Source organism: Variovorax sp. 10L421, assembly GCF_056395365.1.
In genome coordinates this window covers 1-223,397 of sequence record NZ_JBFTJJ010000003.1, presented here as the reverse complement: position 1 = coordinate 223,397, position 223,397 = coordinate 1, and the positions used below count along the sequence as shown (strand labels likewise).

The following is a 223,397-nucleotide window of genomic DNA, read 5'->3' as shown; positions in this document are numbered from 1 at the left end:
CGAGCCGGTGAGCGGACCGAGGTCGCGCGGCGGGGTGGCGGAGGGGCGGGCGGGGGCCTCGGGCGTGCGCGGGCCGGTGGAACAGGCGGCGAGCGTTGCTACGATCACAAGCCCGACCAGCCACTGGAGTCCATTTCTCATGGGTTTGATTCTGCTTGAAGCCCTCGCCGCGGGACTCGTGTTCATCTTGATCATCTGGTGGACCATGTTTTCCGGCCGCAACAAGGGCGAATTGCACGACGACGACCCACCCGAAGCCGGCCGCGACGCCACCAACGGGAACCCGCCGCCGGAAACGTGAATTGCTTGCGCAGTCCCGCGCCGCGCAGCCATGTCGGACAATCGCCCCATTGCTATTACTTTAGTAGCAATCATCGCAGCATTGACGCGCGATGGCGAAACTTTTCTTATTTTCCCCAGGGCTTTGAGCCCGTACCATCGCGTACGCCCGGAAGCTAAGCTGTGGCCCGCCTGAATCATCCTTGAAAGGGATTGCCATGAAAAAGTTCGTACTCGCAACCACCGCCACGGCGCTCATCCTGTCCGGCTGCGCCGGCGGCATGACTGACACGCAGCGCAACACCGGCATCGGCGCCGGCATCGGCGCGCTGGGCGGCGCCGCCATCGGTTCGGCCACCGGCGGCAACCGCGGTGCCATCGGCACGGGCGCGGTGGTCGGCGCGGCCGCCGGCGCGCTCGGCGGCTACCTGTGGTCGCAGCGCATGGAAAACCAGAAGCGCCAGATGGAAGCCGCCACGCAGGGCACCGGCGTCGCCGTGACCCAGACACCCAACAACGAGCTGAAGCTGCAGATTCCGAGCGACGTGTCCTTCGACGTGGGCCGCGCCAACATCAAGCCGAACTTCGCGCCGGTGCTCGACCAGTTCGCCAACGGCCTGCGCAACAACCCGAACGCCGAGGTGCGCATCATCGGCCACACCGACAGCACCGGCTCGGACGCCATCAACAACCCGCTGTCGGTCGAACGCGCGGCCAGCACGCGCGACTACCTCGTGGCGCACGGCGTGAACGCAGCGATCTTCCGCATCGAGGGCCGCGGTTCGCACGAACCCATTGCCGACAACAACAACGACGCAGGCCGGGCGCAGAATCGCCGCGTCGAAATCTACATGGGTGAGCGCGGGCCGCGAGGCTGAGCGTTCACCGCATGGGGAAACCGGCCGCGCTGAAAGGCCGGTTCCCGCCACTACCGTTCCATTGGTCCATTAAGAGGGAATCTCATGAGGAAGTTCGTTGTTTCGAGTGCGGCCGCGGCCGCGTTGCTTTTCATCGCGGGCTGCGCTTCGCAGTCGCAGCCGCCGGCCACCGCCGCGCCGGCCGCCGCAACGGCCGCGCCAGCCAACAGCTGGACGGCCCGCCTGGCCGCGTTGAAGACTGATCTCGAAACCTCCACCAAGGGCACGGGCGCGGTGATCGAGCAGACCGCCGACAACCAGCTGCACGTGGTGATCCCGAACGAGCTGTCGTTCGACTCCGGCCGCGCCAACGTCAAGCGCAACCTCGCGCAGGTGCTCGACAAGGTCGCCGAAGGCCTGAAGAGCGCCACCGCCGCCAGCGTGCGCGTGGTGGGCCATACCGACAACACCGGCAGCGAGGAAGGCAACGAGCGCCTCTCGGTGAGCCGCGCGGACAGCGTGCGCAACCACCTGGTGAGCCGCGGCGTGTCGACCACGGCCATCACGACCGACGGCCGCGGCTCGCGCGAGCCGCTGGCCGACAACGGCACGGTCGCAGGCCGCGCACAGAACCGCCGCGTCGAGATCTTCGTCGCCGAGAAAGCCTGACCCCCAGGCTTCGCGCACTTCGTGTCGCTTCGCCAACCCCCTTTCAGGGGGCAACACCTGCGGCCCGGCAAAGCCGGTTCCGCGGTGTTCGCTTGGAAGAGGCCGGGCGCCGCCGTTAAAGATCTCTGAGGCGGTTGGCTAGTTCTACGGCTGACTTCACTTCCATTTTTTCGAACACGCGCGCGCGGTGGACTTCCACCGTGCGCACGCTGATCGCGAGCTGGTCGGCGATCAGCTTGTTCGGCAGGCCCTCGACCACGAGCCGCATCACGTCGCGCTCGCGGTCGGTCAGCTCGGCGATGCGCTCGCTCAGTCCGCGGCGCAGGCGCTGCACTTCCAGCGCCTGCAGCGACGCACTCAACGCATGCTCGATGCGGTCGACGAGCGCGTTGTCCGAGAACGGCTTCTCGCAGAAATCGAAGGCACCGCGCTTCACCGCATCGACGGCCGTCGGCACGTCGGCGTGGCCGGTCAGGAAGATCACCGGCATCGCTGGCAGCAGGCCGCGCTCGGCCAGCCGGTCGAACAGCACCAGCCCGCTGGTGCCGGGCATGCGCACATCGAGCAGCAGGCACAGCGGCTGTGCGGGCAGCGGGCCCTGGTCGAGGAACTGCTCGAACGCCTCGGCACTGCCGAAGTGCTCGCTGGCCAGGCGGCGCGAGCGCAGCAGCCAGGCCAGCGCCTCGCGCACGCTGGCGTCGTCGTCCACGATGAAGATCAAACCGTCGATCAGTGGTTGCATGTCATGGGATCCAGCAGAAGATTGATTGTCTGAAGGGCGCCGTCAAGCGGCCGGCAGCGTGAAACGGAATACGGTGCCGCGCGGCTTGTTCGGCTCGAACACCAGCGCCCCGCCGTGCTGCTCCACCACCGTGCGGCACAGGCTCAGGCCGAGCCCCATGCCGTCGGCGCGCGTGGTGAAGAAGGGGGTGAAGAGCCGCTCGGCCACGTCCTCGCCGATGCCGCTACCCAGGTCGGCCACCGAGAATTCGAGCCAGCGCCGCCCGTCTTCCTGTCCCGTGCCCCCCACCGCGACGGCACGCGCCACGCGCAGCCGCAGCACGCGGCTGCCGGCGTTGTCGGGGCCGTCCATGGCCTGCATCGCATTGCGCGCGAGGTTCAGCAGCACCTGCTCGACCAGCGTGCGGTCGCACATGGCCGCCGGCAGGCGGTCCTCGAGCACCACCTCGATGGTCACGCCGAGCTTGCGCGCCTGCAGCCGCACCAGCGGCAGCACCGCGTCGATCAGCGCCTGCGGCGCGACGGCCTCGCGCGTGCGGTCGCGCCGGCGCACGAAGTCGTGCACGCTGCGAATGACCTGGCCCGCGCGATCGGCCTGCTCGGCGATGCGCCTCACCGCCATCGCCACTTCGCCCTGGTCGCCCTTCGCATGCGGGCCGAGCAGGTTGAGCGAGCCGCTCGCATAGCTGGCGATGGCGGCCAGCGGCTGCGTGAGCTCGTGGCTCAGCAACGATGCCATCTCGCCGACGGTCGCCAGCCGTGCGCTGGCCTGCAGCCGCTCCTGGCTGGCGCGCGAGAGCTCCTCGATGCGGCGCTGCTCGCTCACGTCGATGAACGCGCTCATCCAGCCGGTCTGCACCTTGTGGGCGTTGATCAGCGGCGCTTCGAAGATCAGCACCGGAAAGCGCGTGCCGTCCTTGCGCATGAAGACCGACTCGAAGCCTTCGCGCGGCGGCATGCCGCCGGCAAGGCGCCGGGCCTGCCGCTGCTGATACTCGTGCGCCAGTTCGGTCGGCCAATAGGGTGCGTCGGCGCTGTCCGCCATGAGCTCCTCGGGGCTGAAGCCGACCATCTCGCAGAAGGCCGGGTTCACGTAGGTGATGCGGCCCTGCAGGTCGCGCGCGCGCAGGCCGGTGATGACCGAGTCTTCCATCGCCTTGCGGAAGGCCAGCGCGTCGGCCAGGTCGCGCTCGGCGCGCAGGCGCCTGCGCGTGTCGCGCGCGAGCAGCACCAGCACCGACACCAGCGCGATCGAGATTGCCGTGACCAGCGCGGTGAGCATGTTCGGGAACAGGTCGGGCGCGGCGCGCCAGCCGTCGACGCGCAGCATCAGCGCGGCGCCCGGCAGGTCGATCAGCTGCTGCGAGGTGAACACCCGCGTACCGACTCGCCGCGAACTGCCGAGCGCCACCAGCCGCGTGCCGTCGGCCTCGGTGAATGCCACTTCCTGGCCGCGCGTGAGCGTGGGGCCGACCAGCTCGATCAGCGCATCGCGCAGCGAGTAGCTCGCCACGAGGTAGCCGCCGCCATCGATCGGCAGGCACAGCTCCATCACCTCGATGCCGCCGCCACCGGCGATCGGCACGTAGTGGCTCGGCGAATAGGCCGGCGCGCCGAGCTTGCGCGCGGCGGCGCAGGCCAGCGTCACGTCGGACTGCTCGGGGCCGCGGCTCTCCTCGTCGAGGAGGCGCATGCGGTAGGGCGTGTTGACGGCCTGCTGCGTGCGCATGGCGGCATCGCGCCATTCGAGCCGCAGCCATTCGCGGTGCTCGCGCAGCAGCGCGGCCGCGGCCGTGGACCATTGTGTGCGGTCGGCGCCCGGGGCCTGCGTGGCGCGCAGGCTCTGCGCATTGCGCTGGAAGCCGCTGCGCAGGTCGGAGACGGCGTCGGCGGTGTCGCGGTCGAGCGCGGCCTGCACCTGCTCGACCTCGTGCCGGCCGGCGAGCCACACCACCGTCACCAGCAATACCGACACCAGCACCGCCATCAGCAGCCACAGGAACCAGCGCTGCCACAGCGAGCGCAGCCGCGCGAACGCCAGCAGCGCCCACCGCTGCGGTGCGACGGTCAGCAGCGCATCGGACATCGCTAGAGAACGCGGTGCGAAAGCACGGGCAACTGCGCGCGCGTGCTTTCGACCCTCGCGGCATCGATGTCGAACAGCACCACGCCTTCTTCGCTGGCCTGCTGCGCGACCACCGCGCCCCAGGGGTCGACGACCAGCGACTGGCCCCAGGTCCGGCGGCCGTTCTCGTGCGTGCCGCCCTGCGCGGGTGCGACCACCCAGGCCAGGTTCTCGATGGCGCGGGCGCGCAGCAGCACCTCCCAGTGGGCGGCGCCGGTAGTGCGCGTGAAGGCGCTGGGCACCAGCAGCAGGTCGGCGCCCTGCTTCGCGAGCGCGCGGTAGAGCTCGGGAAAGCGCAGGTCGTAGCACACGCTCATGCCCACGCGCCAGCTGTGGCCGTCGCGCGAGGGCAAGTCGAACACCACGGGCTGCGTGCCGGGCGCGATGACGCGGCGCTCGTCGTAGCGCTCGGTGCCGTTGTCGAAGAAGAAGAGATGGATCTTGTCGTAGCGCGCCACGCACCGCCCCTCGGGCGAGAAGGCCAGCGAGCTGTTGAACACGTGCTCGGCGTCGGCGCTCTCGATGGGCAGCGTGCCGCCGACGATCCACAGGCCGAACTCGCGCGCCGCGTCGGCCAGGAAGCCCTGCACCGCGCCGGCGCCGGCGGTCTCGCGCAGGCCCAGCTTGTCGGTGTCGCGCGCGCCCATCATGCAGAAATACTCGGGCAGCACCGCCAGCTCGGCGCCGGCCGCGGCCGCCTGCGCGAGCAGGCCGTGGGCGCGAGCGAGGTTGGCTTCGCGGGCGATGGCCGACACCATCTGGATGGCTGCGACTTTCATTGCGTGGTCTCCGTTTTCTTGCCTTCGTTCGCGGCCGGCGAACCCGGCAGGCCGGGGATGGCCGGAATGCTCTGGGGCAGCAGTTGCAGCGTGCGCGGCACCTTCGCTATTTTGGGGTCGGCCCAGGTGCCTTCGATATGGAACTCCTGCGTGGCGGCCGCCGCCAGCGGCTTGCTCAATACCCATTGGGCGAGGAAGGTGCCCAGGCCGATGGCCGGGTTGATGGCGGTGGCCACGAGCGCGGCCGTGCCCGCATTGATCTCGGGCACCACCACCACGCGCAGGTTCTGCGTCTCGCGCACGATGTCGGCCGAGCCGTCCATCAGCGCGGCGGCGTTGACGCCCTTCATCTGCAGGTTGTTGGTGCTGGCGATGCCCTTGTTGATCTTCGCGTCGCCGCGAATGAAGTCGAAGGCGAAGCCCTGGCTGAAGACGTCGCGGAAGTCGAGCGTGAGCCGGCGCGGCAGCGCCTGCAGGCTCAGCACGCCGAGCAGCTTGGCCAGGCCCGGGTCGGCCTTGAGGAACTGGCCCTGCTCCACGTCGACCTGCAGCTGCCCGCCCAGGCTCGGGTAGTCGAGCGAGAACGGCGAACCGCGCCAGTTGACATCGCCCTCGATCCGCCCGCGGCCGCGCAGCAGCACGCCCGGCATGCCGAAGCGCGTGAGCAGGTCGCCGGCATCGCTGATGTCGAGCTTGAACGTCATGGCGGTGCGGCGCTGGCCGGCCGCGGCACCAGGCACCGCCGCCCAGCTGCCCTTGGCCGCGAAGCTGGCCTCGGGCATGGTGAAGGTCAGCTTGTTGAGCGCCCATTCGCGGCTCGCGCCCCCGCGGTTGACCGCGTCGATCTCGGCGCGGCCCAGGCGCTTGCCGAGCAACTCGAAATCGTCGATCACGATGTCGAGCGCCGGCAGGGTGCCGGGCTGCTCGTCGAGCAGGGTCTCGACCTGCGTGGCCTCGGCCGGTGCGATCTTCAGCCGCGCGAGCCGCGCATGGAGGCGCCCGGCCTGCGCGTGGCGGTATTCCGCATAGCCGCTGAGTTCGGTGGCGTCGATGTTGGCGCGCCAGACAGCGCCGTCGCGCGTACCGCCGAGCACCACGTTGTGCAGCGTGCGGCCCGCGATGCCGAGCTGCTGCGCGCGCACCGCGATGCGCGTGGGCAGGTAGGCCTGCGAGGGGTCGTCGGCGCGCTCCGCCGTCTCGGTGCCGGTGCCGGTCGCCTCGCCGAGCAGCGCCTGCCATGCCGCCATGTCGAGCTTGGCGACGTTGACGTTCGCGAACACGCCTTTGTCGGGCAGGCTGGCCGTCTCGCCGGCCGCGAGGCCGACGCCGATGCTGCCGCGCAGCACGCGCGCCTCGTTGCCAGCGAGATCGCGCACGTACTGGACGGCGCCGACGCGGCCGAGGTCGAGCAAGAGCTGGTCCTGCGTGGCGACGATGGCACCCTGTTTCGTGGTTTCGCGCGCGAGCACCTTCTTCTCGACGCGCAGCGGCATCTGCTCTTCGGCCGTCTTCACGAGCGGCGGCGGCAGCTGCAGCGCCAGGCCCTGCAGGCTGCTGGTGAGCGAGAACTCGGGCGTGCCGTCGCGCATCGAGAAAGTGGCCGCATAGGGTGTACTGCCGGTCGCCTTCTTCGCGAGGCGGGCGAGCCAGTCGACCTCGCGCGCGCCGCGCAGGCCCTCGGCCGTGGCCGTGCCCTGCGCCTTCAGGGCCACCTCGCGATTCGGGCCGGTGAAGCGGCCGCGGCCTTCGACGCGGATGTCGCCGCCGAGCAGCCTGGCCTGCACGCCGGCCAGGGAAAAGCCGGTTTCGGTGAAGCTGAGCGTGCCCTTGGCCTGCGTGAGCGAAGGCGCCTCGGGCACGACTTGCAGCTCGTTGTCGGCCAGCGCCACAGTGGCCTGCACCTTGGCGTTTTCCATGGCCGCGAGGGGCAGTTCGAGGTGCAGCTTGTAGTCGGCCGAACCGGTGGCGCGCGCGGTCCGCATGATCTCGCCGGTTTCGCCGGCCAGCGGCGCGCCCGCGCGCAGCACCTCGCCGAGCGGCCCCTTGGCCTGCGCATCGACGCGCAGCATCGAGGCATGGTGCGACATGTCGGCGATCTGCGCCTCGGCCTTGGTGATCTCGACACCGGGTGCACCGACGATCCGGCCGCGCGCGTTGCGCACCAGCATGCCGGCGCGCTCGAACACGAGCTCGCCCGACAGGCCGGTGAGCGGCGGCCACACCGGGGCGGGCGTGCCGTTGCGCAGCGGCGCGGAGGACGGCGGCACGTAGGCGTAGTTGACGTCGGCCACCTTGGCGGCGATGCGGAAGTCGCCCTGCTTCGGGTCCATGAAGGGCATGTCGTGCAGGTCGCCGCGCACGCGGAAGTCGACGCTGCTGGCGACGCCCTTGGTGACGGCGTTGCGCACGTAGTCGCGCGTGTGCTGCGGAATGTCGAGCGGCAGGTAGCGGAACACGCGCGTGCCGTCGGCGCGGGTCAGCTTGCCCTGCAGGTCGAGCACGCCGGGAAAGCGTCCGTGGCCGCTGGAGACGGCCGGGTCGCTGGTGCGCCAGGTGGCTTCGGCATCGCCCTCGGCGTCGGTGTTGGCGAAGCGCAGCTTCGACAGCTGCAGCTGCGCGTTGCCGTTGTCGAGCTTCCATTGCAGCTGCGCCGAGAGCCGGTCGATGGGAATGACCGGCTCTTCGAACACGCCCGGGAATTCGAGCGTGCCCTGTGCGATGGCGAGCGTGGCGGTGCCGCCGGTGTGGGAGGCGTCGAAGTCGACCGCGGCGCCGCTCAGGCCGGGGGTGCCGGGACGGGTCTTGGGCGGTGTGGCCGCCGCATCCAGCCTGCCGGGCTGCGAGGCGATGCGCAGGCCGCTGACGCGGCCCTTGGCCTGGTAGCGGCTGGGCGCCCCCAGCGGGCCCTGCCAGTTCAGGTCGACACGCTCGACGAGGCCGCGCGGCGCGTAGGCGTCGAGCATGCGGTGCGTGGCATCGCCCAATGGCAGCCGGTCGGCGATGAGGGCCAGCGCAGCCAGGTCGAGGCGGTCGGCGCGCAGCGCGCCGTGCTCGGGCGTGCGGCCCCGGTTCGGCGTGTGCTGCAGCCACAGGTTGCCACCGGGCCAGCGCAGGCCGTCGCTGGTGTCGAACTGCAGCGCGGTGGTCGAGAACTCCAGCGTCTCCTCGGTGAGCTGCCCCGCGAGGCGGCCGGTGACGGTGCGCAGCACCAGCGGCTGCAGGCCCTTGTCGAGCGACACGTCGACCTTGTCGAGCCCCAGGTCGGCCGCGCCGCCGACGACCTGGCCGTCGTCCACGTCGGCCCACACGCGCAGCGCGCCGTTGCCTTCGCGGATGCGGGCGTCGAGCGACACGTACTGGCCCAGCCGGGTCACGTCGATGTAGGGCAGGTCGGCATAGAGCTGGCCGTCCCAGGTCTGCCAGTGGCCGCTGCGGATGGACAGCAGCGGCTGGCGGAACTGGCCGCGCAGGGTGAAGCGCTGGCCCCAGCCGGCCGGCGGCGTGGCGTCGAGCCGCAGCCCGTGGCGCCGGGCGCTGTTGCGCGCGACGAAGCGCACGTCCGTCAGCAGCAGCGGTTCGGCCTGGCGCTGCTCGTCGGTCCAGCGCACGGTGCCGCCTTCGATGACCAGTTCGCGCTGGGCAAAAAACCAGTCGGCACCGCGAGTTTCTCCGCTCGTGTCGGTCGCCATGTGCAAACCGGCCACATGGAGTTTTCCCTGAGTGTCGCGGCGCACGTCGAGTTGCGGTCCCTCGATGTAGAGCTGCTCGAAGTTGAGCCTCCAGAGCGAGCGCGGCGACACGCTGGCCACCACGCGCACGAGGCGCAGGGCCTCGCGCTTGCCGGCGTCGAGCAGCACCACGTCGCGCAATTCGAAGGCCGGGAAAAGCCCTTCGGAGCGGGCGGTGATCGATCCGATGCGGACCGGCACGCCGATCGCCTTGCTAGCCTGTGCCTCCAGTGCACCGCGGAAATCGCCGATTCGCGGCACAATCCACGCGTGTAGGACAACGACTGACAGCGCCAGCAGAAGCCATGCAGCGATCAACAGACTCAGCAGCCAGCGCGCTGTCACAGCGGTTAATTTGAGCAGACGTGAAGGGGAAGACGCCGTGTCGTTCATTGAGGATCGCGCTGTGTCGGGAATTATGACCGCCAGCATTCAGAGGGGTTCCACGGAAACCAGCATCAGTGTGAACCACTTGCCAGACACTTCGACGCAGGCCGCGTCATCTTCTTACTCACGCTTCGTGCAGCGCCTGCGTCGCAGGTATGCGGCCGAGCTTTCATTGCTTCCCCCTGGTGCGCCGCGGCGCGAGTCGATGATGGTGGCTTACGAGGCATTGCGCCGGCGTGGGGACAACGTCGGCGATGCACTGCGGATTGTGCGGCAGCTCGTGATGGAGCGGCTCGTGACCCTCGACTGCGACGAACAGGCGCCGCTGGCCGTGGTGACCACCGCCGTCACCGAACTGGCCGAGCTGGCACTCGATATTGCGTGCCAGGACGCCTGCCACGAACTCGACACCGCGCACGGCGCCCCGCTTGGCCCCGAAGGCCAGCGCTCGCAGCTGTGGATCGTCGGCATGGGCAAGCTCGGCGCGCGCGAGCTCAACGTGTCGAGCGACATCGACCTGATCTACCTCTACGACGTCGACGGCGAAACCGCCGGCGATGCCGACGGCCGCGGCCGGTTGTCGAACCAGGAATACTTCGGGCGCGCCGTGAAGCGCATCTACGCGCTGGTGGGCGACACCACCGAGCACGGCTTCGTGTTCCGTGTCGACCTGGCGCTGCGGCCCAACGGCAATTCGGGCCCGAGCGTGGTCTCGCTCGATGCGCTCGAAGAATATTTCCAGGTGCAGGGCCGCGAGTGGGAGCGCTTCGCCTGGATGAAGAGCCGGGTGGTGGCGCCGCGCGACATCGTGCTCGCGGGCCAGGCCCAGGGGCTGCGCGGCGCGGTGCTGCCTTTCGTGTTCCGGCGCTACCTCGACTACAGCGTGTTCGATTCGCTGCGCGTGCTGCACCGGCAGATCCGCGAGCAGTCGGCGCGCCGCAGCGCCGGGCGGCCTGAGCGCGCCAACGACGTGAAGCTGTCGCGCGGCGGCATCCGCGAAATCGAGTTCACCGTGCAGCTGCTGCAGGTGGTGCGCGGCGGCCAGTTCCCCGAACTGCGCACGCGGCCCACGCTCGATGCGCTGCAGCGCCTCGCGCGCGCCAACCTCATGCCGCAGGAAACCGCCGATGCGCTGGCGGCGGCCTATGAGTTCCTGCGCCGCGTGGAGCACCGCATCCAGTACCTCGACGACCAGCAGACCCACGCGCTGCCGGTGTCCGACGACGACCTGCGCTGGATTGCCCAGACCATGGGCTACGACTGCTGCGCCTTCCTCGAGCAGCTCGACACGCACCGCGAGTTCGTCGCGCAGGAGTTCGACAAGCTGCTCGGCGGCGAGAAGCCCTGCAACGGCAAGTGCAATGGCAAGAAGGCCTCCGCCGCGCCGGCCGATCTCGCCGATCTGCTCGACGATCTGCCAGCCGCCTTCGCCGACCGCATCCGCGACTGGTGCGAAACGCCGCGCGTGCTCGCCCTGCGCGAGGAGACGCGCGGGCGACTGCGCCAGCTGGTGCAGCGCACCGGCCAATGGCTCAAGGAGCCCGATGGCGACGGCCCGGGACAAACGCCGCGCCATGTCGACGCGGCCTTGCGCTGGGCCGACTGGATCGAACCGCTGCTGCGCCGCGAGAGCTACCTCGCGCTGCTGGTCGAACGCCCGGCCGTGCAGCAACGCCTGCTGCGCCTGCTCGGCGCCGCGAAGTGGCCCGCGCGCTACTTGATGCAGCACCCGGGCGTGATCGACGAGCTGGCGAGCGACGAAATGCTGTCGGGCCGCTTCGTGGCCGCCGAGTTCGAGCGCGAGCTCGAGGCGCGCCACGCCTCGCTCACCCGCACCGGCGAAGCCGACGAAGAGCGCCTGCTGAACCTGCTGCGCCACGCCCACCACGCCGAGGTGTTCCGCACGCTGGCACGCGACGTCGATGGCCGCATCACGGTCGAGCAGGTGGCCGACGACCTGAGCGCGCTGGCCGACACCACCTTGCGCGTGACCGCCCACTGGTGCTGGCCGCACGTGCGCAACCGGCACCGCGAGGTGCCGCAGTTCGCGATCATCGGCTACGGCAAGCTGGGCGGGAAGGAACTGGGCTACGGCAGCGACCTCGACATCGTGTTCGTCTATGACGACGACGACGAGCGCGCCGGCGAGGTCTACGCCGCCTATGTGCGCAAGCTCATCAACTGGCTCACGGTGAAGACGCGCGAAGGCGACCTGTTCGAGATCGATACCGCCTTGCGTCCCAACGGCAACTCGGGCCTGCTGACCACCAGCTTCGAAGCCTACGAAAAGTACCAGCTCGGCCGCGGCAGCAACACCGCGTGGACCTGGGAACACCAGGCCATGACGCGCGCGCGCTTCGTGCTCGGCAGCGAGGACCACGGCGCCGAACTCGGCGCGCGTTTCGACCAGGTGCGCGAGGCCGTGCTGGTATCGCCGCGCGACCGCGAGGCGCTGAAGGCCGAGATCATCGCGATGCGCGACAAGCTGCGTGGCGCGCGGCCCGTGAAGGCCGACCGGTTCGACGTGAAGCACAGCCCCGGCGGCATGGTCGACGCCGAATTCGCGGTGCAGTTCCTGGTGCTGTCGTCGTCGGGCGAGCACCCCGAGCTGATTCCGAACGTGGGGAACATCGCCCTGCTGCTGCGCGCCGAACTCGCGGGACTGCTGCCTGAAGGCGTGGGCCGCAATGCGGCACGGGCCTATCGCGAGCTGCGCCGCGTGCAGCATCGCGCGCGCCTGAACGAAGAGCCGACCCAGGTCACACCGCCCGCACTGGCCGCCGAGCGCGACGCGATGCTGGCACTATGGAAGGCCGTATTTGGCTGACGGCGTCCGTTCTCCCGCCACCACCGCGCTGGCCGCGTGCGCGGTCGCCGTCGCCATCCTTCTTGCGGGCTGCGCCAGCGGTCCGCGCAGCGGCGGCGGCGTTGCCAGCGCCCGCGACGGGGCAGGCACGAACATTCCGCCGGACCTCGCCAGCGTACCCGACGCCGAGCCCCGCATCGAATCCATCCGTGCCAGCGGCGGCACCAGCAAGCCGTACACCGTGCTGGGCCGCGGCTACCAGCCGATCACCGACGACCGGCCCTTCCGCGAATCGGGGCTGGCCTCCTGGTATGGCCGCAAGTTCCATGCGGCATCCACTTCGAGCGGCGAGCCCTACGACATGTACGCAATGACCGCCGCGCACAAGACGCTGCCGCTGCCGAGCTACGTGCGCGTGCGCAACCCCGCCAACGGGCGCGAGGTGATCGTGCGCGTGAACGACCGCGGGCCCTTCGTGGACGGCCGCGTCATCGACCTGAGCTACACGGCCGCGCTGAAGCTCGACCTGCTGCGCGGCGTGGCGCCTGTGGAGATCGAGCGGATCACGAACGAGGACATCCGCACCGGCGCATGGCGGCGCGACGCCGGCACGGCCTACGCCGCTGCGCCCGCCCTCGTGCCCGTCTCCGCGCGGGTGCCGGCGGCACGTGTGGCGAGCGCGCAGCAAGTGCGGGTGCCGGCCGAATGGGTGGCGCCGATAGCCGCGGCGGACAACGACATGCCGCCGCCCGCGTCGACGATGCCGGTCGCGCCGCAGACACCGATGGCGACGGGCAATCCGCCCGGCACCGAAACCGAATCGGCACAGTGGCCGCCTTCCACGCCGCCACGCCAGGCCATCGTGGTGAACGACCTCGCGCCGCTGCAAGCCGCACCTTCACCATCCGCGCTGCCGGCGGCCGGAGCGCCCGCACCGTCCACCGCCCTGCCGGGCTTCTGGGTTCAGCTCGGCGCGTTCCGTGAGCGCGAAGGTGCCGAGAGCCTGCAGAACCAGGCGTCCCGCGGCGTGCCTTCGCTGGCATCGCAGCTGCGGGTTTTCAGCGAGGCTGGCACGCACCGGCTGCAGGCCGGTCCCTTCACCTCGCGCAATGCGGCCGGCGAGGCGGTCACGCAGCTGCGCGAGAGCCTGCGCATCTCGCCGATGGTGGTGGAGCGCCGCTGAGCGCTGCCCTGAGGCCGCCTCGGCGACGGCTCAGGGCATGGCCTTGACGGCCACCGGCATGCGCATGCCGACGCCCATGCGGTTCCAGGCATTGATCTGCGCGATGGCGACGGAAAGCTCGGCGATCTCGACTTCGCTGAAATGCGCCCGCAGCGCCTCGAACTCGGCGTCGCGGCCGCCATGGTGCTCGGACAGGCGCGTCAGCGTTTCGGCCCAGGCGAAGGCGGCACGCTCGCGCTCGCTGAAGAAGCTCACTTCGCGCCAGGTCGCGAGGCTGTTGATGCGCTGCCAGTCTTCGCCCTGCTGGCGCAGGTCGCGCACGTGCATGTCGAGGCAATAGGCGCAGCCGTTGATCTGCGAGACACGGGCGTAGACCAGGTCGAGCAGCGTCTTGCCGAGCGTGGTGGCCTCGTAGGCGCCGTTCACGCCGAGCATGGCCTGGAAGGCCTTGGGGACGGTCTTGTACCAGTTGAGACGGGGGGTGCTGTTCATGGTGCTCTGACTCCAATGAGTGGGTTGAAACGAATCTGCCTACCCCCTGAAGACGTGCCGGCCGAGCGCCTTGTGACACACCGCGCGAAATTATTCTTTCGACGAAGAAAAATACAGGCGTGCGATGTGCGCCAGCTTGTCCGGGTTGCGCTGCGCGCGGATGCGCACGATCCGCTCGTCCTCGATCTCGAAGGTCTGGGCCGATTCGAGTGCGCCGTCGACGAAGCGCAGCAGCCCGGGCTCGCCGTTGATCTCGACCAGCTCCATGCGCACCGCCGGCCCCAGGCGGCGCCAGAGCGCGAAGTAGAGCTGCGCCAGGCGCTGGCTGCCGCGCAGGATCTTGCTGAAGCTCTGCACCTTGCCGCCGCCGTCGCCAATGAGTTCGACGTCCTCGGCCATCAGCGCTTTCAGGTCCTGCAGGCTGCCGCGCGCGGCGGCGTCGGCGAAGGCGCGCAGCAGGCGCTGGTGCGTTTCGCGCGGCACGCTGAAGCGCGGGCGCCCCTCCTGCACCTGCGCCTTGGCGCGGTGCACGAGCTGGCGGCAGGCGGCCTCGCTCTTGCCGAGCGTGCGGGCGATTTCGTCGTAGTCGGCGTCGAACACTTCGCGCAGCAGGAAGGCGGCGCGGGCCTCGGGCGCGAGGCGCTCCAGCACCGCGAGGAAGGCGACGGAGATGTTGTCGGCGCGCTCGAGCAGCTGTTCGGGGCTTTCCGGCGCATCGGTCAGCACGGGCTCGGGCATCCAGGCGCCGATGTAGTGCTCGCGCTGGACCTTGGCGGCGCGCAGCCGGTCGATCGACAGGCGGGTGACGACGGTCACGAGCCAGGCTTCGGCGCTGTCGAAGCTGGCCTTGTCGGCTTCGTGCCAGCGCAGCCAGGCGTCCTGCACGACCTCTTCGGCCTCGGCCATGGAGCCGAGCATGCGGTAGGCGATGCCCTGCAGGCGGCCGCGTTGGCTGTCGAAGGTGAGGGTCGGGTCGTCCATGGCCATAAGACGGATGACAGCCGAGGTTTGTGACAACCCCTAAAGAGGGGGCGGCATTTCCGGCAGGGCCGCCGCGCACGGCCGCCCCCCGCAGGGGGCTGGCGAAGCGACACGAAGCGCGCGCAGCCTGGGGGCGAACAACAGCTATGCGCCTTGGTATTCAGGCTTGGGGCCGAGGGTCGCCGCGATTTCCTTGCGGTACCGGTTCAGCTCCTGCACGGTCTTGAAGCTGCGGTTCATCAGCAGGCTCAGGTTGTGCAGGATGCGCTCGCCGACCTTGGTTTCCCAGACGGCGTCGAACTTGATCTGCTTGTCGAGCCAGTGCTCCAGCCAGTCCGGGTCGGGCATGCGGCTCTGGATGGTGTCGTTGGGGAACAGCGCCTTGTTGACGTGCAGGTTCGTCGGATGCAGCGCCTGCGCGGTACGGCGCGCGCTGGCCATCAGCACGCCGACCTTGGTGAAGGCGGCACGGGCCTCGTCGCCGAACTTCTCCATCGCGCGCTTCATGTATCGCAGGTAGGCGCCGCCGTGGCGGGCTTCGTCCTGGCTCAGCGTGGTGTAGATGTGCTTGATGACCGGCTCGGTGTGCCACTGGGCGGCGCGGCGGTACCAGTGGTTGAGGCGGATTTCGCCGCAGAAATGCAGCATGAGGGTTTCGAGCGGCGGGGCCGGGTCGAAGTCGAAGCGCACTTCGTGCAGTTCCTGCTCGGTGGGCGCGTGCTTGGGGCTGAAGCGCTTCAGGTATTCCATGAGCACCAGCGAATGCTTCTGCTCCTCGAAGAACCAGATCGACATGAAAGCGGAAAAGTCGCTATCGTGGCGGTTGTCGCGCAGGAACATCTCGGTGGCCGGCAACGCCGCCCACTCGGTGATGGCATTCATCTTGATGGTCTGGGCCTGCTCTTCCGACAGCAAGGAAGCGTCGAACGACTGCCAGGGAATGTCCTTGTCCATGTCCCAACGGACGGATTCGAGTTGTCTGAAGAGTTCCGGATAGAGCATCAATGTCTTTCTATGGCCGCCGATTTTAGTCGGCCCGTTTGGCGCGACCATGACAGACGCGCGATGATGCGGATATACGCGCCGCTGCGGCACGGATGCACACCTCCTTTTTGAACCAGGATCCCGCGATGCGAACCCTTTTCTTATTGTCGACGCTCTGGCGATGCGCCCCCGCGGTTTCCCTCGTGGCGGGCCTCGTTTCGATGCTGCCGGCCCACGCCCAGACAGCCTCCGCGGCACCCGCTCCGGCAGAGGCCGCGGGATGTCCTGCAATCCTGCAACACACCTTCCCAAGGCTGCAGGACGAAAAACCCCAGTCTTTGTGCCAGTATTCCGGCAAAGTGGTTCTGGTGGTCAATACGGCCAGCTTCTGCGGTTTCACCCCGCAATACAAGGGGCTGGAGTCGCTGGACATGAAATATCGCGCGCGCGGGCTCGTGGTGCTGGGCTTTCCGTCGAATGACTTCGCCCAGGAATCGGGCTCCAACAAGGAAATTGCCGACTTCTGCGAAAGCACTTTCGGGGTGAAATTCCCGATGTTCGCCAAGTCGTCGGTGCGCGGCACCGACGCCAATCCGCTGTTCAAGCAGCTCGCGCAGGCCTCGGGCACCACGCCGAAGTGGAATTTCTACAAATACCTGATCGGCCGCGACGGCAAGGTCGTACAGGCGTGGTCGAGCATGACGGCGCCCGATGAGAACGGCTTCGTGAACGTCATCGAGAAGCAGCTCGGACCCAATTGACACCGACACGTCCGGTCGTGGTGAATTTGGCGACACAAACGTTTACCAAACGAGCGGGAACCGTGCAGCGGATGCCGCGCTCCTAAATCGCGTGGGCAGCGATTGCCCACCCGTTTTCATGTTGCGAGGTCTTCCGGGTGCTTGTCGTCCGGTCGAAATCCCGAGGCGATTCTTCTCCTCCTCCCTCCCTCCCTCCTTCGCGTCGGGGCGCCTCGCAGCATTTTTGTCTTCCAGCCGCAGACGTTGAAAAGGCGCCTCGCGGCGCCTTTTTTCAGGGTTTGGTGTCGATGAAGCTGGGCCGCAGCATCAGCTTGTCGTACAGCTTGGCCAGGTTGCCGTGCTCCCCCCGCCAGTCGATATCGGGAAAGCGCAGGTCCAGCCAGCCCAGCGTGCAGCCCACCGCGATGTCCGACAGGCTCAGATGGATGCCGCTGCAGAAAGGCTTGTCGCCCAGGCCCTTGGCCATCGCGGCAATGCCGCCCTCAACCTTGTTGCGCTGGCGCTCGATCCAGGCTGCGCTGCGTTCGCCGTCGCTGCGCCCGGCCCAGGTGGCTTCCAGGCGCCAGAGCACGCCGGCGTCCATGACGCCATCGGCCAGCGCCTCCCAGGTCTTGACCTCGGCGCGCTCCCGGCCTTGCTGGGGAATCAGCTTGCCGACCGGCGAGAGGGTGTCCAGGTATTCGACGATCACGCGGGAGTCGAACATCGCCTCGCCGCCTTCCATGATCAGGCAGGGAACCTTGCCGAGCGGGTTGGAATGGGAGATCGTGGTGTCGGAGGCCCAAACGTCCTCGAGCACGAACTGGTAATCGAGCCGCTTCTCCGCCAGCACCACGCGCACCTTGCGCACATAAGGGCTGGCGGCGGATCCGATCAGTTTCATGAAGACTCTCTCCCTGCTTAAATGACGTTTGTTGAGAGTCATTTTAGGTGAACGGGGAAACCGGAGCCCGAATCGGCCCCAATCTGTCGGGACCACCCCACGGACCGGCGGCCGCCTAAAATTCGGGCATGAGCTTTTCCACCGTCTCCGCCCTCTCCCCCCTTGACGGCCGCTATGCGGCCAAACTCGCGGCACTGCGCCCGCTGATGAGCGAACAGGGCTATATGCACCGCCGCGTGCAAGTCGAAGTGGCGTGGTTCATTGCGCTGTCCGACTGCGGCTTCGCCGAATTCAAGCCCCTCACGGGCGGCGCCCGCAAGTACCTGCTGGGCCTCGTGTCCCATTTTTCCGAAGCCGACGCACTGGCCATCAAGGAAATCGAGAAAACCACCAACCACGACGTGAAGGCGGTCGAATACTGGATCAAGTCCAAGTTCGAAGCCCGGCCCGAGCTGCTCGCGGCCGCCGAGTTCGTGCACTTCGCCTGCACCAGCGAGGACATCAACAACACCAGCCACGCCCTGCAGATCCAGGCCGCGCGCGACAAGGTGGTGCTGCCGGCCATCGACGGCCTGATCACCAAGCTGCGCGAAATGGCGCACCAGTTCGCCGGCGTGTCGATGCTCTCGCGCACGCACGGCCAGACCGCCAGCCCGACCACGGTCGGCAAGGAAATCGCCAACGTGACGGTGCGCCTGTCGAAGGCCCGCGCGCAGATCGCCGCGGTGCAGCTGCTGGGCAAGATGAACGGCGCGGTCGGCAACTACAACGCCCACCTGGCCGCCTGGCCTGACTTCGACTGGGAAGCCTTCAGCCGCAAGGTGATCGAAACGCCCGCGCCGCTGGGCCTGGGCCTGAACTTCCAGCCGTACAGCATCCAGATCGAGCCGCACGACTACATGGCCGAGCTGTTCGACGCCGTCGCGCGCATCAACACGATCCTGATCGACTTCTCGCGCGACATCTGGGGCTACGTGAGCCTGGGCTATTTCAAGCAGCGGCTCAAGAAGGGCGAGATCGGCTCCTCGACGATGCCGCACAAGGTCAACCCGATCGACTTCGAGAACGCCGAGGGCAACCTGGGCCTGGCCAACGCGGTGCTGCGCCACCTGAGCGAGAAGCTGCCGATCAGCCGCTGGCAGCGCGACCTGACCGACAGCACGGTGCTGCGCAACATCGGCGTGGCCTTCGGCTACGCCACGCTGGCCTACGCGAGCCTGGCCACCGGCCTGGGCAAGCTCGAACTGAACGAGGAAGCGCTGGCCGAAGACCTCGACGCCTCGTGGGAAGTGCTGGCCGAGCCGATCCAGACGGTGATGCGCCGCTTCGGCGTGCAGGGCGCCTACGAGCAGCTCAAGGAAGTGACGCGCGGCAAGACCGTGACGGCCGAGGCGCTGCACGGACTGATCCGCTCGCTCGCCATTCCGGAGGAGGAAAAGGCCCGCCTGCTGGCCATGACCCCCGCCAGCTACGTGGGCAAGGCGGCGGAACTCGCCAGTAGAATTTAGGCTTCCTGTATCGATGCACCAGCCGCCTGAAGGCGGCTGTTTTGCGTCGGTGGTTATCTTTTCCAGCCAACGCCCCCGCGGGGCGCCAGCCAACAACATTCTCCGAGGGGCCCGCCGCTCCTCTGTTGGTCATGCGCACCCCTCTGAGACGCCTCTGGCTCAAGGTTCATCGCTGGATCGGCCTCACGCTCGGTCCGATCCTCGCACTCACCGCCCTGCTCGGCGCCGTGCTGGTGATGGCGCTGCCGCTCGACCGCCAGGCGCATCCCGACTTCTTCATCGCCCGCTCGGCCGGTGATGCCACCACGGCCGCGCTGCCGCTGGAGCCCCTGCGCCAGCGCCTCGCGGCCGAGTTCGGCCCCGACGCCAACTTCACGCTGCGCCCACCGCGCAAGCCCACCGACACGCTGTGGGTGCTGGTGCGCGGCAAGTGGGAAGGCACGCTCTACCTCGACCCCTCCACCGGCGCCGAACAGGGGCGGCGCGGCACGCACGAGGGCGCCTACAACATCCTGTTCGAACTGCACAGCAGCCTGCTGCTGGACGACACCGGCAAGGGCGTGCTCGCCTTCGCCGCGCTGGCCTACCTGTTCCTGCTGGTCACGGGCATCGTGCTGTGGTGGCCGGTGCGCTGGCCGCCCTCGCTGCGCATCGTGCTGAACCGCGGGCTGCTGCGCGGCTTGTTCGACCTGCACCGCACCGGCGGCGCGGTGCTCGGGCTGCTGATCGCGGTGTCGGTGGCCACGGGCGCGTACATGGCGTGGCGGCCGCTGGGCGATGCCATCTCCCGCGCGATGGGGCAGCAGCCGCTGAAGCCGCCGATGATCGCCAAGGGTGCGGCGGCCGGCCCGCGCCTGCCGCTGGACGAGCTCGTGGCCCGCGCCCGGCAGGTGTACCCGGGCCAGCCCATCGGCTTCATCCAGGTGCCCGCCAAGACCAGCCGGCCGATGCGGGTGCGCTTCCGCCTCTCGGACGACCCGCATCCGAACGGCATCGGCTCGGTGTGGCTGAACCCGGTGACGGGCGAGGTGCTGGCCGCGCGCAAGTGGCAGGACCTCGACGCGGGCAACGGCGCGGTGGCGGTGATCTACCCACTGCACACCGGCGAGCTCGGCGGCCCGCTGCACGAGACGCTCACGGCGCTGCTGGGCCTGGCGCTCGGCGGCCTGGGCCTGAGCGGCGTCTGGCTGTGGTGGCGCCGGCGCGCCGTGGCGAGCGCCGCCCGCGACAACGACACGCTTGCCCGAGGCAGGACGGCGCCCTGAACGGCTCCACGCCGCGCGCGACCCACTTCTTCACCATCAAAAAAAACCGCAGGAGGAATCTCCCTTGTTGTTCACACGCAAACGCACAGCCATCGCGATGGCGCTGCTTCCCCTGAGCCTGCAGGGCTTCGCCGCCGAGGCCGAGCCCGCTGCCGCCGACGCCGCCAAGTCGCTGGAAACCGTCACCGTCACCGGCGACTGGCTCGGCAGCCCCAGCGAAACCAAGGTGCTCGAGCATCCCGGTGCCCGAAGCATCATCGAGCGCAAGCAGATCCAGGAAAGCGGCTCGTCCAACGTGCGCGACGTGCTGCGCCAGATGCCCGGCGTGCAGGTTCAGGAGAGCAACGGCACCGGCGGCAGCGACATCTCGCTCAACGTGGGTGTGCGCGGCCTGACCTCGCGGCTGTCGCCGCGCTCCACCGTGTTGCTCGACGGCGTGCCGCTGGCCTACGCGCCCTACGGCCAGCCGCAGCTGTCGCTGGCACCGCTGTCGCTGGGCAACCTGGAAGCGGTCGACGTGGTGCGCGGCGCGGGCTCGGTGCGCTACGGCCCCCAGAACGTGGGCGGCATCATCAATTTCGTGTCGCGCGCGATCCCGAAGCAGTTCTCGGGCGAGGTGAACGTGGGCGTGGAAAGCGCCGGGCACGGCGGCGGCACCAAGACCACGCCCAACCTCTTCATCGGCGGCACCAACGAGAACGGCCTGGGCCTGGCGCTGCTGTATTCGGGCACGCACGGCGACGGCTTCCGCCAGAGCAACGACCACACCAGCATCGACGACCTGATGCTCAAGGGCGCCTACCGCATCTCGAAGACCGACGACGTCGCCGTCACGCTGCACCACTTCGAGGGCAAGGGCCGCATGCCCGGCGGCCTGACGACGGCGCAGTTCGCGGCCAACCCCTTCCAGTCGGACCGCCCCTTCGACGAGTTCACCGGCCGCCGCACCGACGGCTCGGTGAAGTACACGCACAACGACGGCATCAACAAGTTCGAGATGCTGACCTACTACACGGACTCCTACCGCAGCAGCTTTCTCGAGCAGGAAGGCACCGGTGCGAGCAGCGGCCGGCGCCGCCTCACCTCGGCGCCGCGCAACTACAAGACCTTCGCGGTCGAACCCCGCTACTCGCGCCTGATCGATTCGGGCAGCGTGGTGCAGGAAGTCAGCGTCGGCTACCGCTACCTGAAGGAAGAGGCATCCGAAGTCGCGACGCGCAGCGCCTACTACCAGCCGCGCCCGGGCTTCGACGCCTTCGGCCTGGCTAACCCGGCCTACCAGACCAGCAAGGGGGGCACGACCGCGCACGCGTTCTACATCGACGACCGCATCGACTTCGGCAACTGGACGATCACGCCCGGCGTGCGCCACGAATCGATCCGCTCGTTCAACGATGTCTACAGCCTCACCAACGGCCGCGTCACCAACGCGATCCATCCGAAGATCGACTCGGACGAATGGCTGCCCACGCTGTCGGTGCTCCATCGCATGAGCGATCGCTGGTCGGTGTTCGCGAACGCGGGTGTCTCGTTCGGGCCGCAGCAGTACGCGCAGCTCGCGCAGTCGACCACCGGGCTGCACCCCGAGAAGGCCAAGACGTACGAGATCGGCACGCACTACAAGGGCGAGGCCTGGAGCGGCGAGCTCACGCTGTTCAACATCAACTTCGACAAGGAGCTGCTGCTGGCGCGCTCCATCACCGGCGACGTCGGCCAGTGGACCGACCTGGGCGCGACGCGCCACCGCGGGCTGGAGTCGGCGCTGCGCTACGACCTCGGCACGCTGAGCGACTCGCTCAAGGGGCTGTCGGTGTCGGGCACCTACACGTACACGCAGGCCATCTCGAAGGCCGGCGCCTTCGCCGGGCGCGATCTGCCCTTCTATTCGCGCCAGGTGGCGACGCTGGGCGCGCGCTACGAGCGCGGGCCGTGGACCTTCAACGCCGACATCTACGCGCAGTCGAAGCAGCGCTCGCCGGGTTCGCCGGACGACGGCGCAAGGTACGTCACGCTGGAAGACGCGACCGGCCGGCTGGGCGACATCCCCGGCTACGCCACGATGAACCTGCGCGCGGCCTACGACTTCGGCCCATCGATGAGCAACCTGAAGCTCGCGGTGGGCGTGAAGAACCTCTTCGACCGCCGCTACTTCAACCGCTCGGTGGACAACAACGGCGGCAAGTACGTGGGACAGCCGCGCACGGTCTACCTGCAGGCTTCGGTGGCGTTCTGACGCACGGCGGGTGCGCGATCGGGCCCAACTAATACACTCGCGCACCCATGGCCCTCAAATCCACCATCTTCAAGGCCACCCTCGCGGTGGCCGACATCGACCACGGCTACTACGCCGACCATGCGCTGACCCTGGCGCGCCACCCCAGCGAGACCGACGAACGCATGATGATCCGGCTCGTCGCGCTCGCGCTCAACGCGCACCAGCTGCAGGACGTGTGCAACGGCGACGGCACGCTGGCCTTCGGCGCCGGTTTGTCGAACGTCGACGAGCCCGACGTCTGGCTGCGCGACTTCACGGGCGAAGTGAAGATCTGGATCGAGGTCGGCCAGCCGGAGGACAAGCCCATCATCAAGGCCTGCGGCAAGGCGGACGAGGTGATCGTCTACTGCTTCAACCACGCGGCCGAGATCTGGTGGCGCGGCATCGAGAACAAGCTCACGCGGCCGCAGAACCTGAAGGTCTATCGCGTGCCAACGAATGCCTCGCAGGCGCTGGCCGCGCTGGCGCAGCGCAGCATGCAGCTGCAGGCGACGATCCAGGAAAACACGCTGACGCTGGGCGACGGGGTGAACAGCATCGACGTCGAGTTGCTCAAGTGGAAGTAGGCCCGCGCGGCTAAGCCGCCGGCATCATCGCGCCGCACTGCCAGCACTGCTCGAAGCCGCCTTCGACCTGCTCGCCGCACACGCACCGCCAGCTGCGCTGCGGGCGGTGCTGCAGTTCATGCAGCAGGCGCCTGGCCAGGTCGAACTGGGTTTCGTCGTCGATCCAGATCTCGGGCAGGCACTGGTCGGGCGGCAGCTGGCCCATCACCGCCCCGAGGAATTCGCGCTGCACGGTGGCGGCCACGCCCTCTTCGCGCAAGGCGTGCACCCACACGGCCGCGATCGCGAGGTTGGGGGCTTGCGCGAGGCGGCGCATGGTCAGGGCGCCCAGTTCTTCTCGTCGTCGGGGTCGAATTCGGGCTCGGCCGCGGATGGCGGCGGGGGCTCGGCCTCGCGTGCGCGTTCGGCATAGCGGTTGAAGCGCCAGGCGGAATCTTCCATCGTGATGCGGCGCCACGTGGCGCGCTTCTCGACGGGCGTCATGGCGGGCCAGTGCTGCACCTCGTCGAAGCTGCGGCCGCAGCCCTTGCATTCGTCGTCGCCCTGGCTGGTCGAGCAGATCGCGATGCAGGGCGTGTCGGGCGTGCTCTCGTACCAGGCCATCCACGCGGCCCAGGCCTTGGGCGGGAAACCGAGCTCGTCGACCTCGTCCTCGTGATGGAAGACCATGAGCGCGTAGACCTCGGCCAGCGCGCGCAATTCAGGGCCGAGCGTGACGCCATCGGGCGACGGCGTCTTCTCTCGCCAGTGGTTGATGGCGGCCTCGATGTCGGTGATGTGTATGGCGGCCATGGGGCATGAAAAAGCAGCGGACGGCGATCATAGTCCGGCAATGTCCCGAAGCGGCGAAGGGACAAGATTGCTACCAAAACAAGAGCGTCGCCACCAATGTTCATGCGCCTCTTGAAGCAGTTCTCTTTAAATCCCTGAAAACTTTCGATTGCGCCGCCGCGAACTTCGATGCTCTAATTCCCCCACGAAGGGGAGTAGCTCCCGACCGCTGTCCACCGCAGCGCGAATCGTCAGGTCGTCAATACGAAGCAAAACACTTCCGGCCTGTCGGACAACGTACGTGCACTCGCACGCAGCGCTGTCGAGCGAGACCTTCGATTTGAACCTGTGCAGGTTTGGTCGAAGCGTCGCCAGTCTCTGGAGCCCCCGGTGTCACCCGGCCTTCATTCCTCGCTTTCGACCTTCCCTGCATGGGATGAATCGAAACGCATCTGCATGCGCCTCCGTCGTCGCCTCTGAAGGGAGAGACAGGGGCGCGAAGACAAAAGAGGAATCTATGGAAATGTTCATGACCCCGGAGTTCTGGGTCGCGGTCGGTCAGATCATCATGATCGACATCCTGCTGGGCGGCGACAACGCCGTCGTCATCGCGCTGGCCTGCCGCAAGCTGCCGCCGGCCCAACGCACCAAGGGCATCCTGTGGGGTACCGCCGGCGCCATCGTGCTGCGCGTGGTCCTGATCTTCTTCGCGCTGACCCTGCTGGCCATTCCGTTCCTGAAGCTGGTGGGCGCGATCCTGCTGCTGTGGATCGGCGTGAAGCTGCTGGCCCCCGATCATGACGACGCACACGGCAACATCACCGGCAGCGACAAGCTCTGGGGCGCGGTCAAGACCGTGATCGTGGCCGACCTCGTGATGAGCGTCGACAACGTCATCGCCATTGCAGGCGCCGCGCAAGGTGCAGGCGACAGCCACCAGATGCCGCTCGTGATCTTCGGCCTGCTCGTGAGCATCCCGATCATCGTCTGGGGCAGCCAGCTGGTCATCAAGCTGATGGACCGCTTCCCGATGATCATCACGCTGGGCGGCATGCTGCTGGGCTGGATCGCCGGCACGATGGCCGTGTCCGACCCCGCGCTGGCGAACAGCGCCGCCTGGACCTGGGTGCCGAAGGTGCCGCAGACCGACGTGGTCAAGTACGCCGCCGGCGTGGCCGGTGCGCTGCTGGTGCTGGCGATCGGCAAGTGGGTGGCCGCGCGGCATGCCCGCAACAAGTCCGAAGAACAGGCTGTGACGGCCGGCTGAACGCCGGTGGTCGCTCCCCTGCCCCGAACTTCGTGTCCGAACCAGTCTCTGTCACTCTAACTACCTGAAGGAGCACCCATGGAAAAGGTCATTCTTTATGTCGACGACGTCACCTACGCCTGTGAGCAGTTCGCCGAACTTGCGCCGGACGCGAACAGCGTCGTGGCACGCCATTGGGTGCTGGTGGCCTGTGCGCCGCGCATGACGCATCGCATCAGCAAGTGGGTGAGCCACAGCGCGCGCGAGAACTGGCGCGCCAAGTGGTTCAGCAAGGTGCAGGCGCAGATGCTGCCGCTGCTGGAGCGCAATGGCGGCCAGGTGACGCCGGTGCTGGCCAAGGGCCCGCTGGCCGAACTGACGGCACAGCTCAAGCGCGAGCATTCGGCCGTCCACGTGGTCGATGCGCGCCGCCCGAAGATCGGCGTCGACCTGGAACCGGTGACGCCGGAGCAGACACCGGCCCACCAATCGGGTTGGGCCTTTCCCGGCGCCGTGATGGGCATGGGTGCATTGCTGGTGCTGGCGAACGAGCTGGCCGAGTAAGGCAGGACGAGACTCCCTCGACGAGCCCCGGTACGGCAACGCACCGGGGCTCGTTGTTTTGCAGGCCCTGGGGTATCCTGCCTGCCATATGCGCATCATCCTCAAATGGCTGCTCAGCGCCGTCGCGCTGCTGGCGGTGGCTTATCTCTACAGCGGCGTCCAGGTCGCCAGCTTCGGCTCCGCGCTGATCGCGGCCGCGGTGATCGGCCTGCTCAACATGGTCGTGCGGCCGGTGCTGGTGGTGCTGACGCTGCCAGTCACCGTCATCACGCTCGGGCTGTTCCTGTTCGTGATCAACGCGCTGCTTTTCTGGGCCGCGTCGGGGCTGCTCGGCGGCTTCCACGTCAACGGCTTCCTGGCCGCGCTGATCGGCTCGCTGCTGTATTCGCTGCTGGGGCTGCTGATCGAGGCCGCGCTGGGCGGGCTGGTACCCGGCAGGCGCTGAGCGGAGCCGCTACTTCAGCGGCGGCTCGGCCGCCTGCTCCTTCACCAGCACTTCCACGGCCCGTGCGCGGGTGTCGACGATCGACGCCTCGTAGTGATCGACCACCTTGGACTGGCGGATGATTTCCTGGGCCGCCTTGAAGCGGTCGCGCGCGGCCGGGTAGTCGAGGATCGCCACGTTCGCCTCGGCATCGGCGCGCACCGCGCGCAGCGTGTCGTTCTGCGCGCCGTAGAGGGTGGCGAGCGCATGCCACGCCCCCGCATCGCGCGGGTTCGCGGCGACCCAATCGCGCAGCACGGGAACCATCGGTGCGGGCTGTCGCATTGCCGCCGCGGCTTCGGCCGCGAGCAGCATCTCGGGCCGCTCCTTCGACCTGGCATCGAGCAGCGCGGCCGCCTTCGGCGCTGCGCCCGCGGCCAGCTCGATCTCCGCACCGAGCCAGCGCGCCTGCTTCGCCGCGGCGGGATCGTCCGCCGTGCGCGCGGCCAAACGCTCGGCCATCGCGCGGGCCGTCTTGTAGTCGCGCATTTCCCTGGCCGACAACGCCGCCGCGTACAGCGTGCCGGCCTGCTGGGCCGGTGAACTCTTCGCGAACTCGCCGCTGGAGGCGGATTCGACCCAGAGCCGGAGCACGTCGACGCCCGGACGCGTCAGCACGCGGGCGCGCGAGGCGATCATGGCGTGGTCCATCGCCAGCGGCACCGGCGGCGCCGCGTCCATGCGGAACTGGAAGCGGCCCTGCATGTCGGAGATGCGCTCGGTGGTCAGCGGATGGCTGCGCAGGTAGGGGTACGAGCCGTTGTCGTTGAGGCGCGAGGCGTACTGCAGCTTCTCGAACATCGCGGCCGCGCCCTGCGGCGCGAAGCCGGCCTGTGTCATCACGCCGAAGCCGATGCGGTCGGCCTCGCGCTCCATGTCGCGCGAGAAGCTCAGCTGGTTTTGCGCAAAGAGCGCCTGGCTGCCCATCATCACGGCCTGGCCGGCATCGCCGTTGCGGCTCTTGCCGGCCGCGATCATCCCGAGGATCAGGCCGGCGAGCATCAACGGCATCTGCTTGCCCTGCCGGGTCATGATGCGCGAGATATGGCGCTGCGTGACGTGCGAAAGCTCGTGCCCGAGCACCGTGGCCAGCTCGTCGCGGCTGCCGACCGCGGCGACGAGGCCGAGGTTGAGCCCCAGGTAGCCGCCGGGCAGCGCGAAGGCATTGATGTTGCGGTCGCGGCCCAGCAGGATCGTCCAGGCGAAGCGCTCGTCGAGCTCGGGCGTGAGCTCGCCGCGCGCGCGGGCCGCCGCCAGCAGGCGCTGCCAGATGTCCTGCACGTAGGCGGCGATCACCGGGTCGTCGATGTAGTCGGTGTCGCGGTACAGCTCGCGGGCGATCTGGTCGCCGAGGTGGCGTTCGGCGCTGGCGGTCATCTCGCCGCCGTCGCCAAGGCCGGGCAGCACCTGCATCTGCGCCAGGGCCGATGTTGGCAACAGCACCTGTGAAGCTATCAGGAACGTAGCGCAGAGCGACCGCAGGGCGGGCTTGAGCTGGCTTTTTCTGGGGTGTCGTGGAGTCAAGCGCGGCATTCCTCGTCTGTGGCTCGGGCTCGTATGATGCACCTCCAACCCGATCGTTCACACATGAGCTCTCTCACCCATTTTGACGCCCAGGGACAGGCCCACATGGTCGACGTGGCCGCCAAGCCCGCCACCCACCGCGTGGCCGTGGCCACCGGCCGCATCGAGATGCAACCGGCGACGCTGGCGCTGATCGAGTCCGGAACGGCCAAGAAAGGCGACGTGCTCGGCATCGCGCGCATCGCGGGCATCCAGGCGGCGAAGAAGACGAGCGACCTGATCCCGCTGTGCCATCCGCTGGCATTGACGCGCGTGGCGGTGGCGTTTGCGATCGCCGATGCGGGGGCGGCGCCTCAGGTGGCCTGCACGGCGACCGTCGAGACCGTCGGGCCGACGGGGGTGGAGATGGAAGCGCTGACGGCGGTGCAGGTGGCGCTATTGACAATCTACGACATGTGCAAGGCGGTGGATCGGGGGATGCGGATTACCGATGTGCATGTGCTGGAGAAACATGGGGGAAAGTCGGGAAGCTGGGTGGCGGGGTAAGTCACCGGGCAAGTCCCCGATGTTCAGGGCGCCGGCGCATCGCCCGCAGGCTCCTCGAGCCAGCGATTGAACGCCGCGGGAAAGGCGATCCTGAAACGCTCGGCCTGGGCCCGCGCTTCGTCTTCGCGCCCAAGCAACTCGGCGCTTTCGATCAGCTTGGTGATGACGCGCGGCTCCGGTGAAAAGTGCAGCGTGCGTTCGGCGAGTGCGTGCATCCCTGCCGCGTTGGCAGGAGTCACCGTCGTGAGCGTCAGTTCGGCAAAACCCACCTGGCGCCCGAAGAGCCACGAACCTCGCAGCTTGGTGAGCGTGTCGTCTTCGTACGCCGGCAGGCGTTCGCTGCGCGGCATATAGATCTGGCTGATGCGGACGTAGTCCCAGCCTGCGTACACGACGATCGCCATGAGCGCTGCCGCAGCGAAGGCAGACACCCCCCGCACCTTCGGGAATCGGGCAGGCGTCCGGCCCGGCCAGAGCATGCCGAGACACAGGCCGAACACCAACTGGAACGGCCCGTACCAAAGCGGGTACTCGAGCAGGCTGTGCAGCACGATCATGGCCAGCACGCCCCAGGCCATCAGGCGCGCCGGATCGCGCTCGCGCCACGGCCTGGCGGCAAGCACCATCCAGACGAAGCCGCCGCAGATCAGCACGGCCGCGGGAATGCCGAGCTCGACGGCCAGGTGCAGGGGCAGGTTGTGGGCGTTGTCCAGGATTTCGGAGAATCGCGGGCCCGGGTACAGCGTGCTGTAGTGGGCAAAACTCAGTTCGCCCCAGCCCCAGCCCGTCCAGGGACGCTCCGCAATCAGCGCAAGCACGTTGTGCCAGAGGATCAGGCGGCTGTGGTCATCGGGCGCGCCCTTCTCGAGGCGCTGCAGCATTCCTTCCACCCCGCCGCCAGCCACCAGGTGCGGCAGCACCCAGCAGATGGCGAAATAGAGCGGAATCGCGGCCAGCAGCGCGGCCGGTGGCGGCAAGCTGAAAACACGGGGGCCGGCCGATGCAGGAACACTCCGGCGCTCCCTCCAGGCGATAACACTCGCGACGCCGATGATCGACAGCAGTTGCAGCAAACCCGTCCGGGAGGTTGATGCCGCCTGGGCTGCCAGCAACAGCAAGGCAGCAATTACAAGCCCGCGCCGTTTGCGCGGCGAAGCCTGCACGGCGTAGAGCCACAGCGCCGCGACGAGCGCCATGCTGATCAGCGTGGCGAACTGGTTGCGCTGCCTCAGGTTGCCGTAGGCCTGGCCGAGCGGGGGCGAGGTGGTCCAGGGGCCCAAGGGCTCGGCGAGGCCGTAGTACTGGAGCAGGCCGAGGACGGCGCTGACGACACCCGCGGCCAGGACTCCCCATGCCAGGGCGCCGGAAGCGGCGGCGGCACTCGACATGCGCGCACCCACCAGCGCCGCCATCGCGATGACCGCCATCGCGGCGCAGGCCGGGACCCAATAGCCCGGCACGTCGCCACGGAAAAGCGCGATGCAAACAGCGCAGAGCACCAGCCAGCACAGCACGCCGCCGCCCGGCATCTTTTCCCTCGCGTCCCCCAGGAGCAGCAAGAAGGCAACGCAGGCCCACGCGCAAAGCAGCTGCCAGACATTGACGGACGGACCGGCCACCCACGGAAACAAAAAAGGAAAGGCGATCAGCGCCGCGCTGAGGGAGGGCATCGGCGGAATTGTGCAATGTCAAGGTGTACGCACCTTTAACGGTCTCGCAACAAATATTTCCGAGCGGTTGCCGGGGGCCGACGAGCGGCATGCCCACTTCCAAAGGCCCGCGGCATCATCAGAGTTCACATTTAGCCACACTCCGGCACGTTTACTCACATATCGCCGCCCCGCGCCCTGCCCGATGAACTCCTTATCTCGCCACGTCCGAAACGTTCGCCGCGTTGCCGGCTTCACGCTGGTCGAAGTGCTGGTGGCCATCGTCGTTCTCTCGTTCGGCCTGCTCGGCATGGTCGGCCTTCAGGCTGGGTCGCTGCAGGCCAACCGCGACGCGCGGCTGCAATCGACGGCCGTGGTGCTCGCTCGCGAGCTCGCGGAAATGATGCGCGGCAACAAGGATCAGGCGCTCCTCGCCGCCAGCCCCTACCTGATCGGCGAGATCTCGTCCAACCCGCTGGTGCCTCCCACCGCGTCCTACTGCCTGTCGATCGGCCAGAACTGCGGAACCGACAAAGCTGCCGTCGCACAGGCCGAACTCACCGATTGGCTGGCGCGCGTGAGCGATGCGCTGCCAGGCGCGCGGATCAGCATCTGCCGCGACACGGCGCCTTTTGCTTCGGACGGCACAGCGCAATGGGCCTGCACGTCGACCAACGACACCGACCCGATCCTCGTCAAGATCGGCTGGAGCCGCCCGTCATTGAAGACGGGGGATTCGACAGTCCAGCAGGCGTCGGATCGACCTTCCGTCGTTCTTCCGGTCACGCCCGGGAGCACCCTGTGAGCGCCACTCCACTCCGCCGCGCCATTCGCGGCCTGACACTGATCGAACTGCTTGTCGCGATGGCGGTGGGCCTGGTGGTAGTGCTGGCGGCCGTGTCCGCCCTGACCGTAGCCCGACGCGGCTTCACCACGGTCGATGCCGCCTCGCAACTGCGCGACAACGGCCGGTTCGCCGCAGACATGATCCAGCGCATCGGCGTGCAGACCGGCTACCGGGATGTGTTCTTTGCGGCAACCCCCCGCCAACCCACGACGACCGACCCGGCGCCGAGCATCATGGGCTTCAACAACGCCAAGGTGAACCTGACCAGCCCGCTGACCTCGTCCACCGCGCGGCCCGCGACGGAGGCGGGGACGGGTAGCGACGTGCTCATCATGCGCTACCAGCCGGCCCAGATCCACACCATGACAGTCAGCTCGACAGACGCTGACAAGACCATGATCGATTGCGCCGGCAACGCGCCGGCGACGGTGGCGGACATCAACACCACCGCTGCGCGCGACACGCTGATGGCCAGCGTCTTCTCCGTCGGCGTCAACCAGGGCGAGCCCACGCTCATGTGCACGTACTACGACTCGGCCACGAGCGCATGGCTGTCTAGTCCGATCGTGCAGGGTGTCGAGAATTTCCAGGTGCTGTACGGGGTCGATGGCGTGACGGCAAAGACAGTGACGGCGGCGGGCGCGGCATCACCGAACGTGCCGAATGCCTATTTGCGCGCCGATCAGATCGTCGTAGACGGCAACAGCACCGCAACCAACGCGAACTGGCGCCGGGTGCGCAGCGTGCGCATTGGCATGGTGCTGCGCAGCGCTAAGGGCGCCGCTCAGGATTCGCAAACGCAGACCTTCTATCCATTCGGCCCGACCAAGGGCAGCGCGACCGGTACGGCCGGCAGCGCCTTCGCAGATGCCACGAACGATCCGGGCACGGTCTTCCAGCCCACGCCGGACGGGCGGCTGCGCCAGACATTGACCTTCACGATCCACCTGCGCAACGACCAGGGGCTCTGACATGAGACACGCACTTTCCTCCCGTTCCGTCGACCAGCGCGGCGTATCGCTGATCATCGTGCTGCTGCTGCTGGTGATCGTGTCGATCCTTGGCGTGGGCGCCGCGCAGATCGCGACCATGGGCGAGCGCAGCTCCCGGAATGACCGGGACATGCAGGTGGCCTGGCAGTCGGCCGAAGCAGCCCTGATGGATGCCGAGTTCGACATCCACGGCCCGAATACCTCCTCCTCCAACCGCCGGGCTGTGTTCACCAACATGGCCAATACCAACGCATTCGTCAGCAACTGCGGCAGTTCCGGCACCAGCAAGGGCCTGTGCACGCTCGAAACGACAGCCCAGCCCGCCTGGCTGTCCGTCGACTTCACCGCGACGACCAGTGCCAAGACAGCCGCGTACGGCGATTTCACGGGACGCAGCTTTCCAGCCGGCACCACCGGCATCCAGCCCGTCAAGGCGCCGCGCTACGTGATCGAGCCGATCGAAGACCCGGCCAACCGCGACATCTCGGGCGCCACAACCAGCTACATCTATCGAGTGACGGCCATGGGCTTCGGCCCCCGGGCCGACATCCAGGGTGTCGTCCAGATCATCTATCGCGACTGAAGCGAACCGCCTTCCATGAAATCCAACTCAAAATCCCGGCCCTGGTTCGCGCGTCCGCGCACGCTGGCATGGCTTGCCTTTCCGGCGGTGGCCGCGACGCTCGCGCTTTCCTTTGCGGCCATCTCCAGCACGGCACCCAACATCAAGGCCATCGCGCTGGCCAGCGACCCGCTCTATGCCACAACGTCCGGCGACAAGCCGGTACTCGCGCTCGCGCTGTCGGTGGAGTACCCGACCGTGGGCGCGCAGTACACGCCCGGCGGCGACACCGACAACACGTACAGCAATCTGAACGAGTACATCGGGTACTACGATGCAAAAGCCTGCTACTCGTACAACAACGCGCCCACCGAGACGCCGGCCACCGGCCTTTCGGCCGCCGACTACAAGCGCTTCGACCGCATCCTGACCAACACGCGCACCGACCGCAAATGCGATGACGGCTTCAGCGGCAACTTCCTGAACTGGGCCAGCAGCTCGGCCATCGACATGCTGCGGCTGGCGCTGTCGGGTGGCGATCGCTATATCGACAACACCGACCTGACCATCCTGCAGCGCGCCGTGCTCCCCAACGGCGATCCGATCTGCATGTGGAACTCCACCAATTTTCCCGCCAAGCAATTGACGCGCAATGGTGGCGGCGCCGGCACCTACTGGGGAGCGGTGCCACAAAGCATGGTGAATGCCGCGGGCACCAACGACATCTGGGTGGCAAATACCCTGAACCGGATCTACTTCGGGACGTCCAAGGCCGGCAGTTGCACCGACACGAGCAGTTACAACCTGAGCACCAACTCGTCAGGAACGGCGCCGTTCCCCTTCAGCGGCAACAGGCCGACTGCGGCGGTCAAGTGTGCCGACGAGGGAGGTAAGTGCGACTTCAAAAAGAGTTCAATGGAAATCTGGTATGGCGCCGGCACGAGCTGGATGGTCGGCCAGTTCACGAACAGTGCGGCCTGCACCAACGCCGTATTCACCGATCCGGTGCCGGGCACGGTCAAGGCCTGCTACTCGGTCGCCTCCAATACCACTCCCCGGCCAGCCACCGGCCTCAACAGCGACGGGTTCTTCTATTCGCGCGTCAAGGTCTGCGAGAAGAACGCTGCGGGCAACCTGATCGACAGTCGCGACTACACCTTCTGCACCAAGTACCCCAGCGGCAACTTCAAGCCGACCGGCACGGTTCAGAAGTACAGCGACCAATTGCGCCTGTCCGCCTTCGGCTACCTGCTCGACCAGACCAACAGCGCCGACACCCCTCCCGGGCGCTATGGCGGTGTGCTGCGCGCGCCCATGAAATACGTCGGCGCCAAGACCTACGACATCAACGGCATCGAGAACACGCCAACCGGCGGCAACGCCGCGGCCGAGTGGAACGCGACGACCGGCGTTTTTGCCGCCAACCCCGATAGCAGCACGCTGACGGGCACAAACGCCGGCTTCGGAGTGAGCGGCGTCATCAACTACCTGAACAAGTTCGGACGCACCGGCGTGGCCGGCCAGTACAAGAAGTACGACCCGGTCAGCGAGCTCTACTACGAGTCGCTGCGCTATCTGCAGGGCCTGCAGCCAAGCGATATCGCCGTTAGCAACATGACGACGGCCATGTACGACGGGTACCCGGTGTTCACTACCTGGAACGACCCGTATGGCGATGGCCGCTCCAGCTCAAGCAACTACTCGTGCCTGAAGAGCAACATCGTGGTCATTGGCGACATCAACACCCACGATGGCAACCGCTACCCAGCTGCCAACGTGGCGGCCAACATTCCAAACCTGGCCACCTGGACGACTGCAGCCCAGAACTTCGAGAAAGGCGTGGACACCACCTATTTCGACGGGCAGAACGTCCAGCAGCACACCACCGGAAACCCCAGCGTCAACACCAACCCACGCGGCGAAGCAATCATCGGCTACTCGTACTGGGCACATACGCACGACATCCGCGGGACCGACTGGACTGCCCAGACCAGCATGCAGCGCCCCGGCCTGCGCGTGAAGAGCTTCTTCTTCGACGTGAACGAGTACGGCGCCCAAAACGACGATGCCACCCGCCGCAACCGCAACCAGTTCTTCACGTCGGCGAAGTACGGCGGCTTCGAATCGGATCCGGCGAACAGCGGCAGCAAGCCCTTCAACACCTTCGGCAATCCCTTCAAGCGGCAGGACGGCACGGTCGATGCCAACGTCTGGCAAGACAGCGCTCGTACGGGCGAGGCCAGCACCTACTACCTGCAGAGCAGTGCGCGCAGCGTGCTGAGCGCGTTCGACAGCATCTTCAGCCGGGCCTCCACTTCCGCGCGCAGCATTGCCGGCAGTGCGGTGCAGTCGAAATCGCTGCAGACGAGCAACTCGGTCTACCAGGGCGCCTTCGACACCAGCGACTGGAGCGGCGACCTGTTGGCCCAGTCGATCACGATCACCAACGGCAGCGTCAGCATTTCACCTACGCCCACCTGGTCTGCCTCGTCGCGCCTGGCCCTGCTTTCCGCGCCGGCAACCTCGCGCAACATCGTCGTCGGGCGGCCAGGCAATGCGGTGCCCAAAGCCAGCACGTTCCTGTGGGGCTCGCTGACCACCGGCCAGCAAACCGACCTGAACAAGATCACGCCCTCGGCCACTGCCGACGCGCTGGGCTCCGACCGTGTGAACTACCTTCGCGGCAGCAACGCCCTGGAAGGATCGCCGTTCCGGCGCCGCAACAACAAGCTGCTGGGCGACATCATCAATTCGGGCGTCGTGTACTCGGGGGCCCCCGTCAACAACATCAACTCCAGCAGCTATGCGGCCTTCAGGACGGCCAACCTCAATCGCACAGCAGCCGTGTTCGTGGGCGCCAACGACGGCATGTTGCATGCCTTCAACGCCGGTACGGGCGACGAACTGTTTGGCTACATCCCGAGCTGGATGACGCCCAAGCTGGCTGCACTCACCGACGCGAACTATGTGTCCAACCACCAGAGCTATGTCGACGGCCCGCCAGTGGTTGCAGAAGCGCAAGTGGGCTCGGCCGGCACCTCCGACGACTGGAAGACGGTGCTGGTGTCCGGCACCGGTGCGGGCGGGCGCGGTGTGTTTGCGCTCGACGTGACCGACCCGACGTCTTTCAGCGCAAGCAAGGTGATGTGGGAGTTCACGCAGGACGACGACGTAGACATGGGCTTCGTGGTTGGTCAGCCGCAGATTCTCAAGATGCGCACCAGCGCACCGACGGCCACGACGGCGGCCTACAAGTGGTTTGCGGTGGTGGCGAGCGGTGTCAACAACTACACGAAGGTCAACTCCGCCAACAACTACAGCACCGGCAATCCCGCGTTGTTCCTGCTCGACCTGTCGAAGGCGCCCGAGACTGCATGGACCCTTGGCAGCAACTACTACAAGGTGGCGCTGCCCTTCAACGCCACGCTGGCTGTGACCAAGCCCACCGGCGTACTGAACTTCAAGGCGGCCATCGCGACCGGCGGCAACCGTGAAGTGGCGCAGATCTATGCGGGCGACCTGCACGGCAATATGTGGAAGCTCGACTTCCGCAGCCACGGCACCTCCGAGTGGAACATGGCGAACCTGTCGGCGTTCAAGAATGCCAGCAGCAGCAACGCGCCCTATCCGCTCTTCGTTGCCAAGGACAGCGCGGGCAACGTGCAGCCGATCAGCATGGCCCCCACGCTGGTGGCTGCCACGAACAACGTCAACGCGGTCCAGGTGGCTTTCGGCACCGGCAAGTATCTGGAAACAGATGACCGATCATCGACGGCGCAGAACTCGTTCTATGTGCTGTACGACGACGGCACAACCGTTGCCGACGCCACGCCCGTCGGTAGCGGGGCCATCAGCGGACGCGCACGTCTCAAGGCGGCCAGCATCGACACATCAGGCGCAATCACCGTGCCCAGTTTCACGTGGGGCCGTGCCACGAGCGACCTCACGACATCGTCGACTGTGAGTTCGGGTTGGTATATGGACTACGCCACCAGCACCGAACGCCAGGTCAGCGGGGCATTGCTGACTGGCAGCACGCTGGTCTTCGGCAGCCTGATTCCCGGAACCTCGGGCGGCGCTGCCGCTTGTGGCGTGAGCGGCGGGAGCGGCAACTCATACATCATCGACGTAGACACCGGCATCGGGACCCGGAGCGTATCGACCGTGGGCATCATGGGACAGCCGCTGGTGATCGAAGTGGCGTCCACGGTCGAGAGCAAAAGCGACAGCACGGGCCGGCGCAAGAAGAAGATCACCAGCCAGACGATTGCGCAGGGCTCCGGCGGTGTTGGCAATGCCGCAGGCGGACCAGGAAACAACGGGCAGACGAGCGTCATCATTACTGCCGGGCGACTGAGCTGGCGGCAGATCAATAACTACCTGGACCTGAAGCGCGGGTCATGAATATGAGCAACATAAGGAAACGCGCCTCCATGCGCGGCTTCACGCTGATCGAGTTGATGATTGTTGTGGCCGTGATCGGAATCTTGGCGGCCATCGCTTATCCCGCTTACACCGATTCAGTGTTGAAGGGGAAGCGTGCGCAGGCACGTACTGCACTGTTGGAGCTTATGCAACAGCAGGAGCGGTACATGACGCAGCGCAATACTTATCTCGCATTCACCAACTCGGCCGGGACCACCGTTCCGGCTAGCGCCGCTGGTACTTTCAAGGTTTATTCCGGGGACAGTCCGACAGGCACGTCCTATTGGCTCTCTGCAAGTACCTGCTCGAGCACTCAATTGATCACCGAGTGCGTCATGCTCACAGCCACACCAACAAGCACCGACGCTGCCGTCGGCGCATTGAGTCTGACCAGTACAGGCGTCAAGGCTTGCAACATTGCTTCGACAGATACCAAATTCAAGCTTTGCTGGCCATGAAAACGATTTGCCAACGCCGGACTTCCGGCTTCACGCTCATTGAATTGATGGTGACGATTGCCATAGCTGCAGTATTGCTGGTGATCGGAGTGCCAAGCTTTGTTGCCTTTCAGCGAAATTCGGAACTCACGTCGGCAATCAACTCTTTCGTCGCCGCGCTGAGCACGGCCCGGGGAGAGGCGATGAAGCGAGGCAGGCAAGCCGTTGTCGTGCCTCGCGCGGACAACAACTGGGCAACCGGCTGGACCGTCTTCGTGGATACCGACAACAACCGGCAATTCAATGGATCGGACATCCTCATCGTGCAGGGAGGGGCTTTGCCCAGCTACTTCACCGCGACCGGGCAAGGAACCGCGCAGAACAGCCCTGCCTACATCATGTTCAACCCTTCTGGCTACACACAGACCAGCGACTCGACGTTTCAGTCCGCCACGCTGAAGATCGAGCGCAATGACATCTCAGGTACGGAAAAGACGAATCAGACACGGATCGTGGTGATTGCGAAGACCGGGCGTGCGCGCGCCTGCCAGCCTGCTACGGATGCAACCTGTACGACTTCCGCAACGGAGTAGCAGCGTCAGCGCCACCGAATCGTGCTAACGAATGAGGCTGCTGAAACCGCCCGCGCCGAATCTCTTGCGCTGCGAGCATGCGATGACATCGACAACCAGCACGCAGTGCGGCGAACCTACGCGTGCCTCGAAAAACTCATCGCTCCACAGTGTGTGAACGACACGGAAGAGGTCTGCCCGACGCGCACCGAATTCAGCGCGTTGGTGCGACTGGTCAACGAGGAGCTTCAACGAAGCATCGAAGCGGCCGACACCACGATTCAATCGTTGCGAGTTGCGCTCAGCGAAGGCGAAGCGCAACGAATGCCTTCAACAATAAAGCCGTCGATAAACTGCGCCTTCACCTCGACGCGGTAAGTTAAGAAGCTACGTTTCCACGCATGGAAATGGCAACGCAATATCCGCATGATTCCGGAGTCGAAGCCCGGCTGGCGATCTGTCGCAAGGGGGTGGCCGACGCGCATACGACGCGAAGGTCAAACCAGAGTTGACTTTACCTTGCATCGGTAGATCGCGACGCCGCTGATCGGGGGGCAAGCCGCGCACAGGCCCAAGTGCGGAGGGGGATGCCGAATTCCCAGCTTAATTTGAACCTGACCCTTATTTTCCACGGCGCTTGGAACGAATCCACTGGGATGGCTTTTCCTGGAAAATCAATTGGAAATATTCCATCAAACGATCTCCGCACGTTCGGCGCAAGTCCAAATCCAAATCGAGCGAAAGCTCGCAAAATGAGCAACACTGTGCAGGCGGTGATGCTGATCAACCGGAGAAACCGACTGGTGCAATCTTCATGAGAGGCACCATCTCTCGGTCCGAGTGATTATTCCTATTTTTTACGTTGGCTTGTTGCAAGCAGAGCACGAGATCAATTCAAAAATCCGTCGACCGGAGCATAACCCGAAATGTCCAAAGAATCCCTCGAATATGCAAATACAATCACCCAATCCTTTGTTCGCCTGCTTGTCAGTGGCAAGTAAAATAATTCCTCTTCATTTTTTCCTGATTTTCTTATCACTTCTTGCAAAATAACTCGATCCCCTGCGGAGCGATTTACCATCAATTGTGAAAGATTTTTTGCGCGACTCCGAATATCCGGAATGCTTTTAGAAAAATCTTGCCACCAGCCCGGGCGTGCACTTGGCTCCAATCCTTGCAACGAATGATCCAATGCATCCATCATTTCCTCATTGCTTATTGGTTTTCGCGTTCCTATGAATTTTGGCTGCCCCCATGACAATTTTCGCAACGCAGGTGGCGCCTTCGTCAAATCATTTGAATCTATCTCGGCAGCCGCAACAACCACCATTCGATCGACCTCAAAGGCAATCACAACAGGCCGCGCTTGAAAAACAAAGTAGAGCCCATAAGATAACGCCATCATCTGAATGACAATCACAAGCGAAAAATCCAAAAGCAACTCTTTTTTCTTTTTTTTTGGATTTGCCAAGATGGCGGTCAGAATTGGCCCGCACACGACATCCACTGCGATTAGCAAATAAAAAAGATGTGCGCCGCCCGAAATCTCGTTATATGGAGGTCGATACCACAACAAAAAAACCAAGCCGGATGCCCCCCCCGCCACAATCAAACTCCCTCCTAGATGAAGAAGAAAAGCTTGGAGGGAAAACTTAGCACGACGACTCGTCATAACGCATTAGGAAAAAATTGCGAAGTCATCGATTTGGCCATTTAAAATATTCGCCAAGTAAATCAGGTTACGTTTTGCCCATAAAAAAAAGGCGCTTACGCGCCTTTTTTTTATGCTAAGAATTTTAGCGGCATTGTGCAGGGACAAACTTTTCTTGCATCGTGCCGGAAGCAGCAACGGTGATATTGTTTGCGGTCGCTGTCGCCTTCTTTGCAGAAGCACAACCCCAGTCAACGGCGCCCGTTACGCCAGCTTGTTGAGCGGCACCCAGTGCTTGACCAGCAGCCGTATCACGGACCCACGGGGTAAGGGTAATCGTGTTTTCCGCGGCACCAACGCCAACTGCAGCAGCGTTATAGGTAATCGTAATCATGCCACTGACATCGGTCATTTGGATCTTTTCCACATACTTAGATGTGACACCAAGACCACCAGCCTGAGCATTCCACGTGGTCACAACGCGAGTGAGATCAGCAGCGGAGGCCGCCCCATCGGTTGTGATCATCGTTTTAGCGGGTTCAGCCAAACCCAAACCTTCTGTCACGCGCGCACGCACCACATAGTCCTGATAAGCAGGCAGAGCCACAGCAGCCAAAATACCAATGATCGCCACAACGATCATCAATTCGATAAGGGTGAAACCCTTTTGCACGTTACGTGCGATGGAACGACGGTTCATTCACTAACTCCAGGTTGGTTGGTTGTTACGCCCGGGAACCTGCCCGGAGCGAGGTACCTTCCGCAGCATCTGTGCCACCCGTTCGCGGGGCCCTCAACTGACCGAACCCGTCACCTTCGATCACTTCAGCGTTACACCATGTGACACAACTTGCTTCGAGATGCTACCGGAGTGACAAATTTGTCATGCCCCGCACCCCTCGCGGTCAGAAAGTCAGCACCCCATCCGCCTTCAACCAGCGAATATCCCGCTGCGCCAACCCCGCCACCTGCTCGACCGCCAGCGCCTCGATCTGGCTCATGATCTCGTCCGTCTCCGCCGGCTTGGTGTGCGTGATGTAGATCGGGTATTGCTTCCCCGGCTCGATGTGCGTCAGCTCATCGGCCAGCACCGCAGGCGACAGATGCAGGCTGCGCTCGGCCAGCGCCTGTTCTCGGCTGCTGAAGGCCGTTTCAATCACCAGCATCGCCACGTCGATCGCATTCACGCGCTCCCAGAACGGCGCGTTGCGCTCCGTGTCGCCGCTGAAGACCCAGTGGGCGCCGCCTTCGGCCCGCCGCACGGCAAAGCCGCAGGCCGGCACCGTATGAACCGCCGGCAGCACCTCGACGAGCTTGGGCTCGCGGCTCCCCAGGTGCAGCATCTGCCCCACCGCGATGTCGTGAAAGCTCACGAAGGGCGCCTCGGCGCTGGGAATGCTCTCGAAATTCGGCCAGATGACGTTGTTGAACACGTGCGTGCGCAGCGCCTCGATGGTGGCGCGCAGCGCATGCACGCGCAGGGGCCGGATGCGGCGGCTGCCGACGGCGTCGAGCATCAGCGGCAGGGCGGCGATGTGGTCGAGGTGGCTGTGCGTGAGCACGACGTCGTCGATGCGGGCCATCTCTTCGAGCGTAAGGTCGCCGACACCGGTGCCCGCATCGACGAGCAGGTCCGTGTCGACCAGGAACGAGGTGGTGCGGCAGTCTTTGGCGATGGCGCCCGAGCAACCCAGCACACGAACCTGCATTGTGAGAGACCCCTCGTATGTGTCTGCCGTCATTTGGTTTCGAACCGGGTTGCACCGTCCCAATCAGGGTCCTGCGGGCGCAACGCCATTGAGGCTAAACGCTGGGCGTAGAGCTGGTAAAGGACTTTTTTTGCGTCCGCGGCGAGCAGGGGAGCCAGCAAGTTTCGGCCCACCGCCCAGTCCTGCCGGCGGTAAGCCGCGAGCACTTCGCTCCAGCGGTCGAGCAACTGCTGAGTCTCTTTCGCCGCTTCGGGCGTGTGCGCGGCCAGGGGCGTAAAAACGGCAACGGCTTGTGCCTTGCCTTTGACGAGCACGCTGTCGAGCTCTTGCCAGATGTAGCCGGGCGCCAGCTCGCGGGTGGCGCCGCTGGCGACGATTTCCATTCCGTAGTGCCCACTCAGGCCCTCGAGGCGGGATGCGAGGTTGACCGCATCGCCGACCACGGTATAGCTGCGGCGCGCGGTGGAGCCCATGTCGCCCACGCTCATCACGCCGCTGTTGATGCCGATGCCCACGCTGATCTCGGGGCGGCCGCTGGCGCGGTGGATGCGGTTGATGTCGTGCACGGCATCGGCCATGTCGAGCGCGGCGCGCACGGCGAGGGTGGCGTGGTCGGGCGTGTCGATGGGCGCGCCCCAGAAGGCCATGACGCAGTCGCCCATGTACTTGTCGACGGTGCCGCGGTGGGCGCTGATGACGTTGGTGAGCCGGCTGAAGACGGTGTTGAGAAAGGCCTGCAGCTCGGCCGGGGCCATCTGCTCCGACAGGCGGGTGAAGTCGCGCATGTCGCAGAACATGACGGTCATGGGCTTGCTCTCGGCGCGCATGCTGTAGCGGTCGGGGTGCGCCATCATTTCGTTGACGAGCTGGGGCGGCACGTAGGTGCCGAAAAGCCGTACCAGGCCGCGCCGCGCGCGCGATTCGACGAGGTAGCCCCAGCTCATGTTGAGCGCGAAGGCAAGCGCCGTCATGGCCAGGGCCGACGCCAGCGGCAGCACGAGGCCGTGGCTCGCGTACAGCCAGGTGTTGAGGCCGATCAGCACGGCGATCGCCCCCGCGGCCAGCAACACGGCGCGCGGCGCCGGCAGCAGCGACAGCCCGAAGGCCAGCACGAGCCCCGTCACGGCGACCATTAGCGTCTCGTAGCCCGAGGCGTAGTCGGGCACGCTGAGCAGCCGTTGGTCGAGCAGGCCGGAGACGATGTTGGCATGCACTTCCACGCCCGGAAATGCGGCCTCGACCGGCGTGGCGCGCAGGTCTTGCAGGCCTGGGGCGGTGGCGCCCACGAGCACGATCTTGCCCTTCAGTTCGCCCGGCCCGAGCCGGCCCTCGAGCACGTCGGCGGCGGACACATAGCGGAACGACCCGCCGCCGGCACCGCCGGGGCCGCGGAACGGCACCTGCATGCTGCCCGTTGCGTCGACCGGTATGCGCAGGGGGCCCACTCGCAGCGATTCGAGCTGCGGCTTGGCGCCGCCGGGCGCAAAGGCGGGCTGCACGGGCGGCAATCCGTTTGCGAGGCGGTAGACCGCGAGCGCGAGCGATTCGTAGTAGCCCGGCTGCGCCTTGTCGCCCTCGTAGCGGGCGATGAGCGGCACGCTGCGAATGACGCCGTCGCCGGTGGCGCCAACCAGCGTGTTCAGGAATCCCGCAATGGGCGCGGCCTGCGCCAGCGCCGGCAGGCTGGCTCCGAAGCCATTCCAGTTGGTGGCGTAAATGCCGCGCGGGGGGAACGCCCCCTCCGGCAACGAGGGGGCAGGAGGCAGCTGTCCCTTGGCGCTCGGCGTCTCGGTCCGCGTGAAGTAGTAGCCCAGCGCCACGCGCTGGCCTTCGAGCGCCGCGGCGAGCGTGGCATCGTGATCGAGCGAGGGTGCAAGCCGCTCGACCTCGGCGGCCAGGCCCGGCATGCCGCCCAGCGGCCCGCTGGCGATTTCCCGCAGCCTGTCGAGGCCGGAGCTGCGGTCCGGTTCGAGGAACATGACGTCGAAACCGAGCACGGCCGCCTGCTGCCGGGCCATCAGTTCCGTGGTGAGACGGGCGATCTTGTCGCGCGCCCAGGGCCACTGCCCCTGGCGTGCCAGGCTGGCGTCGTCGACGTCGACGATCACGACGCGCGCATCGAACGTGCCCGGCATGGTGGCACGCAGGCGGATGTCGTAGATCAGCCGATCAAGGCGTTCGAGTGCGCTCAGCTGCCACGCGCCGGTGGCATGCGCCAGCGCCAACAGCACCGGCAGCAACGTGATGGCGATGCGCGGCCAGTGCCGTCGAAGCCCTCTCACGGCGCTGCACTCGTATGGGCTTTGCCGCAACAGGCCGGAAGAAAAAGCGGCTCAGATGCGCACGAACTGCATGCGTGTGGCACCGCCGAGCTCGAGCACGTCATGCTCCTGCAGCGCGACCGCCTCGGCCCCCAGTTGCTGGCCGTTGAGCATGACGCGTCCTTCGACACCCGCGGCCACGTAGCCCGTGCGCCGGCGCGTGACCACCGCCACCGCGACACCGGGCTTGCCGATGGTGGTGACGACCTTCTGCAGCGCGACGTCCTGCCCCTCGTTGGCGCCGGAGAGCACGCGCAGCACCGGAACGCCGAGTTCGACCAGCGCGCCCGATTCCGTGGGTGCCGACGACAGGGGCATGTTCCCCGACAGGAACTCGGCCGATGCGGTGCGGACCGAGCTGGCGCTGACGGCCAGGTTGCTGCGCGCGCGGAAATGGATGCGGCAGCCGCCGACCTCGACGACATCGTTGTCCTTGAGCGCCTGCTTCTGGATGGCGAGCGCATTGACGTAGGTGCCGTTGGTGCTGTTGAGATCTTCAATTTCGACTTCGCCACCGCTCATGTGCAGCACGGCGTGTTCGCCGCTGACCGCCAGATTGTCGATCACGATGTCGTTGTAGGCACGGCGTCCCAGTGTCGTGCGCTCCTTGGCAAGCGCCACTTGCCCGATGACAACGCCATCGACCGAAATGATCATCCTCGGCATTGCCGCCCCCCGGTATCCAAAGCTTGAAAGACGACAAGCGCATCGGCGTGATGCCGCCGGAGCCTGCCACCTGGCCGTGCGAGGCGCCTATGCAACGCTCGCGCTGGCCAGGACAACAGAGATGTTGTCCCGTCCGCCATTCTCGTTGGCAATTTCAACCAAAAGTGATGCTTTTTTCTGAAGCCCGACATCGTGTCCTAGAAGCGTGAAAAGCTGCTCGTCCGAAACCATCTCGCTGAGCCCGTCGGAGCAGAGCATATAGAGATCGCCCGGTCTTGCGCTGTGTTCGTGCATTTCCAGCAAGACCTGGGCCTCCACGCCCACGGCGCGGGTCACCAGGTTGCGCGTGGGCGAATTCAGGGCTTCCTCGGCGGTGATGGCGCCGGCGTCGAGCTGCTGCTGGCGCAGCGAGTGATCACGCGTGAGCAGTTCCAGCTTGTTGTTGCGCACGCGGTAGCACCGCGAGTCGCCGATGTGGCCGACCACCACGCGCTGCGGCCGGAATGCCGCCAGCACCAGGGTCGTTCCCATGCCCTGCAGTTCGGGGTTGGTCGTGCCGGCATGCAGGATTGAGCCGTTGGCCTCGTCCGTGGCTGCCTGCAGCGCCCGCCGGACCACGCGGGCAGGCGCCTGCATCCCGGCCTGGGCGAACCAGCGGCCGAAGCTGGCGTGCATCAGGGAGACGGCCATCGCGCTGGCCACTTCGCCGCCCTTGTAGCCGCCCATGCCGTCGGCCAGCAAGGCCAGCCCGAGGGCGGGGTCCACGTGCACGGCGTCCTCGTTATGGGCGCGCGTTCGCCCGACGTCGGTCAGGGAGGCGAATTCCCAGGTCAGCGCGGGGCGAGTGGAGAACATGGAAACGCCGACACTCGCCATGGTTTGTCAGTACTGACTTCTTGAAAACTCAATGAGCAGCGGCACGTGCGCGCCGTTGCAGCAAGCGGCCGCCAGCCACGACGAACACCGCACCGGCAGCAGCAGCCGCGTAGTGCAACCAGGGATTGGCCGCCAGCGTGTCGCGCAGGATCGCGTCTTGCACGATGGTTTCGCCGCCGACCCAGCCGATCAGCGCAGCACCCAGCATGACGATGATCGGGAAGCGTTCCATGAGCTTGATCATGAGCGTGCTGCCGAAAATCACCAAGGGAATGCTGATCGCCAGGCCGAGGACCAGCAGCACCATGCTGCCCTGCGCGGCGGCAGCGACGGCAATCACGTTGTCCAGGCTCATCACCAGGTCGGCCAGCAGGATGGTGCGCACCGCGGCCATCATGCTGCCGTATTCCTTGGACTCGCCCTCGCCCTCGTCTTCCTCGCTCAGCAGCTGCAGGCCGATCCACAGCAGCAGCAGGCCGCCGATGATCTGCAGGTAAGGCAGGGCGAGCAGCTTGGCTGCCACCACCGTGAGCACGATACGCAGCACCACGGCCGCGCCCGAGCCGAAGAGCACGGCCTTTTTCTGCTGCGCCGGCGGCAACGACCGCGCCGCCATGGCGATCACCACCGCGTTGTCCCCCGACAGGATGATGTTGATCCAGACGATCTTGAGCAGACCCAGCCAGAAATCGGTGCTTTGAAGAATTTCCATGTCTCTGATCCCACTGTGTTTTATTGAAAAAAGCGCCCGCAATCGAGTGCGGGCGCTTTTCTGTTTCTGCGTGGTCCTCTCATGACCCGGCTCTGCGGCCGGTGTCGCGGGGCCGTCTCTTAGAGCTGCGCCTTGAGCAGCTTGGCCAGTTCCGAGAAGTTGCGCGTCACGGTGAAGCCGCATTCTTCCATGATGGCCAGCTTGGCATCAGCCGTGTCGGCGCCGCCCGAGATCAGCGCGCCGGCGTGGCCCATGCGCTTGCCGGGAGGGGCGGTGACACCGGCGATGAAGCCGACGACCGGCTTCTTCATGTGTTCCTTGCACCAGCGGGCTGCGTCAGCTTCGTCGGGGCCGCCGATTTCGCCGATCATGATGACCGCGTCGGTGTCCGGATCGTCGTTGAAGGCCTTCATCACGTCGATGTGCTTCAGGCCGTTGATCGGGTCGCCGCCGATGCCGACTGCCGACGATTGGCCCAGGCCGATTTCCGTCAGTTGCGCCACGGCTTCGTACGTCAGCGTGCCCGAACGGGAGACCACGCCGATGCGGCCCTTGCGGTGGATGTGGCCGGGCATGATGCCGATCTTGATTTCGTCGGGCGTGATCAGGCCGGGGCAGTTCGGGCCCAGCAGCAGCGTCTTCTTGCCGCCGGCCGCTTCCTTGGCCTTCATCTTGTTGCGCACTTCGAGCATGTCGCGAACGGGAATGCCTTCGGTGATGCAGATCGCCAGGTCCAGGTCGGCCTCGACGGCTTCCCAGATGGCGGCCGCGGCGCCTGCCGGCGGCACGTAGATCACCGAAACGGTGGCGCCGGTCTGCGAAGCAGCTTCCTTCACCGAACCGAAGATCGGGATGTTGAAGATCGACTCGCCGGCCTTCTTCGGGTTCACGCCCGCCACGAAGGCGTTCTTGCCGTTCGCGTATTCCTGGCACTTTTCGGTGTGGAACTGGCCGGTCTTGCCGGTGATGCCTTGCGTGATGACTTTGGTGTCTTTGTTGATGTAGATCGACATGACTTGTTCCTTAGGCCTTCTTGACTGCTGCCACGACCTTCTGGGCCGCTTCCGCCATGGTGTCGGCGCTGATGATCGGCAGGCCCGAATCGGCCAGCAGCTTCTTGCCTTCGACTTCGTTGGTGCCCTTCATGCGAACGACCAGCGGCACTTGCAGGTTCACGGCCTTGCAGGCTGCGATCACGCCGGTGGCGATGGTGTCGCACTTCATGATGCCGCCGAAGATGTTCACGAGGATGGCTTCCACGTTCTTGTTCTTCAGCATGATCTTGAAGGCTTCGGTGACCTTCTCGGGGGTGGCGCCGCCGCCCACGTCCAGGAAGTTGGCCGGCTCGCCGCCGAACAGCTTGATGGTGTCCATGGTGGCCATGGCCAGGCCGGCACCGTTCACCAGGCAGCCGATGTTGCCGTCGAGGCTGATGTAGGCGAGGTCGAACTTCGAGGCTTCCACTTCGGCCGCGTCTTCTTCGTCGAGGTCGCGCAGGGCCACGATTTCGGGGTGGCGGAACAGCGCATTGCTGTCGAAGTTGAACTTGGCGTCCAGCGCCATGACCTTGCCCTTGCTGTCACGGTTGAGCGGGTTGATCTCGACCAGCGAGGCGTCCGTCTCCATGTAGCAGGTGTAGAGCTTCTTGAGGATGTCGACCGTCTGGGCGGTCGAATCGGCGGGCATGCCGATGCCGTCGGCGATCTGCTTGGCCTGTTCGTCGGTCAGGCCCTTTTCGGGGTCTGCGAACACGGTGATGATCTTCTCGGGCGAGGAGTGGGCCACTTCCTCGATGTCCATGCCGCCTTCGCTCGAAGCGATGAAGGCCACCTTCTGGGTGGCGCGGTCGGTCACGGCCGAGACGTAGTATTCCTTGTTGATGTCGGCGCCGTCTTCGATGTAGAGGCGGCGGACCTTCTGGCCTTCGGGGCCGGTCTGGTGCGTCTTGAGCTGCATGCCGAGGATTTCGCCGGCGAGCTTCTTGACGTCTTCGATGGACTTGGCGACTTTGACGCCGCCGCCCTTGCCGCGGCCACCCGCGTGGATCTGGGCCTTGACGACCCAGACCGGGCCTCCAAGTTTCTGGGCGGCTTCGACAGCCTCCTGAACCGTATAGGCCGGGATGCCGCGCGGCACCGGCACGCCGAACTTGGCAAGGATTTCCTTGCCTTGGTACTCGTGAATCTTCATGAGGGATGTCTCTCGGAAGGAGGAGGTTGAGAACAGGAGATCTGGGGTCTGAGGCTTCGTTGGCTCTGTTGCTCGCGGGCGACGGCAGCCTGACGGCTGGGGGCGGCGAACAACCGCGGACTGTATCATGGTGCGCCGCACCAATACCGTACGCGGGTTTGCGGTCAATACGTACTTTCTTCTAGCCACCCGAGCACACTCCATCATGGCCAAGGTTTTCATCGACGGCGAAGCCGGTACCACCGGCCTGCAGATTCGCGAACGGCTCCAGGCGATGCCGCAGATCGAACTCGTGAGCATCGCGCCCGAGCTGCGAAAAGACGCCAATGCCAAGCGCGACCTGATGGCCGGCGTCGACCTGGTGGTGCTGTGCCTGCACGACGACGCGGCGCGCGAATCGGTCGCACTGATCGATCAGCTGCCCGGCAGGAAGCCCAAGATCATCGACGCCTCCACGGCGCACCGCATCGCCCCGGGTTGGGTGTTCGGCTTCCCCGAACTGGTGGAAGGCCACTGGCAGGCCGTGGCCAAGGCCGAGCGCGTCGGCAACCCGGGCTGCTACGCCACCGGCGCCATCGCCATGGTGCGTCCGCTGGTCGACGCGGGCCTGCTGCCCGCCGATTTCCCGATCTCGCTGCCATCGGTGAGCGGCTACTCGGGCGGCGGCCGGACCATGATCGAGGCTCATGAAAAGGGCGAAGCCCCGCTGTTCGAGACCTACGCGCTGGGCCTGAAGCACAAGCACATCCCCGAAATCATGACCTACACCGGCCTCACCCGCCGGCCGGTCTTCATCCCGTCGGTGGGCAACTTCAAGCAGGGCATGCTGGTGCAACTGCCGCTGCACCTCGACCTGCTCCCGGGCAAGCCGAAGGCCGGCGACCTGCAGGACGCGCTGGCCGCGCATTACGCGCGCAGCAACACGCCCGAAAAATTCGTGAAGGTGCTGCCGCCCACCGAGGACGGCAAGCTCGATGCGTTGGCGCTCAACGACACCAACGAGCTCGAGATCCGCGTGTTCCCGAACGAAGACCACCGCCATGCCGTGGTGATCGCCCGCCTCGACAACCTCGGCAAGGGCGCCAGCGGCGCCGCGGTGYAGAACCTGAAGCTGATGCTGGCGCTCTGAGCGCCGCGCTTCCTCGTCAGTTCACCAGCCAGAGTCCGACGCCCAGCAGCGCCGCGTGCGCGCCCAGCGCGATGTAGAGCGGCTTGCGCGAGGGTGTCGCCATGTCCTGCAGCGTCTCGCGGATGCGGCGCGTGAGCAAGGCACGCAGGGCCGGGTCCTGCGCAGCGCCCTCGCCCACCGGCGGCTCGCCATGCTCGGCGCGGCTTTGCTGCCACTCGGCGAGCATCTCGCTCAGCGGCAGCCGGTCGAGCACGAAGCTCACCACCGAACGCACCGCCCTGCCCTCGCCCAGCACCGGCGCGAGCTGCTTGCTCAAGGCATCGATCGACAGCCATTCGGCTGCGCGCTGCAGGGCGCCGTGGGCACGCGGCATCGCCTCGATGCGCCCGGCAATCGCGCCGCCGAGCCGCTGCGACACCGCCTCGCCACGCGCCGCGACCAGGTGCTGCATTGCACGCGCGCGGCCCTGCTGCACGCCGAGCATCGCGTAGACGGCCACGAACAGCAGCAGCAAAACGGCCACCAGCAGCGGCGGCGAGGTGACGAGCGCAAGGATGGCGCCAGCCCCACCGGCACGCGCCGCCGTGTTGCCCGGCCCGTGCAGTTGGCCCAGATAGAAGAAGAAAACGCCGCCGCCCAGAATCAGGCCGAGGAGACTGCCCTTGATCACGGAGCCGGCGAAGGAAAGGCCGGCCTTGGCGCCGGTGCGAACGAGAGACGGCTGGCCGATGGGCTCAGGTGACACGGAAAAGCTCCTCCAAAAGTGACGGCCGGTCCTTCTTGTGGGCTGCAGTGCGAGCTGCCGGCGCGCGGTGGATCATGCCATTGGCGCTCCACACCATAATCGCGCACCCATCTACACGAGGAGGATTCCATGGCCATCAAATTCCAGAAGCCGACCGCGGCATTCGTCGCCGCTTCCTGGGCCGCGCTGCTCATCGGCGCCATCGTCTACCTGATCGGGCTGTGGAACGCCTCCATGCAGCTCAACGAGAAGGGCTACTACTTCACCATCCTGATGTACGGCCTGTTCTCCGCCGTGTCGCTGCAGAAGACCGTGCGCGACCGCCTCGAAGGCACGACAGTGACCGGCATCTACTACGGCCTGTGCTGGATCTCGCTGCTGCTGTCGGTCGCCCTGCTCGCCGTCGGCCTGTTCAATGCCATGCTGGCTGCCAGCGAGAAGGGCTTCTATGCCATGGCATTCCTGCTGAGCCTGTTCGGTGCGGTCGCGGTGCAGAAGAATGTGCGCGACATCGCCGCGCACAAGAGCGAGACGCCCTCGCTCGACGAAGTGCCCGAAGCGAACTGATCCAGCCTGCCTCGGGACGATCGCGCAGCGTCATTCGCCGGCCTCATCGAAATCGCTCCTGAGCACCTTCGACACGACGGCACCTGAAAAGCCCCGCGCCATCAGGAACCGCATCTGCTTCGCCCGCTCCTTCGCATCGGCGGGCGGGGCGTCGAAGCGGCGCCGCCACAGGGCGGTGGCGCGCTCGACTTCGGTGTCTTGCAACCCGGCCACCGCCTCGGCAATGGCCTCGGGCGCGATGCCTTTGGCCTGCAGTTCCTGCTTGACGCGCAGCGCACCCGAGCGGGCGGCGCGCTGGTTGAGCACCGAGGCCACCACGCGCGGCTCGCTGATGAAGTCCTTTGCGGCCAGTTCGTCGAGCGCCTTCGCCAGCGTGCCGGGCTCTTCTTCATGCCTGGCCAGCTTGCGCTCCAGTTCCGCGCGCGAATGTTCGCGCTGGCTCAGCAGGCGCAGTGCGCGGCCTTTGAGGGACGGGGCGTTGAATGCCATGCGGGGGTCGCTCGCGCGGCCCCCGGGGAGCCGCGCCTGTACTTACTCGCCCTTGTCGGCCTTGTCCGCCTTCGCGGCCTTCTGCGGCTTCTCGGGCGTGGCGCCGGCATCGGCGGCCAGCAGCGGGATGCCCAGCGATTCGCGCACCTTGTTCTCGATCTCGCGCGACAGCTCGGGGTTCTCGCGCAGGAACTCGCGGGCGTTGTCTCGGCCCTGGCCGATCTTCTCGCCGTTGTAGGCGTACCAGGCGCCCGACTTGTCGACGATCTTGGCCGTGACGCCCATGTCGATGATCTCGCCCTCGCGGCTGATGCCCTCACCGAACAGGATGTCGAACTCGGCCGTCTTGAACGGCGGCGACACCTTGTTCTTCACCACCTTCACCTTGGTTTCGTTGCCGATGGCCTCGTCGCCCTTCTTGATGGTGCCGATGCGGCGGATGTCCAGGCGCACCGAGGCGTAGAACTTCAGCGCATTGCCGCCGGTGGTGGTTTCGGGCGAACCGAACATCACGCCGATCTTCATGCGGATCTGGTTGATGAAGATGACCATGCAGTTGGTCTTCTTGATGGTGGCGGTGAGCTTGCGCAGCGCCTGGCTCATCAGGCGGGCCTGCAGGCCGGGCAGCGAGTCGCCCATCTCGCCTTCGATTTCGGCCTTGGGCGTGAGCGCGGCGACGGAGTCGACCACGATCAGGTCAACAGCGCCCGAGCGCACCAGGGAGTCGACGATTTCGAGCGCCTGCTCGCCGGTGTCGGGCTGGCTGATGAGCAGGTCGGACAGGTTCACGCCGAGCTTCTGGGCGTATTGCACGTCGAGCGCGTGCTCGGCATCGACGAAGGCGCAGGTGCCGGCCTGCTTCTGCATGGCGGCGATGACCTGCAGCGTGAGCGTGGTCTTGCCCGACGATTCAGGGCCGTAGATCTCGATGACGCGGCCGCGCGGCAGGCCGCCGACGCCCAGCGCGATGTCCAGGCCCAGCGAACCGGTGGAGACCACCTGGATGTCTTCGAGCGCCTCGCCTTCGCCGAGCCGCATGATCGTGCCCTTGCCGAACTGCTTTTCGATCTGGGCCAGTGCGGCCTGGAGGGCCTTGGCCTTTTCACTGTTGGCGACCGAGATGCTTGCGCCCTTGACGACTGCGTCCATGTGGAAACTCCTTGAATATCAACGGTTTGTGTTGGGTTTCAATCCATCTGCTTTTAATTACAGGCTGGATGCTTGAACAGTAGTGTAGGGGTTCATTGACTCGAGTAAACCCATTTTTTGGTCAGTTTGCTTTACCATTTGGCGCCATGTCCGAAGCCGCGTTCCCGACCGATCCCGACGCCTGGCGCCAGACCCACCTGGGCCGCCTGCTGGGCCACGCGATGCGCCGCTTCGACGAGCGCGTGCTGGAGCTGATGGCACATGACGTCGGCGTGCCGCTGGCACTGTCGAACCTCGCGGCGCGCGCGCAGGTGAGTGCGGCACACATCCACATCACGCGCCATCTGGCACGCGAAGGCTCGCGCCTGACCGAACTGGCAGAGCGCGCCGGCATGACCAAGCAGGCCATGGGCGCGCTGGTCGACCAGTGCGAAGCCTGGGGGCTGGTGACGCGCGGGCCCGACCCGCTGGACGCGCGGGCGCGGCGCGTGCTGTTCACGGCCGACGGCCTGGCCTGGCTCGACGCCTTCCGCAGTGCGGTGACGCAGGCCGAAGGCGAGTTCCGCGCCAGCGTGGGAAACGACATTGCCACCGTGGTAACCATCGGACTCGAAGCCTATACGGCGGGCTAGACTCCTAGGCGGAGACCAACGCGCGCCAAGGGGCGCCGACACAGCCGGAGGTGGCGCATATGCGGATTCTGATTGCCGAAGACGACCAGGTGCTGGCCGATGCCCTGCTGCGCAGCCTGCGCACCTCGGGCGCGGCGGTCGACCACGTGGCGAACGGCTCGCAGGCCGACACCGCCCTCATGACGCACGACGAATTCGACCTGCTGATCCTTGATCTCGGGCTGCCCAACCTGCACGGCATCGAGATCCTCAAGCGCCTGCGCGCGCGCGGCTCGCAGCTGCCGGTGCTGGTGCTCACGGCGGCCGACAGCGTGGAGGAACGCGTCAAGGGCCTGGACCACGGCGCCGACGACTACATGGCCAAGCCCTTCAGCCTGCAGGAACTCGAGGCGCGCGTACGCGCCCTCACCCGGCGCGGCATGGGCACCACCAGCAACACGATCCGCCACGGCCCGCTGGTCTACGACCAGGCCGGCCGCGTGGCGACCATCGACGGCAAGATGATCGAGCTGTCGGCACGCGAACTCGGCCTGCTCGAAGTGCTGCTGCAGCGCGCCGGCCGGCTGGTGAGCAAGGACCAGCTGGTCGACCGCCTGTGCGAATGGGGCGAGGAGGTGAGCCTCAACGCCATCGAGGTCTACATCCACCGCCTGCGCAAGAAGATCGAGAAGGGTCCCGTGCGCATCGCGACGGTGCGCGGGCTGGGCTACTGCCTCGAGAAGATCCAGCCCTGATGCTCCTTGCCAAGCGCGAAGCCTTGGGGCAAGCCCGGTGAAGCTTTTCCAGCGCGCGCAGCGCTCCCTGTTCGGCGAGATCCTCGACTGGATGCTCACGCCGCTTCTGCTGCTGGTGCCCGTGAGCATCGGCGTCACGTGGCTGGTGGCGCAGGGCATTGCCAACGCGCCCTTCGACCGCGCGCTCGAGCACAACGTGAAGGCCCTGGCCGAGCTGGTGACGGTGAAGGACGGGCACACGCAGTTCGCGCTGTCGCAGTCGGCGCGCGAGATCCTGCGGGCCGACGACACAGGCCACGTGTACTACCAGCTGTTCGACGGGCACGACACGCTGCTGAGCGGCGAGCGCGACATTCCGCTGCCCGGGCTCGACGAGCCGCTGCCGCCCGGCCAGGTGTTCCTGCACAACAGCGACGTGCACGGCAAGCCGGTGCGCGTGGCCTCCCTGTGGATCGCCAGCGGCGCCGAGGACGTGCCGCCCTCGCTGCTGCAGCTGGCCGAGACGCGCGAGAAGCAGTCGGTGCTCGCGGCCGAGATCATCAAGGGCGTGCTGCTGCCGCAGTTCGCGATCCTGCCGCTGGCGGTGTTGCTGATCTGGCTGGCGCTGGTGCGCGGCATCAAGCCGCTGTCGGTGGTGGAGGCGCGCATCCGCGAGCGGCGCCCGGGCGACCTGAGCCCGCTCGACGAATCGTCGGTGCCGCAGGAAGTGGTGCCGCTGGTGTCCTCGGTCAACGAGCTGCTGGACAAGCTCAACGATTCGATCGGCACGCAGAAGCGATTCCTGGCCGACGCGGCGCATCAGTTGAAAACGCCGCTGGCAGGCCTGCGCATGCAGGCCGACCTGGCGCAGCGCGAAGGCGCCAATGCCGACGAACTGAAGCAGTCGCTCAAGCAGATCGGCCGTGCGAGCAAGCGCGCCACGCACACCGTGAACCAGCTGCTGTCGCTGGCTCGCGCCGAGGGCAACAGCGCCAACGCGCACCACCAGCCCTGCGACCTGGCGCGGCTCACCATCGAGGTGGTGCGCGAGGCCGTGCCGCGCGCGATCGAGAAGCGCATCGACCTGGGCTACGACGGCGCCGAGGCCGGGGCGCCGGGCGTGGTGTTCGACGGCAACGCGACGCTGCTGAAGGAGCTGGTGCGCAACCTCGTCGACAACGCGATCAACTACACGCCCTCGACGCCGCAGCGCCCGGGACTGATCACCGTGCGCGTGCTGGCCGACCCCTTCGGCCACGTGCTGCTGCTGCAGGTGGAAGACAACGGCCCAGGCATCGCCGAGAGCGACCGCGAGCTGGTGTTCGAGCCCTTCTACCGCGTGCTCGGCAACGAGGCCGACGGCTCGGGGCTGGGGCTGCCGATCGTGCTGGAGATCGCGAACCAGCATCGCGCGCAGGTGAAGCTGGAGGATGCGCATCCCGGCAAGCAGCCGCCGGGCGCGCTGTTCACGGTGCGCTTCGAGAGCGAGACGCCCTCCTGACCCGCTGGATCAGGGCGTCGGCGCGCCGGTTCTGGCTTCCTTGCGGATCTGCAGCCATTCAGGATGGATCTGCCGCGCCACGCGCTGCGGCTCGCGTTCGCTGAGCGCGGCGGGCGCCAGGCCGAAGCCGGCGAGATCGCCGCGCGCCCACAGGAAATAGCCGGCGTTGGCAATCAGCAGAACGACGAGCAAAAGGCGCAGCTTCATGCGGATCAGAACCCCATGCCGCGAGGGCGCACGCTGACTTCGTCGCTGGAGACCAGTTGCAGGCCGGCGTCGGTGCGCACCTGCAGCTCGCCGCCCCAGGCCACGCCTTCGCACAGCCCGGCGGTGCCGTCGCTGAGCGCCACTTCGCGGCCGCGCAGCACGTCGCGTGCGGCAAAGCGCTCAGCGAACGGCGCGAAGCCCCTGGCCTCGAAGTCGAGCACGCTGCGCACCAGCGGCTCGGCCAGTTCGTGCAGCACCTCGGGCGCGGTGGCCTCGGGACGCCACTGGCGCAGCCAGGCCGGCGGCGTGCGCATGCCATCGGCTTCGCGCGCGCCGATGTTGATGCCGATGCCGATCACGAGGTAGCGCGACGCATCCGGCCGGCCGGTGGACGGCAGCGCGGTCTCGATGAGGATGCCGGCCAGCTTGCAGTCGCCGACCCACACGTCGTTGGGCCACTTGAGGCCGGTCTTGTGAACGCCCGAGGGGTCGAGGCTTTCGGCCACGGCAACGCCGACGGCCAGCGACAGGCCCGACCAGTCGGCCGGCGCGAGCGGCAGGCCGAGAGAGAAGGTCAGCGACGCGGGCTCTTCGTTCTGCTGCGCGCTCTGCCAGGGCCGCCCAAGGCGGCCGCGCCCCGCAGTCTGGCGCTCGGCCACGAGCAGCACGGGCTCGACACGGCCGCCGCGCGCGCGGCGCATCAGCTCGGTGTTGGTGGAATCGATTTCGGCCACGGCCTCGACGGCGAAGCCGGGCAGCAGCGGCGCAACCGCCGCGGCGATCCGGTCTTCGAACCAGTCGGCCGTTGTGCTGCTGCTCATGGTCAATCCTTGTCGGATTTGTCCTTCTTCGCGGATTTTTTCTCCGATTTCTTGCCGGCTTTTTTCTCGGCCTTCTTTTCAGCCTTCTTCGCTTCTTTTTTCTCGGCCTTTTTCTTTTCGGCCTTCCTGGCTTTCTTCTTCTTTTTCTTCTCGTCGTCCTTGGGCGTCAACAGCGTGCCGCGGCACTGCTCCGAGCCGCACCAGCAGGGAAATTCGGACAGGAGTTTCGGCGTGTACGGCTCGTCGATGATCAGGCCGTAGTCGTAATTGAGTTCTTCGCCCGCAGAGATGTTTCGCAGCGCCTTGATATAAACGCGCCCATCGACTTCGTCTGCTTCGCAATTCGGTTCGCACGAGTGATTGATCCAGCGCGCATCGTTGCCCTTGACGTTGCCGTCGATCACACGCCCGTCGTCGATGTGGAAGTAGAAGGTGTGGTTCGGCTGGGCCGGGTCGTGCGGATGGCGGCGCAGCGCCTCCTTCCAGCTGATGACCTCGCCCTTGTATTCGATCAGCGTCTCGCCTTCGGCCAGGTCCTGCACGGCGAAGACACCGTTGCCGTGGACATCCGAGCGCCGCATCTGGATGCGGCGGCCGCTGGGCCGCCCCGAGGCAAGCCGCGCCTCCCCCTCGGGGGGATGGGGGGCTTCCGTTTCGCGGCCGGCGGAAAGTGGGGATTTGGAAGGCATCGCCGAAGTCTGTTAGTTTGAATATGCACACATGCGCGTGTGCGCGTGTGCACACGCGGGAAGCCGCAGAGTATAGAGAGCCCTTAGATGACAAAGACTTTGGTAATCGCAGAAAAACCGTCGGTGGCACAGGACATCGTCCGCGCCCTCACGCCGGTGGCAGGGAAATTCGACAAGCACGACGAGCATTTCGAGAACGAAAGCTACGTCGTGACCAGCGCCGTGGGCCACCTGGTCGAGATCCAGGCGCCCGAGGAGTTCGACGTCAAGCGGGGCAAGTGGAGCTTTGCCAATCTCCCCGTGATCCCGCCGCACTTCGACCTGAAGCCGGTCGACAAGACCAAGACGCGCCTGAACGCCGTGGTCAAGCAGGCCAAGCGCAAGGACGTGACGCAGCTCATCAACGCCTGCGACGCGGGCCGCGAGGGCGAGCTGATCTTCCGCCTGATCGAGCAGTACGCCGGCGGCAAGTCGGGCCTGCACAAGCCGGTGAAACGGCTGTGGCTGCAGTCGATGACGCCGCAGGCGATCCGCGACGGCTTCGACGCGCTGCGCACCGAGAAGCAGATGCAGGGCCTGGCCGACGCCGCGCGTTCGCGCTCCGAGGCCGACTGGCTCGTGGGCATCAACGGCACGCGCGCCATGACGGCGTTCAATTCGCGCGACGGCGGCTTCTTCCTCACGACCGTGGGCCGCGTGCAGACGCCGACGCTTTCCGTCGTGGTGGAGCGCGAGGAGCAGATCCGCAAGTTCGTCTCGCGCGAGTACTGGGAAATCCACGGCAGCTTCGCGGCCGAGGCCGGCGACTACCCGGGCAAGTGGTTCAACCCCGACTGGAAGAAGGCCAACGCGCCGCTGCTGGCCAACGGCGAACCCGATCCCGAGCAGCGCGCCGACCGCGTGTGGAACGAGCAGGACGCCCGCGCCATCGCCGACGCCTCGCGCGGCAAGCCCGCCACGGTGACGGAAGAGAGCAAGCCCACCACGCAAGCCTCGCCGATGCTGTTCGACCTGACCTCGCTGCAGCGCGAGGCCAACGGCCGCTTCGGTTTCTCGGCCAAGACCACGCTGGCGCTGGCGCAGAGCCTGTACGAGCGCCACAAGGCGCTGACCTACCCGCGTACCGATTCGCGCGCGCTGCCGGAAGACTATCTGCCCGTCGTCAAGCAGACCATGGGCATGCTCGCCAACAGCGGCATGAAGCACCTGGCGCCGTTCGCCCAGCAGGCGGTCGACGGCAACTACGTGAAGCCCAACAAGCGCATCTTCGACAACGCCAAGGTGTCGGATCACTTTGCGATCATCCCGACGCTGCAGGCGCCCAGCGGCCTGAGCGATGCCGAGCAGAAGCTCTACGACTTCGTGGTGCGCCGTTTCATGTCGGTGTTCTTCCCGAGCGCCGAGTACCAGGTGACCACGCGCATCAGCACGGTGGAGCAGGGCGGCAGGAAGTACCCCTTCCGCACCGACGGCAAGGTGCTGGTGAAGCCGGGCTGGCTGGCCATCTACGGCAAGGAAGCCCAGGACGACGAGAAGGAAGACGACAAGGACGGCAAGCGCCTCGTGCCGGTGAAGCCGGGCGAGATCGTGAAGGCCGAGTCGGTCGACACCAAGGGCCTGAAGACGCGCCCGCCGGCGCGCTACTCCGAAGCCACGCTGCTCGGCGCGATGGAAGGCGCGGGCAAGACCATCGACGACGACGAACTGCGCGAGGCCATGCAGGAGAAGGGCCTGGGCACGCCAGCCACGCGCGCGGCCACCATCGAAGGCCTGATCACCGAGAAGTACATGCTGCGCGAAGGCCGCGAGCTGATCCCCACGGCCAAGGCCTTCCAGCTCATGACGCTGCTGCGCGGCCTGGGTGTGGAAGAACTCTCCAAGGCCGAGCTGACCGGCGAGTGGGAGTACAAGCTCGCGCAGATGGAAAAGGGCGCGCTGAGCCGCGATGCCTTCATGCGCGAGATCGCCGAGATGACGGAGCACATCGTCAAGAAGGCGAAAGAGTACGACCGCGACACCGTGCCGGGCGACTATGCGACCCTGCAGACGCCGTGCCCCAACTGCGGCGGCGTGGTGAAGGAAAACTACCGCCGCTACGGCTGCGTCGGCAAGAGCGGCACGGGCGAGGATGCCTGCGGCTTCTCCTTCGGCAAGTCGCCGGCCGGGCGCACCTTCGAGGTGGCCGAGGCCGAGGCGCTGCTGCACGACAAGCACATCGGCCCGCTGGAAGGCTTCCGCTCCAAGGCCGGCTGGCCCTTCACCTCCGAGATCATTCTCAAGTTCGACGAGGAGGCGAAGAACTGGAAGCTGGAGTTCGACTTCGGCGACGACAAGAACGGCGACACCGGCGAGATCGTCGACTTCAGCGAGCAGGACACCGTGGGCCCGTGCCCGGTGTGCGGCGCGCCGGTGTTCGAGCACGGCAGCAACTACGTCTGCGAGAAGTCGGTGCCGACGAATGCGCAGCCGACGCCCAGCTGCACCTTCAAGACCGGCAAGATCATCCTGCAGCAGCCGGTGGAGCGCGCGCAGATGGAAAAGCTGCTCGCCACCGGCAAGACCGACCTGCTCGACAAGTTCGTGAGCATGCGCACGCGCCGCGCCTTCAAGGCCTTCCTGACCTGGAACGCCGAAGAGGGCAAGGTGACCTTCGAGTTCGCGCCGCGCGAGGGCGGCAGCAAGTTCCCGCCGCGCAAGACCTTCGGCAAGGCCGCGCCCGCGGCCAAGAAGGCGGCGGCGAAGAAGACGCCCGCCGCGAAGAAGGCCCCGGCAGCGAAGAAGGCAGCCGCGCCGCGCAAGCCCGGCGCGGGCTTGAAGCCCAGCGACTCGCTGGCCGCGGTGATCGGCGCCGAACCGGTGGCGCGCACCGAGGTCATCAAGAAGCTGTGGGACTACATCAAGGCCAACGGACTGCAGGATGCGGCCAACAAGCGCGCGATCAACGCCGACGCCAAGCTCAAGCCGGTGTTCGGCAAGGACCAGGTGACGATGTTCGAGCTCGCGGGCATCGTCGGCAAGCATCTTTCGGCGCCCTGAGCCATGCGGCGCCGACATCTCGCCGCCGGCCTGGCTGCAGCGATGCTGCTGGGCACAGCCTGCCTCGCACAAGCCGCGGCCTGGCCTGACAAGCCCGTCAGGCTGATCGTGCCCTTCCCGCCGGGACAGGCCACCGATATCTTCGCCCGCGCGCTCGCCGAACAGCTCGGCAAACGGCTGGGCCAGCCGGTGATCGTCGACAACAAGGCCGGTGCCGGCAGCAACATCGGCACCGAGTTCGTGGTGCGCTCACAGCCCGACGGCTACACGCTGGTGGTGGCCGGCAGCGCGATGGCGGTGAACCAGACGCTCTATGCCAAGCCGGGCTTCGACCCGCGCAAGGACCTGGTCGGCATCTCGCTGATCGCCAAGGTGCCGCTGGTGTTCCTCGCCACGCCCGAGAGCGGCATCCGCACGCTGGCCGACCTCACGACGCGCGCCAAGGCCGAGCCGGGGCGGCTGAGCTACGCGAGCGCCGGCATCGGCGGCACGCAGCATCTCTCGGGCGAGATGTACAAGTCGGCGGCGCACGTGTTCATCACGCACATTCCGTACCGCGGCAGCGGACCCGCGCAGTCGGACTTCCTGGGCAACCAGATTCCGCTGATGGTCGACTCGGTGACGGCCGCGCTGCCGCACATCAAGTCGGGCAGGGCGGTGGCGCTGGCCGTGACCTCGGCCACACGCTCCTCGCAATTGCCCGACGTGCCCACCGTGCGCGAAAGCGGCGTGGCGGGCACGAAGAACTTCGAGGCCGTGGGCTGGCTCGGCCTGATGGCGCCGCGCGGCACGCCACCCGACATCGTCGAGCGGCTCAACCGCGAAGTCACGGACATCCTGAAGAGCGAGCAGATGGCGCGTTTCATCCGCGAGCGCGGTTCCGAGCCCGCGCCCACGACGCCGGCCGAGTTCGACCGCTTCGTGGCGAGCGAGATCGGCGTCTGGGGCGCGGCGGTGAAGGTCTCTGGCGCGAAGCCGGAGTAGCAACGCAACAAGGGCCGGGGCTGTTACAAGGCCAGCCGGGGCTGCGGCCTATAGTGGTCTGCAGTCCCACCCTTTCCTGGAGTTTTCCGTGAAGTCATTCATTGCAGCTGTGTTCGCCCTTGCGATGGGGGCCGTCCTGGCGGGCTGCGCCGGAACGGGCTCGGCCGGATCGTCGGGCTCCGCCGGTGCGTCGCCGGGCAGTGGTGTCACGGTGTTCGGCACCATCGATGCCGGCGTCAGCGGCAGCACGAACCGCTCCGACCGGCGCTAGGCCCGGCCGGCGGCCATCCTCCCGATCGCGTCAGCGCCGCAGCAGCGCCTGTCGCAACACTCGCGCCGCACGGTCGCGGATCTTGGCGGGGCCGGACCCCGGCGACGTCTTGGGCGCAACCCTGGCAGTCGCGCAGGCCCACAAGAAGTCATGCAGGATCGGCGTGTCGTCGACCGTCTCGGTGCTGCCGTACTTGTGGAACTCGGGATGCCACTGGGTCGCGGCGATGTAGCTGCGGCCCTTGTCGGACCGGCGGCGGATGGCCTCGGGCACGCGGTCGGGCAGGCTCCAGGCCTCGATCTCGAAGCCCGGTGCGAGCCCCTTGATGCCCTGGTGGTGGATGCTGTTGACGCGCGCCTTCTGCACCTGCGGAAAGAGCTTGGAAAGCCGCGTGCCCTGCACCAGCTCGATCTCGTGGAAGTTCTGGTCGTAGGTGACCGGGTCGCGGTGGCGCAGGCCGCCAGCGTGCTGGGCCTCGATGTCCTGGTAGAGCGTGCCGCCGAAGGCCACGTTGATGAGCTGCAGCCCGCGGCACACGCCGAAGATCGGCTTGCCGGCCTGCTCGAAGGCCTCGACCAGCGCGAGGTCGTAGAGGTCGCGGATCTGGTCGCCGATCCACGCATCCTTGAGCGGCACTTCGCCGTAGCTGCCGGGCCAGACGTCGGCACCGCCGTGCATCACGACACCGTCGAGCCACTCTGCGTAGTGTGAAAGCTTGGTGTCGCCGCGCGCGGTTTCGCCGGTGGGGCAGGGCACCATCACCACCATCGCGCCGGCGGACATGAGCCAATGCGCGATCGATTGCTCGACGTACTGCAGCGTCTTGTTGGTGAAGAGCGAGCGGGCCGGGTCGGCATGCGAGAAGCAGGCGGACAGGCCGATCTTGAGTCGGGCGGAAACAGGTTGTGTCATCGCGGGACTGTCGTCAGTGGGAACCGGACGATGGATGCGAAAAGGAAAGTCCATTTTGGCTCGTTGGCCTCTCGCACGGGGTCGGACGACACGCCAAGTATGCTTTCAACGCCGCCCCAACGAAGAAGGAAGACAAGCCGATGAAAACCATCAAGGGCCCCGCCATTTTTCTGGCCCAGTTCGCGGGGGACACCGCCCCGTTCGATACGCTCGACGGCATCGCCGGCTGGGCCGCCGGGCTGGGCTACAGGGGCGTGCAGATCCCGAGCTGGGACGCGCGCCTGTTCGACCTCCGGCGCGCCGCCGAGAGCAAGACCTACTGCGACGAGGTGAAGGGCACGCTGGCGAAGCATGGCCTGGAGATCACCGAACTCTCGACGCACCTCCAGGGCCAGCTGGTGGCGGTGCATCCGGCCTACGACGCGGGCTTCGACGGCTTCGCGGCGCCCGAGGTGCGCGGCGACCCGGTGCGGCGGCAGCAGTGGGCGGTCGAGCAGCTGCACTTCGCGGCCAAGGCCTCGGCCAACCTGGGCCTCACGGCGCACGCGACCTTCTCGGGCGCGCTGGCCTGGCCGTACCTGTATTCGTGGCCGCCACGCCCGCCGGGCCTCGTCGAGCAAGCCTTCGACGAACTCGCGCGCCGCTGGCGGCCGATCCTCGACGCCTTCGACGCCGTGGGCGTGGACGTGGGCTACGAGATCCACCCCGGCGAAGACCTGCACGACGGCGTGAGCTACGAGATGTTTTTGGAGCGCGTGAACAACCACCCGCGCGCCTGCCTGCTGTACGACCCGAGCCACTTCATGCTGCAGCAGCTCGATTACCTGGCCTACATCGACCACTACCACGAGCGCATCAAGATCTTCCACGTGAAGGACGCCGAGTTCAACCCGACCGGCAAACAGGGCGTGTACGGCGGCTTCCAGAGCTGGATCAACCGGGCCGGGCGCTTCCGCTCGCTGGGTGATGGGCAGGTGAACTTCAAGGCCATCTTCTCGAAGCTGGCGCAGTACGACTTTCCGGGCTGGGCGGTGCTGGAGTGGGAGTGCTGCATCAAGCACCCGGAAGACGGCGCGCGCGAGGGCGCGACGTTCATCGCCGACCACATCATCCAGGTGGCGGACCGGGCCTTCGACGACTTCGCGGCGGGCGGGGTGGACGTGGCGGCCAACAGGCGGACGCTCGGAATCGCCTGACCTGACCGTCAGAGCAACGCGACCAGCCGACGGATCGCGCCATCGATCTGCTGCTCGGCGATCAGCCCGTAGCCGAAGGCGAGGCCGTTGGACACGCCGGGCGCGTGCGGATCGAGCGCGAAACGCGAGAGCGGCGGCAGCGTGATGCCGGCCGCGGCGGCGCGCTCCACCACCGCATCGGCGCGCGTACCGCCGTGCAGCCGGGCCGACAGGTGCAGGCCGGCGTCCGAAGGAATCACTTCGAGCCGGCCCGCACCGTGGCGTGCCAGGGCCTCGAGCAATGCGGTGCGCCGCGCGCCGTAGAGCCTGCGCATCTTGCGGATGTGGCGCGCCAGGTGCCCTTCGGCGATGAAGGCGGCCAGCGCCTCCTGGCCCAGCACCGGGCCGTGCCAGTCGGCCAGTTCGCGCGCGCGCACCAGCGCCGCGCGGGCCCAGGGCGGCGCCACCACGAAGCCCAGCCGCAGCGCGGGGAACAGGCTCTTGGAAAAGGTGCCGATGTAGAAGACCGACTCGGCGCGGTCGAGCGTCTGCAGCGCATCGAGCGGGCGGCCGGCGAAGCGAAATTCGCCGTCGTAGTCGTCCTCGATGACGACCGCGTTGCGCGCCCGCGCGAAGGCCAACAGGGCGGCACGGCGCGGTGGCGACATCGCCACGCCGGTGGGGAATTGGTGCGAGGGGGTCACGCAGACCACGCGGGCCTCGGGCGGAATGCGGTCCACGCACATGCCTTCGTCATCGGTCGGCACGGTCACCACTTTCGCGCCAGCGGCCAGCATGGCTTCGCGCAGCGAGGGGTAGAACAGCTGCTCGACCGCGACCACCGTGCGCCCCGGCACGACGAGGATGCGCGCGAGCAGCCCGAAGGCCTGCTGCGCGCCGGCCGTGACCACGATGTCACCGGCGGTGCAGCCGACGGCGCGGGTGAACGACACGTGCTTCGCGATGGCCTCGCGCAGCGCGCCCTGGCCCTGCGGGTCGGCGTAGTCGGCGGTCTGGCGTGCGACGCGGCGCAGCGCGCGGTCGCTCAGGCGGCGCCAGATGTCGAAGGGAAAGACGCTCACGTCGGGCAGGCCGACGCGGAAGTCGTCGCGCGCTGGCGATGGCTGCAGCGTGGGTACGAGGTCGGCGCCCGGAAGAGTGAGTGGCACCAGGCGAGGGTCGCGCCGGGCTGGCGAGGCCTTGGTGGCGCGGCCGCGCCGGGAGGCCGGCAGCGTGTCGGCCACGTAGGTGCCGGCGCCGGGGCGCGCCAGCAGGTAGCCCTCGCTCAGCAGCAGGTCGTAGGCCGCGAGCATGGTGTTGCGCGACACGCCCAGGCGCTGCGCCAGCGCGCGCGTGGCGGGCAGGCGCGCGCCGGGCTGCAGCCGGCCGTCGAGGATGGCGCCGCGCAGCTGGCGGTGCACCTCACGCAGCAGTTCGCGCGAGCCGGCGCCCGGCAGGTGGATGGCGAGTTCGAAAAGTGGCTCCATAAACTTCGTTAATTGTGGTTCTTTTGAAGGGCCAATTGCAAACGTACTCTGGAAGCCTCGAACACAGCTTCAACGGAGTCCCTCATGAACGGCACCGATCTCCCGACCTCGCAACCGCCTGAACGCCTGCCCCTGAGCCTGGGTTGGCTCGCACTGGGGGCCTTCGCCATCGGCACCGAAAGCTTCATGGTCGCGGGACTGCTGCCGGTGCTGGCGGCCGACCTGCAGGTCAGTGCCGCACGGGCCGGGCAGTTGGTGCTGCTGTTCGCGCTGAGCTATGCGATCGGCTCGCCGGTGATGGCGGCGCTGCTGGCGCGCTTCGGTCGCCGGCCGCTGCTGATTGCCAGCCTCGCGGCCTTCTCGGCGCTGACGCTGGCGGCATCGATGGCGCACGGCTTTGCGCAGCTGGCATTCGCGAGGGTCGCGCTGGGGCTGGTGGCCGGCGTGTTCCTGCCGACCGCGAGCGCGGTGGCGGCCGCCATGGTGTCGCCCGCGCTGCGCGGCCGAGCGCTGGCCATCGTGACCGGCGGCGGCACAGTGGCAGTGGCGCTGGGCGTGCCGCTGGGTGCGTGGATCTCCGGCTGGGGCGGCTGGCGCACGGCCTACCTGCTGATCGCGGCTGCGGCGGCGCTTGCCACCTTGGGCCTCGCCCTCGGGCTGCCGCGCACGCTGGCGCAGGCCCCGGCGGCTGCAAAGCGCGCGCCGGCCTTTGCCGTGGCCCGCGAGCCGGGCGTGCTGCCGGCGTTGCTGATCAGCATGCTGTGGGCCACGGGCGGCTTCAGCTTCTACACCTACATTGCACTGTTCCTCTCGGAGACGCTGGGCTTCGGCGCCGAAGGCGCTAGCGCGGTGTTCTTCGCCATCGGCGTGGCGGCAGCCATCGGCACCGCGGCCGGCGGCTGGGCCACCGACCGCTTCGGCGCCGATCGCATGGCGCAGGGCTTCGCGCTGATGCTGGTGCTGATCCTTGGTGGGCTCTCGTTCTCGGCGCAGATGCTGCCGCGCGGTTTGGCACTGCCGCTGATCGTGGGGCTGTCGGCGCTGTGGGGCTTCGCGGGCTGGGGGTTCGGCCCGGCGCAGGCGGTGCGGCTGATCCGGCTGGCGCCGGAGCGCGCGCCGATGACGCTGTCGCTCAACGCATCGGCGATCTACCTCGGCATTGCGACCGGTTCGGCACTGGGCGGCATGGCGATCGAACTGGCCGGCGTCGGCGCGGTGGGCTGGGTGGGGGCGGCCTGCCAGTTCACAGGGCTGATGCTGCTGTTGCGCGCGCCGCGCGCGGCCCGCAGCGCCTCGTCAAACTATGTTTTTGATAGCAAATAGTGCTTGAACAACGGCCCTTCGGGGCCTTTTTCATGAGATCGTTGTTTTAAAGACAAGCAACTGTCATGCCCTGCAAGCTATAATGTCGGGTTCGTTTCGATACCACGACGAAGAATTTCGTCAATACCGCCGGCTGACCTGCACTGTCCCTTGGATTCTTCAGGCCTCTCACTCCCAAGCCGGCTTTTACAGTGTGTTGGAGCGCCAGACCGGGCGCCCATGATTGCCACCACTGCCTTCGTTCCTGTTGAAGCGAATAGCGCGTCCGCCGCGCCATTCCGGCCGGCCCACGCCCGTTTTCAATTATTTTTCAGGCACTTCGCGCTTTGCATCTGCGCGCTGTGCCAAGGCTTCATGGACATCATTCAACACAGTATCGCGGTGGGCAAGTACCTTGTTTCCCCGCTCATCCGACATCAGGACGACGGCAAGTACGCCGCTTCGGTCTCGATCCGCTCCGGCCGCGGCAGCGGCATGCACGACCGCGTGATGCGCTTCACGCCGCGCTTTGCCAGCCACGCCGCCGCCGTCGGCTACGCCATCGACCAGGGCCTCGGCTGGGTGCGCGAACGCGCCCCCCAGGTTTCGAAGACGGCCCCTCTCGCGCTTCCGTGCGCGGGCTGAAACAATTACGCCCAATTCCATCTCCAACAAACATCGAACGAGTCAGAGGTAACCACATATGCCCAAGGAAGAACTGATCGAAATGAACGGCGCAGTGACCGAAGTCCTGCCCGACTCGCGCTACCGCGTCACGCTGGACAACGGCCATCAGCTGATCGCCTACAGCGGCGGCAAGATGCGCAAGCACCACATCCGCATCCTGGCGGGTGACAAGGTGTCGCTCGAACTCTCGCCCTACGACCTGACCAAGGGCCGTATCACCTTCCGTCACCTGGAACGCCGCGGCCCGCCGCCGACCACCGGCGGCAACAACTCCCCCCGCCGCTGATCCGCAACCGACGAAAGGCCTTGCGGTGCCCGCGAAGGGCGCCGGCAAGGCTTTTGTTTTTTGCACTTCCCGGCTGCTGAACGATGACCACACCCAACCCCACAGCCGGCGGCACCCCAGCCGACAACGGCTTTGCCTCACTGGCGCTCTCGCCCCAGATGCTGGCCAACCTCACCCAGCTCGGTTACACGCAGATGACGGCCATCCAGGCCGCCGCGCTGCCGCCGGCGCTGCTCGGCAAGGACCTGATCGCGCAGGCCAAGACCGGCAGCGGCAAGACCGCCGCCTTTGCGCTGGCGCTGCTTTCCAACCTGAACCCGCGCCGCTTCGCCATCCAGGCGATGGTGCTGTGCCCGACGCGCGAGCTGGCCGACCAGGTCACGACCGAAATCCGTCGCCTGGCGCGTGCCGAAGAAAACATCAAGGTCGTCACGCTCTGCGGCGGCGTTGCGCTGCGTGGGCAGATCGCCAGCCTGGAGCACGGCGCGCACATCGTCGTCGGCACGCCCGGCCGCATCATGGACCACCTCGAGCGCGAGAACCTCAACCTCGAGGCGCTCAACACGCTGGTGCTCGACGAGGCCGACCGCATGCTGGACATGGGCTTCTTCGACGACATCGTGACGGTGGCGCGCCAGTGCCCTTCGGCCCGCCAGACGCTGCTGTTCTCGGCCACGTACCCCGAAGGCATCGCCAAGCTCGCGCAGCAGTTCATGAAGAGCCCCGAGCAGATCACGGTGCAGGCGCAGCATGAAGGCAGCAAGATCCGCCAGCGCTGGTACCAGGTGAAGGACAGCGAGCGGCTGCACACCGTGAGCCTGCTGCTCGACCATTTCCGCCCCGTCAGCACGCTGGCCTTCTGCAACACCAAGCAGCAGTGCCGCGACCTCGTCGAGGTGCTGCAGGCCCAGGGCTTCAGCGCGTTGGCGCTGTTCGGCGAGCTGGAGCAGCGCGAGCGCGACCAGGTGCTGGTGCAGTTCGCCAACCGCAGCTGCTCGGTGCTGGTTGCCACCGACGTGGCGGCGCGCGGACTCGACATCTCGCACCTCGAAGCCGTGATCAACGTCGACGTGACGCCCGATTCCGAAATCCACATTCACCGCGTCGGCCGCACCGGCCGCGTGGGCCAGCAGGGCGGCTCGGAAGGCCTGGCGCTGAACCTGGCCAGCATGAACGAGATGGGCTTCGTCGGAAAGATCGAGCAGCTGCAGGGCCGCGAATCCGAATGGCACGAACTGGCCGAGCTCACGCCGGGCAAGGGCGAGCCGCTGAAGCCGCCGATGGCCACGCTGCAGATCGTGGGCGGGCGCAAGGAAAAGATCCGCGCCGGCGACGTCCTGGGCGCGCTGACCGGCGACTGCGGCTATGCCAAGGACCAGGTCGGCAAGATCAACGTCAACGAGTTCTCGACCTATGTGGCGGTCGACCGCGCCATCGCCGAAGAAGCCGCGCGCAAGCTGTCGGCCGGCCGCGTGAAGGGCAAGTCGGTCAAGGTACGGCTGCTGGAGCAGTAGCCGCCGCACCGGCCTGCGGCGAGGTCGGTGCCAGCGGCGCATCGAGCGCCGGGGCCGCGCCTGCAGGCGCCTCCTGCCGCGCCAGCTTCGCGGCCAGCCGGAACGCCACGATCACCGCCAGCAGGCCGAAGATCGACGAGCCCACGGCCTGCCCGATCAGCACGCCTGCCGCACCGTAGCGCGAGCCCCACCACGCGAACGGAATCGTGCCCAGCGTGGCGCGCCCCCAGTTGAATGCGGTCGACAGCAGCGGATGCCCGAGGTTGTTGAAGGAGGCGTTCGCCACGAACAGCCCGCCCGCGAAGAAGAAGCTCGCGGCCGTCCAGCTGCAGAAGAGCGAGATCAGCTCGGCCGCCTGCCCGTCGGCCGAGAACGCGCGGATCAGCACGCCCTGCCCAAGCGCCAGCACCAGCCACGCCACGGCCACCGACGCCATCATGAACAACAGGCTGTCGCGCAGCCCTTCCTGCACGCGACGGAACTGCCCCGCGCCCAGGTTCTGCGCGAGGATCGGCCCGACCGCGCCGCTGAGCGCATAGACCAATCCGAAGGCCACCGGCGTCAGCCGGTCGATGGTGGCCGCGCCCGCCACCGCCGAGGGCCCGAACTGCGCGACCGAATGCGTGACGAAGGCCGCGCCCACCGGCGTGGCGAGGTTGGTCAGCACCGCCGGCGCGGCCACCTTGCCGAGCGCGCGCGCATCGCCGCCCAGTCGCGACGGCTCGAAGCGCCCGAGCATGCGGTGCCTCACCGTCACGCCGTGCAGCCCGATGGCCGCGAGCACGATGCGCGAGACTACCGCGCTGATGGCGGCACCGTCGAGTTCCAGGCCGAAGCCGAAGATCAGGATCGGGTCGAGCACCGCCGTCACGAAGGCGCCGCCGAGCGTCACCGTCATCGAGCGGCGCGCATCGCCGATGGAACGCAGCAGCGCCGAAGTCGCCATGCCGATGCCCAGCAGCGGCAGCGTGTGCACCGTCACCGAGAGGTAGCGATGCGCGAGCCGCGCCGTCTCGCCCTGGGCGCCCAGGGCCTGCAGCGCGGGATGCAGGAAGAACGCCGTGCCGGTGCCCGCTACCGCCGACACCGCCGTCATCAGCACCAGGCTCGATGTGGCGATGCGGCGCGCGTCCTCGCCACGGCCGGCCCCCACGGTGCGCGACACCACTGCCGCGATGCCGATGGTCAGCCCGATGCACAGCGACGCATGGAAGAAGCCCATCACGCCCGCGAAACCGACCGCCGCGGCAATCTCCTTCTCCCCAAGCAGCGAGATATAGAACAGGTTGATGAGGTCGACCGCGAACACCGCGATCAGCCCGATGGCCCCCGTGCCCGCCATCACGCAGACATGGCGCATCAACGACCCCGAAACGAAGCGCGCGCGCTCGACACCACCCGCCGTTGCGGTTATTGGCATATGAAATTCCCGATGTGGCCTAATTGCAGGTTCGAACATCACTTTTACCCGAGCTTTTCATGCCCAAGACATTCCGTACCGAAGCCGAACGCGTTGCCACCCCCAAGCCGACGCCGATGCCCGGCTACACCGTGCCTCGCTCCGGTGGCGGCCAGAAGGTCAGCCTCGAACGCGGCACCGCAACGCGCAGCAAGAAGAACCCTGGCAAGCGCGCCAAGAAGGGCGGCTGATCCGGCCCCCGCTGGCTCCCCGGAGCCACGACGAACGCGCCCACGGGCGCGTTTTGTCGTTGGGGCAGCTATAAGGCAGCGATGTCCGACGACAACCAGATCCTCATCCCGCCCTCGTTCTTCGCGGTCTACACCGACGCGCGCCAGCGCCTGAGCGAACCGATCGGCCTGGTGCGCGAGCGCTACGAGATGTGCGAAGACCTCGCCAGCCACCTTGTGGGCCACGCGCAGATCCAGCACCACACCGAGGTGCCGGTCGAAAGCGAGATCCTGCGGCGCATCCACGCCGGGCTCGCCGCGCCCGAATCGGGCGTGTCGGCGGCCGAGGCCACGTGGATCGTGCAGCGCCTGGCCGAGCTGCTGGGCTGGGAAAGCCCCGAGCGGGCCGACGACTGACGCCACGCGCGCCGTCGCACGGTGGCTCCGGGCACTCAATGCCCTGAAAAGCGTTCCTCAAGGAAATCCACGAAGACACGCGTCTTCGCCGGCAGGTGGCGCGAGGGGTAGACGGCATAGACCGGCGTCCTGTCCGCCTCCCAGTCTTCGAGCACGGCCTGCAGGCGGCCGCAGGCCAGCTCGGCCTCGACGTAGATGCGCGGGATCAGGCTCAGGCCGAAGCCCGCGAGCAGCGCGTCACGCACGGCGATGCTGGAGCTGACCTTGTAGCGCCCGTCGATGGCCACGGCCACGCTGCGGCCGGCGCGGTTGAAGGTCCACTTGTTCGCGTGGCCCGAGAGCGTGAACTGCACGCACTCGTGGGCCTTCAGGTCTTCGGGCTGTGCGGGGCGGCCGAAGGCGGCGAAGTAGCCGGGCGCGCCGCACAGCACATGGTCCATGGTCATGAGCCGGCGCGCGACGAGGCTCGAATCCTCCAGCCGGTCGCTGCCGCGGATGGCCAGGTCGTAGCCCTCGCCGATGATGTCCGAGCGGCTGTCCTGCAGGTTCAGCTCGAGCCGCAGGTTCGGGTAGCGCTTCATGAATTCGGGAATGGCCGGCGACAGCGAGGTGAGCGCAAAAGTCAGCGGCGCGCTCACGCGCAGCACACCGCCGGGGCTGCTGCCCATGGGCGCAAGGGCGGCATCGGCCTCGGTGAGTTCGTCGAGGATGCGTGATAAGCGCTCGAAGTACGCAGCGCCCGCTTCTGTCAGGCTCATCTGCCGCGTGGTGCGGTTGATGAGCCGCACCTTCAAATGCGCCTCCAGCTCCGCGATGTTCTTGCTGATGGCCGCCGCCGACAGCCCCATTTGCCGCGCGGCGCCGGCGAAGCTGCCCGTGGCGGCGGTGGTGCGAAAGACCTTGAGGGCCGTGAGATGGTCCATGCTGAATTGACGACTGATGGTAAAGAATCAATTCATTATTCTGGCATTCACAACCCATGGTCAATTCACTAGATTCGACCCATGACAAGCCGCACCACCGACCTCCTGCTCACCGCGACCGCGCCCGCGATCTGGGGCAGCACCTACGTCGTCACGACCGAGCTGCTGCCGCCGAACTACCCGCTGACGGTCGCCCTGCTGCGCGCGCTGCCCGCCGGCCTGCTGTTGCTGCTGATCGTGCGCAAGCTGCCCGAGCGCGCGTGGTGGGGGCGCATCTTCATCCTCGGCGCACTGAATTTCTCGATCCTCTGGGCGATGCTGTTCCTGGCGGCATACCGGCTGCCGGGCGGCGTCGCGGCCACCATCACTTCGGTGCAGCCGCTGCTCGTGGTGTTCCTGGCCAGCGTCTTCCTGGGCTCACCGATGCGCGCGCTGTCGGTCGCGGCGGCGGTGGTCGGCATCGGTGGGGTCGCACTGCTGGTGCTCACGCCGAATGCGGCGCTCGATGCCATCGGCATTGCCGCGGCCGTTGCCGCCGCGGTGTCGATGGCCTTCGGCACGGTGCTGAGCCGGCGCTGGCAGCCACCGGTGTCGGCACTCACCTTCACCGCGTGGCAGCTCACCGCGGGCGGCCTGCTGCTGTTGCCGGTGGCGCTGCTGCTGGAGCCGCCTCTGCCCGCGCTGACGGCGCAGAACTGGATCGGCTTCGGCTGGCTCGGCCTCGTGGGCGCCGCGCTGACCTACATCGTGTGGTTCCGCGGCGTGGCGCGGCTGGAGCCCTCGGCGATCGCGCCGCTGGCTTTCCTGAGCCCCGTGACGGCGGTGATCCTGGGCTGGGCGCTGCTGGAGCAGGCGTTGTCGGCGTGGCAGGTGACGGGGATCGGCATCGTCATTGCGAGCATCTGGCTCAGCCAGCGCGGGGCTCAGCCTGTGGTGCGGGCCGTGCCGGCCGCGCGTCAGGCCGGCTGAGCCGAGGGCGAAGTCGCGCGCTTCAGCAGGCTCAGGTAGCCGGGCTGCACTTCCATGCGCGCGATGGCGCCCTGCCGCTGCAGCAGGCGATGCGCCTTCGGCAAGGCCCAGCAAGGCAGGTTGGTGAACATGTGGTGCTCGCAGTGGTAGTTGACCCAGTAGGGCGCCACCAGGATGCGTTCGAGCCAGCCGGCGTGCGTGGTGCGGGCCTGACGCAGCGGATCGGCCTCGTTCTGCGCGACCAGCGCGTGCTCGGCGATGTTGCGCACGCGGCTCACGAGCGGCAGCCACGTCGCCATGGGCAGCAGCCACATCAGCAGCCATGCCCACCAGCAGCCGGCGAGCGCGAAGGCCAGAAATCCGAGGCTGTTGGCAATGAGAAAACGCCTGTCTTTCGCAAGCTCCCGGCCAAGCACCTCGAGCACTGACTCGCCCGGCCCGCGCTTGCGGATGCCTTCGGCAACATGCCCGAAGCGCTGCTTGTAGAAGGTCTGCCCGCTCAGGTCGCGCACCACCTTGCGCCACATCGACGCGCGCGTGATCGGGAAGGGCGCCGACAGCACGAGGTCCGGATCTTCGGTCTGCTGCACGAAGCGGTGGTGCTGCAGGTGGTACGGACGGTAGTCGCGCAGCGTCGACGAGCACAGCCAATGGCCCACCCAGTCGTTGACCTTGCGATTGCGGTGCAGCCCCGCGTGCGCCGCGTCATGCATGAGGATGAACAGCCCCAGCTGCCGCGCGCCCACTACCGGCACCACGAGCAGAAGGGTCCATGGCCACACGATGCCCGCGAGCATGGCTGCGCCGATCACGGCCCAGCAATGCAGCACCAGCCACAGGCCCTTCCACGACGAACGCGCAGTGAGCGACTGCCATTCTTCGGCGGTGAAGAACTCTTCGGGTTGGGCGCGGGGGGCGGCGGCCATGCGGGCCAGTATGCGCCGCCGGCCCGGGCAAGGCACGCGGAATTCCCCGCAGTGCGGCGGTGAGTGGAGCCGAGGCCCTTTGGCCTACTTGTCGATGATCTTGCGCGCGAAGACTTCGAGGTAGTCCATCAGCCGCTCGGCGCCCGCGATGGCGGCAGCTTCGTCGCCGGTCGCGATGCCCTGCGCCAGCTCGAGGTGCGCGTTGGCGCCCTCGACGATCTCCCCTTCGTGCTGGTAGGCATACCAGAAGCGCCGGCACTGCACGATCGGCGGGATCACCGCCCTCACTGCCGAGTCGTTGTGGCTCGCCTGGTGATTGACGAGGTCGAGTGCATGGTCGGCGCGCATGTAGCCGGTGAGGTCGCCTCGTGCCGCGGCCTCGACCATGGTCCGGGCGCAGCGGACGATGTCGGTGCGCTGCTGCGCGGTGGCCCGGCGCGCCGAGCAGGCGGCGATCAGCCGTTCGAGCACGCGCCGGGTCTGGATCACGTCGAGGTGGTCGGCCAGGTCGATGGCCGACACGAGCAGCCCGCGGCGCGGTTGCTGCACGATGAGTCCGATGGACACCATGCGCATCAGCGCCTCGCGCACCGGCGTGCGGCCGAGCCCCGTGCGCTCGGCGAGTTCGGCCTCGACGACCTGGCTGCCGGGCTGCAGCTGCATGGTCGACAGCAGCGTCTCGATGGCGTCGTAGGCCAGGTCGGCGGCGCGGCGCTTGGGCGGTGGACGGGAGGCGGTCTTCGAGGCGGGCATGGTCTTGTTCTGCGGATGCGGCGGCGTCATTGTCGGGGGTCGCCGTCGTTCGCCAAGCCTGCGAGTGTCGAGATGCGGGCCGGCGACAGCGGCGGGCGCGGCACGGGCGGCGTCCATCCGAAGAGGAAATGCGCCGCGTCGCCGCAGACGCGGCCCTGGCAGGCACCCATGCCGCAGCGGCGATGCAGCTTGGCGTCGGTCCAGCCGGTGCAACCTGCCAGCGCGGAGAAGGGAACGTCTTCGCAGCGGCACACGAGCGTGTCGGGCTGCGGCATCGTCTTGATATCCGGCGCCAGCGCGAAGCTGCGGTGCAGCTGCGCGGCGAAGGCGTTCCAGCGGGCGCGTTCGCCTTCGTGCGCCTTGGCTGCGTGTTCGTTGCCGACGGCCGCATGGCCTGCGATCGTGCCCTGCGCCAGTGCACGTTCGCTGCCGCCGAAGCCGGTGCACTCGCCGGCTGCATGGACGCCGGGGACGCTGGTGGCTTGCAGGGCATCGACCCACAGGGCCTGTGCCTTCAGCGCGCAGCCGAGCAGCTGCCCGAGCTGCGTGTTGGGTGTGAGGCCGAAGCCGCAGGCGATGCGGTCGCAGGCAATCTCGATTTCGCTGCTGCCTTGGCGAAGTCGCGCCGATTCGACCTGCGTCGCGCCGTGCGCCGAGACGATGCGCGACGAAGTGCGGTACTGCGGATCGGCGAGCGTCACCGCCTGCGCGGCCTTGCCGGGCCAGCGCGCGAGGCTGGCGCCGAAGCGCGCGACCGAGGCGAACGACGCCTGCTCCGCGACGCGCAGCACCTTCGCGCCGGCTGCGCGCGCAGTGGCTGCAGCGGCAAGCAGCAGCGGCCCGCTGCCCGCGATGACGATGCGTTCGCCCTCGACCGGCATGCCGGCCTTGACAAGCGCCTGCAGCCCGCCCGCGCCGGTCACGCCGGGCAGCGTCCATCCGGGGAAGGGCAGCAGCAGTTCGCGTGCACCGGTGCAGAGAATGRGCTTCTTCCACCGCATGCGCGTGGCGCCTTCGGCGTCTTCGAGCAGCAGTTCATGCGGCGAGGGCGCGGCGACGACGCGCGTGCCGCTGCGCACGCGGATGTTGGCATGGCGCTCGAGCGCATCGCGCCATTTGCGCGCCGCAGGCGGCAATGCCGCGCCGGGGCCATCGCGCCAGATCTGCCCACCGGGCACGGGGTTGTCGTCGATCACGACGATCGATGCACCGCTGGGCGCTGCCGCCACCGCCGCGGCCATGCCGGCCGGGCCTGCACCGACGACGAGCACCTCGCATTCTTCCTGTGCCATGCGGGTCGTCATTCCGTCGTCTCCACGCGCATGCCTTCGATGCAGACGGTTTGGCAGGCGAGCCTGCGCCGGCCATCGACCAGCACGCGGCATTCCTGGCACACGCCCATGCCGCAGAACGGCGCGCGCGGCTGGCCCGTGACCGAAATGCGCGCCACGCCCATGCCGCTGGCCACGCGCAGCGCGGCGGCGACCGAGCTGCCCGCCTTCACGCGCACCAGACGGCCGTCGATGTTCAACAGGGTGTGGCTGCTCATGCGAACTCCCGGAGGCTGCGCGGCGCATAGGGCGCCGCATCGAAGTCGGGGGTCGCGCCGGTCATCAAGGCAGCCAGCAGATGCGCGCTGCCCGGCGCAGTGGTCACACCGAGCCCTTCATGTCCGACAGCGAGCCAGAGCTTCTCGCGCCACGGGTGCTTGCCCAGCAGCGGAAGCCCGTCGGGCGAGGCCGCGCGCATGCCGGTCCACGAGCGCACCGCGTTGAGGTTCGCAAGCCCCGGCAGGTAGTCCAGCGTGCGCTGGAGCATGCGCGCGAGCATCAGCGCCTCGACCGCCGGGTCCGTTGTGTCGAACTGGCGCGACGAGCCGACCAGCAGCTGCCCCGTGGGCCGTGGCTGCACGTTGAAGGCGACCGAGTCGCCCTCGCTGTGGTGCGCGCTGGTCACGTAGCCGAGCTCGACCAGTTGGTGATGCACCGTGCCCGGATAGCGGTCAGTGACCAGCAGATGGCCCTTCTTCGGGCGGATCGGCAGTTCGGGGCACAGCGTCGTCGCCTGGATGCCGTTGGCCAGCACGACCTGCGGCGCTGTGCGGCGGCTGCCGTCGGCGAGGCGCAACGTGCCGTCGTCTTCGATGGCCTCGACCTTCGCATGCTCGACGCGGATCGATTCCTTGTTCTGGGTGAGCAGCCAGCGTGCGGCGTTCGGCGCATAGAGGATGCCGTCGCCCGGCACTTCGAGAGCGCCCGACAGGCCCTTGCGCAGCGCGGGCTCCGCGCTTGCCAGTTCGCGCGCATCGAGCAGCCGGCTGCCGATGCCATGCGCGCGCAGCCGCTGCTGTTTGCGCTCGGCCTCCGCCATCTCTTCGTCGTTCGCGGCGATCCAAAGCGTGCCGCAGGCGCTGTACGCGCAGTCGTCGCTCATGCGCGGCGCCAGCTCGCGCCACTGCGCGACCGAATGGCGGCTCAGTTCGAGCTCGGCCGCGTTGTCGTCCATCACCACGAGATGGCCCATGCCCGCGCCGGTGGCACCGCCGATGCGCGCATCGAGCACCAGCACCCTGCGCCCCGCCTGTGCGAGCGCCTGTGCGCACGCCGCGCCGACGATGCCGGCGCCGATGACGATGACATCCGCGTCCATGCCGACCGATGTCAGAGCCGGATGCCCCAGCCGAAGGGATCGTCTTCTTCGATCAGCAGCGTGGCTTCCGCGCTGATGTGCGCGCGGCCTCGCAGCGTGGGAATGACCTTGCCATCCGCCATCTCGTAGCTGGCCTCGAAGCGGCTGCCGATCACGCTGGCCTGCGTCCACACTTCGCCCGGCGCGAGCTTGCCGTCCGCCGCGAGGCAGGCGATCTTGGCGCTGGTGCCGGTGCCGCAAGGCGAGCGGTCATAGGCGTTGCCCGGGCACAGCACGAAGTTGCGGCTGTCCGCGCCTTCATCGTCGTGGGCAAAGAGTTCGACGTGATCGATCTCCGCGCCGTCCGCGCCCGTGATCCCCTGCGCCGCCAGCGCGCGGCGCAAGGCAGAGGTGTAGCCGGTCAGCGCCGCGAGGTTGTCGCTCGCCACGCGCTGGCCGTGCTCACTCACCAGGAAGAACCAGTTGCCACCCCAGGCCACGTCGCCGCGCACGGTGCCATGGCCCGACAGCTCGACCGCCACCTGGTGCAGATGCCGGTAGGCCGGCACGTTGCGCACGCTCACCGAGCCGTCTTCGTGCAGCGTGGTCGTGACCGTGCCTACAGGCGTCTCGATCCGGTGCTCGCCCACGCCGATGCGCCCCATGTGCGCAAGGCTCGCGACCAGCCCGATGGTGCCGTGGCCGCACATGCCGATGTAGCCGGCGTTGTTGAAGAAGACCACGCCGGCAGCCGCATCCGGCGACACCGGCTCGCACAGCAGCGCCCCCACCACCACGTCGCTGCCGCGCGGCTCCAGCACGGCCGCCGCGCGCCACTTGTCGTGCCGCTCGGCCAGCAGCGCACGACGCTCGGCCATGCTGCCGCCGCCCAGATCGGGAAACCCGCCAATCACAAGGCGTGTGGGCTCGCCGCCTGTGTGCGAATCGATGACCTGGATGCGTTGCATGTGGCTGGGTCCGATCAATAGCTGGCGAGGGGAACGGGCGCCGCGTTCTTGAAAGTGAAGACGGTGATGGGCGCCTGCTTCATGTTGCCCTTGTCGTCGTATGAATAGGTTGCGGCCACGCCCTTGTAGGTGGTCTTGTAAAGCTCGGCGCCCACCTTGTCGGGGTCGATGGAGTTGGCCTTCTTCATCGACTCGCCGATGAACAGCACCTGGTCGTAGTACGAAGCAGCGTACGCGTCGGGATCGACGTTGAAGCGCTTCTTGAACTTCTCCTTGAAGGCCGGGCCGCTCTGCGCCTTCTCGAGGATGGAGCCGCCTTGCGCGCAGAACACCAGGTCGTTGACCGCATCGCCGCCGAGCTTGCCGGTAGCGGGGCTGCACACGGTGTCGCCGCCCAGCAGCTTGCCGGGCACGGCCAGCTGCTTCATCTGGCGCGCCATGGGCGCGGCCTGCGGTGCATAGCCGCCGAAGAAGATGGCCTCGGGCGCCTTGGCCTTCATGTTGGTCAGGATGGCAGTGAAGTCCACGGCCTTGTCGGTGGTGAACTCCTGGCCGACCACGGTCAGGCCCTGCTTCTTCGCTTCCTTGGTGAACTCCTCGGCCAGGCCCTGGCCGAAGGCGGTGCGGTCGTCGATCACGCCGACCTTCGTCACCTTCAGCACCTTGGCCGCATACACGGCCATGCTGGAGCCGATCTGGTTGTCGCTCGCGATGATGCGGTAGAGGTTCTTGTAACCGCCCTGCGTCACCTTCGGGTTGGTGCCCACGGTGGAGACCATGGTGCCGCCTTCGCTGTAGATGCGCGAAGCCGGAATGGCCACGCCGGAGCAGTACGGGCCCATGACGTACTTGACGCCGTCGTCCACGAACTTCTGCGCGACGCTCACACCGGTCTTGGCGTCGCACTGGTCGTCTTCCGACACCATTTCGAACTTCAGCGTCTTGCCGCCGACGACAAGCTTCTTCGCGTTGAGCTCCTCGACGGCGAGGCGCACGCCGTTTTCATTGTCCTTGCCTGCGAAGGCATTGGGGCCCGAGAGCGGACCGCTGTGGCCGATCTTGACCACCTGCTCCTGTGCTTGTGCCTGACCTGCGATGGCGATGGCCACGAGGCCGAGAAACGAAACCATGTTTGCTTTTGACTTCATGCTTCTTCCTAGGTTGGGACAATGAAAAGAGGGGCGTATTACATAATCGATTGGTACTGCGCAGGCCGCGTGGCGAGCGCCTTCTTCACGATGGCTTCGATGAATGCGCGCTCCTCGCCGATGAGCGGCAAGCGCGGACGGCGCATGTGCTCGCTGCCCACGCCCACCAGCACGTCGATGAGCTTGAGGTTCTGCACCAGCTTGGTCGACACGTCGAGATGCAGCATCGGCGTCATCCACTGGTAGAGCTTGAGCGCTTCGGCAAACTTGCCGGCCTTCATCAGGTCGTACAGCGCCACGGTCTCGCGCGGGAAGGCGCAGCCTACGCCGGCCAACAGGCCGTCGCAGCCGAGCGCCAGGCCTTCGTAGGCGAGGTCGTCCACGCCCAGGAACAGCTGGTAGCGGTCGCCCACGGTGTTGCGCAGGTCGGTGATGCGGCGGATGTCGTCGGTGCTTTCCTTGATGGCCGCGATCCATTCGCAGTCAGCCAGCTCGACCATGTGCTCGGGCTTGAGGTCGACGCGGTAGGCCACCGGGTTGTTGTAGACCATGATGGGTTTTTGCGCCGCGTTGGCGATGGTGCGCACATTGAGCATCGCCTCGCGCGCGTCGGCCACGTAGATCACCGAGGGCATCACCATGAAGCCGGCCACGCCGAGCTTGTTGGCGCCGTCCACGTAGCGCAGCGCTTCGCGCGTGCTGGTTTCCGACACATTGGCCAGCACCGGGATGCGGCCGTCGGCAGCTTCGAGCGCGATCTTCGCGACCTGCAGCTTTTCTTCCAGCGTCAGCGTGCTGGCTTCGCCGAGCGAGCCGCAAGTGACGAGGCCGTGGATGCCGTTGCGGATCTGGAAGTCGATGTGACGGGCCGTGCCCTCGGCATCGATGCTCTCGTCGGCGTGGAACTTGGTGGTGATGGCGGGGAAGATGCCTTGCCAGCGGGGATTGGTCACTTGATCGCTCCTTGTGGATGTGCGGTGGTGTGGAAGCGTCGCACTTTAAATATATTAAGGATATATGGTCAAGATATCTTTGGGGCATGCGCTCTTCCGCGCCCGGTTTTTCTGTGATATCCGGGAGCGGGTAGGTCGCGCTACTTGCGGCCGTCCGCGGGGCGCAGCAGGCCCCGCTTGAGCGTCACCGGCTTGCCGATGGGTGGCGCGGTCTTCGTCTCGACGGTGCGCAGCGTGCCGTTGTCCATGCGCACGCCCACCTCGTAGACCGTGACCGTGCGCACGTGCTTCTCGATCTCGTTGCCCGCGAAGCCGCCGCCCACCGCGCCGAGCACCGTGGTCGCGACGCGCCCATTGCCATGGCCGAACTGGTTGCCGACGAGGCCACCCACCACGCCGCCGGCCACGGCCCCCACGCCCGAGGTGTTCTGGATGCGCTTCTGAACCGGGCGAACCGATTCGACATGGCCGCAGACCGCGCAAGGTGGCGGGGCGGGAGGAGCGGCAGCGACGGGTGGCGCGTTCATCACGCCTGGCGCCGGTCCGGGCTGGATCGCCTGAGCTGGCATGGGAGCGGGCATCGGCGCAGCCGCCATTGCTTGCGGCGCGGGGCCCGTCGCCGTGGGCGGCACGGCGAGCGCCGGTGGCATGGCTTCAGGCTTGAAATCGTCCGGTGCAATGGGCGACGCAGCGGCAACGACTGGCGGCGGTGCACTCGCACTCGCGACCGGCTCCTGGCGGTGAAGCAACACGCCGCCAAGCGCCACCACGGCCACGCTCAATGCGCCGATCACGGCCCACAGCGGCTTGGGCGACTTGCCCACCGGCTGGCCCGGAGGCGGGTTGAATGGCGACGTCGGATCCATGAAAAGCCCCTTATACGGTCCGAAGCGGAATGCCCCGGAACCCATCAGGAAGCATGAGCGCGGGCGGCGCGTTGTCAATTGACCGGCGTCCTACACTGCGATGTCGGTCACGCCTGAGAGGAACCGCGCGGCCTCGCTTCGCATGCCCCGTGAGATGGACTCCCAGGTCCATGCAGGGAAATCCGACGGCAACAGGGCCTCGATCTCGCTCAGTGCGTCATCCACCGACGCCACCATGTCCAGCATGGCGTTCCAGACATCGATGCCACCGTTCTTCATGGCCAGCCCATGCCAATGGCGAGCCTGGATGGTGTGAAAGACATGGTGCGCATTCTTGGAGCGGATCGCCATGGCCAGACCCGCCTTGCGCGGCTGGAACTGATTGGGCCCGTTGCCGAAGTACGGCCACGTCGAAATGATGTCGTAGAGCGGCGTCATCTCGTAGGCGTCACCGCGCAAGAGGTGGATCGAGAAGTTCTTGGCGTGGCCGTCGGTGGCGGCGAGCAGAAAGAAGGCCAATTGCGCGAGCAGGAACCGGGCGCCATCCTCCGCACTCCCGCTGCCTTGCAGAAGCTGCAGGCACTTGCTCATGCCGGGGCCGCCGTGCTGCTCGTACTTCCTGTCGGACGGCAGGCCCATGGCCTGGCAACAGTCCTCCTGCGGCAGGCGCGCGATCCAGGCGCCACCATCCATCCACTCGCGGTCGAACCGCTCCACGACCAGGACCGTCTGCCCGCCGAAGGTGGCCATGGATGTCGGCGCCACTTGCAGGCCGAGTGCCTCGACGATCTGTGCGCACAGCCATTCGTTCTGCACCGAGTCCGAGGCGTCCACGCGCTTGGAGCCGCCGATCAATCCCAGCGGCAGCTTGATGATGTGCGTGGTGGGCGTGGCGCCATGCGGCCGGCACCATTCGCCGTTCCAGAAAGTCAGGGCGGTCTTCTCCTGCGCACCGGCAAGGGAAATGCGAAACAGGTCTTCGTCGCGCATGCCTTCCGGGGTGTCTTCGGACGGAACGGCTTGCAGCAGCGCGGCGATCTGCTCTTCGTCCAGGGGCTCGCAGTTCACGGCATTCCAGCCCTGCGGCGCGGCGCCTTCGGGCAGCAATTGCACGGCCCCGACACAGTCGCGGCCGATGGCTTCGAGCAGGTCGAAAGTCCTGGCGTCCTTGAGCTTGAAGCGATTGCGCAGACGCGCGCGAACCCTGTCGTTGTCGGGCAGCAGATTGTCGAAGTAGTTGCGGACCACCTCGCCGCGGACTTCGAGCGTGCCGGTGAGCGGAATCGACAACGACAGCGAGCGCCGCCGGGGCGATTCGAGCCATCGGGGGTCGTACCGGAAGGTGTGGACGCCGTGGTCGACGGACCAGGTGCCAACGGGCTCCCCGTTCATCCACGCGCCAAGCGCCTGCGTCACCAGGACTCCTTCTTCGGCCGGACGACGAAGCTCCGGCGAGACGTCGGCTTGATGTCCTTGCCGGGATTCAGCGCCTGAAGCGCGCGAAGCGATGCGCCTGGAGCACTCGATTGCCCGGAAGGCAGGTGCACCAGCACCGATTGATCGCTCATCCTCGTGGCGGTCCATCCTTCCGGGAGGTTCACGGCATCGTCCGGCAGCGAGTCGCGCCTCCCGGGATGCTCCTGCGCGGCGTCAGCGATGGGACTTGAGGACGTTCCGTCCTGCAGGGAAAAGGATGCCCCCAACGCCGCCATCAACTTCATCAGTTGCTCGAAGCTGACCGCCCCGGGATTCGCTTCGATCTCCGCGATCCGGGCCTGGCTGACACCGACCAACGCGCCTGCCTGCGCCTGTGTCAGGCCGCGCTTCTTCCGCAATGCCTTGAGGTGCGGCCGCAGCTGGTCGACGAAACGAAGGGGATAGTCCATCGCCGACCAGAATATCGGCTATAGCTTATTTTGTCAAAATATCAGCTTCAGGATATTTTTATAAATTACAAGCCTTGCCTTATTTTTTTCTGCACCAAGGCCTGGCCGTTATTCGATCACCGCCTCAATCGATCTTCGCCCCCGAAGCCTTCACCACCGCCCCCATCGCATCCCAGTCCGAGCGCAACAGCTTCTGGAACTCCTCCGCGCTCTGACTGCGCGGCTCCACGCCCAGGCGCTTGAAGCGTTCCTGGATCGCCGGGTCGGCCAGCACCTTGTTGGCCGCGACGTTGATGCGCTCGACTTCCGCCTTGGGCGTGCCGGCCGGCGCGAGCAAGCCGATCCACGAATCGAAGGCGTAGCCCGGCAGGCCGCTCTCGGCCACCGTCGGCAGCTTCGGCAGGAAGGGGCTGCGCGACTGGCCGGTGGACGCGAGCAGCTTGATGCGCGCATCGTCCTGGAAGCCGATCACGCCGATGCTCGACGAGATCACCGCCTGCACGCGACCCGCGAGCACCTCATTGACGGCCTCGCCGGTCGACTTGGTCGGGATGTGCGTCATCTGCAGCCCCGCCTTCGCGAGAAACGACGCCATCGCGAGGTGCGTCGCGCTGCCGTTGCCGGCCGAGGCGTAGTTGTACTTGCCGGGGTTGGCCCTGACCTCCTTGATGAAGTCGGCCGTGCTCGACACATTCATGCCGCTGGCCACCGCCAGCACATAGCCCGCGTTGCCGACGTTGGCCACGCCGACGAAATCCTTCAGCGGGTCGTAGCTCAGCTTGTTGTAGAGAAAGCCCGCGATGTTGTGGCTCGCCGCCGCGAGGACCAGCGTGTTGCCGTCGGCCGGCGCGCGCGCCACCAGGGCCGCGCCCACGGTGCCACCCGCGCCCGCGCGGTTCTCGACGATGGCGCTGGCATTCAGCGCCGCGCCCAACTCATTGTTGAAGGCGCGCGCCACCGTGTCCTGCACCGCGCCGGTGGCGAAGGGCACGACGATGTGGATCACGCGCTGCTGTGCATGGGCCGGTGCGATGGCACCAAGCACCGCCGCAGCAGCAAGCGCGGTCAACGAACGTCGGGTGAGCGGGGTGGAGGTCATCTGTGTGGCCACTTTCTTGGTCATCGTCAACAGGAAGGGAACAACTTCAACCGCCCGGCGACAGCCAGCGCTGCACCAGCTTCACGAAGTAGCTGGCACCGATCGGGATGATCTCGTCGTTGAAGTCGAACGAGGTGTTGTGAATGATGCAGGGGCCGGGCCCGTGGCCGTCGAGCCGGTGGTCGCCGTCGCCGTTGCCCAGGAAGGCGTAGCAGCCGGGCCGCGCGAGCAGCATGTGGGCGAAGTCCTCGGCGCCCATCACGGCGGGGAAGTTGTCGGTGACCATGTCGTCGCCAACCACCTCGCGCATCACGCCGGCGGCAAAGCGCGCCTCGGCCGGATGGTTCACGGTCGGCGGCGAGGAGCGGTTGAAGTACACCTCGGCCGTGCAGCCATGCGCCGCCGCCACGCCGGCCGCCACTTCGCGCAGCCGCGCCTCGAGCTTGTCGATGGCTTCGATGGAAAAGGTGCGGATCGTGCCGCCCACCGTCGCCACATCGGGAATCACGTTCGGCGCATCCGAGCCCTGCAGCTGCGTGACTGCAAGCAGTGCGCGCTCGGTGCTGGGAATGGTGCGCGCCACGATGGTCTGCAGTTGCTGCGCCAGCGTGACCACCGCGGCCACCGGGTCGATGCCGGTGTGCGGCATCGAGGCATGCGTGCCGCGTCCACGCAGCGTGATCTTGTACGTGTTGCTCGACGCCATCAGCGCGCCTTCGTTGAGCGCAAAGCGGCCCACGTCGCCGACGGGGAAGTTGTGCAGCCCGAAGACCGCGTCGCACGGAAAGCGCTCGAACAGGCCTTCGTCGATCATCTTCTTCGCGCCGGCCTTGCCCATCTCCTCGGCGGGCTGGAAGATGAAATGCACCGTGCCGTCGAAGTCGCCGGGGCCCTGCTGCGACAGGTGCCACGCGGCGGCCAGCAGCATGGTGGTGTGGCCGTCGTGGCCGCAGGCGTGCATGCGGCCGGGGTTGGTCGACTTGTGGGCGAACTCGTTGGCTTCGTGCAATGGCAGCGCGTCCATGTCGGCGCGCAGGCCGATGGTGCGCGAGCCCGTGCCCTTGCGCAGCACGCCGACGAGTCCCGTGCCGGCGATGCCTCGGTGCACCTCGATGCCCCATCCGGTCAGCAGGCTCGCGACCTTCTCGGAAGTGCGGTGCTCCTCGAAACCGAGTTCGGGATGGGCGTGGATGTCGCGCCGGATCTCGACGAAACGGGCGGCGTTGGCAAGGAAGGAATCGGCGATGTTCATGGCGGCGAGGGCACTGTCGTGGGAGGCGGACGATTCTGGCGCAAGGCGGCGTTTGCCGCCATGACAGCGGGTCAAAGCCTGGCCAGCACTTCGTCCAGCGTGCCGATCAGCAGATCGGCATTGGCTTCGGAGAACACCAGCGGCGGACGGATCTTCAGCGTGTTGGCGTGTTCGCCGGTGGCGCTCAGCAGCACCTGCCGCTCGCGCAGGCCGTTGACGACGCGCACGGTCTCGGCCGTGGCAGGCGTGCGCGCGCGACGGTCTGTCACGAGCTCCAGGCCCACGAACAGGCCCGCGCCGCGCACGTCGCCGATCAACTCGTGGCGCTCGGCAAGCTTCGAGAGTCCGGCGCGCAGATGGCGGCCCACGCGCTGCGCATTGGCCATCAATCCTTCGCGCTCGATCACGTCGAGCACCGCCATGCCGGCCGCCATCGACACCGGGTTGCCGCCGAAGGTGTTGAAGTAGCGGCACTCGCGGCCGAACGCGGCCAGCACCTCCGGCTGCACCGCCAGCCCAGCCAATGGATGGCCGTTGCCCAGCGGCTTGCCCATGGTCACGATGTCGGGCACCAGACTCTCGTGGCGCATGAAGCCCCAGAAGGCATCGCCGGTGCGGCCCAGGCCGGGCTGCACTTCGTCGGCGATGAAGATCCCGCCGGCCTCGCGGATCGCGGCAACCGCTTCGTTCAGGAAGCCCGCCGGGTCGGTGAAGATGCCGTCGCTCGAGAACACGGTGTCGACCATCAGCGCGGCCGGCCGCATGCCATGCGCCTGCAGGTCGGCGATGGCGGCGCGCACGCCGGCGGCGAAAGCCCTTCCCTGGTCTTCGGGCGGCACGCGGTAGCTGTCGGGCGGCGGCACGGTGCGCACCGTCTTGCCGAGCTGCACGAAGCGCCCGAGCGAAGGCGAGGCCTGCGCGATCGACTCCGTCACGCCGTGGTACGCGAAGCGCGTGACGATCAGCCCTTCGGCCTTCGTGTGGGCCTTGGCGATGCGCATCGCAAGGTCGTTGGCCTCGCTGCCGGTGCAGGTGAACATCGCATGGCCGAGCGCGGGCGGCATGGTGGCCAGCAGGCGCTCGGCGTAGTCGAGCACGCCTTCGTGCAGGTAGCGCGTGTGGGTGTTGAGCACGCTGGCCTGCCGCGCGATGGCCTCCACCACGTGTGGATGGCAATGCCCCACCGACGCGACGTTGTTGTACGCATCGAGATAGCGCTTGCCGTCGGCGTCGTCGAGCCACACGCCTTCGCCGCGCACCGGGTGCAGCGGTGCTTCGTAGAACAGGCGGTAGGCCGGGCCGAGCAGCCGCGCGCGGCGTTCCAGGAGCGATTCTTCAGGCATTTGCGTGACTCTGGTTCATGCCGCAGGCGCGCCGGAAGGCGGTGCTTGCGGCTTCGTTGCCGATGCGGTCGCAGGCCTGCAGGCGGGCCCACGACAGCGCGTTGTTGCGCAGCAGGTAGGCCGCGTTGTCGGGGTGGCGCGCAGCGCGCCAGCCGCTGATGGCCACCACCATCACGAGCCGCGCGGTGATCAGCGTGAACAGCACGTCGACCTCCTCGCGCGTCAGCGGAAGCACGGCGTGGTACGCGGCAATGAAGGGCACGATGCCGGCCAGCGCATCGCCCGCCGGATCGAGCTGGTAGGCCGCGGCCACTGCGAGGTCGTCGATCAGCGGCGCGCGCACCATGTCGCCGAAATCGAGGATGCCGGCAATGCGGTCGGTGTCGGCGGGATCGACCAGCACGTTGTAGATGTTGAAGTCGTTGTGAATGGGCTGCGTGCGCAGGCCCGCCAGCACCGGCTTCGCATCGCGCTCGAAGCGGTCGAGCGAGCGCCCGGCCAGCGCGCGCCGCTGCGGATCGCCGATGTGCGCGAGCAGGCCGCGCACGCTGTCGGCGCGCTGGATGTCCCAGGGCAGCGCGAGCGCGCCGGCCGGATGGTCGAAGTCGCGCAGCGCGAGGTCGAGCCGGGCCAGCGTGCGCGCCAGGTTCAGTTGCTGCGCGGCTGTGCGCGGCGCTTCGGGCAAGGGCAGGCCCGGCAGGTAGCTGAAGAGCCGAGCCACGCGCGGCAGGCCGTCGCCCGGATCGCACAGCAGCGAAGGCTGGCCCTCGCGCGTGGGCACGATGCGCTGCACCGGCAGCCCCGCGTCGGCAGCCGCGATGTGCAGCAGCGCCTGGGTCTGGAAGTCCGCCACCAGCGGTGTTTCGCTCGGGTGGGAGATCTTCAGCATGAAGTGCTCGCCGGTCAGCGCCGATTCGAGGCGGTAGTTGCGGTCGCGCTCGCCGGTCAGCGGCCGCATCTCGCCTTCGATGCCGTAGTGGCGCAGCGCGAACGCGCGCACCCAGTCGGGGTCGAGTTCGGGCGAGCCTTCGCTCAAGACTTCCGCATCGTCGAACCCGTCCGCTGCCGTCATGCGGCGCCCGCGAAGCCGCGCAGCGCGCTGGCGAGGTTGGGGCCCAGGTCGTCGGAGAGATAGCCGCCCTCCTGCACCAGCACGGTCGGCAAGCCGAGGCGCGCGATCTCGGCGAGCAGCTGCGCGAAGCCGGGCGTCGTGATCTTCATGCCCTTGTAGGGATCGCGCTCATGCGTGTCGAGGCCCAGCGCCACCACCAGCGCGCCGGGCGCGAAGGCGCGGATGCTCTCGCAGGCATCGCGCAACGCAGGCAGGTAGCCGTCGATGTCGGTGCCCAGCGCGAGCGGCTTGTTGATGTTGTAGCCCAGGCCCGCGCCCTCGCCGCGCTCGTGCGCATAGCCGGTGAAGAAGGGCGTGAAGTTGCGCGGATCGCCGTGCAGCGAGATCGTCAGCACGTCGGCGCGGCGGTAGAAGATGCCCTGCGTGCCGTTGCCGTGGTGCACGTCGATGTCGAGGATCGCCACGCGGTCGTGCGCCGCGCGCAAGTGCTGCGCCGCGATGGCCGTGTTGTTCAGGTAGCAGAAGCCGTTGGCCCGGTCGGCATAGGCGTGGTGGCCCGGCGGACGGCACAGCGCATAGGCCGCGCGCTCGCCCTGCAGCACGAGCTGCGCCGCGTGGGTGGCCACGTGGGCCGAGCCCACGGCCGCGGCCCAGGTGTGCGGGCCGATGGAACACGCGTTGTCGCCCATGTGGAAGCCGGCCTGCCCGACCACGCTCTCCGGATACGTGCAGGGCTCGCCCGGAAAGGGATGGATGTTGGGCATGACCTCGTCGGACGGGTCGTCCAGCAGCCGCCAGCGCGCGTAGGCCGTCTCCAGGAAGCGCAGGTACTCCGGCGTGTGGATCGCGGCGCGCGGGCCGGCGCCGAAGTCTTCGCCCGCGACAACCTCGTGGCCATCGTGCTCGACCGCCGACAGCAGGCGGAAGGCCCGCTCGGGCTGCTCGTTGCTGCGCTTCAGGCGGCCGCGCACCATGAAGAGCTGCGGGTCGTGGTCCTTGTGGGCGTCGCTGTAGACGATCTTCATCTCGCGGGTCCTTGCGTGGAAGTGGTGAGGGCGACGTCGCCGTGCTGCTTCACGAACAGTGCGCGCACCTGCTGCCAGGCGTCGTCGAGATGTTCGCGCATGGCCAGGCGTGACGCCTCGACGTCGCGGCTCATCAGCGCATCGACGATGGGGTAGTGCGTGTTGGCCATGGTCTCGGGGTCGTGGTAGACCGCGTCGATCAGCGCGATGATCATCTGCATCTCGGTCTGGGTGTTCGAGAAGATGCGGTGCAGGTGCGCGTTGCCCGAGAGCTCGCTGATCAGCGTGTGGAAGGCCAGGTCGGTCGCGATGCGCACGTGCTGCGGCTGCGTGGGCGCCTCGCGCACCATGTCGTCCACCAGCGTGCGCAGGCGCTGCAGCCCCGCGTCGTCGGCCTTGCGGCAGGCCAGCTCGACCGAGGTCATCTCCAGGCTCAGGCGCACTTCGAACAGGTCGTCGATTTCCTGGACGCTGATGGTGCGCACCGCGAAGCCGTGGCGCGGGCGCGCCACCAGCACGCCCTGGCGCTCGAGCCGGCGCGCGGCCTCGCGCACGGGGGCGCGGCTCACGCCCATGCGGCGCGCGATCTCGGCCTCGACGATACGGCTGCCGGGCGCGAGGCGCCCTTCGACGATGGCGCGCGTCAGCTGCGCTTCGACCAGCCCGACCAGGTCGGGCGCCTCGACGGACTCGAAGCCGGTGCTGTCGGCGATGGAAGAAGAAAAAGCCATGGTGTTTGTCTCGTCATGTGAGGGGTAGCGGGGCCTTATTCTTGATTGGCCGCCGTGCCAGGTAGACCCCCGCGGCCATGATCAGCGCAATGCCCGCCATCGCCAGCCCATCGGGCGGCCTGTGGAACCAGAAAGTGCTGAAGACCACCGCGAGCAGCAGCTGGAAGTAGTTGAGCGGTGCCAGCGTCGCGGCCTCGACGCGCTCGAAGGCGGCCAGCAGCAGCCACTGCGCCAGCCCGCTGCAGGCACCGCCCGCGAGCAGCAACAGCACCGCACCGGCAGCGGGCCGCTCGGCCGGCAGGAAGAAGGGCGCGGGCAGGGCGGTGACGACCAGGCACACCAGCGCCGTGTACGCATACTGCACCGGGCTCGCGACCAACCCCGCAAGGCGGCGCGTGAGCAGCTGGAAAATCGCATAGCAGACGGCCGACACCGCCATCAGCATCGTGCCCACCCATGGCAGGTTGCCGCCGGGCCGCACGATCAGCAGCATGCCCGCGAAGCCCACGCTCACCGCCACCCAGCGGCTGCGCTGCACCGCCTCGCCCACCAGCCAGGGCGACAGCGCCACCATGAGCAGCGGTGCGGTGAAGTAGATGGCGGTGGCTTCGGCCAGCGGCATCCAGATCAGCGCCGTCATGAAGCAGGTAGCCACGGTCGCGAGCATCACGCCGCGCAACAGCAGCAGCCTCTTCTGCGGCGCGCGCCAGATGCGCAAGTCGCCGTGGCGCAGCAGCATCGCGAAGGCAATGCAGATCACCGACAGGTAGCGCATCAGGTTGACGAAAGGCGCGGGGTAGAACTGCAGCATGTGCTTGCAGAAGGCGTCGTAGCTCGCGAAGGCCACCAGCGCGCAGAAGAACAGCGCAACGCCGGTGCTCCTGGAGCCCGGCGGGCGCAGCAGCACTGCGGCGCTCGCGGTGGTGTTCACGCCAGCGAAGCCTCGAAGCGCACCATCGCGCGATCGAAGCGTTCGAACATCTCGTCGATCTGCGCGGGCGTGATGATGAGCGGCGGACAGAAGGCCACGGCATCGCCCATGGCGCGCACGATCAGGCCCTCCTGCAGCGCGAGTTCGGCCAGCCGTGCGCCGGCCTTCATCGCCGCATCGAAGGGCATGCGCTTCGCCGGGTCGGCCGCAAGTTCGAGCGCGCCGATCAACCCCACGCCGCGCACCTCGCCCACATGCGAATGGCCGGCGTAGCGGCGCAGGCCGGCCTGGAACTGCGGCGCCACCGCCTGCACATGCGCGAGCACCTGCTCGTCCTCGTAGATGCGCAGCGTTTCGAGCGCGACCGCGGCAGTCACCGGATGGCCCGAGTAGGTGAAGCCGTGGCCGAAGGTGCCGATCTTTCCGCTGTTGGCGGCCACGGCCGCATGCACCTGCTCGGACACCATGACGGCCGAAATCGGCACATAGCCCGACGACAGGGCCTTGGCCGCGGTAAGGATGTCGGGCCGCAGGCCGAAGGTGGTGGAGCCGAACATCTCGCCGGTACGGCAGAAGCCGCAGATCACCTCGTCGGCGATCAACAGCACCTCGTACTTGCGCAGCACCGCCTGCACCTTTTCGAAATAGGTGGCCGGCGGCACCAGCACGCCGCCCGCGCCCATCACCGGTTCCGCGATGAAGGCACCCACGGTGTCGGGCCCTTCGGCAAGGATGCGCTGCTCGAGCGCATCGGCCAGCCGCGTGGCGAAGGCCTCTTCGGTTTCGCCGGGCTCGGCGTAGCGGTAGTGATGCGGGCAATCGACGTGCAGCACGCGGTCGATCGGCAGGTCGAAATCGCGGTGGTTGGGCACCAGCCCGCTCAAGCTGGCCGCCGCCACGGTGACGCCGTGGTACGCGTTGCGGCGCGCGATGATCTTCTTCTTGCCGGGCTTGCCGATGGCGTTGTGGTAGTACCAGACCAGCTTGACGGCGGTGTCGTTGGCCTCCGAACCCGAGTTGGCGAAGAACACCTTGGACATCGGCACCGGCGCCATCGACAACAGCTTCTCGGCCAGCGCAATGGCCGCCGCATTCGAGCGGTGGTTGAAGGTGTGATAGCAGGGCAGCGTGTGCAGCGCGTCGCTGCCGGCCTTGGCAAGGCGCGCATTGCTGAAGCCCAGCGAAACACACCACAGACCCGACATGGCCTCCAGATAGCGCCGGCCCTGGTCGTCCTCCACGTAGATGCCGTCGCCGCGCTCGATCACGAGCGGGTCGACCTGCGGATGCGCCGCGAGGTTGGTGAAGGGGTGCAGGTGGGCCGCGATGTCGTTTGCGGCGCGCTCTGCATGTGCTGCTTGCAACGCCGCGGTAGGGATGGATGCGTTCATGTGGCCTGCTCCGTTGTCTTGAAATGCGAGGGCGGCTCAGTAGCCCCGGTCGAGGTCGACAGCCGTGCCCGGCCGCTCGCCGCGCCGTACGAGCGCGAGGTTGTGCAGTGTCTGCTGCGCGATCACCGACGTGTCGGTCCGGGTGGCGATGTGCGGCGTGACCAGGATGCGCGGGTCGCCCCAGAAAGGGTGGTCGGCCGGCAGCGGCTCCTGCGTGAAGGCATCGAGCGTGGCGGCGGACAACTGGCCGTTGTCGAGCGCGCGCAGCAGGTCGGCCTCGACAAGGTGTGCACCGCGTCCGACATTGACCAGGTGCGCGCCGCGCGGCAGCCGCGCGAACAGGTCTGCGCTCAGAAAGCCCTGCGTCTGCGGCGTGAGCGGCAGCAGGCACACCAGCGTGTCGCAGCCCGCGAGGAATTCATCGAGCTGCGCATCGCCATGGAAGCCCGCGACACCGGCCGGCAGGCCGGCCTTCGCACTGCGGCTCCAGCCGCGCACCGCATAGCCGATTGCGGCCAATGCCTTGGCACAGGCCAGCCCCAGGGTGCCGAGCCCCGCGATGCCGACGCGGTGGCGCCCCGGCGGGCTCATCGGCTGCTCCTGCCATGCCCCCATGGCCGCGCTCGCAAGGTACGCAGGCATCTGCCGCTGATGCTGGATCACGGCCCAGCACACGTAGGCCTTCATGCCCGTGGCCATCTCCGGATCGACGATGCGGCAAAGCGGCAGCGCGCGCGGCAGTTGCCGGTCGGCCGTGATGTGGTCGACGCCCGCGGCCAGCGACTGCACCAGCTGCAGCCGCGGCAAGCTCGCCAGCAGGCCGTGCGGCGGATACCAGCAGACGGCCGCATCGATCTGTTCGAGCGGGCCGAGGTCGGCGCCCAGCCGCAGGTCGATATCGGGGCAGTGCTGGCGAAAGGCGGGCGCAAGGTAGTGCATGTCGAGCACATCGCTCAAGAGCGCAATGCAAGGCATCAGGCCACCTTCGCAGACACATCGGCCTGCCCCGCGAGGCGTGGCACCGCGTCGATCAGCTTGCGCGTGTAGGCGTGCTGCGGATCGTTGAGCACCTTGTGCGTCTCGCCGTATTCCACCACTTCGCCGCGCTGCATCACCGCGATGCGGTCGCACATCTGCCCGGCCACGCGCAGGTCGTGCGTGATGAACACCATCGCGAGCTGGAACTGCGCGCGCACCTGCGCGAAGAGCTCCAGCACCTGCGCCTGCACCGACACGTCGAGCGCCGACACCGGCTCGTCGGCCACCAGCAGCTCGGGCTGCATCGCGAGTGCGCGGGCGATGCCGATGCGCTGGCGCTGCCCGCCCGAGAACTCGTGCGGATAGCGCCGCGCCGCATCGGCGCCCAGGCCCACGAGCTGCAGCAGTTCCATGGCACGCGCCATCGCCTCGGCCTTGCCCACGCCTTGTGCGATCGGCCCGCCCGCGATGGCCGCGCCGACGCGGTGGCGCGGGTTGAGCGAGGCATACGGGTCCTGGAACACCATCTGGATCTTGCCGGCCGCCGCGCGCCGGAAGCTCTTGCCCTGCGCGAGGTTGCGGCCCTTGAAGAGAATGCGTCCGCTGTCGAAGGGCGCGAGCCCCACCAGGCAGCGCCCCACGCTCGACTTGCCCGAACCCGATTCACCCACCAGCCCCAGCGTCTCGCCGCGGTGCAGCTCGAAGCTGATGTCCTTCGCCGCCTGCACCGCGCGGCCGCGCTTGAACAGGCCTCCGCTCGAACGGTAGGTCTTGCACAGGTCCTGCACCTGCAGCACGCGCGTCAGGTCGTCGTGCGGCACGGTCTGCGCCTGGCCGTCAGGAATGGCGGCGATGAGCTTGCGCGTGTAGGGATGCTGCGGCGCACTGAGCACCTGCGCGGCCGGCCCGGACTCGACCACATGGCCGGTCTGCATGACCACCACGTGGTCGGCGATTTCGGAAACGACGCCGAAGTCGTGCGTGATGAAGAGCACGGCCGTGCCCCTGCGCTGCTGCAGCTCGCGGATGAGCTTGAGGATCTGCGCCTGCGTGGTGACGTCGAGCGCGGTGGTGGGCTCGTCGGCGATCAGCAGCACGGGCTCCAGCACCAGCGCGCAGGCGATCATCACGCGCTGGCGCTGGCCGCCCGAGAGGCGGAAGGGGTAGGCGTCGATCAGCAGCTCGGGGTCGGGCAGGCCCACGTCGGCAAGCGCCGCGAGGATGCGGCGTCGCTTCTCGGCCGCGGGCACGCTGCCGTGCGCGTCGAACACCTCGCCGATCTGCTCGCCGATGCGCATCACCGGGTTCAGCGCGGTCATCGGCTCCTGGAACACCATGCCGATGCGCCGCCCGCGCAGCTCGCGCATCTGCGGCTCGGTGAGCTGCAGCAGGTCGTGGCCGTCGAACAGGATGCGGCCCGCCACCGGCGCCACGTGCGGGCGCGGCAGGAGGCCCATGACCGCGTTGGCGATCATCGACTTGCCCGAGCCCGATTCGCCGACCACGCACAGCGTCTGGCCCGGCATCACTGAGAGCGTGGCGCCTTCGACGGCCAGCGCGCGGTCGGCGCCCGAGGGCAGCGAGATGCTCAGGCCAACGATGTCGAGCACGGGATGCAGGGGTTTCATTGGCGTGACGGTGGCGTTCATTCACTTGCCCTTTCCGTGCAGCCGCGTGTTGAGCCCGTCGCTCAGGCCCTCGCCCACGAGGTTGAGCGCAAGCACGGTCAGTACGATGGCCAGCCCCGGGAACAGCGCCATCCACCAGGCCTGGCGCAGCACGGTGCGCGCGGCGCCGACCATGTAGCCCCAGCTCATCTGGTTCGGATCGCCCAGGCCCAGAAAGCTGAGGCTGCTTTCGAGCAGGATGGCGGTGGCCACCATCAGCGAGGCCATCACGATGATGGGCGACATGGCGTTGGGCAGGATCTGCGTGAGGATGATGCGCGGCGTCGACTGCCCCGCGAGCAGCGCGGCCTGCACGAAGTCGCGCTGGCGCAGCGTGAGGAACTCGCTGCGCACCAGCCGCGCGACCGGCGGCCACGAGACGATCGCAATGGCCACGACGATCGACTTGATCGAGGGCTCGAAGATCGCGACCAGCACGATGGCCAGCGCAAAGCTCGGCACCGCCTGGAACAGCTCGGTGAAGCGCATCAGCGCCGCATCGATCCAGCCGCCGAAGTAGCCCGCGATTGCGCCGAAGGTAACGCCGATCAGCAGCGCCACGATGGTGGACACCACGCCGATCAAGAGCGAAATGCGCGCGCCGTAGACCAGGCCCGCGAGGATGTCGCGCCCGAGCGTGTCGGTGCCCAGCAGGAAGCCGGGCTCGGTCCAGGGGCGCACGAAGGGCTGCTCGACCATGGCCCACGGGTCGTTGGTGGCGAGCCACGGCCCGAGCAGTGCAACGGCTGCCACGATCAGCAGCACCACCATGCCGGCCACGGCGCCCTTGTTGCGGCGAAAGCGCCGCCAGAAATCGCTTTGCATCGTCGTCGTCATGTCAGCTCGATCCGCGGATCGACCAGGGTGTAGACCAGGTCGGTGATGAGGTTGAAGAGCACGGCCATCGCGGCCGTCACCAGGAAGGCGCCGAGCAGCAGGCTGTAGTCGCGCTGTAGCAGCGCGTCGAACATCAGGCGGCCGATGCCGGGCCAGGCGAAGACGGTCTCGGTCAGCACCGCGCCGCCGATCATGCCGCCGGCCTGGATGCCCGCGAGCGTGACCACCGGCAGCAGCGCGTTGCGCAGCACATGCGCGCGCAGGATGCGGCCGGGTTTCACGCCTTTGGCGCGCGCGGTCTTCACGAAGTCCATCTGCGCCACTTCGAGCATCGCGGCGCGCGTCATGCGTGCGTAGACGGCCATGTAGAACAGCGCGAGCGTGAGCGCGGGCAGCACCAGGTGCTTCGCCACGTCGAGCACCAGCGCGAAGCCGGCGTGGCCCGAGCCCACGGTCATGAGGCCGAAGCCCGGCAGCCATTCGAGCTGCACCGTGAACACCAGCACCGCCATCAGCGCGAGCCAGTACAGCGGCGTGGCGTAGAAGAGCAGCGCCACCACCGTGATGGCGCTGTCAACCCATGTGCCCGCACGCCGCGCCGACAGCGCACCGAGCGTGATGCCGAACAGCAGCGAGAGCGCGAAGGCACTGCCGGTGAGCAGCAGCGTTGCGGGCAGCCGGTCCATGATGAGCTTCAGCACCGGCTGCTGCTGGCGGTACGAGTAGCCGAGGTCGAGCCGCACCACCTTGCCGACATAAGTGGCGAGCTGCGTCGACAGCGGCTGGTCGAGCCCGAACTGCGCGCGCAGCTGCGCGACGAACTGCGGATCGGACGCGCCGGCCTCGCCCGCCAGCACCGACACCGGATCGCCCGGCGCGGCGCGCACCAGCATGAAGTTGACCGTGGCGATCAGCAGGATCGCCACCAGGCCCTGCAGCACGCGGGTCAACATGAACTGCGTACGTTTCATTCGGTCGTCACTCCGCGCGTCAGCCGACGCTTGCGTTGCCGAGGCTGTCGTTGAGGCCGATGCCCGAGCTCACGATGTTGCTGAGCTTGGTGCGGTAGAGCGTGGGGAAGTTGAGCTCCAGCAGCCAGGCCACGGGCACCTCGTCGAGCAGGATCTTCTGCGCCTGCAGGTAGATGGCCTTGCGCTTTTCCGGGTCGGTCTCGCGCGCGCCGGCATCGAACAGCTCGTCGATCTTCGGGTTGGAGTAGCCCTCGACGTTGTTGAAAGGCGAGCCCTTGGCGATGTTGGCGGTGGTGTAGTTGCGCGCCACGCCCAGCGCCGGGTCGCCGTACTGGTAGACGTAGGTGAAGGCGAGGTCGTAGTCCCAGTCGTTCAGGCGCTGGTTCCAGCCGGCCACGTCGGTGGCGGTCATCTCGACCTTGATGCCGGCCTGGGCCAGGTTCTGCTTCAGGATCTCGGCCTGCCGCGACCAGGTCTCGCCGTAGGGCAGCGGCAGCAGCCGCAGCGTCTCGCCCTTGTAGCCCGATTCGGCCAGCAGCTTCCTGGCCGTTTCCACGTTGCGCGGGTACTTGGCGACGTCGGTGCTGTAGAACTTGATGTTGCTGTTGAACGGCCCGGTCGCCGGCTTGGCAAAGCCCTGCCACGCGATCTTGGCCATGGCCTCGCGGTCGATGGCGAACATCACGGCCTGGCGGAACTTGACGTTGTCCATCGGCGCCTTGCGGTTGTTCAGCCACAGCCACGAATGCGGCGCGAAGAACTCCCAGCCCTTGGTGGTGACGGCAACGCCCGGCAGCTTGGACAGCCGCTGCACGTCGAAGTACTCGACCGCGCCGCCGGGCACCAGGTCGACCTTGCCCGACTCGAAGGCCGCCGCGCGCGAGGCCGCGTCGGGAATGACGTGGAAGTAGACGCTGTCGACCAGCGGCACGTCTTTCACGTGGTACTTGTCGTTGGCCACGAGCTGGATGTACGAGCCCTTGACCCACTCCTTGAACTTGAACGGCCCGGTGCCGATGGGCGTGGCGTTGGCGGGGTTGGTCGCGAAGTCGGTGCCTTCGTAGATGTGCTTCGGGATCATCGGCATGCTGCCGACCTCGAAGATGCCGATGAAGGGGCCGAAGGGGTACTTGAGCTTGAACTCGACGGTGAGCGGATCGACTGCGCGGATGCTTTCCACCGCAGCCAGGTTGGCCCGCAGGCGCGCATGCGTCTTGCGCAGGAACACATCGGCCGAGAACACCACGTCGGCCGAGGTGAAGGGCTTGCCGTCATGCCAGGTGACGCCGGGCTTGAGCTTGAAGGTGTAGAGCGTGCCTTCCTTGTTGACGGTCCACGCGGTGGCCAGCGAAGGCAGCGGCGTGATCTTTTCGTCGTAGCGCAGCAGGCCTTCGTAGATGTTGCCGGAGATCATCTGCGTCGGGCCGTTCTGCGTGATGCCCAGCATCAGCCCCGGCGGCTCCGGCTGGACGACGGCGTTGATCACGCCGCCTTTCCTGCCCGCGGCCAGGAGGTGCAGGGGAACGCCGGCCAGCGTCAGGCCGGCGGTGGCGGCGGCACCCATCTGGATGAGATTGCGACGTTTCATGGGGCGAACTCCTTCTGGCTCTTTCGAGGTGGTGGACAGGGTCAGGGAACGGGAGGGGAAAGCGGGGCGATCAGTCGCGGAACGAGGTGGCCGGCGCGGGCTCGATGCGCTGCAGCAGCGCGCGCCATTCGCGCGCGTTCGGGTCGGCCTGGCCGGGCAGATGGCTGCCGCCGCCAGCTTCGTATTGCTGCGCGGTCTTTTCGCAGACCTCGGCCGGCACCGGGTAGACCGGCAGGCCGCTCGACTGGATGGCCACCTGCACGCGGCAGGCGCGCTCCAGGTTCAGCATCAGGATGAAGGCTTCCGACACCGTGCGGCCCAGCGTCACCAGGCCGTGGTTGCGCAGGATGAGCGCGCGCGCCGTCGGGCCGAGGTCGGCCACGAGGCGCTCGCGCTCCTCGGGGTCGAGCGCGATGCCCTCGAAGTCGTGATAGACCACGCGCTGGTAGAACTGCAGCGCCCACTGGTTGCAGGGCTGCAGCCCGCCGGCCAGCGACGACACCGCCACGCCGGCCACCGTGTGCGTGTGCAGCACGCAGGCCGCGTCGTGGCGCGCCCCGTGCACCGCGCTGTGGATGGTGAAGCCGGCCGGGTTCACGTCGTAGGGCGAGTCGTCGAGGATGCGGCCCGCAAGGTCGATCTTGACCAGCGACGAGGCCGTGATGTCGCGAAACAGCATCCCGAAGGGGTTGATCAGGAACTGGTCTTCGGTGCCCGGCACACGCGCGGAGATGTGCGTGTAGATGCTGTCGTCCATGCCGTAGTGCGCCACCAGCCGGTAGGCCGCGGCCAGGTCCTGTCGGACCTGGCGCTCGGCGTCGGAGACCGGCGGGGCCTTGCGGTCCACTGCGTGCAGTTGCATATCGCGTTCCTTTTCACCGGCCTGGCTGGCAGGCCAAGCCCTTGTTTGGGGTCTATCGGGGTGACTGCAAACTGTCGACAGTCAACCGACGACAGTCTTAAGCAATATGCGGGCCCGAGTTATGGGGTAAGCCCTCGGTCGTCGTCCTTGGAGGCGGGAAAAGCGGCGCCACGAGGGAAGCGGAGCGCCAAAACGCCGGCCGCGCGCACCCGAAGATGCGCGCGGCCGGCGTGGCTGGATATGTCAGTGGTGCGCCCAGGCGCACCGATGAAGTGCTAGGGCAGGCGGCCTTCTGCGCGCAGCCGCGCGCCGATGCGCCGGATCTCGGCCTCGCCCTGGTCGAGCGCCGCCTTGCTGGTATGCACCGAGTAGTGGCCCATCACCAGCTCGTGCGGATGCTTCACGGCCGAGCCCAGCACGAAGGCCGTATCGCCACGGGCCACGAAGTCGATGGCCTCGCCGGACTCTTCGAGGACCGCGAGTTCGCCAGCGCCGATCGGGCCGCCCGTGTCGTCGCCCGCTTCGAGCCCGCCGGCGTTGACCGCGACCCAGCCCACCGTATGGCCCGCGGGCGGCGTGTAGCGCCAACGCTCGCCGTCCTTCAGCTCCACGGCCAGGTAGTTCATCGACGCCGGCGCGGCAATCGCGCTCTGCGCCGCGCCGTAGCGCCCGAGCAGCACGCGCGCCGGGCCTTCCTTCGGCACCTGCGAGGGCGCGAGGTACATGCTCTGCGCCGGTGCGTTCTCTTCCGAGGCCGGCAGCGCCACCCACAGCTGGAAGCCGCGCACGCGCTCCACGCCCGGCGCGGGTGCGCCGGTGTGCCATACGCCGTTGCCGGCGCGCATCCACTCGACGCCGCCGCCGAGCAGCGTGCCTCGCTCGCCGGTCGTGTCTTCATACAGCGTGTCGCCCTCCATCAGCCAGGTCAGCGTGGCGATGCCCGAGTGCGGGTGCAGGCCGAAGCCCTTGTGGCCGCCCGTGACGTCGAAGCCGAAGAGATCGAGGAACACGAAGGGCTTGAGGAATTCGCCCAGGTCGCCGGGGCTCATCAGCCGCGTGATGCCGCCATGGCGCGAGCCGCGCGTGCGGTAGACGATGGCGCGGGCCGGGGTGTCGATGGCGGCGCTCATTGGAAATGCCTCTGTGTGCATGGGGTGCTCCAAAACCATATGGAAGAAAGGGGGTCAGGCGACCGCGGCAGCCGGCCGGGACACGGGCCACGTGCGCCAGGCGACGAAGCCCGACAGCAGCCCCAACACCACCGCCGGCGCGGGGTTGCCGCCGATCAGCCCCAGGTGCGTGGCCACGGCGCAGACCATGGTCGCGGCCAACAGCAGGCCGCCGAGAAAGCCGGTCGCGGGTACGAGCAGCAGCAATGCCCCGCCGACGTCGACCAGTCCGGTCAGGTAGCGGAACCACTGGCCGAAGCCGATCGCCTCGAACACCTGGACCATCTGCGGCACTCCGGCCAGCTTGGCGGCGCCCGCGGCGCCGAAAGCCAGCGCCAGAAGGATGCGGACGCCCCAGATGATGCGGCGCTGCACCGGGGTGGAGGAGGGAGAAGGAAGTGATGTGGAAGTCATGGGCACAAGGTTAGGTACGCCCCCATTGATCGACTAGACGGTACAGTCGGATTGCACTCGTCCACAGATCGAAGGAATCAGCCCCTCATGCTCGACCTCAACGACATCGCCTTGTTCGTGCAGGTGGTGCGCCACGGCAGCTTCGCCGAAGCGGCCCGGCGGCAGGGCCTGCCGCCGAACACCGTGAGCCGGCGCATCCAGCAGCTCGAATCGCAGCTCGGCACGCGGCTGATGCAGCGCTCGACCCGCAAGCTGACGCTGACCAGCGCCGGGCGGGAGTTTCATGACCAGTGCGCGGGGTCGATCGACGGGCTGGTGGCGGCCGGGCAGGCGCTGGTTGCCGGAGGGCAGGAGCCCAGCGGCCTCGTGCGCGTGGCCGCGCCGGCGGATTTCTTCGATTTCTTCCCGATGGAATGGGTCTCGGACTTTCTGGCGGCGCATCCGCTGGTCAAGCTCGACTTCGTGCTCAGCGATGCGAGCGCAGACCTCATCGCAGAGCAGATCGACGTGGCCTTCCGGGGCGGCGTGCTGCGCGATTCGGGCTACATCGGCCGGCGGCTGGCAACGCGCAGCGGCGGCCTGCTGGCAAGTCCCGACTACATCGCGCGGCGCGGCGAGCCCCGGAACCTGCAGGACCTCGCGAACCACGACTGCGTGACACCGCCGCACGCTGCCGGCACCACCACCTGGCGCCTGGCAGGACCCGATGGGGTCGAGGAAGAAGTGCAGGTCACCGGGCGATTCACCGGCAATACGGCGCAGGCGCTGCGCAAGGCGGCGCTGGCCGGTCTGGGCATCGCGCAGCTGCCGCCGGCGATGGCGACGCGCGACGAACAGGAGGGACGGCTGGTGCGCGTGCTGCCGCAGTACCGGTACACCGGGCGAGGGCTCAGTGTGGTGTATCCGAGCCGCAAGCACCTGCCGCTGGCGGTGTCGGCGTTCATCGACCTGGTGATCGGCAAGCTCGACCAGATCGACGTGCTGCAGGAGCCACCGCCTCCACGGAAGGCCTGAGCGCTGGCGCCTTTTTCGTTTCCACTGAAAATGCCACCCCATGAAAATCGAAAAAGACACCGTCGTCACCATCAAGTACAAGGTCTCCGACGCCCAGGGCAAGCTCATCGAAGCCAGCCCCGAGCCCATGGCCTACCTGCATGGCGGGTACGAGAACACGCTGCCGAAGATCGAGGAAGCGCTCGATGGCAAGGAAAAGGGTTACCAGACCGTGCTGAACCTCGCGCCCGAAGACGCCTTCGGCCAGCGCGACGAAACGCTGGTGCGCAGCATTCCCAAGACCGACTTTCCGCCGGGCGTGAAGGTGGGCGGGCAGCTGCAGGGCCGGCTCGACGATGGGCGCGAGCATGTCTTCACGGTCACCAAGATCAAGGGCCCGGTCGTGCTGCTCGACGGCAACCATCCGTGGGCCGGCAAGGCGCTGAAGTTCAGCCTGCAGGTGACGGACGTGCGCACCGCGCTGCCGGTGGAAATCGAGCACCGGCATGTGCATGGGGCGCACGGGCACCATCACTGAGGCAGACTCTGGCGATGGACTTCGCCACACTCCCCAGCCTTTCCAGCTTTCTGAGCATTGCGGCTCCTTCGCTGATCTGCTTAGCCTTCGTCTGGGTCATCTGGCAGACGGAGTCGCTCCATGTGCTGGTGCACCGGCTCTGGCAGCTTGTCCATGGCAAGCAGGAGATCACCGATCCGGAGGTTCGCGCATTCATCGATGAGCAAACCAGCCTGATCTCATTTCGCCTGTTCGCCGGCGTGAAGGTCAACAGCCTGGAGCAGGCCCGGCAGCTCATTCAATGGGCAAAGCACAACGGTGTGCAGATGAGGGCGTTGAGCATGTGCGGCGAGCTCTTTGATGTGGAGCTTCGCCAGATCAGACAGCACAAGCTGCCATCGCGGCTGCTTCAAGGACTGCGGCTTGCCGGCGTCGCCATCGGAATGCTGCTCTTCATCGTCAGCACGACGGCGCTTTCTCACGATCAGGCCTTCCTGACGCTGAAAGCAACGCAGCGAACATTCGCCGCCACGGCGACCCAGGCCAAGGCACTTCGATCCATCTTTCCGCTCGGGCCCGAGCCGTTGCGCATCGACGACTGCTCGCAACCGGCGAGCCTCAACGCGGCACGGACATCTTTCACCGAGAACGAGGTGGGAATTCTTTGCGGCGTCCTCAAGGACAAGGACACTGCCGCGTTCATCAAGGATTCGCTAAAAGAACAGCGCTGGACCTGCGTGCTTCTGATCGGCTTCGCGATCTGGCTCTGCTGGATTTCCGTCCTTGCCTGGGTTACGGGATACGTAGCGAAGCACTTGGCGGCTCGCCGGCTTGATCCTTCGCTGCCAGATTCCCAGCTGGCGCTGGACTTCGGCAACTAGCCGCGCTTCTTCCAGAACCGCGGCGCATCCCCGATCTTCTCCAGCGCCTTGCGGCAAGCGCTCGCGCCGGCCGCGCGCCTTGAACTGAACCAGCCCACCGCAAACCACGCACGCGCATCGCGCGCGGCGGCTTCGCGGTACAGCGCGAGCGCCACGGCCTCGTCGTTGAACTCGCCCAGCGCGTCCTGCGCGGGGCGCAGTGCTTTCAGGTAGCGCCCGGCGGCGTTACCGTCTCCCTTCTCGAACAGCGGCGCCACGAACTCGGCGAGGTAGCGCAGGCGCTTGAGCCGCTTGCGCACGCGGTGCTGGCTTTCGGCGTCGAGCGACTCGAAGCGCTTGCCGTCGCGCCGCACCTGTTTGTGCAGATGCTGCAGGTGTTCACGCAGCAGGCGGTGGGCTGCATCGGCGTCGATCGGCACGGATTCCGATGAGGCTTCCGCGGGCTTCGCGGCGGTAAAGCCGATCAGCGAAACGAGCACGTTCTGGAATGCCGGGGCCCGCACGACGTCGCCGGGCGAGGGGGTATGGGCTGCCGTGTCGTCGCCGGCCAGTGGGTCGAAATCCGGCGCGCCCGCCTTGCTCAACCGGGGCTGCGCGAGCTTCACGACCTGTTCGCGGTCGCGCAATGCCCCGAGCGCGCGGAAGGCGTCGACCAGCGGCGGCTCCCAATTGGCCGCGTCGAACAGGCCCGAAGCCGTGTCGAGCTCCGCCAGTTCGCGCAGCGCCGTGCGCAGCCGGCGGATGCCGATGCGCAACTGGTGGATCTGCTCTTCGTCCGTGCTGCCCGCCGCGATCTCGCTGGCATTGGGCAGCATCTGCGCCAGGCACGACGCCACCACGGCCTGCTGAACGCCCCGCCCGTCGGGGTGCTGCGCGCCGAAGCGCGGCGCTTCGGCCTTCACCGCCTCCACGGTCTCCTGCGCCGCCAGCAAGCGCCCCCCGCGCTGCGCCTTGGACACGGTGCTGAACCACAGCCCATGCTGCTGCGACCAACGCCGTGCGAGCGACACGAGGCCCTGCACGTCGCCGCGCTTCAGCTCGAGCTCCAATTCGCACACCGGCGATTCGCGTTGCCCGGCCGTGCCCGCATGCGCGGCGACCTTGCCGACGTCGAGTGCCATTTCCACCACCGCGCCATCGGGCCCCGCAACGCGCACGTCGCGCGTGAGCCGCACGATGTCGGTCGATTGCCGTTCGACCAGCGGCGCGCCGCCGCCGTCGGCCAGCAACTTCGCGAGCCGGTCGCCCACGGGCGTGCCCTGGTGGCGCTGCGGATCGATCTGCGGCGCCGCGCCCGCCGTGCCCAGGTCGACGTTGTGCTCCAGGCGGTGCAGGGCGTTGTCGCCGGTGGCCTTCACCGTCTGCACCCAGCGCGGTCCCTCCTTGCGCAGCCGCAGCACCATGCCGTGGGCGGCCAGCCGCTGGTCGGCGGTGTCGAAATAGCGGGCCTGCAGGCGGGTGCGTACGACGGCGCCGCGCTTCAGGGCGGCTTCGACGGCTTTCAGGCGGCCGGCGGGAATGCAGAACTTGAACTCGATTTCCATGCGGCCATGATGCTCCGTCTTTTTCGCTCCCCGCAACGGCTCCGTTGTGCGCCCGATCCGCTCGATCGAAAGAAGATGTGGACGCCGTCCATTTTCTTTGATATCTTTTGTGGACGGCGTACACAAACATGCCGGCAAGCAGTTGATCCACCCCTTCATAGACACAGGAAACACCATGGCCAACAAGCAGATCTTCGTGAACCTCCCCGTCAAGAACCTGGAGAAGTCCAAGGCTTTCTTCGCCGCGCTGGGCTACACCTTCAACGAACAGTTCACCGATGCGAATGCGGCGTGCATGGTGATTCAGAAAGACAGCATCCACGCCATGCTGCTGGTCGAGGACTTCTTCAAGACCTTCACGACCAAGAGCCTCACCGACACCAGCAAGAGCACCGAAGTGCTGCTGTGCCTGTCGTGCGAGAGCCGCGCCGAAGTCGATGCCATGGTCGCCAAGGCGGTGGCCGCCGGCGGCACGGTGCCGCGCGAGCCGCAGGACTATGGCTTCATGTACGGCCACGGCTTCCAGGACATCGACGGCCACCTCTGGGAGTTGATGTACATGGACCCCAACGCCGCGGTGACGCATCAGAACCCCTGATGCCGATCGTTCCATACGCGCTCTTCACTGTTGCAGGGAAGGCGTCTACCGGAAGGCGGCGGCGGCCCGATATTCCAGGCACCGGCAAGGCATCATCGGCCGAGCCTCACCTGGAAAGGAACAACCGCATGTCCGACAACAACAACAACGAGCGCAACAGCCCCATCGTGAAGATCGCACCCCTCGGTTTCCCGTGGCAGACGATCGACCCGTTCCTGTTCTGCGTGTACCACGACGACGCCTACCCGAAGGCCAACGGCCGCATGGGCCCCGAGGCGTCGCTGGCCGGCCGCCAGATCGGCCAGGACTTCAGCCGCAAGGATGGCTGGAGCATGTACCACGGCGATACGGTGCCGGGCTTTCCCTCGCATCCGCACCGCGGCTTCGAGACCGTGACCATCGTGCGCAAGGGGCTGGTCGACCATTCCGATTCGCTGGGCGCCACCGCGCGCTTCGGCGGCGGCGACGTGCAATGGCTCACGGCCGGCAAGGGCATCGTGCATTCGGAGATGTTCCCGCTGCTCGACAACGGCGCGGCCAATCCGCTCGAGCTGTTCCAGATCTGGCTCAACCTGCCCGCGAAGAACAAGATGGCCGAGCCGCACTTCACGATGTTCTGGTCGGAGGCCATTCCGCGCTTCGCATCCGATGACGCGAAGGGCGGGCGCACCGAGGTCGCGGTGATCGCAGGCCGCCTCGGCGATGCAGCGGCCGGCCAGGAGCCGATCCACCCGCTCTCGCCGCCACCCGATTCATGGGCCGCGCAGGCCGGTGCCGACGTGGCGATCTGGACGCTGAAGATGACGCCCGGCGCGCAATGGACGCTGCCGGCCGCCACGGGCGAGGGCACGCGACGGATGCTCTATTTCTTCAAGGGCGCGATGGCGTACGTCGCCGGCCAGCGCATCGAAGGCCCGGCCGCCGTCGAGCTGCGCGCGGATGCCGCGGTCGAGCTGGTCAACGGCGACGACGAAGCCAGCGAATTCCTCGTGCTGCAGGGCCACCCGATCGCCGAGCCGGTGGCGCAGTACGGCCCCTTCGTGATGAACACGCAGGCCGAGATCAGCCAGACCATGGCCGACTACCGCCGCACGCAGTTCGGCGGCTGGCCGTGGAACGACCCGGCGCCGGTGCACGGCCGCGAGGCTGCGCGCTTCGCGCTCCATCCGGACGGCCGCAAGGAAACCCCCGCAGGCTGACCGGGGGCGGGCAATCAGAATTTTTTCAGGGCTTCCATGCCGGGAGCGGTCATGCTCGGCACGAACTCGGTCACGTCCACCCGCGCGACACCACCCTGCACGAACGGGTCGCGCGCCAACACCGATTCGAGCCCTTCACGGTCGCCCGAGCGCGCGAGGATCACGCCGCCCGTGCGCGGCACCTGCCGCCCCGACGCCACGAACAACCCGCTTTCGTAGTGCTTCTTGAGCCAGGTCATGTGCGCGTCCATCAGCGCATCGACCTCTTCGAGGGGGCGGGTGTAGGTGAGGGTGACGATGAACATGGGCAGGACGGCAACGATGAATTCGAAGGCCCCGATCCTATGGCCTCCGCACGGTGCCGGCGCCCCCGAGGTGTGTCTTCCGCGTAACGAACTGCTCCGTACGGCGCCGGCCCATCGGCCTACTCGATCGCCACGCCGCCTTCCTTCACGAGCTTCCCGAATTTGGCGGTTTCTTCGCGGATCTGCCGCGCCATCTCTTCCTGCGTGCCGCCCAGCGGCTCGGCGCCGATGGCCTGCATGCGCTGCGCGAAGTCGGGCGATCTGATGATCTTCACCATCTCGGTGTTGAGCCGCGCAACGATCTCCTTCGGCGTGGCCGCCGGCGCGAGCACGCCGAACCAGGTGCCGATGTCGAAACCCTTGAGACCCGCCTCTTCCAGCGTCGGCACGTCGGGCAGCACCGACGAGCGGCGCGCGGTGGTCACGGCCAGCGCGCGCAGCTTGCCGCCCTTGATGTGCTGCAGCACCGGCGTGATGGTGTCGAAGGACATGGCCACCTGCCCGCCGAGCAGGTCGGTGGTGAGCGGGCCGCTGCCCTTGTACGGCACGTGCAGCAGCGTGGTGCCGGTGCTGGCCTGGAACTGCGTGCCGATCAGGTGCTGCGCCGTGCCGTTGCCGTTGGAGCCATAGGCCAGCTTGCCGGGTGCGGCCTTGGCGAGCGCAACCAGCTCGGCCACGTTCTTCGCGGGCGTGCTGGCCGCGTTGATGACCAGCACGTTGGGCACCATGGCCACGACGGTGATCGGCGCCAGGTCTTTCTGGAAATCGTAGGGCAGCTTCTTGTAGACGCTGGTGGCGATGGTGTGGTGCACCGCGCCCATCAGCAGCGTGTAGCCATCGGGCTTGGCCTTGGCGACGTAATCGGCGCCGAGCGTGGCGCCCGCGCCGGGCCTGCTCTCGACCACGACAGGCTGGCCGAGGGACTGCGACAGCTTTTCGGCCAGCGCACGGGCCAACACGTCGGTGGTGCCGCCGGCCGGGAAGGGCACGACGAGGCTGAGGGGCCGCGTGGGCCAGGCAGCCGGCTGCGCGAAGGCCAGTGCGGCAGTGCCCAGGCCCAGCGCCAGGGCGCCGGCCCGCAGCACGGTGCGCCTGCCCTGGATGAAAGGGAAAGAAGAAGCGGTCATGGTCTTGTCTCTGGCTCGTTGTTGTCGTGCCCGGCTGCATCGAGGCGCGCCGCGGCCGGGGCCTGGGTTCAGGCCGGGAGGCCTTGCCGCGCACTGGCAATGTGCTCGCACACGGCACGCGTCACCTGCGCAGTGGTGGCGTTGCCGCCGAGGTCGCGCGTGTGCAGCGACCGGTTCGCGGTGACGTGCTCCACGGCCTCCATCACGCGGCGCGCGGCCTGGACTTCGCCCAGGTGCTCGAGCAGCATCACGACCGACCAGAAGGTGCCGACTGGATTGGCCAGCCCCTTGCCCATGATGTCGAAGGCCGAGCCGTGGATCGGCTCGAACATCGAGGGATAGCGCCGCTCGGGATCAATGTTGCCGGTGGGCGCAATGCCCAGGCTGCCCGCCAGCGCGGCAGCGAGGTCGCTGAGGATGTCGGCATGCAGGTTGGTCGCGACGATGGTGTCCAGCGATGCCGGCCGGTTGATCATGCGCGCGGTCGAGGCGTCGACCAGCTCCTTGTCCCAGGTGACGTCCGGGAACTCCCTGGAGATCTGCAGCGCGATCTCGTCCCACATCACCATCGCATGGCGCTGGGCGTTGCTCTTGGTGATGACGGTCAGCAGTTTGCGGGGGCGTGACCGGGCCAGCTTGAAGGCGAAGCGCATGATCCGCTCGACGCCGGCGCGGGTCATCATGCTCACGTCGGTGGCGGCTTCGATCGGGTGGCCCTGGTGCACGCGGCCGCCGACGCCGGCGTACTCGCCTTCGGAGTTCTCGCGCACGATGACCCAGTTCAGGTCGTCCGGGCCGCAGCGCTTGAGCGGGCCGTCGATGCCCGGCAGGATGCGCGTCGGGCGCACGTTGGCGTACTGGTCGAAGCCCTGGCAGATCTTCAGGCGCAGGCCCCAGAGGGTGATGTGGTCGGGAATGTGCGGGTCGCCGGCGGAGCCGAAGAGGATGGCGTCCTTCTTGCGCAGCGCGTCGAGGCCATCGGCCGGCATCATCACGCCGTGCTCGCGGAAGTAATCGCCGCCCCAGCCGAAATCCTCGAAGGTGAAGTTCAGCGCGCCGTTGGAGGCTGCGGCCAGCGCCTCCATCACTTCGCGTCCGGCCGGGATCACTTCCTTGCCGATGCCGTCGCCGGGAATGGTGGCAATGCTGTAGCTGCTCATCGATGTCCTTCATGGAATGCTGCTGGGGAGCTGCCACTTTAGGAGCGGGTGCACCCAACGATTCGCGCTCGAAGTCAATCCATCGTTAACCTGCATTCAACAATCGGACAGACACATGGCGAGACCGCGCGGCCAGCGGGAAGAACATGCAGGCGATGCCAGGAACGAGGCCGTGGTGTTGTCGCGGACCGGACCTGCACGGCGGCACCGTTTCTCTTAGATTCGACCGTCGCATCTTTTACCCACTGGAGACTCTTTCAATGATTCACGTCGTCGCCGTCATCACCGCCAAGCCCGGCCAGCGCGCCAGACTGCTCGAAGCCTTCGCCGGGAACCGCGCGGCCGTGCTGGCCGAAGCGGGCTGCATCGAATACGCCGCCACGGTCGATGCGCAAGGCATTCCGACGTCCAAGGCCAGCTTCGGCTCCGACACCTTTGTCGTCGTCGAGAAGTGGGAAACGCTGGCGCACCTGCAGGCCCATGCCGTGGCCCCGCACATGAAAGCCCACGGCGAGAAGACCAAGGAATTCGTCGACAGCAAGCTGATCCACGTGCTCGAACCTGCCTGAGGCCGCAGGCGCAAGCCAGCGCCTGCGCAAGACCTACCGTGCGGAGACCGCCTTCGATTCGAGCCACGCGAACATCGTCGCCGTGCCGGCGGGGCAGGCCGCGTATCCGCGCCTCGGGCAACGGCACGGCGGAGTTCGGCGAGTTCAAGGGCGACTTCGGGCTGGCGGCGCGAAGGGCTGCGACGCGGCTGACGTCGCAATTGAGCAGCGAGGTTCGCAGGAACGAGAAACTGCGTTGAACGCACCATGAAAAAACGCGCCCCCAGGCGCGTTCTTCATTGAAGCCTCGAAGCCTTACTTCGAAACAACCTTCACCATCTCCAGGCACTTGTTCGAGTAGCCCCACTCGTTGTCGTACCAGCTCACGAGCTTCACGAAGGTGCCGTCGAGCGCAATGCCGGCTTCGGCGTCGAAGATCGAGGTGCGCGGGTCACCGCGGAAGTCGGTGGCCACCACCTTGTCTTCCGTGTAGCCCAGCACGCCCTTGAGCGCGCCTTCGCTCTGTGCCTTCATTTCGGCGCAGATTTCCTTGTACGTGGCTTCCTTCACCAGCTCCACGGTCAGGTCGACCACCGACACGTCGGAGGTCGGCACGCGGAAGCTCATGCCCGTGAGCTTCTTGTTGAGCTCGGGGATCACCACGCCCACGGCCTTGGCGGCGCCGGTGCTCGAGGGAATGATGTTTTCCAGGATGCCGCGGCCGCCGCGCCAGTCCTTGTTGCTCGGGCCGTCCACGGTCTTCTGCGTGGCGGTGGCGGCGTGCACGGTGGTCATCAGGCCGCGCTTGATGCCCCACTTGTCGTTCAGCACCTTGGCCAGCGGAGCCAGGCAGTTGGTGGTGCAGCTGGCGTTGCTGATGATGGCTTCGCCGGCGTACTTCTTGTCGTTCACGCCGTAGACGAACATGGGGGTGTCATCCTTCGACGGTGCCGACAGAATGACCTTCTTCGCGCCCGCGTCGATGTGCTTCTGCGCCGTTTCCTTCGTGAGGAACAGGCCGGTCGATTCGAGCACGATGTCGGCGCCGACCTCGTTCCACTTGAGCTGCGACGGGTCGCGCTCCTGCGTGAGGCGGATCTTCTTGCCGTTGACGATCAGCGTGTTGCCTTCGACCGTGACTTCGCCCTTGAAGCGGCCATGCACCGAGTCGTACTGGAGCATGTAGGCGAGGTAGTCCGGCTCGAGCAGGTCGTTGATGGCAACGATCTCGATGTCGTTCTTGAAGTTCTGCACCGCTGCGCGCAGCACGTTGCGACCGATGCGGCCGAAGCCGTTGATACCGAGTTTGATAGCCATCTGACTTGCTCCTAAAGGTTGAAAAATCGTGATCGGACGGGAAAGCGGGCTGTGCGACGTCAGTCGCGCAGCGCCGCTTCCACGGTGGCGGCAACGTTCTCCGCCGTGAAACCGAAGTGCTTGAACAGCGCGGGCGCCGGTGCCGACTCGCCGTACGTGTCGATGCCGACGACGGCCGCGCAGCCGTACTTCCACCAGCCGCCGGTGCAGCCCATCTCGACGGCGATGCGCGGAATCTTCTTCGGCAGCACGCTCTTCTTGTAGGCCACGTCCTGGCGGTCGAAGGTGGTGGTCGAGGGCATCGACACCACGCGCACGGCGATCTTCTTCTCGGCCAGCAGCTTCTGCGCTGCCAGTGCGAGCGGCACCTCGGAGCCGGTGGCGATGATGACGGCGGCCGTCTTCTTGCTCTTGAGGCCGACGACTTCGGGCTCGGACAGCACGTAGGCACCGCGGCTGATGTCGCCGAGCTCGCTCTTCGGTGCGTAGGCGATGTTCTGGCGGCTCAGCAGCAGCGCGGTCGGGCGCGACTGGTTCTGCAGCGCCACGGCCCAGGCCACGGCCGTTTCGGCCGTGTCGCCCGGACGCCAGACGTCGAGGTTCGGAATCAGGCGCAGCGACGCGGCGTGCTCGATCGACTGGTGCGTCGGGCCGTCTTCGCCGAGGCCGATGGAGTCGTGCGTGAACACGTGGATCACGCGGCGCTTCATCAGCGCGGCCATGCGGATGGCGTTGCGGCTGTAGTCGCTGAAGGTGAGGAAGGTGCCGCCGTAGGGGATGTAGCCGCCGTGCAGCGCCACACCGTTCATGATGGCGGCCATGCCGAACTCGCGCACGCCGTAGTTGATGTGGCGGCCGATCTCGCCGTGCGGCGGCTCGACGGCGGCGCCTTGTGCGGCTTCGTCTTCGGCGCCCTGGAGCACCAGCGGCGCAGGGGGCGCGTTCAGCACGACGGCGCCGGTCTTGGCGTCGAAGCGCAGCGCGGCGGTGCTCTTGGTGTTGGTGAGATTCGATCCGGTCAGGTCGGCACTGCCGCCGAGCATTTCGGGCAGCGCGGCGGTGAAGGCTTCCAGCGCGAGCTGGCTGGCCTTGCGGCTGGCGACAGTCTCGCCCCTGGTGTGGGCGGCGACCACGGTGTCGAACGCGACCTGGTGGAAGTCCCTGGGCAGCTCGCCCTTCATGCGGCGGGTGAACTCGGCGGCCAGTTCGGGGTACGCGGCGGCATAGGCGGTGAACTTGTCGTTCCAGGCGGCTTCGGTCTTCGCGCCTTCGGCCTTGTGGTCCCAGTCGGCGTACACCTCGGCCGGGACCTCGAAGGGCGGGTAGTGCCAGTCGATCGCGTCGCGGGTGAGCTTGATTTCTTCGGCGCCCAGCGCCTCGCCGTGCGCCTTGGCGGTACCGGCGCGGTTCGGGCTGCCCTTGCCGATGGTCGTCTTGCAGATGATCAGCGTGGGCTTCGATTCTTCCTTCTTGGCCTTGGCGATGGCCTTGGACACGTCCTTGGCGTCGTTGCCGTCGATCGGACCGATGACGTTCCAGCCATAAGCCTTGAAGCGCTCTTCGGTGTTGTCGATGAACCAGGGCTTGACCTGGCCGTCGATGCTGATGCCGTTGTCGTCGTACAGCGCGATCAGCTTGTTCAGGTGCCAGGCGCCAGCGAGGGCGCAGGCTTCGTGGCTGATGCCTTCCATCATGCAACCGTCGCCCAGGAAGGCGTAGGTGTGGTGGTCGACGACGTTGTGGCTATTGCGGTTGAACTCGGCGGCGAGCAGCTTCTCGGCCAGCGCGAAGCCGACGGCGTTGGTGATGCCCTGGCCCAGCGGGCCGGTGGTGGTTTCAACGCCCGGCGTCACGTCGACTTCGGGGTGGCCGGCGGTCTTACTGTGCAGCTGGCGGAAGTGCTTGATTTCCTCCATCGGCAGGTCGTAGCCCGTGAGGTGCAGCACCGAGTACAGCAGCATCGAGGCATGGCCGTTCGACAGCACGAAGCGGTCGCGGTCGAACCAGTGCGGGTTGGCGGGGTTGTAGCGCAGGTGTTCGCCCCAGAGTGCGACGGCCATGTCGGCCATGCCCATCGGTGCGCCCGGATGTCCGGAATTTGCTTGTTGGACGGCATCCATGGCCAGAGCGCGGATTGCGTTGGCCATCAGGGCGTGGTTTGCCATTTGCGGTGGACTTTCGGGGGAAAAGGGTGGGAGGGGATAGGGGGGAACCCGCGATTTTACCGGGCGAGCCCGGACACCCGCCGATACAGGGCAAACACCCCGCCGATGCTCCTTTGTGCAGCGGCCGGACTGCTAGAGTTGCGCCCCATGCACGGGCTGCACCTCACCGCCGACCTTCACGACTGCCAATGCGGCCTTCAATGGCTGACCGACCGGGAGGCCCTGGGCGCCGTTTGCCTCAAGGCGGTGGACGCCGCCGGGCTGCAGGCGGTGGGCAGGCTGGTCCATGGTTTTCCGGCCACGCCGCAGGGCCCGGGCGGGGTCACGGCCACCGTGCTGCTGGCCGAATCGCACCTGTGCATCCACACCTGGCCCGAGCAGCGCGGCGTGACGCTCGACGTGTACGTCTGCAATTTCAGCGGCGACCACTCGGCCAAGGCGCATGCGCTGATGGAATGCCTGGTGGCGCTGTTCCAGCCCCTCCACAGCGAACGCAACGAGCTGCAGCGCGGGCGGAAATGACACTCGCCCCCAGGCTTCGCGCACTTCGTGTCGCTTCTCCCATCCCCTACCGGGGGCAACACCAGAGGCCCGGCCAAGCCGGCTCCTCGGTGTTTCCCGAAAGAATCAGCCGATGACGAACGCAGCTTCGATTTCCGTGCGGGCCATGATCCTGGCCGCGGGGCGCGGCGAACGCATGCGGCCGCTGACCGACATCACTCCCAAGCCCCTGCTCGAAGTGCGCGGCAAGCCGCTGATGCAGTGGCCGATGGAGGCGCTGGCCGCGGGCGGGTTCACCGAGCTGGTGATCAACACGGACTGGCTGGGCACGCAGATCTCCGAGCGGTTCGGCGCCAAGCCCTTGTTGCAGGGGCCATCGGCACTGTCGATTTCATATTCCGACGAGGGCCGCGACTTCGGCGGCGCGCTGGAGACGGCCGGCGGCATCGTGCGTGCGCTGCCTTTGCTCGGCGAGGTGTTCTGGGTCGCGGCCGGAGACGTGTTCGCGCCTGGCTTCGCCTTCACGCAAGACTCGGTCGATCGCTTCGTCGCCAGCGGCAAGCTCGCGCACCTGTGGCTGGTGCCGAACCCCGCGCACAACCTCAAGGGCGATTTCGGCTTGTCCGCCGGGGGCCTCGCGCTCAACACGGCCGACCGGAAGTTCACCTTCTCGACCATCGGCCTGTACCGCGCCGAGCTCTTCGCGCCACCGTACTGCGACATCCCGAGCGGCAACCCGGCCGGCCGCAAAGCCCCGCTGGCACCGATCCTGCGCGCCGCGATGGACAATGAACTCGTGAGCGCCGAGCTCTACACCGGCCCCTGGACCGATGTGGGCACCCCCGAACGACTCGCCCAACTGAACACGCCAAGCAGATGACTTCAGCAGCCACCACCACGATCTACGCCGAGCGCCGCGCGCGCCTCGCCTCGCAGCTGGGCAAGGACGGCATCGCGATCATCCCGACCGCGCCGGAACGCCCGCGCAACCGCGACACCGATTTCCTCTACCGCCACGACAGCTACTTCTATTACCTGACCGGCTTCACCGAGCCCAATGCCTGGCTGGTGCTGGCGGGCGATGGCCGCGCCACGCTGTTCTGCGCGCCGAAGGACCTGGAGCGCGAGATCTGGGACGGCTACCGCCTCGGCCCCGACGCGGCACCCGCGGCACTCGGTGTCGACGAAGCCTTCTCGGTCGCCGACCTCGATGCCAGGCTGCCGAAGCTGCTCGAGAACCGCTCGACCGTGTGGTTCCCGTTCGCCATCCACAAGGGCCTCGAGACCCGCATCGACGGCTGGCTGCAGTCGGTTCGCGCCCGCGTGCGCTACGGCGCGCTGTGCCCCGAGGAACAGCGCGACCTGTGCGGCCCGCTCGACGAGATGCGCCTGATCAAGGACGCGCACGAGCAGGACATCATGCGCCGCGCCGCGCAGATCAGTGCCCGCGGCCACGTGCGCGCGATGCAGCTCTCGGCCCGCATGCTGCGCGAGGGCAAGGACGCGCGCGAGTACCACCTCGACGCCGAGCTGCTGCACGAATTCCGCCTTGGCGGCTCGCAGTACCCGGCCTACTACTCCATCGTGGCGGCCGGCGCCAACGCTTGCGTGCTGCACTACCGCGCCGATGCGGCACCGCTGCGCAAGGGCGAGCTGGTGCTGATCGACGCCGGCTGCGAACTCGACGGCTATGCGAGCGACATCACCCGCACCTTCCCGGCCGACGGCAAGTTCACCGGCCCGCAGCGCGCGCTGTACGACCTCGTGCTGGCCAGCCAGGACGCCGCGGCCGCCGTCACCAAGGCCGGCAACCGCTTCACCGATCCGCACGACGCCGCGGTGAAGGTGCTGGCGCAGGGCATGCTCGACTTCGGCCTGCTCGACGCCAACAAGGTGGGCGGCGTGGACGACGTGATCGACTCGCGCGCCTACTTCCAGTTCTACATGCACCGCACAGGCCACTGGCTCGGCATGGACGTGCACGATTGCGGCAGCTACGTCGAGCCCACGCAGGTTGGCGAGGTGAGCGAGCGCAAGGATCCGCTGTCGAACGAGGTCATCAAGAACCGCCCGAGCCGCATCCTGCATCCGGGCATGGTGCTGACGCTGGAGCCCGGCATCTACGTGCGGCCCGCCGACGGCGTACCGGAGCAGTTCCACGGCATCGGCATCCGCATCGAGGACGACGCGATCGTCACGGCCACCGGCTGCGAGCTCATCTCGCGCGGCGTGCCCGTGAAGGCGGACGAGATCGAGGCGCTGATGCGGGCCTGACGGCCCGCGCGCCGAGCGGCCCGGGCTGTGGCATCGCCATGGCCTGGGCCTGAAGCCAGTCGCAAAACAGTCGCGCCGCCTCGTCCCGGGTGCCGTTGCGCCTGGCGACATAGCGGTAGCCGCTGGCATGAAAGCCCAAGGGCGCGGTCAATCGTCCCGCCCGCACGTCGTCCATCACGAGATGCCAGGGCGCGATGCAGATGCCCAGGCCGCCGATCGCAGCCTCCAGCGTGAAGTAGTAGTGCTCGAACTCCGTGCCGGGCAAAACCCGCACCGCGCTGCCGACCGATGCGCTCCACATCGACCAGGCATTGCGCCGCGTGCGCGTCTGCAGGATCTCCCGATTCTCGAGATCGGCCGGCTCGCCGAGCCGCAACCGGTCGGCCAGGCCGGGAGCCAGCACGGGGCCGAGCAGTTCGTCGAACAGGAACACATCGGCAGGCGCCGCCTCCTCGTCTTCGTCCTGCACCACCGAGATCGCGACGTCGCTGCGCGACACCGGCGTTGCCGCACTCTGGTCCGTGGCCTTGAGCCGCACGCCGATGTCCGGCTGGCTCGCATGAAAATCGTAGAGCCGCGGAATGAGCCAGCGCATCGTGAAGGTGCTGAGGCAGGAGACGTCCAATGTCGTGTGCTGCCGCTCAAGCATGGCATCCACCGCCTGTTCGATCTGCATGAAGGCCGCCGACAGGGTCGGCTGCAAGTACTTGCCGGCAACGGTCAGCACGGGCCGGTTCTTCGGCCCTTCGAACAACACGACGCCGAGCGCATCCTCGAGTTGCCGCACCTGCCGGCTGATCGCACCAGGCGTGACATGCAACTCGTCGGCGGCCAGGGTCATGCGGCCCAGACGGCCGGCCGCTTCGAAGGCGCGCAGCGCGTTCATGTGGCGAAGATGCTGTTTCATGGTGAAGTGACTTTATTGCACATAGCACCGGCAAATTCATCGGTTCGTTTTTTGCTTTGCGGCGCCTACAAACGGCGCATGACCTGTCCGGAATCGTCCGGCGGCATGCATCGCTTTTGCTGGAGTCCGTCACCATGCCTTTCATTCGCACCGCCGTCCCTGAAGACACGCCTCCCGCCCAATGCCAGGCCATCGTGCGAGGCATCCACGACGCACTGGTCGGCAGTATCGGGATGCCGGAGGACGAGCTGTTCAACCTGGTGAACCCGTACAGGGCCGACCATTTCTTTTTCGATCGCAGGTTCAATGGCGTGGCACGTTCCGATCGCGTGATCGTGGTCGAGATCACCATGCGCCGGGGGCGCAGCGATGCGATGAAACGGACACTTTATGGCCAGATCGCGCACAACCTGGAACACCAGGCTGGCATCGCACCAGCCGACGTTTTCATCTTCACCCACGAAAATGATTACTCGGACTGGTCGGTCGGCAACGGCCAGTTCGCGATGACCTTGGTGCAGCAGCGCGGCACGGACACCTGAAAGACAGCAAGGCGGTGCCGATGCCCTCGCGGCAGGCCGCTTACTTCGCCTGCAGCAACGCGCCCGCTTCCAGCAGCACCAGCTCGTTGTCGTCCGCCTTGTTCGGCTCGCGGCTGCTCGAGAACGGCAGGTTGTTGTCGTTGCCGACCACGATGTGCGTGGCGTCCACCACGTCGACGTTCTCGATGGTGAAGAAGGGAAACTTCAGCACGCCGTCGTTCAGCGGCTTGCGTGCGAGCTTGTCGGGGTCGGCGATGTTCAGCAGGTCGATGTAGCCGATCTTGCGCACCGGGCCACCCGCGTTCGCGTCGTTCAGCTCGACCTTGTAGACGCGCTTGAACTTCGCGATGTCGTGGAAGCAGTCGGTGCGCTTCTGGCCTTCGGGGCAAGCCTTGTCGCTCGTGCCTTCGCCGTTGTCTCGTTCGATGATCAAGCCGGTGGTTGCGTCGATCATGTTGAAGTCGCCGATGGCGTTGCCATTGGCTTCGAGCACGTATTTCCAGTGGCGGCCCGTCCACTTCTCGGCGGCCACATCGAACTCCAGCACGCGCAGCGCTTCCTTGCCGTCGACGCGTTCGTAGTCCTTGGCCTCGGCGTTCCACACCGGGCCTTCGAGCAGCGCGTAGAGCTTGCTTGCGTCCTTCGACGAGGCCATGCCCTCGAAGCCCTTGGAGCGCTTGATCTGGAAATCGACCGCGCCGCCGGGCATGCCTGGCGTGGTCACTGCGGGGTGATCGGGCGAGCGCACGGCCTTGCCGTCGACCAGCGTGTCGTGCACGGCGAGCACCTTGCCCTTGAGGTCGGCCTTGATCAGGAAGGGTCCGAACTCCTCGCCGATCCACAGCGCGCCGCCGGCGAACTGGAAGCTCTCGGGGTCGAAGTCGGCGCCCGTCAGGTAGCGCTGCTTGGTGCCTTCGTGGACGATGCGGAAGGGCACCTTCTTGTCCGGGTCATGCAGGAAGATGGTGTTCAGGCGGTTGAACTTGCCGCTCTTGAAGTCCACCTTGTAGTGGTTCAGGTAGAGCATGAAGTCGGGCGAGTTGGCCTTGGTACCGGCACCGTTGTCGGTGAGGATCCAGAAGCTGCCGTCGTCCATCTTCTTGATGCCCGAGTGGCCCTGCAGCGGCTGGCCCTTGAAGGGCAGCGACACGCCGGTGCCGCGGCCGGCCGACAGGCCTTCGACCGAGCCGATCGCCTCGACGCGCTTGCCGGTCGTGAACTTGCCGCTGGCCTGCAGGTCGGCCGGCGCGTCCTTGGGCGCAGCGACGAAGCTCTGCGCGGGCAGGACGGCGTGGCCGGCGAGCGTGGAGGGGAAGGCGGTCTGGGCCGTCGCGCCGCCGCACGCGAGTGCAGCGGCAAGAGCGATGAAAGACAGGGAGGCGATGCGCGTCATGGAAAGGAAGGCGTTCGAGTTCAAAACGCGTGACCATGCCGAGGCGGCATGACGCGGCCATGACATCCTTTCAAGGAGCGACGTCCACCGTCACTTCGCGCGACTCCGCGCGGCCCTGGTCGTCGACCGCGCGCAGCACATAGCGCCGCCCCGATACGGAGAGATCGGGCATCCAGGTGATGCCTTCGCCGGGCGCGGCGCGGCCGATGAGCGCGTCGTCGGCAAACCAGTAGATGGCCTGCGTGCCCGCGGCAGCCTCGGCGCGCAGCACCAGCGGCTCGGGCTTTTTCACGCGCAGCGTGTGGCGCACGCCGCGCAAGGGCGACGTGATGAGCGGCGCGCTTTCCGGCGCATCGCCATCCTTCTCGCAGCCGTCCGCCGGCGCGCTCGCGCGTGGCAGTCCGGCCTGGCGGAACAGGCGGCGCATGTCGCTTCCCCATTGCTCCACCACCTGCTGGCGCGCATTGGGCTGCGGGCCGCAGACCACCTTGCCGGTCGTTTCATCGACCCACACTGCGCGGTGCAGGTTGCTGACCTGGATCGGCGACTTGCCGGCGATGAACCATGTCATGGTGCGCACCGGGCACATCGCATCGGGCAGGCCGCCCGTCGCGGCGCAGACCTCGATCTGGCGCAGGTCGGCCGGCTGGCGCGATGCGATCTCGCCCGGGTCGAGCCGCTCGGCGCGCAGCGCATCGACCATGCGCAGGAACAGCGGCGCGGCGGCGTCGACGCCCACCAGCGCGGGATTGCTGGTGCCGTCGAAATTGCCGACCCACACCACCAGCACGTGACGGCCGAACACGCCGGCCGTCCACGCGTCGCGAAAGCCCCAGGACGTGCCCGTCTTCCACGCGATGGCCGGGCGTGCGGGCAACGTGGTGTCGGGGCGCGGCGTGTGGCGCAGCATGTCGAGCGTGATGAACGACGCTTCCTCGCTCAGCAAGCGCAGCGGCTGCACGGGCCGCTCGCCGGGCGCGGGCTGCGTGTAGCGGATCGGCTGCGAGATGCCGCCGTTGGCCAGCGTCGCATACATGCCAGCCAGCTCCTCGGGCGTGACCTCGCCGCCGCCGAGCACCAGCGCGAGGCCGTAGTGCGATTCGCCCTGCAGCTTCTGCACGCCGGCCAGGCGCATGAAGTCGTAGAGCCCCGGCTTCGAGAGCTTCGCTGCCACGGCCACCGCGGGCACGTTGCGGCTGCGGATCAGTGCCTCCTGCGCGGGCAGCGGCCCGGCGAAGCGGTGGTCGAAGTTCTCCGGCGTGTACGGGCCGAAGGAAGTCGGCGCGTCCTTCAGCATGGTCTTCGGATGCAGCAGCCCCTGGTCGAGCGCCAGCGCGTAGATGAAGGGTTTGAGGGTGGAACCCGGCGAGCGCTTGGCCAGAACGCCGTTGACTTGCCCCGAGATGGCGTCGTTGCGGAAGTCGGCCGAGCCGATCATCGCGCGCACCTGCATCGTCGACGCATCGAGCAGCAGCGCGCTCGCGTTGTTCATGCCCACGTCGGCGTGCGCGCGCAGGTACTGGCCCATCACGCGTTCGAGCGTGGCCTGCATGCGCAGGTCGATGGTGGTGCGCACTTCCTGCACGCCATGCTCCTGCGCGAGCAGCATGTCGGTGGCGTGCGGTGCCAGAAAAGGCAGGCTGCCGCGCGACTGTGCCGAGAGCGCGAGCTGCGCGTCGGGCGCGTGCTGCTTCGCCGCCGGATCGCGCTCGGCCCACAGCGCCCACAGGCGTTCGCGCGCCGATTGCAGCTCGGCGTTGCGGCCGCGCTCGGCGATGCGCTTGACGGGGTTCTGCGGAATCACCGCGAGCGTCAGCGCCTCGGGCAGGCTGAGCTTGGCGGCGTCCTTGCGGAAGTAGATGAGGCTCGCCGCCTGCACGCCTTCGATGTTGCCGCCATAGGGGGCGGTGTTGAGGTAGGCCTCGAGGATGTCGTGCTTGCTGAAGCGCGCCTCCAGCCACAGCGCGGCGAAGATCTGCGCGACCTTGCCGGTGGGCGTGCGGCTGTCGATACCGTACACGCGCCGCGCGAGCTGCATGGTGAGCGTGGAGCCGCCCTGGCGGCGCTCGCCGCTGGCAATGCGCCAGGCGCTGCGCGCCAGCGCGGCGGGATTGACGCCGGGGTGCGTGTAGAAGCGCCGGTCTTCGTACAGCAGCACCGCATCGACCAGCGTGGGCGAGATGCGTTCGAGCGGCACCCAGAGACGGTATTGCTCATCGCCTGCGAGCGTGAGGCGCAGGAGCTGGCCACCTTGTGCGTAGACGGCGCGGGAGCTGCCGACGGTTTCGCTGAGCGCTGCGTGCGGCCACAGGCGAAGCAGTGCGAGCACGAAGACGACGAACGCGAAAGCGATGCCCATCTTTCTCCCTCTCCCTCCGGGAGAGGGTTGGGGTGAGGGCATCGGCGACGGATCGAGCACGGTGTTCATGTTGGTGCCGCACCCTCACCCTAACCCTCTCCCGCAAGCGGGAGAGGGAACCAGGCGCGAGCGCGTCATGATCAATTCGCCACCACCTGGAAGCGCGCGCCGGCCGAGCGCGAGAACACGCGCCGGTCGTACATCGCCTCGCCGTAAGCGGCCGGCACCACGTAGTCGCCCACGTTGGTGGCGCGCGCCTTGTAGGTCACTTCGAGCAGGTCCTTGTTGACGCTGCCGTAGAACACGACGCGGTCTTCGCGGATGTCGGCGTACTGCACCTTCCACGAGCCGCCGCCACCGAGGCGCTTCTTCCAGATCGGCGCGTCGGCATTCGCATCGTCGTCGTCGCCCACGGCCTGCAGCACCGGCTCCAGCCCGCCGGGCAGCACGTCGACCAGCGCCACGTCGTTGATGTTCGCCCGCTCCAGGCTGCGCACGCGCACCCGCACCGTGACCTCCTCGCCGAGCTTCGCCTTGGCGATCGGGTTGCCCTTGGCATCGAGCACTTCATGGAAGATCTCGAGGCCCTTGTTCACCGGCGTGGCAGGCACGTTGCGCTCGAAGCCCTGTTCGGCCCAGCTGTAGTACAGGTTGAAGTCGCTGTCGTTCGACAGCTTCAGCTTGGCGGTGCCAGCCGGCACCGCGGCGCGCGTGATCGGGTTGACCGCGCCCAGCGCGAGCGCGGCGGCCTGGCCCTGTGCATTGACGGTGCTCGCCGTGAGCTTGCCTTCCACGTTCTGCCCCACGGCCTCGAAGTACGAGTCGACCGCAAGCAGCATCGAGGCCGACGACAGGCTGTTGTACCAGCCGTCGCGCACCATCGCGCTCATGCCCTCCCACACCGCGGGCTTCAGCGTCTTCAGGCGCGACGGGAAGTGGCGGCCCACGAGGTGCAGCGTCATGCTGTCGTGCACCAGCGGGTCGTAGTAGGCGCCCCAGACGTTGCGGCGCTGCTTCTTCTCGGTGCGCGCGAGCAGGTCGGCCCACACCGGGTTGAGCAGCTCGTTGGCCACCTGCTCCTGCTTCACGAGCTGGTAGCTCGCGGCAAGGTAGACGGCGCCGAGGTCGTCGCTCCAGCCCTGCGTCTGCTTGCCGCGCCATGCTTCGCGCAGGTTGGCCAGTGCGGCCGGCGCGATGATGCCCTGGCGCGTCAGCAGGTAGGCCGCCTGCGTGCGCTGGCGCCAGCCGTCGAGCGATGCGTCGCCGCTGCCGAGCCAGCCCTGCAAGTAGGCGTTGGCCTTCTGCAGCAGGTCTTGCGGCACGGGCAGCTTGTGGTCCTTGGCCTCGACCAGCAGGTGCACGGCGTACAGCGTGGCGAAGGCGTCGGTGCCCGCACCGGGCCACAGCGAGAAGCCGCCGTCGGCCGTCTGCCGTGCGCGCAGCTGCACGAGGTAGCGCTCGAAGGTCTTGCGCGCCTCGGGCAGCGGGCCCTGCTCGGCCGTGCGCCCGCGCGCCATTTCCTTCACCAGCTCGGGACGGCCCGAGAGCAGCACTGCCGGGAAGGTCTGGCTCGTGATCTGCTCGGTGCAGCCGTGCGGGTAGGCCTCCAGGTACTGCATGAGGCCGGTGGCAAAGGACCACGGCGCGGCCGACACGGCCACGTCGCTCTGGCGGAAGTTCGGGTACAGGTCGGCCTGGCTCGAGATTTCTCCCGCGCGCTGGAAGCTGCCGGCCTGCACCAGCGTGACGAAGGGCGAGGCAGGCCGCACGCTCACTTCGGTCGACAGGCGCGCGTTGAAGTTCTTGTGCGTCGACGTGAACACCAGCGCCGAAGAACCCAGCACGGCTTGCTCGCCCGGCTTGGCGCGCACGCTGAACTTCGTGCTCGCCTCGCCGCGCTCGTTGACCTTGAGCGTCTGTGTGGCATCGCCCACCACTTCGAGCCCGCCGGAGGCGGTGAGCGTGAGCGCGATGGGCACTTCCTTGCCCGAGCCCACGATGTTGTTCGCGAGGCCCACGCCCACTTCGACCGTGTCACCGGGCGCCATTGCGAGCGGCGCGTTGGGCAGGATCACCATGTCGCCGCGCACCACGGTGCGGGTGCTCTTGGCGGCGGTGGTCTCGTCGTTCACCGCGACGGCCATCACGCGCAGGCTGCCATTGAAGCTCTCGGGCACGGTGTAGCTGAACTCGCGGCTGCCGTTCACATCCACCAGCCCCGACCAGAAGGCCACAGGCTTGTCGCGCTTGCGCTTGAACGGGTTCAGATGCTTGCCGAGTTCGCCTTCGCCGTCACCGCCGGGCGCGGCGCCCTGCATGAGCTTCTTGAACTCCGGCAGGATCAGGTCGAGCGTCTGCAGCGTACCGACTTCGAGCGCGCGCTTCTGGAAGAAGTGCTTGAGCGGATCGGGCGTCTTGTAGCGCGCCACCTGCAGGATGCCCTCGTCCACCGCGAAGACCACGGCGCGCGTGGGCTTGTCGCTGGTGAGCTTCATCTTCACGGTCTGGCCCGGCTTCACCAGTTCGCTGCTGGTGAGCTGCAGGTTGGCGGTGCGCTTGGTCAGCGCGGTGGCGAAGGGCACGACGCCGTACGACAGCGGGCTCATGTAGACCTCGTCCGAGGCCGGGTCGCGCACGAAGTGCACGTTGATGTAGCCGGTGCCCTCGAAGTCCTTGGGCAGCACGATCTTCTGCACCGAGGCGGTCTTGTCGGTCTTGAACCATGCATGGGCGTAAACCTTGTCGCGCTCGATGGTGATGAGGCCGGCGCCCACGTAGGGCGCGCGGATGCTCACCGCGATCTCCTGCCCGGGCTCGTAGTCCTTGCGGTCGAGCGTGAGCTGCAGTTCGGCATTGCGGTCGAGCGAGCGCGAGACGTTGGCGTTGCCGGCCACGCTGTATTCCACGCGGTTGAGCTCCAGCCCGTCGGCGTTGCGCACCACGTAGGCGAAGTTGCCGGGGGCGCCGGTGTCCAGCGCCACGGTGTTGCCGGCGGCAACGATGGCGAAGGGCTTCTCGTCGAGCACGATCTCCTTGCGGCGCGACTCGTAGCGGTACAGGCCGCTGTCCTGCTTGATGAGCACCGACAGCACCTTGCGTTCGACGCGTTCGATCTTCAGGCCGGGCACGGCTGTCTTCCTGGCCTGCGGGTCGATCGCGATCACGGTGGCACTGCGAGCGGCGCCCTTGCTCACGTAGCCGACGTCGCCGTCGACCTTCACGCCGACAAGGTAGGGCATGTCGCTCACCAGCGTCTGCGCCTCGGCCGACACGCTGCGCCCACCCTCGGGCTCGAAGGCCTTGGCCAGCACGTGCACCTGGTAGGTGGCGGCGTCGAAGCGCGACAGGCGCAGGTCGAACTCGGCCTTGCCGTCGGCGCTGGTCTGCACGCTGCCCAGATCGTCGGCCTGCCTGTCGGCAGCGCGCTGCGGATCGAAGAAGGCGTAGTCGGTGAACGCGCGGAACACCGGGAAGCCGGGGCTCAGCGTGAGCGTGCCTTCCACCTTGCGGTCGGGCGCGGGCGTGCCGAAGAGGTTCTGCACGTCGATCAGCGCCTTCAGGTCCTTGGGCTTGACCCAGCCTTCGGCCACTTCGCTGCTGAGCTTGGCCGTGACCTTGGTGCGGTCGGGCAGGAACTCCTGCACCTTCACGGTGGTGCTGCCGATCAGCAGGCCTTCGACCTCGGGCGTGCCGGGCGACGATTCGCGCGGCAGGTAGAGGTTGACGGTGTAGTTGCCGGTCGGCGAGCTGTCCTGCGTGGTGTGGGCGATTTCCGCGGCGCCGCCGGGGCCGAGCTTGAGCTTCTCGCGGCGCACGCTGAGGCCGCGCGCGTCGATGATCTCGGCTTCGAGCGGCAGGTCGCGCAGCGAGGTGGCCCAGTTGCCGGCCTTCACCATCATCGCGATGTGCATCGTGTCGCCCGGGCGGTAGATGCCGCGATCGCTGAAGACGTAGGCCGTCATCTGGTTCGGCACGCCGGCCGCGCGCAGGCCGCCGACGTCGAAGCGCGAGATGTCCAGCGTGCGGTCGCTGCGGTTGAAGGGCAGGAAGCTCAGGTCGCCGTCCTTGCGCACGACCAGCACCACCGGTGCCTTCTCGCGCTGGTAGCCGGCGAGGTTGGGCAGCTTGGCCGCGCCCGTCGCGTCGGTGGCCTGCGACGCCACGATCATGCCGTTGCGGCCCCACACTTCGACCAGTGCACCGGCCACGGGCTGTCCGTTGGCAATGCTCTGCACGAACACGTCGCGCGTACCGTCGAGCGACTTCTTGGCGACGATGCCCAGGTCGGTGACGAGCACGAGGCGCTGGTCGAGCTGCTGCTCGGGGTTGCCGCCCTCGCCGTTGCCTTCTTCCTCGTCCGGGGACTGCTGCTGTTCGTCCTCGGGTTGGGCTTGCGCATCGCCTTCGGGCTTCTTCTTGGCCTTGGGGTCGTAGCCCTGTACCTTGAGCAGGAACACGCCGCGCCGGTCGGACGCGTCGCTGCGCAGGTACTCGGCGAAGTCGACGGTCTCGTAGTGCGCCTTGCCGGCGGGGATGCTGAGCGGGATCTCCTTCTGGAAGCGGTCGACGAGGTTGTCCGACTGCAGGCCGCCGTAGAACTGCGGATGCGCGAAATCACCATTGGTCTGCGTCACCAGGTGCTGCAGCTGCTGCGGCAGCAGGCGGCCGATTTCGAGGCGGATGCCGGGCAGGTCGCGCACCAGGATCGGCAGCTTGCGCTCGCCCGACAGCGCGAGCAGCGAGCCCTGGCTCATGATGGTGAGCTCGGGCGCGAAGGTCTTGAGCAGCAGCACGTCCTGGCGCGCCGCGCCGAGCTGGTAGCCGCCGGGCGTCTTCAGGCCCTTGGCCACGCGCACCAGCAGGTAGCGCCCGCCCTCGGCCTGCGGCATGCGGAAGCTGACCATCTCGGTCACTTCGCGCTCGCTGGCGATGGGCTGCAGGCTGATCTTCTTCGCGCGGCGCAGCACGGCGTCGGTGATCTTCGTGGGCTCGACCGACCAGTCGAACTTGTCGTCGGGATCGCCCTTGGCTTCTTCCGTGGCCGGCAGCAGCCAAGCCTGCAGCACGCGCGCCATTTCGCGTTCGTGCACCGGCATCGAGGCGGTGACGTGCATCACGTGCTCGGGTTCGCCGTTCTCGCCGGTGACGATGGTGGGCTCGATGCCGGCGATGGCCAGGCTGAAGAGGCCGGGGATGTCGACCGCGCGGGACTGGTCGTTGCGCAGCGCGGGACCGCCCTTCTGCGCGACCGTGCCAGCCGTGAGGCTGAGAATCGCTGGACGCGTCTTCTCGGGAATCGGCAGCGGCTCCGACTGCAGGATGGCATTGAGGCGCAGCCTGTCGTAGCTGACCGTGAACTTCTCGCTCGCGCACTTGCCGACGCTGAAGATCGAGCTGCTGCAGGGCTGGTCGTAGGTCAGCACCAGGCGCTTTTCGAACTCGGCCGTGTTGACGGGGTGCGAGAAGCGCACCTGGAAAAGCGCGCGGCGTACGTTGGCCTGCACCGGGTCCTGGTAGAACTCGGCGCTGGCGATCTGGGCGGTGAATTCGGGCGAGGTGAACTCGTACTTGCGCTGCGCCATCTCGATGTGCGGCGCGAGCGCGTTGCCGGCGATCTGCACCTTGTAGGGCTGGCCGATGGGCCAGTCCTGCGCGGGCAGGAATTCGAGGCGGTTCTGTTTGGTCCAGGTCCAGCGGCCGGCAATGGCGGGCTCGATGATGACGCCGGTGGCCTCCTGGCCGATGCGCGCAATGGGCGCGACCGAGGCGGAGAAGTTCATGACGAAGGGGTTCGGCCCCTTGTCGAGCTCGATCTGCGTACGTTGCGGCGGCTCGGTCTTCGCGGTGGCGACGACGGGCTCGACGCGGTCGGGCGTGAGGCCGTGCCACCACTTCAACACATGGGGGCTCGCCATCCAACCGGCCAGCACCAATAAGAGGAGCAGCACCAGCCACGCCAACCGCTGCTGCAGCCACTGCAATCCGAGCAGCACGAAGGCGCCGGCAATGCGCAGCCAGCCCGGCGGCCGCCAGGAACCGATGAGCCCGCGGGCCAGCGGACGCAGGAAGCCGAGCACGCGGCCCAGCCCGGTGAAGAGCACGTCGCTGAGCGACGCGAGTTTTCTGTTGGCGACTTGAAGCATGGAAGCTCCCCCGATGTTTTTGTTGGCGTTCGCGAGTTTGCCGACCGTCTGTGAAGCAATGGCGCCGTGTGTGAAGTCCGCGTGAAAACTGCACGGGGCTGCGCCGGGGCCATTTCAAGGATTCATGGTGCGTTTGCTTTGCTGGGTGTTTTTTCAGGGCGAGTGCGAAGGACACCGGGTGCCCTTCGCACAGGGCACGCTGCGTTTCTTCCGCTCGATCAACCAGTGCTCCGAACGATCACGTCGATGGGGTGCTCTGCGCAGCGAAATAAAGGAGGAGGCCGCAGGCCGGGGGACATTCGCGGAGCAGAGCACCCCGTCGGCGTGATTGCGCCTCGGACGTGTGTCCTCATGCCGCCGCCGCGCCCGTTCCCGCGAGGTGCCCACGCGTGAACGCCTCCTCGAAGATCGAGTAGCCCGACCAGTCGGCATGCGCGAACGACAGGCGTCCCGCGACGACGCTGCCGCGGTGCGCCGCGTCCTGTGCCGTGCGCTGCGAGCGGATCTGCGCCAGCAGCCCCGGTTTGGGGATGGACATGGCGTGCCCATAGCGCGTGACGTCGATGCGCGCGGCGAGCGAAGGCAGGTCGGGGTGCGGCACCGACAGCTCTGCGAGCAGGTCGTCGCGCCAGCCGCTCCACGGCCGATCGAGCAGCAGCTTGCGACCGTCCGCCGCGTCGTAGCCGCTCGGCCCCAGCGGGCGGTACCAGCTGAGGACGGTGCCACGCGGCGTGGGGTCGAGCGACTGGTGCCGCGCGTCGACGTAGCCGAGGCCGCGCGTACCGTGGATCACGTTGTCCCAGCTCGGCGCTGCGCCATGGCGGTCGGCCAGCGGGCCGCGCAGGTGAATGTTGGCCACGAGCCAGGGCGCGTAGCGCACGTGGGCCGCGGCGTTCTTCAGCACGGCCGGCGGGTTCTCGACCACGCGCGCGGCGATGAACACGGGCAGCGCGACGATGCAGCGCTGGGCCTGCCAGCGCACGAGCGATTTCGTGGCCGCATCCCACGCGTCGACCTCGACGCCATCGCGCACCTCGGCGATGCGCGTGACGACCTGACCGGTGCGCAGCCGGTCGCCGAGCGGCCTGGCCAGCTGCTTCGTGAGCCAGCCGTTGCCTTCGGGCCAGGTGAGGATGCCGTCGCGCTCGGGGCTCGAATCGTTGACGCTGCCGGTGGGATCGCCGGGCGCATGGAAGCCGTGGCGGCTCGCAAAGTAATGGATGCCGGCCCAGGCCGAGACGTGTTCGATGCCTGCGCCGTAGTCGTCGCGGCAGCAGTAGTCGAGATACCAGCGCAGCTGCGCGTCGCTGAATCCTTCGCTGTCGAGCCAGCCCGCGAAGGTGATGGCGTCGAGCGCCAGCAGCTCGGGCGTGACGGCGACCTTGAGCGTGGGAATCGCAAAATGCGCCGCGTGCTGCAGCGCATCGATGCGCTGCGCGAACTTGCGGTACTGCGCGAGCGTGCCTTCGCCCACGCCGTGCATGGGCAACAGGCCGTCCTGCCACTCGCCGCGGAAGAACAGGCGCTCCTGCGGGCTGTGGCAGAGCGTGGCCTCGTCGTATTCCCAGCGGCCCGCCACGCGGCGGCGCAGGCCGAGTTCCTCGAGCAGGTCCTGCACTTCGCGCGCGTCGTCGCCCGGCACGGGCAGGTAGTGCGCACCGAGCGGACAGGCGATGCCGTTGACCACGCCGCCGCGTGCGTTGCCGCCGGCGGTGTCCTCGAGCTCGAGCAGCGTGAAGTCGTCGATGCCCGAGAGCCGCAGGGCGCGTGCAGCCGCGAGGCCCGCGACACCGCCGCCTGCGATCACCACGCGCGTGCGCTTCACGACGGCGGGCGCCTGGCTCTTGAGCGCGTCATCGCGCATCGCGTGGCCGCGCGCCATGTCGATGCCGGTGAAGCCGCCTTCGATGGGCGTTGGCGGCGCCTCGCAGCCGGCAAGCGCCAGCGCGCCTGCCGCCATTCCGAGAAATTCGCGCCGTTGCATGACTCAGCTAGTGCGCCATCACCTTGCCCCACTCCTGCTCGTAGGTGGTGACAAGGGTCTGGTTCGACAGCCGGTTCACTTCGGCCGGCACGCGCGCCATGTCGAGCGGAAAGTCGAACATCAGCGGCAAGGTGGAAGGCGAGAGGAAGCGCAGGCCCGAAGGCAGCGCATCGGGCATGCGGTAGGGCCGCCGGCTCGCGATGATGTAGCCCCATTCGCCGAAGCTCGGCACATGCGCGTGGTACGGCGTGGCACGCAGGCCCACCGATTCGATGGTGGTGGCCACGGTCCAGTAGCTCTTGCGCGCCACCAGCGGCGAGGTGGTCTGGATCACCGCATAGCCGCTGGCCGAAAGGCGCCTCTCGAGCAGCGCGTAGAAGCTGTTGGTGTAGAGCTTGCCGATGGCGAAGTTGGTCGGATCGGGAAAGTCCACCACGATGACGTCGAAGGTGTCCCCGGGCTGCTGCAGCCACTGGAAGGCGTCGGTGTTGACGATCTTCACCTTGGGCGACGAGAGCGAGTGGCCGTTGAGCGCGGCCAGGGTCTCGTGCTCGGTGAAGAGTTGGGTCATGTTCGGGTCGAGCTCCACGAGCGTGACCGACTCGACCGAGGGGTACTTGAGAATCTCGCGCACCGCCATGCCATCGCCGCCGCCCAGCACCGCAACCTTCTTCGGCGCGCCCTGCGCGGCCATCACCGGATGCACGAGCGCCTCGTGATAGCGGTACTCGTCGCGCTCGGCGAACTGCAGGTTGCCGTTGAGGAACAGCCGGTGCCCGAGCAGCCCCCGCGTGACGACGATGCGCTGGTAGGGCGAGGTGGCACTGAAGACGATGCGGTCCTGGTAGAACTTGTCCTCGGCCAGCGTGGTGATGTGATCGGCCCAGGCGAAGGCCGCGACCAGCGCGGCCAGCGCGAGAAAGCACGCGACCGCATGCGCGCCGACGCGGCGCAGTTCATGCCGGAACAACCACAGCGCCCACACCGCCACGGCCGCGTTCATGAAGCCGAACAGCAGGCCGGTGCGGATCATGCCGAGCTGCGGCACGAGGACGAGCGGGAACGCCACCGACACCGCGAGCGCGCCGAGGTAGTCGAAGGTGAGCACCTGCGACACGAGGTTCTTGAGCACGATGTTGCGCTTCAGGATGCGCATCACCAGCGGAATCTCGAGCCCCACCAGCGTGCCCACGACCGTCACGAGGCCGTACAGCAGCAGCCGGAAGGCGCTCGGCATGTACGCATTCGCGAGGAACAGGATCGCCGGCAGCGCACCGCCGATCAGCGCCACCATCAGTTCGATGCGAAGGAAGTGCGCCGGCAGCTGCCGCTCGAAATAGCGTGAGAGCCATGAGCCCACACCCATCGCGAACAGGTAGGTGCCGATGATGGTGCTGAACTGCAGCACCGAGTCGCCGAGCAGGTAGCTGCTCAGCGCGGCCGCGCTCAATTCGTAGACAAGCCCGCAGGCGGCGACCACGAACACGCTGGCGAGCAGCGCGATCTCCACGGGTTGCGGCCCCCGCGCATCCGGGGTGCGCGCGGGCAGGGCCGCGTCGCTCAATGGATTGCTGCGGCGACGATGATGCTGATGCCGAGGCTCATCGCGGCAACCACCAGCCCCAGCGCCACGTTCTGCTTCTCGACGATCTCGCCCCACAGGTCATACGGCGTGATCTTGTCGATGATCAGGAAGCAGAGCCAGAAGACCAGGACGCCGATCAGCGCATACACGAGCGATCCAAGGACCACGCCCGGTTTCAGCCATTCAAATCCCATGATGAGGACCTCCAGTCAAAGTTGATTCAGTTTGCACCCAGTCACCGCACAACGCGCGCCAGAACTGGCGCCCCCCAAGTCGGGGAACACCGCAGAACCGGCTTCGCCGGGCTGCAGGTGTTGCCCCCGGTGAGGGGGAAGGCGAAGCGACACGAAGTGCGCGAAGCCTGGGGGGCGGTCATTTGTGCCCGCCGCCACTCGAATAGCCGCCGTATGACCCGCCCGAGCTGCGGTAACCGCCCGTGGAGCCGCTGGTACTGCTGCAGGTGCTCATGATGATCAGCACGATGATGATCACGACGACGATGAGGACGATGGTGCCGCAGCCCATGCCGGATGCGGCACTCACGGGCAGCGCGTCGGCGCGCTTGAACATGTCCTTGCGCGCATCGAGCTTGAAGGCGGTGGCCACCAGGCCGCTGTCGAGCTTGCTGCCCGACGACCACGTGAGTTCGTTGGCCGAGCGCTCCATCGACAGCAGTGCGCCGCCGCTGGCGAAGTCGCGGTTGAAGGTTTTCTGCCCGCGCTCGACCTGCCAGTAGAACTCGCCCGCCACGTAGGTGGTCTCGGCGTTGTAGGCGTACTGCTGCTGGTAGCGCTTGTTGAGGTAGGTGGCGGTGTTGCCGCTCTCGGCCATCACGGGCGCGCCGGTGGTCGGCTTGACCATGCTCCAGCCGTCCTCGGCGTCCACCAGGAAGCTGAAGCCGCGCTTCTTGTTGTAGAGCAGGTACTCGTCCCAGCCGAACAACTCGTCGTCGCCGGGCGCGCTGCCCATGCGGTGCTGGAAGCCGACCACCTGCCACTGCGCGCCCTGCAGCTGGCCCATGCTGCCCAGCGCGATGAGCGGGCGCACGGGCTCGTCCTGCGTGGCGTGCTTGAGCTCGCCGCCGATGCCTTGCGACAGGTCGATGATGCTGTTGCACGAGCGGCAGGTGATGCTCTTGCTGTCGGCGAGGTTGACGGTGACGGGCGAGCCGCAGTTGGGGCAGTTGAAGCTGCGGCCCTTTTCGTCCTTTGCGGATTCCTCGCGCAGGCCGGTGAGCTGCAGGTCTTCGAGCTGCACCGAGCGGCCGAGGTAGCTCGCGGGCGGCTGCGTGCCGTAGTCGATGCTGAGGACCAGGCCCTTGTCGTTGCGCAGCTCGACCATCGCGAAGGAACGGCCGAGCTCGGGCAGGTGCGGCAGTTCGCCCTGCGCGGAGGTCAGCGCCACCTGCTCGTTCGAGGTGACGGCGTAGCTCTGGCCCGCGAAGGCGGTGGTGGCGCCCACGCGCAGTTCGTTCCAGGGCGGTGCGGTGCGCTGCAGGTCGAAGGGCAGCGCGAAGACGTAGGCACCGTTGTCCTCGCTGAGCACGCCGGTGCGGTCGCCGTCGAGCGCGGCGATCCACTCGGTCCAGCGGCCGCCGGGGTAGGTGTACTGCAACCGGCCGATCAGCGTGAAGGGCTTGTCCTGGATGCGGCCGGCGGCGAACAGCTGCAGCGGGCTGAAGTCGTCGAACAGCTCGGCCATCTTGCCGGTGCGCGCGAGCGTGTCGCCCTGTCGCACGACGGTGCTCTGGCAGTAGGGGCAGACCGCGTGCGTCGACTGCGCCGAGCGGAATTCGACGGGCGCGCCGCAGCCAGGGCAGGGCGCGCGGTAGTAGCGTTGGTTGCCGGTTTCCTCAGCCATGGCGGCTCAGGAGATCGACGGCTGTAACCACGGATGCAGTTGCGGGAAACACCACGGGACCGGCTTTGCCGGGCCGTCGGTGTTGCCCCCTGCAAGGGGGGAGGAGAAGCGACACGAAGTGCGCGAAGCCTGGAGGTTAGACCAATACTGGGGTCAGACGAGCTTTTTGAGGAGTTCCACCTTCTTGGCGTCGAACTCTTCCTGCGTGAGGATGCCCTTGGCCTTGAGTTCGCCGAGCTTCTCGAGCGTGGTCATCACGTCGGTGGGGCTCACCACGGCCACGGCCGGCTGCTGCTGCGTCGCCGCAGCTTGGGCGGCCGCATTCGGGCTCAGGCCCTGCGCGAGGTTCTGCGCCAGCACCTGGCCGAGCGCCACGCCGGCACCCAGGCCCATCGCGTCGCCCGCGATGCCGCTGCCGCCAGCGGCGCCTTCTGCGAATTTGGGAATGGCCTGCGCGGTCTGGTACTGCATGAACTTGCCCATGTCGTTGCCGACCATGCCCATGCCGATCTTCTGGTCGAGGATCTTCTGCAGCTCTTCGGGCAGCGAGACGTTCTGCACCGTGATGTTCTCGAGCTTGATGCCGATCTTCCCGAACTCGGGCACCAGCTGCGCGGCGAGCGCCTGCGCAAACTGGATCTGGTTGGCCGCGAGGTCGAGGAAGGGCACGCCGCTCGAAGCGATGGCGTTGCTGATGTTCTGCAGTACCAGCCCACGCAACTGGCCGTCGAGGTCGGCCACCGAATAGATGTCGCGCGTGCCGGAGATCTCGGTGTGGAAGGCCTTGGCGTCGCCGATGCGGAAGCTGTAGTTGCCAAAGGCGCGCAGGCGCACGGCGCCGAAGTCCTTGTCGCGGATTGTGATCGGCTGGGGCGTGCCCCACTTCTGGTCGACCTGCTGGCGGGTGCTGAAGAAATAGACGTCGCTCTTGAAGGGGGACTCGAAGAGCTTGTCCCAGTTCTTCAGGTACGTGAGCACGGGCAGCGTCTGCGTCGTGAGCTTGTACATGCCGGGGCCGAACACGTCGGCCACCTTGCCTTCGTTGACGAAGACGGCAACCTGCGATTCGCGAACGGTGAGCGAGGCGCCGTTCTGGATTTCCATCTCGGCCATCGGGAAGCGCCAGGCCAGCGTGCCGTCGCCGGTCTCGGTCCACTGGATGATGTCGATGAACTGCTTCTTGATGAAATCCATCAGTGCCATGGTCGCTCCTCGTTTTTTCAGGTTTTGTCCGAACCGTGCATATTGCCACACCGGTTTGACGGCGCACCCGGCTTTTCGCCATGGCTACCACCGGCCATGCGACGTATGGCCGGTGCGCAGCGAGGTCTACAATCGGCGCCCCCAGAAGAAGCGCCACCAGGAGCTACGGCACATGTCAGATTCGACCCCCTCGACCTCATCGACTCCCACGCCCGAAGACAAACGCGCCGAGTTGCGACGTGCAGCCCTCGAGTACCACGAGTTTCCCGTGCCCGGCAAGATCGCCATCGCGGCGACCAAGCAGATGATCAACCAGCGCGACCTGTCGCTGGCCTATTCACCGGGCGTTGCCGCGCCCTGCGAGGAAATCGTCAAGGACCCGGCCAACGCCTTCAAGTACACCTCGCGCGGCAACCTCGTGGCCGTCATCAGCAACGGCACCGCCGTGCTGGGCCTGGGCGACATCGGCCCGCTGGCGTCCAAGCCGGTGATGGAAGGCAAGGGCGTTCTCTTCAAGAAATTTGCCGGCGTGGACGTGTTCGACATCGAGATCGACGAGAAGGACCCGGCCAAGCTGGTCGACATCATCGCGTCGCTGGAGCCGACCTTCGGCGCCATCAACCTCGAAGACATCAAGGCCCCGGACTGCTTCTACGTCGAGCGCGAGCTGCGCAAGCGCATGAAGATCCCGGTGTTCCACGACGACCAGCACGGCACGGCCATCACGGTGGCTGCCGCCATGGTCAACGGACTGAAGGTGGCGGGCAAGAAGATCGAGGAAGTCAAGCTGGTCGCTTCGGGCGCGGGCGCCGCGGCGCTGGCCTGCCTGAACCTGCTGCTGAAGGTCGGCCTGAAGCGCGAGAACGTGTTTGTCACCGACCTCGCCGGCGTGGTCTACGAAGGCCGCACCGAGCTGATGGACGACGACAAGCGCCAGTACATGCAGAAGACCGACGCGCGCACGCTCGCCGAGGTGATCGAGGGCGCCGACGTGTTCCTGGGCCTGTCGGCCGGCGGCGTACTGAAGCCCGCGATGGTCGCCAGGATGGCCAAGCGCCCGGTGATCTTCGCGCTGGCGAACCCGAATCCCGAGATCGCGCCCGAAGACGCCCATGCGGTGCGCGACGACGTCATCATGGCCACCGGCCGTACCGACTACCCGAACCAGGTCAACAACGTCCTGTGCTTCCCGTACATCTTCCGCGGTGCGCTGGACTGCGGCGCAACGACGATCACCGACGAGATGGAAATCGCCGCGGTGCACGCCATTGCCGACCTGGCACAGGCTGAGCAGAGCGAGCGCGTGGCTGCGGCCTACGTCGGTGAAAAGCTGTCCTTCGGCCCCGAATACCTGATTCCGAAGCCCTTCGATCCGCGTCTCATGATGAAGATCGCGCCCGCCGTGGCCAAGGCGGCCGAGGATAGCGGCGTGGCGTCGCGTCCGATCAAGGACATGGACGCCTACCGCGACAGGCTGCAGAGCTTCGTCTATGCCTCGGGCACCACGATGAAGCCGATTTTCGACAGCGCCCGGCGCGCGTCGAAGAAGCGCGTGGCGTACTGCGAAGGCGAGGAAGAGCGCGTTCTGCGCGCCGCGCAGATCGTGGTCGACGAGGGCATTGCGCGTCCGACGCTGATCGGCCGCCCGGCCATCATCGCCCAGCGCATCGAGAAGTTCGGCCTGCGCCTGAAGGAAGAGCTCGACTACGACATCGTCAACGTCGAGCAGGACCACCGCTACCGCGATTTCTGGCAGACCTACCATCGCATGACCGAGCGCAAGGGCCAGACGGTGCAGACCGCCAAGATCGAGATGCGCCGCCGCCTCACGCTGATCGGCGCGATGCTGCTGCACAAGGACGAGGTGGACGGCATGATCTGCGGCACCTGGGGCACCACACTGATCCACCTGCACTACATCGACCAGGTGATCGGCAAGCGCCCCGGCGGCTGCGAAAGCACCCCGCAGGACGTGCCGGTGTACGCCTGCATGAACGGCCTGCTCCTGCCGGACCGCCAGGTGTTCCTGGTCGACACGCACGTCAACTACGACCCCTCGCCCGAGGAACTGGCCGAGATCACGACGATGGCGGCCGAGGAAATGATGCGCTTCGGCCTGAAGCCGAAGGCGGCGCTGCTGTCGCATTCGAACTTCGGCACCAGCAACGAGCCCAGCGCCATCAAGATGCGCAAGACGCTCGAACTGCTGCGCGTGCAGGCCCCCTGGCTCGAGGTGGATGGCGAAATGCACGGCGACGTGGCGCTCGACAGCAAGCAGCGCGCGATCGTCATGCCGCACAGCGCACTGGCCGGCGACGCCAACCTGTTGGTATTTCCGAACATCGATGCCGCCAATATTTCGTACAACCTGCTCAAGACGGCGGCTGGCGGCAATATCGCGATCGGCCCGGTTCTGCTTGGCGCGGCCAAACCTGTGCACATTCTCACGGCCAGCGCGACTGTTCGACGCATCGTGAACATGACAGCCTTGACAGTGGCTGACGCAAACGCCGAAAGATAGGCCCTTTGGCGAGAGTGGTCGCCAACTTAAAGTACCACTCACTCCCCTTGCGACTGCTCAAACTTTGAGCAGTCGCTTGCTATTTTCGCCAGCGTGGTGCACACTCGCGGGCTTGAATTTGCGGGTTAACCCCGACGTTGATCGCCGATTCGAACCCCCCGCTCTTTTCTTGTGGTGCCCCATGGCGGCTTACGCCTCGATCACGTCCTCGTTCACAAAGTTTGCGCTCACCAGCCTGATGCTGGCGGCGTTGACGACGGGGGCCGAGGCCCGCGGATGGTTCGGCGCCGGAAAAACGTCCGCCGAGGAAACAATTGCACTGTCCGACTTGCCGGTGCAAGGCCAGCGAACCTACCAGGCCATCCTCAGTGGCGGCCCCTTCCGGCATGACAAGGACGGCACCGTGTTCGGCAATCGCGAGCGTCTTTTGCCGCCGGCGCGCCGTGGCCACTACCGCGAGTACACGGTGCAGACGCCCGGTTCACGCAATCGTGGTGCACAACGGATCGTCTGCGGCGGCGAGCAGCGCACGGCGCCCGAGGCCTGCTGGTACACGGCAGATCACTATGCGAGTTTCAGACGGATTGCGCCATGAGCGATGAAAACGACCTGGGCGGCGCCCCGAAGCGCCCCGAAGAAATGATGATGACTATGGAAAGACCAGCGGAGATGACCTTATCCCTTCGTGCCGTACGCCCGAACATCGTGCAATCGATCCGCGCGTTCCGCGTGAGCGACCTGCAGGACGCTGCCAACGCAGCCGGCCAGCACTTCCTGTACGCCAACCTGGGCAACGCCCAGACCAAGCAGGACGTGCTCGACCTGATCGCGCAGCAGTTCACGTTCCCGGCCCACTTCGGGAAGAACTTCGACGCGCTGTACGACTGCATGACGGACCCGTTGCATAAATCGGGCCCACAGCCTGGTTTCGTCATCGTCCTGGAGCAGATTCCGGCCAACGCCAAGTTCGACAAGGAAGCGCGCGAGCAGCTGCTCGACATCTTCCGCGACGCCTCGGACTACTGGGGCGACCGCAAGGTCCCGTTCCGGTGCTTCTATTCTTTTCTGTAGCCCGTTCTGCATCTACCAGCCAAGCAGAACGGGCGAACGAGGCTCAGCCGAACGCTGAAACCCTCGATGGCATCGAAGTGAACCCCAACGCCGCCGCAACGGCCGCCGCCGGCACCGAGCCGGCCGGTGAAAAAATGCCGACCGACAAACTGGTCGACGTGTCGCCCCTGGCGCTGCGCATGAGCAGCCCTTTCAACGCTGGCTACTGGCTCGCCGCCGCGTAATCGGTTCACCCCCCAGGCTGCGCGCACTTCGTGTCGCTTCGCCTACCCCCTTCCGGGGGCGGTGCTGGCCGACCGGCAAAGCCGGATCGGCGGCACCATGGGATTGAAAAAGCCCCGCTTCTGCGGGGCTTTTTCATGGGGGAACAGCTTGGGCCAGGGTGACGTATTCGGCTACCGGCACCTCCTCGGCGCGGCGCTGCGCATCGAATTCGCCTGTGTAGCCGTGCGTTTCCAGCCATTTGCCCAGCGTGTGCCGCAGGATCTTGCGGCGCTGACTGAAAGCCACCTGCACGATCTCGCCGAGCCGCGCCGCATCCACGGCCGGCGGTTCGGCCAGCGGCACCATGCGCACCACGGCGCTGTCCACGCGCGGCGGCGGGTCGAAGCTCTCGGGCGGCACGAACAGCACGTTTTCCATCTCGTAGCGCCACTGCAGCATCACGCTCAGGCGGCTGTAGTCCGAGGTGGCGGGTTTCGCCACCATGCGGTCGATCACTTCCTTTTGCAGCATGAAGTGCTGGTCGGCGACCAGGTGGGCATAGCCCAGCAGGTGGAACAGGATCGGCGTGGAGATGTTGTAGGGCAGGTTGCCCACCACGCGCAGGGGCTTCGACGCCCTGGCCGCGAGTTCGGCGAAGTCCACCTTCAGCACGTCGGATTCGATGACATCGAGCTGCGGGTGCTCGCGCAGGCGCTTGGCCAGGTCACGGTCGAGCTCGATGACCGTCAGTCGGCCGAGCCGCTCGACCAGCGGCTGCGTCAGCGCCGCGAGCCCCGGGCCGATCTCGACCATCGGATCGCCGGGCTGCGGTGCGATCTCGCTCACGATCGCATCGATGATCCCCCCGTCGGACAGGAAGTGCTGCCCGAACCGCTTCCTGGCGATGTGCTGAGCCATACCGTCAAGCCACCGTCAACGAGGAAAAAGGGAAGTTACGCCAGGAACACCGCGGAACCGGCTTTGCCGGGCCGCAGGTGTTGCCCCCTGCAAGGGGGTGGGCGAAGCGACACGAAGTGCGCGCAGCCTGGGGGTGTGCCATCAAGACTGGGGCGGATCGCGGTATTCGACGTAGGCGCGCGCACGCACTTCCTGTACCCAGGTGGTGAAGGCTTCGTCCACGCGCTGTTCGCGCAGCGCGGCGCGCGCGGCTTCGCGCTGCTCCGACTGGCTGAGCTTGGCATCGCGGCGGCCGACCACCTGGATCAGGTGCACGCCGAAGCGCGACACCACGGGGTCGCTGATCTGGCCCGGCGCGAGCCGGTCCATGGCTTCCTCGAATTCGGGCACGAACTGGCCCGGGCGCGACCAGCCGAGGTCGCCGCCTGCCTTGGCGCTGGCGTCCTGCGAGTTGTCGCGGGCCAGGCCGGCGAAGTCGGCGGTGCCGGCCTGCACGCGGCGCTTGAATTCGGCCAGTTGCGCCACCGCCTGCGCCGTGGTGCGCTTGGGATCGTTGAGCAGCAGGATGTGGCGCACCTGCGTCTGCGTGACCGTCGCGTCGCCCGAACCGATCTGCGCCTTGGCCAGCACCTTGAGCACGTGGAAGCCGGCGCTGGAGCGCACCGGCCCGGCGATGCCGTTTACCGCCGTCGATTGCGTGGCTTCGACGAACAGCGACGGATAGCGGTCGGCACTGCGCATGCCGATGGCGCCGCCATTGGCGCGGTCGGGCGAATCGGAGTTCTCGCGCACCAGCTTGGCGAAGTCTTCGCCGGAGCGGGCGCGCTGTGCGAGGTCCTGTGCCTTCTTCTGCGCCGCGGCCACCTGCGCGTCGGTGGCGTTCTCGGGAACGGCCACCAGTACCTGCGCGAGGTTGAGGTTTTCCAGCGCCGCATTCTTGACGGCGAGGTTGCGCTGGTCGCGCAGGTATTCGTCGGCCTCGGCGTCGCTGATCTTGATCTTCGATTCGACCTCGCGGTCGCGCAGGCGCGTGAGCAGCAGCTGATCGCGCAGGTCGTTGCGGAAATCCTGCAGTGCGATGCCCTCGTCAGCCACGCGGCGGCGCAGCTCGACGAGACTGATCTCGTTCTGGCGCGCCACGGTCTGCTCGGCCTGGTCGATGGCCACTTCGTCGACCTTGAGTCCGGCTTCCTTCGCGAGCTGAAGCTGCGCACGTTCCGTGATCAGCCGCTCGAGCACGAGCCGCGTGAGCTCGCCGCGGGGGACGCGTTCGGCGTCGGGGTTCTCCTTGATCAGCCGCGACACGCGCGTCTGCACGTCGGTGTTGGTGATCGGCTCCGAGTTGACCAGCGCAACGATGTATTCGGCCGAGCGCTGCACGGGCGCCGCAGCGGGCGCAGCCGCCGGCGCACGCGCTGCGGGCGGGCCCAGGCGCGGCCCGGCGCGCATGATGTCCGTGATGCCGCTGCCGGCGCGGTAGCCCTGCGCGCCCGAGCTTGCAGCGATTGCCGCGAGGCAGCCCAGGGTGATGATGGAACGGATGTATTTCATGGCGTCGCTCAGTCAGTCGTCTCAGTCGTAATTGGTGAAGCGGCTCGGCGCCTCGCCCGGTTGGCGCAAGGGTTCGTAGCGCTGGATGTTCTGCCGCAGGGCCTGCATGGGGCTGGAGCCGATGCTCGAGAAGCCGACGAATTCGAGCTGGAACATGATGCGGGTGTTCGCCGTCACCTGGCCCGTGGTGATGCGTTGCAGCACCACGCGCCCGATCCAGCAGCAGCCGTCGTACTCGAAACCGAGCACGCCGTCCGTGAGTTTCTTGTCCTGCAGGCTGTAGTTGAGCCGGCCGACCGCATACCAGCGGCCGCCGCCCTGGCCCTTGCCGGGGCCGAGGTTCTTGCCCTTGTCACCCCAGAGGTCGTTGATCGGCCATTGCCAGCCCACGTCGATCGATTTGTTGCCGTCGGTCGCGGTCGGGGTGCTGGGCGCCTGGTAGCGGAAGGCCGCGCTCAGGTTGTGGTACGGCTCGGGGTTGTAGCGCGCGCTGATGGCCGATCGCTCCGACTTGCGCGTGTCGGGGTTGTACTGCACGACGGTATCCAGGCTCCACTTGGGCGTCCAGTTGATCTGGGCGCCCACGAGCAGGTCGCTCTTGCGGTCGGTCACCGGCGTGCCGCCGGGCAGCGTGACCTTCTGGTCGCTGAAGCGCAGCCGCTGCGCGATGCCGAAGCGTGCGGCCTCGACGCCGGTTGCCGGATCGATCAGGCGCGAGGTCACGCCCAGCGTGAGGGCGTTGGTGTCCGAGATGCGGTCGCCGCCCGAGAACGCGTTCTCGGTGTAGATGGTCGCGAAGCTGAAGTCGTTGGCCGCCGAGTCGTAGTTCGGCAGCATGCTCTGGTTGCGGTACGGCGTGTAGACGTAGTACGCGCGCGGCTCCAGCGTCTGGCGGAAGGCGCGGCCGAAGTAGCTGGCGTCGCGCTCGAAGATCAGGCCGCTGTCGAGGCTGAAGGTCGGAACCGTCCGGTTGCTGGAGGTCGGGAAGAAATACAGCGAGTTGGCGTTGTAGGGCACGCCATTGACGTACTGGACCCCGTTGAGCGTCAGCTTCGGAATGTCCGACTGCGGCAGGTAGTAGTTGTACGAGGCCGCGTTCAGCATCAGCTTGGGAATGACGAACGAACTCGGCGTGATGAACGGCCGGCTGATCGAGGCGACGGCCGAGGCGCGGTCGCCGTCGGGCTGCGACTGCTGGGTGGCGTCGTAGCCGGGCTGCCCCGCCAGGATCGTGTTCACGCGAAAGCGCGTGTAGTCCAGGTTGAGCGCCACGTCGAAGCCGTGCCAGTCGTACTTGTTGTAGTTGGCCGTGACCTGCGGCAGCCGGTCGTACGCGGGCACGATCGGCGACAGGTTGTACTGCAGGTTCTGGTACTTCAGAGTGCGGACCATGCCGCTCCAGTCGCCCTTGCTCCAGTTGAGCGATGCGTCGTTGGGCAATTGGCGCTGCGTGAGCGACGGCGTGCGCGTGAAGTCGCGCCAGTAGTCGTTGTCGCTCACCCTGTTGATGGCGATATTGGCGGACAACGAATCCAGGCCCAGCGCCTTGGCATCGAAGTCCTGGTGATGCGTGGCCCACAAGCCCCAGCGCTTGGTGCTGCCGGGCGCCGGGGTCAGGTCCTTGGCCTGGATCTCCCCTTTGGCCAGCTGCTGAAGCTGGCTGGCGCGCAGCTCGTTGTAGCGCTGGCCCACGAGCCGGTCGCTGCCCATCAGGTCGAGGCGCATCGTTCCGCTGTAGCCTTTCTCGAGGTAGCGGAACTCGTTGCTGAAATCGACACCGCGCTTGCTCATGAGCGTCGGCGTGAACGTGGCGTCGCGGTTGGGCGCGATGTTCCAGTAGTACGGCTGCGCGATCTCGATGCCGTTGATGTTGTCGACGCCGATGGTAGGCGGCAGCAGGCCGCTCTTGCGCTCGTTCGACAGCGGGAAGCTCACGCTCGGAATCGGCGGCGTGGTGATGCCCATGAAGCTCAGCCGCGCATTCTTGGCCACGCCCTCGTTTTCCTCGGTGTCCGTGGTCATCGTGGTCGCGGTGAGCAGCCAGGCCGGCATCCAGCCCGGGAAGTCCTCGCGGCGGCAGGTGGTGTAGGTGGCTTCGCGGGCCACCGACACGTTGGCGTCGACGAAGTCGATGCGCTTGGCCTCGCCGTGCGCTTCGTTCGCGAGGAACTGGTAGCGCACGTTGTTGAAGAAACCCTCGAAGGTCTCGAGCTTGAGCTGCAGCTCGGGGCCTTCGTACACGTTGCCGGCCTGGTTGACCCGCACGTTGCCGGTGGCCTTGGCGCGGTCGTCCGGCTGGTAGTACTCGAGCCGGTCGGCAGTGATGGACACCGCGCCGCGCCGCAGCGTGGCGTTGCCTTCGACCACGGTCTCGAGGTCGGGCCGGCCGGAGATGCGGTCGCCGGTGATGATGCTGGGCATCTGGCTGCGGTCCGCGGGCGTCAGGGTTTCGGTCAGCAGCGGCGTGCGCTTCAGCGTGAGCGGCCCGTCGAGGTTGCCGGCCTGCTGCGCGGACGCGCCATGCGCGTGCATCAGGGCCAGCGACAGAACGGCCAGCGGCAGCGGCGGGGTGGAGCGCCGCAGGGCGACACGCCGGCGCATCAAGCCACCCGCCCCGCTGTTCCGAGGGAAGCCACCGACTCCCCGAGGGAGAGCGGCAGCGAGCGCACAAGGTGCCAAGCGTGGGGGCTTTGGGTCGTAGGCATCGGTTCGGAACGAAGGATCGTCGGGAGACGGCGCGGCAGGCCGGCGGGTTGCAGGGGCCAGCAGCAACCCGCATCGGCCGGAAGCCGGCCAAGGGGGATTGCCGCGCCAGGCGGATTTGTAGAATCGATTATCCATGACAGCACCCCCGCCCCCGGCCTCATTGGCCCCAAGCCCCGCCGAGACCATCCCCTGGACCGATCCGCAACGGGCCGAAGCGTTCCGGGCCTGGGTGGCCGCCGTCGCGCCTGCCCACCGGTTGCTGCCCGACACGGTGCGGCTCGCCTCGGCCGACGCGAGCTTCCGCCGCTATTTCCGCCTCGACACCGCCGACCCCGCCGCGCCGACGCGCATCGTGATGGACGCCCCGCCGGACAAGGAAAACAGCGCCCCCTTCGTCCAGGTGGCGCAGCTGATGGCCGGCGCCGGGGTACTCGCCCCCATGGTGCTCGAATGGGACCAGCCCCGCGGCTTCCTGCTGCTCGACGACCTGGGCCGCCAGACCATGCTGGACGTGATCGATCCGGCCCGGCCCGACGCGAGCCGCCCGCTCTACGACCAGGCCATCGACGCATTGATCCGCTGGCAGCTGGCCTCCAAACCCGGCGTGCTGCCGCCCTACGACCGGGCGCTGCTGGAGCGCGAGCTGGCGCTGTTCCCCGAGTGGTACATCGGCCGCCACCGCGGCATCGCGGTCGAGGGCAAGCTGAAGGAGCGGCTGGAGCGCAGCTTCAAGCTGATCGTCGAGAGCAACCTCGCATCGCCCAGCGTCTACGTGCACCGCGACTTCATGCCGCGCAACCTCATGGCCGGCAACGGTCCCGCGCTCGGCGTGCTCGACTTCCAGGACGCGGTCTACGGCCCCATCACCTACGACGTCGCCAGCCTGATGCGCGACGCCTTCCTGAGCTGGGACGAGGAATTCGTGCTCGACGTCACCATCCGCTACTGGACGGCGGCGCGCAAGGCCGGCCTGCCGGTCGACGAGGACTTCGGCGCCTTCTACCGCGCAGTCGAGTGGATGGGGCTGCAGCGCCACCTGAAGGTGGCCGGCATCTTCGCGCGCCTCACGCTGCGCGACGGCAAGCCCAAGTACCTGGCCGACACGCCGCGCTTCATCGCCTACATCCGCGCCACCGCCAGCCGCTACATGGAGCTGACGCCGCTGCTGCGCGTGATCGACGAAGTCGAGGGCACCTCGGCCCTCACCGGCTTCGCCTACGGCCGCGTCTGAAGGAAAACGGCTGCCCACGCCATCGATTTCACAGCATGCCGCGTTTTCACTGTTCCGTGCCGCTGACCGCCGGCGCCAGCCTGGCGCTGCCGGCCGGCGCCGCACGCCATGTTCAGGTGCTGCGGATGCAGCCCGGCGATGCGCTCACGCTGTTCGACGGCGCAGGCGGCGAATACGCGGCGACGGTCGAGCGCATGGGCCGCAGCGAGGTCGCGGTGACGGTCGGCGCGCACCAGCCGGTGGAGCGTGAAGCCCCGCGCGCCGTGCATCTCGCGGTCGGGATGCCGGCGAACGAGCGCATGGACTGGCTGGTGGAGAAAGCCTCCGAGCTCGGCGTGGCGAGCATCCAGCCGCTGGCCACGGCCCACGGCGTGCTGCGCCTGTCGGGCGAGCGCGCCGAGAAGAAGCGGGCGCACTGGGAGGCGATCGCGGTCGCGGCCTGCGAGCAGTGCGGGCGCAACCGGGTGCCGGTGGTCCTTCCGGTGCAGTCCTTGTCGGGCTGGCTCGATGCGCAGCACGACACGGGGTCGACCGCCGTGCGCCTCGTGCTGAGCCTCGCGGAGGGCACGCGCGCCCTTCCTGCGGTGCAGATCCCCGATGGCCACGGCGCGGTCGTCCTGAGCGGCCCCGAAGGCGGCCTGAGCAGCTCGGAAGAACAGCAGGCCATCGCCCGCGGCTTCGCCCCCGTCACCCTCGGCACGCGCGTGCTGCGCGCCGAAACCGCGGCGCTGGCCGCGCTGGTGTGCCTCGCCGGCCTCTAGGCAGGCCGCGCAAGGTGGTGTTTTCCGCAACGCGCGCGCGGAAAGCCTGAGAAACAATCGTTACTCTACTGAGACAAAAGAAGGACTTTCGATGTCCCGCTCGCCAGGTCCACTGCGCCTCGCCCCTCTCGTCCTTGCCGCGCTGGTGTGCGCCGCACAGGGCGCGCTCGCCCAGAGCCCGGCTGTCGCCCCCACGCCCGCGCAGGTCAGCCCCGATGTCGACAAGGCCTATGCCCAACTGATGGCAGCACCGGCCATCCAGAAGCTGCTCGACGCAGTCAGGGCCGACCACGAGCGCTCGGTCGAAGACCTGAAGATGCTCACCGAGATCGAGGCGCCACCGTTCAAGGAACAGAAGCGCGCCGAAGCCTTTCTCGCGCGCATGAAGGCGTTCGGCCTGACGCACGCGAAGATCGACGCCGAAGGCAACGTGGTCGGCCTGCGCAAGGGCACGGGCAACGGGCCGAAGCTGCTGATCTCCGCGCACCTCGACACCGTGTTTCCCGCCGGCACCGACGTGAAGGTCAAGGAGCGCGACGGCCGGCTCCACGCACCGGGCATTGCGGACGACACCCGCGGGCTCGCCGTGCTGCTGTCGTGGCTCAAGGTGCTGAACGACAACAAGGTGCAGACGGTGGGCGACCTGCTGTTCGTCGGCAACGTCGGCGAGGAAGAGCTCGGCAACCTGCGTGGCATGAAGGCCGTCTTCAACGACCACCTCGACATCGACGGCATGGTGGGGCTGGAGCCGTCGCCGCCGGGCGCGGTGCTGGTGCTCGGCACCGCGAGCCACCGCTACGAGGTCACGTTCCAGGGCCCGGGCGGCCACAGCTTCGGCGCCTTCGGCCAGGTGCCCAGCGCCATCCACGGCATGGGCCGCGCCATCGCGAAGATCGCCGACGTGCACACGCCGAGTTTTCCCAAGACGACGTTCACCGTCGGCACCGTGGGCGGCGGGACCTCGGTCAACACCATCGCGCCGGACGCGCGCATGGCCATCGACATCCGGTCGGACGACATGGCCTCGCTGCTGGAGACCGAAAAGAAGATCCTCGCGGCCATCGACGAAGCCGTGGTCGAGGAAAACAAGCGCTGGAACGTCAACACGCTGAGCGTGAGCACCAAGCTCATCGGCAACCGCCCCGGCGGCCGCACGCCGCCCGACTCGGTGATCGTGGAGGCCGCCGTCCGCTCGAACAGCGCCTTCGGCCACAAGACCCTGCTGCGCGGCGGCAGCACCGACGCCAACGTGCCGATCTCGCTGGGCATTCCGGCCATCATCGTCGGCGGCGGCGGCAAGGGCTCGGGATTCCATTCGCTGAGCGAGTCCATCGACGTGACAGACGCGTGGAAAGGCGCGCAGAATTCGCTGCTCACCGTGCTGGGCCTGGTGGGGGTGCAAGGGGTCAGTCCCGCATTGCTCCCCAAACGGACGGCCCGTACCAAGTAATTTGTCACGTTGCCAGTTTGAAAGTGATGTTCCACTTTCAGCTTATGGCCCGCGGCGCCTAACAATGCTGTCGGTCTGTCACACACCAAAAGGAAAAGCCATGGGATTGCTCGATTCAGTACTCGGTCAGGTGCTCGGGGGCGCGGCCCAGCAGCAGCAACCGCAAGGCGGTGGACTGGGCGATCTGGGAGGCCTGGCCGGCGCGCTGGGCGGCCTGCTCGCCAACAACGGCGGGCAGGGTGGCCTGGGCGGTCTGGTCTCGAAGTTCGAGCAGGCGGGCATGGGCGACGTCATCGGCTCGTGGATCGGCAAGGGGGAAAACCAGCCGGTTTCGGGCGATCAGCTGCAAAACGCGCTGGGCAGCGACACCATCGCTGCCATCGCGTCCAAGCTCGGCATCAACGCGCAAACGCTGCTGCCGATGCTGGCCACCATGCTGCCAGCGCTGATCGACCAGCTCACGCCGCACGGCAAAGTCCCGGACCAGGGTCTGGGCAACCACGACGACCTGCTGGGTTCGCTCAGCGGCCTGCTGCAAGGCAGGCAGTCCTGACCGAAGGACTGTCTTCTCCTGAATTCATGCGCCCGCGAGGGCGCTTTTTTTTGGCCGCGCGTGTTGGCCGACAATCCCGCTGGCATCAATCGAGGGAAATGGCATGGCGGGCAGTCGCAAGTCGAAGGAAGAAGGTCTGGACGCGCAGCCCGATGGCACCGTGCGGTGGTCCAAGGGCATGCGCGAGGCGCTCGCGCAATTCAACGACCGGCCCTGCGGCCACTGCGGCGGCCTGCTCTGCGACGAACGCCGCCTCTGCGACAGCCTCGACTTCTTTCGCCGCCACCGCTCCCGCTTCTACCCCCCGCGCGCCGCGCGGCTGCGCATGCTCGACATGCACGGCGCCGCGGCGGCGGAACTGTTCTTCGAGCCGTCCCCGCACAAGGAAGCCGTGACCGACCTGCTGGCCATCCACGATCCGGCGGTCGTTGGCTTCTTCGTGGCCCAGGTCAAGCAGATCGACTGCAAGAACGCCCTCGTCAAGCAGGCGGGCCGCTGGCCGTTGTTCGTGCTGCGCGAGTTGCTGTCGGCGAACCCGGCGCGGCACCAGGCCGGCGCCGCGCTGGTCCTGGAGCTGCTGGCCGCGAACCCCGACTGGCAGAAACCGCTGGAGGCCTCTTGCGACGACGCCCAGCGCAAGACGCTCGCGCGCCTGCAGGAAGACAGCTCCGTCGGAGTGACCGATGCCGCTGTCGATGCCTGGCCCGCGCTGCTGCGGCGCCCGCCGTGGAAGAACCGGCAGGCGCTGCCCGTCATCCCGACGCTGGCCTTGCAGCCCCTGCCGCCGACGGCGCGGCTGCACTGGAGCGATCTGCCGCCACCGCAATACCTGCAGGCCACGGGCGAATCGTCCGACTGGCTGGCCCGCGAACTCCGGGTCTCGCGCGAAAGCGCCGACCGGTGGATGAACGAGTTCGCGCGCAACCAACCCGACGCGCCTGCAGAGGTGCGCGAGGGCGGCACGGTTCACAAGGCCTTGTGGATGCTGGGCCTGCGCCCCGAGCTCATCGAGGCCGTCGCAGCGAACGGCCGCGAGATCGGTCCGGAAGACTTCGGCCCGCTGCCGGGCAACCGCTGGGGCGTCGCCGAATGCATCTGGCACCTGCCCCTGCCGCTGGCTGTCGCGGTATTCATGCATGGGCCACCCCCCATCCTGTACTCGGGCGATGTCTCGCGCGTGCGGCCCATCCTCCATGCGTTCGGCGCTGCCGCGCTGCCGGGGCTGCCGCGCTTTCTCAAGCAGGGCTCTCGCGCAATGTTCGAGCTGGCCTCGGTCATCGAATGGGATCCGCTCGCCGGCTGGATCGCCAGGGGCTTTCACACCAACCGCTGGGTCCGGCGCGAAGCCGGCGAGTGGCTGGCGCGCTATCCCGACACGGCTGCGCGCGGCCTTGTTCCCGTCGCGCTGGGCGAACCCGGCCCCGCGCGCGAGGCGGCGCAGGCCGCGCTGCGCTGGCTGCACGGCGCCAGCCACGCCGGAGCGGTGCGCAAGCAAGCCCACGCCTACGGCGCCGAAGCCGCCAATGCGGTGGCGCAGCTGCTGGCCATCGCGCCCGAAGAACTCCTGCCCGACAACCTGCCCGTGGTGCCGAAGGCCTTGCCGCTGGCAGCGCTTCCCCGCCTGATCCTCAAGGCAGGCGGCCACGCGCTACCGCAGGCGGTGGTGCCCGACGTGCTGATGGCGATGATGCTCGGCAAGCCCGACGCCCCCTATCCTGGGCTGGCCGGGCTGCTGGATGCACTCACGCCCGATTCCCTCGCGCGCTTCGGCCGCGCGCTGCTGGCCTGGTGGATCGGCAACGGCCGCCCGGCCAAGGAGCGCTGGATGTTCACGCTGCAGGGCCGCCTCGGCGACGGCGAGACCGCGCGCCAGCTCTACGGCCTGCTGCGCCAGTGGCGCGTTGCGCTCGACCGCGTGCGCGCCTACGACGCGATGGCGATGCTCGGCGAGATCGGCAGCGATGCCGCGCTGATGCACCTGGCCGAACTCGCGCGCCAGACCCGCCACGACGACCTGCGCACGCGCGCCGACCGCATGCTCGGCGAAGTGGCCGAACAGCGCGGCCTCAGCCTCGACCAGCTGGCCGATCGCACCGTCCCCGACCTCGGCCTCGACACGCGCGCCCGGCTGACGCTCGACTTCGGCCCGCGCAGCTTCGAAGTGCGTATGGACGACAACTTCCAGCCTGTGGTGCACGACGCCAGGGGCAAGGTGCTCAAGACGCTGCCCAAGCCGGGCGCCAACGACGACGCCGGCAAGGCCGCCGCTGCGACCACGCAGCTGAAGGAGCTGCGCAAGCTCGCGAAGACCGTGGCCACCACGCAGGTCAAGCGCCTCGAGGCCGCGATGTGCGCGCAGCGCCGCTGGGGCCCCGACGAATTCATTCCCTTCTTCGCCAACCATCCGGTGCTGCGGGTCTTCAGCCGGCCGCTGGTCTGGGGCCTGTTCGACGCATCGGGCAGGCAGCTCGAAGGCATCTTCCGCATCAGCGCCGAAGGCGAGCTGACCGACCTGCAGGACGACGCCGTCAAGCTGCCCGAGACCGCGCGCGTCGGCCTGCCGCATCCGCTCGAAGTCGCGGCCCTCGACCCGTCGCTGGCAACTGCCTGGGCCGCCGTGCTGGCCGACTACGAAATCGTGCAGCCCTTCGAACAGCTGATGCGCCCGGTCTTCGTGCTCGACGAAGCGCTGCGCCCGCGCCGCGAGCTGCCGCACTGGGCCGGCCGCGCCATATCGAACGCCGCCCTCATGGGCCTGGAAACGCGCGGCTGGCAACGCGAGGTGGGCGACGGCGGCATGGTCGACAGCTTCAACAAGGCCGTGCCCGGCGGACGCCGCATCTGTCTGCAAATCGAAGAAGGCTGGTTCGTGCAGGACAGCCCCGACGGCAAGGAACTTCAGACCGTGCGCGCGGTGGCGCTCGACGGCACCGAAGGCACGCTGGGCGACCTGCCGCCTGTCGTTTTCAGTGAAATCGAACGCGACCTGCAACGCGCGATACGGGACACACCATGAACCGCAACCTCTGGCTGCTCGCCATCTGCCAGGGCTTGCTCCTGACCAACAACGTCACCTTCATCGCCATCAATGGGCTGGTGGGCCTGAGCATCGCGCCGCGCGGCTGGATGGCGACGCTTCCGGTGATGAGCTACGTGATCGGCGGCGCGCTCAGCACCGGGCTGGTAGCTCGCACGCAGCAACGCCTCGGCCGGCGCGGCTCGTTCCAGACCGGGTTGGCGGTGGCGCTGGTGTCGGCCTTGCTGTGCTGCTACGCGGCTGCCACGAAGAATTTCTGGCTGCTGTGCTTCGCCACGGTGGTCGCGGGCTACTACAACGCCAATGCGGGGCTCTACCGTTTTGCCGCGGCCGAGCTCGCGGCGCCGGCGTGGCGCGAGAAGGCGGTGTCGGTGGTGATGGCGGGCGGGCTGATCGGCGCGGTCGCGGGGCCCAACCTTGCGACGGCCACGCGCCAGGTCTTTGCCGTGCCGTTCGCGGGCGCCTATATCGCGCTGGCCGCGGTGGCGCTGCTGTCGATGGCGGTGATGCACTTCATCGAATTCCCCGCCGCGCCCACGCGCACGGGGCCCGCCGGGGGCCGGCCACTGGGCGAGATCATGCGGCAGCCGGTGTTCATCGTGGCCGCCGCCGCGGGCGCGCTGGGCTACGGCGTGATGAACCTGCTGATGGCCGCAACGCCCATCGCGATGCAGATCTGCAGCCTGCCGTTCTCCGATGCCGCGCTGGTGCTCGAATGGCATGTGATCGGCATGTTCGCGCCGGGCTTCTTCACCGGCCATTTGATCCGCCGCTTCGGCGCGCTGCCGGTGATGGGCGTGGGGCTGGTGCTCAACCTCGGGTGCATCGCGATCGCGCTTTCGGGCGTCGAGCTGCACCACTTCGTCGTGGCGCTGTGCCTGCTGGGCGTGGGCTGGAATTTCCTGTTCACCGGCAGCACCACGCTCTCGCTCACGACCTACACCGCCGAGGAGCGCGACCGTGCACAGGGTGCGCTGAACTTCTGCGTGTTCGCCACGCTGGCGGTGACTTCGTTCGCCTCCGGCGTGCTGGTCACCACGCAGGGCTGGCGGCTGCTGAACCTCGGTTCACTGGTGCCGGTGGTGCTGACGGGCGCGGCGCTGGTCTGGCTGGCGCGCAGGCGCACCGTCAGGCCGGCGACGGAAAGCGCCGGTTGAGCCAACGCTGCAGCGCCTCGAAGACAGGGTCGGCTTCGAGCTCGTTGAAGATCTCGTGGTACAGCGTGTCGAAGCAGTGCGCCTCGACCTTGCCGCCGGGCGCAGCGGCTGCGGCAAAGGCGCGGCTGGCGGCGGGCACCACGAGGCGGTCGTCGCCCGCGTAGAGCAGCAGTGTCGGCACGGGCCAGCTGGCGGCCCGCTGCTGCACCGTCGCGCCTTCGTACGCCAGGAAGCGCGCGAGCCGGCCGCCGATGCGGTCGTGCGTGAGCGGGTCGTCGCGGTAGGCCTGCACCACGGCCGGGTCGTGCGAGAGGTAGTTGTCGTCGAGCCCGTTGCCCACGCGCAGGTTGGGCGCAATGCGCGGCAGCACCGCGAGCAGCGCCTTCTGTAAACCGCCCAGGCCCGGATCGAGCCCTGGCGATGAAAGCACCAGCCCATCGACCGGCCGCACCCCGCGCGCCACCAGGCTCGCGGCCACCAGCCCGCCCAGGCTGTGACCCAGCAGCACGAGCGGCAGGCCGGGGTTCTCGCGGCGCGCATCGTCGATCACGAGGGCGAGGTCGTCGACCAGCCGCAACTCGCCGGGCAGGCCGCCGCGCGCGCCGGTCGATTCGCCATGTCCGTGGTGATCGTGCGCCCACACGGCGAAGTCCCATTCGTGCAGGCATTCCGCAAGCGCGTGGTAGCGGCCCGCGTGCTCGCCGAGCCCATGGACCACCACGATCACGGCGCGCGCCGGACCGGGCGCCGGCAGCCGGCGCAAGGCGAGCGTCTCGCCGTCCGGCGTGGACAGCGACACGCGCTGCGGCAAAGGCAGCGCCTCGCTCAAGCGGCGGCCGGCTCCGATGCAGCGGCGCGGTGCGCGGCCGGCAGCGCGGCGATCACCTCGGCCACGGCGGCGGTGAGCTTCTTGGCGTAGGGCACATGCAGGAACTCGTTCGGGCCGTGCGCGTTGCTCTTCGGACCGAGCACGCCGCAGACCATCATCTGCGCCTTGGGGAAGCCGGCGCTGAGCATGTTCATCAGCGGGATCGTGCCGCCCTGGCCGATGTAGCCGCATGAGGCGCCGAAGTGCGCCTGCGAGGCCTTGTTGAGCGCGTCCTCGAACCACGGCGTGATCGTCGGCGCGTTCCAGCCGGTGGCTCCGCCGCCGCTTTCGAACGTGACGCGGGCCTGGTAGGGCGCGTTGTCCTCGAGCAGCGCCTTGAGCTTCTGCACCACTTCGGCCGCATCGACCAGCGGCGGCAGGCGCAGCGAGAGCTTGAACGCGGTGTACGGGCGCAGCACGTTGCCCGCGTCCTTCAGCGCCGGGAAGCCTTCGGCGCCGGTCACCGAAAGCGTCGGCTTCCAGGTGCGGTTGAGCAGCGCTTCCACCGGGTCGGTGGTGGTCGGCAGCGCGAACATGGTGGAGCCACCGCAGTCGTAGTGCGCCCACGGGAAGCGCTTGTAGACCTCTTCGCCGAGGATCGCCGCAGTGGCCTTCGCCTGCGCCAGCCGGTCGGCCGGCACCTCGCAGTGGAAGCTCGCGGGCAGCAGGCGGCCGGTGGCGCTGTCTTCCAGGCGGTCGAGCACCTGCCGCATGATGCGAAAGCTCGAGGGCACGAGGCCCGAGGCGTCGCCCGAGTGGATGCCTTCGGTCAGCACCTCGACCTTGAGCGTGCCGCTGGCCATGCCGCGCAGCGAGGTGGTGAGCCAGAGCTGGTCGTAGTTGCCGGCGCCGGAGTCGAGGCAGATCACCAGCTCGACATTGCCCAGGCGCGGTCGCAACGCGTCGACGTAGGGCAGCAGGTCGTAGGAGCCGCTTTCCTCGCAGGTCTCAATCAGGCCGACGATGCGCGGATGCGCCGCGCCCTGGTTCTTGAGCGCCTGCAACGCGGCGATGCTGGCGTACACCGCATAGCCGTCGTCGGCGCCGCCGCGGCCGTAGAGCAGGCCGTTCTCGTACTTGGGCGTCCACGGGCCGAGGTCGTTGCGCCAGCCGGTGAATTCGGGCTGCTTGTCGAGGTGGCCGTACATCAGCACGGTCTCGCCCATGTCGGTGCCGGTGGCAGCCACTTCGAAGAACAGCACGGGGGTGCGGCCTTCGAGGCGCACGATCTCCAGCTTCAGGCCCTCGACCTTCTGCGCCTCGACCCAGGCCGCGGCGTTGCGCAGCACGGTCTCGAGGTGGCCATTGGCCGACCAGTCCTTGTCGAAGCCGGGCGACTTGGCGGGAATGGCGATGTAGTCGGTAAGCTGCTTGAGGATGTCGCCGTCCCATCGGGCGGTGACGTCGGACAGGGCACGCTCGGCGTCGAGCGTGCCGGTGGGCATTTCGCGGTGCAGGGGGGCGTTCATCGAAGGGTTCTCCGCGGGTGACGAAAAAACGCATTTTGCGCCCGGCGGCGAGCCCGCGTAGAGTGCGGGCGATCTCAACCCGGAGCGCAATGTGAGCAAGGCAGCATCGACTCGGATCAAGGTGGGCATAGGAGGCTGGACCTACGAACCCTGGCGCGACAACTTCTATCCCAAGGGCCTCGCGCACGCGAAGGAGTTGAACTACGCAAGCCGACAGGTCAGCGCCATCGAGATCAACGGCACCTACTACAGCACCTTCAAGCCCGAGACTTTCCGCAAGTGGCACGACGAAGCGCCCGAAGGCTTCGTGTTCTCGATGAAGGCCTCGCGCTTCACCACCAATCGCAAGGTGCTTGCCACCGCGGGAGACTCGATCAAGCGCTTCATCGACAGCGGCGTGAGCGAGCTCGGCGACAAGCTCGGACCGATCGTGTGGCAGTTCATGCCGACCAAGCAGTTCGATGCGGAAGACTTCGAGGCTTTTCTAGAGCTGCTGCCCAAGAAGGAGGGCAGCCGCGTGCTGCGGCACGTGATGGACGTGCGGCACGAAAGCTTCATCGTGCCCGCCTACAAGGCACTCGCGAAGAAGCACAAGGTCTCGACCGTGTTCACGGACGCCGACAAGTTTCCATCGTTCGAGGAGCCCGAGGGCGATGTCGCCTACGCACGGCTCATGATGGCCGACGCCGGGCTCAAGACCGGCTACGCCCCCAAGGCGCTCGACACCTGGGCCGCACGCGCGCAGGGCTGGGCCGAGTCGCCCAGGAAGCGCGACGTGTTCGTCTACTTCATCAACGGCGCCAAAGAAAAGGCACCGGCCGCGGCCGGTGCCTTGCTGGAGCGCCTGGGATGGAAGCCTCCCGTGGTGGAGGCTTAAGCCGCCGCGTGCAGCGACGGCTTGGCGCCGAAGCTGATCTCGCCCGACAGCTGGCCGCCTTCCTCGATCACGATCTTGCCGTAGCGGATCTTGCCGGTGACCTTGCCGGTCGAGTGGATCACGAGCTTTTCGCGCACCGTGAGGCTGCCGTCGAACACGCCGCGGATTTCGGCGATGTCGATCTCGGCCGAGCCCTTGAACTCGCCCTGCTCGGCAATCTGCATCAGGCGCGAGTCCATGGTGGCCTCGACGAGGCCTTCGACCACGAGCGTGTCGCAATCGGTGATCTCGACGCCCTTGAGCTTGATGTTTGGGCCGACGGTGAGCTTGCTGCCGCCTTCCTTGGCGGCAGGTGCGGCGGCCGCGTTCAGGCCGCCTTGCTGTGCGGTCAGCGACGAGGGATTGACGGGGGTTCCGGAGAGATTGGTGCCCGAACCGACGAGCGGTGCAGGGCGCGATGTCAACGAATCGGTGTCACGATCACGCTTGCCGAAGAAGGGGGACTGTGTAGCCAAGGGGGAGCTCCTCAAGAAAGGGACTATCGTAAGAACGCGCTCACGGCCTGCGGCACTTCATTGCGCAATAAGCGTAACCGAATAAGTCGGCCATGGACATGACAATGTGGCGCCATGAGCCGCTCGAACACCGACAACCTCTCCGCCGCACACGCCTCGCGCGCCATGTCGTCCGCCACCGATTCACGCTTCGACAAGCCCACGCACGGCTGGCGGCGCACGCTGTTCACGGTGATCTTCGAGGCCGACACGCGCGCCGGTCTGATGTTCGACCTGGCGCTGATCGCGGTGATCGTGACCAGCGTGCTGGTGGTGATCCTCGACAGCGTGCAGCCGATCCGAGAGCAGTGGCGGCCGCTGTTCAATGTGCTCGAGTGGGTGTTCACCATTCTCTTCACGCTGGAGTACCTCGCGCGGCTGAGCTGCGTGAACAAGCCGCTGCGCTATGCAACGAGCTTCTATGGCGTGATCGACCTGCTGGCGCTGCTGCCGACTTTTCTCGTGGCCTTCGCGCCCGAGATGGCCTACCTGATCGACGTGCGCATCCTGCGGCTGTTGCGCGTGTTCCGCATCTTCAAGCTGTCGCGCTACTCGGTGGAGTACCGCGCGCTGGTGTCGGCGGTGGCATCGAGCCGGCGCAAGATCACCGTGTTCGTCGGCTTCGTGATGCTGGTGGTGCTGGTGATGGGCACACTGATGTACGTGGTCGAAGGGCCGGTGCATGGCTTCACCAGCATCCCGGTGGCGATCTACTGGGCCATCTCGACGATGGCCACGGTGGGCTTCGGCGACCTCGTGCCCAAGACCGACCTGGGCCGTGCGATCGCCTCCGTCATGATGCTGCTGGGCTGGGGCGTGCTCGCGGTGCCGACCGGCATCGTGACCGCGGAGATGGCGCGGCGCGGACCCGATGACGAAGCAATGCCATTGGCGCCGCGCGGCATCCTCGCGATGACGGCGCCGCTCAGCGTGCCGCCGAAGCGCGTTACGCCTGCGGCCAGACGACGCGCCCTTGCGCAGCATCGCCGAGGCGGGCGATGAAGGCGTCGGCGTCGGGCTCGGGGAGCGAGAAGGCGAAGGCGACGTCGTCGCCATGCTGCACGCCGTCGAGCACCGCCCCGGCCGCGGCGAGTTCGCGCCGCACGAGTCCTTCGAGCGCATAGGGCACGGCGCAGCGCAGGCTGCGCTGGCGCAGCAACGGCACGAGCGTGGCGCCGAGCAGGGCCTGTGCGACCGCGTCGGTGTAGGCCCGCACGAGGCCGCCCGCGCCGAGCTTCACGCCGCCGAAGTAGCGCACCACGGTCGCGAGCGCGCCTTCGACCTGCTGGTGGCGCAGCACCTCCAGCATCGGCCGGCCAGCCGTGCCGCCGGGTTCGCCGTCGTCGTTCGCGGCCGACTGGCCGCCGGCCATCAGGGCCCAGCACACGTGCGCGGCGGCGGGATGTTCGGCGCGCAGCGAGGCGACCACGGCCAGCGCGGCCGCCCGGTCGGCCACCGGCTGCACGCAGCCGATGAAGCGGCTTTTCTTGATGAGCAGCTCGCTGTGGACCGGCTGTGCAAGCGTGAAGCTCATCCGGCGTTCTTCGTGGCGTTCAGCCGCCGCCGCGCTCGAACTTGAAGACCGCCGTGCTGGCGCGCGCGTTGGGCAGCCAGCGCACGTCGCGCCCGTTCTGCAGGCCGAAGGCGTCGAGCACGCGCAGGTTGTTCTTCCCGGCCAGCACCTCGAAATCCTTGAAGGTGCCGACGCGGATATTGGGCGTGTCGTACCACTGGTAGGGCAGGCGGCGCGTCACCGGCATGCGGCCGCGCGCCACGCTCAGGCGGTTGGGCCAGTGCGCGAAGTTGGGAAATGCGACGACGCCGATGCGGCCCACGCGCGCGGTCTCGCGCAGCATCACCTCGGCATTGCGCAGGTGCTGCAGAGTGTCGATCTGAAGCACCACGTCGAAGGAGGCGTCGTCGAACATCGCGAGGCCTTCGTCGAGGTTGAGCTGGATCACGTCGACGCCGCGGCGGATGCACTGCAGCACGTTGCCGTCGGCGATCTCCACGCCGTAGCCGGTACAGCCGCGCTCGCGCTGCAGCAGATCGAGCAGGGCGCCGTCGCCGCAGCCCAGGTCGAGCACGCGCGCGCCTCGCGGCACCAGCTCGGCGATCAATCGTTGATGCTCGAGGTCGCTCATTGCAGGAACTCCTTGGCGACGCGCTCGAAGTAGGAGCGCACCACGCCCATGTAGCGCACGTCGTCGAGCAGGAAGGCGTCGTGGCCGTGCGGCGCATCGATCTCGGCGTAGCTGACGTTGCGGCGGTTGTCGAGCAGCGCCTTCACCAGTTCGCGGCTGCGCGCGGGCGAGAAGCGCCAGTCGGTCTTGAAGCTCACGAGCAGGAACTGGGCGGTGGCCTGGGCCAGCGCGGTGCTGAGCTTGCCGCCGTGGCTGCGTGCGGGGTCGAAGTAGTCGAGCGCGCGGGTGATCAGCAGGTAGGTGTTGGCGTCGAAGTACTCGCTGAACTTGTCGCCCTGGTAGCGCAGGTAGCTTTCGATCTGGAACTCGACATCCTGCGTGGAGTAGCGGTAGTCGAGCCCCGCGGCCTCGCCCTCCACGGCGCTGCGCAGGATGCGGCCGAACTTGGCGTTCATCACGTCGTCGCTGAGGTAGGTGATGTGGCCGATCATCCGCGCGATGCGCAGGCCGCGCTTGGGGATCACGCCGTGTTCGTAGAAGTGGCCGCCGTGGAAATCGGGGTCGGTGACGATGGCGCGGCGCGCAACCTCGTTGAAGGCGATGTTCTCGGCCGTGAGGTTGGGCGCGCTCGCCACGACGACGGCGTGGCGCACGCGGTCGGGATACTGCAGCGTCCACGAGAGCGCCTGCATGCCGCCGAGGCTGCCGCCCATCACAGCCGCGAGCGTGCGGATGCCGAGCGCGTCGAGCAGCACGGCCTGGGCGTCCACCCAGTCCTCGACCGTGACCACCGGGAAGTCGGCGCCGTAGACGCGGCCCGTGGCGGGGTTGGCGTGCATCGGTCCGGTCGAGCCGAAGCAGGAGCCGAGGTTGTTCACACCGATGACGAAGAAGCGATCGGTGTCGACCGGCTTGCCCGGACCGACCATGTTGTCCCACCAGCCTTCGGAACGGGCCTGGCCTTCGTAGACGCCCGCGACGTGGTGCGACGCATTGAGCGCGTGGCAGACCAGCACCGCATTGCTGCGCTCGGCGTTCAGGGTGCCGTAGGTTTCGTAGGCGAGCGTGTAGTCGCTGATCGACGCGCCGCTGCGCAGGGCCAGGGGGCCTGCGAACTGCATCGACTGCGAGGTGACGACCAAGGATGGTGACGACGACATGAATGAAAAAAACCCGGCCTCGCCAAAAACGAGCCGGGTCTGCCGCGCCTGTCTTTAGCTGGACTTATAAAGCGCCCGCAAGCTGAAGCAAATCGGCGCAAGGCAAAGTATATCCCCCAGGCTGCGCGCACTTCGTGTCGCTTCGCCAACCCCCTTCGGGGGCAACACCTGCGGCCCGGCAAAGCCGGTTCCGCGGTGTTTCTGGAAGGGCCCCTGCCTTTTTCTTACCAGCCGATGATCATGATGATGCCCAGCACCAGGAAGATCGCGGCCGAGATGCCGTGCACGAGCTTGATCGGCACGCGCCGCACGATCTTCTCGCCGAGCCATACCACCGGCGCGTTGGCCAGCATCATGCCCAGCGTGGTGCCCGCCACCACCCAGAAATAATCGTGCGTGAAGCGGGCGGCGAGCATGACGGTGGCGATCTGGGTCTTGTCGCCCATCTCGGCGAGGAAGAACGCGATCACGGTGGTGCCGAAGACCCCGAACTTCGACGCGCCCGGGGCGTCATCGTCGTCGAGCTTGTCTGGAATCAGCATCCACGCGGCCATCGCGATGAACGAGCCGCCCAGGATCCAGCGCAGCACATCAGGCCCAAGCCAGCGCGTGATGTAGTTGCCGACCGCGCCGGCCAGCGCGTGGTTGATGAGGGTGGCGGCGAAGATGCCGAGGACGATCGGCCAGGGTTTCCTGAAGCGGGCTGCGAGCAGGAGGGCCAGGAGTTGGGTCTTGTCGCCCATTTCGGCGAGCGCAACCACGCCGGTTGCAACCAGAAAAGCTTCCATGATGAGGGGTTCCTTGGGCCGAAGGACGCAATTGACCGTGCAACACCTTCGGCCATATTCCCGAAGTTGCACGGTCAAAGGTCTCGCCAGGTGTGTTCACTGCACGCGCCATGTCCTGTGGGGCAGGACAAGTCTGTTGACGCGGGCCCCTCTCGCAAATCGGAAGGCGGCTACTCCCCAATGACGGGCGGATTGTACATGTAGCACCAAGGACCTCGCCTCACCGCGCAAGTAGGCGCTAGCTCCCAGGAGTTTTGACAGGTGCTACCTCAAGACGCAAATTCCTGCTTGCATTTCGGCTATTTCACCCATAATGCACGAGCCTCCCTCTTCATTTTGGTCGGGGGGCAAGTTCGGTGATCGGTCAGTTTCGCGCGGCTCGACGGCTCTCGTTTGAGTGATGCTTTCCGGGACTCCATCGCTTTTCTTGATGTGTTTATAGGAGTCCCTTGATGGGCAACAAACTGTACGTCGGCAACCTGCCTTACTCGGTGCGCGACGGAGATCTCGAACAGGCCTTCGGGCAGTTCGGCGCAGTGACCAGCGCCAAGGTCATGATGGAACGCGACACGGGCCGCTCGAAGGGCTTCGGCTTCGTCGAGATGGGCAGTGACGCGGAAGCACAAGCCGCCATCAACGGCATGAACGGCCAGCCCCTGGGCGGCCGCAGCGTCGTCGTCAATGAAGCGCGTCCGATGGAAGCACGTCCCCCGCGCAGCGGTGGTGGCGGCGGTTACGGCGGCGGCGGTGGTGGTTATGGCGGCGGTGGTGGCGGTGGCTACGGCGGCGGTGGTGGCGGCTACGGTGGTGGTGGCGGTGGCCGCTCCGGCGGTGGCGGCGGCTACGGCGGTGGTGGTGGCCGCAGCGGCGGCGGTGGTGGTGGCGATGGCGGTTTCCGCAGCCCCTACGGCGCCGGCCCCCGTGGCGGTGGCGGCGGTGGCCGTTCCGGCGGTGGCGGCGGTGGCTACGGCGGCGGCAACAGCGGCTACTGAGCCCTGCACTGCAAGGCGCACACAGACAAAAGGCTCCCTCGGGAGCCTTTTTCAATGGCCGATCGCTCGGCGCGTGCGGCTCGTCAGGCCTCGCCGCTGCGCTTCTTGCGCGCGCGCCCCTGCACCGCCCGGTCCAGCACGGCGTTGGGCAGCATGCGCATGATCTTGGCAACCACGCCCATCTGCCACGGGATCACGCGATAGCTCGTACCGGCCTCGATGGCGCGCAGCGCCTGGGCGGCGAAATCCTCGGCCTTCATGAGGAAGGGCATGCCGTAGCGGTTGCCCTGCGTCAGCGGCGTATCGATGTAGCCCGGGCACAGGGTGACGACTTTGACGCCGCTGCCGTGCAGCTCGCCGCGCAGGCTCTCGCAGTACGCCACCACGCCGGCCTTGCTGGCGCAGTACGCGCCGTGCCCCGGCAACCCGCGGATGGACGCCACGCTGCCGATGCCCACCAGCCGCCCGCTGCCGCGCTGCACCATCGCGCGCACGAATGGATGGAAGGTGGCGGCCAGGCCGACGTTGTTGGTGGCGAAGGTCTGCGCCAGCACGTCGAGGTCGGAACGCTCGGCCGTGTCGATGCCGACACTGATGCCTGCATTGGCGATCACCACGTCGGGCAGCCCCTGTTGCGCGATGCAGGCATTGCCGGCAGCGACGATGCTGTCGGTCTGCGCCACGTCGGCACTGTAGATCCGGTAGCGGTCTGCGCTCAGCTGGCGCGCCGCAGCCCACGATTCGATCTCGCCCGTGCGCCGGGCGACCAGCGCCAGGCGGTAGCCCGCATCGTAGAAGCTCGCAGCCAGCGCCTGGCCGATGCCGCTCGAGGCGCCGGTGATGAAGACAAGCGGGGATGGAGTCATTCAGCGCTTCCCTGAAGGAGCGGCCGCTGAAGGAATCAGCACACCGCGCACCCGGCCGTTCAGATTCGCCACGCCGCTCAGGTTGTCGTAGTCGAGCGTGTCGCCGGTGAACTGGTCGGTGCCGCGGATCAGCGTGACCGGCTTGTTCGACGTGACGCGCTCGGTGTCGACGTAGGCGTGCAGGAAGTCGCCACGGAACTCGAGGCGCGGCGCAGGCTTGCCACCGGGCCCCACGGACGGATCGCGGATGACGATCGCATTGCCGAACAGCTGGATCTCGCTGCCGTCGGAGTTCGACACGCCCCGGTCGGCCGTTGCGCGCGTCACGAGGCCTTCGGGCGACACCGTTCGCATGCGCACCTTGTCGACCTCCATGGTGTCCGAATCCGGGTAGTGCCGGCCTTCGGTGCCATGCAGTTCGCTGCGCAGGTCGCCGTTGGGCAGGAAGTTCTTGATGACGAAATCGCGCATGAAGTAGTCGGGCTCGTGCGTGGGCGCGGCCTTGGCCGTGGGCTCCAGCAGCTTGGGCGCGTTGCGCACCAGCCAGTAGGTGCCGAGCGCGACGGCCGCCGTCAGGATGATCGGCAGGTAGATCGTTGCGCGGTCGAGGACGTCGCGCACCATGCCCCATGCGCGTTTGACATTGTTCATGTATTCGGGCCCCGGGCTGCGTCGAGCATGACGCGGTACTGGCCACAGGCCGTGAGCAGCAGGTCGCAGAACTCGCGCGCCGCGCCTTCGCCGCCCCGCGCGCGGGTGACGTAGCGCGCGATGCCGCGCACTTCCGCGTGGGCATTGGCCGGCGCCGCGGCGAAGCCCACGCGCAGGAGCACCGGCAGGTCGGGCCAGTCGTCGCCGATGGCCGCGGCCTGCGCCCAAGTGAAGCCGAGCTGGTCGAGCATGGCCTGCGCGGCGGGCAGCTTGTCTTCGGTGCCGTAGCGCACGTGCTCGATGCCCAGCGCCTCGAGCCGCACGCGCAGCGGCTTGGAGTCGCGTCCCGTGATCACGGCCGGCACGATGCCCGCCTTGCGCAGTAGCTTCAGGCCGTAGCCGTCGAGGATGCTGAAGCGCTTGAGCGTCTCGCCGTGCTCGGTGAAGTACACGCCGCCGTCGGTCAGCACGCCGTCGATGTCGAAGAAGACGATGCGCACGTCCTGCGCGGCGAGCAATGTCTCGGCCTGGAACTCGAGCGGCATCAGATGACCTTCGCGCGCATCAGGTCGTTGGTATTGATGGCGCCGACGATCACGCCCTCGCCGTCGATCACGAACAGGCGGGTGATGCCGCACTGCTCCATGAGCTCGGCCGCTTCCACCGCCAGCGCGTCGACGCGGATGGTGCGCGGGTTGTGGTGCATCACTTCGGCCGCCTTGGGGCTGCGCAGGTCGGCACCGGCTTCGATCAGGCGGCGCAGGTCGCCGTCGGTGAAGATGCCGAGCGCGCGGCCGTCGGGCGCGATCACCGCCGCGGCGCCGAAGCCCTTGTTGCTCATGGCGCGCATCAGCTCGCCGATGCCGGCGTCGGGTGCCACGCGCGGCACATCGTCGTCGGAGCGCATGACGTCGCTCACGTGGGTGAGCAGCTTGCGCCCGAGCGCGCCGCCCGGGTGCGAGCGCGCGAAGTCTTCCGAACCGAAGCCGCGCGCGTCGAGCAGCGCCACGGCCAGCGCGTCGCCCATCGCCATCTGGGCGGTGGTGCTCGCGGTGGGGGCGAGGTTGAGCGGACAGGCCTCCTTGGACACGCCGGCGTCGATCACGATGTCGGCATGGCGCGCGAGGGTGGATTCAGGGCGGCCGGTCATGGCGATCAGGGGCACGCCCTGGCGCTTGACGACCGGCAGGATGACGGTGAGTTCTTCGACCTCGCCGCTGTTGGAAATGGCGAGCACCAGGTCGACGGCCTTGATCATGCCAAGGTCGCCGTGGCTGGCCTCGGCCGGGTGCACGAACATCGCGGGCGTGCCGGTGGAGGCGAGGGTGGCGGCGATCTTGCGGCCGACGTGGCCGCTCTTGCCCATGCCCATCACGACCACGCGGCCGCGCACTTCGAGGATCTTGCGCACGGCCTCGACGAAGCTCGGGCCGACGCGGGTCTTCAGACCGGTGACGGCTTCGGCTTCGATGTCGAAGGTGAGACGTGCCCGAGCGAGGATGGCTTCGGGGTCGACCACGGGGGCCGGGACGGGACGGGAGCTCATTGCCGGATTTTACGGGTCGGAGGGTTGCCCCCACGCTCGGCACTGCGTGTCCTCGCTGCCCCCCGAGGGGGCGCTCGCGCCTTGGGGCGGCCCGGCGGCGCTCGTTGCCCCCACGCTCGGCACTGCGTGTCCTCGCTGCCCCCCGAGGGGGCGCTCGCGCCTTGGGGCGGCCCGGCGGCGCTCGTTGCCCCCACGCTCGGCACTGCGTGTCCTCCCCGACGCGCTGCGCACGGGTCTTGCTCTAGCATCGCCGCCTATGTCTTCGTTCGATCTCACGCTGTTGTATCTCCTCGCCGCGGTGATCGGCGTGGTGGCGTGCCGCTCCCTCAAGCTGCCGCCGATGCTGGGCTATCTCTCGGCCGGCGTGCTGATCGGGCCGCATGCCTTCGCGCTGGCGCAGAACACCGAAGGCATCCAGCACCTGGGCGAATTCGGCGTGGTGTTCCTCATGTTCGTGATCGGGCTGGAGTTCAGCCTGCCCAAGCTGCGCGCGATGCGAAAACACGTGTTCGGCCTCGGCCTGCTGCAGGTGCTGCTGACGATGGCCATCGCCACGGCCGGCGCGCTGCTGATTGCCCACTGGCTGCCGCCGTCGTGGCGGCTCGGCTGGCAGACCGCGCTGGCGCTGTCGGGCGCGCTCACCATGAGCAGCACGGCCATCGTGGTCAAGCTGATGGCCGAGCGGCTCGAACTCGAGAGCGAACACGGCAAGCGCGTGATGGGCGTGCTGCTGTTCCAGGACCTGGCCGTGGTGCCGCTGCTGGTGCTGATTCCCGCGCTGGGCGCACCGCCCGAGGCGCTGGCCAAGGCGCTGGGCTTCGCGCTGCTGAAGGCGAGCTTCCTGATCGGCGTGCTGCTGTACGGCGGCCCGCGCATCATGCGCTGGTGGCTCACGCTGGTTGCGCGGCGGCGCAGCGAAGAACTCTTCATCCTGAACGTGCTGCTGATCACGCTCGGCCTGGCCTGGCTCACCGAACTGGCCGGCCTGAGCCTGGCGCTGGGCGCCTTCATCGCGGGCATGCTGGTGTCGGAGACCGAATACAAGCACCAGGTCGAGACCGACATCCGTCCCTTCCACGACGTGCTGCTGGGGCTGTTCTTCATCACCGTGGGCATGTCGCTCGACTGGCACATCGTGGTCGAACGCTGGCTGCTGGTGGCCGTGCTGCTGCTGATGCCGCTGGCGTTCAAGCTGGGGCTGGTGACGGTGCTGGCGCGGGTGCTGGGCGCCACCTCGGGCGTGTCGCTGCGCACCGGCCTTTACCTGGCGCAGGCCGGCGAGTTCGGCTTCGTGCTGCTGACGCTGGCGCAGGAGCGCAGCCTGTTGCCGCCGTGGCTGGCCAACCCGGTGCTGGCGTCGATGGTGCTGTCGATGCTCACGACGCCGTTCATCATCATGTACAGCAACGCCATCGTGCGAAAGCTCGTGGCCAGCGACTGGCTGCAGCAGTCGCTGCAGATGACGACCATCGCGCGCAAGACCATCAACACCGCACAGCACGTGATCATCTGCGGCTACGGGCGCTGCGGCCAGAACCTGGCGCGCATCCTCGAACGCGAGGGCATCCCGTACATGGCGCTCGACCTCGACCCCGACCGCGTGCGGCAGGCCGCGGCCGCCGGCGACTCGGTGGTGTTCGGCGATGCGGCGCGGCTGCAGGCCTTGATGGCGGCCGGCTTGGCGCGCGCGAGTGCCGTCGTCGTGACCTACCTCGATGTGCCCGGTGCGATGAAGGTGCTGGCCAACACGCGCGCCCATGCGCCGCACGTGCCGGTGATCGTGCGCACGCAGGACGATCACGACCTGGAAAAACTGCAGGCGGCCGGAGCGACGGAAGTGGTACCCGAGGCCATCGAAGGCTCGCTCATGCTCGCGAGCCATGCGCTGGCGCTGGTCGGCGTGCCGATGCGCCGCGTGATCCGCGTGGTGCAGGATCAGCGCGACGCCCGCTACAACCTGCTGCGCGGCTACTTCCACGGCGCCGATGACGACAACGCCGACGAACTCGATCACGAGCGCCTCAACAGCTTCACGCTCAACGCCGGCGCGCGCGCGGTGGGCCAGCCGCTGGAACGGCTGGCGCTGTCCGCGCTCGGCGTGCGTGTGGCCAGCCTGCGCCGGCACGACGGCCAGCCGCGTGCGCTGGCCGACGGCACGGTGCTTTCGGAGGGCGATACGCTGGTGCTGTCCGGCAAGCCGGCTGCGCTGGCGATCGCCATCGACCGCCTGCAAAAAGGCTAGTTTCTTGTTCGGGAACGCCGCGGAACCCGCTTCGCAGGGTGCCCCGGTAGAGGCGAGCTCAGTTGATCAGCGTCGGGTTGCGCTTTTCTTCTTCGATGCGTTGCTGGCGGCGCACCGCTTCGCACTGCGCGTGGGCCTTGAATTCGGGCTTCAGGCACTGGGCCGCCATGCATTGCGCCTTGGCAATGAAGTTGCGGTCGCCGCACATGGCCTGGGGCTCGGCCGCAGCGACAGGTGCCGGCGCCGGGGCGGGGGCAGCGACCACGGCAGCGGGTTCGGGCGCGTTCGACGGTAGTGCGGCAGTGATCGCCTGCTTGTTGCGCGGCTTGGTAGCGGGCTTGGGCGCCGCGGCGGCAGCCGGTGCGGTTTCCACGGCAGGCGGCGTCACGGCCGGCTCGGCGGGCTGGGGTTCGGGCGCCGCCGGCGATGGTTCGGCGAGCGACGATGGGGCTACGGGCGCGGGAGTTTCGATGGCTGTGGCGGTGGCCTCTTCAGCGGCCGCAGGCGTCTTTCGCGTCCCGTTGCCGGACCAACCGGCGACGATCATTGCCACCGCGACCACCAGCAGACCGAGCCACAGCAGGATCACGCGCTTGCGCGGCGGCCGTTCGGCCGGCACGGATTGCCGGACCTTGGCCCGGCTTCTCCTTTTCGTTCCGGACTTCGGGGCCCAGGTCGACTCCAGGCCCGGCGGCGAAGCGGGCGGCGCGGGTGTCCGCGGCAGTTCGTCGTCGTGCACCATGAGCACGGTCTGTTCATGCTCGTCGCTCTGCCGCGCGGCCGACCTGCCGAAAAAAGATCCGCGCGCAGGCAGCGGCTCGTCCGGATCGAACAGCGGCGCCGGGATGGTCGGCGCGCGCAACTGGGCGGGCGCGGTGGCGGCCCATTCGCGTTCGGGACTCGGCGGCGGGGGAATCCGGTCTCCCGCGGCAGGCAGCTTGACGCCGCAGCTCCTGCAGAAATTCGCGCCGCCGCGGTTTTCCGTGCTGCAGACCGGACAGATCAAGGCCATGGATTGCTTACTGACTACTCTCGGGGGTCAAAACGAAAAGCTGGCTGGCCTGCCCGCATGTGGCAGATCGATCCGCCGGCGGACAGCGCAGCCTCAGGTCACGGCGACGCGCTTGGAGCGGTGCGCCATGCGCTTGGCGATCACGGCGCCGAGCGCCATCGCGATTTCCAGCGCCATGTTGGGCTGGCGGTTCGACATTTCCGCAAAGCGGATCGCCGTGAGCCGCCACACGCGGCCTGCGCCGGTGACCACCACGTTGGCCGAATGCGGCTGGCGCGAGAAGAACGAGCCTTCGCCGACCACCGAGCCGGGCGTGAGCACGGCCAGCCGCATCTGCTCCTTGCTGCTGACGCGGTGCACGCTGATGGCACCGCTCTCGATGAAGAAAACCGAGCGGTCCGGCGTGCCCTGTTCGATCAGCACGTCGCCAACGCCGGTATCGATGGGCTGCAGATAGCCCGCCAGTGTTTCCCACTGCTGGACGTTGAACGTCAACGCAAACGCGTCGGTGCTCGTGTTCTCCGCGATGGCGCGGCTCAGGTTCTGGATGGACATGTTTTCTTCGGCCCCCGCATGTGAGCCGAAGTATCAGCGATGCTCAGGAGATTCGGCTACAACTGTTTACGTTTTTCAAACCGGCTGTCGCTATTTACCAATGCAGAAGCGCGAAAAGATGACGCCCAGCAGGTCGTCCGCGCCGAACTCGCCGGTGATCTCGTTCAGGGCGTTCTGCGCCAGCCGCAGTTCTTCGGCCAGCAGGTCGAGCAACTGGGCCTGCGCCGCCAGATGGCTGGCCGCCAGCGCCAGGTGCGTTTCGACCCGGGCCAGCGCCTGCACGTGGCGCGCCCGCGCGAGGTACACGCCCTCGGGCACGGCCTGCCAGCCGGCCATGGCCAGCAGTTGTTCACGCAGGGCCTCGATGCCCAGGCCGGTCTTGGCGGACAGGGCGATGCCATGCCCGGCATGGGCGTCAGGCGCAGCGTCCTGCTTGTTCCAGACGTCGAGCACCGGCACGCTCGCAGGCAGCTTCTGGCGCAGGCCGGCCAGGATGTCGGCATCAGCGGCGGCGTAGTCGGCCAGATGGGCGCGCGTCAGGTCGTGCAGGAACAGCACGGCGTCGGCGCTTTCGATCTGGCCCCAGGCACGCGCTACGCCGATCTGCTCGACCTCGTCGCTGCTCTCGCGTAGGCCGGCGGTGTCGGCCACGTGCAGCGGCACGCCGTGGATCTGGATGGTCTGCGAGACCACGTCGCGCGTGGTGCCCGCCACTGCGCTCACGATGGCCAGTTCGGCACCGGCCAGCGCATTGAGCAGCGAGCTCTTGCCCGCGTTGGGCTGGCCTGCGATCACGACCTTGATGCCTTCGCGCAGCAGCGCACCCTGTTTCGCGCGCTGCTGCACGGCTGCGAGCTGCGACTGCAGCTTTGCCAGTTGCCCGGTGGCATCGGCTTTCTGGAGGAAATCGATCTCTTCTTCCGGAAAGTCGAGCGTCGCTTCGACCAGCATGCGCAGGTGGATCAACGCATCGCGCAGCGTGTGGATCTCGCGCGAGAACGCGCCCGATAGCGAACGCCCGGCGCTGCGCGCAGCCGCCTCGGTGCTGGCGTCGATCAGGTCGGCAATGGCCTCGGCCTGTGCCAGGTCGACCTTGCCGTTGAGAAAGGCCCGCTGGCTGAATTCGCCGGGCTCGGCCACGCGCAAGCCGGGCAGGCGAGCGCGGCCGGTGACGGGATCAGGCTCGGCCGCGGCTTCGAGGCAGCGCGCCAGCAGCAGCTGCAACACGACCGCGCCGCCGTGGGCCTGCAGTTCGAGCACGTCCTCGCCGGTGAAGGAATTCGGCGAGGGAAAGTGAACGGCCAGGCCATGGTCGACCGGCTCGCCGTGCGCATCGCGAAACGGCAGGTAGGTGGCTTCGCGCGGCTTGAGCACGCGGCCGCAGATGGCATCGATCAGCGGTGCCAGCCTGGCCCCCGACACCCGCACGATGCCGACCGCGCCGCGTCCCGAGGCAGTGGCGATGGCGACGATGGGATCGGTGGTGCGGGCAAGCATGGTACGGATTCTTTCAGCAAAAAGGGCCGCTTTCGCGGCCCTTTCGGGGGATGACTGGGGCGTCGTGCGGCTACTTCTTGGCGCCGAGCACGCCCAGGCGCTTGTTGATGAACCACTGCTGTGCGATCGACAGCGTGTTGTTCGTGATCCAGTACAGCACCAGGCCGGCCGGGAAGAAGATGAACATCACGCTGAACGCGAGCGGCATGATCCACATCAGCTTGGCCTGCATCGGATCGGGCGGCGTCGGGTTGAGCCAGGTCTGGAACAGCGAGGTGGCCGTCATCACGATCGGCAGGATGTACCAGGGGTCCGGTGCCGACAGGTCGGTGATCCAGCCGATCCACGGGGCGTGGCGCATTTCGACCGACGACAGCAGCACCCAGTAGAGCGCGATGAACACCGGGATCTGGATCACGATGGGGAAGCAGCCACCCATCGGATTGACCTTCTCGGTCTTGTAGATCCGCATCATCTCCTGCTGCATCTCTTGCGGCTTGTCCTTGAGCCGCTCGCGCATCTCCATGATCTTCGGGTTGATGGCCTTCATCTTGGCCATGCTGGCGTAGGCCTTGGCGTTGAGCCAGTAGAAGGCCGCCTTCAGCAGCACCACCAGCGCGACGATCGACCAGCCCCAGTTGCCCAGGATGCCGTGCAGCTGGTTCAGCAGCCAGTACAGCGGCTTGGAGATGATCGCGAAGATGCCGTAGTCCTTCACCAGGTCCAGGCCGGGCGCGATGGCTTCGAGCTTCTTTTCTTCCTCGGGGCCGGCGAACAGCGTGCTGTTCACGACCTGCGTGGCGCCGGGGGCGATCTTGGGCAGCGTGGCCACCATGGCCACGGTGAACAGGTTGTCGCCCAGATCCTTCACGCGGAACTCGCGGCGCAGCTGTTCGCTCGCCGGGTCGCCCTTGAGCAGCCAGGCCGACACGAAGTAGTGCTGCACCATCGCGATCCAGCCGTCGTTGGCCGGCGGGGGCGGTTCGATCTTGCCCTTGGCGATGTCCTTGAAGTCGAGCTTGTGGAACTTCTTCTCGTTGGTGTACGCGGCGGGACCGGTGAAGGTGTTGGTGCCGAACATCGTGCCGGCGGCCACGGTGCCATGGCGCAGCAGCTGCATGTAGAGCTGGGCGTCGCGCGGCTGGTCGCTCGTGTTGACCACCTCGTGGCGCACGCCGATGGCGTAGTCGCCGCGGTGGAACACGTAGGTCTTGACGTACTTCAGGCCGCCGACGGGGGCACTTTCGAAGCCCACTTCCAGCGTGTTCTGGCCATCGGCCATCTCGCGCGGGCCGGCCTTCGGCGTCATCTGCGTCAGGTGGTTGGGAAAGCGCTCACCCGAGTCGACGGGATTCAGCAGGCCGGTCTGCGCCACATAGCGCGTGGCCGGCGAGCCGTTTTCGAACAGCACGACGCGCTTGGTGCGGTCGGCTTCGTCGTACTTCAGCAGTTCGAGGTGGTTGACTGTGCCGCCTTCGCTGTCGATCGTGGCCTTGAACAGGTCGGTGGTCACGCTGACCTGCTCGCGCGGCGCGGCTGCAGCGGCTTGCGTGGGCACGGCACCGGCGCTGCCGCCGCTCGCGCCCGACGAAGATGCAGCCGGCACGCCGTTGCTGGCAGCGGGTGCGCTGCCCGCGGCCGGGGCGGAGGCCACCGCGGCCGGCTTGCTCGACGGCAGGAAGGTCGGCTTGTTGCCGTTGAAGACCTGCCATTGGTCCCACAGCAGCACCAGCGAGAACCCAAAAATCACCCACAGGATCGTGCGGCGTATATCGTTCATGACGAAGACTTCTTGTCGGAGGAGAGAAGAGACGAAAACAGCGAGCCTGACTTGTCAGTGCGACGCTGTGATTTCGGTGGAACCGGATCGTGCCCGCCATCGCACCATGGCTGGCAGCGCGCGATGCGGTGCAGAGTGAGGTAACTGCCCTTGAGCGCGCCATGCACTTCCAGCGCCTCGATCGAATACACCGAGCAGGTCGGCGTGAAGCGGCACGACTGGCCGAGCCAGGGGCTCAGCAGCAGGCGGTAGCCCTTCACAAGGCCGATCAGCAGGCGTTTCATGACGAGGAGGAAGCGGGCGGAGGCGCCGAAGCGGGAGCGGAAGAACGCGCCGCCCGCGCCAGCAGCTGCCGGAGCTCGGCGCGCACCGCTGCCTTGAGCTTGTCCGAAGTGGCGCTCACGAATTCCTTGCGGTCGAAACCGGCGCGCAGCCGCACCACGTGCGCAGCACGTGGCAAGCCGACGCCGGGTGCGGCGCTCACCGTATAGATCTGGCGCTTGATGGCATTGCGCGTGACCGCGCGACGCGCCCAGCGCTTGGGCACCATGGCGCCCAGCCAGACATCGTCGGACGCGAACAACGGCGGTGCGCCCGATGCGAGATCGAGCGCACAGCGATGCAATGCGAAATGAGCAGTGCGCGCCACGGTGGCACCTGCGAGGACGGCCTGGAATTGCGCGCGGGTCTTGAGCCGCTGCATGGAAGCCGGACCGGATACGCCGGAAGCGCTGGCTGTGGAAGCCTGCGCTGACGTGTCGGCTGCTGGCAACGGCAGGTGGGCTGCCGTCAGACGGCCAGGCGCTTGCGGCCCTTGGCGCGGCGTGCGTTGATGACGGCGCGGCCGCCGCGGGTCTTCATGCGGACCAGGAAGCCGTGGGTACGGGCGCGGCGGACTTTGGATGCTTGATAAGTGCGTTTCATGGTGATTTCCTATTTCCCTGTTCGCGCCGGTTCTTCGCACAAAAAGCATGAAGTACCTGCGGGCCGCCGGGGGAGCGTGTTTCGGATGGTCCCCGAAAGACGCAAGAGGTTTTCAGGGAAACCCGCAATTATCGCAAACATTGGCCGCCGGAACAATCTTCGAGTGGATTTGCGGGCCTTTCGATCGGCCCGGCGGCGTGTGGATAAGGTTTTGACAAGTTAGAATGCCGGGCGCCTTCCAGCAGAGAATATCCACAATACCTATACCAAAAAATGCCCGAGGGTCTCATCACTTTTTCAAGCGCCCATGTCGACTGACGGCATCGGCGAAAGCCTCTGGCAGGCCTGTGTCGACCAACTCGCGCAGGAGCTGTCAGAGCAGCAATTCAACACCTGGATCAAGCCCCTGACTGCGCAGGTCGCCGACGACCTCTCGCGCATGACGGTGTTCGTCGCCAACCGCTTCAAGCTCGACTGGATCCGGGCCCAGTACGCCGGCAAGATCGCCGCCATGGCCGAGAAGATGTACGGCCAGCCGGTCGCCATTGAGTTAGCGCTTGCTCCTCGCGAAGCGGCCGTACGCCCTGCACCTGTGGCCGTCATGGCCGAAACCGACGTGCCGCGCGACGTGGCCGGCCCGGGCGAGGAGCCGGCCGCCGCGGGCTTCAAGAACAGGCTGAATTCCGGTCTCACCTTCGACACCCTGGTCGAGGGCACGGCCAACCGCATGGCGCGCGCCGCGGCCATGCACGTGGCCGGCATGCCGGGCCATCTTTACAACCCGCTTTTCATCTACGGCGGCGTCGGCTTGGGCAAGACCCACCTGATGCACGCTGTGGGCAACCGGCTGCTGGCCGACAAGGCGGATTCCAAAGTTCTCTACATCCATGCCGAGCAGTTCGTCTCGGATGTGGTCAAAGCCTATCAGCGCAAGACTTTCGATGAGTTCAAGGAGCGCTATCACTCGCTCGATCTGTTGCTGATCGACGATGTGCAGTTCTTCGCCAACAAGGACCGGACGCAGGAAGAATTCTTCAATGCGTTCGAGGCCCTGCTGGCCAAGAAGTCGCACATCGTGATGACCAGCGACACCTACCCGAAGGGCCTGGCCGACATCCACGAACGCCTGGTGTCGCGCTTCGATTCGGGCCTCACGGTGGCCATCGAGCCGCCCGAGCTCGAGATGCGCGTGGCCATCCTGATCAACAAGGCGCGCGCCGAATCGGCCGAAATGCCGGAAGAAGTGGCCTTCTTCGTCGCCAAGAACGTGCGCTCCAACGTGCGTGAACTCGAAGGCGCGCTGCGCAAGATCCTGGCTTACTCGCGCTTCAACCAGAAGGAGATCTCGATCGCCCTGGCGCGCGAGGCGCTGCGCGACCTGCTGTCGATCCAGAACCGTCAGATCTCGGTCGAGAATATCCAGAAGACGGTGGCCGACTACTACAAGATCAAGGTCGCCGACATGTACAGCAAGAAGCGTCCGGCCAGCATTGCGCGGCCGCGGCAGATCGCGATGTACCTGGCCAAGGAGCTCACGCAGAAAAGCCTGCCCGAAATCGGCGAGCTGTTCGGCGGGCGCGATCACACGACGGTGCTGCACGCGGTGCGCAAGATCTCCGGCGAGCGCCAGCAGCTCACCGAACTCAACCAGCAGCTTCACGTGCTCGAGCAGACGCTCAAGGGCTGACCGCCGAATGTCATCAAGAAAGCCCCTCGCGACAGCGGAGAATGGCGCCCTTACAAGCTGATTCAAAGAGATAGAGAAGAGGAAGAAGACATGATCGTTTTGAAGGCAAACCAAGACAAAGTCCTCGCCGCGCTGCAGTCGGTGGCGGGCATCGTGGAGCGGCGTCACACCTTGCCGATCCTGGCGAACGTGCTGATCCGCAAGACCGGCGGCCAGCTGCAGCTGACCACCAGCGACCTCGAAATCCAGATCCGCACCACCGCCGAGCTCGGCGGCGACGAAGGCAGCTTCACAACCACCATCGGCGCGCGCAAGCTGATCGACATCCTGCGCACCATGCCGGCCGACCAGACCGTGAGCCTCGAGTCGAGCGCCAGCAAGCTGGTGCTCAAGGGCGGCAAGAGCCGCTTCACGCTGCAGTCGCTGCCCGCCGAAGACTTCCCGCTGGTGCAGGAAGCCGCCAATTTCGGCCCTGTGTTCAGCGTGCCGCAGAAGACGCTGAAGGACCTGCTCTCGCAGGTTTCGTTCGCGATGGCCGTACACGACATCCGCTACTACCTGAACGGCATCCTGTTCGTGGCCGAAGGCAAGCAGTTGAGCCTGGTCGCCACCGATGGCCACCGCCTGGCGTTTTCCTCCGCCATGCTCGACGTCGAGGTCCCGCGCCAGGAAGTCATTCTTCCGCGCAAGACCGTGATCGAAATGCAGCGCCTGCTGTCGGACGCCGAAGGCGCCATCGAGATGCAGTTCGCGAACAACCAGGCCAAGTTCAGCTTTGGCGGCATGGAGTTCGTCACCAAGCTGGTCGAGGGCAAGTTCCCCGACTACAACCGCGTGATCCCGAAGAACCACAAGAACAGCGTCACGCTGGGCCGCGCGCCGCTGCTGGCCAGCCTGCAGCGCACCGCCATCCTGACGAGCGAGAAGTTCAAGGGCGTGCGCCTGAACATCGAGCCGGGCACGCTGCGCATCGCGTCGAACAACGCCGAGCAGGAAGAAGCGCAGGACGAACTCGACATCGACTACGGCGGCGACGCCATCGAGATCGGCTTCAACGTCACCTACCTGATCGACGCGCTGTCGAACATGGACCAGGACATGGTCAAGCTGGAGCTTGCCGACTCCAACAGCTCGGCGTTACTGACCATCCCCGAGAACGCATCCTTCAAGTACGTCGTGATGCCGATGCGTATCTAGCAGACAGACCCCGAAGCGCCTTGCGCACACAGCCCGCGGCCCTCCGCGGGTTTGCGCTTTCAAGAGGCGGCGAATTGAGCTTTTGAGAGCCCGAAAAATCACGTGAATGCCGTGAGAGACAGAGGAATATCCGAATGAGTGCTGAAGAAAACAAGCCCGAAGTGCCGCACACCGAACCGGTCTACACGCCTGAAGTTCAGGTCGTGCCGCCCGAGGCCATAGCCGCCGACACCAGCTACGGCGAAGGCTCGATCACGATCCTCGAAGGGCTCGAGGCCGTGCGCAAGCGCCCCGGCATGTACATCGGCGACACCTCCGACGGCACCGGGCTGCACCACCTGGTGTTCGAAGTCGTGGACAACTCCATCGACGAGGCGCTGGCCGGCCATTGCGACGACATCGTCGTGACCATCCACTCCGACAACTCGATCTCCGTCACCGACAACGGCCGCGGCATCCCGACCGGCGTGAAGATGGACGACAAGCACGAGCCCAAGCGCTCGGCTGCCGAGATCGCGCTGACCGAACTGCACGCCGGCGGCAAGTTCAACCAGAACAGCTACAAGGTGTCGGGCGGCCTGCACGGCGTGGGCGTGAGCTGCGTGAACGCGCTGAGCGTGATGCTGCGCCTCGTGGTGCGCCGCGAAGGCAAGATCCACGAGCTCGAATTCAGCCGCGGCTTCGTGCAGGACCGCCTGCTCGAAACGGTGAACGGCGTCGAAGTCTCGCCCATGAAGATCATCGGCGACACCGACAAGCGCGGCACCGAGGTGCATTTTCTGCCCGACACCCAGATCTTCAAGGAGAACTCGGACTTCCACTACGAGATCCTCAGCAAGCGCCTGCGCGAACTGAGCTTCCTGAACAACGGCGTGCGCATCCGCCTGAAGGACGAGCGCACCGGCAAGGAAGACGACTTCTCCGGCGCCGGCGGCGTGCGCGGCTTCGTGGAGTTCATCAACAAGGGCAAGACCGTCCTGCACCCGAACTCGTTCTACGCCGAGGGAGAGCGCCCGGCCGACACCTACGGCGGCATCCCCGGCACGCACATCGGCGTCGAAGTGGCGATGCAGTGGAACAGCGGCTACAACGAGCAGGTTCTCTGCTTCACCAACAACATCCCGCAGCGTGACGGCGGCACCCACCTCACGGGCCTGCGCGCCGCGATGACCCGCGTCATCAACAAGTACATCGAAGAGAACGAGTTCGCGAAGAAGGCGAAGGTCGAAGTCACCGGCGACGACATGCGCGAAGGCCTGTGCTGCGTGCTGAGCGTGAAGGTGCCCGAGCCCAAGTTCTCCAGCCAGACCAAGGACAAGCTGGTGTCCAGCGAAGTGCGCGCGCCGGTGGAAGACATCGTCGGCAAGCTGCTGACCGACTACCTGCAGGAACGCCCGAACGACGCCAAGATCATCTGCGGCAAGATCGTCGAGGCCGCCCGCGCCCGCGAAGCCGCCCGCAAGGCCCGCGAAATGACGCGCCGCAAGGGCGTGCTCGACGGCATGGGCCTGCCCGGCAAGCTGGCCGACTGCCAGGAGAAAGATCCGGCGCTTTGCGAGGTCTACCTGGTGGAGGGCGACTCCGCCGGCGGCTCCGCCAAGCAGGGCCGCGACCGGAAGTTCCAGGCCATCCTGCCGCTGCGCGGCAAGATCCTGAACGTCGAGAAGGCGCGCTACGAGAAGCTGCTGACCAGCAACGAAATTCTCACGATGATCACCGCGCTGGGCACCGGCATCGGCCGCGCCGGCGCCACCACCGCGGGCGGCGGCGCGGACGACTTCAACGTCGCCAAGCTGCGCTACCACCGCATCATCATCATGACCGACGCCGACGTCGACGGCGCCCACATCCGCACGCTGCTGCTCACCTTCTTCTACCGGCAGATGCCGGAGCTGGTGGAGCGCGGCCACATCTACATCGCGCAGCCGCCGCTGTACAAGGTGAAGGTCGGCAAGGAAGAGCAATACCTGAAGGACGGCCCCGCGCTGGACGCCTTCCTGCTCAAGGTGGCATTGAAGGACGCGAGCCTGCAGACCGGCGGCGCGAACTCCACCACGCTCGCCGGCGATACCCTGGCCGAGCTGGCGCGCAAGCACCAGGTGGCCGAGGCCGTCATTGCGCGCCTGCGCAACTTCATGGACGCCGAGGCGCTGCGCGCGATTGCCGACGGCGTGGCGCTCGACCTCGACACCACGCCCGCCGCCGAGGCTTCGGCCGTCGCGCTGCAGGCCAAGCTGCGCGAGCTCAACACGACCGGTGTGCCGGCCGAGGTGAGCAGCGAATTCGACGCCCGCACCGACAAGCCGCTGCTGCGCATCAGCCGCCGCCACCACGGCAACATCAAGAGCAGCGTGCTCACGCAGGACTTCGTCCACGGCGCCGACTACGCAGCGCTCGCCGAAGCCGCCAACACCTTCCGCGGCCTGCTGAGTCCCGAAGGCGCGCTGGTCAAGCGCGGCGAAGGCGAACGCGCCAAGGAAGAAAAAGTCGACGACTTCCGCCAGGCCATGAAGTGGCTGATCAGCGAAGCCGAGCGCGCCACCTCGCGCCAGCGCTACAAAGGCCTGGGCGAGATGAACCCCGAGCAGCTGTGGGAAACCACCATGGACCCGACCGTGCGGCGCCTGCTCAGGGTGCAGATCGACGACGCGATCGAAGCCGACCGCGTGTTCACCATGCTCATGGGCGATGAGGTGGAGCCGCGCCGGGAGTTCATCGAGCAGAACGCGCTGCGGGCGGCGAATATCGACGTGTGATGATGGTCGTCACCCACATCCACGGCCCCGTGCCGCACCGCTGAAGAGCCTGAAAACGCCCGGTCACCCGGGCGTTTCTCATTGCAGGCGCAAGGTTGTGGCGAGCCCGCCGTTCGAGCACGGGCCGTCGGAGTATTCGGCTTCGCCGGACGGGCCGATGCACTTGGTCACCTTGACGGTGGGCGTTGCCACGCGGGGAGGCTCGACAGGGGCACCCTCCAGCGGAACGAGAGACGCGACGGGGAGGGCGGCCGGCCTCACAGGCCGCGCAGCTTCCTCGCGATCGCTCGTAACGGGCGGCTGGACGAACGCAGCCGGGATGCTCGCCTGAACCGGCGCGCGTGCCGCGCTTTCCCGTACCAGCCCCTGGAGGGTCGCATAGAACAGGAACATCGCCACGAGTGCCACCCCGAGGCACGGTGCCCAATACTGCGGCGGCCCCCAAGGCCCAAAGGACCGGCCAGGCCGTCCTCTCAGCGCCGCAGCCATGGCCAGCCCCCGGCCTGCAATGCGCCCGCCAACCGGGCGATCCCTCCGGTGCCGCTCGCCGCGCGCCCGATCAGCGCACCGCCGGCCGCACCGACGGCGATGCGCGCCAGCAACGAGCGGCTGCGGCCCGCCGCCAGCAGCAGCAAAACGCCGGCGCCCAGCACAGCGAGATGCTCACCGGGATAGTCGGCGCGCGCGGCATCCACTTTCCTGAAGTCGTCGATGGTCGATTGGAATGTCATGGCCGAAGCTCCTTGTTTGCGTTCAGCCGTTCTTAACCCGCACCGCCATGTGCGGCTGTAGGCGCGCGCCATGCCCGCCGGCGGAATCCGTCCCGAAAACGCCGCAGACCGAGGCACATCAGGGTTTCCCTCAGGCTTGTCAGTAAAAGCACCGGCAATGCACGTCACAAGGCCGTCATCAGCTATGAAAACAATAGCATTCACCTTCAATCCGAAGATCGTTCCTCGTAAACGCTATATCTAGCCCGACTCTTGCTAAGCAAAATCCCCGACGGATTTCACGTCACGCAAGATCGAGGACCACACAGCAATGAACCCTACGCGTCTCCGCCGGCCCCTGGCCGCGCTGGTATTGGGCGGTACAGCAGCATTCCTCGGGGCCGTGACTTCAGCCCACGCGTTCTCGAACCCGCCCATCCAGGTGGCGCAGGGCATCGAGTACATGTGCGGCGGCGCCGCCAAGGACGAAGCCGCGTTCATGGAAATGGTGTCGCCGCGCTGGGCCGCGACCATCGATTTCGGCGTCAGCGACGGCAAGGGGACAGGGGTGCCCGGCTTTCCCGCCAAGGCCCTTATTGAAGTACGCCAGAAATACACCGGCCAGGTCGTGATGGACGTGCAGTCGCAAGGCCCCTATATGCTGGCGCGCCTCAATCCGGGCGCCTATGACGTGAACGTGACGCTCGGCGGCCTCACGCTGACGCAGTCGCTGGTGGTGATTGCCGGCATGCCGGCGCGTGCGTCGTTCGTGTGGCCCTCGAATTTCGACATGGCCTCGATCGCGCCTTCGTTGCCACAGGCGCTGGCGCAGACGTCCACCGCCCGCTGAGCTTTTTTCCGGTCAGCCTTTCCTAAGCCGCGAACCGCACAGTGACGTCGTGGCTTCTCGCCACGACGACAAGGAAAGGATTCAGACCATGGGCACCCGTTTTCCATCATCGCGCGCGATGCGGCCGCTGGCGGCCGCCCTGTTCTGCGCCGCCGTTGTGCTCGGCGCGCTTTCGCCCGCGCAGGCGGCGGTGAACCCGCCGATCTACATGGCGCACGGTGTCGAATACATGAGCGGCGGCATCGGCAGCGACGAGGCCCGGCTGATGGAGACGGTGTCGCCGCGCTGGCCCGCCACCTTCGAATTCGCGGTCAAGGACAGCAAGGGCGCCGACTTCGCGGCCAACGTGCACGTGACGGTGCGCGACAGCAGCGGCACCGCACTGCTCGACAACGTGGTGTCGGGCGGCCCGTTCATGGTGGCGCGCCTCGATCCGGGCACCTATGAGGTCGAGGCCCGCATCGGCAGCCAGGTGCTGAAGCAGCAGCTGCACGTGCTGCAGGGCGCACCGGCCAAGGCGAGCTTCATCTGGCCGGCAGGCACCGACATGGCTTCGGCCGGCACGCGCACGGTGCAGTAACACGGCGAAAGTGGGCGCCGGCACCGCGGCGGACCGGTACCGTTCTTGTGGGTCCGGCAGAGCCATGAAGCCTGCTATCCGGGCGCATTGCGCTATAGAAAAAATAGCTATCGCCGCACTTCCCGGCGCCTTGAATGCGCGGCATGCGCCTTGCAGATGAGGTGTCCCGGGCAGTGCCCGATCCCATTGCCCCGATGCCGATCCGTCCCCTGAGCGCCCTGACCGCGCTGTTGCACGTCTATATCGCGCTGCGCCTGCTGCCCGCGCTGGCCGTGCTCACGCCCGCGTGGCCGCTGGCGCTGTTCGCGCTCGCGGTGTCCGCGGTCACGATTCCGCTGCCTTTCGTGTCGCGCCGCATCGGGCGCGATGCCGCCACGGGCGATGTGCTCAAGTGGATCGGCCTGATCGGCATGGGCTGGTTCTCGTCGATGTTCGTGCTCACGCTGCTGCGCGACGCTGGCCTGCTGCTCGCCTGGCTCGCAAGCGCGTTGGGCGGTGTGCCGGTGCAGTGGAATGTGCTGCAGCCATGGAGCGCGCTGGCCGTGCTGGCGATGGCCACGGCCACGTCGGCGATCGGTTTCCTCAATGCGCGCCGCACGGCCGGCGTGAAGCGGGTGGACGTGCCCATCCGCGGCCTGCCGCAGGCACTCGAAGGCTTCACGATCGCGCAGCTCAGCGACATCCACGTGGGTCCGACGATCCGGAACGCGTACATCCAGCGCATCGTCGATGCGGTGAATCGCCTGGGCGCGGACGCCATCGCGATCACCGGCGACCTGGTCGACGGCACAGTGCCGGAACTGCGCGAGCACATCGCGCCGCTGGCCGGTCTGCGTGCGCGCCACGGCACCTTCGTGGTCACGGGCAACCACGAGTACTACGCGGGCGCGCATGCCTGGATCGACGAGCTGCGCCGGCTCGGCCTGAAGGTGCTGCTCAACGAGCACGTGGTGCTGCAGACGCGCAATGTGCGCGGCGCGCAGACCGATGAAGAGCTCTTCGAAAGCGCGCTCGTACTCGCCGGCGTGACCGACTTCACTGCCGGGCACTTCGACGCGGCGCACGCCAGCGATCCGCACCTGGCGCTGCACGACGCGCCGCCGCTGGTGCACACGCGCGTGCTGCTTGCGCACCAGCCGCGCAGCGCGCCGCTGGCTGCGGCGGCCGGCTACCAGCTGCAGCTGTCTGGCCACACGCACGGCGGCCAGTTCTTTCCCTGGAACCTGTTCGTGCCGATGCAGCAGCCTTTCACGGCCGGCCTGCACCGGCTGCAGGACATGTGGGTGTACGTGAGCCGGGGCACCGGCTACTGGGGCCCGCCGAAGCGCTTTGGCGCGCCTTCCGAAATCACGCTGCTGACGCTGGTGCCGGCGAAGTCCTGAAGAGCCTGCTCAGGATTCGAGTTCGGCCAGCCGGCGTGCGTTGGAGGTAGCCGCCGCGTGGATCGGCTCCAGGCCCTCGCGTGCGATGCGCGCCGCGATTTCCGGCAGCTGGCTCGCGGCATCGACCGTGCCCGCGGCCGATTGCACGAACGCATCGCCATGCGCGGCCGCCTGGGCCGGCGTGACGCTGCCCGCCAGCAAGAAGAAGGCCGTCGTGCCCTGGACCCATTGCTGCAGCACCCGGCTGGCGAGCGAGAAATGGCTGCTGTGCCACTGCTTCGCCATCGCGATGCCAGCCTCGTTTGCAGCCGCCAGCTTTTCCTGCCCCATGAGCTGGAATTCCGCGAGGTCGGCCGCACTGGGCGTGAGTCCGGCCTTGGCGATGCGCTCGGTGCGCATGCGGATCACGGAGCCGGACGACAGCAGCATCTCATGGGTCTTGAAGGCCAGGTCGAACCACTGCATGAGCGGATTGGCCAGGCGGGCGGCGGAGGTGAGGGAGGGCATGAGGGCAGTGCGCTGGAGGAGGTCGGACCACTATAGGCTTCGCCGGCCCGAAAATGCTGCAGTGCAACAAATCCGGCACTGCATTTTTATTGATCGGGTCCTACTTCCCGATGTGGAAATTACGTGCCGAGCGAATGCTGAACAGGGTTGAGATTGATGATGTCTTCCTGTTTCACGTCACGCGTCACGGGCCGCAGCATGAGATTTCGCGTCGCCACACCTCTTCGGGCCGCCCTGTTCGCGGCCCTTTCGGCCTTGCCGGGCGCGGCGGCCCATGCATTCGAAGACAGCGCAACGGGCATGTACGTCGAGGGAGGCCGCGCCCCGCACGGGCAAATGGGCAGCGCCGATTCAGCGACGGTGGGCATGACCTTCCCGTGGTCACCGCGCCAGCCGGTGCGCGAAGGCGCACTCTCGGGCTACTGGGATGTGTACCTGAGCAACTGGCATGCGCCGGCCCTCGGCAACGGCCCGCGCAACTACACGCAGATCGGCGCCATCTACACCTGGCGCTACCGCTTCGACCATGGCGACTCGCCCTGGTTTGCCGAAGGTGGCGTCGGCGGCAGCGTGATGGATCACGTCTACAGGACGCCCGACCGCAGCTTCAGCACCGCCTTCCAGTTCACCGAGGTGCTGGGCATCGGACGCAGCTTCGGCGAGCACGGCACGCATGAACTGTCGTTGCGCGTGCAGCACTTCTCGAATGGCGGCATCAAGAAGCCGAACCCGGGCGAGACCTTCGTCCGGCTGCGCTACGCCTACCGCTTCTAGCGCCCCGCCATCCCCGGCCGCTTCGCTCTCGCCTCCGTCACCAGATAGCCCAGCGCGGCCACCATCAGCGGCAGCAGGTAGTACAGGCCGCGATAAGCCAGCAGCGCGCCGAGCAGCTGGGCTTCCGGCACCTCGTGCGACAGCAGCGCCACGAACACCGCCTCGAGCACGCCGAGCCCCGCCGGCACGTGCGTGACGACTCCGGCCACCGCCGCCACCAGCAGCACCGCGAGCACCTGCGGATAGCCGACCTGACCCTGCAGCAGGAACCAGATCACGCCGCCGATCAGCGACCAGTTGGTGCACGACATGGCGAGCTGCAGCAGCGCCATGGCCAGCCCCGGGATCCTGAACGCATGGCCGCGCACGCGCCAGACGCGCCCCTTCGCCGCTGCGCACAGCACCAGGTAGGCCAGGGCCACCATCAGCAGCACCGCGCCGAGCATGCGCAGGTCCTCGTGGTCGATTTTCCAGCCGGGCGGCAGCCTCATCGGCCAGAAAAGGAATGCTGCGCCGGCCACCACGAGGTAGCCGAGCCAGTTGGTCAGCATGCTGAAGCCGAGCACGCGAGTGATGGTCTCGTTCGCGAGGCCCAGGCGCGAATAGAGCCGGTAGCGGAAGGCCACGCCGCCCACCAGCGACCCGAGGTTGAGGTTGAAGGCGTAGCTGATGAAAGTCACGCCCATCACCGTGCCCGTGCCGAGCCGGTGCCGCGTCAGGTGCCGGCCCAGCAGGTCGTAGGTGCTGTAGAGCGCGAAGCTGCTTGCCGCCAGCACGCCGGCCGCAAGCAGCACGGCGGCAGGCAGCAAGCGGATCGCGTCGAACACCTCGTCCCAGTGGATGGTGCGCGCCTGCCGCACGAGCAGCCACGCGATCAGCGCGAAGAAGCCCCACGTCGCCGCGCGGCGAATCCAGGGCCACCAGCCGTGGTGGGAGAGAGCCATGGTGCTCATCGATTCGATGCGGCGCTTCCGCTCAGGCGGCTTCCGTCCGGGTGGCGCCGCCGGCCGGGTCACTGCGGCCGCTGCCGCGCCGGCTCGCGAGGTCGGTGGCCTCGGCCGGCGTCAGGCGCGGCGCGTGTCGCGGCAGGCGGCCCAGCAGGGCCGGGTACCAGCGCAGGATGTGGAAGACGAAGAAGCTGCGCACCAGCCGCCAGCCGCTCCATTCGCTGGCGAGATCGGCCGCCTCCACCTGTTTGCAGCTGTGCTGCATCAGCCGGTCCATGCGCTCCCACAGCACCTGGTTGAAGGCCGCGTCGCGCACGATCACGTTGGCCTCGAGGTTCAGCGACAGGCTCAGCGGGTCGAGGTTGCTCGACCCCACGGTGCTCCACCTGTCGTCCATGAGCGCGACCTTGCCATGCAGCGGACGGTCGCAGTATTCGTAGATGCGCACGCCGGCATGCAGCAGGTGGTGGTAGAGCATGCTCGCGGCAGTCTTGACGATCGGCATGTCGGGCTCGCCCTGCAGGACGAGCCGCACGTCCACGCCGCGCCGCGCCGCGCGCCGCAATTCCTTGATGAGCAGGTAGCCCGGAAAGAAATACGCATTGGCGATCACGATGCGCCTGCGCGCCGCGCGGATGGCCGCACGGTACTGCCGCTCGATGTCGTTGGTGTGGCGCCGGTTGTCGCGCGTGACGAACATCGCATCGGCCTCGCCGGCGCGGACCTGGTTCACGGGCGGCGCCAACTTCAGCCGGCGGCGGAACCAGCTCGCGCCCTTGCCGCCGAGCGCGATGGCGCGCAGCACGAACTGGTGGATCTCTCCCACGATCGGGCCCGCGAGTTCCACCGCATAGTCCTGCTTGGCCTTGGGTCCGAAATCGAGCAGGTGGTCCGCCGAATAGTTGATGCCGCCGACGAAGGCGCGCTCGCCGTCGACCACCACGATCTTGCGGTGCATGCGGCGGAACACGTTCAGCCGCTGGCCCATGAAGCGCTGACCCGGATCGAACACCCGCACCTTCACGCCGGCCGATGTCAGGCCCTCGATGAACTCGCGCGAGAGATCCGGCGAACCGAAGCCGTCGATCATCAGGTCGATCTTCACGCCACGCTGCGCCGCCTCGCGCATGGCGGCGTGCAGCTGCAGGCCGACCTTGTCCTCGAACAGGATGAAGGTCTCGGCGATCACCTCGCGCCGTGCCTTGCGGATGGCGTCGAACACGCGCGGGAAGAACTGCTCGCCGTTCTCCAGCAACTCGATGCGGTTGCCGCCGGTCCAGTGGTTGTTGTTCCCGCTGCTCATGGCTCGCGCGCTCACTGCGCTCACAGGTCGATATCCGCCACCAGCGGGGCGTGGTCCGACAGGTGCGACCACGGCCGGCGCGGCAGCACCACGGGCGCGTGCGCGCCGGCATTGCGCACGTAGATGCGGTCCAGCGGCAGCACGGGGAAGCGGGCGGGAAAGGTCCTGGCCGCGCGGCCGTTGGCATGCACGAACACTTCGCGCAGAGCGGCGCCTTTTTCCAGGATCTCGTGCGCGCGGCCGCGCCAGTCGTTGAAGTCGCCCGCCACGATCAGCGGCGCGTCGGCCGGCACCTCGTCGCGCACGATGTGGCAGAGCAGCTCGAGCTGCTGCTGCCGGTGCGCCTCGGCCAGCCCGAGGTGGGCGCAGACCGCGTGCACGTCGACGACACGGCCCGGCAGCCGCAGCACGCAATGCAGCAGCCCGCGCTTCTCGGGACCGCTCACGGACACGTCGTGGTTGCGGAAATGCACGATCGGGAATTTCGAGAGCAGCGCATTGCCGTGGTGGCCTTTCGGATACACCGCATTGCGCCCGTAGGCGAACTGCGGCCACATGGTGTCGGCCAGGAATTCGTAGTGCGGCGCTTCGGGCCAGTTGCTCACCCTGCGCGAATGGCGCGAATGGGTGCCGAGCACTTCCTGCAGGAACACCACGTCGGCGCCCACGGTGCGCACCGCGTCGCGCAGCTCCGGCAGGATGAACCTGCGGTTGAGCGCGGTGAAGCCCTTGTGGGTGTTCACCGTCATGACCTTGAGCGAGGTCGGCGAGGCCTGCGCGGACGCCGCGGCGTCTGGAATGGGAGAGGAGGACATCGTTGTGCAAGTTGTACGTTGCCGCGCCCCTCCTGACTGTAGGAACTCGCCACCTCCTTCCGCCCCCTTTCACGCGTGGGCGGCCGGCTCCTACAGGCAGGCCTGCCGCACCCCCACACGGTGGGAATTTCGCTGCCTCTACGGTGATTTTCGAGGGCTCGGAAAGCAGCCCGCGTTTCATCCTCGACACCGACACAAAGCCACAAGGAGCACATCGATGAAGCAAATCACTTTTCACGCCACGGTTCTCGCCGCGTTGCTGGGCATGGCCGGCATCGCGTCGGCACAGGCCACGTCCATTCCCGCCCAGCCCGCCCCGTCGGTGGGCGGCGAAGCCAGCACCATGACGCCTGCCGGCGTTGCAAATCCGCCGCAGCGCCCCGACGCCTCGATGCCCATATCGCGCGAGGCGGTGAAGGCCGAGGCCCGTGTGCAAAACCGCAACAATGCCAACAGCGTGGTGCCCAAGGGCGAGGCGTCCACCACCGTCAACCACCAGCCCAACGCCATGCCGCAGCCGACCGGCGAGATGTCCCGCGCGGAGGTCAGCCAGACGGGGCGCAAGGTCAAGCCGCAGTTCGGCCAGAAGGGCGAACGCCCCGACGTGGTGACCAATCCGACGGACAAGACGGGCACGCCGCAGTAAAACCCGCCCGTCGATGAAAAAAGCCCGCAGCGCTTTCGCGTTGCGGGCTTTCATTCGATGGCGCCGTCACCGGCGCAGCGGGTGTGGATCAGCCCTTGGCAGGTGCCGGCGCACCGCGCTGGCCTTCATGGCCGCGATGGCCGTCGTGGTCACCCCGGTGGCCGCCGAAGTGCACGGTCTCGGCGTCGAAGGTCTTCTGCTGCTCGGGCGTCAGCGCGGCGTAGAAAGTCTTCGTGGCTTCGGCGCGCTTGGCGAACATCGCGCTGCGTTCGGCACGGCGAGCCTCCATGCGCTCCAGGCGCTGCGGCGTGGTCAGCTTGGCGAACTCGGCACGGTCCATGTGCGGACGCGGACCGCCGGGCGGCTGCGTCGCGGCGGTGAAGGTGCTCCATGCGCCTTCCTGGGCCGCGGTGAGCTTGAGCTTGTCCTTCAGGGCGGCAAGACGCTTGGTGCGGCGCTCCTGCATGCGCTCCATGCGCTGGGCGGGGTCCATGCGCTTGTGCTGCGCCTTGGGCGCCGCGGCGTTGTCGGCCTGGGCCACCGCGGCGGTGGGTGCGGCTGGGGTGGAGGCGGCCGGCGCTTGAGCGAACGCGCCCGAAGAGGCGAGGGCGGCCGAACCCAGCAGGCTGGCCCAGACGATGCGTTGGCGAAGAGAAATCATGAGAAGTGCTTCCTTTCGAAGAAGCCCGCCACCGATGGGCAGCAGGTGAGACGAAGTGTGGAAGCGCTCTGTATCGCCTCCGTTAGGCCGGCGTGAGCTTGCGTAAAGAATGATGTACAGCGAGCGCGAAAGCGGCCTGTGGCGTGACTTTTTACTTGGGCCGGGGCCGCTTCAGCCCGCGGTCTGGCACCTGCAGCCTGCCGGCGCGCAGGTCGCCGACCGCCCGGGCGACGGCGCGCGCCACGTTGCGCACTTCTTCCTGCACGTCGGCATCGGCATCGAGCGCGTCGTGGCTGGTGGCGTAGGGTTCGTAGTAGCCGATGTAGCGATCGAGCAGCGCCTGCGTGCCGGCGTCGACCAGCCCCATCCAGTCGAGCCAGTCGACGAGGCTTCGGCGCACGCTTTCCACGCCTGCCACGTCGCCGTGCACCACCACGCCGTAGACGCGGCCGTCGAGGTGCTTGGGATAGCCCCAGCCTTCGAGTTCGAGCGCCTTGGCTTCCTCGGGATTCTTGCCATGCGTGCTGGTGGGGTCCGGGTTGCCGCCGTCGGCGCAGACGAGGCGGTCGATCATGAGCTTCAGCGGACTCGCCGCCTGGTACCAGTGCGTGGGCGTGAGCAGGATCACGCCATGCGCGGACACCCAGCGTTCGTAGATCTCGTTCATCCAGTCGCCGGTCTGGCGCAGCGAATGGTTGGGATAGCAGCTGCAGGGCCAGTGGCACAGCGGCATGGCGGTGGAGACGCAGCCCTTGCAGGGGTGGATCTGCCGGCCGTATTCGGAAGCGAGCAGGCTCAGGTCGAGCAGGTCGGTCTCGATGCCGCTGCCGTCGAGCACCTCGCGCGCCAGTTCGGCCAGCCGCCATGTCTTGGAGACTTCGCCGGGGCAGGTGCCGTCGTTGCGCGGCGAGCCGTTCACCAGCAGCACGCGCGAAGGCGTCTGCGGCAGGCTCCAGGCGAGCTGCGCCGCGTCGATGCGGGCCTTGGCTTCGAGCCAGTCGACGGACAGTTCGTAGTCCGGGTCCGCATAGCCGGGCCCCGCCCTGCGGGTGACGGGCGCCTTGCGGCCTTGCTCATAAGCTTCCCAGGCGATGAGTTCGATGCGCCGCAGCGACTCGGCCTCGGCCTGGAAGGCCGGGTCCTGGAAGGGCTGCATGAAGCGTTCGTGGAACTGGGCGCGTTGCAGCGTGGCGGGCGCCTGTCCTTTTCGGATCGTGGTGGGCATGAGCGCAATCTAGGGGGCCCATGCGGTGGCCGGAACCCTGGCCGATGCCGACTTTCGGTAGGCGGGCGACTACAGGTTCAGCCCAGCTTGCCGTTCTGGAAGTCGTGCACCGCCTGCTGGACCTGCTCCTGCGTGTTCATCACGAAAGGGCCGTACTGCGCGATGGGCTCGTGCAGCGGCTTGCCGGCAATGAGCAGCGCACGCGCGGGGCTGTGGTTGGTCGCGCCGGCACGCAGCACCACGCCGTCGCTGCCCGCGTCGTTGGCCAGGATCGCCATGCGCCGCGTCGGGACTTCGCTGCCCGCGATCCACAGCGATTCGCGGAACACGTAGACCAGCGCGTTGTGGTCGTGCGGCAGCGGCTGCGCGAACTCCGCGCCCGGCGGCAGCGTGACGTCGAGGTACAGCGGCTCGGTGTGCTCGCGCCGCACCGCACCCTCGATGCCATGGCTGGCGCCCGCGATCACGCGCACGTGCGCGCCGCCGGTGGTGGTGAATTCCGGGATCTCCTCGCTCTGGATGTCGCGATACCAGGGCTCGCGCATCTTGTCCCTGGCCGGCAGGTTGAGCCACAGCTGAAAGCCTTCCATCAGGCCTTCTTCCTGCTCGGGCAGTTCGCTGTGCACGAGGCCGCGGCCGGCGGTCATCCACTGCACGCCGCCGTTCTCCAGCAGGCCTTCGTGGCCGGCGCTGTCGCGGTGGCGCATGCGGCCGGCGATCATGTACGTGACGGTCTCGAATCCGCGGTGCGGATGGTTGGGAAAGCCGCCGATGTAGTCGCCCGGGTTGTCGCTGCCGAAGGCATCGAGCATCAGATAAGGGTCGAGCCGCTTCTGCAGCGGCTGCTGAAGCACGCGGGTGAGCTTGACGCCGTCGCCGTCGCTGGTGGAAACACCGGCCACGATGTGGTCGATGCCGCGCGGCGTGGCGACGGGATCGGTGGGATGGTTGGCGTGGTGGTTGGCGTTCGTCATCCGTCCATGGTGGCACTAACGCGCCCACCGCGCCACCCGCGGCCTGTCAGCGGGCGGCTTGACATGTCACGGCCACTGCTGGCGCTGCCAGTAGCAGTATTTCCACTGCGTTTCGAAGCCGGCGCGGCGATACAGCGACAGCGCCGCATGGTTTTGCGCATCGACCTGCAGGAACACCCGCTCGAAGCCACGTGCCGACGCGGCTTGCGCCAGCCCGGCCAGCACGCGCGCCGCCAGGCCCCGCCCCCGCTGCGCCCGCTCGGTGCGCATGCCGTGCACGCTGGCCCAGCCGTGCCCGAACGCCATCGCGCCCGCCGCCACCGTGCGGCCGCCTTCGCGCACGCTCGCATAGAGCGAGCCTTTGGCCCGCGACAGCATCCGCACGCGATGGGCCCCGTCCACCGGATCGAAGCCCTCGCCGAGGAACAGCGCCGACCAGGCGGCGTCGGGCGCGTGATCGACGTCGGCCAGCGCGCCGCCTGCGACCACCTGCCGCATGCGCTGCGCCGAGCCGACCTGCACGCAGGTCGGGCTGTCGTCGATGTAGTGGCGCCGCTCCAGCTCGGCGCGCAGGCCCTCGAAGCACGGTGCTTCGGCCAGCCGCAGCGCGGGCGTGACCTGGCGGCTGTCGTAGCGGTCCTCGATGCGGTCGAGCGTGCCGTGGTCGACCTCGCTGCGGTGCAGCGGCACGGCCGACCTGGCGCGTTTCACGGTGCCGCCGGCAAAGGGCAGCAGCCAGCCGTCGAGCTCCTCGGTCAGGTCGGGCGACACCGCCGCGATGGTGGCGCGCTCGATGGCTTCGATATCCGGGATGCCCAGGGGTGTGGTGTTCATTGTTTCGTGGCCTCCGGCGCCGTGAACTTCGCCGCGGCCACGCCCTTGAGCAGCGCTTCGCGCTGGTTCCGGCTGATCCCGCGGATACCCTCGGCAATCCACTTGATGCGGTCGGCGTCGACGTGGCCATCCTGCCGCCATTGTTCGAGCACGGCCTGCGGCTTGTGCAGCATGGCGGCGAGCCACACTGCCTGTGCCGGCTCGAGCGTGCGCGCGCTGCGCTTGAAGTAGCGGCGCGCCGCGGCCTCGGCGCCGCAGGCGTTGCCGCCCCACGGCGCGTTGTCCAGGTACAGCTGCAGGATGCGGGCCTTGCCCAGCGTCTGCTCCATCTCGACCGCGTAGAGCAGCTCGCGCAGCTTGCGCTCGGCGGTGCGGTCGCTGCCCGTCACCAGCAGCTTGGCCAGCTGCTGCGTGATCGTGCTGCCGCCGCGCCGGATCTGGCCGGGCTTCTGGTTGTTGTCGATCGACGCGAGGATCTCGGTCAGGTCGTAGCCGTTGTGGGTGAAGAAGCGCTGGTCTTCGGCGGCGATGACGGCACGCGCCAGCCAGCTGTCGTTGGCAAGCCTGGCCGACGGTCCGCAGCTGGTGCGCGCGTTGAGCATGGCCTCGGTGCCCAGCCCTTCGACGGTGAACTGGCTGATGACGGGCTGCACGGCGAAGGTGGCCTCGGGCAGTACGAGCTGGCCTCGCAGCGCGAGCGTGCCGCCGATGCGCGCGCGCTGCAGCTCGGGCAGCTGGGGCACCAGCACCGCGTACCAGCGCTCGATGGGCGCATCCTGCACGCTGGCGTTGAGCTGCAGGTTCTTCAGCGTGACCTTGCCGTCCCAATGGCCCTGCAGCCGGGTGGTGTCGGTGCTCTGGGGCGTGGCTTCGAAGGTGCCATTCAGCGTGTTGCCGTCGCGCTTCACGGTGGCGAGCAGGCGCTCGATCCTGATCGGCTGGGTGCCGAGCGCCGGCACGTCGGCGCTGCAAGGCGCGCATTGCATCTCCAGCAGCTCGCCGGCCGGCTTCCAGGCGAAGCGCACGGTGCCGAAGCGGGTGTCCAGCGAACGCCCGTCGAGATGCGGCGCGAACCACGGCGAGGTGGCCACGCGCACGGCCGTCGGAACGCCGATCTCGAAACTCAGCGGCCCCGCCTTCACCGTGGTGCTCCATTCGCCGGCGGCCGGCGCGAGCGCCAGCTTGGCTATCAGGAAGATAGCCACGCAGGCCGTAATGACCAGGGCCAGCAGGCCGAAAAGCACGAATCGCAGGGTCTTCTTCACAGGCACGTTCTCAGATCGGTCTCGCCACGGTGACAGCTTGCCACGGCCCATGGGATTGGCCGCTGGCCGCTGCCCAGTACCAGCTTGAAGTGTCTGTGAAAGCGGTGCCCCGGGCATCGACGATGCGCTCGCAAACGCGGATTTTTTGCGCTCCGTGCCGTTGCGCAACAAAACAGCGCCACAACCGTTCCTGCGCATCGCGTTCCAGGCGCGCCTGTTCGATGCGATAGCCCAGCGCGCGGTAGCAGTCCGCTGCCGGATGCAGCATGCGCGTGGGCTGCGTCACCTCGCGCATCACCAGCGTCTGCGTGCCGTCGGTCATGCGGCCGATGGCGCCGGGGAAGCGGTCGGCGAAACGCTGTTCCACGTCGCTCAGGGCCAGCGGGCGCAACGGAGCGCCGTCCCATTCACTCGGCCATTCACGCGGCACGGCGGCGGCGACCGGTTTGGCCGGCGTACGCACCGCCGCGGCGGCCGACCACAGCACGCACAGCAGCATTGCCAGCGCGAAGGCGGCCTTGTGGCCGATGCGATTGATGAAATGGTTCGCAAACCAGCGCTCAAAGAACGGTGTCGACATGGCGGCCTCCCTGGGTGGTGATCAGGCCCGGGATGGGCAGTTCGGCCGGTTCGGGCACGGGTCGTGCCGGCACCATGAGGCGGGCGATGGCGCCGCACACCACGGCCAGCACCAGCAGGCCCAGCGCGTTGTGCGCCCAGGGTGCGAGCGGATGGCCCGCGCCTTCCAAGGCGATCAGCACGCTGTTGCGCACGATGTTCCCGGCCAGCACGAGGAGGCTGACCATCGGCAGCCGGCGCAGGAAGGCCCGGTCGCTGCGCGACGCCCACAGCGCGACCGCGCAGGCCGTGAAGTAGCCGAGCCACACCATCTGCACGCCGGAGCAGGGCGCATCGACGACCACGAGCCGGCCGTCGACCACCAGGCTCGCTCCTTCACGCGCCACCTCGAAAGCGGGCGCAAGCAGCCAGCGGCTGGCCTCGGCCGTCACCACGCGCAGCGGATAGCCGGCATAGAACTGCAGCGACGACAGCAGCGGCAGCGCGAGCACCGACAGGCCGGCCACCGACAGCGCAGCCACGCGGCGCGGCAGGAAAGCGAGCAGCCCGCACGCCAGCGACAGCACGGCCACCAGCCCCGCCGCGAGCGGCGGCAGCGCGGGCATGAAGCCGAGCCCGGTGCGCAGCAGCGTCGCGAGCACGGTGCCCGCGCCCGCCAGCGCGAGCCAGCCCAGGCGCGGCGAGGCGCGCAGTTCGCGCCGGCGGCTCCAGGCCAGGGCGGCGAGCGCGACCAGCGCCAGCAGCCCCATCGGATCGTCGGAGCCGTCGCGCATGCGCTGCGCCATCCAGGCCCAGGTCGGCATCAGCGCGACGAGCTGCAGCCCGAGCCAGCCTGCGGCCGGCGTGCGGTCGATGTGGATGCCCCAATCCACGATGCGCGGGTGGCGGTGGGCGAGCGTTGCCAGAGACATTTTTTTCTTTCTCGATGGATCAGGCGGTAAGGCGGCGGGCGTCGTTGCGGCGCGCGCGGCGGCGCAGCATGGCCAGCATCGACAGCACGACGGCGATGGCGCCCAGCGATTCGGGCTCGGGCGTGCTCGGCACCTCGGCGCCCAGTGCAAGGTCGCTCACGCCTTGCGGCATCGGCAGCGGCTGGTTCACGTCCACGCTGTTCTGCGGCGCCGCATTGCGCACCACCTTGTCGACGGCGATGAAGCTCGTGTACTGCGTGAGCAGGCTGTACTTCAGGCCGAGTTCGGTAATGCGTTCCTTGAAGGCCACGCCGCCTTCCAGCGTTTCCTGGTCGCTCAGGCTCTGGATGCGGTGGCGGGCCCACAGCGTGCGCAGCGCGGCCGTGTCATGGCGGGCGCGCTCGTCGATGCGCACTTCCTGGCGGTAGGGCCCATTGGCGCTGCGGCCTTCGATGATCACGCGGCCCTTGGCTTCGCCGCGCCACTTGCCGAACACGATCACCGGGCGCTCGCCGAGCACGTCGGGCAGCGCCTGCGGCTCCACGTCGTACACGTCGAGCCCGCCGAAGGTGGCCTTCACGCTGGTGAGCACCGGCGCCTCGACCATGCGGCGAAAGCGCGCGGCCTGCTCGGGCGCCTGCACCGGGTCGGTGATGATGAAGGGCTCGCCCATGCCGGCGCGCGCAATGCCTTCCATCAGGCTGCGGTTGACCGACGAGCCGATGCCGAAGGCGAACACATTGGCCTTCGAGAGGTTGTTGCGCACCAGCTCGAAGGCTTCGCGCTCGACCGTCACGTAGCCGTCGGTCACCACCACCACGGTGCGCGACACGCTGTCTTCCTTCGGTTCGGCGTACACGCGCTTGAGCGCCGGAATGAGTTCAGTGCTGCCGCTGCCGCTGTAGTTCTGGATGGTGGCCAGCGCCTGCTCGATGTTGGCGCGCGTGGCCGGCACCGACTTCGGCGAGAGCATCCTGTTGCTGCCCGAGAACAGCAGCACGTTGAAGGTGTCGCTCGGCCGCAGGCCGCCGATCAGCCGTTCGAGCACCGTCTTCGCGGTGTCGAGCGGAAAGCCGTGCATCGAGCCCGAGATGTCGACCACGAAGATGTAGTCGCGCGGCGAAATCGCGCTGGCGGCCACGGCCTTGGGGGGCTCGACCATGGCGAGGAAGAAGTTCTCGGCGCTTCCATCCGAGTTTTGTCCCTGGCCCTTGTAGAGCATCAGGCCCGATTCGATTTTTTCACCCGCCAGGCGGTAGTCGAGCACGAAGTCGCGGTTGTCGGCGGGGCGGCCGTCGGCGGTGAGCACGATGTCGGCGTGCCGGTCTTCGTCGCTCTTCTTCACGTCGATGGCGTGCGTGGCCGAGCGGATTTCCTTCAGGCCCATCGGCGTGTCGATGCTGGCCTTGAGCTTGAAGCTGGTGTTGGGCGCCACGCCCGCGGCCAGCGTCGGTTGCGCGACCCATTTCGCTTGCGCGTTCTCCGACTGCGGGCTGTTGTAGCGCGGCCCGACCACTGTCGGGAACACGAACTGGTAGTTGCCCGACTGCGGCACCAGCAGCTCGGTGTAGCGCAGCTCCACCTTCACATCGTCGCCCGGCAGGATGTTGGCGACGTTCATCTGGAACACGTTGGGCAGGTGCTGCTCGAGCAGCGCGGCGGTCTTGCCTTCCTTCTTCGCCGTGTCGTACTCGATCTGTGCCTGCTGCTTCTCGCGGATCTGCGCGGTGATGAGCCGGTCGGCCAGGCGCACGTTGAGGCCGCTCACGGCGGCCTTGGTCGAGCCGGGAAACACGTATTTCGCCTCGATGGCGCGCTGGCCCTCGTTGCGGTAGGTCTGCGTGACCGTCACGTCGGCGATCACGCCCGAGATCTTCACCGAGACCTCGGTGCCCTTCAGGGGCAGGCGGTCGACCGAGGGATCGTCGCTCTTCACGAAGAAATAGGGGCTCTCGGTCTTCGGGCGCGCTCCGGCGGGCGCTTCCTGCGCATGCGCCGGGCGCACGCCCGTGGCGATGAAGCCCGCAGCCGCCAGGCTCACGGTGGCGAGCCAGAGCCAGCGGCCGGGACGTGGGGTGGTGTGGGCATCCATGGCGGGGTTCCTTGTCCGTGCGAACTTGCACAGCCGCAACTGTCGGCACCGCACGAGAAGGCAGTTGGAAGGCGCGTTGAAGTCGAACGGCGCCATCGGCCGCTGTGTGAAGTCTGTGTGAAGCGAGGCGGCGCGCACGCTTCACACGGCCTTCGGGTCGCGCGGCGAGCATCGCGGCTTCGCTACAGACGAGGAGAGAAGAAAATGCTTCAGTTGTTCAAGGCCGTGCTGAATTCCATGCTGGCCAAGGTCGCCGGCCTGTTGTTCCTGCTGCTGCTCCTGTGCATTCCGCTGGGGGAGATCCAATCGCTCAACCGCGCCCGCGGCGAGAGCCAGCGCGAAGCGGCCGACGAGCTCGCCGCCACCTATGCCGGGCGCCAGACGATGGTCGGCCCGCTGCTGCTGGTGCCGTACGTGGAGCGCTGGATGGAGCCGCTGCGCAACGCGCAAGGCAAGGTGATCGGCCAGGAGCCGCGCAGCAAGGAAATGGCCCACGTGGTGTTCCCGGACAAGCTGCACATCGAGGGCTCGATGGCGCCGCAGGAACGCTACCGCGGCATCTTCAGGATTCCGTTCTACACACTCAGCGCCACGCTCACCGGTGGCTTCGCTGCCTTCGACCCGAAGGCCGTGGCGCACAGCGAGGCCGATTCGAAGATCGAATTCAAGGCGCCCTTCATCGCCTTCAACGTGAGCGACCTGCGCGGCCTCGACGGTTCGCCAGCGATGACGATGGGCGGCGAGGCGCTGCGTTTCAGGCAGCGCGTGCCGGGCCTGGCCGATAGCGCCTGGTTTGCCGACGGCATCCACGCACCGGTCACGGGCGCGGCGCTCACCGCATGGCAGGCCGGTACGCCGGTTTCTTTCGACATGAAGCTCGGCCTGGTCGGGCAGGACACACTCGCCATCGCGCCCATCGCCGAGGAAACGACTGCGCACCTGCGTTCGCCCTGGGCGCACCCCAGCTTCGGCGGGCGTTTTCTCGCGGCCGAGCGCAGCGTGACGCCGCAGGGCTTCGACGCGCACTGGCGCGTGTCCTCGCTCGTGACTTCGGCGCGCGAACAGGTGCGCGCGGGTCTCTCGGCCCGCGGCGGTCCCGCCGACGACAACGCCGCCGCCGCAGTTGTTGCCACCGCCGCGCACCGCAACACAGGTCCGCTGCAGACCTTCGACGTGTCGCTCGCGCAGCCGATCAACGTCTATTCGATGAGCACGCGCGCCGGCAAGTACGGCGTGCTGTTCATCGGGCTGGTGCTGATGGCCGCCTTCATGTTCGAGCTGTTCCGCAAGCTGCGCCTGCACCCGATCCAGTACGGGCTGGTCGGCCTGTCGATCGCGCTGTTCTTCCTGCTGCTGCTCGCGCTCTCCGAGAAATTCGCGTTCTGGATGGCCTACGCGGGCGCCGCCGCGGCGAGCGTCGCCCTGCTGACCGTGTACTTCAGCACAGTCCTCGGAGGCTGGCGGCGCGGCCTGTCGTTCGGCGCCTTCGTTGCGCTGCTCTATGGCGCGCTCTACGGCCTGCTGGCTTCCGAAAGCAACGCGCTGCTGCTGGGTGCGCTGCTGATTTTCGGCATGCTGGCGGTGCTGATGCTGGTCACGCGCAAGGTCGACTGGTACGCGCTCTCTCGCCGCGTGGAACCGGCTTCGGTCGCGGCACCCGAAGCGCAGGCGCCATGAAGCTGCTGAGGGCGCGCGGCCGAAAACCGTTTCAAGACGTGTCGAAACATTCGGATGCCGCGATCATGCCGGGCCATGCCATCCTTGCGGAACTCGACGCCGAATATCCGGTCTCTTTCTCGCGCAAAATCGTGCAACAGGTGATTCGAGGCGAATGGGGCTGTCAGGGCCTGCTCGTCACCGACGATTTCACGATGGGCGCGGCCTGCAACCGCGGTCTCTGCGATGCCACCGTCCGCGCCCTTGGCGCCAGGGTGGACCTGTTGCCGATCGCCTTCGACCAAGACAAGTATTTCGATGCCATGCATTGCGCGCAGCAGGCGGCGCAGTGCGGCGCGCTCGACCTCTCGATGCTGGAACGCAGCAGCGCGCGGCGGCTCCAACCTTTCGCCAGCCAGTAGCCAATTCCTATGTTCAAACGCTCAAGCCCCCAACCTTCCGACGACGACAGCGCGGCGCCGGTCGATCCCCGCCACCGCTGGAAACGCATTGCCGGCTGGGGCGCCATCGGGGTGGGCTCCGGCGCGCTCGTGGTGCTGGTCGCGGCCATCGTCGCGGTGGTTGCCATCTACCCGAAGCTGCCCGATGTCTCGGAGCTTTCCGACTACCGCCCCAAGCTGCCGCTGCGCGTGTACTCGACCGAGGGCCAGCTGATCGGCGAGTTCGGTGAAGAGCGCCGCAACCTCACGCCCTTCGCCAGCATTCCGAAGGTCATGAAGGACGCTGTGCTGGCCGTGGAAGACGCGCGCTTCTACGACCACGGCGGGGTGGACTACAAGGGCTTCCTGCGCGCCGCGGTCGCCAGCCTGAAGGGTGGCCGCAAGCAGGGCGCATCGACCATCACGATGCAGGTGGCGCGCAACGTCTACCTGAGCTCCGAGCGGACGATGAGCCGCAAGACCTACGAGATCCTGCTGGCGCTGCGGCTCGAACGGCAGCTCACCAAGGACCAGATCCTCGAGATCTACCTGAACCAGATCTACCTCGGCAACCGTGCCTACGGCTTTGCCGCCGCCGCCGAAACCTACTTCGGCAAGCCGCTGCAGAACGTCACCGTCGCCGAAGCCGCGATGCTGGCCGGCCTGCCGAAGGCGCCCGGCGCCAACAACCCGGTGGCCAATCCGCGCCGCGCGCGGGCGCGCCAGCTGTATGTGATCGACCGCATGCACGAAACCGGCTTCATCACCGCCGAGCAGGCCGCCGAAGCCAAGAAGGAAGAACTCCACCTGCGCGACGCCGGCGACCCGAACCGCCTGCATGCCGAATACGTGGCCGAGACGGTGCGCCAGATGATGTACGCGCAGTACGGCGACAGCATCTACACCAGCGGCATGAAGGTCTACACCTCGCTCGTGGCGGCCGACCAGGCCGCGGCCTACCGGTCGCTGCGCAAGGGCATCATGGACTACGAACGGCGCCAGCCTTATCGCGGCCCGGAGAAGTTCGTCGACCTGCCGACCGAGCAGAAGGAAGTCGACGAGGCCGTGGACGACGCGCTCGCCGAGCATCCCGACAACGGCGACGTGGTGGCTGCCGTGGTGCTCGACGCGAACGCCAAGGAAATCAGCGCCGTGCGCGCCAATGGCGAAACCATCCAGATTACTGGCGATGGCCTGAAGCCCGCGCAGTCCGGCCTTGCCGCGAAGGCGCCGCCCAACATCAAGATCCGCCGCGGCGCCGTGATCCGCGTGGCGAAGACGCCGAAGAACACGTGGGAAATCACGCAGCTGCCGGAAGTCGAAGGCGCCTTCATCGGCATGGACCCGCGCAGCGGCGCCATCAAGGCGCTGGTGGGCGGTTTCGATTTCGGCAAGAACAAGTTCAACCACGTCACGCAGGCCTGGCGCCAGCCGGGCTCGAGCTTCAAGCCCTTCATCTATTCGGCCGCACTCGAAAAGGGCTTCACGCCCGCCACCGTGGTGAACGACGCGCCGCTGTACTTCGATGCCGCCGCCAACGGCGGCCAGCCGTGGGAGCCGAAGAACTTCGAGGGCACCTACGAAGGCCCGATGCCGCTGCGCACCGCGCTGATGAAATCGAAGAACCTCGTCACGCTGCGCGTGCTGCAGTCGATCGGCGCGCCCTATGCGCAGGACTGGGTCACCAAGTTCGGCTTCGACAAGGACAAGCATCCCGCCAACCTGCCGATGGGCCTGGGTGCCGGTTCCGTCACGCCGATGCAGATGGCGGTGGGCTACTCCGTGTTCGCCAACGGCGGCTATCGCGTCAATCCGTACCTCGTCACGCGCGTCACCGACCTGAGGGACAAGGTCATCATGGAAACCGAAGCGCCGGTGCTCGACGAAACACGCCGCGCCATTCCGCAGCGCAACGCTTTCATCATGGACTCGCTGCTGCAGAGCGTGGTGAAGAGCGGCACCGGCTTCAAGGCCCACCAGGCGCTGAAGCGCGACGACCTCTATGGCAAGACCGGCACCACCAATGATTCCTTCGACACCTGGTTCGCGGGTTTCCAGCCGACCATGGTCGGCATCGCGTGGATCGGCTACGACACGCCGCGCCAACTCGGCGTGCGCGGCGAAACCGGCGGCAGCCTGAGCCTGCCGATCTGGATCGGCTACATGCAGACAGCACTGCAGGGCGTGCCCGTGACGCAGCCGGCCGAACCGGCGGGCGTGGTGAACGTCGACGGCGAGTGGTACTTCGACGATTTCACGCCGGGCCACAGCGTGGCGAGCCTGGGCCTGGAGAACAGCGAGACGCCGCCACCGCCGGCCGAAGAACTCACGGGTGCGCCAATCGGGGCACCGCCGCCGCCCGAAGAGCGCAACAAGATCCTCGATTTCTTCCGCTAGAAGTCGAAGCGGAAAAAGCGAAGGCGGGTCGCGGTGCCTACACTCGGTGCTGCTTCCCGCCTTCTCTTTTTTTCTCCACGCATACATGGAAATTCTTACTCTGGTGGCGCTTTTTGCCGCCGGCTTCTACATCCTCAAGTCCAGGGAACAGCGCCTGCGCATCGCGCTGCTGGCCAGCCACCTCGGCCGCCACCAGATCGAGAAGCTGATGGAAAGCCTCACCTCCGGCTACATGCGCTGCCTCGGCGAAGACGACGCCGAGCGCCGCCAGCAGATCTGGCACTTGCTGGACGCCACCGAGGAAAAGCTCTCCGCCCAGCTCGACAGCTTCGCCGCCGAGTTCTCGCGCTTGCCCGAAGCTGTCACGCGCGTAAGCAAACTGCCGGTTGCCATTCCGATGTTCACCCACTTCTTTCCGGCCGCGACCTTCGACATGCGGCAGGCCCTGCTGATCCACGCGAGCGGCATCGCCGGCGTCATGCGCAACGAAGCCGGCCGTACGCCCAAGTCGAAGGCCTTCACCATGTCGGCCGAGCTGTTCCTGATGCAGCACACCTGCCACTGGTACTGCCGCTCGAAGACGGTGGCGTCGGCACGCATGATCGCGCAGCACCAGACGCAATATCTGCAGGCGCTCGGGGCGGTGAGCCCGGAGACGCGCCGTGCGTACAGCGCGCTGATCGGCCGTCCCGCGGCTCAATGATTTGACAACAGCGGCAGCGTGAGCGTCGCCACGGCCCCGCCGCGCGACGCATTGCCGAGCTCGATGCGGCCGCGGTGCAATGCCGCGATCTCCTTCACGAACGCCAGCCCCAGCCCCGTGCTCTTCTTCTGGCTGTGCGGCCTGGCGAGCGAATAGAACTTCTCGAAGACCTTTTCCTGCGCGTACTCCGGAATGCCCGGACCGCGGTCGCGCACGCTCACACGGGCGAGCTTCGACGTGGTTTCCAGCGTGAGCAGCACTTCGCTGTCGCGCGGTGAAAAATCGATGGCGTTGTCCAGCAGGTTGCTGATCGCGCGGCGCAGCAGGAACGGGTCGCCTTCCGTGCGGGCTTCGTCGCGGATGTTCACGAGCAACTTGATGTTGCGCCTTGCAGCCGCTGGCTGCGCGCTGATGGCGATGTCGTCGATCAGCGAAGCCAGCGCCACCGGCTCGGTGCGGTCCAGCGTGCGCCGCGTCTCGAGCGCAGTGAGCTCCATCATGCGGTCGACGATTTCCTGGATGCGTTGCGTCTCGCCTTCGATATTCTTCAGGAAGCGTTCGCGCTCGGCATGCGGCATCGACGGCTCCTGCAGCAGCTCGGCCGCGCCGCGGATGGCGGAGAGCGGACTCTTCACCTCGTGCGTGAAGGTCTGCACGTAGTCGGCCACGTAGTTGCGGCCGGTCAGCGCGTCGCGCATCTCGCTGAAGCCGGTACGCACGCCGTCGACCGCGCGCCGCGCCATGCGCGCCAGGCTCAGGCTGCGCTGTGCGCGCACCCAGGTCCAGTAGTCGCGGATCAGGCCGAAGGGGCGCACCAGCCACACAGAAACGATGAGCGTGAGCAGCAGCAGTGCGAGCGCCGAACCGACGCCGACCCAGATGGTGCGCATGCGTGCGTCTTCCACGAACTGGCCGAAGCTCTGCACCGGCTTGCCGACGCTGACCATGCCGACGATCTCGTTGTTCCAGCGAATGGGCGCGCCCACGTACATGACCGAAGTGCGCGGATCGCCATCGACGTCGCGCGAAGTGCGTGCGCCGTACAGGCCGGCGAGCGTGCGGCTCACGTCGCTCCACTGCGAATAGTCGGCGCCAAGATGCCTGCCGAGCGAATCGAACATCACGCGCCCGCTGCGGTCGGTGACGTAGACGCGCAGCTCGACGCGGCTCTTGTGCAGGTTGTAGATCTGCGCCGAGAACTCGCGCGCGTAGACGGTGCGGAACAGCGGCTCGAGCCGTGCGGTGTTGATGGCCCCGGCAATCACATCCTGCTCGACCAGGCTTGCCATGAACTGGGAGGTCTCGACCAGCGATTCCTCGGCCGACTCGCGGTAGCGCGGATCGATGTCGGAAACAACGCGATAGAGGAGGAAGGCGATGCCCGCCGTGTAGATCAGCAGGATGCCGATGAAGATGCGCGTGCGTCTTGTCACGACGCCTTGGTCGGCAGTTCTTCGTTCAGTGCGTAGCCGGTGCCGCGCAGCGTGCGGATCGGCTCGACTTCGGGCGCGATCGCCTTGAGCTTGGCGCGCAGGGTCTTGATGTGCGCGTCGACCGTCCGGTCGAAGCTGTCGCTGGAATCGTCCCAGACCAGTTCGAGCAGTTCGTCGCGCGTGAAGACGCGCCCCGGGCGCTGCACCAGCAGTCTCAGCAGGCCGTATTCGTAGCGCGAGAGCTCGAGCACGCGGCCGTAATAGCGGATCTGCATGCGCTCGTGGTCGAGCGAGAAGGGCATTGCGGGTGCTTGAGGGCTCTCAGGAGGCGTCTGGGCCGGAATTTGATGGGGCACCCCATGGTTTGCAACCGCGGCTGTTGCCGGGGCTCCTGCGCCGTTTCTCGCGCTGCGCCGCAGGATGGTCCGCACGCGGGCGACGAGTTCGCGCGGCGAGAACGGCTTGGCGATGTAGTCGTCCGCGCCCAGTTCGAGGCCCACCACGCGGTCTATTTCGTCGCTGCGGGCGGTCAGGAACACCATCGGCACCTCCGGGCCGCCCATGGCCTGGTTCAGCGCCTGGAGGCGCTTGAAGAGCTCGAAACCGTTGAGATCGGGCAACCCGATGTCCAGGATGGCCAGGGCCGGCGCCTCCTGCGCGAACTGGGCAATGGCTTCCTCAGCCGTGGCACACCACACCGGCGTGAATCCGTCGCTTTTCAGGACGTACTGCAACGTGTCGGCGATGCCCGATTCGTCTTCGGCGATCAGGATCCGGGGTTTGAAGCTCATCCGCGAATGTTAGCGAGGGGAACGCGCCGGGAGGACCGGTTTGGACCGGAGGCGCCGTGGACCGGCGCGGCCGTTCGCGGCTTTTTTTTCGGGCGCAGCTTTCCCCTTTCCCATCTTCTTATTCTTCTTATTCAAATTAGTAGTAGTAGATAAGGGTCGCCCACTTCTGTGGACATGCCGCTTTTTTCGTTATGCGACAAGCACTTGTCATACCTCTGTCACTGTGCGCAGCCGCGCTTCGGGTTTGTACCCGGCATATGAACAACATGGGGTACCCGCTCCGGCCTGTGGATAACCGATGCCTTGTTCAAAAAATGTCCCCAGAGTTGTCCTTTGACGCACCCCGGAAAATCTGCGAAAGGCGGTTTCCGGCGCGAGAAATCCATTGCTGAAAATTTGGGCAAACTGTTTATTTCCCTTGTAAATCAATGACTTGCCGAACCACTACACAGAAGTGCCGACGTTATCCACAGAGTTGCCCAAGGTTTGTGGGGAGAACCGGCGGCGGAACCTTCGCCAGCCATGGCGACCGAACCGGATCCTTCATATTGCGAAATTTCGTACAAATGACACCTTCAGAAACAAAGTCGATAGTTACCCTGTCGCTGCTGGCTGCCTTTGTCGACGGCGAGAAGCACGAGCGCGAGCGCGCCGAGATCAAGCGGATTGCCGAGGGCCTGTCGCAGGCCGACGGCCTGAACCTGCCGACGCTCTACCAGGACGTGCTGATGAAGCGCGTGTCGCTGGCTTCGGTGGCCGGGGAGCTGAAAAGCACCGAGTCGAGGCAGCTGGCCTACGAGATGGCGGTGTGCGTGTGCGATGCCGACGGCACGCAGTCGGAGGCCGAGCGGATGTTCCTGGCGGACGTGCGAACTTCGCTGGGGCTGGATGCTTCGGCGGCCGCGTTCTCGCAGCGCGCGGAAGACATCGCGGCGGTGCCGGTGGCTACGGCCGCTGGGGGCAGTGCCGTGGCGGCGCCCGGTACGCCGGACAGCGCCGAGCTCGACAAATCGATCCTCAATGCCGCCATCCTCAACGGCGCGCTGGAACTGCTGCCCGAGACGCTCTCGACCATGGCGATCATTCCGTTGCAGATGAAGCTGGTCTACCGCATCGGCCAGTCGTACGGCTACCAGCTCGACAGCGGTCACGTGAAGGATTTCCTGGCGACTGTCGGCGTGGGCCTGACCTCGCAGTACCTGGAGCAGGCCGGTCGCAAGCTCCTCGGCGGATTGCTCGGCAAGGCCGGCGGTGGCTTGCTGCGCGGGCTGGGCAACCAGGCCGTGAGCTCGGGGATGAGCTTCGCCTCGACCTATGCACTGGGCCATGTGGCCAAGCGCTACTATGCCGGCGGCCGGACCTTTTCGACGCAGATGCTGAAGGACGCGTTCTCGGGCGTGGTGAAGGAAGGGCAGAGCCTGCAGACGCAGTACCTGCCGGCGATCCAGGAAAAGGCCCGCACGCTGGATGTGGGCAAGGTTCTTTCGCTGGTGCGGGGCGCCTGATCTAGACCTTGCTCAGGTCATCGAGGATGGGGCAATCCGGTCTGGCGTCGCCGTGGCAGCAGTGCACCAGGTGGGCCAACGTGTTGCGCATGGATTGCATGTCCGCAATGCGCTGCTCAAGTTCGCCGAGGTGCTTCTCGGCGATGCGCTTCACGCTGGCGCTCGTGCGTCGGCGGTTGTGCCACAGCCCGACGAGTTCGGCGATTTCTTCCATTGAAAACCCGAGGTCGCGCGAGCGCTTGATGAAGCGCAGCGTGTGGATGTCGGCATCGCCGTATTGGCGATAGCCGCTTTCGGTGCGCGCCACCGCCGGCAGCAGGCCCAGCCCTTCGTAGTGGCGGACCATGCGGGCCGACACGCCGGAGCGCTGCGCCGCTTCGCCGATGGCGACGTGGCCCGCGCTCATTGAACGGCGTAGCCCGCGTTCTCGATCGCGGCGACGATGTCCTTGCGCGGCTGTTCGCTCAGCACGTCGACATGGCCGGTCTCGAGGTCGACCGTGACCTGTGCTTCGGGGTCCACCGTTTGCACCGCGTTCTGCACCGCGCTCACGCAGTGGCCGCAGCTCATGCCCGTGACCTGGAATTTCTGGCTCATCGTGATGGCTCCTTGGAAGTGATGGAAGTATGTGAGACGCAAGTTTGAACCCTCTCACGATGTCAATGTCCAGCAAAGGGACACTGGATCTGCCACTTGACCTTGCCATCGTGTGAGGCTTTAGCCTCGGGACATGGAAAATCTGCAATCTCCTCCAATGACGCTGGACCTCTCGGTCGGCGGCATGACCTGCGCCTCGTGCGTGATGCGCGTCGAGCGCGCGCTCAAGAATGTGCCGGGCGTGCAGGACGTGAGCGTGAATCTCGCGACCGAGTCGGCCCGCGTGGTCACGAGCGGCAACGAAGGCATGGACGTTCGCCTGCGCCGCGCCGTGCGCGCCGCCGGCTACGAACCGCGGGCGGCAAGCACCGCGGCCGACGAAGCCGCTGCGCTGTCGCCCTGGCACGGTTTCGGCCCGGTCGCTGTGGGCCTGGCACTGTCGATCCCATTGCTGGCGCCCATGCTCGGTGATCCTTTCGGGCAGGACTGGATGCTGCCGCCATGGTTGCAGCTGCTGCTCGCGACACCGGTGCAGTTCTGGCTGGGCGCACGCTTCTATCGCGCTGGCTGGCATGCGGCGAAAGCGCGCACCGGCAACATGGACCTGCTGGTGGCTCTCGGCACCAGCGCGGCCTTCGGCCTGTCGCTCTGGCTCTGGTGGCGCGTGGCGACCGGCGAGCATGCGGGCCATGGCGAGATGCCGCACCTGTACTTCGAGGCTTCGGCGGTGGTGATCACGCTGGTGCTGCTCGGTAAGTGGCTGGAGGCGCGCGCCAAGCGCCAGGCCACGTCAGCGATCCGCGCGTTGCAGCAGCTGCGGCCCGAAGTGGCGCACCTGGTGGGCGCGCGCGGCAAGGAAAGCGACGTGCCGCTGGCCGAGGTGATGGTGGGCGACCGCCTCGCGGTGCGGCCCGGCGAGCGCGTGCCGGCCGACGCACGGGTGATCGAAGGGCAGTCCGAAGTCGATGAATCGATGCTCACCGGCGAGCCGCTGCCGGTGGCCAAGGGACCGGGCGATGCGTTGACCGGCGGCGCCGTCAATGGCGACGGGCGCATGGTCATCGAAGTGAGCGCGGTCGGCGCCGAGAGCGTGCTCGCGCGCATCATCCGGCTGGTCGAAGATGCACAGGCTGCGAAGGCGCCGATCCAGCGGCTGGTGGACAAGGTGGCGGCCGTGTTCGTGCCGGTGGTGCTGGTGATTGCGCTCGTCACGTTCGCTGGCTGGATGATGGCGGGCGCAGGCATCGAGACCGCATTGATCCACGCCGTGGCCGTGCTCGTCATTGCCTGTCCATGTGCGCTGGGCCTTGCGACACCGGTCGCGGTGATGGCAGGCACGGGCGTGGCGGCACGGCACGGCATTCTGATCAAGGATGCGCGTGCATTGGAAATTGCGCACCGCGTCGATACCGTCGCGTTCGACAAGACAGGCACGTTGACGGTGGGCCGGCCGGTGTTGACTGCGCTGGTACCGGCGGCGGGTATTCGGGCAACCGAAGACCAACTGCTGGCAACTGCCGCCAGCTTGCAAAGCGGCAGCGAGCATCCGCTGGCCAAGGCCGTGCTGGCCGCCGCAGCGCAGCGCAACCTGCAGCCGCGCGCATTGAGCGCGATGCAGGCGATGCCGGGCCGGGGTGTGCGCGGCGATGTCGATGGCGTCACCTGGGCCATCGCCAGCCTGCGCTGGTGCCGCGAACTCGACGCGATGCCCGAAGCCGCCGATGTCGACGGCCTGCAGGCGCAAGGTGCCACCGTGTCTGCATTGCTACGCTTCGATGAGGCGGGCGCCGCGCATCTACAGGCATTGCTCGCTTTCGCCGACGAGCCCAAGCCGCAAGCCGCCGAAGCCATCCGCACGCTGCATGCGCGTGGCCTGCGCGTGGTGATGATCTCGGGCGACAACCTGCGCGCGGCCCAGGCCATGGCCGCACGGCTCGGCATCGCGGCCGAAGACGTGCGTGCCGACGTGCTGCCCGCCGACAAGGCGGCGCAGGTCGGTGCGCTGAGGAAGAACGGACACGTCGTAGCGATGGTCGGCGACGGCGCCAACGACGCGCCCGCGCTGGCAGCGGCCGATGTGGGCATCGCGATGGCGCCTTCGGGCGGCGGCACCGACGTGGCGATGGAAGCAGCCGGCATCACGCTGATGCGCGGCGACCTCGCGCTGGTGGCGCAGGCCTTCGAGCTTTCGGGCCGCACGGTCGCGAAGATCCGGCAGAACCTGTTCTGGGCCTTCGCCTACAACGTGGCCGGCATCCCGCTTGCGGCCTTCGGCCTGTTGAGCCCGGTGGTGGCCGGTGCTGCCATGGCGTTGTCGAGCGTGAGCGTGATGGCCAATGCGCTACTGCTGCGGCGCTGGAGGGCCTGAGGCTTGCCGCTCAGTCGATCAGCAGCCCCATGACGTGATCGTCGATGGCCCGCGCATCGCCGGCGCGCTTGTAGAACTTGCGCAAGGTGCCTTCGCGTTCGAAGCCGAGTTTTTCGTAGAAGCGCATCGCAGGTGCGTTGTCGCTTTCGACGAAGAGTTCGATGCGCCTGATGCCGATGGCCTTCAGTGCGTCGATGGCTTCGCTCACCATGGCGAGCGCGACGCCCTGGCCGTGAAATGCGGGATCGACCGCGAGCGTGCCCAGGCAGGCCACGTGCCGCACCCGGCCCGGGTAGCGCGTGGCCCGGTAGAAACCGGCGATGCGCCCCTCGCGCTCGTAGACGTAGAAGTTGCGGCCGTCGAGCAGTTCCTGGTAGATGGCGCGGAAGTCCTCGATCGGCATCGGGTCGTAGCCCAGGAAGGGCACGACCTTCTCGTGCATGTAGAGGGCGAAGACCGTGTCGATGTCTTCGTGTGTGGCCAGCCTGCGCATGATGGGTGCCTTGCAACGATGAAGGCGCCGAGCATAGCGGGGGTGAGCGGATGTCGATCAGGTGAAGAGCAGCACCGCAGACATCGTCAGCAGCGCCGCCTGCGCGCACCAGGACCAGCGCAGCCGAAGCTGCGAATCGAGCACCGCGCCGATGGACCAGAAGCCGCCGACCGCCAGCAGGAGCAGCGTCAGCCCGGTGTGGAACGCGAGGTCGTCGGCGCGCCAGAGAAAGGCCAGCGTCACGCCGACCCAGCATGCGAAGTGGAGGGCGGCCGACGCGACCTGCGGGCGCGTCAGCGCGGGGGCGTGGATGTGCATGGCTTCTTCCAGCGAAAAAGGCGCTTCCGGAAACCGCGCCGCGACATCGGCCGGCCGCCAGCCCGGGGGCTTGAACCACACGGCGATCTTGTCCCGCCAGCGCTTCGTATGCCATGCGTCGCGCAGCAGCGGCACATAGGGGCCGAGGATCGCGCGCATCGGGTCGAAGCTCGCGAGCGCCTTGCGCGTGCCGTAGACGCAGCGTTCGGTTTCCTCGGCGAAGGTGCCGAACATCCGGTCCCACACCACGAGCATGCCGCCGTAGTTGCGGTCCAAATAGCCGTCGTTCACCGCGTGGTGCACGCGATGGTTCGAGGGCGACGAGAACACGCGGTCGAACCAGCCGAGCTTGCCGATGTGCTCGGTGTGGATCCAGAACTGGTAGACCAGCACGATGAGTCCCGCCAGCCCGAACTGCTCGGGCGGCACGCCCACCACCGCCATCGGCAGGTAGAAGGACCAGCCCAGGAAGACCACGGTGCTTTCCTGGCGCAGCGCGGTGGAAAAATTGAAATGCTGGCTCTGGTGGTGCACCGAGTGCGCGGCCCAGAACACGGCCGACTCGTGGCCCGCGCGATGCAGCCAGTAGTCGAAGAAGTCGAACAGCAGCACGGCGGCGATCCAGCCTGCGGCGCTGTCCCAGAAGCCGGGCCGGGTCCAGATCGCGACCAGCGGATAGACCATGGCGTAGAGCCCGATCTGGAACAGCTGCGTGCACACCGCGAGTGCCTGGCTCAGCAGCCCCTGGCTCAGGCTGCCGAGCGTGTCGCTGAAGCGGTAGGTGTTGCGCCGCTGGAGCCAGCCCCAGGCGAACTCGCAGGCCATGAGCAGCGCGAACACAGGCACGACGAAAACGACCAGCCGGTGCACCGCGTTCGTTTTTTCAGAGAGTGTTCAGCGAATCTTCAGCGTTCGCACGCGCGGCCGGCCACGATGACGGCGTTGGTGCCGCCGAAGGCGAAGGAGTTGGACAGCGCATAGCGGATGCCCTTGGCCTCGCGCGCCTCGCCCTGCACGAAATCGAGGTCGAATGCGGCGTCGGGCGTCTGCAGGTTGGCGATGGGCGGCAGCGCCTCGCGCGCCAGTGCGCGCAGCGCGGCGATGAGTTCGATGGCACCGCCGCCGCCGAGCACGTGGCCGTGGATCGCCTTGGTCGCGCTGACCGGCGTGGCCCTGCCGAACACTTCGCGGATCGATGCGGCCTCGGCTGCATCGCCGGCCGAGGTGGCCGTGCCGTGTGCGTTGATGTGGCCGACGTCCGAGGCCTCGATGCCCGCGTCGCGCAGCGCAGCGCGCATCACGCGCACCTGGCCCGCGGTGTCGGGGTTGGTGATGTGCGTGCCGTCGCAGTTGGTGGCGTAGCCCGCGAGCACGAAGGGCGCGGCTTCGGCGCCGCGTGCGGCCGCATGCGCTTCGGATTCGAGCACCAGCGCGGCCGCGCCTTCACCGATGGCGAAGCCCGCGCGGTCGCCCGAGAACGGACGGCAAGCCGAGGAGGGCGCATCGGCCGGCGGCGGCGCCATCACGCGCATTGCGTTCCAGCTGGCCATCACGCCGGGCGTGAGCATGGCGTCGTGGCCGCCGACGATGGCCACGTCGATCCAGCCGCCGCGGATGGCGCGCATCGCCTCGCCGACGGCCACGGCCGAGGAGGCGCAGGCACAGGCGTAGGCAATGGCCGAACCGCGCGCGCCGAAGTGCAGCGCGAGCTCGGCCACGGCGGCGTTGGGCATCACGGTGAGCACGGTGGTCGGACGCATGCGGCGCTGTTCGCCGTAGAGCGCGCTGGTGGTGTTGTCGAAGGTGCCGGCGCCGGCGAGGCCGCTGCCCCAGAAGATGCCGAGGCGGTCGCGGTCGATGGTGTCGAGGTCGATCTTTGCTTCCAGCGCCGCGTCCTGCGCCGCAGCCAGGGCCATGGCGGTGCCGCGGTCCAGCGGCAGGCGGGAGGTGCTGCGCATGCCATTCGAATCGAAGTCGCAGGCGGCGACGGCGAGCGCCATCGGGTCCATGCCCTCGATCTCCAGCGTTTGTGCACGCACAGCCGAGCGGCCCGCGAACAACGCCTCGTCGAAGGCCTCGATGGTGCGGCCGATGGGCGTGACGAAACCGATGCCGCTTACGCGCACCGGCGCCGAGGCGGCGCGTGTGGCCGAAGCGGCGAGCACGGCGTGGGCGGCGCCGCTGCTCATGCGGCCGCTTCGGCGGGCTGGACGGCGGCCACGGGGGCGCTCTCGGCGTCGATCACGTCGCACAGGCGTTCCAGCGTGATGCCGGTTTCGCGCGGGTCGAGGCGGTCTTCGGGAATGCGCAGGTGGAAGGCGTCCTCGACGGCGAAGACGAACTCCATCAGCGCGAGCGAGTCGAGGCCGAGGTCCGACAGCGCGGTGGCCGGCGAGATGGCCGAGCGCTCGATGCGGAAGTCGGTCTCGAGGATCGCCGCGATGCTGTTGAAGGTGGGGGAGGCGGAAGAAGACATGGAGATGCTTTCCTTTCAGGCGTGTCGAACGAGGTCAGGCGTACAGCGGATGCTCTGGCGTCGTGCCATGCGCCACGGCATCGGCGAACGATACCGTTTCGCGTACCACCTGCTGGCGGTCGTTGTCTATCGTGATCATGTGGTAGCTGTTGGCGACCACGACGGTGCGGAAGTCGCGGCAGCGCAGGCCGCGCGCGAGGATGTCGAGGTTGGCCACGCTGGCCACCTCGTCCTGCTGGGCATGCAGCGCGAGCACGTTGCCGCATTGCACGCCGTTGAGGTTGCGTCGCACGTGGCGTATGAGCCGGTCGTGCTCGCGCAGATGTCCCACGCCGATGACGGAACTTCCGGCGCGCGAAACCTTGCGATGGCGCAGCTCGCGCTCGATCCAGGCGCGCACGCGCTCGTTCTTCACGCCGTAGGGCGGGCGCTCGCGGTATTGCCAGAACCGGCCGAGCGGCGTGTAGAAGGCCAGCGGCAGCAGGAATTGCGTGCGCGGGATGGCCCAGCCGTCGAAGCGCAGCGTGGTCGACATGAGCACCAGCGCATCGACGTCGCTGCCGCAGCGGATGGCCGCGCCGAGCGCGAGCGAGGCGCCGGCGGAAATGCCGACCAGCATCACGCGGTCGTGCTGCGTGCGCAGCGCCTTCACATGGGCCTGGATGGCGTCGAGCCAGCGTTCGTACGGCGCGGCGCGCTGCAGCGGCGCAGCGGCATCGAACGAATAACCCTCGATCGACAGCGGGTGCACCGGGTAGCCGCGGCTGCGCAGTGCGGACTGCACGGTCAGCAGCTCGTCAGGCGTGCTGCATAAACCATGCAGCAGGACCACGGCGGTGCGCTGCACTTGCGGAGGCACAAGGCTCAACAGATCGGAGGGTTCACGCGCACTCATCGTGTGGTGCCAGCCATGAAAATGGCCCGTGTTTCATCGTGCTGTCGTATGCTCATGCGGCGTTTATCGCTTGGAGCGACTGACCGGCCGCTGACCCGTCGTTCGCGAGGCAGATTACCCCCCAACCATTCAAACACCATGCGAATTCTGCTTGTCGAAGACGACGCCGTTTTGCGCGACGTGATGGTGCGCAGCCTCGCGGATGCCGGCCATCGCGTCGACGTTTCGACCAACGTCGAGGACGCCGACCACCTGTGGCGTGTGCAGCCCTTCGATGCCGTGCTGCTCGACCTCAACCTGCCGGCCACCGCAAGCCCGACCAGCGGCCTCGCGAGCGGCCTCAACGCGCTGCGGCAGGCGCGCGCGCGGGGCGACCGCACGCCGGTGCTGGTGCTCACGGCGCGCGGGCGTACCGAAGAACGCATCGCGGGCCTCGACGCGGGTGCCGACGACTACCTCGGCAAGCCCTTCGACCTGGCCGAGGTCGAAGCGCGCCTGCGTGCGCTGGTGCGCCGCGCAAAGGGTACCGAAGACCTCGTGCTGCTGGGCCAGCTGAAGCTCGACCGCAAGGCGCGCCGCTTCTCGACCGCGAGTGGTCCGCTCGACCTGCCGGCACGCGAGTTCGAGGTGCTGTGGGAACTCATGAGTCCGCCGGGCCGCACCGTGAGCAAGCGGGCGCTGTCCGACAAGCTCTCGAGCTTCGACGAATCGCTGGGCGACAACGCGCTCGAGGCCTTCATCTCGCGCCTGCGCAAGAAGCTGCAGGGCTCGGGCGCGAGCATCCGCACGCTGCGCGGCATCGGCTACCTGCTCGAAGCCGAGGTGTGATCCGCGCGTGACCGAGCAGACGACAGAACCGCAGCCCGCGGCCGTTCGTGCGCCATCGCTCACGCGGCGCGTGCTGCGCAACGTGCTGGTGCCGCTGGCGCTCACGTGGATGGTCGGTGCGGTCATCGCGCTGGTCATCGCCAACTATTTTTCCGAGCAGGCCTTCGACCGCGGCATGCTCGACGACGCCTATGCGCTGTCGGCCAACGTGCAGGCGGGCGAACGCGGCATCGAGCTGCTGCTGACGCCGCGCGAGGTAGCCACCGTGCTCTTCGACCAGGTCGACAAGGTGTACTTCGCGGTCCAGCGGCTCGACGGCACGCTGATCTCCGGGCAGCCGGGCCTGCAGGCGCCGTTGCCGGCGGACGGGGCGCGCTACCGCTTCGCCGACATCGACTACGAGGGCAGCGTGCTGCGCGCCGTGGTGCTCGAGCACGACGCCGAGCCCGACATCAGCATGCCGTACCGCGTGGTGATCGCGCAGACCACGCTGAGCCGGACTGCACTGGTGCGGCAGTTGCTGGGCTACGCGCTGGCGCCGCAGATCGTGCTGCTCATCCTGCTGGCCATCTGGCTCTGGTACGGCATCCGCAGCGACCTGCGGCCGCTCGGCGACCTGCAGCGCGCGCTCGACCGGCGCGACGTGCGCGACCTGTCGCCGGTGGCGGTGGCGCAGACCTCGCGCGAGATCCAGCGCCTGGGCAACGCGGTCAACTCGCTGTTCGAGCGGCTCGGCCACAGCGTGCAGGCGCAGCGCGAGTTCGTGGGCAACGTGGCGCACGAACTGCGCACGCCGCTGGCGGGCATCCGCGCGCTGGCCGAGTACGGGCTGGCGCAGCACGACACCAATGTGTGGCGCGAGCAGCTGGAGCGCGTCTCGGAACGGCAGGCGCGCGCCAGCCACCTGATCGACCAGCTGCTGGCGCTGGCGCTGGCCGAGGAGGCGCGCACCGAGCTCAAGCGCGTGCCGGTGCGGCTCGACGTGCTGGCCGAGCAGACGGTGCTGCGGCACCTTGCGCGCGCCGACGCGCGTGGTGTCGACCTGGGCGCGCGGGGCCTCGACGACGGCGTGGTCGTGCAGGCCAACGAGGCGCTGGTCGAAGGCATTCTCGACAACCTGATCGACAACGCGTTGCGCTATGGCGGGCGCACCATCACGGTCGAGCTCGCGGGCCACACGCTGAGTGTGATCGACGACGGGCCGGGCATTCCGCTGGAGGCGCAGCGCGACCTGATGCAGCGCTGGGCGCAGGGTCCGGCCGGCGAGAAGCTGGGGCAGGGCTCGGGACTGGGGCTGTCGATCGTGGCGCGCTATGCCGAGCTGCTGGGCGCCGAGCTGAGGCTCGAAGCGGCGGAGCCCACTGGCTTGCGCGTCAGCGTGGCATTCGGCGAAGCGGGCTGAAGCGCCGGCAAGCTAGAGCGGCGTACCCTGGTGGAACGCCATGCGCCAGCGGCCATGCCGGCGCTTCCACAGAGAGCTGCGCAGCGAGTCAGCTGCAGGTCGCTGCGCAATGGCTTGGCGGTGCGCGCGGTAGGTGACCAGTGCCACGTGGGGTGCCACGCGCAGCACGCGAAAGTCCGACATCGTGCGTGCCGAAAAGGCCTCGCCACGCAGCGCATCGATGATGGCATCCCGCGTCCAGACCGTGCCGGAGACGCCAAGTTCGTGGAAGTCGTCGTCGAGCAGTTCTTCGAGTTTCGCGGCGCTCGCGCGCACCTCGCGAAGATGCAGTGCGCCTTCGAGTTCGAACAGCAGCGCCTCGAGGTTCTCGGCCGGCGCGGCCTCGTAGAGTTCGAGCGGAAGACCGTCGGGATCGGCGAAGAAGGTGAAGCGGCGGCCCGTGTATTCGTCGATGCGCAGCGGCTCGACCGCGATGCCTTGCGATGCGAGTTCATCGGCCGCAGCCTGCACGTCGTGCACTTCGAACGACAGGTGGCGCAGCCCTTGCGCTTCGGGCCGCGTGGGGCGCGCGGGCGCACCGGGAAAGGAAAAGAGTTCGATCTGCGAGCCGTCGGGCAGGGCGAGGTCGAGCTTGTACGAGTCGCGCGCGGCGCGATGGTTTTCGGCGACCACGCGCAGGCCGAGCACCTCGGTATAGAAGCGCTTCGACACCACGTAGTCGGCGCAGATGATCGCGGCGTGGTGAATGCGGTCGAGTTGCATCGGAAGGATCAATTCAAAGGCTTGCGCAGGAACACGCGGGCTGCGCGGCGATCACGTCGACCAGAAAGCCTTCGTCGGCGGTGCTCATGCGCCGATTTCCACCTCGCCCTCGATCTCGACCGGGATGTTGAACGGCAGCTCCGCCATGCCCACCGCACTGCGGGCATGCGCGCCGACGTCGGGGCCGAACAATTCGAGGATCAGATCGGAGAAGCCGTTGATGACGGCGGGCTGCCTGTCGAAGCCGGGTGCGCTCGCGACCATGCCGAACACGCGCGTCCACGCGGTGATGCGGTCGAGGTCGCCGAGGGCGCGCTGCAGGCTGCCGAGCATCGCAAGTGCCGTGAGGCGCGCGGCTGCGTAGCCCTGTTCGACGTTCAGTTCGCGGCCCAGCTTGCCGAGCGGCGCGGCGATGGTGCCATCGGCGTTGAGCGGGCCGTGGCCGGAGATCAACGCGCGGCGGCCGACGATGCGCACGAACTGGAAGGGGAGGATGACGCCGGCCGGCGGGATCGCGGGCGGCGGCAGCACGAGGCCGAGCGAGGCCAGTCGTTGCGCAATGAGGGCCATGGCATTTCTCTCCTGTCGGCGGGTGACGGCGGATGGATGGGTCCGCCGCATCTTGCCATGGCCTCTTGGCGCGATGTGGCTCAGGCCAGTGCCGGATAGTCCGTATAGCCCTTCGCGCCGCCGCCGTACATGGTGGCCTTGTCGAGCTCGTTGAGCGGCGCGTTTTCGCGCAGGCGGCGCACGAGGTCGGGGTTCGAGATGAAGGGCTTGCCGAAGGCCACGAGGTCATCGCCTTCCTTCAGCGCTTCCTCGGCCAGCGGTCGGTCATAGCCGTTGTTGACCATCCATGCGCCCTTGCCGCCGGCTTGGCGGTATGCGGCCTTGAGGGCCTCGTAGTCGAAGGGGCGGTCTTCGATTTCGCGCGGGCCGCCGGTGGCGCCTTCGATGATGTGGATGTAGGCCAGGTCGAGCGTGGCGAGCTGCTTCACCACGTAGGTGAACAGCGGCTGCGGGTTGCTGTCGTGCGCGTCGTTGGCAGGCGTCACGGGCGACAGGCGGATGCCGGTCTTGCCGCCGCCGACGGCGTCGACCACGGCGCGCGCGGATTCGAGCAGCAGGCGGGCGCGGTTCTCGATGCTGCCGCCGTAGTCGTCGGTGCGCTTGTTGCTGCCGTCCTTCAGGAACTGGTCGAGCAGGTAGCCGTTGGCACCGTGAAGTTCCACGCCGTCGAAGCCGGCGGTCTCGACCGCGCTGCGTGCAGCCACCGCATAGGCGTGCACGATGCCGGGCAGCTCGCCCGCATCCAGCGCGCGCGGTTCGGAGGTCTCTACGAAGGTCGGCACGCCGTCCTTGATGAGCACGGTCTTGGTCCTGGCGGTGATGGCCGAGGGGGCGACGGGCTTGCCGCCACCGGGTTGCAGTTCGCTGTGCGAGACGCGGCCCACGTGCCACAGCTGCACCACGATCTTGCCGCCCTTGGCGTGCACGGCGTCGGTCACGCGCTTCCAGCCGTCGAGCTGTTCCGTGCCGTAGAGGCCGGGCACGTCGGCGTAGCCCTGGCCCTGGTGGCTGATGGCGGTGGCTTCGGTGATGAGCAGGCCGGCGCTGGCGCGCTGGGCGTAGTAGGTGGCGGCGAGGTCGGGCGGGATCGCATTCGGCGAGCGGTTGCGCGTGAGCGGCGCCATGACGATGCGGTTGGCGAGCTTCAGGTCGCCGGCCTGGATGGGGTCGAAGAGGTTGGACATCGTGCGATCAATGGCAGAGTTGGAACAGGCGCAAGGCTAAGCGCCCGGCCTCAACCCTGCTGTCGCACGGTTGTCCCGAATGGTGCTAGAGAAGCAGCGCCAGCAGTGCCGGGCTCACGCGCAGCGGCATGGCGAGCAGGATCTGAGCCATGCCCTTGCCGAGCGGGTCGTTGCGCAGCGAGGCCATGCCGCCGCCGCCCAGCGCCTGTTCGCAGACGAAGTTGAAGGCATCGATGCCCGGCACCTCGTAGCGCGTGACGCGGCCCTTGACGAGGTGTGCGAGCCATTCGGCCACGCGCACCTCGGTGAGCTGTTCGCGCAGCAGCGGCAGCAGGGCGGGGTGGCGTGCGATGACGCCGACGTTCGAGGTGTCGCCCTTGTCGCCGCTGCGCGCCCATGCGAGGCGCAGCAGCGTCACTTCGACGGCGTCCGCGGGCACGGGTGCTTCATGCGTTTCCGTGGCTCTGGCAGGCTGTGAAACGGACCCGGCGTGCGGCGCAGGCGCTGTGGCGCGGGGCACGTCGATGCACACGCCGTCGATGCCGACGCGAGCCGCGAGCTGCGACTTGTCGAGCAGGAATGCGTACTGCCGGATCGATGGGGAGACCGAGGCGCGCCCGCCGCCCGCGCCGGTGGTGCCGGGCGCCCACGAGGTGCCGGCCGGCGCGACCTCGCGCGCGAACAGTTCCAGGGCTTCCTTGCGCGAATGCGTCACCGCGAGCCGCAGCACAGCTTCGCGCGTCTGCAGGGCCCGCGCGTGCGGGCCGTAGCATGACTCCGCGCCGAGTACTTCGAGCAGTGCGCCGCTGTAGGGGCCGAAGCCCTGCTGCGAGAACAGCGCACCCGTGCGCGCGAGGATCGCCTCGCCCGTGCGCCTGGCCTTGGCCACCGCATCGAAGCCGACGATGGTGAGCTGCGCCGCGGCCTTGAAGCCGTCGACATAAGTGGCGCAGACCTTGTAGCTCGCGGTCGGCGCACGCCCGCGCGCGCCGTGCACGCGCACGCGGTGTTCGCCGGCCTGCTCGATGCGCACCTGCGTGAAGTCGGCCGCCACGTCGGGCAGCAGGTAAGCCGCGGGATCGCCGATCTCGTAGAGCATCTGCTCACCCACCACCGCGGGCGTGAGCTTGCCGCCGGTGTCAGCGGGCTTGGTGACGACGAAGCTGCCGTCGGCGCTGCATTCGACGATGGGGTAGCCGATATTGGGCCAATCGGGCACGGTGTCCCAGTCGGTGTGCAGGCCGCCGGTGGCCTGGCAGCCGCATTCGATGATGTGGCCCGCGAGGCTGCCGGCCGCAAGCAGGTCGAAGTCGCCCGGCTGCCAATTGAATTCGTGCATGAGCACGCCGAGCGTGACGGCCGAGTCGACGCAACGCCCGGTGATGACGACCTGCGCGCCCGCATCGAGCGCGGCCTGGATCGGCCGTGCGCCCAGATAGGCGTTGGCGGTGAGCACGCGTTCGGGCAAGGCGGCGCCGCTCTGCAGCTCGCGCACGGGCGGCTGCGACTGGCGCAGCTGCGGCAGCAGCGGGGACACGTCGTCGCCGCTCACCACAGCGATCTTCAGCGCGATGCCCTGTTCGGCGGCCAGCGCCGCGAGCGCATCGGCGCAGCCCTGCGGGTTCACGCCGCCGGCGTTGCTCACCACGCGGATGCTTCACGACGTCCTTCAACACGGCCTTCATCGCGGCGGAGACGAAGTCGGTGCATAGCCCAGCTCGGAGGCGCCGCCGATGCGGACGGTGCGTTCGTTGCCGCTGTTCATCGGCCGCTCCATTGCGGCTTGCGCTTCTCGCGGAAGGCGAGTTGTCCCTCGGCCGCATCTTCGGTGAGTGCGAACAGGCCGATCTGGCTTTCGGTGAAGGCCATCGATTCCTCGAAGGCCATCGCCTCGATCTTCTTCATCGTGTAGAGGCCGCGCCGGATGGCGGCGGGCGACTTGTCGAGCATGCGGCCGAGCAGCCAGTCGACGCTTTCGTCGACGTCGTCGCTCACGCGGTTCACGAGCCGCAGTTCGAGCGCCTGCGCGGCGGTGATGGGTTCTCCGGTGATGCACATCTCGGCCAGCACCCGGCGCGGCAGCAGGCCGCCCAGCACGCTGAGCACCTGCGCAGGAAAGAGGCCGACCTTCACCTCGGGCAGGCCGAACACGGCGTGGCTGCTGGCCACCGCCATGTCGCACATCGCCATGATCCCCATGCCGCCCGCCATGCAGGCGCCGTTGACGCGGGCAAGAGCGTCCGACAGCCGCGCGACCACCGCGCCGTTGATCGCATTTCGGCGCTCTTCCCGGTCGATGGTGAGCCACATGACGGGCCCTCGCATCTCTTCGCGCAGTTCGGGAGGGGTCTTCTCGGGCATGGTGGAGATTCCTTCTTCGGCCTTCTGAAGCCTTCCCGTAGCGTGCGCCATAAAAAAAGCCGCTTCGTGCGGCTTGTGGCTGAAGCGATGCGGGTTTTCCCTAGGAGGAGATCAGCTCGCTTCGCTGCTTCTGCACGCTTTCGCGTGCTTCGGCTTACTTCAGGAGGCCTTCGGCCTTCATCGCTTCCTGTACGGCGGGCCGGGCACCCACGCGTGCGTGCCAGGCCAGCAGGTTGGGAAAGTCAGAGATGTCGACGCCGGTCGGCTTGGTCCAGTTGGTGACGCTGAACAGGTAGCCGTCGGCCACGCTGAAATGATCGCCCATCAGGAACTGCTTGCTGGTCAGTTCGCCGTCGAGCCATTGGAAGCGCGACTTGAGCTTGTCCTTGAAGATGCCCTTGGCTTCTTCGGGCATGCCCGGGTTGAACAGGGGGCTGAAGCCCTTGTGCACTTCGGTGCCGATGAAGGTCAGCCACTCCTGCAGGCGGTAGCGTTGCATGGTGCCGGCGGCTGGCGCGAGGTTCTTGGTGGGGGCGAGGTCGGCGATGTACTGGAGGATGGCCGGGCCTTCGCGCAGGCGGGCGCCGTCGTCGAGTTCGAGCATCGGCACGTAGCCCAGCGGATTGATGCCGTAGTAGTCGGTGCCGTCCTGCAGCTTGTGGCTCTTGGTGCTGGCCAGCACCGGCTCGAAGGCGAGGCCTGCCTCGTGCAGCGCGATGTGAGGGGAGAGCGAGCAGGCGCCTGGCGAGTAATACAGCTTCATTCGAAAAGACTCCAATGGATGACGGAGGTTGATTTTGTGGGAGACCGCAGCGGATGCTAGCGGGTTTGGCAACCTCGCGTTCTTGTCCTACGGCGGCTCGCGCGCGGTGACCATCGAGCGTGTCGACCGCTCTTCTAAGCTCCGCGGCACGGTGGCATGAGGCTGCCGGAAGGAGTTTCCGAATGTTGAAGTACGCGATCATTTTTGCGGTCATCTCCCTTGTGGCCGCGTTGCTGGGCTTTGGTGGCGTGGCAGCGGGTGCTGCCGGCATTGCGAAGCTGCTGTTCGGCTTGTTCCTGGTACTGGCGGTTCTGTTCATCGTGCTGGCCGCGCTTGGCATTGGCGCGGTGAAGAAGACGCTCGATTGATGCCGCCCGATTGCTATAAAGTACATAGCAATCTGTTCAATGACAACGGGCGTTGGGGCGCAACTGGGCAGGCGCCCCTAGCTTGTCCACACAGCGGGCGCAAAGGGGCCTGGACGATTAAAATTGGCGCCCCCTTTTGCGCCGCGCACGCGTCAGTTGTGCGCTCCCATTTCAAATGCTGTATCCCGAAGAATTCGACGTGATCGTCGTTGGCGGCGGCCATGCCGGCACCGAAGCCGCGCTCGCTGCCGCGCGCATGGGCGCCAAGACACTGCTGCTCTCCCACAACATCGAGACGCTGGGGCAGATGAGCTGCAACCCGTCGATAGGCGGCATCGGCAAGGGCCACCTCGTGAAGGAGGTCGATGCGCTCGGCGGCGCGATGGCAATTGCGACCGACGAAGCCGGTATCCAGTTCCGTATTCTCAACTCGAGCAAGGGCCCGGCCGTGCGCGCCACCCGTGCGCAGGCCGACCGGATCCTGTACAAGGCAGCGATCCGCCACCGCCTGGAAAACCAGCCGAACCTGAGCCTGTTCCAGCAGGCAGTCGACGACCTGATGGTGGAGGGCGATCGCGTGGTCGGCGCCGTCACGCAAGTGGGCATTGCCTTTCGCGCGCGCACGGTAGTGCTGACCGCGGGCACTTTTCTCGATGGCCGTATCCACGTCGGCCTCGATAACTACCAGGCTGGCCGGGCGGGCGATCCGCCGGCGATCAGCCTGTCGGCGCGGCTCAAGGAGCTGAAGTTGCCGCAGGGCCGCCTGAAGACCGGCACGCCGCCGCGGCTCGACGGCCGCAGCATCGATTTTTCGAAGTGCACCGAACAACCGGGCGACGGCATGCCCGGCGGGGCAGGGCCGATGCCGGTGTTCAGCTTCATGGGCCGCACCGACATGCACCCGCGGCAAATGCCCTGCTGGATCACCCACACCAACGCGCGCACGCACGAGATCATCCGCTCGGGTTTCGACCGCAGCCCCATGTTCACGGGCAAGATTGACGGCGTGGGTCCGCGCTACTGTCCCAGTGTGGAAGACAAGATCAACCGCTTTGCGGACAAGGAAAGCCACCAGATCTTCCTGGAGCCCGAAGGCCTGACGACCAACGAGTACTACCCGAACGGGATCTCGACCAGCCTGCCGTTCGACATCCAGTACCAGCTGGTGCGCTCGATGCCGGGTCTGGAGAATGCGCACATCCTTCGGCCTGGTTACGCCATCGAGTACGACTACTTCGATCCGCGCGAACTCAAGAGCAGCTTCGAGACCCGCTCGGTCAAGGGCCTGTTCTTTGCCGGGCAGATCAACGGTACGACCGGGTACGAAGAAGCCGCTGCCCAGGGTCTGTTCGCCGGCATCAACGCCGCGCTGCAGTGCCGTGGCGAAGACGCCTGGCTGCCGCGTCGCGACGAGGCCTACCTGGGCGTGCTGGTCGATGACCTGATCACCAAGGGTGTGACCGAGCCTTACCGCATGTTCACGAGCCGCGCCGAGTTCCGTCTGCAGCTGCGCGAGGACAACGCCGATATGCGTTTGACCGAAGCAGGGCGCAAGCTTGGCTTGGTCGACGACGCACGGTGGGACGCTTTCAGCCGCAAGCGTGATGCTGTTTCACGTGAAACAGAGCGTCTCAAGTCGATCTGGGTGAACCCGCGCAACCTGCCGGCCGCCGAGTCGGAGCGGGTGCTGGGCAAGGCCATCGACCATGAATACAACCTGGCCGACCTGCTGCGCCGGCCCGACGTGAGCTACGAAACGCTGATGTCGCTGGACGGCGGCAAGTACAACGCGCAGGTGGCGCTGAGCGAAACGGAGATCGAGCAGATCGAGATTTCGGCCAAATACTCAGGCTACATCGAACGCCAGCACGACGAGGTGGAGCGCGCGGCGCACTTCGAAAACCTCAAGCTTCCCGCCGACTTCGACTACGGCCAGGTCAAGGCGCTGAGTTTCGAGGTGCGGCAGAAGCTGGACAAGCACCGTCCCGAGACCTTGGGTTTGGCCTCACGTATCTCCGGTGTGACGCCAGCCGCCATTTCTTTGCTGATGATTCATCTGCGCAAGGGTGGCCACAAGGCCTTTGCCAGCGACACCGCCACCACGGAAGCAGCCACCGAGCCGCAGTCCGCGGAATGACGGCGCCGATCGATACGCTGCGCGCAGGCGCGGCTGCGATGGGAGTCGCCCTGTCCGACAGCCACGGCGAACGCCTCTTGGCTTACGGCACGCTGATGCTTAAGTGGAACAAGGTTTACAACCTCACGGCCTTGCGCGATCCGGCCAGCGTACTCACACATCACCTGCTCGACAGTCTCGCGGCCATCGCACCGCTGCAACGCGAGTGGGCAGGGAAGGGCAAGTTGCTCGATGTCGGCTCCGGCGGTGGCTTGCCCGGCGTGGTGATCGCCATCATGCGGCCCGACCTCGAGGTGAGCTGCCTCGATGCGGTCGCCAAGAAGGCGGCCTTTGTCCAGCAAGTGGCAGCCGAACTGGAACTGCCGAACCTTCGCGGACTGCACGCCCGAGTCGAATCCCTGGCTGGCAGCTACGAGGTCATCAGCTCGCGCGCCTTCGCATCGTTGCCAGACTTCTTCAACGGTTCGATGAATCTCCTCGCGCCCGGCGGCGTTTGGTTGGCCATGAAGGGCAAGGTGCCTAACGATGAACTTGCAATCTTGCCCAAGGGCGTCAAAGTGTTTCACGTGGAACAACTGACGGTTCCGGGCCTGGATGCCGAGCGTTGCATCGTTTGGGCGCGCAAGGACCTCGCCCAAATCAGCGACTGAATACGCAAAAGATGTGGCGGCACCGGTAAAAGCCGGTGTCGGAACAGTCTCTGTGACGGCGTGCTCGCTTAGACTCGATGCCTCCCTTCGGTCTCTCTTCCGACTCGCTTTTTCGAGGCAAAACCCATGTTCGGCATTGCTGACTACGGCGCATTCGTCGCCGCCATCGTCCTGTTTCTTCTGATTCCCGGTCCGGGCAATCTGGCGCTGATCACCTCGACCAGCAAGGGCGGCATCCGAGGCGGCCTGGCTGCGACGGCCGGCGTCATCATCGGCGACCAGTTTCTGCTGTGGGCGGCGGTGGCTGGCGTGTCGGCCGTGATGGCGGCTTACCCGGCCGCCTTCAAGGCTGTGCAGTGGCTGGGTGCTGCCTATCTGGCCTGGATGGGCATCAAGATGCTGCTGGCCAAGCCCGGTTCGGCACCCATCCTCAATATCAAGCCCAGCCATTTCATGCGCCAGGCGTTCACCATCACGCTGCTGAACCCAAAGGCGATCGTGTTCTACATGGCCTTCTTCCCGCTGTTCGTGGACCCGGCCCGGCACCAGGGCCTGATCACCTTCGGCGCAATGGCGGTGACCATCGCCGCGCTGACCTTCCTGTACGGCCTGACCTCCACGCTGCTCACGCATTTCCTGGCCGAGCGCATCCGCGCGAATCCCCGCATTTCCACTACGCTCGAAAAGCTTGCCGGCAGTTTCCTGATCGCCTTCGGCGTCAAGCTCGCAATCTCGCGCTGATCGATCGATCCCGGTACTCACATGGCCAAGATTTTCTGCATCGCCAACCAAAAGGGCGGCGTCGGCAAGACCACTACCACCGTCAATCTGGCCGCCGGCCTCGCCAAAGTCGGCCAGCGCGTGCTGATGATCGACCTCGATCCGCAGGGCAATGCCACCATGGGTTCGGGCATCGACAAGCGCCAGCTGGAGCTGACGGTGTACGACGTGCTGCTCGAATCGGCCTCGGTGTCCGAGGCCCGCGTCAAGGCGGACAAGCTGGTGGAGGGTGGTTGCGGCTACGACGTGCTGGGCGCCAACCGCGAACTGGCCGGCGCGGAAGTCGAGATGGTGGCACTCGATCGCCGAGAGAAGCGCCTGCGCACCGCGCTGGCCGCCGTCGGTGCCGAGTACGACTTCGTGCTGATCGACTGCCCGCCGAGCCTGAGTCTGTTGACGCTGAACGGCCTGTGCGCCGCCCACGGCGTGATCGTGCCGATGCAGTGCGAATACTTCGCGCTCGAAGGGCTGACCGACCTGGTCAACACCATCAAGCAGGTGCACGCCAACCTCAACAAGAACCTGCAGATCATCGGCTTGCTGCGCGTGATGTTCGATCCGCGCATCACGCTGCAGCAGCAAGTGAGCGAGCAGCTCAAGTCCCACTTTGGCGACAAGGTGTTCGACACGGTGATTCCGCGCAATGTGCGGCTGGCCGAGGCACCAAGCTACGGACTGCCGGGCGTGGTGTTCGATCCGGCCGCCCGCGGCAGCCAGGCCTTCATTGCCTTTGCCCAGGAGCTGATCGACAAGATGCCGCCCGCAAGCGCTTTTGCCTCGGGCGCGGTGGCGCCGCCGATTGCACCGGTCACGCGCATTGCGCCGGACCTGCCGATTCCCGACGATGTGATGGCGCCTGCTGTCGCGCCAGCATCCGATTCCACCAGTGAAAACAACGCCTGACGCATGCCACCGGCTGGCAATGCGCTATCGAGTTAGTAGCAAATGACAGATCCTCGCATCCTGCTGTTGCCGGGTTGGCAGAACAGCGGCCCCGGCCATTGGCAAACCCTGTGGGAGTCGGTTCACGGTGATCGCCGTGTCGAGCAGCACGATTGGATGCGACCGCTGCGCGGCGACTGGTCTGCGCGGCTCGAAGAAGAGGTGCTGGCCTCGCCCGGCCCGGTGGTTCTTGCGGCACACAGCCTCGGCTGCATCCTCGTCGCGGCCTGGGCCGCGCATTCGCGCAACACGCACAAGGTGCGCGGTGCGCTGCTGGTGGCGCCTGGCGATGTGGAGCGCGATGACCTGCGCCAGCTGATTCCAGGCTGGGCACCGATCGTGCGCAAGCCGCTGCCGTTTCCGGCGGTGATGATCGCCGCCAACGACGACCCGTACTGCGAAGCCCCGCGCTCGCGGCAGCTCGCCAGGGATTGGGGGGCGCGCTTCATCGATGCCGGCCCGGGCGGCCACCTGAATGCTGAATCCGGCCTCGGCGACTGGCCTGAAGGACGGAAGCTCCTGAACGAAATCTCGAAAGAAAAGAACTGATGGCGACCAAGAAACCCAAGGGCCTGGGCCGCGGCCTCGAGGCGCTGCTCGGCCCGACGGCCGCGCCTTCCGTCGACAACGGACTGAATGGCAACGTGGGCCCGGAAGAGGGCGGCGCGCCAAGGAACCCGAACACGCTGATGCTCGAGCAGATGGTTGCTGGCGTCTACCAGCCGCGCACGCGCATGGACGAAGGCGCGCTCTACGAGCTGGCAGAGAGCATCAAGGTGCAGGGCATCATGCAGCCGATCCTGGTGCGCCGGCTCGATGCCGAATCGGCTGCCACCAAGAACGCGGAATACGAAATCATTGCGGGCGAGCGCCGTTTTCGCGCCGCCAGGCTCGCGGGCCTCGACAGCGTGCCGGTGCTGGTGCGCGACGTGCCCAACGAGGCCGCGGCGGCGATGTCGCTGATCGAAAACATCCAGCGCGAAGACCTCAACCCACTCGAAGAAGCCCAAGGCCTGCAACGCCTTGTGAGCGAGTTTGGACTCACTCACGAGCAAGCGGCGCAGGCGGTGGGCCGCTCGCGCAGCGCGGCCAGCAACCTGCTGCGCCTGCTGAACCTGGCCGAACCCGCACAGCAGATGCTGATGGCCGGCGACATCGACATGGGCCACGCCCGCGCACTGCTGTCGCTCGATCGCGGCACGCAGATCACGGCGGCCAACCAGATCGCCGCCAAGAAGATGTCGGTGCGCGAGGCCGAGTCGCTGGTGAAGAAGCTCGCGGCCGAGTTCACGCTCACGCCATCGCGGCGCAGCAACGACGGCGAGAAGTCGCGCGACCTGCAGCGCGTGGAAGAAGAACTGGCCGACCTGCTCACCGCCGAGGTCGAGGTGCGCATCAAGAAGCGCAGCAAGCGCGGCGGCCGTGTCGAGGAAAGCGGCGAGCTCGCCATCCACTTCGGCTCCATCGAGGCCCTCAACGGATTGATCGAACGCATCCGCCGAACGGCCTAGTGTTGTGAACCGAGGGGCTGGCGTTCGTTTGATTGATTCCTGCAATCCTTTGCGCGTATCCTCGACCGCTGTTTTTCCAACCCCAGATTTCTTGAATAAACGGAGGGAGTCCACCATGCTGTTCACCAAGTTCCCGCTCGCGGCCATCACCGTCGGCGCACTTCTCCTCACCGGTTGCGCGGCGACCGACATGCAGATGGGCAGCCAGTCGGCCAAGACCATGGCCACCGGCAGCGCCGCAGGCAGCGCCACCGCCGGCGAAAGCAGCCAGCTCGAGCGCTGCGAATCGCCGCTCGGCACGGTGTCACTGATCGAAAACCAGAGCGCGGGCTGGTACACCATCCTTACCGGCGAATACCGCCTGCCGCCCACGGCCAACCTGCTGCGCCTGCTGGTGCAGCAATCGAACTGCTTCATCGTGGTCGAGCGCGGCGCGGCCGGCATGAACGCGATGACGCGCGAGCGCGCGCTGATGCA

At 67.3% G+C, this 223,397-nt stretch carries 208 protein-coding genes, 2 pseudogenes and 1 riboswitch (1 of these 211 running past the window's edge); of the genes and pseudogenes, 85 read left to right on the top strand and 125 right to left on the bottom strand.

All coding sequences use genetic code 11. From position 1 onward, the window contains the following. Positions 1-141 carry the beginning of a murein transglycosylase A gene (gene mltA, locus AC1DFC_RS07335; protein WP_478178895.1) on the bottom strand. 1,008 nt of this gene lie to the left of the window's left edge, so the window shows 141 of its 1,149 coding nt (coding positions 1-141); its start codon is at positions 139-141; the stop codon falls past the left edge of the window. Here mltA and AC1DFC_RS07330 point away from each other — a divergent pair. From AC1DFC_RS07330 to AC1DFC_RS07320, 3 genes are all read left to right on the top strand, one after another. Continuing rightward, on the top strand, positions 140-301 hold the full coding sequence (locus AC1DFC_RS07330) for a hypothetical protein (RefSeq protein ID WP_007829159.1): 162 nt from the start codon (positions 140-142) through the stop codon (positions 299-301). The two genes, mltA and AC1DFC_RS07330, sit on opposite strands and share 2 nt — an antisense overlap. A 196-nt stretch (positions 302-497) precedes the next feature. After that, positions 498-1,157: a YiaD family glycine zipper/OmpA-like lipoprotein gene (locus tag AC1DFC_RS07325; RefSeq protein ID WP_007829161.1), complete on the top strand. Its 660-nt coding sequence runs from the start codon at positions 498-500 to the stop codon at positions 1,155-1,157. 84 nt (positions 1,158-1,241) lie between these two features. Next, positions 1,242-1,805, top strand: coding sequence for an OmpA family protein (locus AC1DFC_RS07320; RefSeq protein ID WP_007829163.1), 564 nt, complete (start codon positions 1,242-1,244; stop codon positions 1,803-1,805). 115 nt (positions 1,806-1,920) lie between these two features. Here the strand turns inward: AC1DFC_RS07320 and AC1DFC_RS07315 are convergent, their stop codons facing one another. Genes AC1DFC_RS07315 through AC1DFC_RS07300 form a run of 4 tightly spaced genes read right to left on the bottom strand, consistent with a single transcriptional unit; the run spans position 1,921 to position 9,571 of the window. Continuing rightward, entirely contained in the window at positions 1,921-2,547 is a 627-nt protein-coding gene (locus AC1DFC_RS07315; RefSeq protein ID WP_007828807.1) for a response regulator transcription factor, read from the bottom strand. 42 nt (positions 2,548-2,589) lie between these two features. Then, positions 2,590-4,632 carry a two-component system sensor histidine kinase NtrB gene (locus tag AC1DFC_RS07310; protein ID WP_413336114.1) on the bottom strand — a complete coding sequence of 681 codons (2,043 nt, stop codon included), beginning with the start codon at positions 4,630-4,632 and terminating at the stop codon, positions 2,590-2,592. 2 nt (positions 4,633-4,634) lie between these two features. Continuing rightward, positions 4,635-5,450, bottom strand: coding sequence for a carbon-nitrogen hydrolase family protein (locus tag AC1DFC_RS07305; protein WP_413314238.1), 816 nt, complete (start codon positions 5,448-5,450; stop codon positions 4,635-4,637). Continuing rightward, positions 5,447-9,571: a YhdP family protein gene (locus AC1DFC_RS07300; RefSeq protein ID WP_413336116.1), complete on the bottom strand. Its 4,125-nt coding sequence runs from the start codon at positions 9,569-9,571 to the stop codon at positions 5,447-5,449. Before AC1DFC_RS07300 ends, AC1DFC_RS07305 begins: the two co-directional genes overlap by 4 nt. Positions 9,572-9,596: 25 nt before the next feature. Between AC1DFC_RS07300 and glnE the strand changes: the two genes are divergently transcribed. Continuing rightward, positions 9,597-12,392, top strand: a complete 2,796-nt coding sequence (glnE, locus tag AC1DFC_RS07295; protein WP_042672691.1) for a bifunctional [glutamate--ammonia ligase]-adenylyl-L-tyrosine phosphorylase/[glutamate--ammonia-ligase] adenylyltransferase — start codon at positions 9,597-9,599, stop codon at positions 12,390-12,392. After that, positions 12,385-13,554, top strand: coding sequence for a septal ring lytic transglycosylase RlpA family protein (locus AC1DFC_RS07290; protein WP_413336118.1), 1,170 nt, complete (start codon positions 12,385-12,387; stop codon positions 13,552-13,554). The genes glnE and AC1DFC_RS07290 overlap by 8 nt, the downstream gene beginning before the upstream one ends. 30 nt (positions 13,555-13,584) lie before the next feature. Here AC1DFC_RS07290 and AC1DFC_RS07285 read toward each other — a convergent pair whose 3' ends face one another. The 3 genes from AC1DFC_RS07285 to AC1DFC_RS07275 form a co-directional block, all read right to left on the bottom strand. Continuing rightward, positions 13,585-14,046, bottom strand: coding sequence for a carboxymuconolactone decarboxylase family protein (locus tag AC1DFC_RS07285; protein ID WP_007828797.1), 462 nt, complete (start codon positions 14,044-14,046; stop codon positions 13,585-13,587). 90 nt (positions 14,047-14,136) lie between these two features. Continuing rightward, positions 14,137-15,027 (bottom strand): RNA polymerase sigma-70 factor, encoded by an 891-nt coding sequence (locus tag AC1DFC_RS07280; protein ID WP_413336120.1) that lies wholly within the window; start codon positions 15,025-15,027, stop codon positions 14,137-14,139. Positions 15,028-15,171: 144 nt separating this feature from the next. Next, positions 15,172-16,029 (bottom strand): ferritin family protein, encoded by an 858-nt coding sequence (locus AC1DFC_RS07275; protein ID WP_042672690.1) that lies wholly within the window; start codon positions 16,027-16,029, stop codon positions 15,172-15,174. Between the two features lie 128 nt (positions 16,030-16,157). On the opposite strand from AC1DFC_RS07275, the gene AC1DFC_RS07270 reads away from it, so the two are divergent. After that, entirely contained in the window at positions 16,158-16,772 is a 615-nt protein-coding gene (locus tag AC1DFC_RS07270; protein ID WP_007828791.1) for a glutathione peroxidase, read from the top strand. A gap of 271 nt (positions 16,773-17,043) precedes the next feature. Here the strand turns inward: AC1DFC_RS07270 and AC1DFC_RS07265 are convergent, their stop codons facing one another. After that, complete coding sequence (locus AC1DFC_RS07265; protein ID WP_007828789.1) at positions 17,044-17,655, bottom strand: glutathione S-transferase N-terminal domain-containing protein; 612 nt, start codon at positions 17,653-17,655, stop codon at positions 17,044-17,046. 128 nt (positions 17,656-17,783) lie between these two features. Between AC1DFC_RS07265 and purB the strand changes: the two genes are divergently transcribed. The 4 genes from purB to AC1DFC_RS07245 all read left to right on the top strand — a co-directional run bounded on the left by purB (position 17,784) and on the right by AC1DFC_RS07245 (position 23,269). Further along, the gene (gene purB, locus AC1DFC_RS07260; protein ID WP_007828788.1) at positions 17,784-19,163 is read left to right on the top strand and encodes an adenylosuccinate lyase; all 1,380 of its coding nucleotides are present in this window, start codon (positions 17,784-17,786) and stop codon (positions 19,161-19,163) included. Between the two features lie 131 nt (positions 19,164-19,294). Next, positions 19,295-20,428 (top strand): PepSY-associated TM helix domain-containing protein, encoded by a 1,134-nt coding sequence (locus AC1DFC_RS07255; protein ID WP_478178894.1) that lies wholly within the window; start codon positions 19,295-19,297, stop codon positions 20,426-20,428. Positions 20,429-20,525: 97 nt separating this feature from the next. Further along, positions 20,526-22,661 carry a TonB-dependent receptor family protein gene (locus AC1DFC_RS07250; RefSeq protein WP_413332612.1) on the top strand — a complete coding sequence of 712 codons (2,136 nt, stop codon included), beginning with the start codon at positions 20,526-20,528 and terminating at the stop codon, positions 22,659-22,661. Between the two features lie 47 nt (positions 22,662-22,708). Continuing rightward, the gene (locus AC1DFC_RS07245) at positions 22,709-23,269 is read left to right on the top strand and encodes a YaeQ family protein (protein WP_007828784.1); all 561 of its coding nucleotides are present in this window, start codon (positions 22,709-22,711) and stop codon (positions 23,267-23,269) included. A gap of 10 nt (positions 23,270-23,279) precedes the next feature. On the opposite strand, the gene AC1DFC_RS07240 is transcribed toward AC1DFC_RS07245, so the two are convergent. Beyond that, a complete protein-coding gene (locus AC1DFC_RS07240) occupies positions 23,280-23,585 on the bottom strand; it encodes a putative signal transducing protein (RefSeq protein ID WP_413314231.1) in 306 nt (101 codons plus the stop codon). A gap of 2 nt (positions 23,586-23,587) precedes the next feature. Continuing rightward, positions 23,588-24,061: a DUF3717 domain-containing protein gene (locus tag AC1DFC_RS07235; RefSeq protein ID WP_007828781.1), complete on the bottom strand. Its 474-nt coding sequence runs from the start codon at positions 24,059-24,061 to the stop codon at positions 23,588-23,590. A 496-nt stretch (positions 24,062-24,557) separates the two neighbouring features. Here AC1DFC_RS07235 and AC1DFC_RS07230 point away from each other — a divergent pair, with 496 nt between their 5' ends. From AC1DFC_RS07230 to AC1DFC_RS07220, 3 genes are all read left to right on the top strand, one after another. Continuing rightward, positions 24,558-25,307: a TerC family protein gene (locus AC1DFC_RS07230; protein ID WP_042672689.1), complete on the top strand. Its 750-nt coding sequence runs from the start codon at positions 24,558-24,560 to the stop codon at positions 25,305-25,307. Between the two features lie 78 nt (positions 25,308-25,385). Beyond that, positions 25,386-25,850 (top strand): hypothetical protein, encoded by a 465-nt coding sequence (locus AC1DFC_RS07225; protein WP_007828775.1) that lies wholly within the window; start codon positions 25,386-25,388, stop codon positions 25,848-25,850. 88 nt (positions 25,851-25,938) lie between these two features. Next, positions 25,939-26,295, top strand: a complete 357-nt coding sequence (locus AC1DFC_RS07220) for a phage holin family protein (protein WP_007828766.1) — start codon at positions 25,939-25,941, stop codon at positions 26,293-26,295. A 9-nt stretch (positions 26,296-26,304) separates the two neighbouring features. On the opposite strand, the gene AC1DFC_RS07215 is transcribed toward AC1DFC_RS07220, so the two are convergent. After that, positions 26,305-27,867: a M48 family metalloprotease gene (locus AC1DFC_RS07215; RefSeq protein WP_042672688.1), complete on the bottom strand. Its 1,563-nt coding sequence runs from the start codon at positions 27,865-27,867 to the stop codon at positions 26,305-26,307. Between the two features lie 54 nt (positions 27,868-27,921). Here AC1DFC_RS07215 and moaC point away from each other — a divergent pair, with 54 nt between their 5' ends. After that, positions 27,922-28,404, top strand: a complete 483-nt coding sequence (moaC, locus tag AC1DFC_RS07210; protein WP_007828763.1) for a cyclic pyranopterin monophosphate synthase MoaC — start codon at positions 27,922-27,924, stop codon at positions 28,402-28,404. Between the two features lie 23 nt (positions 28,405-28,427). Here the strand turns inward: moaC and AC1DFC_RS07205 are convergent, their stop codons facing one another. Then, positions 28,428-30,074: a PglL family O-oligosaccharyltransferase gene (locus AC1DFC_RS07205; RefSeq protein ID WP_478178893.1), complete on the bottom strand. Its 1,647-nt coding sequence runs from the start codon at positions 30,072-30,074 to the stop codon at positions 28,428-28,430. 184 nt (positions 30,075-30,258) lie between these two features. On the opposite strand from AC1DFC_RS07205, the gene pilV reads away from it, so the two are divergent. The 6 genes from pilV to AC1DFC_RS07175 are packed head-to-tail and all read left to right on the top strand — an operon-like array spanning position 30,259 to position 37,909. Continuing rightward, positions 30,259-30,858 (top strand): type IV pilus modification protein PilV, encoded by a 600-nt coding sequence (pilV, locus tag AC1DFC_RS07200; RefSeq protein WP_478178892.1) that lies wholly within the window; start codon positions 30,259-30,261, stop codon positions 30,856-30,858. Then, positions 30,855-31,871: a PilW family protein gene (locus tag AC1DFC_RS07195; RefSeq protein WP_413332530.1), complete on the top strand. Its 1,017-nt coding sequence runs from the start codon at positions 30,855-30,857 to the stop codon at positions 31,869-31,871. The genes pilV and AC1DFC_RS07195 overlap by 4 nt, the downstream gene beginning before the upstream one ends. A gap of 1 nt (position 31,872) precedes the next feature. Further along, the gene (locus tag AC1DFC_RS07190) at positions 31,873-32,475 is read left to right on the top strand and encodes a pilus assembly PilX family protein (protein WP_478178891.1); all 603 of its coding nucleotides are present in this window, start codon (positions 31,873-31,875) and stop codon (positions 32,473-32,475) included. Positions 32,476-32,490: 15 nt separating this feature from the next. Further along, entirely contained in the window at positions 32,491-36,858 is a 4,368-nt protein-coding gene (locus AC1DFC_RS07185; RefSeq protein WP_478178890.1) for a pilus assembly protein, read from the top strand. Next, entirely contained in the window at positions 36,855-37,337 is a 483-nt protein-coding gene (locus tag AC1DFC_RS07180; RefSeq protein ID WP_478178889.1) for a type IV pilin protein, read from the top strand. Before AC1DFC_RS07185 ends, AC1DFC_RS07180 begins: the two co-directional genes overlap by 4 nt. Further along, positions 37,334-37,909 carry a GspH/FimT family pseudopilin gene (locus AC1DFC_RS07175; protein WP_478178935.1) on the top strand — a complete coding sequence of 192 codons (576 nt, stop codon included), beginning with the start codon at positions 37,334-37,336 and terminating at the stop codon, positions 37,907-37,909. Before AC1DFC_RS07180 ends, AC1DFC_RS07175 begins: the two co-directional genes overlap by 4 nt. A gap of 24 nt (positions 37,910-37,933) precedes the next feature. On the opposite strand, the gene AC1DFC_RS07170 is transcribed toward AC1DFC_RS07175, so the two are convergent. After that, positions 37,934-38,209, bottom strand: a complete 276-nt coding sequence (locus AC1DFC_RS07170; protein WP_478178888.1) for a hypothetical protein — start codon at positions 38,207-38,209, stop codon at positions 37,934-37,936. Positions 38,210-38,475: 266 nt separating this feature from the next. Between AC1DFC_RS07170 and AC1DFC_RS07165 the strand changes: the two genes are divergently transcribed. After that, complete coding sequence (locus AC1DFC_RS07165; protein ID WP_478178887.1) at positions 38,476-38,706, top strand: hypothetical protein; 231 nt, start codon at positions 38,476-38,478, stop codon at positions 38,704-38,706. 71 nt (positions 38,707-38,777) lie between these two features. Here AC1DFC_RS07165 and tfpZ read toward each other — a convergent pair whose 3' ends face one another. The 9 genes from tfpZ to sucC form a co-directional block, all read right to left on the bottom strand. Next, positions 38,778-39,560, bottom strand: a complete 783-nt coding sequence (tfpZ, locus tag AC1DFC_RS07160; protein ID WP_478178886.1) for a TfpX/TfpZ family type IV pilin accessory protein — start codon at positions 39,558-39,560, stop codon at positions 38,778-38,780. A 124-nt stretch (positions 39,561-39,684) separates the two neighbouring features. Next, a complete protein-coding gene (locus AC1DFC_RS07155; protein ID WP_478178885.1) occupies positions 39,685-40,239 on the bottom strand; it encodes a pilin in 555 nt (184 codons plus the stop codon). Positions 40,240-40,444: 205 nt separating this feature from the next. Further along, the gene (locus tag AC1DFC_RS07150) at positions 40,445-41,248 is read right to left on the bottom strand and encodes a 3',5'-cyclic-nucleotide phosphodiesterase (protein WP_478178934.1); all 804 of its coding nucleotides are present in this window, start codon (positions 41,246-41,248) and stop codon (positions 40,445-40,447) included. A gap of 29 nt (positions 41,249-41,277) precedes the next feature. Continuing rightward, a complete protein-coding gene (locus tag AC1DFC_RS07145; RefSeq protein WP_478178884.1) occupies positions 41,278-43,530 on the bottom strand; it encodes a CHASE2 domain-containing protein in 2,253 nt (750 codons plus the stop codon). Between the two features lie 51 nt (positions 43,531-43,581). Further along, complete coding sequence (locus AC1DFC_RS07140) at positions 43,582-44,235, bottom strand: FHA domain-containing protein (protein WP_007828715.1); 654 nt, start codon at positions 44,233-44,235, stop codon at positions 43,582-43,584. An 87-nt stretch (positions 44,236-44,322) separates the two neighbouring features. Further along, the gene (locus tag AC1DFC_RS07135; RefSeq protein ID WP_042672675.1) at positions 44,323-45,111 is read right to left on the bottom strand and encodes a Stp1/IreP family PP2C-type Ser/Thr phosphatase; all 789 of its coding nucleotides are present in this window, start codon (positions 45,109-45,111) and stop codon (positions 44,323-44,325) included. 28 nt (positions 45,112-45,139) lie between these two features. Beyond that, positions 45,140-45,823 (bottom strand): TerC family protein, encoded by a 684-nt coding sequence (locus AC1DFC_RS07130; RefSeq protein WP_007828712.1) that lies wholly within the window; start codon positions 45,821-45,823, stop codon positions 45,140-45,142. 119 nt (positions 45,824-45,942) lie between these two features. Beyond that, positions 45,943-46,836 (bottom strand): succinate--CoA ligase subunit alpha, encoded by an 894-nt coding sequence (sucD, locus tag AC1DFC_RS07125; protein ID WP_007828710.1) that lies wholly within the window; start codon positions 46,834-46,836, stop codon positions 45,943-45,945. Between the two features lie 10 nt (positions 46,837-46,846). Then, on the bottom strand, positions 46,847-48,013 hold the full coding sequence (sucC, locus tag AC1DFC_RS07120) for an ADP-forming succinate--CoA ligase subunit beta (RefSeq protein WP_007828709.1): 1,167 nt from the start codon (positions 48,011-48,013) through the stop codon (positions 46,847-46,849). 205 nt (positions 48,014-48,218) lie between these two features. Between sucC and argC the strand changes: the two genes are divergently transcribed. Beyond that, positions 48,219-49,142 carry an N-acetyl-gamma-glutamyl-phosphate reductase gene (gene argC, locus AC1DFC_RS07115; protein WP_478178883.1) on the top strand — a complete coding sequence of 308 codons (924 nt, stop codon included), beginning with the start codon at positions 48,219-48,221 and terminating at the stop codon, positions 49,140-49,142. A 16-nt stretch (positions 49,143-49,158) separates the two neighbouring features. Here the strand turns inward: argC and AC1DFC_RS07110 are convergent, their stop codons facing one another. Then, complete coding sequence (locus AC1DFC_RS07110; RefSeq protein ID WP_478178882.1) at positions 49,159-49,887, bottom strand: hypothetical protein; 729 nt, start codon at positions 49,885-49,887, stop codon at positions 49,159-49,161. A gap of 129 nt (positions 49,888-50,016) precedes the next feature. Here AC1DFC_RS07110 and yiaA point away from each other — a divergent pair, with 129 nt between their 5' ends. Next, entirely contained in the window at positions 50,017-50,454 is a 438-nt protein-coding gene (gene yiaA, locus AC1DFC_RS07105; protein WP_478178881.1) for an inner membrane protein YiaA, read from the top strand. Positions 50,455-50,484: 30 nt separating this feature from the next. Here yiaA and recX read toward each other — a convergent pair whose 3' ends face one another. Beyond that, positions 50,485-50,943, bottom strand: a complete 459-nt coding sequence (gene recX, locus AC1DFC_RS07100) for a recombination regulator RecX (protein ID WP_007828704.1) — start codon at positions 50,941-50,943, stop codon at positions 50,485-50,487. Between the two features lie 42 nt (positions 50,944-50,985). Then, the gene (gene recA, locus AC1DFC_RS07095) at positions 50,986-52,092 is read right to left on the bottom strand and encodes a recombinase RecA (RefSeq protein ID WP_007828702.1); all 1,107 of its coding nucleotides are present in this window, start codon (positions 52,090-52,092) and stop codon (positions 50,986-50,988) included. A 146-nt stretch (positions 52,093-52,238) separates the two neighbouring features. On the opposite strand from recA, the gene AC1DFC_RS07090 reads away from it, so the two are divergent. Genes AC1DFC_RS07090 through AC1DFC_RS07080 form a run of 3 tightly spaced genes read left to right on the top strand, consistent with a single transcriptional unit; the run spans position 52,239 to position 54,938 of the window. Then, positions 52,239-52,724: a MarR family winged helix-turn-helix transcriptional regulator gene (locus AC1DFC_RS07090; RefSeq protein ID WP_413332554.1), complete on the top strand. Its 486-nt coding sequence runs from the start codon at positions 52,239-52,241 to the stop codon at positions 52,722-52,724. 59 nt (positions 52,725-52,783) lie between these two features. Next, positions 52,784-53,458, top strand: a complete 675-nt coding sequence (locus AC1DFC_RS07085) for a response regulator transcription factor (protein ID WP_007828698.1) — start codon at positions 52,784-52,786, stop codon at positions 53,456-53,458. A gap of 37 nt (positions 53,459-53,495) precedes the next feature. Beyond that, on the top strand, positions 53,496-54,938 hold the full coding sequence (locus AC1DFC_RS07080) for a sensor histidine kinase (RefSeq protein ID WP_007828696.1): 1,443 nt from the start codon (positions 53,496-53,498) through the stop codon (positions 54,936-54,938). A gap of 9 nt (positions 54,939-54,947) precedes the next feature. Here the strand turns inward: AC1DFC_RS07080 and AC1DFC_RS07075 are convergent, their stop codons facing one another. From AC1DFC_RS07075 to AC1DFC_RS07065, 3 genes are read right to left on the bottom strand one after another with little or no spacing between them, the layout of a single operon-like run. Continuing rightward, positions 54,948-55,145 (bottom strand): hypothetical protein, encoded by a 198-nt coding sequence (locus AC1DFC_RS07075; protein WP_007828694.1) that lies wholly within the window; start codon positions 55,143-55,145, stop codon positions 54,948-54,950. A 5-nt stretch (positions 55,146-55,150) separates the two neighbouring features. Next, positions 55,151-55,966 (bottom strand): biotin--[acetyl-CoA-carboxylase] ligase, encoded by an 816-nt coding sequence (locus tag AC1DFC_RS07070; RefSeq protein ID WP_007828692.1) that lies wholly within the window; start codon positions 55,964-55,966, stop codon positions 55,151-55,153. Positions 55,967-55,968: 2 nt separating this feature from the next. Further along, positions 55,969-56,655, bottom strand: coding sequence for an SET domain-containing protein (locus AC1DFC_RS07065; RefSeq protein ID WP_413332557.1), 687 nt, complete (start codon positions 56,653-56,655; stop codon positions 55,969-55,971). A gap of 87 nt (positions 56,656-56,742) precedes the next feature. Between AC1DFC_RS07065 and AC1DFC_RS07060 the strand changes: the two genes are divergently transcribed. From AC1DFC_RS07060 to AC1DFC_RS07050, 3 genes are all read left to right on the top strand, one after another. After that, positions 56,743-59,691 (top strand): DNA topoisomerase III, encoded by a 2,949-nt coding sequence (locus AC1DFC_RS07060; RefSeq protein ID WP_478178880.1) that lies wholly within the window; start codon positions 56,743-56,745, stop codon positions 59,689-59,691. Between the two features lie 3 nt (positions 59,692-59,694). After that, the gene (locus tag AC1DFC_RS07055; protein WP_478178879.1) at positions 59,695-60,675 is read left to right on the top strand and encodes a tripartite tricarboxylate transporter substrate binding protein; all 981 of its coding nucleotides are present in this window, start codon (positions 59,695-59,697) and stop codon (positions 60,673-60,675) included. A gap of 88 nt (positions 60,676-60,763) precedes the next feature. Beyond that, a complete protein-coding gene (locus AC1DFC_RS07050) occupies positions 60,764-60,946 on the top strand; it encodes a hypothetical protein (protein WP_007828680.1) in 183 nt (60 codons plus the stop codon). A gap of 30 nt (positions 60,947-60,976) precedes the next feature. Here AC1DFC_RS07050 and AC1DFC_RS07045 read toward each other — a convergent pair whose 3' ends face one another. After that, on the bottom strand, positions 60,977-61,858 hold the full coding sequence (locus AC1DFC_RS07045; protein WP_042672665.1) for a gamma-glutamyl-gamma-aminobutyrate hydrolase family protein: 882 nt from the start codon (positions 61,856-61,858) through the stop codon (positions 60,977-60,979). 140 nt (positions 61,859-61,998) lie between these two features. On the opposite strand from AC1DFC_RS07045, the gene AC1DFC_RS07040 reads away from it, so the two are divergent. Continuing rightward, complete coding sequence (locus tag AC1DFC_RS07040; RefSeq protein ID WP_413332563.1) at positions 61,999-63,054, top strand: sugar phosphate isomerase/epimerase family protein; 1,056 nt, start codon at positions 61,999-62,001, stop codon at positions 63,052-63,054. 8 nt (positions 63,055-63,062) lie between these two features. Here the strand turns inward: AC1DFC_RS07040 and pdxR are convergent, their stop codons facing one another. Beyond that, positions 63,063-64,520 carry a MocR-like pyridoxine biosynthesis transcription factor PdxR gene (gene pdxR, locus AC1DFC_RS07035; protein WP_413332565.1) on the bottom strand — a complete coding sequence of 486 codons (1,458 nt, stop codon included), beginning with the start codon at positions 64,518-64,520 and terminating at the stop codon, positions 63,063-63,065. Between the two features lie 84 nt (positions 64,521-64,604). Between pdxR and AC1DFC_RS07030 the strand changes: the two genes are divergently transcribed. The 4 genes from AC1DFC_RS07030 to dbpA all read left to right on the top strand — a co-directional run bounded on the left by AC1DFC_RS07030 (position 64,605) and on the right by dbpA (position 68,309). Further along, entirely contained in the window at positions 64,605-65,843 is a 1,239-nt protein-coding gene (locus AC1DFC_RS07030; RefSeq protein WP_413332567.1) for an MFS transporter, read from the top strand. 354 nt (positions 65,844-66,197) lie between these two features. Beyond that, a complete protein-coding gene (locus AC1DFC_RS07025; RefSeq protein WP_007828654.1) occupies positions 66,198-66,467 on the top strand; it encodes a hypothetical protein in 270 nt (89 codons plus the stop codon). A 58-nt stretch (positions 66,468-66,525) separates the two neighbouring features. After that, on the top strand, positions 66,526-66,795 hold the full coding sequence (infA, locus tag AC1DFC_RS07020) for a translation initiation factor IF-1 (protein WP_007828652.1): 270 nt from the start codon (positions 66,526-66,528) through the stop codon (positions 66,793-66,795). Between the two features lie 83 nt (positions 66,796-66,878). Beyond that, positions 66,879-68,309 carry an ATP-dependent RNA helicase DbpA gene (gene dbpA / locus AC1DFC_RS07015; RefSeq protein WP_056593233.1) on the top strand — a complete coding sequence of 477 codons (1,431 nt, stop codon included), beginning with the start codon at positions 66,879-66,881 and terminating at the stop codon, positions 68,307-68,309. Here dbpA and AC1DFC_RS07010 read toward each other — a convergent pair. After that, entirely contained in the window at positions 68,284-69,729 is a 1,446-nt protein-coding gene (locus tag AC1DFC_RS07010) for an MATE family efflux transporter (protein ID WP_478178878.1), read from the bottom strand. The two genes, dbpA and AC1DFC_RS07010, sit on opposite strands and share 26 nt — an antisense overlap. 59 nt (positions 69,730-69,788) lie before the next feature. Here AC1DFC_RS07010 and AC1DFC_RS07005 point away from each other — a divergent pair, with 59 nt between their 5' ends. Both AC1DFC_RS07005 and AC1DFC_RS07000 read left to right on the top strand, forming a co-directional pair. Next, entirely contained in the window at positions 69,789-69,959 is a 171-nt protein-coding gene (locus AC1DFC_RS07005) for a hypothetical protein (protein WP_007828646.1), read from the top strand. A gap of 81 nt (positions 69,960-70,040) precedes the next feature. After that, a complete protein-coding gene (locus AC1DFC_RS07000) occupies positions 70,041-70,355 on the top strand; it encodes a hypothetical protein (protein WP_007828645.1) in 315 nt (104 codons plus the stop codon). A 35-nt stretch (positions 70,356-70,390) separates the two neighbouring features. Here the strand turns inward: AC1DFC_RS07000 and AC1DFC_RS06995 are convergent, their stop codons facing one another. Further along, positions 70,391-71,278, bottom strand: a complete 888-nt coding sequence (locus AC1DFC_RS06995; protein ID WP_478178877.1) for a LysR substrate-binding domain-containing protein — start codon at positions 71,276-71,278, stop codon at positions 70,391-70,393. Positions 71,279-71,359: 81 nt separating this feature from the next. On the opposite strand from AC1DFC_RS06995, the gene AC1DFC_RS06990 reads away from it, so the two are divergent. Next, positions 71,360-72,247 carry an EamA family transporter gene (locus tag AC1DFC_RS06990; RefSeq protein WP_478178876.1) on the top strand — a complete coding sequence of 296 codons (888 nt, stop codon included), beginning with the start codon at positions 71,360-71,362 and terminating at the stop codon, positions 72,245-72,247. On the opposite strand, the gene AC1DFC_RS06985 is transcribed toward AC1DFC_RS06990, so the two are convergent. From AC1DFC_RS06985 to AC1DFC_RS06855, 27 genes are all read right to left on the bottom strand, one after another. After that, the gene (locus tag AC1DFC_RS06985) at positions 72,235-73,173 is read right to left on the bottom strand and encodes a fatty acid desaturase family protein (protein ID WP_478178875.1); all 939 of its coding nucleotides are present in this window, start codon (positions 73,171-73,173) and stop codon (positions 72,235-72,237) included. The genes AC1DFC_RS06990 and AC1DFC_RS06985 overlap by 13 nt on opposite strands. An 84-nt stretch (positions 73,174-73,257) precedes the next feature. Beyond that, positions 73,258-73,926: a GntR family transcriptional regulator gene (locus tag AC1DFC_RS06980; RefSeq protein WP_157632108.1), complete on the bottom strand. Its 669-nt coding sequence runs from the start codon at positions 73,924-73,926 to the stop codon at positions 73,258-73,260. 26 nt (positions 73,927-73,952) lie between these two features. Next, complete coding sequence (locus AC1DFC_RS06975; protein ID WP_478178874.1) at positions 73,953-75,230, bottom strand: FAD-dependent oxidoreductase; 1,278 nt, start codon at positions 75,228-75,230, stop codon at positions 73,953-73,955. Beyond that, entirely contained in the window at positions 75,227-75,475 is a 249-nt protein-coding gene (locus AC1DFC_RS06970) for a (2Fe-2S)-binding protein (protein WP_413332580.1), read from the bottom strand. The genes AC1DFC_RS06975 and AC1DFC_RS06970 overlap by 4 nt, the downstream gene beginning before the upstream one ends. Further along, on the bottom strand, positions 75,472-76,575 hold the full coding sequence (locus AC1DFC_RS06965; protein WP_478178873.1) for an NAD(P)/FAD-dependent oxidoreductase: 1,104 nt from the start codon (positions 76,573-76,575) through the stop codon (positions 75,472-75,474). The genes AC1DFC_RS06970 and AC1DFC_RS06965 overlap by 4 nt, the downstream gene beginning before the upstream one ends. Before the next feature lie 11 nt (positions 76,576-76,586). Further along, a complete protein-coding gene (locus AC1DFC_RS06960; protein ID WP_413332583.1) occupies positions 76,587-77,522 on the bottom strand; it encodes a 4-hydroxyproline epimerase in 936 nt (311 codons plus the stop codon). Positions 77,523-77,536: 14 nt separating this feature from the next. Further along, entirely contained in the window at positions 77,537-78,670 is a 1,134-nt protein-coding gene (locus AC1DFC_RS06955) for a branched-chain amino acid ABC transporter substrate-binding protein (protein WP_413332585.1), read from the bottom strand. 38 nt (positions 78,671-78,708) lie between these two features. Next, positions 78,709-79,623 (bottom strand): dihydrodipicolinate synthase family protein, encoded by a 915-nt coding sequence (locus AC1DFC_RS06950; protein ID WP_478178872.1) that lies wholly within the window; start codon positions 79,621-79,623, stop codon positions 78,709-78,711. A gap of 140 nt (positions 79,624-79,763) precedes the next feature. Further along, on the bottom strand, positions 79,764-80,489 hold the full coding sequence (locus tag AC1DFC_RS06945; protein ID WP_478178871.1) for an outer membrane lipoprotein: 726 nt from the start codon (positions 80,487-80,489) through the stop codon (positions 79,764-79,766). 90 nt (positions 80,490-80,579) lie between these two features. Then, a complete protein-coding gene (locus AC1DFC_RS06940) occupies positions 80,580-81,908 on the bottom strand; it encodes a HipA domain-containing protein (RefSeq protein WP_478178933.1) in 1,329 nt (442 codons plus the stop codon). Next, positions 81,902-82,375, bottom strand: coding sequence for a helix-turn-helix domain-containing protein (locus AC1DFC_RS06935; RefSeq protein ID WP_413332589.1), 474 nt, complete (start codon positions 82,373-82,375; stop codon positions 81,902-81,904). Before AC1DFC_RS06935 ends, AC1DFC_RS06940 begins: the two co-directional genes overlap by 7 nt. A 124-nt stretch (positions 82,376-82,499) precedes the next feature. Next, complete coding sequence (locus AC1DFC_RS06930; RefSeq protein ID WP_478178870.1) at positions 82,500-83,498, bottom strand: tripartite tricarboxylate transporter substrate-binding protein; 999 nt, start codon at positions 83,496-83,498, stop codon at positions 82,500-82,502. Between the two features lie 22 nt (positions 83,499-83,520). Continuing rightward, positions 83,521-84,726 (bottom strand): M20 aminoacylase family protein, encoded by a 1,206-nt coding sequence (locus AC1DFC_RS06925; RefSeq protein ID WP_007828617.1) that lies wholly within the window; start codon positions 84,724-84,726, stop codon positions 83,521-83,523. A gap of 71 nt (positions 84,727-84,797) precedes the next feature. Next, the gene (locus tag AC1DFC_RS06920) at positions 84,798-86,069 is read right to left on the bottom strand and encodes an aspartate aminotransferase family protein (protein WP_007828615.1); all 1,272 of its coding nucleotides are present in this window, start codon (positions 86,067-86,069) and stop codon (positions 84,798-84,800) included. Then, entirely contained in the window at positions 86,062-87,141 is a 1,080-nt protein-coding gene (locus tag AC1DFC_RS06915) for a phosphotransferase (protein WP_007828614.1), read from the bottom strand. The genes AC1DFC_RS06920 and AC1DFC_RS06915 overlap by 8 nt, the downstream gene beginning before the upstream one ends. Beyond that, positions 87,138-88,166 (bottom strand): histone deacetylase family protein, encoded by a 1,029-nt coding sequence (locus AC1DFC_RS06910; protein WP_007828612.1) that lies wholly within the window; start codon positions 88,164-88,166, stop codon positions 87,138-87,140. Before AC1DFC_RS06910 ends, AC1DFC_RS06915 begins: the two co-directional genes overlap by 4 nt. Continuing rightward, on the bottom strand, positions 88,163-88,897 hold the full coding sequence (locus tag AC1DFC_RS06905) for a GntR family transcriptional regulator (protein WP_007828610.1): 735 nt from the start codon (positions 88,895-88,897) through the stop codon (positions 88,163-88,165). The genes AC1DFC_RS06910 and AC1DFC_RS06905 overlap by 4 nt, the downstream gene beginning before the upstream one ends. 13 nt (positions 88,898-88,910) lie before the next feature. Further along, entirely contained in the window at positions 88,911-89,828 is a 918-nt protein-coding gene (locus tag AC1DFC_RS06900) for a DMT family transporter (protein WP_007828600.1), read from the bottom strand. Next, positions 89,825-91,219, bottom strand: coding sequence for an aspartate aminotransferase family protein (locus AC1DFC_RS06895; RefSeq protein ID WP_007828597.1), 1,395 nt, complete (start codon positions 91,217-91,219; stop codon positions 89,825-89,827). Before AC1DFC_RS06895 ends, AC1DFC_RS06900 begins: the two co-directional genes overlap by 4 nt. A 36-nt stretch (positions 91,220-91,255) precedes the next feature. After that, positions 91,256-92,194 carry a 2-hydroxyacid dehydrogenase gene (locus AC1DFC_RS06890; protein WP_413332602.1) on the bottom strand — a complete coding sequence of 313 codons (939 nt, stop codon included), beginning with the start codon at positions 92,192-92,194 and terminating at the stop codon, positions 91,256-91,258. Next, on the bottom strand, positions 92,194-93,846 hold the full coding sequence (locus AC1DFC_RS06885) for an ABC transporter ATP-binding protein (RefSeq protein WP_413332604.1): 1,653 nt from the start codon (positions 93,844-93,846) through the stop codon (positions 92,194-92,196). The genes AC1DFC_RS06890 and AC1DFC_RS06885 overlap by 1 nt, the downstream gene beginning before the upstream one ends. Continuing rightward, entirely contained in the window at positions 93,847-94,701 is an 855-nt protein-coding gene (locus tag AC1DFC_RS06880) for an ABC transporter permease (RefSeq protein WP_258352155.1), read from the bottom strand. It lies immediately after the preceding gene. Next, complete coding sequence (locus tag AC1DFC_RS06875; protein WP_413332606.1) at positions 94,698-95,672, bottom strand: ABC transporter permease; 975 nt, start codon at positions 95,670-95,672, stop codon at positions 94,698-94,700. Before AC1DFC_RS06875 ends, AC1DFC_RS06880 begins: the two co-directional genes overlap by 4 nt. A 19-nt stretch (positions 95,673-95,691) precedes the next feature. Then, on the bottom strand, positions 95,692-97,260 hold the full coding sequence (locus AC1DFC_RS06870; protein WP_478178869.1) for an ABC transporter substrate-binding protein: 1,569 nt from the start codon (positions 97,258-97,260) through the stop codon (positions 95,692-95,694). A 70-nt stretch (positions 97,261-97,330) separates the two neighbouring features. Further along, positions 97,331-98,122 (bottom strand): class II aldolase/adducin family protein, encoded by a 792-nt coding sequence (locus AC1DFC_RS06865; RefSeq protein WP_478178868.1) that lies wholly within the window; start codon positions 98,120-98,122, stop codon positions 97,331-97,333. A gap of 275 nt (positions 98,123-98,397) precedes the next feature. Next, positions 98,398-99,252 carry a pirin family protein gene (locus AC1DFC_RS06860; protein ID WP_007828584.1) on the bottom strand — a complete coding sequence of 285 codons (855 nt, stop codon included), beginning with the start codon at positions 99,250-99,252 and terminating at the stop codon, positions 98,398-98,400. Between the two features lie 54 nt (positions 99,253-99,306). Beyond that, positions 99,307-99,705, bottom strand: coding sequence for a DoxX family protein (locus tag AC1DFC_RS06855; protein WP_478178867.1), 399 nt, complete (start codon positions 99,703-99,705; stop codon positions 99,307-99,309). Positions 99,706-99,792: 87 nt separating this feature from the next. Here AC1DFC_RS06855 and AC1DFC_RS06850 point away from each other — a divergent pair, with 87 nt between their 5' ends. The 3 genes from AC1DFC_RS06850 to AC1DFC_RS06840 are packed head-to-tail and all read left to right on the top strand — an operon-like array spanning position 99,793 to position 102,096. Next, a complete protein-coding gene (locus tag AC1DFC_RS06850) occupies positions 99,793-100,719 on the top strand; it encodes a LysR family transcriptional regulator (protein ID WP_478178866.1) in 927 nt (308 codons plus the stop codon). Between the two features lie 40 nt (positions 100,720-100,759). After that, positions 100,760-101,236 carry an FKBP-type peptidyl-prolyl cis-trans isomerase gene (locus AC1DFC_RS06845; RefSeq protein ID WP_007828578.1) on the top strand — a complete coding sequence of 159 codons (477 nt, stop codon included), beginning with the start codon at positions 100,760-100,762 and terminating at the stop codon, positions 101,234-101,236. A 14-nt stretch (positions 101,237-101,250) separates the two neighbouring features. Beyond that, positions 101,251-102,096 (top strand): DUF6216 family protein, encoded by an 846-nt coding sequence (locus AC1DFC_RS06840; RefSeq protein WP_478178865.1) that lies wholly within the window; start codon positions 101,251-101,253, stop codon positions 102,094-102,096. Here AC1DFC_RS06840 and AC1DFC_RS06835 read toward each other — a convergent pair. After that, a complete protein-coding gene (locus tag AC1DFC_RS06835) occupies positions 102,093-103,640 on the bottom strand; it encodes a CYTH and CHAD domain-containing protein (RefSeq protein ID WP_478178864.1) in 1,548 nt (515 codons plus the stop codon). The genes AC1DFC_RS06840 and AC1DFC_RS06835 overlap by 4 nt on opposite strands. 175 nt (positions 103,641-103,815) lie before the next feature. On the opposite strand from AC1DFC_RS06835, the gene AC1DFC_RS06830 reads away from it, so the two are divergent. Both AC1DFC_RS06830 and AC1DFC_RS06825 read left to right on the top strand, forming a co-directional pair. After that, a complete protein-coding gene (locus AC1DFC_RS06830; protein ID WP_007828571.1) occupies positions 103,816-104,238 on the top strand; it encodes a VOC family protein in 423 nt (140 codons plus the stop codon). Between the two features lie 128 nt (positions 104,239-104,366). Then, positions 104,367-105,437 carry a pirin family protein gene (locus tag AC1DFC_RS06825; protein WP_478178863.1) on the top strand — a complete coding sequence of 357 codons (1,071 nt, stop codon included), beginning with the start codon at positions 104,367-104,369 and terminating at the stop codon, positions 105,435-105,437. Between the two features lie 14 nt (positions 105,438-105,451). On the opposite strand, the gene AC1DFC_RS06820 is transcribed toward AC1DFC_RS06825, so the two are convergent. From AC1DFC_RS06820 to AC1DFC_RS06810, 3 genes are all read right to left on the bottom strand, one after another. After that, the gene (locus tag AC1DFC_RS06820; RefSeq protein ID WP_007828567.1) at positions 105,452-105,742 is read right to left on the bottom strand and encodes a YciI family protein; all 291 of its coding nucleotides are present in this window, start codon (positions 105,740-105,742) and stop codon (positions 105,452-105,454) included. 119 nt (positions 105,743-105,861) lie between these two features. After that, complete coding sequence (locus tag AC1DFC_RS06815) at positions 105,862-106,869, bottom strand: Bug family tripartite tricarboxylate transporter substrate binding protein (RefSeq protein ID WP_007828565.1); 1,008 nt, start codon at positions 106,867-106,869, stop codon at positions 105,862-105,864. Between the two features lie 68 nt (positions 106,870-106,937). After that, positions 106,938-108,029, bottom strand: a complete 1,092-nt coding sequence (locus AC1DFC_RS06810) for a tartrate dehydrogenase (RefSeq protein ID WP_478178862.1) — start codon at positions 108,027-108,029, stop codon at positions 106,938-106,940. A gap of 260 nt (positions 108,030-108,289) precedes the next feature. Between AC1DFC_RS06810 and AC1DFC_RS06805 the strand changes: the two genes are divergently transcribed. Beyond that, positions 108,290-108,598 (top strand): putative quinol monooxygenase, encoded by a 309-nt coding sequence (locus AC1DFC_RS06805; RefSeq protein ID WP_007828561.1) that lies wholly within the window; start codon positions 108,290-108,292, stop codon positions 108,596-108,598. 294 nt (positions 108,599-108,892) lie between these two features. On the opposite strand, the gene gap is transcribed toward AC1DFC_RS06805, so the two are convergent. Together gap and AC1DFC_RS06795 are read right to left on the bottom strand one after the other, a co-directional pair. Continuing rightward, a complete protein-coding gene (gene gap, locus AC1DFC_RS06800; protein ID WP_007828559.1) occupies positions 108,893-109,894 on the bottom strand; it encodes a type I glyceraldehyde-3-phosphate dehydrogenase in 1,002 nt (333 codons plus the stop codon). Between the two features lie 59 nt (positions 109,895-109,953). Further along, a complete protein-coding gene (locus AC1DFC_RS06795; RefSeq protein WP_478178861.1) occupies positions 109,954-112,059 on the bottom strand; it encodes a transketolase family protein in 2,106 nt (701 codons plus the stop codon). Between the two features lie 147 nt (positions 112,060-112,206). Here AC1DFC_RS06795 and speD point away from each other — a divergent pair, with 147 nt between their 5' ends. The 3 genes from speD to AC1DFC_RS06780 all read left to right on the top strand — a co-directional run bounded on the left by speD (position 112,207) and on the right by AC1DFC_RS06780 (position 114,834). Then, entirely contained in the window at positions 112,207-112,581 is a 375-nt protein-coding gene (speD, locus tag AC1DFC_RS06790; RefSeq protein ID WP_056594746.1) for an adenosylmethionine decarboxylase, read from the top strand. A gap of 145 nt (positions 112,582-112,726) precedes the next feature. Then, entirely contained in the window at positions 112,727-113,440 is a 714-nt protein-coding gene (locus tag AC1DFC_RS06785; protein WP_056594749.1) for a nucleotidyltransferase family protein, read from the top strand. Continuing rightward, positions 113,437-114,834 (top strand): aminopeptidase P N-terminal domain-containing protein, encoded by a 1,398-nt coding sequence (locus AC1DFC_RS06780; protein WP_007828552.1) that lies wholly within the window; start codon positions 113,437-113,439, stop codon positions 114,832-114,834. Before AC1DFC_RS06785 ends, AC1DFC_RS06780 begins: the two co-directional genes overlap by 4 nt. Here the strand turns inward: AC1DFC_RS06780 and AC1DFC_RS06775 are convergent. Continuing rightward, the gene (locus tag AC1DFC_RS06775; RefSeq protein WP_478178860.1) at positions 114,776-115,741 is read right to left on the bottom strand and encodes a LysR substrate-binding domain-containing protein; all 966 of its coding nucleotides are present in this window, start codon (positions 115,739-115,741) and stop codon (positions 114,776-114,778) included. The two genes, AC1DFC_RS06780 and AC1DFC_RS06775, sit on opposite strands and share 59 nt — an antisense overlap. 134 nt (positions 115,742-115,875) lie before the next feature. On the opposite strand from AC1DFC_RS06775, the gene AC1DFC_RS06770 reads away from it, so the two are divergent. After that, on the top strand, positions 115,876-116,283 hold the full coding sequence (locus tag AC1DFC_RS06770; RefSeq protein ID WP_007828549.1) for a tautomerase family protein: 408 nt from the start codon (positions 115,876-115,878) through the stop codon (positions 116,281-116,283). A gap of 40 nt (positions 116,284-116,323) precedes the next feature. Here the strand turns inward: AC1DFC_RS06770 and AC1DFC_RS06765 are convergent, their stop codons facing one another. The 8 genes from AC1DFC_RS06765 to AC1DFC_RS06730 all read right to left on the bottom strand — a co-directional run bounded on the left by AC1DFC_RS06765 (position 116,324) and on the right by AC1DFC_RS06730 (position 132,810). Further along, positions 116,324-117,676, bottom strand: a complete 1,353-nt coding sequence (locus AC1DFC_RS06765; protein WP_007828548.1) for an esterase-like activity of phytase family protein — start codon at positions 117,674-117,676, stop codon at positions 116,324-116,326. Between the two features lie 70 nt (positions 117,677-117,746). After that, complete coding sequence (pbpC, locus tag AC1DFC_RS06760) at positions 117,747-120,035, bottom strand: penicillin-binding protein 1C (RefSeq protein WP_478178859.1); 2,289 nt, start codon at positions 120,033-120,035, stop codon at positions 117,747-117,749. A 140-nt stretch (positions 120,036-120,175) separates the two neighbouring features. Further along, on the bottom strand, positions 120,176-126,178 hold the full coding sequence (locus AC1DFC_RS06755; protein WP_478178858.1) for an alpha-2-macroglobulin family protein: 6,003 nt from the start codon (positions 126,176-126,178) through the stop codon (positions 120,176-120,178). Between the two features lie 349 nt (positions 126,179-126,527). Next, on the bottom strand, positions 126,528-128,162 hold the full coding sequence (locus tag AC1DFC_RS06750) for an FAD-dependent oxidoreductase (protein ID WP_478178857.1): 1,635 nt from the start codon (positions 128,160-128,162) through the stop codon (positions 126,528-126,530). Positions 128,163-128,169: 7 nt separating this feature from the next. Then, positions 128,170-129,726, bottom strand: a complete 1,557-nt coding sequence (locus AC1DFC_RS06745) for a polyamine aminopropyltransferase (RefSeq protein WP_413313668.1) — start codon at positions 129,724-129,726, stop codon at positions 128,170-128,172. Further along, the gene (locus AC1DFC_RS06740) at positions 129,723-129,941 is read right to left on the bottom strand and encodes a DUF350 domain-containing protein (protein ID WP_007828540.1); all 219 of its coding nucleotides are present in this window, start codon (positions 129,939-129,941) and stop codon (positions 129,723-129,725) included. Before AC1DFC_RS06740 ends, AC1DFC_RS06745 begins: the two co-directional genes overlap by 4 nt. A 178-nt stretch (positions 129,942-130,119) precedes the next feature. Continuing rightward, a complete protein-coding gene (locus AC1DFC_RS06735; RefSeq protein WP_478178856.1) occupies positions 130,120-131,607 on the bottom strand; it encodes a DUF4178 domain-containing protein in 1,488 nt (495 codons plus the stop codon). 153 nt (positions 131,608-131,760) lie between these two features. After that, on the bottom strand, positions 131,761-132,810 hold the full coding sequence (locus AC1DFC_RS06730; protein WP_007828536.1) for an SPFH domain-containing protein: 1,050 nt from the start codon (positions 132,808-132,810) through the stop codon (positions 131,761-131,763). Between the two features lie 172 nt (positions 132,811-132,982). On the opposite strand from AC1DFC_RS06730, the gene AC1DFC_RS06725 reads away from it, so the two are divergent. From AC1DFC_RS06725 to AC1DFC_RS06710, 4 genes are all read left to right on the top strand, one after another. Continuing rightward, positions 132,983-135,331: an NADP-dependent malic enzyme gene (locus AC1DFC_RS06725; protein ID WP_007828534.1), complete on the top strand. Its 2,349-nt coding sequence runs from the start codon at positions 132,983-132,985 to the stop codon at positions 135,329-135,331. A gap of 181 nt (positions 135,332-135,512) precedes the next feature. Beyond that, positions 135,513-135,926: a guanyl-specific ribonuclease gene (locus AC1DFC_RS06720; RefSeq protein WP_007828532.1), complete on the top strand. Its 414-nt coding sequence runs from the start codon at positions 135,513-135,515 to the stop codon at positions 135,924-135,926. Between the two features lie 50 nt (positions 135,927-135,976). After that, positions 135,977-136,402: a barstar family protein gene (locus tag AC1DFC_RS06715; protein WP_157610139.1), complete on the top strand. Its 426-nt coding sequence runs from the start codon at positions 135,977-135,979 to the stop codon at positions 136,400-136,402. Positions 136,403-136,479: 77 nt separating this feature from the next. Next, positions 136,480-136,626, top strand: a complete 147-nt coding sequence (locus AC1DFC_RS06710; RefSeq protein ID WP_162130814.1) for a hypothetical protein — start codon at positions 136,480-136,482, stop codon at positions 136,624-136,626. Positions 136,627-136,759: 133 nt separating this feature from the next. Here the strand turns inward: AC1DFC_RS06710 and rsmA are convergent, their stop codons facing one another. The 3 genes from rsmA to AC1DFC_RS06695 form a co-directional block, all read right to left on the bottom strand. Further along, positions 136,760-137,524, bottom strand: coding sequence for a 16S rRNA (adenine(1518)-N(6)/adenine(1519)-N(6))-dimethyltransferase RsmA (gene rsmA, locus AC1DFC_RS06705; protein WP_007828527.1), 765 nt, complete (start codon positions 137,522-137,524; stop codon positions 136,760-136,762). A 141-nt stretch (positions 137,525-137,665) separates the two neighbouring features. Beyond that, positions 137,666-139,075: a peptidylprolyl isomerase gene (locus tag AC1DFC_RS06700; protein ID WP_007834884.1), complete on the bottom strand. Its 1,410-nt coding sequence runs from the start codon at positions 139,073-139,075 to the stop codon at positions 137,666-137,668. Between the two features lie 21 nt (positions 139,076-139,096). Beyond that, positions 139,097-141,676 (bottom strand): LPS-assembly protein LptD, encoded by a 2,580-nt coding sequence (locus AC1DFC_RS06695; RefSeq protein ID WP_478178855.1) that lies wholly within the window; start codon positions 141,674-141,676, stop codon positions 139,097-139,099. 238 nt (positions 141,677-141,914) lie between these two features. On the opposite strand from AC1DFC_RS06695, the gene AC1DFC_RS06690 reads away from it, so the two are divergent. The 6 genes from AC1DFC_RS06690 (at position 141,915) to AC1DFC_RS06665 (ending at position 149,970) form a co-directional block, all read left to right on the top strand. Next, a complete protein-coding gene (locus tag AC1DFC_RS06690; RefSeq protein WP_413313663.1) occupies positions 141,915-143,012 on the top strand; it encodes an aminoglycoside phosphotransferase family protein in 1,098 nt (365 codons plus the stop codon). Positions 143,013-143,047: 35 nt separating this feature from the next. Continuing rightward, the gene (locus tag AC1DFC_RS06685; RefSeq protein ID WP_478178854.1) at positions 143,048-143,773 is read left to right on the top strand and encodes a 16S rRNA (uracil(1498)-N(3))-methyltransferase; all 726 of its coding nucleotides are present in this window, start codon (positions 143,048-143,050) and stop codon (positions 143,771-143,773) included. 91 nt (positions 143,774-143,864) lie between these two features. Beyond that, positions 143,865-145,223, top strand: a complete 1,359-nt coding sequence (locus AC1DFC_RS06680) for a M20/M25/M40 family metallo-hydrolase (protein ID WP_007834877.1) — start codon at positions 143,865-143,867, stop codon at positions 145,221-145,223. Between the two features lie 100 nt (positions 145,224-145,323). Further along, positions 145,324-145,776, top strand: coding sequence for a YidB family protein (locus AC1DFC_RS06675; RefSeq protein ID WP_413334640.1), 453 nt, complete (start codon positions 145,324-145,326; stop codon positions 145,774-145,776). Between the two features lie 103 nt (positions 145,777-145,879). Further along, positions 145,880-148,792 (top strand): DUF4132 domain-containing protein, encoded by a 2,913-nt coding sequence (locus AC1DFC_RS06670; RefSeq protein ID WP_478178853.1) that lies wholly within the window; start codon positions 145,880-145,882, stop codon positions 148,790-148,792. Beyond that, positions 148,789-149,970, top strand: coding sequence for an MFS transporter (locus AC1DFC_RS06665; RefSeq protein ID WP_413313659.1), 1,182 nt, complete (start codon positions 148,789-148,791; stop codon positions 149,968-149,970). Before AC1DFC_RS06670 ends, AC1DFC_RS06665 begins: the two co-directional genes overlap by 4 nt. On the opposite strand, the gene AC1DFC_RS06660 is transcribed toward AC1DFC_RS06665, so the two are convergent. Both AC1DFC_RS06660 and AC1DFC_RS06655 read right to left on the bottom strand, forming a co-directional pair. Then, complete coding sequence (locus tag AC1DFC_RS06660) at positions 149,942-150,799, bottom strand: alpha/beta hydrolase (RefSeq protein ID WP_007834869.1); 858 nt, start codon at positions 150,797-150,799, stop codon at positions 149,942-149,944. The genes AC1DFC_RS06665 and AC1DFC_RS06660 overlap by 29 nt on opposite strands. Continuing rightward, the gene (locus tag AC1DFC_RS06655) at positions 150,796-152,307 is read right to left on the bottom strand and encodes a M20 family metallopeptidase (RefSeq protein ID WP_478178852.1); all 1,512 of its coding nucleotides are present in this window, start codon (positions 152,305-152,307) and stop codon (positions 150,796-150,798) included. Before AC1DFC_RS06655 ends, AC1DFC_RS06660 begins: the two co-directional genes overlap by 4 nt. A gap of 91 nt (positions 152,308-152,398) precedes the next feature. Between AC1DFC_RS06655 and AC1DFC_RS06650 the strand changes: the two genes are divergently transcribed. Further along, positions 152,399-153,184, top strand: coding sequence for a DUF72 domain-containing protein (locus tag AC1DFC_RS06650; protein ID WP_007834864.1), 786 nt, complete (start codon positions 152,399-152,401; stop codon positions 153,182-153,184). Here AC1DFC_RS06650 and AC1DFC_RS06645 read toward each other — a convergent pair. Then, positions 153,181-153,699: a bactofilin family protein gene (locus AC1DFC_RS06645; protein WP_007834862.1), complete on the bottom strand. Its 519-nt coding sequence runs from the start codon at positions 153,697-153,699 to the stop codon at positions 153,181-153,183. The two genes, AC1DFC_RS06650 and AC1DFC_RS06645, sit on opposite strands and share 4 nt — an antisense overlap. Before the next feature lie 114 nt (positions 153,700-153,813). On the opposite strand from AC1DFC_RS06645, the gene AC1DFC_RS06640 reads away from it, so the two are divergent. Next, on the top strand, positions 153,814-154,740 hold the full coding sequence (locus AC1DFC_RS06640; RefSeq protein WP_007834860.1) for an ion transporter: 927 nt from the start codon (positions 153,814-153,816) through the stop codon (positions 154,738-154,740). Here AC1DFC_RS06640 and AC1DFC_RS06635 read toward each other — a convergent pair. The 4 genes from AC1DFC_RS06635 to AC1DFC_RS06620 all read right to left on the bottom strand — a co-directional run bounded on the left by AC1DFC_RS06635 (position 154,685) and on the right by AC1DFC_RS06620 (position 157,830). Further along, complete coding sequence (locus tag AC1DFC_RS06635; protein ID WP_056517353.1) at positions 154,685-155,272, bottom strand: IMPACT family protein; 588 nt, start codon at positions 155,270-155,272, stop codon at positions 154,685-154,687. The two genes, AC1DFC_RS06640 and AC1DFC_RS06635, sit on opposite strands and share 56 nt — an antisense overlap. A gap of 19 nt (positions 155,273-155,291) precedes the next feature. Next, positions 155,292-155,882: a methionine biosynthesis protein MetW gene (gene metW, locus AC1DFC_RS06630; protein WP_007834857.1), complete on the bottom strand. Its 591-nt coding sequence runs from the start codon at positions 155,880-155,882 to the stop codon at positions 155,292-155,294. Continuing rightward, complete coding sequence (gene metX, locus AC1DFC_RS06625) at positions 155,879-157,042, bottom strand: homoserine O-succinyltransferase MetX (RefSeq protein WP_042673612.1); 1,164 nt, start codon at positions 157,040-157,042, stop codon at positions 155,879-155,881. The genes metW and metX overlap by 4 nt, the downstream gene beginning before the upstream one ends. A 224-nt stretch (positions 157,043-157,266) precedes the next feature. Beyond that, a complete protein-coding gene (locus AC1DFC_RS06620; protein WP_007834845.1) occupies positions 157,267-157,830 on the bottom strand; it encodes a TMEM165/GDT1 family protein in 564 nt (187 codons plus the stop codon). 5 nt (positions 157,831-157,835) lie between these two features. Next, positions 157,836-158,021: riboswitch (yybP-ykoY riboswitch) on the bottom strand. 261 nt (positions 158,022-158,282) lie between these two features. Here AC1DFC_RS06620 and AC1DFC_RS06615 point away from each other — a divergent pair. Further along, complete coding sequence (locus tag AC1DFC_RS06615) at positions 158,283-158,822, top strand: RNA recognition motif domain-containing protein (RefSeq protein ID WP_007834844.1); 540 nt, start codon at positions 158,283-158,285, stop codon at positions 158,820-158,822. A gap of 83 nt (positions 158,823-158,905) precedes the next feature. Here AC1DFC_RS06615 and AC1DFC_RS06610 read toward each other — a convergent pair whose 3' ends face one another. Genes AC1DFC_RS06610 through AC1DFC_RS06595 form a run of 4 tightly spaced genes read right to left on the bottom strand, consistent with a single transcriptional unit; the run spans position 158,906 to position 161,885 of the window. Next, the gene (locus tag AC1DFC_RS06610) at positions 158,906-159,688 is read right to left on the bottom strand and encodes an SDR family oxidoreductase (protein WP_007834843.1); all 783 of its coding nucleotides are present in this window, start codon (positions 159,686-159,688) and stop codon (positions 158,906-158,908) included. After that, positions 159,689-160,339: an LPS export ABC transporter periplasmic protein LptC gene (lptC, locus tag AC1DFC_RS06605; RefSeq protein WP_007834842.1), complete on the bottom strand. Its 651-nt coding sequence runs from the start codon at positions 160,337-160,339 to the stop codon at positions 159,689-159,691. Continuing rightward, on the bottom strand, positions 160,336-160,884 hold the full coding sequence (locus tag AC1DFC_RS06600) for a KdsC family phosphatase (protein WP_007834841.1): 549 nt from the start codon (positions 160,882-160,884) through the stop codon (positions 160,336-160,338). Before AC1DFC_RS06600 ends, lptC begins: the two co-directional genes overlap by 4 nt. Beyond that, entirely contained in the window at positions 160,884-161,885 is a 1,002-nt protein-coding gene (locus AC1DFC_RS06595; protein WP_007834839.1) for a KpsF/GutQ family sugar-phosphate isomerase, read from the bottom strand. The genes AC1DFC_RS06600 and AC1DFC_RS06595 overlap by 1 nt, the downstream gene beginning before the upstream one ends. A 256-nt stretch (positions 161,886-162,141) precedes the next feature. Here AC1DFC_RS06595 and AC1DFC_RS06590 point away from each other — a divergent pair, with 256 nt between their 5' ends. Further along, positions 162,142-164,127, top strand: a complete 1,986-nt coding sequence (locus AC1DFC_RS06590) for a monovalent cation:proton antiporter family protein (protein ID WP_007834837.1) — start codon at positions 162,142-162,144, stop codon at positions 164,125-164,127. A 58-nt stretch (positions 164,128-164,185) separates the two neighbouring features. Here the strand turns inward: AC1DFC_RS06590 and AC1DFC_RS06585 are convergent, their stop codons facing one another. The 7 genes from AC1DFC_RS06585 to rpmH form a co-directional block, all read right to left on the bottom strand. Then, entirely contained in the window at positions 164,186-165,139 is a 954-nt protein-coding gene (locus AC1DFC_RS06585) for a zinc ribbon domain-containing protein (protein ID WP_478178851.1), read from the bottom strand. Between the two features lie 93 nt (positions 165,140-165,232). Then, on the bottom strand, positions 165,233-165,694 hold the full coding sequence (locus tag AC1DFC_RS06580) for a Crp/Fnr family transcriptional regulator (protein WP_007834835.1): 462 nt from the start codon (positions 165,692-165,694) through the stop codon (positions 165,233-165,235). 90 nt (positions 165,695-165,784) lie between these two features. Then, entirely contained in the window at positions 165,785-167,191 is a 1,407-nt protein-coding gene (gene mnmE / locus AC1DFC_RS06575; RefSeq protein ID WP_007834834.1) for a tRNA uridine-5-carboxymethylaminomethyl(34) synthesis GTPase MnmE, read from the bottom strand. 70 nt (positions 167,192-167,261) lie between these two features. Then, the gene (gene yidC, locus AC1DFC_RS06570) at positions 167,262-168,971 is read right to left on the bottom strand and encodes a membrane protein insertase YidC (RefSeq protein WP_007834833.1); all 1,710 of its coding nucleotides are present in this window, start codon (positions 168,969-168,971) and stop codon (positions 167,262-167,264) included. Then, the gene (yidD, locus tag AC1DFC_RS06565; RefSeq protein WP_007834832.1) at positions 168,968-169,255 is read right to left on the bottom strand and encodes a membrane protein insertion efficiency factor YidD; all 288 of its coding nucleotides are present in this window, start codon (positions 169,253-169,255) and stop codon (positions 168,968-168,970) included. Before yidD ends, yidC begins: the two co-directional genes overlap by 4 nt. Next, on the bottom strand, positions 169,252-169,674 hold the full coding sequence (locus AC1DFC_RS06560; protein WP_007834830.1) for a ribonuclease P protein component: 423 nt from the start codon (positions 169,672-169,674) through the stop codon (positions 169,252-169,254). The genes yidD and AC1DFC_RS06560 overlap by 4 nt, the downstream gene beginning before the upstream one ends. Positions 169,675-169,760: 86 nt before the next feature. Beyond that, the gene (gene rpmH, locus AC1DFC_RS06555) at positions 169,761-169,895 is read right to left on the bottom strand and encodes a 50S ribosomal protein L34 (RefSeq protein ID WP_007834827.1); all 135 of its coding nucleotides are present in this window, start codon (positions 169,893-169,895) and stop codon (positions 169,761-169,763) included. Between the two features lie 307 nt (positions 169,896-170,202). Between rpmH and dnaA the strand changes: the two genes are divergently transcribed. The 3 genes from dnaA to gyrB all read left to right on the top strand — a co-directional run bounded on the left by dnaA (position 170,203) and on the right by gyrB (position 175,535). Then, a complete protein-coding gene (dnaA, locus tag AC1DFC_RS06550; RefSeq protein WP_007834823.1) occupies positions 170,203-171,582 on the top strand; it encodes a chromosomal replication initiator protein DnaA in 1,380 nt (459 codons plus the stop codon). Positions 171,583-171,672: 90 nt separating this feature from the next. Beyond that, positions 171,673-172,779, top strand: coding sequence for a DNA polymerase III subunit beta (dnaN, locus tag AC1DFC_RS06545; protein WP_007834821.1), 1,107 nt, complete (start codon positions 171,673-171,675; stop codon positions 172,777-172,779). A gap of 134 nt (positions 172,780-172,913) precedes the next feature. Beyond that, positions 172,914-175,535 (top strand): DNA topoisomerase (ATP-hydrolyzing) subunit B, encoded by a 2,622-nt coding sequence (gyrB, locus tag AC1DFC_RS06540; RefSeq protein WP_007834820.1) that lies wholly within the window; start codon positions 172,914-172,916, stop codon positions 175,533-175,535. Between the two features lie 78 nt (positions 175,536-175,613). On the opposite strand, the gene AC1DFC_RS06535 is transcribed toward gyrB, so the two are convergent. Further along, positions 175,614-175,934 carry a hypothetical protein gene (locus AC1DFC_RS06535; RefSeq protein ID WP_478178850.1) on the bottom strand — a complete coding sequence of 107 codons (321 nt, stop codon included), beginning with the start codon at positions 175,932-175,934 and terminating at the stop codon, positions 175,614-175,616. Positions 175,935-176,008: 74 nt separating this feature from the next. After that, positions 176,009-176,266 (bottom strand): hypothetical protein, encoded by a 258-nt coding sequence (locus AC1DFC_RS06530; protein ID WP_007834816.1) that lies wholly within the window; start codon positions 176,264-176,266, stop codon positions 176,009-176,011. Between the two features lie 310 nt (positions 176,267-176,576). On the opposite strand from AC1DFC_RS06530, the gene AC1DFC_RS06525 reads away from it, so the two are divergent. The 3 genes from AC1DFC_RS06525 (at position 176,577) to AC1DFC_RS06515 (ending at position 179,057) form a co-directional block, all read left to right on the top strand. Then, the gene (locus tag AC1DFC_RS06525) at positions 176,577-177,095 is read left to right on the top strand and encodes a hypothetical protein (protein ID WP_413334615.1); all 519 of its coding nucleotides are present in this window, start codon (positions 176,577-176,579) and stop codon (positions 177,093-177,095) included. A gap of 88 nt (positions 177,096-177,183) precedes the next feature. Further along, on the top strand, positions 177,184-177,675 hold the full coding sequence (locus tag AC1DFC_RS06520; RefSeq protein ID WP_413334613.1) for a hypothetical protein: 492 nt from the start codon (positions 177,184-177,186) through the stop codon (positions 177,673-177,675). Between the two features lie 134 nt (positions 177,676-177,809). Then, positions 177,810-179,057: a metallophosphoesterase gene (locus AC1DFC_RS06515; RefSeq protein ID WP_413334611.1), complete on the top strand. Its 1,248-nt coding sequence runs from the start codon at positions 177,810-177,812 to the stop codon at positions 179,055-179,057. Between the two features lie 9 nt (positions 179,058-179,066). On the opposite strand, the gene AC1DFC_RS06510 is transcribed toward AC1DFC_RS06515, so the two are convergent. Beyond that, complete coding sequence (locus AC1DFC_RS06510; protein ID WP_413334609.1) at positions 179,067-179,564, bottom strand: polyhydroxyalkanoate granule-associated phasin; 498 nt, start codon at positions 179,562-179,564, stop codon at positions 179,067-179,069. Positions 179,565-179,762: 198 nt separating this feature from the next. Between AC1DFC_RS06510 and AC1DFC_RS06505 the strand changes: the two genes are divergently transcribed. Further along, positions 179,763-180,338, top strand: a complete 576-nt coding sequence (locus tag AC1DFC_RS06505) for an acyloxyacyl hydrolase (RefSeq protein ID WP_478178849.1) — start codon at positions 179,763-179,765, stop codon at positions 180,336-180,338. On the opposite strand, the gene AC1DFC_RS06500 is transcribed toward AC1DFC_RS06505, so the two are convergent. From AC1DFC_RS06500 to AC1DFC_RS06490, 3 genes are read right to left on the bottom strand one after another with little or no spacing between them, the layout of a single operon-like run. Continuing rightward, positions 180,335-181,291, bottom strand: a complete 957-nt coding sequence (locus tag AC1DFC_RS06500; protein WP_007834806.1) for a lysylphosphatidylglycerol synthase domain-containing protein — start codon at positions 181,289-181,291, stop codon at positions 180,335-180,337. The two genes, AC1DFC_RS06505 and AC1DFC_RS06500, sit on opposite strands and share 4 nt — an antisense overlap. A gap of 22 nt (positions 181,292-181,313) precedes the next feature. Continuing rightward, positions 181,314-182,588, bottom strand: coding sequence for a cardiolipin synthase ClsB (gene clsB / locus AC1DFC_RS06495; RefSeq protein WP_478178848.1), 1,275 nt, complete (start codon positions 182,586-182,588; stop codon positions 181,314-181,316). Between the two features lie 20 nt (positions 182,589-182,608). Continuing rightward, positions 182,609-183,403 (bottom strand): endonuclease/exonuclease/phosphatase family protein, encoded by a 795-nt coding sequence (locus tag AC1DFC_RS06490; RefSeq protein WP_413334601.1) that lies wholly within the window; start codon positions 183,401-183,403, stop codon positions 182,609-182,611. A 217-nt stretch (positions 183,404-183,620) separates the two neighbouring features. Between AC1DFC_RS06490 and AC1DFC_RS06485 the strand changes: the two genes are divergently transcribed. Further along, positions 183,621-184,049 carry a serine/threonine protein kinase gene (locus AC1DFC_RS06485; RefSeq protein WP_478178847.1) on the top strand — a complete coding sequence of 143 codons (429 nt, stop codon included), beginning with the start codon at positions 183,621-183,623 and terminating at the stop codon, positions 184,047-184,049. 88 nt (positions 184,050-184,137) lie between these two features. Here the strand turns inward: AC1DFC_RS06485 and AC1DFC_RS06480 are convergent, their stop codons facing one another. The 8 genes from AC1DFC_RS06480 to AC1DFC_RS06445 form a co-directional block, all read right to left on the bottom strand. Further along, positions 184,138-184,710 carry a Spy/CpxP family protein refolding chaperone gene (locus tag AC1DFC_RS06480; protein ID WP_007834800.1) on the bottom strand — a complete coding sequence of 191 codons (573 nt, stop codon included), beginning with the start codon at positions 184,708-184,710 and terminating at the stop codon, positions 184,138-184,140. A 151-nt stretch (positions 184,711-184,861) separates the two neighbouring features. Then, positions 184,862-185,935, bottom strand: a complete 1,074-nt coding sequence (locus AC1DFC_RS06475; protein ID WP_007834799.1) for a flavodoxin family protein — start codon at positions 185,933-185,935, stop codon at positions 184,862-184,864. Positions 185,936-186,012: 77 nt separating this feature from the next. Beyond that, entirely contained in the window at positions 186,013-186,909 is an 897-nt protein-coding gene (locus AC1DFC_RS06470) for a pirin family protein (RefSeq protein WP_007834798.1), read from the bottom strand. A 66-nt stretch (positions 186,910-186,975) separates the two neighbouring features. After that, positions 186,976-187,743, bottom strand: a complete 768-nt coding sequence (locus tag AC1DFC_RS06465) for a GNAT family N-acetyltransferase (RefSeq protein WP_413313639.1) — start codon at positions 187,741-187,743, stop codon at positions 186,976-186,978. Continuing rightward, entirely contained in the window at positions 187,740-189,008 is a 1,269-nt protein-coding gene (locus AC1DFC_RS06460) for a biosynthetic peptidoglycan transglycosylase (protein WP_413334936.1), read from the bottom strand. Before AC1DFC_RS06460 ends, AC1DFC_RS06465 begins: the two co-directional genes overlap by 4 nt. A gap of 10 nt (positions 189,009-189,018) precedes the next feature. Continuing rightward, positions 189,019-189,588 (bottom strand): hypothetical protein, encoded by a 570-nt coding sequence (locus tag AC1DFC_RS06455; protein WP_413334934.1) that lies wholly within the window; start codon positions 189,586-189,588, stop codon positions 189,019-189,021. Further along, entirely contained in the window at positions 189,569-190,498 is a 930-nt protein-coding gene (gene xrtQ / locus AC1DFC_RS06450) for an exosortase Q (protein WP_478178846.1), read from the bottom strand. The genes AC1DFC_RS06455 and xrtQ overlap by 20 nt, the downstream gene beginning before the upstream one ends. 19 nt (positions 190,499-190,517) lie before the next feature. After that, the gene (locus tag AC1DFC_RS06445; RefSeq protein ID WP_478178845.1) at positions 190,518-192,590 is read right to left on the bottom strand and encodes a VIT and vWA domain-containing protein; all 2,073 of its coding nucleotides are present in this window, start codon (positions 192,588-192,590) and stop codon (positions 190,518-190,520) included. Positions 192,591-192,794: 204 nt separating this feature from the next. Here AC1DFC_RS06445 and creD point away from each other — a divergent pair, with 204 nt between their 5' ends. The 4 genes from creD to AC1DFC_RS06425 all read left to right on the top strand — a co-directional run bounded on the left by creD (position 192,795) and on the right by AC1DFC_RS06425 (position 197,786). Beyond that, positions 192,795-194,267 carry a cell envelope integrity protein CreD gene (gene creD / locus AC1DFC_RS06440; RefSeq protein ID WP_478178844.1) on the top strand — a complete coding sequence of 491 codons (1,473 nt, stop codon included), beginning with the start codon at positions 192,795-192,797 and terminating at the stop codon, positions 194,265-194,267. Then, positions 194,264-194,668 (top strand): glycoside hydrolase family 3 N-terminal domain-containing protein, encoded by a 405-nt coding sequence (locus AC1DFC_RS06435; protein WP_413334926.1) that lies wholly within the window; start codon positions 194,264-194,266, stop codon positions 194,666-194,668. The genes creD and AC1DFC_RS06435 overlap by 4 nt, the downstream gene beginning before the upstream one ends. A 9-nt stretch (positions 194,669-194,677) precedes the next feature. Further along, complete coding sequence (locus tag AC1DFC_RS06430; RefSeq protein ID WP_007833633.1) at positions 194,678-197,083, top strand: penicillin-binding protein 1A; 2,406 nt, start codon at positions 194,678-194,680, stop codon at positions 197,081-197,083. An 85-nt stretch (positions 197,084-197,168) separates the two neighbouring features. After that, positions 197,169-197,786 carry a hypothetical protein gene (locus AC1DFC_RS06425; protein ID WP_413334924.1) on the top strand — a complete coding sequence of 206 codons (618 nt, stop codon included), beginning with the start codon at positions 197,169-197,171 and terminating at the stop codon, positions 197,784-197,786. Here the strand turns inward: AC1DFC_RS06425 and creC are convergent. Together creC and creB are read right to left on the bottom strand one after the other, a co-directional pair. Continuing rightward, entirely contained in the window at positions 197,780-199,219 is a 1,440-nt protein-coding gene (gene creC / locus AC1DFC_RS06420; protein WP_413334922.1) for a two-component system sensor histidine kinase CreC, read from the bottom strand. The two genes, AC1DFC_RS06425 and creC, sit on opposite strands and share 7 nt — an antisense overlap. Then, a complete protein-coding gene (gene creB, locus AC1DFC_RS06415; RefSeq protein ID WP_007833628.1) occupies positions 199,216-200,010 on the bottom strand; it encodes a two-component system response regulator CreB in 795 nt (264 codons plus the stop codon). Before creB ends, creC begins: the two co-directional genes overlap by 4 nt. Positions 200,011-200,576: 566 nt before the next feature. On the opposite strand from creB, the gene AC1DFC_RS06410 reads away from it, so the two are divergent. Further along, on the top strand, positions 200,577-201,515 hold the full coding sequence (locus tag AC1DFC_RS06410; RefSeq protein WP_413334920.1) for a YcjF family protein: 939 nt from the start codon (positions 200,577-200,579) through the stop codon (positions 201,513-201,515). 1 nt (position 201,516) lies between these two features. On the opposite strand, the gene cueR is transcribed toward AC1DFC_RS06410, so the two are convergent. Then, a complete protein-coding gene (gene cueR, locus AC1DFC_RS06405) occupies positions 201,517-201,921 on the bottom strand; it encodes a Cu(I)-responsive transcriptional regulator (RefSeq protein WP_007833624.1) in 405 nt (134 codons plus the stop codon). Beyond that, positions 201,918-202,112, bottom strand: coding sequence for a heavy-metal-associated domain-containing protein (locus AC1DFC_RS06400; protein WP_007833622.1), 195 nt, complete (start codon positions 202,110-202,112; stop codon positions 201,918-201,920). The genes cueR and AC1DFC_RS06400 overlap by 4 nt, the downstream gene beginning before the upstream one ends. 157 nt (positions 202,113-202,269) lie before the next feature. On the opposite strand from AC1DFC_RS06400, the gene AC1DFC_RS06395 reads away from it, so the two are divergent. Further along, positions 202,270-204,480 carry a heavy metal translocating P-type ATPase gene (locus AC1DFC_RS06395; RefSeq protein ID WP_478178843.1) on the top strand — a complete coding sequence of 737 codons (2,211 nt, stop codon included), beginning with the start codon at positions 202,270-202,272 and terminating at the stop codon, positions 204,478-204,480. A 10-nt stretch (positions 204,481-204,490) separates the two neighbouring features. On the opposite strand, the gene AC1DFC_RS06390 is transcribed toward AC1DFC_RS06395, so the two are convergent. Genes AC1DFC_RS06390 through AC1DFC_RS06370 form a run of 5 tightly spaced genes read right to left on the bottom strand, consistent with a single transcriptional unit; the run spans position 204,491 to position 208,662 of the window. Further along, complete coding sequence (locus tag AC1DFC_RS06390; RefSeq protein ID WP_007833618.1) at positions 204,491-204,973, bottom strand: GNAT family N-acetyltransferase; 483 nt, start codon at positions 204,971-204,973, stop codon at positions 204,491-204,493. A gap of 57 nt (positions 204,974-205,030) precedes the next feature. After that, on the bottom strand, positions 205,031-206,161 hold the full coding sequence (locus AC1DFC_RS06385; protein WP_007833613.1) for a sterol desaturase family protein: 1,131 nt from the start codon (positions 206,159-206,161) through the stop codon (positions 205,031-205,033). Between the two features lie 35 nt (positions 206,162-206,196). Beyond that, positions 206,197-207,480 (bottom strand): beta-ketoacyl-[acyl-carrier-protein] synthase family protein, encoded by a 1,284-nt coding sequence (locus tag AC1DFC_RS06380; RefSeq protein WP_007833611.1) that lies wholly within the window; start codon positions 207,478-207,480, stop codon positions 206,197-206,199. Beyond that, the gene (locus AC1DFC_RS06375) at positions 207,477-207,767 is read right to left on the bottom strand and encodes an acyl carrier protein (protein WP_007833609.1); all 291 of its coding nucleotides are present in this window, start codon (positions 207,765-207,767) and stop codon (positions 207,477-207,479) included. The genes AC1DFC_RS06380 and AC1DFC_RS06375 overlap by 4 nt, the downstream gene beginning before the upstream one ends. Positions 207,768-207,801: 34 nt before the next feature. Further along, on the bottom strand, positions 207,802-208,662 hold the full coding sequence (locus AC1DFC_RS06370) for an alpha/beta hydrolase (RefSeq protein ID WP_007833607.1): 861 nt from the start codon (positions 208,660-208,662) through the stop codon (positions 207,802-207,804). 138 nt (positions 208,663-208,800) lie between these two features. Here AC1DFC_RS06370 and AC1DFC_RS06365 point away from each other — a divergent pair, with 138 nt between their 5' ends. Next, on the top strand, positions 208,801-209,490 hold the full coding sequence (locus AC1DFC_RS06365) for a response regulator transcription factor (RefSeq protein ID WP_007833605.1): 690 nt from the start codon (positions 208,801-208,803) through the stop codon (positions 209,488-209,490). 7 nt (positions 209,491-209,497) lie between these two features. Then, complete coding sequence (locus tag AC1DFC_RS06360) at positions 209,498-210,892, top strand: sensor histidine kinase (protein ID WP_007833603.1); 1,395 nt, start codon at positions 209,498-209,500, stop codon at positions 210,890-210,892. A gap of 12 nt (positions 210,893-210,904) precedes the next feature. On the opposite strand, the gene gloA2 is transcribed toward AC1DFC_RS06360, so the two are convergent. The 6 genes and pseudogenes from gloA2 to gstA form a co-directional block, all read right to left on the bottom strand. Beyond that, complete coding sequence (gene gloA2 / locus AC1DFC_RS06355; protein WP_478178842.1) at positions 210,905-211,654, bottom strand: SMU1112c/YaeR family gloxylase I-like metalloprotein; 750 nt, start codon at positions 211,652-211,654, stop codon at positions 210,905-210,907. Between the two features lie 84 nt (positions 211,655-211,738). Continuing rightward, the gene (locus AC1DFC_RS06350) at positions 211,739-212,224 is read right to left on the bottom strand and encodes a RidA family protein (RefSeq protein ID WP_478178841.1); all 486 of its coding nucleotides are present in this window, start codon (positions 212,222-212,224) and stop codon (positions 211,739-211,741) included. A gap of 80 nt (positions 212,225-212,304) precedes the next feature. After that, positions 212,305-213,408 carry an alkene reductase gene (locus AC1DFC_RS06345; protein WP_413334909.1) on the bottom strand — a complete coding sequence of 368 codons (1,104 nt, stop codon included), beginning with the start codon at positions 213,406-213,408 and terminating at the stop codon, positions 212,305-212,307. An 85-nt stretch (positions 213,409-213,493) separates the two neighbouring features. Beyond that, positions 213,494-215,123 (bottom strand): annotated as a pseudogene (locus tag AC1DFC_RS06340) (acyclic terpene utilization AtuA family protein); the annotation flags it as partial. 46 nt (positions 215,124-215,169) lie between these two features. Continuing rightward, complete coding sequence (locus tag AC1DFC_RS06335) at positions 215,170-215,769, bottom strand: enoyl-CoA hydratase-related protein (RefSeq protein ID WP_413334907.1); 600 nt, start codon at positions 215,767-215,769, stop codon at positions 215,170-215,172. A 154-nt stretch (positions 215,770-215,923) separates the two neighbouring features. Then, on the bottom strand, positions 215,924-216,532 hold the full coding sequence (gstA, locus tag AC1DFC_RS06330; protein ID WP_478178840.1) for a glutathione transferase GstA: 609 nt from the start codon (positions 216,530-216,532) through the stop codon (positions 215,924-215,926). Positions 216,533-216,714: 182 nt separating this feature from the next. Here gstA and AC1DFC_RS06325 point away from each other — a divergent pair, with 182 nt between their 5' ends. From AC1DFC_RS06325 to AC1DFC_RS06290, 8 genes and pseudogenes are all read left to right on the top strand, one after another. After that, positions 216,715-216,900 (top strand): DUF1328 family protein, encoded by a 186-nt coding sequence (locus tag AC1DFC_RS06325; RefSeq protein ID WP_007833591.1) that lies wholly within the window; start codon positions 216,715-216,717, stop codon positions 216,898-216,900. Positions 216,901-217,075: 175 nt separating this feature from the next. Continuing rightward, positions 217,076-219,037, top strand: a complete 1,962-nt coding sequence (gene mnmG, locus AC1DFC_RS06320; protein ID WP_413334905.1) for a tRNA uridine-5-carboxymethylaminomethyl(34) synthesis enzyme MnmG — start codon at positions 217,076-217,078, stop codon at positions 219,035-219,037. Continuing rightward, the gene (gene rsmG / locus AC1DFC_RS06315) at positions 219,034-219,687 is read left to right on the top strand and encodes a 16S rRNA (guanine(527)-N(7))-methyltransferase RsmG (protein WP_478178839.1); all 654 of its coding nucleotides are present in this window, start codon (positions 219,034-219,036) and stop codon (positions 219,685-219,687) included. The genes mnmG and rsmG overlap by 4 nt, the downstream gene beginning before the upstream one ends. Before the next feature lie 126 nt (positions 219,688-219,813). Beyond that, on the top strand, positions 219,814-220,428 hold the full coding sequence (locus AC1DFC_RS06310; RefSeq protein WP_413313616.1) for a LysE family transporter: 615 nt from the start codon (positions 219,814-219,816) through the stop codon (positions 220,426-220,428). A gap of 21 nt (positions 220,429-220,449) precedes the next feature. Then, positions 220,450-221,370 (top strand): ParA family protein, encoded by a 921-nt coding sequence (locus tag AC1DFC_RS06305; RefSeq protein WP_007833577.1) that lies wholly within the window; start codon positions 220,450-220,452, stop codon positions 221,368-221,370. A 42-nt stretch (positions 221,371-221,412) separates the two neighbouring features. After that, positions 221,413-221,958: an RBBP9/YdeN family alpha/beta hydrolase gene (locus AC1DFC_RS06300; protein ID WP_007833574.1), complete on the top strand. Its 546-nt coding sequence runs from the start codon at positions 221,413-221,415 to the stop codon at positions 221,956-221,958. After that, positions 221,958-222,920, top strand: coding sequence for a ParB/RepB/Spo0J family partition protein (locus AC1DFC_RS06295; RefSeq protein ID WP_413313614.1), 963 nt, complete (start codon positions 221,958-221,960; stop codon positions 222,918-222,920). The genes AC1DFC_RS06300 and AC1DFC_RS06295 overlap by 1 nt, the downstream gene beginning before the upstream one ends. Positions 222,921-223,035: 115 nt before the next feature. Beyond that, positions 223,036-223,397, top strand: a pseudogene (locus AC1DFC_RS06290) (peptidoglycan-binding protein); the annotation flags it as partial.

Excerpts from the sequence above, each read along its gene's own strand:
- AC1DFC_RS07330 (WP_007829159.1), top strand. The coding sequence starts at position 140 with ATGGGTTTGATTCTGCTTGAAGCCCTCGCCGCGGGACTCGTGTTCATC.
- AC1DFC_RS07325 (WP_007829161.1), top strand. The coding sequence starts at position 498 with ATGAAAAAGTTCGTACTCGCAACCACCGCCACGGCGCTCATCCTGTCC.
- AC1DFC_RS07320 (WP_007829163.1), top strand. The coding sequence starts at position 1,242 with ATGAGGAAGTTCGTTGTTTCGAGTGCGGCCGCGGCCGCGTTGCTTTTC.
- AC1DFC_RS07315 (WP_007828807.1), bottom strand. The coding sequence starts at position 2,547 with ATGCAACCACTGATCGACGGTTTGATCTTCATCGTGGACGACGACGCC.
- AC1DFC_RS07310 (WP_413336114.1), bottom strand. The coding sequence starts at position 4,632 with ATGTCCGATGCGCTGCTGACCGTCGCACCGCAGCGGTGGGCGCTGCTG.
- AC1DFC_RS07305 (WP_413314238.1), bottom strand. The coding sequence starts at position 5,450 with ATGAAAGTCGCAGCCATCCAGATGGTGTCGGCCATCGCCCGCGAAGCC.
- AC1DFC_RS07300 (WP_413336116.1), bottom strand. The coding sequence starts at position 9,571 with ATGAACGACACGGCGTCTTCCCCTTCACGTCTGCTCAAATTAACCGCT.
- glnE (WP_042672691.1), top strand. The coding sequence starts at position 9,597 with ATGACCGCCAGCATTCAGAGGGGTTCCACGGAAACCAGCATCAGTGTG.
- AC1DFC_RS07285 (WP_007828797.1), bottom strand. The coding sequence starts at position 14,046 with ATGAACAGCACCCCCCGTCTCAACTGGTACAAGACCGTCCCCAAGGCC.
- AC1DFC_RS07280 (WP_413336120.1), bottom strand. The coding sequence starts at position 15,027 with ATGGACGACCCGACCCTCACCTTCGACAGCCAACGCGGCCGCCTGCAG.
- AC1DFC_RS07275 (WP_042672690.1), bottom strand. The coding sequence starts at position 16,029 with ATGCTCTATCCGGAACTCTTCAGACAACTCGAATCCGTCCGTTGGGAC.
- AC1DFC_RS07270 (WP_007828791.1), top strand. The coding sequence starts at position 16,158 with ATGCGAACCCTTTTCTTATTGTCGACGCTCTGGCGATGCGCCCCCGCG.
- AC1DFC_RS07265 (WP_007828789.1), bottom strand. The coding sequence starts at position 17,655 with ATGAAACTGATCGGATCCGCCGCCAGCCCTTATGTGCGCAAGGTGCGC.
- purB (WP_007828788.1), top strand. The coding sequence starts at position 17,784 with ATGAGCTTTTCCACCGTCTCCGCCCTCTCCCCCCTTGACGGCCGCTAT.
- AC1DFC_RS07255 (WP_478178894.1), top strand. The coding sequence starts at position 19,295 with ATGCGCACCCCTCTGAGACGCCTCTGGCTCAAGGTTCATCGCTGGATC.
- AC1DFC_RS07250 (WP_413332612.1), top strand. The coding sequence starts at position 20,526 with ATGGCGCTGCTTCCCCTGAGCCTGCAGGGCTTCGCCGCCGAGGCCGAG.
- AC1DFC_RS07245 (WP_007828784.1), top strand. The coding sequence starts at position 22,709 with ATGGCCCTCAAATCCACCATCTTCAAGGCCACCCTCGCGGTGGCCGAC.
- AC1DFC_RS07240 (WP_413314231.1), bottom strand. The coding sequence starts at position 23,585 with ATGCGCCGCCTCGCGCAAGCCCCCAACCTCGCGATCGCGGCCGTGTGG.
- AC1DFC_RS07235 (WP_007828781.1), bottom strand. The coding sequence starts at position 24,061 with ATGGCCGCCATACACATCACCGACATCGAGGCCGCCATCAACCACTGG.
- AC1DFC_RS07230 (WP_042672689.1), top strand. The coding sequence starts at position 24,558 with ATGGAAATGTTCATGACCCCGGAGTTCTGGGTCGCGGTCGGTCAGATC.
- AC1DFC_RS07225 (WP_007828775.1), top strand. The coding sequence starts at position 25,386 with ATGGAAAAGGTCATTCTTTATGTCGACGACGTCACCTACGCCTGTGAG.
- AC1DFC_RS07220 (WP_007828766.1), top strand. The coding sequence starts at position 25,939 with ATGCGCATCATCCTCAAATGGCTGCTCAGCGCCGTCGCGCTGCTGGCG.
- AC1DFC_RS07215 (WP_042672688.1), bottom strand. The coding sequence starts at position 27,867 with ATGCCGCGCTTGACTCCACGACACCCCAGAAAAAGCCAGCTCAAGCCC.
- moaC (WP_007828763.1), top strand. The coding sequence starts at position 27,922 with ATGAGCTCTCTCACCCATTTTGACGCCCAGGGACAGGCCCACATGGTC.
- AC1DFC_RS07205 (WP_478178893.1), bottom strand. The coding sequence starts at position 30,074 with ATGCCCTCCCTCAGCGCGGCGCTGATCGCCTTTCCTTTTTTGTTTCCG.
- pilV (WP_478178892.1), top strand. The coding sequence starts at position 30,259 with ATGAACTCCTTATCTCGCCACGTCCGAAACGTTCGCCGCGTTGCCGGC.
- AC1DFC_RS07190 (WP_478178891.1), top strand. The coding sequence starts at position 31,873 with ATGAGACACGCACTTTCCTCCCGTTCCGTCGACCAGCGCGGCGTATCG.
- AC1DFC_RS07185 (WP_478178890.1), top strand. The coding sequence starts at position 32,491 with ATGAAATCCAACTCAAAATCCCGGCCCTGGTTCGCGCGTCCGCGCACG.
- AC1DFC_RS07180 (WP_478178889.1), top strand. The coding sequence starts at position 36,855 with ATGAATATGAGCAACATAAGGAAACGCGCCTCCATGCGCGGCTTCACG.
- AC1DFC_RS07175 (WP_478178935.1), top strand. The coding sequence starts at position 37,334 with ATGAAAACGATTTGCCAACGCCGGACTTCCGGCTTCACGCTCATTGAA.
- AC1DFC_RS07165 (WP_478178887.1), top strand. The coding sequence starts at position 38,476 with ATGCCGAATTCCCAGCTTAATTTGAACCTGACCCTTATTTTCCACGGC.
- tfpZ (WP_478178886.1), bottom strand. The coding sequence starts at position 39,560 with ATGACGAGTCGTCGTGCTAAGTTTTCCCTCCAAGCTTTTCTTCTTCAT.
- AC1DFC_RS07155 (WP_478178885.1), bottom strand. The coding sequence starts at position 40,239 with ATGAACCGTCGTTCCATCGCACGTAACGTGCAAAAGGGTTTCACCCTT.
- AC1DFC_RS07150 (WP_478178934.1), bottom strand. The coding sequence starts at position 41,248 with ATGCAGGTTCGTGTGCTGGGTTGCTCGGGCGCCATCGCCAAAGACTGC.
- AC1DFC_RS07140 (WP_007828715.1), bottom strand. The coding sequence starts at position 44,235 with ATGCCGAGGATGATCATTTCGGTCGATGGCGTTGTCATCGGGCAAGTG.
- AC1DFC_RS07135 (WP_042672675.1), bottom strand. The coding sequence starts at position 45,111 with ATGGCGAGTGTCGGCGTTTCCATGTTCTCCACTCGCCCCGCGCTGACC.
- AC1DFC_RS07130 (WP_007828712.1), bottom strand. The coding sequence starts at position 45,823 with ATGGAAATTCTTCAAAGCACCGATTTCTGGCTGGGTCTGCTCAAGATC.
- sucD (WP_007828710.1), bottom strand. The coding sequence starts at position 46,836 with ATGTCGATCTACATCAACAAAGACACCAAAGTCATCACGCAAGGCATC.
- sucC (WP_007828709.1), bottom strand. The coding sequence starts at position 48,013 with ATGAAGATTCACGAGTACCAAGGCAAGGAAATCCTTGCCAAGTTCGGC.
- yiaA (WP_478178881.1), top strand. The coding sequence starts at position 50,017 with ATGGCCATCAAATTCCAGAAGCCGACCGCGGCATTCGTCGCCGCTTCC.
- recX (WP_007828704.1), bottom strand. The coding sequence starts at position 50,943 with ATGGCATTCAACGCCCCGTCCCTCAAAGGCCGCGCACTGCGCCTGCTG.
- recA (WP_007828702.1), bottom strand. The coding sequence starts at position 52,092 with ATGGACGCAGTCGTCAAGGGCGCAAGCATCTCGGTCGCCAACAGTGAA.
- AC1DFC_RS07090 (WP_413332554.1), top strand. The coding sequence starts at position 52,239 with ATGTCCGAAGCCGCGTTCCCGACCGATCCCGACGCCTGGCGCCAGACC.
- AC1DFC_RS07085 (WP_007828698.1), top strand. The coding sequence starts at position 52,784 with ATGCGGATTCTGATTGCCGAAGACGACCAGGTGCTGGCCGATGCCCTG.
- AC1DFC_RS07075 (WP_007828694.1), bottom strand. The coding sequence starts at position 55,145 with ATGAAGCTGCGCCTTTTGCTCGTCGTTCTGCTGATTGCCAACGCCGGC.
- AC1DFC_RS07070 (WP_007828692.1), bottom strand. The coding sequence starts at position 55,966 with ATGAGCAGCAGCACAACGGCCGACTGGTTCGAAGACCGGATCGCCGCG.
- AC1DFC_RS07065 (WP_413332557.1), bottom strand. The coding sequence starts at position 56,655 with ATGCCTTCCAAATCCCCACTTTCCGCCGGCCGCGAAACGGAAGCCCCC.
- AC1DFC_RS07060 (WP_478178880.1), top strand. The coding sequence starts at position 56,743 with ATGACAAAGACTTTGGTAATCGCAGAAAAACCGTCGGTGGCACAGGAC.
- AC1DFC_RS07055 (WP_478178879.1), top strand. The coding sequence starts at position 59,695 with ATGCGGCGCCGACATCTCGCCGCCGGCCTGGCTGCAGCGATGCTGCTG.
- AC1DFC_RS07045 (WP_042672665.1), bottom strand. The coding sequence starts at position 61,858 with ATGACACAACCTGTTTCCGCCCGACTCAAGATCGGCCTGTCCGCCTGC.
- AC1DFC_RS07040 (WP_413332563.1), top strand. The coding sequence starts at position 61,999 with ATGAAAACCATCAAGGGCCCCGCCATTTTTCTGGCCCAGTTCGCGGGG.
- pdxR (WP_413332565.1), bottom strand. The coding sequence starts at position 64,520 with ATGGAGCCACTTTTCGAACTCGCCATCCACCTGCCGGGCGCCGGCTCG.
- AC1DFC_RS07030 (WP_413332567.1), top strand. The coding sequence starts at position 64,605 with ATGAACGGCACCGATCTCCCGACCTCGCAACCGCCTGAACGCCTGCCC.
- AC1DFC_RS07025 (WP_007828654.1), top strand. The coding sequence starts at position 66,198 with ATGGACATCATTCAACACAGTATCGCGGTGGGCAAGTACCTTGTTTCC.
- infA (WP_007828652.1), top strand. The coding sequence starts at position 66,526 with ATGCCCAAGGAAGAACTGATCGAAATGAACGGCGCAGTGACCGAAGTC.
- dbpA (WP_056593233.1), top strand. The coding sequence starts at position 66,879 with ATGACCACACCCAACCCCACAGCCGGCGGCACCCCAGCCGACAACGGC.
- AC1DFC_RS07010 (WP_478178878.1), bottom strand. The coding sequence starts at position 69,729 with ATGCCAATAACCGCAACGGCGGGTGGTGTCGAGCGCGCGCGCTTCGTT.
- AC1DFC_RS07005 (WP_007828646.1), top strand. The coding sequence starts at position 69,789 with ATGCCCAAGACATTCCGTACCGAAGCCGAACGCGTTGCCACCCCCAAG.
- AC1DFC_RS07000 (WP_007828645.1), top strand. The coding sequence starts at position 70,041 with ATGTCCGACGACAACCAGATCCTCATCCCGCCCTCGTTCTTCGCGGTC.
- AC1DFC_RS06995 (WP_478178877.1), bottom strand. The coding sequence starts at position 71,278 with ATGGACCATCTCACGGCCCTCAAGGTCTTTCGCACCACCGCCGCCACG.
- AC1DFC_RS06990 (WP_478178876.1), top strand. The coding sequence starts at position 71,360 with ATGACAAGCCGCACCACCGACCTCCTGCTCACCGCGACCGCGCCCGCG.
- AC1DFC_RS06985 (WP_478178875.1), bottom strand. The coding sequence starts at position 73,173 with ATGGCCGCCGCCCCCCGCGCCCAACCCGAAGAGTTCTTCACCGCCGAA.
- AC1DFC_RS06980 (WP_157632108.1), bottom strand. The coding sequence starts at position 73,926 with ATGCCCGCCTCGAAGACCGCCTCCCGTCCACCGCCCAAGCGCCGCGCC.
- AC1DFC_RS06970 (WP_413332580.1), bottom strand. The coding sequence starts at position 75,475 with ATGAGCAGCCACACCCTGTTGAACATCGACGGCCGTCTGGTGCGCGTG.
- AC1DFC_RS06965 (WP_478178873.1), bottom strand. The coding sequence starts at position 76,575 with ATGGACGCGGATGTCATCGTCATCGGCGCCGGCATCGTCGGCGCGGCG.
- AC1DFC_RS06960 (WP_413332583.1), bottom strand. The coding sequence starts at position 77,522 with ATGCAACGCATCCAGGTCATCGATTCGCACACAGGCGGCGAGCCCACA.
- AC1DFC_RS06955 (WP_413332585.1), bottom strand. The coding sequence starts at position 78,670 with ATGAAGTCAAAAGCAAACATGGTTTCGTTTCTCGGCCTCGTGGCCATC.
- AC1DFC_RS06945 (WP_478178871.1), bottom strand. The coding sequence starts at position 80,489 with ATGGATCCGACGTCGCCATTCAACCCGCCTCCGGGCCAGCCGGTGGGC.
- AC1DFC_RS06935 (WP_413332589.1), bottom strand. The coding sequence starts at position 82,375 with ATGGACTATCCCCTTCGTTTCGTCGACCAGCTGCGGCCGCACCTCAAG.
- AC1DFC_RS06930 (WP_478178870.1), bottom strand. The coding sequence starts at position 83,498 with ATGACCAAGAAAGTGGCCACACAGATGACCTCCACCCCGCTCACCCGA.
- AC1DFC_RS06925 (WP_007828617.1), bottom strand. The coding sequence starts at position 84,726 with ATGAACATCGCCGATTCCTTCCTTGCCAACGCCGCCCGTTTCGTCGAG.
- AC1DFC_RS06920 (WP_007828615.1), bottom strand. The coding sequence starts at position 86,069 with ATGCCTGAAGAATCGCTCCTGGAACGCCGCGCGCGGCTGCTCGGCCCG.
- AC1DFC_RS06915 (WP_007828614.1), bottom strand. The coding sequence starts at position 87,141 with ATGACGGCAGCGGACGGGTTCGACGATGCGGAAGTCTTGAGCGAAGGC.
- AC1DFC_RS06910 (WP_007828612.1), bottom strand. The coding sequence starts at position 88,166 with ATGAAGATCGTCTACAGCGACGCCCACAAGGACCACGACCCGCAGCTC.
- AC1DFC_RS06905 (WP_007828610.1), bottom strand. The coding sequence starts at position 88,897 with ATGGCTTTTTCTTCTTCCATCGCCGACAGCACCGGCTTCGAGTCCGTC.
- AC1DFC_RS06895 (WP_007828597.1), bottom strand. The coding sequence starts at position 91,219 with ATGAACGCATCCATCCCTACCGCGGCGTTGCAAGCAGCACATGCAGAG.
- AC1DFC_RS06890 (WP_413332602.1), bottom strand. The coding sequence starts at position 92,194 with ATGCCTTGCATTGCGCTCTTGAGCGATGTGCTCGACATGCACTACCTT.
- AC1DFC_RS06885 (WP_413332604.1), bottom strand. The coding sequence starts at position 93,846 with ATGAACGCCACCGTCACGCCAATGAAACCCCTGCATCCCGTGCTCGAC.
- AC1DFC_RS06880 (WP_258352155.1), bottom strand. The coding sequence starts at position 94,701 with ATGACGACGACGATGCAAAGCGATTTCTGGCGGCGCTTTCGCCGCAAC.
- AC1DFC_RS06875 (WP_413332606.1), bottom strand. The coding sequence starts at position 95,672 with ATGAAACGTACGCAGTTCATGTTGACCCGCGTGCTGCAGGGCCTGGTG.
- AC1DFC_RS06870 (WP_478178869.1), bottom strand. The coding sequence starts at position 97,260 with ATGAAACGTCGCAATCTCATCCAGATGGGTGCCGCCGCCACCGCCGGC.
- AC1DFC_RS06865 (WP_478178868.1), bottom strand. The coding sequence starts at position 98,122 with ATGCAACTGCACGCAGTGGACCGCAAGGCCCCGCCGGTCTCCGACGCC.
- AC1DFC_RS06860 (WP_007828584.1), bottom strand. The coding sequence starts at position 99,252 with ATGAGCGCCGCCATCGACACCCCGGCCCGCGCCATCGTCTACCGCACG.
- AC1DFC_RS06855 (WP_478178867.1), bottom strand. The coding sequence starts at position 99,705 with ATGACTTCCACATCACTTCCTTCTCCCTCCTCCACCCCGGTGCAGCGC.
- AC1DFC_RS06850 (WP_478178866.1), top strand. The coding sequence starts at position 99,793 with ATGCTCGACCTCAACGACATCGCCTTGTTCGTGCAGGTGGTGCGCCAC.
- AC1DFC_RS06845 (WP_007828578.1), top strand. The coding sequence starts at position 100,760 with ATGAAAATCGAAAAAGACACCGTCGTCACCATCAAGTACAAGGTCTCC.
- AC1DFC_RS06840 (WP_478178865.1), top strand. The coding sequence starts at position 101,251 with ATGGACTTCGCCACACTCCCCAGCCTTTCCAGCTTTCTGAGCATTGCG.
- AC1DFC_RS06835 (WP_478178864.1), bottom strand. The coding sequence starts at position 103,640 with ATGGAAATCGAGTTCAAGTTCTGCATTCCCGCCGGCCGCCTGAAAGCC.
- AC1DFC_RS06830 (WP_007828571.1), top strand. The coding sequence starts at position 103,816 with ATGGCCAACAAGCAGATCTTCGTGAACCTCCCCGTCAAGAACCTGGAG.
- AC1DFC_RS06825 (WP_478178863.1), top strand. The coding sequence starts at position 104,367 with ATGTCCGACAACAACAACAACGAGCGCAACAGCCCCATCGTGAAGATC.
- AC1DFC_RS06820 (WP_007828567.1), bottom strand. The coding sequence starts at position 105,742 with ATGTTCATCGTCACCCTCACCTACACCCGCCCCCTCGAAGAGGTCGAT.
- AC1DFC_RS06815 (WP_007828565.1), bottom strand. The coding sequence starts at position 106,869 with ATGACCGCTTCTTCTTTCCCTTTCATCCAGGGCAGGCGCACCGTGCTG.
- AC1DFC_RS06810 (WP_478178862.1), bottom strand. The coding sequence starts at position 108,029 with ATGAGCAGCTACAGCATTGCCACCATTCCCGGCGACGGCATCGGCAAG.
- AC1DFC_RS06805 (WP_007828561.1), top strand. The coding sequence starts at position 108,290 with ATGATTCACGTCGTCGCCGTCATCACCGCCAAGCCCGGCCAGCGCGCC.
- gap (WP_007828559.1), bottom strand. The coding sequence starts at position 109,894 with ATGGCTATCAAACTCGGTATCAACGGCTTCGGCCGCATCGGTCGCAAC.
- AC1DFC_RS06795 (WP_478178861.1), bottom strand. The coding sequence starts at position 112,059 with ATGGCAAACCACGCCCTGATGGCCAACGCAATCCGCGCTCTGGCCATG.
- speD (WP_056594746.1), top strand. The coding sequence starts at position 112,207 with ATGCACGGGCTGCACCTCACCGCCGACCTTCACGACTGCCAATGCGGC.
- AC1DFC_RS06785 (WP_056594749.1), top strand. The coding sequence starts at position 112,727 with ATGATCCTGGCCGCGGGGCGCGGCGAACGCATGCGGCCGCTGACCGAC.
- AC1DFC_RS06780 (WP_007828552.1), top strand. The coding sequence starts at position 113,437 with ATGACTTCAGCAGCCACCACCACGATCTACGCCGAGCGCCGCGCGCGC.
- AC1DFC_RS06775 (WP_478178860.1), bottom strand. The coding sequence starts at position 115,741 with ATGAAACAGCATCTTCGCCACATGAACGCGCTGCGCGCCTTCGAAGCG.
- AC1DFC_RS06770 (WP_007828549.1), top strand. The coding sequence starts at position 115,876 with ATGCCTTTCATTCGCACCGCCGTCCCTGAAGACACGCCTCCCGCCCAA.
- AC1DFC_RS06765 (WP_007828548.1), bottom strand. The coding sequence starts at position 117,676 with ATGACGCGCATCGCCTCCCTGTCTTTCATCGCTCTTGCCGCTGCACTC.
- pbpC (WP_478178859.1), bottom strand. The coding sequence starts at position 120,035 with ATGGGCATCGCTTTCGCGTTCGTCGTCTTCGTGCTCGCACTGCTTCGC.
- AC1DFC_RS06755 (WP_478178858.1), bottom strand. The coding sequence starts at position 126,178 with ATGCTTCAAGTCGCCAACAGAAAACTCGCGTCGCTCAGCGACGTGCTC.
- AC1DFC_RS06750 (WP_478178857.1), bottom strand. The coding sequence starts at position 128,162 with ATGCAACGGCGCGAATTTCTCGGAATGGCGGCAGGCGCGCTGGCGCTT.
- AC1DFC_RS06740 (WP_007828540.1), bottom strand. The coding sequence starts at position 129,941 with ATGGGATTTGAATGGCTGAAACCGGGCGTGGTCCTTGGATCGCTCGTG.
- AC1DFC_RS06735 (WP_478178856.1), bottom strand. The coding sequence starts at position 131,607 with ATGGCTGAGGAAACCGGCAACCAACGCTACTACCGCGCGCCCTGCCCT.
- AC1DFC_RS06730 (WP_007828536.1), bottom strand. The coding sequence starts at position 132,810 with ATGGCACTGATGGATTTCATCAAGAAGCAGTTCATCGACATCATCCAG.
- AC1DFC_RS06725 (WP_007828534.1), top strand. The coding sequence starts at position 132,983 with ATGTCAGATTCGACCCCCTCGACCTCATCGACTCCCACGCCCGAAGAC.
- AC1DFC_RS06720 (WP_007828532.1), top strand. The coding sequence starts at position 135,513 with ATGGCGGCTTACGCCTCGATCACGTCCTCGTTCACAAAGTTTGCGCTC.
- AC1DFC_RS06715 (WP_157610139.1), top strand. The coding sequence starts at position 135,977 with ATGACTATGGAAAGACCAGCGGAGATGACCTTATCCCTTCGTGCCGTA.
- rsmA (WP_007828527.1), bottom strand. The coding sequence starts at position 137,524 with ATGGCTCAGCACATCGCCAGGAAGCGGTTCGGGCAGCACTTCCTGTCC.
- AC1DFC_RS06700 (WP_007834884.1), bottom strand. The coding sequence starts at position 139,075 with ATGAAATACATCCGTTCCATCATCACCCTGGGCTGCCTCGCGGCAATC.
- AC1DFC_RS06695 (WP_478178855.1), bottom strand. The coding sequence starts at position 141,676 with ATGCGCCGGCGTGTCGCCCTGCGGCGCTCCACCCCGCCGCTGCCGCTG.
- AC1DFC_RS06690 (WP_413313663.1), top strand. The coding sequence starts at position 141,915 with ATGACAGCACCCCCGCCCCCGGCCTCATTGGCCCCAAGCCCCGCCGAG.
- AC1DFC_RS06685 (WP_478178854.1), top strand. The coding sequence starts at position 143,048 with ATGCCGCGTTTTCACTGTTCCGTGCCGCTGACCGCCGGCGCCAGCCTG.
- AC1DFC_RS06680 (WP_007834877.1), top strand. The coding sequence starts at position 143,865 with ATGTCCCGCTCGCCAGGTCCACTGCGCCTCGCCCCTCTCGTCCTTGCC.
- AC1DFC_RS06675 (WP_413334640.1), top strand. The coding sequence starts at position 145,324 with ATGGGATTGCTCGATTCAGTACTCGGTCAGGTGCTCGGGGGCGCGGCC.
- AC1DFC_RS06670 (WP_478178853.1), top strand. The coding sequence starts at position 145,880 with ATGGCGGGCAGTCGCAAGTCGAAGGAAGAAGGTCTGGACGCGCAGCCC.
- AC1DFC_RS06665 (WP_413313659.1), top strand. The coding sequence starts at position 148,789 with ATGAACCGCAACCTCTGGCTGCTCGCCATCTGCCAGGGCTTGCTCCTG.
- AC1DFC_RS06655 (WP_478178852.1), bottom strand. The coding sequence starts at position 152,307 with ATGAACGCCCCCCTGCACCGCGAAATGCCCACCGGCACGCTCGACGCC.
- AC1DFC_RS06640 (WP_007834860.1), top strand. The coding sequence starts at position 153,814 with ATGAGCCGCTCGAACACCGACAACCTCTCCGCCGCACACGCCTCGCGC.
- AC1DFC_RS06635 (WP_056517353.1), bottom strand. The coding sequence starts at position 155,272 with ATGAGCTTCACGCTTGCACAGCCGGTCCACAGCGAGCTGCTCATCAAG.
- metW (WP_007834857.1), bottom strand. The coding sequence starts at position 155,882 with ATGAGCGACCTCGAGCATCAACGATTGATCGCCGAGCTGGTGCCGCGA.
- metX (WP_042673612.1), bottom strand. The coding sequence starts at position 157,042 with ATGTCGTCGTCACCATCCTTGGTCGTCACCTCGCAGTCGATGCAGTTC.
- AC1DFC_RS06620 (WP_007834845.1), bottom strand. The coding sequence starts at position 157,830 with ATGGAAGCTTTTCTGGTTGCAACCGGCGTGGTTGCGCTCGCCGAAATG.
- AC1DFC_RS06615 (WP_007834844.1), top strand. The coding sequence starts at position 158,283 with ATGGGCAACAAACTGTACGTCGGCAACCTGCCTTACTCGGTGCGCGAC.
- AC1DFC_RS06610 (WP_007834843.1), bottom strand. The coding sequence starts at position 159,688 with ATGACTCCATCCCCGCTTGTCTTCATCACCGGCGCCTCGAGCGGCATC.
- lptC (WP_007834842.1), bottom strand. The coding sequence starts at position 160,339 with ATGAACAATGTCAAACGCGCATGGGGCATGGTGCGCGACGTCCTCGAC.
- AC1DFC_RS06600 (WP_007834841.1), bottom strand. The coding sequence starts at position 160,884 with ATGCCGCTCGAGTTCCAGGCCGAGACATTGCTCGCCGCGCAGGACGTG.
- AC1DFC_RS06595 (WP_007834839.1), bottom strand. The coding sequence starts at position 161,885 with ATGAGCTCCCGTCCCGTCCCGGCCCCCGTGGTCGACCCCGAAGCCATC.
- AC1DFC_RS06590 (WP_007834837.1), top strand. The coding sequence starts at position 162,142 with ATGTCTTCGTTCGATCTCACGCTGTTGTATCTCCTCGCCGCGGTGATC.
- AC1DFC_RS06585 (WP_478178851.1), bottom strand. The coding sequence starts at position 165,139 with ATGGCCTTGATCTGTCCGGTCTGCAGCACGGAAAACCGCGGCGGCGCG.
- AC1DFC_RS06580 (WP_007834835.1), bottom strand. The coding sequence starts at position 165,694 with ATGTCCATCCAGAACCTGAGCCGCGCCATCGCGGAGAACACGAGCACC.
- mnmE (WP_007834834.1), bottom strand. The coding sequence starts at position 167,191 with ATGCTTGCCCGCACCACCGATCCCATCGTCGCCATCGCCACTGCCTCG.
- yidC (WP_007834833.1), bottom strand. The coding sequence starts at position 168,971 with ATGAACGATATACGCCGCACGATCCTGTGGGTGATTTTTGGGTTCTCG.
- yidD (WP_007834832.1), bottom strand. The coding sequence starts at position 169,255 with ATGAAACGCCTGCTGATCGGCCTTGTGAAGGGCTACCGCCTGCTGCTG.
- AC1DFC_RS06560 (WP_007834830.1), bottom strand. The coding sequence starts at position 169,674 with ATGCAGCGGCTCAAGACCCGCGCGCAATTCCAGGCCGTCCTCGCAGGT.
- rpmH (WP_007834827.1), bottom strand. The coding sequence starts at position 169,895 with ATGAAACGCACTTATCAAGCATCCAAAGTCCGCCGCGCCCGTACCCAC.
- dnaA (WP_007834823.1), top strand. The coding sequence starts at position 170,203 with ATGTCGACTGACGGCATCGGCGAAAGCCTCTGGCAGGCCTGTGTCGAC.
- dnaN (WP_007834821.1), top strand. The coding sequence starts at position 171,673 with ATGATCGTTTTGAAGGCAAACCAAGACAAAGTCCTCGCCGCGCTGCAG.
- gyrB (WP_007834820.1), top strand. The coding sequence starts at position 172,914 with ATGAGTGCTGAAGAAAACAAGCCCGAAGTGCCGCACACCGAACCGGTC.
- AC1DFC_RS06530 (WP_007834816.1), bottom strand. The coding sequence starts at position 176,266 with ATGACATTCCAATCGACCATCGACGACTTCAGGAAAGTGGATGCCGCG.
- AC1DFC_RS06525 (WP_413334615.1), top strand. The coding sequence starts at position 176,577 with ATGAACCCTACGCGTCTCCGCCGGCCCCTGGCCGCGCTGGTATTGGGC.
- AC1DFC_RS06520 (WP_413334613.1), top strand. The coding sequence starts at position 177,184 with ATGGGCACCCGTTTTCCATCATCGCGCGCGATGCGGCCGCTGGCGGCC.
- AC1DFC_RS06515 (WP_413334611.1), top strand. The coding sequence starts at position 177,810 with ATGCGCGGCATGCGCCTTGCAGATGAGGTGTCCCGGGCAGTGCCCGAT.
- AC1DFC_RS06510 (WP_413334609.1), bottom strand. The coding sequence starts at position 179,564 with ATGCCCTCCCTCACCTCCGCCGCCCGCCTGGCCAATCCGCTCATGCAG.
- AC1DFC_RS06505 (WP_478178849.1), top strand. The coding sequence starts at position 179,763 with ATGAGATTTCGCGTCGCCACACCTCTTCGGGCCGCCCTGTTCGCGGCC.
- AC1DFC_RS06500 (WP_007834806.1), bottom strand. The coding sequence starts at position 181,291 with ATGAGCACCATGGCTCTCTCCCACCACGGCTGGTGGCCCTGGATTCGC.
- clsB (WP_478178848.1), bottom strand. The coding sequence starts at position 182,588 with ATGAGCAGCGGGAACAACAACCACTGGACCGGCGGCAACCGCATCGAG.
- AC1DFC_RS06490 (WP_413334601.1), bottom strand. The coding sequence starts at position 183,403 with ATGTCCTCCTCTCCCATTCCAGACGCCGCGGCGTCCGCGCAGGCCTCG.
- AC1DFC_RS06485 (WP_478178847.1), top strand. The coding sequence starts at position 183,621 with ATGAAGCAAATCACTTTTCACGCCACGGTTCTCGCCGCGTTGCTGGGC.
- AC1DFC_RS06480 (WP_007834800.1), bottom strand. The coding sequence starts at position 184,710 with ATGATTTCTCTTCGCCAACGCATCGTCTGGGCCAGCCTGCTGGGTTCG.
- AC1DFC_RS06475 (WP_007834799.1), bottom strand. The coding sequence starts at position 185,935 with ATGCCCACCACGATCCGAAAAGGACAGGCGCCCGCCACGCTGCAACGC.
- AC1DFC_RS06470 (WP_007834798.1), bottom strand. The coding sequence starts at position 186,909 with ATGACGAACGCCAACCACCACGCCAACCATCCCACCGATCCCGTCGCC.
- AC1DFC_RS06465 (WP_413313639.1), bottom strand. The coding sequence starts at position 187,743 with ATGAACACCACACCCCTGGGCATCCCGGATATCGAAGCCATCGAGCGC.
- AC1DFC_RS06455 (WP_413334934.1), bottom strand. The coding sequence starts at position 189,588 with ATGTCGACACCGTTCTTTGAGCGCTGGTTTGCGAACCATTTCATCAAT.
- xrtQ (WP_478178846.1), bottom strand. The coding sequence starts at position 190,498 with ATGTCTCTGGCAACGCTCGCCCACCGCCACCCGCGCATCGTGGATTGG.
- AC1DFC_RS06445 (WP_478178845.1), bottom strand. The coding sequence starts at position 192,590 with ATGGATGCCCACACCACCCCACGTCCCGGCCGCTGGCTCTGGCTCGCC.
- creD (WP_478178844.1), top strand. The coding sequence starts at position 192,795 with ATGCTTCAGTTGTTCAAGGCCGTGCTGAATTCCATGCTGGCCAAGGTC.
- AC1DFC_RS06435 (WP_413334926.1), top strand. The coding sequence starts at position 194,264 with ATGAAGCTGCTGAGGGCGCGCGGCCGAAAACCGTTTCAAGACGTGTCG.
- AC1DFC_RS06430 (WP_007833633.1), top strand. The coding sequence starts at position 194,678 with ATGTTCAAACGCTCAAGCCCCCAACCTTCCGACGACGACAGCGCGGCG.
- AC1DFC_RS06425 (WP_413334924.1), top strand. The coding sequence starts at position 197,169 with ATGGAAATTCTTACTCTGGTGGCGCTTTTTGCCGCCGGCTTCTACATC.
- creB (WP_007833628.1), bottom strand. The coding sequence starts at position 200,010 with ATGAGCTTCAAACCCCGGATCCTGATCGCCGAAGACGAATCGGGCATC.
- AC1DFC_RS06410 (WP_413334920.1), top strand. The coding sequence starts at position 200,577 with ATGACACCTTCAGAAACAAAGTCGATAGTTACCCTGTCGCTGCTGGCT.
- cueR (WP_007833624.1), bottom strand. The coding sequence starts at position 201,921 with ATGAGCGCGGGCCACGTCGCCATCGGCGAAGCGGCGCAGCGCTCCGGC.
- AC1DFC_RS06400 (WP_007833622.1), bottom strand. The coding sequence starts at position 202,112 with ATGAGCCAGAAATTCCAGGTCACGGGCATGAGCTGCGGCCACTGCGTG.
- AC1DFC_RS06395 (WP_478178843.1), top strand. The coding sequence starts at position 202,270 with ATGACGCTGGACCTCTCGGTCGGCGGCATGACCTGCGCCTCGTGCGTG.
- AC1DFC_RS06390 (WP_007833618.1), bottom strand. The coding sequence starts at position 204,973 with ATGCGCAGGCTGGCCACACACGAAGACATCGACACGGTCTTCGCCCTC.
- AC1DFC_RS06380 (WP_007833611.1), bottom strand. The coding sequence starts at position 207,480 with ATGAGCAGCGGCGCCGCCCACGCCGTGCTCGCCGCTTCGGCCACACGC.
- AC1DFC_RS06375 (WP_007833609.1), bottom strand. The coding sequence starts at position 207,767 with ATGTCTTCTTCCGCCTCCCCCACCTTCAACAGCATCGCGGCGATCCTC.
- AC1DFC_RS06370 (WP_007833607.1), bottom strand. The coding sequence starts at position 208,662 with ATGAGTGCGCGTGAACCCTCCGATCTGTTGAGCCTTGTGCCTCCGCAA.
- AC1DFC_RS06365 (WP_007833605.1), top strand. The coding sequence starts at position 208,801 with ATGCGAATTCTGCTTGTCGAAGACGACGCCGTTTTGCGCGACGTGATG.
- gloA2 (WP_478178842.1), bottom strand. The coding sequence starts at position 211,654 with ATGCAACTCGACCGCATTCACCACGCCGCGATCATCTGCGCCGACTAC.
- AC1DFC_RS06350 (WP_478178841.1), bottom strand. The coding sequence starts at position 212,224 with ATGGCCCTCATTGCGCAACGACTGGCCTCGCTCGGCCTCGTGCTGCCG.
- AC1DFC_RS06345 (WP_413334909.1), bottom strand. The coding sequence starts at position 213,408 with ATGTCCAACCTCTTCGACCCCATCCAGGCCGGCGACCTGAAGCTCGCC.
- AC1DFC_RS06335 (WP_413334907.1), bottom strand. The coding sequence starts at position 215,769 with ATGCCCGAGAAGACCCCTCCCGAACTGCGCGAAGAGATGCGAGGGCCC.
- gstA (WP_478178840.1), bottom strand. The coding sequence starts at position 216,532 with ATGAAGCTGTATTACTCGCCAGGCGCCTGCTCGCTCTCCCCTCACATC.
- AC1DFC_RS06325 (WP_007833591.1), top strand. The coding sequence starts at position 216,715 with ATGTTGAAGTACGCGATCATTTTTGCGGTCATCTCCCTTGTGGCCGCG.
- mnmG (WP_413334905.1), top strand. The coding sequence starts at position 217,076 with ATGCTGTATCCCGAAGAATTCGACGTGATCGTCGTTGGCGGCGGCCAT.
- rsmG (WP_478178839.1), top strand. The coding sequence starts at position 219,034 with ATGACGGCGCCGATCGATACGCTGCGCGCAGGCGCGGCTGCGATGGGA.
- AC1DFC_RS06310 (WP_413313616.1), top strand. The coding sequence starts at position 219,814 with ATGTTCGGCATTGCTGACTACGGCGCATTCGTCGCCGCCATCGTCCTG.
- AC1DFC_RS06305 (WP_007833577.1), top strand. The coding sequence starts at position 220,450 with ATGGCCAAGATTTTCTGCATCGCCAACCAAAAGGGCGGCGTCGGCAAG.
- AC1DFC_RS06300 (WP_007833574.1), top strand. The coding sequence starts at position 221,413 with ATGACAGATCCTCGCATCCTGCTGTTGCCGGGTTGGCAGAACAGCGGC.
- AC1DFC_RS06295 (WP_413313614.1), top strand. The coding sequence starts at position 221,958 with ATGGCGACCAAGAAACCCAAGGGCCTGGGCCGCGGCCTCGAGGCGCTG.